Genomic DNA, 229,393 nt, shown 5'->3' on the forward strand with positions numbered 1-229,393 from the left:
CGAGCTGTATCGCGGCGCCGAATATAACGTCAATTTCCTGCCCAAGGTCAAAATCGATATCGCCATCGCCGACGATCAGTTGGATGAAGTGGTTGATGTCATTAGCAAAGCCGCCTACACCGGCAAAATCGGCGACGGCAAAATTTTCGTTGCCGAATTGCAACGCGTGATCCGTATTCGCACCGGCGAAACCGACGAATCGGCACTGTAACCGCGAACTCAGTTAAGTGATGGGGATGATTGATAATGAAAAGACTGTTATCCATGTTGGGCCTGAGTTCGGTAACCCTGGTTCCTTCTTTGGCCCTGGCCGCCCCGGCGGTCGCCGATAAGGCCGACAACGCCTTTATGATGATCTGCACCGCGTTGGTGCTGTTCATGACGCTGCCCGGCATCGCGCTGTTTTACGGCGGCCTGCTGCGCGGCAAAAACGTGCTGTCGATGCTGACGCAGGTTACCGTCACCTTCGCGCTGGTCTGCGTGCTGTGGGTGCTGTATGGCTACAGCCTGGCGTTCAGCGAAGGCAATGCGGTGTTCGGCGGATTCCAGACGGCGATGCTGAAAGGCATCGGCATCGACAGCGTCACCGGCAGCATCAGCCAGATGATCCATGTCGCTTTCCAGGCCTCCTTCGCCTGCATTACCGTGGCGCTGGTGGTGGGGGGCTTCGCCGAACGCATTCGCTTCTCGGCGGTGCTGATCTTCGCGATCGTGTGGTTCACCCTGTCTTACCTGCCGATCGCGCACATGGTGTGGGGCGGTGGCTATCTGGCCACCGACGGCGCGCTGGACTTCGCCGGCGGCACCGTGGTGCACATCAACGCCGCCAGCGCCGGGCTGATCGGCGCCTATCTGCTCGGCAAACGCGCCGGCTTCGGTAAAGAGGCGTTCAAACCGCATAACCTGCCGATGGTGTTTACCGGCGCGTCCATCTTGTATATCGGCTGGTTCGGCTTTAACGCCGGTTCCGCCAGCGCGGCTAACGGCATCGCGGCCTTGGCATTCCTGAACACTGTGGTGGCTACTGCGGGCGCCATTCTGTCCTGGACCTTCGCCGAGTGGGTGCTGCGCGGCAAGCCTTCGTTGCTGGGCGCCTGCTCCGGCATGATCGCCGGGCTGGTTGCCGTTACGCCGGCGGCGGGCACCGTGGGCGTGGGCGGCGCGTTGATCATCGGCCTGGTGGGGGGCGTCGCAGGCCTGTGGGGCGTAGTGACGTTGAAGAAATGGCTGAAAGTGGACGACACCTGCGACGTGTTCGGCGTGCACGGCGTGTGCGGCATCGTCGGCTGTCTGCTGACCGGCGTGTTCACCGCTTCTTCCCTCGGCGGCACCGGCTATGCCGAAGGGGTGACGATGGGGCATCAGGTGTGGATCCAGCTGCTGAGCGTCGTGATTACGCTGGTGTGGTCAAGCGTCGCCGCCTTTATCGCCTTCAAGATCGCGGGCGCGATGGTGGGGCTGAGAGTGCCGGAAGAGCAGGAGCGCGAAGGGTTGGACGTCAACAGCCACGGCGAGAGCGCCTACAACCAGTAAGACTCGAAGCAGGGCAGTGCGCTAAATACGAAAATAATGATGAAGCAAAAAGGGGCGATGGAAACATCGCCCCTTTCTTTATGCCGCAAATCAGGCGTCGCGTTGGCGAATCACCCCTTCCTGTACGGTGGTGGCGACCAGCACGCCGTCGCGGGTGTAGATCTGGCCGCGCACAAAGCCGCGTGCGCCGGAGGCGGAGGAGCTTTCCACCGCGTACAGCAGCCAATCATCCATGCGGAACGGGCGGTGGAACCACATCGAATGGTCAATGGTGGCCACCTGCATGCCCGGCTCGAGGAAGCCGACGCCGTGCGGCTGCAGCGCCGTCGGCAGGAAGTTAAAGTCCGATGCGTAGCCCAGCAGATATTGGTGGATGCGCGCATCGTCCGGCATGCTGCCGTTGGCGCGGAACCACACGTAGCGATGCGGTTCTTCCACGCTGCCCTTCAACGGGTTGTGGAATTTCACCGGGCGCATTTCGATCGGCTTCTGACCGATAAATTTTTCGCGTACTTTGGTCGGCAACATCGGCGCCAGCTTCTGAGCAATCTCTGATTCGGACAGCAGCCCTTCCGGCGGCGGGACGTCCGGCATCTGGTTCTGGTGCTCGAAACCTTCTTCCGGGCTCTGGAAGGAGGCGGTCATATAGAAGATAGGTTTGCCGTGCTGGATGGCGCTGACGCGACGGGCGCTGAAGCTGTTGCCGTCGCGCAGGATTTCTACGTCGTAGACGATCGGCTTGCTGCTGTCGCCCGGGCGCAGGAAGTAGCTGTGGAACGAGTGCACGCTGCGCTCGTCCGGCACCGTCTGTTTGGCGGCGTACAGCGCCTGGCCGACCACTTGCCCGCCGAACACCTGACGCAGCCCCAGATCTTCGCTTTGGCCGCGGAACAGCCCTTCTTCGATTTTCTCCAGATCCAGCAGATCGAGGAGGTTTTGCAATGCCTGGCTCATAAAATTGTTACCTTTCTAATAATCATTTTGCGCAGTGTGCGGAATATCACGGCGCGGCGTCAATATCTTGCGTTAAAGGGCCGATGAGAATGCTCTTAATAGTGAGCGCGTTGGGCTGGCTAAGTGATTAATAGGCGGGGCAAAGTGGATTTATCAGTGTTTTGTGCTAAGTTTAATGAGTGAGGTGGTGAAAGCCACCAACGTGTTGATAATAAAAAAGGAGACCGATCCATGAAACTCTGGCAAATCGTAGGCGGTGCCGCAGCACTGACGATCACGCTGGCAGGATGCGCGCAAAAGAGTGCTGATGTGCCTACACCGGCGGCCGGCAACCCGGCGGCTGCGCAAACGCAGATTCAGGGGCCGGCGGTGACAGGTTCGGTTAATATACGTCAGCGCATTGCGCTGCCGCCGGACGCCGTACTGACTGTCACCCTCTCTGATGCCTCGCTGGCGGATGCGCCGTCCAAAGTGATTGCACAGCGCGCGATACGTACCGAAGGGCAACAAGCGCCGTTCAACTTTACGCTGCCGTACAACCCGTCTGATATCCAACCGAATGCGCGCATCATTCTGAGCGCGGCGGTGACGGTCAACGGGCGACTGATGTTCATTACCGACACGATCCAGGAAGTGGTTAACCGCAACGGCACCCGCGCCGATCTGCTGCTGGTTCCGGTGCAGGGCGTGCCGATGCAGGCTGCGCCAAGCGCGATGCAGTAATTCTGCTGCGGTACGGCAAGACCCAATCAACAGCCTTTGCGCTTCGGCCAAAGGCTGTTTTGTTTTACCAGCGCCAGCCGTAGCGATCGAAATCGACCGTGCTGTGCGGGCCGAAAATAATCCCCTCCGCCAGCAATGCCTGCCGTTGCCGTTGAAAATCCTCCCCCTGTTGCGAGATTTGCCCGTGCCGGTTGATTACGCGGTGCCACGGCAGCGTGCTGCCTTCCGGCAAACGCCGCAGCACGCCGCCGACCTGACGCGCGGCGCGCGGCGAACCGGCCAGACGGGCGACTTCACCGTAGGTGGTGACTTTGCCGTACGGAATAGCGGCCACGATATGGAATACCCGCTGGCTGAAAGAGGCGTCTTCTGGTTGCATGTTGCAGTTCCTGCGCGAGTCAAAACCCAGGCGGAGAGTGTGCCACAATGCAGGTGGGCAAGAAAACAGCGGTTGGCCCGGGTTGGCTTGCTATTTGATGGGGCATCGCCGATAATGCCCACCGCTTCGGAGTACAGAAGCCGTCAATGGGGGCCCTGTTGGTTCTCCCGCAACACTAACTTGTGAACTCGGTCAGGTCCGGAAGGAAGCAGCCGCAGCAGGTGACGTGTGTGCCGGGATGTAGCTGGCAGGGTCCCCACCCATTTGCGTCCCGCAAAACGCTCTTCCCCGTTATTCATCAAGTCGATACGCTGAACAGGCGTTACTTTCACCTCGCGATCGCGAAGCGTGCCCTCTGCACCGTTTTAGCCTTTATCCCCCTGATAGAAATGTATTGTTGCCAACAGATCCGATGACGGCGAAAAAATAACGCGTATACCGCCATTTGTGGGACAAATAAGGATGGAGAGATGGGGAAAATTCTTAAAGTTGCGCACCTGTTGGGATGACGTTAGTATTGTTTTTCTCTGTGCGAAAAAACTATCCGCGCTTAGCGGCGGTCGTCGAACTGGCTCAATAAGTTTAAATAATAACCCGTGTGCGCTGTCAGGCTAAACATGATTTATATCATTGATAAAGATATTACATTTAATACTGAAAACGGTTCATTGAAAAGTTTAAAGAAGGGGCGGGAAGTTTTCTTATCCAGCGTCAATGCCAGAGTATTCAAATGCTTGCTTGAACACGGCCATGAGACGGTGAGCCGCGAGACGCTGTTGCAGCAGGTTTGGACCGATCACGGCTTGAGCGCCTCTTCCGCGACGTTAAATCAATATATCAGCCTGACCCGACGCGCATTGACATCTGTCGGTTTCAACGAGCGTCTCATCGTTACCCTATCCAAAAAGGGGTATAGACTTAATCGAATAATACCTGTCGACCGACTGCGGATTGATTTACCCGAGCCCCCTCAGCTTGCCGATGCCGCGGTGACGTTGGCGTCACCTGCCGCAACGACAAAAAACACCCATCACTATTTTTTTATTCTGCTGCGCAGTTTATCGATCGTCGTACCCTTATCTTTTCTGGCGCTGTGCTTCATCTATTACAAGCACCATCGCGACAGTGAAAAGAAGCAGGTATTGTCCTACGTCGGCACGGTGAACGGTTGCCCGATCTACTATGCCGGCCATTTTTTGGCGAATCACCAGGACGGCTACTTGCAGTTTCTGGTCAGGAAAGATTTGTATGGCCGGCATTGCCGATCCGGCGAGGTCGTCATTACCAAGGTTAACCGTTCTCAAAATGCCAATGAAGACAGCGGACGCCAGTTTATCGCCAAATGCACGAAGGACAGTGCGGCTGTTTTGCATAACTGTGAGAGCGAGTACATTCGGGCATGGAAAAAAAGTTAAATATTCTGTCAGCCACGCTGGTCGGCCTGTGCGTGTTGACCGGCAGCGTGATGTATTCCCTGATACGCAGCCATCATGACTTCAGTGATTTTTCCTGTGAAGCGAACGCCACGTTCAATTATTTCAATTCACTGGACGCGCAGGCGGCCCATAACGACATTCAGCTGTCGCTGAAAATAAACTATATCTTTTTGTCCGGCGATAAGGGCGTGATGGTCCTGTCGGGGTTAGCCAACGACGGTGAAAAGAAATACTTCGTCAATCGGCGGGTTAACTTCAGCTATGTTTCGCAGGGGAGTTTTTATCGATTTCAGTACGGCGAGGTCAACTATTCGCCGCGTGATACCTTGCCGGAAGAGATTTATACCTACTTTTTCAGCAATGAGTCGACGTTTTATCATATTCGCAGCATTGATAAAAACACGTTGATGTTTAGCAATGCCTATTCGCCGATGTTCTTATGCAATATTGAATCCTGACGTTTACTTTATTGCCCCTCCGATAAAGATGTATTTTATTTGCCGTTTATAGCGTTCCGCCGTCTTTTTAGCGCACAACTAATAACATGAGTTATTATCGGTCATTGTCTATTTTTCGCATCACTAATCGAATTTAATGGCGGTTCACTTATTTTATAAATTCTTCTATCACTATGTTTTTAAATGACTTAATGGCTTTAGGCTTGTGTTGTTTTGTTAGATTAATTTTATATTGTTTATTTTAAATAAATAAGTTGCATGAATATTTTTAACATGATTAATTGAGCCGGCTCTTAACACGGCGAATCACTTATTTGCGTTGAAAATGCATCTGCCGCATGCGTGCAAAGGTAATGGCACAGGGAGCCTTTGGACTTCATTAAACTGATAGGCGAGAGATGGACATACATAGCATTGCCCTGAACGAGACTCTGTTGGAAAATGAGTTAGTGATCTTAAACAACAATGAAAAGACGCTGTTATTTAAAAAAGAGAATGTGCTCATCGAAATGACCGAATTGCAGCGGCGTTTCATGCTGTGCCTGTTGAGTGGCATCTATAAGAAAAATGACATTATTCGCGCAGTCTGGTTCTGCAACCATGAGACCATCAGCGACAATAACTATTATCAAATGATATTCCAATGCCGCGCTTTGCTCTCCCGCCACGGTATTCCGGGCGAGGTGATCAAAACCATTCCCCGATTTGGCGTGATGCTGAGTTTCCAGGCCTGCGAACGCGCGAATACGCGGGTGCAATGCTTGGCACCGGCGGCTAATAAACAGCGGCGAACGTGGCTGGATGCCGTGAATTATAAAGTGGCGCTGGCCATCACGCTGCTGTTTTCCGTGGCGATGGTGTTGGGCATTTCCGCTTAGCGTTGGCGCCGTTGAATAACCGGGGGGCCAGTGAGCAAGCGGTTAATAGACTTTTTTATTCTACTTTTCTTCCTGGCTAATTTGACGTTCATGCTTTCTCAGGTGTGGCGAATGATAACCGTGAATAACGAACCCGTTGAGCCGCACCTTGAAAGTGGGCGTGAGCAAGTGCGCCATGGCGTCTTTCCCCAGGAAGATGACATCGAGAAAATTAACGACGCACACTGGTTTGGCCGCTATCAGGCGGCGAAAAGCGGCGAAAAGGCGCGCGGGTATAAGGTCGGCGAGTGGGCGATCGGCGCCGAGCTGCTGGCTAACGCGCCGGAGGCCGCGGCGCTCGGCAAGATAACCGGTCTGCTGTTCAGTGATAACGCCGAAAAAAGCCTGGTTATAGTGGAACATGGCGGTAAGCAAACCGGGTATGGCGTTGGCGACCGGCTGGTCGGCAGCAATGCCGTTATCGTGCGGATATTAAAAAACAAAATACTGCTCGATGAAAACGGTTATTACGCCGCGCTGACGTTTAAAGAGTAGCCGGCGCGCCGCTTCGGCGTGGGGTGTTTTACAGCATAAGGCAACACTGTGATGACGCATTTTATTTTTCGTTCCCGCGCAGGCTGGAGCGCCGGTTTATGGCGCGCGTTAGCGGCGGTGGCCGTCATGATTGCCCTGGGAGGCCTGGCGCGTGCGGAGCAATTCTCCGCCAATTTCAAAGGCACGGACATTCAGGAATTTATCAATACGGTCAGTAAAAACCTGAGCAAGACCATCATTATCGATCCGGCGGTGAAAGGTAAGGTTACGGTGCGCAGCTACGAACAGCTCGACGAGAAGCAATATTACCAGTTCTTTCTCAATGTGCTGGACGTCTACGGCTATACGGTCATCGGCATGCCCAACAATGTCCTGAAGGTGATCGCCGCCAAAGAGGGAAAAAGAGCCGCGCTGTCGCAAAGCGGCGGCGAGGCGATCGCCGAAGGGGATGAAGTGGTGATGCGCGTGGTGCCGCTGCGCAATATCGCGGCCAAAGACGTTTCTCCGATCTTGCGCCAGCTTAACGACAGCATCGGCGTGGGCAGCGTGGCGCATTACGAGCAGGGCAATGCGCTGTTGATCACCGGCCGAGCCGGGGTGGTCAACGGCCTGCTCGACCTTGTGAGGGAGATGGATCAGGACGACGGCAATCAGGTGGAGACCTTCGCGCTGAAGCATGCGGCGGCGCCGGAGATCGCGCGGATGGTGAACGAACTGTTTCGCGAAGAGGGCAAACGGCGTATGGCCGGGGCAGGCTCGCTGCGGCTGGTGGCGGATGAGCGCACCAACAGCGTGATGATCGCCGGGGACGATCGGGCCCGCGAACACGCCAAAGAACTGATTGAGCAGTTGGATAACAAGAGTGTCACCCAAGGCAATACCCAGGTCATTCCGCTCAAATACGCCAAGGCGCAGAGCCTGGTCGAGGTGCTGACCGGCGTGAGCGCGGGCCTGCAAAACGAGAAAGAGAGCGCCGCCGCCAACGTGGCGCTGTTGAAAAATGTGGTGATCAAGGCCGATGAGCAGACCAATGCGCTGATCATCACCGCCGCGCCGGACGTGATGCGCGATCTGGAGGCGGTGGTCGCCAAGCTGGATGTACGGCGCGCGCAGGTGCTGGTCGAAGCGGTGATCGTCGAAGTGCAGGATGGGCAGGGGCTGAACATCGGCGTGCAGTGGGCCAACAAATACGGCGGCGGCACGCAATTCGCCGGCCAGGCGCCCGGCATCTCGGCGGGGTTCGAAAACGGCATGAGCGATGTGTTCGGCAAGGCCAACGGCCTGATGACCGGTTTCTACAGCGGCAACTGGGGCGTATTGCTGTCCGCCATCGCCAGCAACAACCAAAACAATATCCTGGCTACGCCGAGCATCGTTACGCTCGATAACGCCGAGGCGGAGTTCAGCGTCGGGCAGGATGTGCCGATCCTCACCGGTTCGCAAACCACTAATAGCGATAACGTTTTCAATACCGTGTCGCGCAAAACGGTGGGCATCAAGCTCAAGGTCAAACCGCAGATCAATCAGGGCCAGTCCGTGCTGATGCAGATCGAGCAGGAGGTCTCCAGCGTTGCCGACAGCGCCGGCGCCACGCCGGATTCGCTGGGGGCGACCTTCAATATCCGCACGGTCAACAACACGGTACTGGTGGACAGCGGTGAGACCGTGGTGGTGGGCGGACTGCTGGACAAGTCCAACTCGGAGCTGGAGAGCAGCGTGCCGATCCTGGGCAAGATCCCGCTGGTGGGGGCGCTGTTTCGCTCGAACGCCACCAAAGCGAGCAAGCGTAATTTGATGCTGTTTATCCGCCCGACCATCATTCGCAGCACCGAGGGGTATGCCCGGCAGAGCCAGCGCAAGTTAGGCAAGTTCGACGCCGAGCAGCAGGACGATCGTGAGCTGAATAACGCACTGCGCAGCGAGATCGCCGGCGATAAGAAGGCGATCGACAATCGGGCGTTCCTCGCCACCGTCGCGCGTATCGAGGCGTTTTATTCGCGCGGAGCGCGCCCGTGAAGCCCCGTTCTGTGGGGGCGCGGCTGCCTTTTGGCTGGGCGCGGCAGCATGGCGTGCTGGCCGTCGACGGGCAGAGCGGCATCCAACTGTATTGTCACCCCGAGACCAGCCAGGCCGCGTTGATGGAGGCGTACCGCTGCCTGCCCGGTGAGCCGACGCTGGCCCGGCTGGACACGGAGGCCTTTGAACAACGGTTGGTGGCGCACTATCAGCGGGAAAGCGGCCAGGCGCAGAAAATGATCGACGATCTGGGCGGCGAACTGGATTTCTATGCGTTGGCGGAAGAGCTGCCGCAGCAGCAAGACCTGTTGGACGAACAGGACGATGCGCCGATTATCCGCCTGATTAACGCCTTGCTGAGTGAGGCGATCAAAGAGCGCGCCTCCGATATTCACATCGAAACCTACGAGAGTGAGCTGGTGATCCGTTTTCGCATCGACGGCGCGCTGCGCCGCATTCTGGCGCCGCAGCGCAAGCTGGCGGCGCTGCTGGTGTCGCGCATCAAGGTCATGTCGAAGCTGGATATCGCCGAGAAGCGCGTGCCGCAGGATGGGCGCATGGCGCTGAAGGTTGGCGGGCGGGCGATCGACGTGCGGGTGTCGGTGATGCCGGCCAGCCACGGCGAGCGCGTGGTCATGCGCCTGTTGGATAAACAGGGCGTGCGGCTCGAACTGCCCAGCCTGGGCATGGCGGCGGCGCATCAACAGGCGTTGCTGCGCCTGATCCGCCAGCCGCACGGCATTATTCTGATCACCGGCCCGACCGGTTCGGGCAAGAGCACCACGCTCTATACCTTGCTGAACCAGATCAATGACGAACAGCGCAACATCATGACGATCGAAGATCCCGTCGAGTATGAACTGGCCGGCATCGCGCAGACGCAGGTGAACCCCAAGGTGGACATGACCTTCGCGCGCGGGCTGCGCGCGCTGCTGCGTCAGGATCCCGATGTGGTGTTGATCGGCGAGATCCGCGACGGTGAAACGGCGCAGATCGCGGTGCAGGCCTCATTGACCGGGCATCTGGTGCTGTCGACCCTGCATACCAACACGGCGATCGGCGCCGTGACCCGGCTGCGGGACATGGGCGTTGAACCGTTTTTGCTTTCCAGCTCGCTGAGCGGCGTGTTGGCGCAGCGCCTGGTGCGCCGGCTTTGCCCGCACTGTCGCGAGCCTTATGCGCTGCCTGACGCGCAGCGGCGCCAACTGGGGCTGGCGTCGACGCAGGCGCTGACCTGCTGGCGCCCGATAGGATGCGAGGCCTGCGGCGGGCAGGGCTATCGCGGCCGAATCGGTTTGCATGAACTGTTGGTGCTGGATGAACCGATGCGCAGGGCAATCCACCGTAGCGACGGTGAGCTGGACATCGCCAGGCTGGCCGGGGAGCGCTATCAGCCGCTGCGCCAGGATGGGATCGCCAAAATGTGCGCCGGAGAGACCAGCCTGGAAGAAGTGTTGCGGGTGACGCGCGAAGGGGATAGCGATGAAGTTTGATTATCGCGCCTGCGATCGTGAGGGGCGCGCCCGGCGTGGCGTGTTGGAGGCGGATTCTCTGCGCCAGGCTCGCGATCGGCTGCGTGAGAAGGGGTGGCTGGTGCTGGCGGTGCAGGCGCGCAGGCGATCCGCTCTTGCCGGCCTGCTCGCCGGCCGTTGGATGAGCGGCGTGAGCAGCGGCGATCTGGCGCTGCTCACCCGGCAACTGGCGACGCTGCTGTCTGCCGCGCTGCCGCTGGAAGAGGCGCTGATGGCGGTGGCGCGGCAAACGGAGAAAAAAGGCCTGCAGGCGGCGTTGACTCAGGTGAGGCAGCGCATTCTGGAGGGTTTCCCGCTGGCGCAGGCGCTGGGGCAGTATCCGCAGATTTTTGACCGTCTCTATTGCGCCATGGTGGCGGCCGGTGAGATTGCCGGCCATCTGGGGCCGGTGCTGGAACGGCTGGCTGACTATGTCGAACAGCGCCAGCACATGAAGAACAAGATCGTGCAGGCGTTGGTGTACCCGATGGTGCTGACGGCGGTGGCGATTGGCGTGGTGGCTATCTTGCTGACGGCAGTGGTGCCGAAGGTGATCGAACAGTTTGTGCATATGAAGCAGACCTTGCCGCTGTCGACCCGGATGCTGCTTGGCGCCAGCGACGGATTGCGCCAATGGGGGGCGGCGGTGTTGATGGCGGCGCTGGCGGGCCTTGGCGCTTTCCGTTATCGCCTGCGGGATCCGGCGCGGCGCGCACGCTGGCATGCGTTCATCCTGCGGCTGCCGGTGGTCGGCAAGCTGTCGCTGGCGGTGAATACCGCGCGCTACGCCAAAACGCTGAGCATTTTGAACGCCAGCGCCGTGCCGTTGCTGGAGGCGATGCGCATCAGCGCCGGCGTGTTGGGCAACGAGGCTGCCCGTGAGCGCCTGCTGGCGGCAATGGAGCGGGTGCGAGAGGGGGAAGGATTGTCGCCGTCGCTTGAAGGCACCGCGCTGTTCTCGCCGATGATGCGACACATGATCATGTCCGGCGAGCGCAGCGGCGAACTGGACATGATGCTCGAACGGGCGGCGGCGATGCAGCAGGAGGCCTTCAGCCGGCAAATCACGCTGGCGCTGGGGCTGTTTGAGCCTTTATTGGTGATCGCGATGGCCGGTTCGGTGCTGTTTATCATTCTGGCCATCCTGCAGCCGATATTGCAGCTCAATAATATGGTCGGCTAATCATGCCATTAATGGAGAGTAAAGTGATTCATATCAGCAATATGCGCAGGTCCCGGCAGCGTGGGTTCACGCTGCTGGAAATCATGGTGGTGATCGTCATTCTGGGGCTGTTGGCCAGCCTGACCATCCCAAGCCTGATGGGTAACAAGGAGAAGGCCGATCGGCAAAAGGCCGCCAGCGATATCGTCGCGCTGGAGAACGCGCTGGATATGTACAAGCTGGATAACGGCCGTTATCCCAGCGCGGAGCAGGGGCTGGCGGCGCTGGTGACCCGGCCGACGCTGGCGCCGATCCCAAGGAATTATCCCGAAGACGGTTATATCCGCCGCTTGCCGCAAGACCCCTGGGGGCAAGCGTATCGTCTGCGCAACCCGGGGCGCCATGGCAAGCTGGATGTGTTCACGCTGGGGCCGGACGGTGTCGCTGATACCGATGATGACATCGGTAACTGGGTGGCCGACGCGCCATGAGGCGCATACGCGGTTTTACGCTGCTGGAGACCATGTTGGTATTGCTGCTGCTGGGGGTGACCAGCGGCCTGGTGATGCTGAGTTTTCCAGCGGATGAGAAGCCGTTGGCGCAGCAGGGGGAGCGATTGAGCCATTGGCTGAATGCTCTCGCCGAGCGGGCCGAGCGCGAAGGGGTGAGGTATGGCGTGGCGTTCGATGACGGCGGTTGGCGCAGCGTCGCCGAAGCGGGGCGGGAGAGCCGGGAGCAGTACGCTCTGCCGGACGGCGTCGCGCTGCGGCTGAGCGTTGAAGGGCAAACCGTCGCGCTCGCCGCAGAGGCGGCGCTGCCGCAGGTGTGGCTGTATCCGGGGGGCGAAACCACGGCGTTTAGCGTGGAGCTATCGCAGGGCAAGTGCCTGTGGCGATTGCAGGCGCCCGGTTACTTTGTATTTGAAACGACGGACATTCGTTGCAATGACGCGGAAAATGAGACGCCAGCAGGGCATGACGCTGCTGGAAGTGATGGTGGCCCTGATGATCTTCGCCATCGGCTGTCTGGCGCTGATCAACAGCACCGGCGGCCAGGTGCGTAGCCTGAGCGCGATCGAAGCCAAGACCGTGGCGCTGTGGGTGGCGGACAACCAGCTGACGCTGCTGCAGCTCGATCCCCGCCCACCGACGCTCGCCTGGCATTCGGGCACCACGGTGATGGCCGGTGAAACCTGGCACTGGCGCTATCGCGGGCGGGAGACCAGCGACGCCGGGATGCGGGCGATCGCGATTGAAGTCAGGCGCGCCCCGCAGGATCGCAATGCGCTGGTGGAAATGCTCGCCTACAGGGCGTTGCCGTGAAGCGCGCTTTGCAACGGGGTTTTACGCTGGTGGAAATGCTGTTGGCCATCGCCCTGTTCGCCATGCTGTCGCTCACCGCATTGACGGTCTTCAGAGGCGTGCTGAAAAACGACGAAATCACCCAGCGCAAATCGACGCAGTTGACCCAGCTGCAACGGGCGCTGGCGATCGTCGAGCGCGATTTGACGCAGGCGCAGGCGCGCGCGCCGACCGGCGATAAACGCTGGCCGGCGGCGCCGGAGTTTGCGGTGCTGCAGACGGCGGGAGAGGAAGGCGGCGATTTTCAGCTGCTGCTGATCCGAAACGGCTGGCCGAACCCCCAGGCTCGATTGCCGCGCGCCACGCAGGAGCGGGTGGCGTATCGCTACCGGCAGGGGCGGCTCGAACGCCTCAGTTACCCGAATTTGAGCAGCCCGCAGGCGGCGGCGCGCAGCGTGCTGCTGCTGTCTGAGGTGACGCGGTTCCAACTGCGTTTTTACCGGCAGGGCGAATGGTTGACGGCCTGGCGCGCCGGCGGGCTGCTGCCGCAGGCGGTGGAGATCGCCATCGACACCCCCGCGCTGGGGGAAGTTCGGCGCATCGTCACGTTGCCCGCCGCGAGGCCATTATGAATAAACAACGCGGTATGGCGCTGTTGATGGTGTTGCTGATGATGTCGCTGATGGCGATCGTGGCGGTCAATATCAACGATAACTGGCAGCGTTCGCTGGCGCGCACCCAGTCTCAGCAGGATCGGTTGCGGGCGAAATGGTTGCTGCTGGGCGGCGAGAGCTACGCCCGGCAGCGGCTGCAGCAGGCGGGAGAGCAGCGGAAGGCGTGGGGGGCATCAGGGGTGACCTTCAGCATGCGCACCGAAGAGGGGAAGTGGCGATACGTCTGCGCCGCGTTGACGCCTGTTTCAACCTCAACGCCCTGATCCGCGCCGCCGGCCCGGCGGATGTCGGCGATAGCGAGGGGGAACCCCAATAAGGAGAGGCGAATATTCATGCTGCTATTGAACAATCAGGGGATCGCCGCTGCCCAGGCGGGCGCGATTGCCGATGCGATCGTCGCCAGAGCCTATGGCGAAGGATATCTGATGGGGGATGTCAGCGAGCTGCGGGAGCTGGCCGGCATCGACCGCGAGCTTTATCTGCGTCTTGCGCCGCTGCTTTGTGCGGCGCCGGATGCCGAGCTGCGCCTCAATCCGGACGCCGTGAACGACGCTCAGCTGCCGCTGCTGCGGGCGATGTTGATGAACGCGCTGAGCGATGAGCGGCTGCGGGCGCTGCTGGCGGCCCGTCCGCCGCATGGCTGGCAGACGCTGGCGTTTTTGTCGCAGGAAAAAGCGCTGCAGGCGCTGGGCGAGGATGGCCTTGGCGAGCGACTTATTTTCGACGATAACCGCTGGATTGCGCAGCTGCAGCTTAGGCTGAACGACGGGCGCTATCGGCTGGTCAGCGCGTTGCAGCCGGGCCCGTCAGGCGTCACGGTCAGCGGACGTCGGTTCGACAGAGGGGAAGGGTAAACGATGGCGAACACCATCCTGCTTATCGCGCTGGACGATGATGCGATGGCCGATGTGCGCTGGGGCCGCGTCGGCGAGACGCGCTGCCGCTTTGCCGCCCGCCTCGATCTGGCCGAAGGCGGTAGTGAGTTGGCGGCTATGGCGCAGGGCAGCCGGGTCGTGGTGCTGGTGCCTGCCCGTCATGTGGTGCTGAGACAAACGACATTCCAGGGCAAGGCCCGGCAGGCGACGCCGCTGGCGCTGGCGTACTCCCATGAGACCGGATTGTTAACCGATGTCGAGCAGATGCATTGGGCGGTGCTGGGCAAGGTGCAGCGCGATTTCACTATCGCCGGCGTTGCGCTGGCGCAGATGCAAGGGTGGGTTGATAGCCTCAACGCCTGCGGCATTCGCGTCGATGCCCTGCTGCCCGACGTGCTGGCGTTGCCGTTGCCGAACCAATGCAGCGCACTGCGCTGGCGCGGACACTGGCTGCTCCGAACGGGGGGCATGCAGGGCATGCAGTTGCCCGATGCCTGGGGGGACAGTGTCCCGTGGCCGACGCCGGATTGGTGTCTGCACAGTGGCGGAGAGGTGCCGGCGGGCTGGGAAACGGCGCGTATCGATGAGGATCCGCTGTGGCGATTGGCGGAAGAGGCCTGGAACAGCACATCCACGCTGTTGCAGGGGCGTTTCAAACCGGGCGTGCGCTGGCCGCGCCGTCTGCCCGATAAGACCGCCTGCGCGATGCTGCTGCTCAGCGGTTCGCTGCTGGTGGGGGGCTTGCATCACCAATTGAAGGCCAGACAGAGCGAAAGCCAGATAACGGCGCTGACTCAGCGCCTGCTGCCGAGTGGCGAGACCGCGCCGGCGTTCGCCGAACGGGCGGCGCAAGCGTGGGCACGGCGTATGCAAGACACCCTGAATGCGCCGCAGCTGTTCAGGCTGTTGCCCTACGCGGCCGAGGCGCTTGCTGTCTGGGAACCTCCGCAGTTGCAGGCGCTGGCTTTCGACGCTGCCGACGATCGTTTGGTGGTGACGGTAAACAGAAACGACGCGCCGCTGCCGGCGCCGGTCAACGACGGTGGCGTCAGCATGACGTTCAGCGAGGGAAGCGCGCCTAACCAGGCGATCCTGACGGTGAGAGGTGAGCGATGAACATCGGTTGGCGCGATAAGGCGCTGCGGCGGGCAGTGCTGTTAAGCCTGTTGATGCTGATGGCCTGCGGCTACTGCCTGTATCAATTTTCACAGGCGCAAAAAAACGCACAACGGCTGGCGGCGCTGCGGGAGCAGGCGCGCGTCATCCAACAATTGCAGGCGCGTTTGCCGCAGAGCGCCGCCGCGCGCGAGCAACTGCCGGAGCGACTGCGACAGAGTGCGCTGGCATATCGCATCGCCATCGCCGAACTGACGGAAAGTGAAGGGGATGTGCGGGTCACGCTGCCGCCCGTGCCGTTTGAACGCCTGTTGCCGTGGCTGGCCGCCCTGCAACGCGAGCACGGGATCCGCGTGCTCTCACTCGCCGCAGAACGTGCGGGGCAGGCGCCGGGTGTGGTGCAAATAAGCCAACTGCGGGTAACGGCGCAACCGGCGATGTCACCCACGCGACGACAATAGAGGATCCAGAGAACCATGCTATCCGCAATAAACGCAGTGGCCGATGAACACTGGCTGCTATTTAGCGCTGTGTTGAGCCTGTGCATCGGCAGTTTTATCAATGTGGTCGTTTATCGGCTGCCTGTCATGCTTGAGCGCGAAATGGAAATGGCGCAGGCCGAACGATTTAATCTCTTTTTGCCGCGTTCATTCTGCCCGTGTTGCACAATGAAAATATCGGCGCTCGATAATATTCCTTTATTAAGTTGGCTGCTGTTGCGCGGTCGCTGTCGTTATTGTCGCACGCCTATTTCCATCCGTTATCCACTGGTGGAGTTATTGCTGATGCTAATGGGAATAACGCTGGCCTGGCGCGTCGGCATCGGTGTGGATTGGTTTTTCATGTTGGCGTTTGCTGCATTGCTGCTGGCCTTGGCGGCGATCGACAGCGAGCGTCAGCTGTTGCCGGATTGCCTGACGCTGTCGCTGCTGTGGGCCGGGCTGTTGTGGCATTGCCTGGCGCACCCGGCATTTTTGCCGACGGCGGTCATCGGCGCGCTGGCGGGGTATTTGACGCTGTGGCTGCTGTATTGGGGATTTCGTCTCGCGACCGGACGCGAGGGGCTGGGATACGGCGATTTTAAACTGCTGGCGGCGCTCGGCGCCTGGGGCGGCTATGCCGTTTTGCCGTCGATTCTGCTGTTTGCCGCCACCGGCAGCCTGCTGTGGCTGCTGCTGCGGGTGTGGCGCGGCGGCGATGGGGCGCAGCCCCTGCCTTTCGGCCCGGGGTTGGCGGCGGCGGGCGCCGGCGCGGTAGCCTGCCAGTGGCTTGCGCTACCGCTGGCGGGTTAACGGAGCTGGGCTAAAAACGGCGCCAGCGTTCGGTTGAGTCCGCTGCACTTCTCTTGCAACGGCGTGGCGTCGGCCTCCAGCTGCGCGGCGACGTTTTTGCCTGCATCAAGCAACTGGGTGCGATTAAGCGCCGGCGCCCAGCCTTTTCTCTCCGCCGCCTGCAACGCCGCCGCCGCGAGTGGGTCGTTGGCCGGGATATCGGCGCGGTTGCAGCGTTCTCTCAGAAACTGGCCGGCACCGACCAGCGATGACAGCTGGTCGCGCTGGATGGCGGCGTCAGGGGCCGATTTGGCGGCGTGCTGACAGCCGGATAACAGCAGGCATGCCATGAACGCCGTGGCGATGTTTTTCAATGTCACGTTATTTTCCCTGTGGAATTAATTGGCGCGGTGTCGGTATTTTCTTGCGCCGCATGGCGGCGCTTTACGAGGTCAGGAATATTTTAACCCTTTATCATGCGGTTTAATATTCTGACGGCATTAGGTTTTATTATTTTAATGCATTCTAAGTGCCGGGCGTTCAGGGCTTCTACTTATTATTCCTCTCGCGGTATCGCCGCATCTCTTTGAGTTTCTTCTCACTCAGTTGGAATCCAATAAATTTAACTGGAGTCGTAATGAAATTATCCAAAATCGCCCTGATGATGGCAGCGCTCACTGCCTCCTCGGCCGCCTGGTCGCACGGTTATATCGAAGTGCCCGAGAGCCGCGCTTACAAGTGCAAGCTGGGCAGCAACACCGACTGCGGCCGAGCGCAGTGGGAACCGCAGAGCGTCGAGCAGGTTTCCGGCTTCCCTGGCGGCGCGACGCCGCGCGACGGCCAGCTGGCCAGCGGCGGGGTGGGCGGTTTCGAGCCGCTGGATCGTCAGGGCGTCAACGTCTGGGCGTTGAACACCATGAAGCCGGGACCGCAGACGTTCACCTGGTACCACACCGCCAAGCACAAAACCAATAACTGGCGTTATTACATCACCAAACAAGACTGGGACGTGAATAAGCCGCTGTCGCGCGAGGCTTTCGAAAAAGAGCCGTTCTGTGAAGTCGATGGCCATGCTCAGGCGCCAAAAGATCGCGAAGTGCACCAGTGCGTGGTGCCGGAGAGAACCGGCTATCAGGTGATTTATGGCGTGTGGGAAATCAATGACACGGTGAACAGCTTCTATCAGGTGGTTGACGTCAACTTCGAGGACGACGGCGTCGTGTCCGAATGGCGCAAGCAGCTGCAAGGCTCTCTCACCGGCAAAAACCTGCAGGTTGGCGACAAGGTGATCGCCCGCTTCTTCGATGCGGACGGTGAAGTGCTGACGATGAAAACCGAGCTGGCGATCGACAGTGAGGCGCTGACCGACAAAAACCGCTGGAGCCACGCGTTGGCCAGCAAGATCAACGCCGAACAGAAAGCGGTGCGTGCCGGGGTGAAAGACGGTAAAGGCAACGTCAATCCGGTGTTTGGCAATAATGCGGTCTTTGCCAAACAAGGCAGCACGATGAAGAGCGTGGTGATCTCCTATGAGGAAGAAACGCCGGCTATCACCGAAGAGATCCGCATCGGCAACCTGTCCAGCACCAAGATCAAGGACGGTAAAGCTCAGCTGACCTTCAATGCCGAGGTTAAAGGCAAATTGACCGTTGAGGCGCGCGTTTACGATCACGGCCAGACGGAAAAAGGCTACGTGAAAGAGACGCTGGAAGACGCCAGCCAGCCGCTGACCATCGCGCTGAACAACGTCAGCGAGGGCCACCACATGCTGAAAGTGATCGCCAGCAACGACAATGGGCAGAGCATTCAGCCGGATATCGAAAACTTCAATCTGGAAGCTGAATCCACCGGCGGTGGCGGCAATGGCGACTACAACTTCGTCTTCCCGAACGCGCTGAGTAAATACACCGCCGGCACCACGGTGCTGCAACCGAAAGACGGCAAGGTTTATCAGTGCAAACCTTTCCCTTACAGCGGTTACTGCATGCAGTGGAACAGCGGCGCGACTCAGTTTGAGCCGGGCGTGGGATCCAACTGGCAGGACGCCTGGGTCGTGAAAAAATAAGTGCGAATCGGATAGTCAAGCGGCCAATGATGGCCGCTTTTAAAGGAGCTTTATGTCACACGAACCTGCCCGTTACGATCTTTTCAGTCGGTTACTGCATTGGGGCATTGCCGCCGTGATGATCTACGTCATGATCGTGGGTTATTCACTGCATTTTATGACGGATGCGCGCATCTTCGCCTTTTTCTCCGTGACCAATATGTCGTTGGCCTTGGTGCTGACACCGCTGATGGCGGCGCGCTTTATCTGGCGTTTTTCCGGCCTAAAGTGCCTTATGGCGATATGCTGCAAGGGCACGAGAAGGGGTTGGTGCATTTGCTGCACGAAATATTCTACCTGCTGATTTTCGTGGTGTTGCTGAGCGGATTTCTCATGCTGGAGCACGGCTTTGCGGTTTTCGGCGCGATCGATTTCCCCCGTCCGATTGCGAATCTTGAGGTTAATCGTTTCTTTTTCGCCGTGCACCGTTATTCATGCATCGCGCTGTCGGCCATGATTGTGCTGCACATCGCGGCGGTGATTAAGCATCACTGTTTCGCCCGGCGGGCGATTTTGCGCCGCATGCTCTGAGCCTGGCGGTGATGGATCACGCCGCCCGGCGCGGCGGCGTGGCAGCGATGGCCTCAGGGATATTCGCCGCGATTTGCACCACACAGGCAATGTGAGGCGAGTGTCTTCACGCGTGAATAGCGTTAAGGCGTAATACCCCGGGCATTAACCGAGAATTGTTGCTATTTATTATTAACGGCAAAGATGAGTGTAATTAACATTCCGTTGTCAATAGGAAAATGACCTATTCAACTTGAACATTGAAGCCGATAAAAGCATCGGCTCAACGCGTTGGGGGCTGATTATCTGACATATTTCCAAACGGAGGTGGGGATTTTGTCATACAGCTTGTTCATGGTCAGCTCCGCCAAACGATGATCGGCGGCTGAGTAAAACAGCTCTAGTTCATCATCGGAAAGCTCGTACTTATTTTTTTCAATAACACGTTCGAGAGTATCAATCGTGGTGCATTTACGTAAACGCATCAGATAGTCGGTTTTAGTCATGGTGGCCTTTTAGTTTAATAACCGTAAAATAGCTCGGGAATAATTATCCCCTAAGTTTTCATTGTCGTACAGATGTCCTCTCCTGAGAACATTCTGAATAATCTCGCCTTGGTTTTTTGCCAGCGGCGCAGGTCGGAATCATTGATACCGTAGCTGCTGAACAGCGTATAGGTATCGTCGAGATATTCCTCGACTAACTCCGACAAATCGGATTCGTCCATGTATTTAATTTTATAACTCATCACAAACGAAGCGATATGTTCGATCAACTCATTAAGCTGAAGGTTGACGGAGGATGTCGGATCGTTGACCCACCCGTGGTGGCTGTCTCCCAGGGTGGCGATACCTTCATCATACAAATTTTCGCACAAGAATTTGAGTTGAGCAATGTCGTGTCGCTTAGGCGAATACTCATCCATATCATCCCCTCCGTAAGTCTTAATGGCGGTGTTGATAACACTATGTGAGTAAGCTGATTTACATCATGAACGGAGGCAGCTTAACGGTGGTTAAATAAACTTCCCGTAAAATGAATATAAATCATTTTTTCGCGTTTGGCCTGCAGTTATTACGTAAACTTACAATTCATCCGCGGTTGATGGGCGTGAGTTATCAATGATGTCGAAGATTAAACCCCGTTGCGCCACACGGAACCGGACGCTATCGCTGATCGTGTCTTCGCTGTTGATATCCAGGCAAGCATTAAAAATGCCCCACTTATAGCGATAACTCATTGAATAATCGCTGTCACCTTGTTGCACTATATCAAGTATTTCTAATGAATCTTCGGCATAGCGTGCGCTTTCAGAATAAAAACTGAGTCCGCTGGTCAGCGCCGGCACTAACTCCGCAATATTGTCATTAATCACTTTCTTTTAATTTTTTAACAGAAAGTGCGTTGACGTCCAGGTTACAGGCAAGGGTAACAAGCATTAATCTCGGCCAACAACAATGTTATCTGCTCATCTTACTCCTTTTCCACTCGCGCCGGTAAATTTTTCGATTTACCGCTGTTTTTTTTACCTTCCGCCAACATTTTTGCCGAACGGGAATATCCCTGAGTTTGATAAGGGGGCGAGGGGGGGACCTGCTGCGCGACGAGCTGTTACGTTCCGTTGCATTAATGAGTCCGGCAACGCTTGAGACATACCATTAATTGTGATGTTATATTATAACCATAAATCTGCTGCTTTGGTTATTCCCTTGATTCCCACTTCGCAAAATGACGCCGCGTCGTCACTGAATTCGTTGTTCACCACCTCCGCGGCCGTGCGCTGTGCGGGCGCTATCGTTTTGTTGACTCTGCTGTGGCTCGGCATTTTTTGGGCGGTGTCGCTGCCATGATTTCATTACGTCAGCTGGCGATAGGCTATGGCGCCACGCCGCTTTTCCCGCCGCTGAGCGGGCAGTTTAGCGCCGGTTCGTTAACCGCGGTGGTGGGCGTCAACGGGGCAGGGAAATCGACGTTGCTGAAAACGTTCGCCGGTTTGTTGCCGCCCTTGGCGGGTCGCCTGGACTTTAGCGGTGAAAAGCCGCCGCGCAAGGCTTATTTACCACAGCAGGCGGATCTGGATCGGCAATTCCCGATCGCGGTGAGCGATCTGGTGGCGATGGGATGTTGGCCGCAAAGCGGCATGTTCGGCGGTATGAACCAGCGTGCGGCGAGCCAGGTTAATGAGGCGCTGGCGAGCGTCGGCATGAGCGCGCTGGCGCACAGTCCGGTGGGCGAGCTCTCCGGCGGCCAGCTGCAGCGGGTGCTGTTTGCGCGCCTGTTGGTCCAACAGGCGCCGTTGATCCTGCTGGATGAACCCTTCACCGGCATCGACAGCGCCACTACGCAGATCCTGCTGCAGGTGATCGCGCAGCTGCACCAGCAGGGGAGAACGGTGATCGCCGTCCTGCATGACATGTCGATGGTCGCCGAGCATTTTCCGCAGGTGCTGTTGCTGACCCCGCAGGCGTGTCATTGGGGCGCGGCCGAGCGCGTGCTGGAACAGGTGCCGCGGTATCTCGCCGCCGAACGGCAGCCGGGCCTACGGGTGGTGGCGCCATGATGCTGTTGCATGGGCTTATCGACCCTTTTCTCTCTTTCGGTTTTATGCGACGCGCATTGATGGCGTGTCTGGCGCTGTCGCTCAGCGCCGCCCCGCTGGGGGTGTTTCTGTTGCTGCGCCGCATGAGCCTGGTGGGGGATGCGTTGTCCCACGCGGTGTTGCCCGGCGCGGCAATCGGTTATCTGATTTCCGGCATGTCGCTGGTGGCCATGGGCGTGGGCGGCTTTATCGCCGGGCTGGCGGTGGCGATGTTGTCCGGCCTGGTGAGCCGCCGCACGCCGCTGAAAGAGGACGCCAGCTTCGCCGGATTCTATCTGGGGTCGCTGGCGCTCGGGGTCACGTTGGTCTCGCTGCGCGGTTCCAGCGTGGATCTGCTGCACGTGCTGTTCGGTTCGATTCTGGCGGTGGATGCGCAGGCGATGCTGATGGTCGGTGCGATCGCCACGGTGTCGCTGCTGGCGCTGGCGGCGCTGTACCGCGCGTTGGTGATCGAGTCCTTCGACGTCACTTTCCTGCGCGTTAACGCGCCGCGCCGGTTGGCGCTGATCCACGGCCTGTTTTTGGCGCTGGTGGTGGTCAATCTGGTGGCGGGGTTCCAGGTCCTCGGCACCCTGATGTCGGTGGGGCTGATGATGCTGCCCGCCGCCAGCGCACGCTTCTGGGTGCGCAATCTGCCGCAGACGCTGGCGGTGGCGATGGGCATCGGCGCGCTGTCCAGCCTGATTGGGCTGGTGTGGTCCTACTACGCTTCGCTGCCTGCCGGTCCGGCGATCGTGCTCAGCGCCAGCGTCATCTTCTTTGTCTCGATCCTGTTTGGAACGCGTGGAGGCATTTACGCCTTTGCGCGCCGTTGAGAAGTGCCATTTGCAAGGAGAAAATATGAAACGTTTACCTATATCGCTGGCGGTCGCTGCTCTGCTGGCCAGCCCATTGGCGATGGCGAAGACCGTCGACGCCGTCGCCAGCTTTTCCATTCTGGGAGATATCGTTAAACAGGTAGGGGGCGATCACGTCAAGGTCAGCACACTGGTGGGGCCAGATGGCGATCCGCACAGCTTCGAGCCTTCACCGCAGGATGGCAAGACGTTGGCGCAGGCCGACGTGGTGTTCGTTAGCGGCCTGGGGCTGGAAGGGTGGATCGATCGCCTGGTCAGCGCTTCGGGTTATAAAGGACAGGTGATTACCGCGTCACAGGGCATCAACACCCGCCAAATGGAGGAGGACGGCAAACCGATTACCGATCCCCACGCCTGGAACAGCATGAAAAACGGCGTGCAGTACGCCACCAACGTGATGAACGCCCTGATCGCCGCCGATCCCGAGGATGCCAACTATTTTCGCCAGCGCGGTGCCGAATACATTCAGCAGTTGCAAAAGCTGGATCTGTGGGCCAAAACCCAGTTCGCCGCTGTGCCGCCGCAGAAACGTAAGGTGCTCACCAGCCATGATGCCTTTGGTTACTTTGGGCAAGAGTATGGCGTCACCTTCCTTGCGCCGGTCGGATTTTCCACCGAGGCCGAAGCCAGCGCCAGCGATGTGGCCGGCCTGATCAAGCAAATCAAACAGGAAAAAGTTAACGCTTACTTTATCGAAAACCAGACCGATCCGCGGCTGGTGAAACAGATTGCCGCCGCCACCGGCGCCAAGGCGGGCGGCGAGCTGTACCCTGAAGCGCTCTCGCGCGTGGGCGGCCCGGCGGCCACCTATGAGCAGGCGTTCAAGCACAATGTCGACGCGCTGCTGAGCAGCATGAAGTAATCTCCGCCCCCGCTTGCCGGCGGGGGCAGCTTGCAGGCACTTTCTCGCCATAAAAAAAAGACCCCGTTGAGCAGCAACGGGGCTTTGCGACAGATGACACTTTGGAGTTAACGCTTTTTCTTACGTCCCTGTACCGCTTTGAATCGCGGATTGCTTTTACAGATCACATAGATGCGGCCACGACGACGCACGACTTTGCAATCCGGGTGGCGATTTTTCGCCGAACGCAATGAACTCAATACCTGCATGGGGGTTCCTTGTTACTTATTGCCGATAAAGCGGCCAAAGCGCTGCTGGAAGCGCGCCGTGCTGCCTTCTTTGGAATAGTCTTTCTGCTTGCCGGTGTAATACGGATGCGAAGCGGAAGAGACGTCGAGGGTGACATACGGCCAGCTTTCGCCGTCCAGCTCGATGGTGCGATCGGTTTTGATGGTCGATCCCACTTTGAAGTAGGCGTTGGCGCTGACGTCGTGGAACACCACGGTGCGATAATCGGGATGGATGCCGGGTTTCATAATGGCTCTCTCATGTAATGTTATACTATAACAACAATTATGCGCCGACCGGGCATCACGATCAAGCGTAAATTGCACACACGAGTGAATTAATGAGAACGGTTTGCATTAAGCAACTGAAGCAAAAGAAAAAGGCCGCATGCGCGGCCTTTTCGATTATCGGGTAGAAATTTCTTCACTGAACGATCAGTGATGTTCTACCGGGTGGCTGTGTTCCAGGTCTTCGTTCTTCTTGCTGAAGCGGCGGCGAACCACCACGAAGAACACCGGTACGAAGAAGATCGCCAATACGGTCGCGGTGATCATCCCGCCCATTACGCCGGTACCTACCGCGTTCTGTGCGCCGGAGCCTGCGCCGCTGCTGATAACCAGCGGCAGAACCCCGAGGATGAAGGCCAGGGACGTCATCAGAATTGGACGCAGACGCATACGCACCGCTTCCAACGTCGCTTCGATCAGACCTTTGCCTTCTTTCTCCATCAGATCCTTGGCGAATTCCACGATCAGGATGGCGTTCTTCGCCGATAGACCGATGGTGGTCAACAGCCCCACCTGGAAGTACACGTCGTTATTCATGCCGCGCATCGTCGCGGCCAACAACGCACCGATAACCCCCAGCGGCAATACCAGCATGACCGAGAACGGCACGGACCAGCTTTCATACAGCGCCGCCAGACACAGGAACACCACCAGAATCGAGATGGCGTACAGCGCCGGCGCCTGGTTGCCCGACAGACGTTCCTGATAGGACATGCCGGTCCAGTCGTAACCGATGCCGCTTGGCAGTTTGGACGCCAGCTGTTCCATCAGGTTCATCGCTTCACCGGTACTCTTGCCCGGTGCAGCCTGGCCCAGAATTTCCATCGACGGCAAGCCGTTATAGCGTTCCAGACGCGGTGAGCCGTATTCCCATTTCGCCGAAGAGAAGGCGGAGAATGGCACCATCTGGCCGCTGGTACCGCGCACGTACCACTTGTTGATGTCTTCCGGCAGCATGCGGAATGGCGCTTCGGCCTGTACGTACACCTTCTTCACACGACCGCGGTCGATGAAGTCGTTGACGTACGAACCGCCCAGTGCGGTGCTCAGCGTGCTGTTGATGGTGGTGATGCTCACGCCCAGCGCCTTGGCTTTCTCCTGATCGACGATCAGTTTGAACTGCGGCGTATCTTCCAGGCCGTTCGGGCGCACGCCCACCAGCACGTCCGGATGCTGAGCAACCATGCCCAACAGCTGGTTACGCGCTTCGGTCAGTTTTTCGTGCCCCAGGCCGCCCTGGTCAATCAGCTCGAAGTCGAAGCCGGTTGCGGTACCGAGTTCGATGATCGCCGGCAGGTTGAACGGGAACACCAGGCCTTCTTTAATCTGCGAGAAGGCGCCCATGGCGCGACCCGCGATCGCTTCTACCTTGTTCCCGGCCCCTGGACGCTCACCCCAGTCTTTCAGGCTGACGAATGCCAGGCCGTTGTTCTGGCCGTTACCGTTGAAGCCGAAGCCCGCGACGGTAAACACCGAAACCACGTTGTCCTTTTCCTTGTTCAGGAAGTAGTCGGAGACTTCTTCCAACACCTTGTTGGTGCGGGATTCGGTGGCGCCGGCAGGCAACTGCACCATGGTCAACAGGATGCCCTGATCTTCGTCCGGCAGGAACGAAGAGGGCAGGCGCAGGAACAGCAGGCCCATGCCAACCACGATCAGCAGGTAGATGATCAGGTAGCGGCCGGTGCTGCGCAGGATGTTGCCCACGCTGTCGGTATAGTGATGCGTGCTCTTCTCGAACATGCGGTTAAACCAGCCGAAGAAGCCCGTTTTAACCCCGTGATCGCCTTTCGGGATCGGTTTGAGCAGGGTGGCGCACAGCGCCGGCGTCAGGATCAAGGCCACCAGCACCGACAGCGCCATCGCGGACACGATGGTGATCGAGAACTGACGATAGATGGCGCCGGTTGAACCGCCGAAGAACGCCATCGGCACGAATACCGCCGACAGCACCATGGCGATACCCACCAGCGCGCCCTGGATCTGGCCCATCGATTTACGGGTAGCTTCTTTCGGCGGCAGCCCCTCTTCGGACATGACGCGCTCGACGTTTTCCACCACCACGATGGCATCATCCACCAGCAGGCCGATCGCCAACACCATGCCGAACATCGTCAGGGTGTTTATCGAGAAGCCGAACGCCGCGAGTATCGCAAAGGTCCCCAGCAACACCACCGGCACCGCGATGGTTGGGATCAGCGTCGCGCGGAAGTTCTGCAGGAACAGATACATCACCAGGAATACCAGGATGATGGCTTCGATCAGCGTTTTCACCACTTCGTTGATGGAGATCTTAACGAATGGGGTGGTGTCGTACGGATAAACCACTTTCATCCCTTGCGGGAAGAAGGGCGCCATCTTGGCCAGCTCGTCTTTCACACCTTTGGCGGTGTTCAAGGCGTTGGCGCCGGTCGCCAGTTTGATACCCAGGCCGGCGGCAGGCTTGCCGTTATAACGCGCGGTAACGGCATAGCTTTCCGCGCCGCGCTCAATGTGAGCGACGTCGCGCAGGCGCACCTGGGAACCGTCGGTATTGACCTTCAGCAGGATCTTGCCGAACTCTTCCGGCGAAGTCAGACGGGTCTGCGCGATGATCGAGGCGTTCAACTGCTGCCCCGGCACCGGCGGCAGGCCGCCCAGCTGGCCTGCGGCGATCTGGTTGTTCTGCTCGGTGATGGCGGAGGTCACATCCGTGGTCGTCAGCTGGTAGTTGTTCAGCTTGTTCGGATCCAGCCAAATGCGCATCGCGTACTGGGCACCGAACAGCTGCACTTCACCCACGCCGGACGAACGGCTGATCGGGTCCTTGATGTTGGACGCCACGTAGTCCGCAATATCGTCCTGAGTCATGTTCGGATCGTCGGAAACGAAGCCGGCCACCATCAGGAAGCTGCTGCTGGATTTTTCTACTTTCAGGCCCTGCTGCTGAACTTCTTGCGGCAGCAGCGGGGTGGCCAACGACAGTTTGTTCTGGACCTGAACCTGTGCGATGTCAGGATCGGTGCCGGACTCAAACGTCAGGGTAATGGTGACGCTACCAGAGGAATCACTGGTGGAGGACATGTACATCAGGTTATCGATACCGTTCATGTTCTGTTCGATAATCTGTGTGACGGTATCCTGCACCGTTTTGGCATCTGCGCCCGGGTAGTTGGCGGAAATACTCACCGCCGGCGGTGCAATAGTGGGATACTGCGCGATTGGCAGTTTCATTATTGCAAGCACCCCCGCCAACATGACGATGATGGCGATTACCCAGGCGAAAATTGGGCGGTCTATAAAGAACTTAGCCATGTATTACAGGCTCCTTTTTATGACTTCTGCGCTTCAGACTGCGGCTGTTTTTGCGCCTGAGTGTCAACTTCCTGCACTTTTACCTGCGCGCCCGGATGCACTTTCATCAGGCCGGTGACGATGACGCGATCGCCGGCTTTCAGGCCATCGGTAACCAGCCATTTGTCGCCAATCGCCTGGTCCGCCTTCAGCGTGCGCAGCTCAACTTTGTTGTCTGCCCCTACCACCAACGCCGTCGCGTCGCCGCGCGGGTTGCGGGTGACGCCCTGTTGAGGCACCAGCAACGCATCGCTGCGTACGCCTTCGTCCAGACGGGCGCGCACGAACATGCCAGGCAACAGCGTATCGTTCGGGTTAGGGAACAGGGCGCGAATGGTGATGGAGCCGGTGGTCTCATCGACGGTGACGTCGGAGAACTCCAGCGTGCCTTCCTGCGCGTATTCGGTGCCGTTTTCCAGCATCAGTTTCACTTTGGCCTTGCCGTTTTCCTGCTTCAGCGCGCCGCTGGCCAGTTCTTGCTTCAGGCGCAGGAAGTCGGTGCTCGACTGGGTGACGTCGACATACATCGGATCCAACTGCTGCACGGTGGACAGGGCGGTTGCCTGGCCGTTGCTGACCAGCGCGCCTTCGGTCACGGCGGATTTGCCGATGCGGCCGGAGATCGGAGAGGTCACCTTGGTGTACGCCAGGTTGATGCGCGCGGTTTCCACGGCGGCCTTAGCGGCCACCACGGCGGCATCCGCTTGCTGCAGCGTGGACACGGCGTTGTCATAGTCCTGCTTGCTGATGTAGCTGGTGCCCAGCAATGGCTTGTAGCGGTTTACCGTCACGCGCGCGATGGAAGCGCTGGCCTGCGCTTTGGCCAAATCGCCTTTCGCGCTGTCGTAGCTGGCCTGATAGGTCGCGGGATCGATTTGGTACAGAGACGTCCCGGCCTTGATATCGCTGCCTTCAACGAAGTTACGCTTCAGGATGATGCCGCTGACCTGAGGGCGAACTTCGGCGATGCGATACGCAGCGGTGCGGCCAGGAAGATCGGTAGTGATATTGAGAGGCTCGGCCTTCAAAGTGACTACGCCCACTTCAGGAGCCTGCTGTTGGGCGCCTTGCTGTTGGGTTTCTTTATCGTTACATCCTGTTAGCACTAAGCTGCCTGAAAGCATCAGAACGGCCGCCAGAGGCGTTAACCCTCTGTTTTTGTTCATAGAAAAACCTCAAGTGTCCGATTTCAAAATGATCAATGGATCACAAGCTTTAAAACCCATTGCTGCGTTAATTATATGTGCGTGCTATGGTACATACATTCGCGAATGTATGTAAATCACACTCCCCCTAAATAACAATGCCATGGCACGAAAAACCAAACAGCAGGCGCAAGAAACCCGACAGCAAATCCTCGATGCTGCGGTGAGAGAGTTCTCTGAACGTGGCGTTGCTGCAACGTCACTGACAGATATTGCCACCGCTGCCGGGGTTACGCGTGGAGCCATTTACTGGCACTTCAAAAATAAGGTAGACCTGTTTAATGAAGTTTGGGAATCTACCGAGCCGAAAATTGACCAGCTCGAAACAGAGTATCAGGCAAAGTTTCCCGATAATCCACTGCGGGTTATCCGGGAAATTCTGATTTACATTCTGACGTCTACGGTTGAAGACGGCCGCAGGCGGGCGTTGATGGAGATTATATTCCACAAATGCGAGTTTGTCGGTGAAATGATGCCGCTGCTGGATTCGCGCAAGGTGTTGTACCTCGCCGGCTACGAACGCATCGAAGCGGTGCTGTATAACTGCATTCACCACGAGCAATTGCCCGCCGATTTGCATACCCGCCGTGCGGCGATCATCCTGCGCGGTTATATCACCGGCCTGATGGAAAACTGGCTGTTTATGCCGGAAAGTTTCGATCTGCGGGCCGAAGCCGAAGCGCTGGTCGATGCGTTTTTGGAGATGCTGCAGTTTTGCCCCACCTTGCGCCTCAACCCCGACGTCGACCGCCTTCCTTTATAAGGAGAGATTTCATGTCATCAGTTGTTCTCATCGCCAACGGCGCCGCCTATGGCCATGAATCCTTGTTCAATGCGCTGCGGTTGGCCATCGCGCTGAAAGAGCAGCAAAGCAGTCTCGACCTGCGGCTGTTTCTGATGTCCGACGCGGTGGTGGCCGGGCTGGCAGGACAGCAGCCGCACGAAGGATACCATCTGCAGCAGATGCTGGAGATCCTCACCGCGCAGCAGGTGCCGGTCAAGCTGTGCAAGACCTGCGCCGACGCGCGCGGCGTCAGCCGCTTGCCGCTGGCGGACGGCGTGGAGATCGGCACGCTGGTCGAACTGGCGCAGTGGACGCTGGCGGCGGAGAAAGTGCTCACTTTCTGATTTCGCGACAACGGGACATCACCGGCAACGTTTTTGTTGTTCGTTGCCCGCCGGCGATCGTGATAATCTTCAGGCTTCTTAACCGATCCGAAGCTAAATCATGCATCGCTGGTTGACTCTGCCCTCTCTGACGCCGCGCTCGTTTGTCGGCGCATGCCGGCGGCGCATCGCCGCCGCGACACTCCTTTTCCTGATTTGCACGCTGAGCTTGCCGGTGCAGGCGGCGCTGAACGGCGATTTGCCGCAGCGCAGCGAAGTGCAAAGCCAGCTGGAAGCGCTGAACAAGCAAAAAGCCCTGACGCCGGTCGAAAAGCTGTCCCAACAGGATTTAACCCGCACGCTGGAGCTGCTGGACGCCATCGAGCGCAATCGGCAGGATGCGGCGCAGCTTAAACAGCAGGTGCAGCAGGCGCCGGCGAAGCTCAATCAGGTGACCGCCGAGCTGGATGCGCTGAAGCGGCCGACGGACAGCGCGGCGGCGCGCGCCGCGCTGTTGCCGCTGTCGCTGCGCCAATTGGAAAGCCGGCTGTATCAAACGCTCGACGAGCTGCAAAGCGCGCAGGAGAGCCTCTCTACTTACAACAGCCAACTGGTGTCGCTGCAAACCCAGCCTGAACGAGTACAAAGCACCATGTACGCCGCTTCGCAGCGCCTGCAGGAGATCCGCAGCCAGCTCAGCGGCCAGACGCCGGGGCAAGATTCGCTGCGCAACAGCCAGCAGGTGATGCTGACCACCGAGCAGGCGTTGCTCAACGCACAGCTTGAGCTGCAGCGCAAAAGTCTGGAAGCCAATACCACGCTGCAGGATCTGCTGCAAAAACAGCGTGATTACACCACGGCGCATATCGACGCGCTGGATCGCTCGGTGCAGTTGCTGCAGGAGATCGTCAACAGCAAACGTTTGACGCTGTCTGAAAAGACCGCTAAAGAGGCGCAAAACCCGGAAGACGCCACCGATATCCAGCGCGATCTGTTGGTCAGCAAACAGCTGGACGTCAACCGCCAACTGAGCCAGCGGCTGATCGCCGCCACCGAAGAGAGCAACACCCTGTTCCAGCAGAACATTCGGGTCAAAAACTGGCTCGACCGCGGGCTGCAGGCGGAGCGTAACCTTAAAGAACAGATCCAGGTGCTGAAGGGCAGCCTGGTGCTGTCGCGCATCCTGTATCAGCAGCAGCAGAGCCTGCCGCAGGGCACGCTGTTGGCGGATATGGACACGCGCATCGCCGATTTGCGGCTGGAGCAGTTCGATATCAATCAGCAACGCGACGATCTGTTCAAGGGAGAGGATTACATCAACCAGCTGGTGGCCGAAAGCAAGGAAAAGGCCGGCCCGGAGGTGATCGACGCGTTAAACGAGATCGTCGATATGCGCCGCGAACTGCTGGATCAGCTGAACAAGCAGCTCAGCAACCAGCTGTCGCTGTCGATCAACCTGCAGATCAATCAGCAGCAGCTGACCAGCGTTTACGGTTCGCTGCAAGATACGCTGACCCAGCAGATTTTCTGGGTTAACAGCAACAAGCCGGTCGATCTGGCGTGGCTGAAGGCGATGCCGGAGGCGGTGCGCGATCAGATTGCCGGTCTCGATCTCAAATTCGACGGCGGCAAGCTGGTGCAGGGCGGGCTGAATGCGCTGGTGTTCCTGATCCCTATGCTGTTGGCGATCGGGGTATTGCGCTGGCGCTACCGGCTGATCGACGGCCATTTGCAAAAGCTGGCCAACGACGTGGGGCAACTTAAGCGCGACGGCCAACTGCACACGCCGAAGGCCATCGCGCTGACCTTGCTGAAAGTGTTGCCCGGCGCCGCGTTACTCCTCGGCGTCGGTTTCTGGATGTATCGCGCGGATTTCGGCATCAGCGACTTTATATGGGCATTGTCGCAGCAGCTGGCGCTGTCGTGGCTGGTGTTCGGCTTCAGCTATCGCATGCTGAAACCGGACGGCATCGCCGAGCGGCATTTCAACTTCGGCGCCAACCTGTGCGCGCATTACCGCCGTCAGACGCTGCGGCTGGGGTTGGCGCTGCAGCCGTTGATCTTCTGGTCGGTATTGGGCGAGAAAGCGCCGCTGCGTCTGGTGGAAGACGTGATCGGCCAGATCGTGGTGATGTTGACGCTGGCGCTGCTCACGGTGCTGGTGTTCCCGCTGTGCCGCGACAGCTGGCGTGAAAAAGGCTCGCATGCCGTGCGGCTGGTGGTGGTCACCGCGCTGGCCGCCACGCCGCTGATCCTGCTGGGGCTGATGTTCGCCGGCTACTTCTATACCACGCTGCGGCTGGCCAGCCGCTGGATAGACAGCCTGTATCTGTTTTTCCTGTGGAATATCGTATACCTGACCGCGCTGCGCGGCCTGAGCGTGGCGGCGCGGCGTCTGGCTTACCGGCGCGCGTTGGCGCGGCGGCAAAACGTGGCGAAAGAAGGAGCCGAAGGCGGCGAACCGGTGGTGGAAGAGCCGCCGCTGGCGCTCGATCAGATCAACCAGCAGTCGCTGCGCCTGACCACCCTGGTGCTGTTCGCCATCTTCGCCAGCGCCTTCTACGCCATTTGGTCGGATCTGGTGACGGTCATCGCTTATCTGGACAGCATCACGCTGTGGCATTACACCAGCACCGTGGCGGGCAGCAGCGTGTCGCAGGCGGTGACGCTGGGCAACATGATGGTGGCGATCGCCGCAGTGATTGTCGCCTACGTGCTCACCCGCAACTTGCCCGGTTTGCTGGAGGTGGTGGTGCTGTCGCGGTTGCAACTGCGGCAGGGGGCGTCTTACGCCATCACCACCGTGCTCACTTACCTGATTACCGCCGTGGGCGCCGTGGTTGCGCTGGGATCGCTCGGCGTATCCTGGGACAAACTGCAATGGCTGGCCGCCGGTCTGACGGTCGGGCTGGGCTTCGGCCTGCAAGAGATCTTCGCCAACTTCGTCTCCGGCCTGATCATTCTGTTCGAACGCCCGATCCGCATCGGCGATACCATCACCATCGGCACCTTCTCCGGTTCGGTCAGCAAGATCCGCATTCGCGCCACCACCATTACCGACTTCGATCGCAAAGAGGTGATCATTCCGAACAAGGCGTTCGTCACCGAGCGTCTGATCAACTGGTCGCTGTCCGATACCATCACCCGCGTGCTGATCAAGGTCGGCGTGGCCTACGGCTCCGATCTCGACAAGGTGAAAAAGGTGCTGCTGCAGGCGGCGCACGACAATCCGCGGGTGATGACCGATCCCGAACCGCAGGTGTTCTTCCTCAACTTCGGCGCCAGCACGCTGGATCACGAACTGCGGCTCTATGTGCGGGAACTGCGCGATCGCAGCTACACGGTGGACGAACTGAATCGCTCAATCGACCGCTTGTGCCGGGAAAACGGCATCGACATCGCCTTCAATCAGCTGGAGGTGTATCTGCATAACCAGCAGGGCAATGAAGTGCAGGAAGTGAAAAGAACGCTATCGCCGGACGACGGCGGCCAGACGGCGGCGGATAAGCAATGAGAGGCGAAAGGGACAGCGGCGCTGTCCCCGGTTACTGTCCGGCAGGCAGATAGGGAGAGGTGACGCCGGCGCGCTGCAGCTTTTCCTGATAATCCCGTTTGACGATATCCAGCGCCGCCAGCGCGGTGGCCGGATCGATCTCGTTGCATTCCAGCAGGTAAATCAAGTCTACCGCCAGCTGCAGTTCGGGTGAGGCGTTTTCCAGAGACATAGCACCTGCGCTTATTTAATTAATGGGATGAATAACTCGGGTATCGGCAGAGTATAGTGAACCCGGCGCGCAACCGGGGAATAATCATTAAAATATTGTGATAAATCTTCAAAAACCGTTTTCTTTGCGCTCGATATTGCGCTCGATGCGCGCCAACGCCTGACGACAGCGCATCAGCCGCCCCTCCAGCGCCGCCAGCTCGTGCTGCAGCTTTTGCTGCGCCGCCAGCGTGGTCTGGCGCCCCAGCAGGCTTTCCCGATCCTGAATCATGGCGATCAGCCGGCGTTCGTAATCCTGATGCTCGGCCAGCTTGTGGTAGAGATCGACCTCGGGGGCTTCCTTCGGCTGATTCTTGCGCCGCAGCGCCTGGGTCGCCAGCTCGCGCTGCAGGGCGGCGATCTGAGCCACCAGTTTTTCGGCCAGAAAGGCCACCTGGCTGGCGCGGCTGTCGTTAGCGGCGTTTTGCAGCTGGGCGAAGTTTTTCTCCACTTCGGCCAGGTAGTCGCGCAGCCGCGTGCCGCGGTTGGCGAACAGGGCGGCGTCGAACCGCGCCTGCGGGATCGGGGCGTCGCCGCGCGGGCTGACTTCGGCCGCCAGCGCCGCAATCTGCTGTGCCAACACCTGTAATAGACGCTGAGTGCTCACATAAGCTCCCTCTTGATTTCAACAGGCGTAAGCTTGCCCGCGAAGCCGTCCTGAAACAAGCGCCGCATGCATATTCCGCCGGCGCGGCGCCGATGCTACAGTAAGCCGCAACCGATTGAGGAGCGAAGAACCGCATGACGCGTGGGTTATTGATCATTTTGGGCTGGTTGGCGGTGGTGCTGGCGACGTTGGGCGTGGTGTTGCCGCTGTTGCCGACCACGCCGTTCCTGCTGTTGGCCGCCTGGTGCTTCGCCCGCTCTTCGCCGCGCTTTCATCACTGGCTGCTGCACCGTTCCTGGTTTGGCCCTTATCTGCGCCATTGGCAGCAGCATCGCGCGCTGCCTCCGGGGGCGAAGTGGAAAGCGGTGCTGGTGATCGTGCTGACCTTCGCCTGTTCGCTGTGGCTGGTGAAAATCTGGTGGGTGCGCGGGCTGTTGCTGCTGATGTTGGCCATTTTGCTGACCTTTATGCTGCGCCTGCCGGTTATTGATCTGCCGCAACAAAAACAGCGCTGATTGTACCTTAAACTCCTCAATAGCTTTCAAGCCGCAGCCAGGCGACAAACGCAGGCATCCCCGGGAGCTTACTTAGGTAAGTAATGCGTGCGGTCAACAACGCTGTGGGGTGAAAGATGCAGGGGAGAGTTGCATTTGTCCGCCAGTTTGCATAGATTTGGGCGTTTTCGTGCGCGGATCGCCTGCCATTTTTTCTCCGGTGTGTTTCACCCGGGGGCGGCGGGTGAGCGGCGCGCCGGTTTTCAAGCAGTTTTATCAGGCAACAATTATGACCGCTACTGCGCAGCAGCTTCAGTTTATTAAAGACAGTATCAAAACCATCCCGGATTATCCGAAGCCGGGCATCCTGTTCCGCGACGTGACCAGCCTGCTGGAAAACCCGTTGGCCTACGCCGCCAGCATCGAGCTGCTGGTTGAGCGCTATCGCGAAGCGGGCGTGACCAAGGTGGTGGGTACCGAAGCGCGTGGTTTCCTGTTCGGCGCGCCCGTCGCGCTGGCGTTGGGCGTCGGTTTCGTGCCGGTGCGCAAACCGGGCAAACTGCCGCGCGCCACGCTCAGCGAAAGCTATGAGCTGGAGTACGGCACCGACAAGCTGGAGATCCACACCGACGCCATCACCGCGGGCGACAAAGTGCTGGTGGTGGACGATCTGCTGGCGACCGGCGGCACCATTGAAGCGACCACCAAACTGATCCGCCGTCTGGGCGGTGAAGTGAAAGACGCCGCGTTCATCATCAACCTGCCGGATCTGGGCGGAGAAGCGCGACTGAACAAGCTGGGCATCGACTGCTACTGCCTGGTGGACTTCGCCGGTCATTGATGCGGCATCGCCCCTTGGGCACAACGGCCTCGCGGATTGCCGCGGGGCTGTGTTAGCATGACCCTCCAGATTACTCGACTTCTCCGGTATTAATGAGCTATCAGGTTCTCGCCCGTAAGTGGCGCCCTCAAACGTTCGCAGACGTGGTCGGCCAGGAACATGTCCTGACCGCGCTGGCCAACGGCCTCTCGCTGGGGCGGATCCATCACGCCTATCTGTTCTCGGGCACGCGCGGCGTGGGGAAAACCACCATCGCCCGCTTGCTGGCCAAAGGCCTGAACTGTGAAACCGGCATCACCGCCACGCCGTGCGGCCAATGCGACAACTGCCGCGAGATCGAGCAGGGGCGCTTCGTCGATCTGATCGAGATCGACGCCGCTTCCCGAACCAAGGTGGAAGATACCCGCGATCTGCTGGACAACGTCCAGTACGCGCCGGCGCGCGGCCGCTTCAAGGTCTACCTGATCGATGAAGTGCACATGCTCTCGCGCCACAGCTTCAACGCGTTGCTGAAGACGCTGGAAGAGCCGCCGCCGCACGTCAAATTCCTGTTGGCCACCACCGATCCGCAAAAATTGCCGGTGACCATTCTTTCCCGCTGCCTGCAGTTTCACCTCAAAGCGCTGGACGTCGATCAGATCCGCCAGCAGCTGGAAACTGTGCTGACGGCGGAGCAGATCACCAGCGACGCCCGCGCGCTGCAGCTGCTGGCGCGCGCCGCCGACGGCAGCATGCGCGATGCGCTGAGCCTGACCGATCAGGCGATCGCCATGGGGCAGGGGCAGGTGACGGCCGCAACCGTCAGCCAGATGCTCGGCACGCTCGATGACGAGCAGCCGCTGGCGATCCTCGAAGCGCTGGTCAGCGCCGACGGTGAAAAGGTGATGGCGCAGGTCGCGCAGGCCGCTTCGCGCGGCGTGGATTGGGAAAACCTGCTGGTGGAGACGCTGGCGTTGCTGCACCGCATTGCGATGGTGCAACTGCTGCCTTCGATGCTCGACAACCACTACGCCGCCGTGGAACAACGGCTGCGTGAGCTGGCGCGCACCCTGCCGCCGGCCGATGTGCAACTCTATTACCAGACGCTGTTGGTGGGCCGCAAAGAGCTGGCCTATGCGCCGGATCGCCGCATGGGGGTTGAGATGACCCTGCTGCGCGCGCTGGCGTTTCACCCGAAAGCGGTGATCCCGGAGCCGGTGGCGTTGGTGCAGACCGCGCCGGCGCCGATGGCGCAGCCGCAGCAGGCCGCATCGCCACAGCCGCCGCAGTTTCAGGACGCGCCGCCGCCGCTAGGGCAGCCGGCCGCGCCGCAGCGACAATCATCGACTCCTTTACCGGATGCCACCGCCCAGCTGTTGAAAGCGCGGTCCCAGCTGCAACGGCAGCAGGGAGCATCCACACCAAAAAAGAATGAGCCGGCGGCGCCAGGAATAGCGCGGCCGGCAAACTCGGCGCTGGGGCGTTTGGCTTCCGTGACCGAGCGCAGCCAGCAGCGCCTGGCGGAGAAGAAGGTGCCGGAAAAACCGGCGAAACCGGAAGCCTATCGTTGGCGCGCGCAGACTGAGCCCGAGGCGGCGCCGGAACCGCTGGCGACGCCGAAAGCGCTGCGCACGGCGTTGGAGCACGAGAAAACGCCGGAGCTGGCCGCCAAGCTGGTGGTGGAGTCGCTGGAGCGCGACGCCTGGGCGGCGGAAATCGATAAGCTGAAGATCCCGAAACTGGTGCAGCAGCTGGCGTTGAACGCCTTCAAGCAGCAGCCGGAGCCGGGCAAGATTAGCCTCCATCTGCGGTCTTCGCAGCGCCATCTGAATTCGCCTTCGGCGCAGAAGACGCTGGCCGACGCGCTCGGTGAGCTGTACGGCAGCCCGATCGAGCTGACCGTGGTGGAGGACGATAATCCGGCGGAGCGCACCCCGCTGGAATGGCGACAAGCCATCTATGAGGAAAAGCTGGCGCAGGCGCGCCAGTCCATCGAAGCGGATACCAACATTCAGACGCTGCGCCGATTCTTCGACGCGGATCTGGATGAAGAGAGTATTCGCCCCCTTTAAACGCTGCGCGATGTGCGCGGCCCTAGCGACGAGAGACGACTATGTTTGGTAAAGGCGGTCTGGGCAACCTGATGAAGCAAGCCCAGCAAATGCAAGAAAAAATGCAGCAGATGCAGGAAGAAGTCGCCAAATTGGAAGTGACCGGCGAATCTGGCGCCGGCCTGGTGAAAGTCACCATCAATGGCGCGCACAACTGCCGCCGCGTGGAAATCGATCCAAGCCTGATGGAAGACGACAAAGAGATGCTGGAAGATCTGATCGCCGCTGCGTTTAACGACGCCGCGCGCCGCATCGAAGAGACCCAGAAAGAGAAAATGGCCTCCGTCTCCAGCGGCATGCAGTTGCCGCCTGGCTTCAAGATGCCGTTCTGATGCAAACCAGCCCGCTCCTTGAATCCCTGATGGAGGCGCTGCGCTGCCTGCCGGGCGTCGGCCCGAAATCGGCTCAGCGCATGGCGTTTCAGCTGCTGCAGCGCGATCGCAGCGGCGGCATGCGCCTGGCGCAGGCGTTGACGCGCGCGATGTCGGAGATCGGCCACTGCGCCGACTGCCGCACCTTCACCGAGCAGGACGTCTGCACCATTTGCGCCAATCCGCGCCGCCAGCAAAACGGCCAGATTTGCGTGGTGGAAAGCCCGGCGGATATCCACGCCATCGAGCAGACCGGCCAGTTCGCCGGGCGCTACTTTGTGCTGATGGGGCATCTGTCGCCGCTGGACGGCATCGGGCCGGGCGATATCGGTCTGGATCGCCTGGAGCAACGGCTGGAAAAGGAAAGCATCACCGAAGTGATCCTCGCCACCAACCCGACGGTGGAAGGGGAGGCGACCGCCAACTATATCGCCGAGATGTGTGGCCAGTATGGCGTGCTCGCCAGCCGCATCGCCCACGGCGTGCCGGTGGGCGGCGAGCTGGAGATGGTCGACGGCACCACGCTGTCGCATTCGCTGGCGGGACGCCACGCCATCAAGTTCTGATGTTTTCCCGGATGGGGCCGCCCGGCCCCATTGTTTTTTGCCAAAAATTTCCCGCCGTCCGCTTGAAAAACAAGACCCTGACCCTCATCTGATCCTCATTGTTCGATTTTGGTAGCCATTGTCTTTGAGGTAATCAATGAGTATGAAAGGTCAAGAAACCCGCGGGTTCCAGTCTGAAGTAAAACAGCTGCTTCATTTGATGATCCATTCGCTGTACTCCAACAAAGAAATTTTTCTGCGCGAGCTGATCTCCAACGCCTCTGACGCCGCCGACAAGCTGCGCTTCCGCGCTCTGTCCGCGCCGGAGCTGTATGCCGGCGACGGCGAGCTGCGCGTGCGTTTGTCCTTCGATAAAGAGCAGCGCACCCTGACCATTGCCGACAACGGCATCGGTATGCGCCGCGAAGAAGTGATCGAAAACCTCGGCACCATCGCCAAATCGGGCACCAAAGCGTTTCTGGAATCCATCGGTTCCGACCAGGCGAAAGACAGCCAACTGATCGGCCAATTCGGCGTCGGTTTCTACTCGGCGTTCATCGTGGCGGACAAAGTGACCGTGCGCACCCGCGCGGCCGGCGCCGCCGATGACGAGGGCGTGTTCTGGGAGTCCGCCGGTGAAGGCGACTACACCATCGCCGACATCACCAAAGAAACCCGCGGCACCGAAATCACCCTGCATCTGCGCGAAGGCGAAGATGAGTACCTCGACGCCTGGCGCCTGCGCTCGGTGATCGGCAAATATTCCGATCACATCGCCTTGCCGGTGGAGATCGAAAGCAAGAATGAAGAAGACGGCACCGTCACCTGGGAGAAGATCAACAAGGCGCAGGCCCTGTGGACCCGCAGCAAGGCTGACGTGACCGACGAAGAGTACAAAGAGTTTTACAAGCACATCGCCCACGATTTCACCGATCCGCTGAGCTGGAGCCACAATCGGGTGGAAGGCAAGCAGGAATATACCAGCCTGCTGTATATCCCGGCGCAGGCGCCGTGGGACATGTGGAACCGCGATCACAAGCACGGCCTGAAGCTGTACGTGCAGCGCGTGTTCATCATGGACGACGCCGAGCAGTTCATGCCGAACTATCTGCGCTTCGTGCGCGGCCTGATCGATTCCAACGATCTGCCGCTGAACGTATCGCGCGAGATCCTGCAAGACAGCCGCGTGACGCAGAACCTGCGCGGCGCGCTGACCAAGCGCGTGCTGCAGATGTTGGATAAGCTGGCCAAAGACGACGCCGAAGGCTACCAGAAATTCTGGCAGCAGTTCGGTCTGGTGCTGAAAGAAGGCCCGGCGGAAGACAACGGCAACCAGGAAGCGATCGCCAAACTGCTGCGCTTCGCCACCACCCACGGCGACAGCTCGGCGCAGACCGTGTCGCTGGAAGAGTACGTCGGCCGCATGGCGGAAGGGCAGGAAAAGATTTACTACATCACCGCCGACAGCTACGCCGCCGCCAAGAGCAGCCCGCATCTGGAGCTGTTCCGCAAGAAAGGTATCGAAGTGCTGCTGTTGTCCGATCGCATCGACGAGTGGATGATGAGCTACTTGACCGAGTTCGACGGCAAGCCGTTCCAGTCGGTCAGCAAGGCGGATGAAACGCTGGATAAACTGGCGGATGAAACCGAAGAGCAGAAGGCGGCCGAGAAGCAGTTGGAACCGTTCATCGAACGCGTGAAAACCCTGCTGGGCGACCGCGTGAAGGATGTGCGTCTGACGCACCGCCTGACCGATACGCCGGCGATCGTGGTGACCGACGCCGACGAGATGAGCACCCAGATGGCCAAGCTGTTCGCCGCTGCGGGCCAGCAGGCGCCGGAAGTGAAGTACATTTTCGAGCTTAATCCTGAGCATGCGTTGGTCAAACGCGCATCCGACGTGGGCGATAACGAACATTTCGCCGAGTGGATCGACCTGCTTTTGGATCAGGCGCTGTTGGCTGAACGCGGCACGCTGGAGGATCCGAACCTGTTCATCCGCCGCATGAACAAGTTGCTGTCCGCCTGAAGTTGATTATATGCGCCCTTAACGGCACCGTTAGGGGCGCATTTCCTGTTTTTCCCTGCATTTTCCCCTCTTTTGTTCGCTTGAATTTTTGCATGTTCCGCAATCGATTTCCTTCGCGCGCCTTGAGCCTGCCCCCCCTGAAATGGTATCGTTGAGCGTTTTCGCAATTTTATAAAAACTACATAGCAAGGGGATTTACGCAATGCGTATCATTCTGCTGGGCGCTCCGGGCGCTGGTAAAGGTACTCAGGCTCAATTCATCATGGAGAAATACGGCATTCCGCAAATCTCCACCGGTGATATGTTGCGCGCAGCCGTGAAGGCCGGCAGTGAACTGGGCAAGCAGGCGAAAGAGATCATGGACGCCGGCAAGCTGGTGACCGATGAGCTGGTGATCGCGCTGGTCAAAGAGCGCATCGCTCAGGAAGATTGCCGCAAGGGCTTCCTGTTGGACGGCTTCCCGCGCACCATTCCGCAGGCTGACGCGATGAAAGAAGCCGGCATCAACGTGGACTTCGTGCTGGAGTTCGACGTGCCGGACGAGCTGATCGTTGACCGCATCGTTGGCCGCCGCGTGCACGCGCCGTCCGGCCGCGTATACCACGTGAAGTTCAATCCGCCGCAGGTGGAAGGCAAAGACGACGTGACCGGCGAAGAGCTGACCACGCGCAAGGACGATCAGGAAGAGACCGTGCGCAAGCGCCTGGTGGAATACCATCAGATGACCGCGCCGCTGATCTCTTACTACAGCAAAGAAGCGGCAGCGGGCAACACCCAATACCGCAAAATCGACGGCACCCGCAAGGTGGCCGAAGTGAGCGCAGAGCTGGCGACTATCCTCGGTTGATAGCAAGCTGGCTGTGCATGACGCCGGGCCTGTGGCCCGGTCGTTTTTTTTTGCCGTTTTCCCGCCAAATTGTGATCGCGGCGGCTTGTTGCGGCCGTGCCCGTTAATCGCCCGCGCCAAATGGCGTATAACAAGCCTGCGTTTTCATCCTCAGCAGGGAGCCGGCATGCTCAGACAGACCAAACTTCTGGCGGAAGCCACCGCGCGCCAGATCGTCCAGCGGGCGATGGGCATCATCAGCCATTCCGTCAACGTGATGGACAGCAACGGCGTGATCATCGCCTCCGGCAACCCGCAGCGTCTGTTCCAGCGTCATGAAGGCGCGGTGCTGGCGCTGGCGGAGAATCGGGTGGTGGAAATCGATCGCGCCACCGCCGAACACCTGAAGGGCGTGCGGCCCGGCATCAACCTGCCGTTCAGCTTTCGCAATCAGCGGGTGGGAGTGATCGGCATTTCCGGCGAGCCGGCCGAGGTGCGCGCCTACGCCGAGTTGGTCAAAATGGCGGCGGAGATGATGGTGGAGCAGGCGGCGCTGCTGGATCAGCACCAGTGGGAAAAACGCTACCGGGAAGAGCTGGCGAACCAGCTGTTGCAGCCGCAGCCGAACACGGCGTCGCTGGAAGCGATGGCGGCGTATCTGGGATTGGATCTGCGCCAGGCGCGCATCGTCTGGATCGTCGAGCTGCAAGAGGCGCAGCCGCACCTGCTGCGCGAACTGCTGGCTGAGCTGGAGGCCACCCAGCGCGATGCGTTGATCGCCATTACCGGCTTCAATGAAATGACCCTGCTGCGCCCGGCCAGCATGGCGCAAGGCGAGTGGAGCCTGAAGCTGGAGCGCCAACAGGCGCAGCGTTTGCAAAACCAGCTAAAGCATCGCTTTCGGGTGCGGCTGATCGTCGGCGGTTTCTACGACGATCCGCAAAGCGCCTACCGCTCCAGCCTGACCGCGCGCGCCACCCAGGCGATGGCGCAGCGCCTGAAATTGCGCCACGCCACGCTGTTCTACCACGACTATCCGCTGCCGTCGCTGCTGTGCGATCTCGGGGAGGACTGGCGAGCGCAAGAGCTGGGGCGCCCCTGGCGGACGCTGGAGGAACAGGATGAAAAAGGCGTGCTGCGCGCCACGCTGCGCCACTATTTTTCGCAGAATTGTGATCAGACGCAGGCCGCCGCGCAGCTGCATATTCACGTCAATACCCTGCGCTATCGCCTGCAGCGCATCGAAGCCATAACCGGCATGAAAATCAATCAATTAACTGACTCTCTGCGGTTGTATATCGGCATGCTGATGCACGACTGAGTTGTGCCAACCCACAAATTCCGCGCCGTTCCTTCGGCGATTTTTTGTTGTTTCCCCTCAGGCCAACGCCGGGCGCGCGGGATATGTTGGCCTGCACATCAACCACGGAGAAAACAACAATGACAACCGTATCCACTCTGGGGGCGCTGGTGGCGTTAGCCGTCGCCATCGTCCTGATTCTACGCAAGGTTCCACCGGCTTACGGCATGATTGCCGGCGCGCTGGCGGGCGGGCTGTGCGGCGGCGCCGATCTGGTGCAGACCGTGACGCTGATGATCGGCGGGGCGCAGGGCATCACCAACGCCGTGATGCGCATTCTGGCGGCGGGGGTATTGGCCGGGGTGCTGATCGAATCCGGCGCGGCGCACACCATCGCCGAAACTATCGTACGCAAGGTGGGCGAAACCCGCGCGCTGCTGGCGCTGGCGGTGGCTACACTGATCCTGACGGCGGTGGGGGTGTTTATCGACGTGGCGGTGATCACCGTCGCGCCGATCGCGCTGTCGATCGCCCAAAAGGCCGGCATTTCTCGTGCGGCGATCCTGCTGGCGATGATCGGCGGCGGCAAGGCCGGCAACGTGATGTCGCCCAACCCGAACACCATCGCGGCGGCGGACAACTTCCACGTGCCGCTCACCTCGGTGATGATGGCCGGCATCGTGCCGGGGCTGTGCGGCCTGGTGGTGGCCTATCTGCTGGCGCGTCGCCTGAGCGATAAAGGTAGCAGGGTGATGGCTGAAGAGCTGACTCAGCATGCCGAAGGGGCGCGGCCGGGCTTCGCTGCGGCGATCAGCGCGCCGCTGGTGGCGATCCTGCTGCTGTCGCTGCGGCCGATCGCCGGTATCGCCGTTGATCCGCTGATCGCGCTGCCGGCCGGCGGTTTGGCGGGTGCGCTGCTGATGGGGCGCATTCGTCAGTGCAATCAGTTTATGGTCTCCGGCCTGTCGCGCATGGCGCCGGTGGCGATCATGCTGCTCGGCACCGGCACGCTGGCGGGCATTATCGCCAACTCGGCGCTGAAGGATGTCTTGATTACCGGTTTGACGCACACCGGGCTGCCGGCCTGGCTGCTGGCGCCGCTGTCCGGCGCGCTGATGTCGATGGCGACCGCCTCGACCACCGCCGGCACCGCCGTCGCCTCCGGGGTGTTCAGCTCCACGCTGCTTGAGCTGGGGGTGAGCGGATTGGCCGGCGCGGCGATGATCCATGCGGGCGCCACGGTGCTGGATCACCTGCCGCACGGCAGCTTCTTCCACGCCACCGGCGGCAGCGTCAATATGGCGGTGCACGAGCGGCTCAAACTGTTGCCGTATGAAACGCTGGTGGGGTTCACCATCGCGGCAATCTCGGCGCTGATGTTTGGCGTATTTAACCTGGCGGGATAAGGAACAGTGATGAAAACGCTGAAAAAAGTGGTTATTGCCCCGGATTCTTTCAAAGAGAGCCTGAGCGCGCTCGGCGTCGCCGACGCCATCGAGCGGGGATTCCGTCAGATTTACCCGCAGGCGCACTACGTGAAGCTGCCGATGGCGGACGGCGGTGAAGGGACGGTGGAGTCGATGGTGGCGGCCACCGGCGGTGAAATCGTTCAGGTGACGGTCACCGGCCCGCTGGGGGATCCGGTGCAGGGGTTCTATGGCTTGTTGGGCGACGGCGAAACCGCGGTGATTGAAATGGCCGCCGCCTCCGGGCTGCATCTGGCGCCGCCCAACCGGCGCGATCCGCGCATTACCACCAGTTACGGCACCGGCGAATTGATGCTGGCGGCGTTGGATCGCGGCGTGAAGGCGATCGTTCTCGGCATCGGCGGCAGCGCCACCAACGACGGCGGCGCCGGAATGATGCAGGCGCTGGGCGTTAAATTGCTGGATAAGGCTCGTCACCCGCTGCCAATGGGCGGCGCGGCGCTGGCGCAGCTGGCGCACCTCGATCTCGCCGGACTGGACGCGCGTTGGCAGCGGGTGAGCGTAACCGCCGCCTGCGACGTGGATAACCCGCTGTGCGGTGCAAAGGGCGCGTCGGCGGTATTTGGGCCGCAGAAAGGGGCGACGCCGGAGATGGTGGCGCAGCTCGATGCGGCGCTGCATCACTACGGCGAACTGCTGGAACGGGAAACCGGCCGCGCCGTGCTGGCCCAGCCAGGGTCGGGCGCGGCGGGCGGCATGGGGGCGGCGCTGCTCGGCATGCTCAACGCGCGTTTGCGGCCGGGCATCGAGATTGTCACTGAAACCCTGCGCCTGGATGAAGCGGTGCGCGATGCCGATTTGGTGATCACCGGCGAAGGGCGGCTGGACAGCCAGTCTGTCCACGGTAAAACGCCGATCGGCGTGGCGCGGGTAGCCAAGCGTCACGGCGTGCCGGTGATCGCCATTGCCGGCAGCCTGGCGCCGGATTATCCGGTGGTGCATCAGCACGGCATCGATGCGGCGTTTTCGGTGCTCGATCGCATCGTGACGCTGGAAGACGCGCTGGCGGACGCCGATCGCAATCTGCAGGTGACGGCGCGCAATGTGGCGGCGGTATGGCAGCTGGCGCAAGGAAGATGCCCACAGGCATAGCCTGTTGCTGTTATCGGTTTCGACGCAGGACTTTTCCGTTACAATAGCCGGCATTAATGGCTGCTGACATCCCGACCCAGAACGGAATGCCGGCCGGAAAGGAAATGAGGGGAACTGAGATGAAGCAAGAGAAACACGGCGTATTGCTGGTGAACCTGGGCACGCCAGATGCGCCGACCTCGTCGGCGGTCAAACGCTATCTGAAGGAATTCCTCAGTGACGATCGCGTGGTCGATACGGCGCCGCTGATCTGGTGGCCGATCCTCAACGGCGCGATCCTGCCGATCCGCTCGCCGCGCGTGGCGAAACTCTATCAGTCGGTGTGGATGGAAGAGGGTTCGCCGCTGCTGGTGTACAGCCGCCGCCAACAGCGGGCGCTGGCGGCGCGCATGCCGAATACGCCGGTGGAGTTGGGCATGAGCTACGGCTCGCCGAGCCTGGCGGAAGCCATCGACAAGCTGCTGGCGCAGGGCGTGACCAACCTGGTGGTGCTGCCGCTCTATCCGCAATATTCCTGTTCCACCAGCGCGGCGGTATGGGATGGCGTGGCGCGGGTGCTGAAAGGCTATCGCCGCTTGCCTTCTGTGGCCTTCATTCGCGATTACGCCGAACACCCGGCCTATATCGCCGCGCTGCAACAAAGCGTGGAGCGCTCGTTCGCCGAGCACGGCCAGCCGGACCGGCTGGTGCTGTCTTTCCACGGCATCCCCAAACGTTATGCGCGGCTGGGCGACGACTACCCGCAGCGCTGCGAGGATACGCTGCGAGCGCTGAGCGCGACGCTGCCGCTGGCGCCGGAGCGGGTGATGATGACGTACCAATCGCGCTTCGGCCGCGAGCCTTGGCTGACGCCGTATACCGATGAGACCCTAAAAGGGCTGCCGGCGCAGGGCGTGAAGCACATTCAGCTGATCTGCCCCGGTTTCTCAGCGGACTGCCTGGAAACGCTGGAAGAGATTAAAGAGCAGAACCGCGAGATCTTCCTTAAGGCCGGCGGCGAGAAATTTGAATACATCTCTGCGTTGAACGACGAGCCGGCGCATATTGACATGATGCAACAACTGGTGGCGCAGCGTCTGTAATCATCCATAATCTGTCTATTAGATGCATCGTGATCGGGCGGGGATGTGTTAACATTCTCCGCTTGTTAAACCGCCACCACCACCAATCACATGAAATTTCCTGGTAAACGCAAGTCCAAACACTATTTCCCGGTGAGCGCCCGCGATCCGCTTCTGCAGCAGGCCCAGCCCGAAAGTGAAATCAGCACCTCGTATATCGTCGGCATCGACCAGACGCTGGTGGATATCGAGGCGAAAGTGGACGACGCTTTTGTCCAGCGCTACGGCCTGAGCCTGGGCCACTCTCTGGTGATCGAAGATGACGTCGCCGAGGCGCTGTATCAGGAATTGAATGAAAACAACCTGGTCACCCATCAGTTCGCCGGCGGCACCATTGGCAACACCATGCACAACTATTCGGTGCTGGCGGACGACCGCTCGGTGCTGCTCGGCGTGATGTGCAGCAACGTGAAAATCGGCAGCTACGCCTACCGTTATCTGTGCAATACCTCCAGCCGCACCGATCTTAACTATCTGCAGGGCGTTGACGGCGCCATCGGCCGCTGTTTCACGCTGATCGGCGAAAGCGGCGAGCGCACCTTCGCCATCAACCCCGGCCAGATGAACCAGCTGCGCCCGGAAAGCATCCCTGAAGAGGTGATCGCCGGCGCGTCGGCGCTGGTGCTGAGCTCTTATCTGGTGCGCTGCAAGGAAGGGGAGCCGATAAAGGAGGCTACCCTGCAGGCGATCGAATACGCCAAAAAGCACGATGTGCCGGTGGTGCTGACCCTGGGCACCAAGTACGTGATCGCCGACAACCCGCAGTGGTGGCGCGACTTCCTGAAGGAAAATGTGACCATTCTGGCGATGAACGAAGACGAAGCGCTGGAGCTGACCGGGCTGAGCGATCCGCTGACCGCCTCGGACATGGCGCTGGAGTGGGTGGATCTGGTGCTGTGCACCGCCGGGCCGAACGGCCTGTATATGGCGGGCTACACCGAAGAGGCCAACAAGCGTCAGACCCAGCACCCGCTGTTGCCGGGGCATATCGCCGAGTTCAACCGCTACGAGTTCAGCCGCGCCATGCGCCGCGAACACTGTGAGCATCCGCTGCGCGTTTACTCGCACATCGCGCCGTATATGGGCGGGCCGGAGAAGATCATGAACACCAACGGCGCTGGCGACGGCGCGCTGTCGGCGTTGCTGCACGATATCGCCGCCAACGGTTATCACCGCCACAACGTGCCAAACTCGAGCAAGCACGTGCGCAGTTACCTGACATACTCTTCGTTGGCGCAGGTGTGCAAATACGCCAACCGCGTCAGCTACCAGGTGTTGAACCAGCATTCGCCGCGTCTCACTCGTGGCCTGCCGGAGCGCGAAGACAGCCTGGAAGAGTCCTATTGGGAGCGTTAACCCGCTGAAAAAGAAAAGGTCCGGCATGCCGGACCTTTTTTTGTGCGCGGTGCCTCAGATCGGGCAGCCCCCCATTTTTTCTTCTTCGCTCAGGGTATCCAGCTGCAGGATGTTCAGCATGCTGTTAGCGATCTCCCGTTCGCCCATCACCACCTGATTGGCGCCGCGATCGGTGATGTAGGCCACCTCGTCGTCGTAGTGGGCGCGGGCGATGATCTCGATGTTCGGCCGCTTGGCGCGCGCCGAGGCGACGATCTCGCCGGCCTCATAGCCGTTCGGGATGGTCAGCAGCAGCCAGCGTGCGCAGTCGAGCCGCGCCAGATCCATCACTTCCGGATTGGCGGCGTTGCCCAGCACCGTCTTGATACCCTGCTCGCGCAGCGCTTCCACCCGCGGGCGGGAGTTCTCGATCACCACCAACGGAATGCCCGCCTCGGCCAGTTTGCCGCCCAGCAGGCTGCCGACGCGGCCGTAGCCGACCACCAGCGCATGGTTGCACATGTCCACCGGGATCTGCTTCTCTTCTTCCACCGCCTCTTCGAGAATTTGCTCTTCGATGGTTTCGGTTTTGGCCAGATAGCGCTCCAGCAGGGTGAACAGCAGCGGGTTGAGCATGATCGACAAAATGGCGCCGGCCAGCACCAGATTGCGCCCGTGTTCCGACATCATGCCCAGCGCGATGCCGAGGCCTGCCAGAATAAAGGCGAACTCGCCGATCTGCGCCAGGCTGGCGGAGATGGTCAGCGCGGTGCGCTTGGAGTGACCGAACATTTTCACCAACAGGAACGCGGCGGCGGATTTGCCGAACACGATGATCGCCAGCGTCGCCAGCACCGCCAGCGGTTCGTTAATCACAATCATCGGATCGAACAGCATGCCAACCGAGACGAAGAACAGCACCGCGAACGCGTCGCGCAGCGGCAGGGTGTCGTGCGCCGCGCGGTGGCTCAGCTCGGACTCGTTCAGCACCATGCCGGCGAAGAAGGCGCCCAGCGCGAAGGAGACGTCGAACAGCTTCACCGCGCCGTAGGCGATGCCAAGCGCCAGCGCCAATACCGCCAGGGTGAACAGCTCGCGCGAGCCGGTGCTGGCGGTTTTCGACAGGATCCACGGCACCAGGCGGCGGCCGACCACGATCATCAACGCGATGAAGGCGATGACCTTACCGATGGTCAGCGCCAGTTCCATCAGCAGTTGGCTGCTGCTGGCGTTGTCGTTGCCCAGCATGTTGCCGAAGGCGGGCAGTAATACCAGCGTCAGCACCATCGCCAAATCTTCGACGATCAGCCAGCCGATGGCGATTTGCCCGCGCTGGCTGTCGATCAATTGCCTCTCCTCCAGCGCGCGCAACAGCACCACGGTGCTGGCGGTGGAGAGACAGAGGCCGAACACCAGGCCGGAGATCAGATCCCAGCCGAGCAGCTTGGACAGCCCCATGCCGAGCAGGGTAGCGACGGCTATCTGCGCCACGGCGCCGGGTATGGCGATAGATTTTACTGCGAGGAGGTCTTTCAAAGAGAAGTGCAGGCCAACACCGAACATCAACAGGATAACGCCGATTTCCGCCAGTTCCGGCGCCAGTGAGGTATCGGCGACGAAACCGGGGGTGAACGGGCCGGCGAGCACCCCTGCGGCCAGATACCCCACCAGGGGTGAGATGCGCAGGCGGTTCGCCAGCATACCGAGGAGGAAGGCGAGTACTAACCCTCCGACGATGGTGGTGATGAGCGGTGTTGAATTATGCATCCATACTCCTTCTGGCTATGCATCGCGGCACGGGAGAAACGCAACAAAGTTACGAAAAGATACATTTAGTTTATTGCATTTGTTCGCGGCTTGCTTGGCTAATTTGGCCTTTTTTGTAAAAAAGCAGAGGATTTCGCTTAAGGCGCGGCAATGAGGGAGTTTTGTGCCAGATAAACCAAATAACATTGATTTATCCGTAGGATAACCCGGATGAATAAATACTTTCATCCGGGCAGTTCGCGGGGTTATTGCGGTTTATGCTCCATATTGGGCAGTAGCGCGGTAATAATGCCGATCAGCGGCAGGAAAGCACAGATTTGGTAGACCAGCTCGATACTGGTCAAATCCGCGACATAACCAAGAACTGCCGCGCCTAACCCGCCCATACCGAAAGCAAAACCGAAGAATAAACCGGAAACCATGCCGACTTTACCGGGGATCAGCTCCTGTGCGTAGACCAGGATGGCGGAGAAAGCGGAGGCGAGAATAACCCCGATGATCACCGTCAAAATGCCGGTCCAGTACAGGGATGCATGGGGTAAAATAAGCGTAAATGGCGCTGCACCAAGGATTGAGCCCCAAATAACGTATTTTCTCCCTATCTTGTCGCCAAGGGGCCCGCCGATGATGGTTCCAGCGGCCACCGCAAACAGGAAGGCGAACAGGTGAATTTGCGCATTCTGCACCGAAACGCCGAACTTATGTATCAGATAAAAGGTGTAATAGCTGCTGATACTGGCCAGATAGAAGTATTTAGAGAAAATCAGCACCAGCAGAATGCCCAGCGAGTAGGCGACGGTACGTTTTGGCAACGGTTTCAGCATTGCGGGGCTTTTCGGCTGCCCTTTCGCCGCCCGATGCTGATGTTGGTACCACTTGCTGACCTGCAGCAATACCACGATCGCCAGCAGCGCCGCCAGCGTGAACCAGGCGACGTTGCCTTTGCCGTAAGGCGCGATGATCAGCGCGGCCAGCAGCGGGCCGAGCGAGCTGCCGAAGTTGCCGCCGACCTGGAACAGCGACTGCGCCAGGCCGTGTCGTCCGCCGGAGGCCATGCGCGCCACGCGCGAGGATTCCGGGTGGAATACCGATGAGCCGGTGCCCACCAGCGCCGCCGCCAGCAGCACCAGCGGGAAGGTGTTCGCCACCGACAGCAGCAGCAGGCCGGACAGGGTAAAGCCCATGCCGATAGGCAGTGAGTAAGGCTGCGGGTGTTTATCGGTGTAATAGCCGATCAGCGGTTGCAGCAGGGAAGCCGTTAGCTGATAGGTCAGGGTGATCATACCGATCTGCACGAAGCTGAGGTGGAAATCGGCTTGCAGGATCGGATAAATCGCCAGGATCAGCGACTGGATCATATCGTTGAGCAGGTGAGACACGCTGATGGCGCCAAGGATGGAGAAAGCGGTCCTCTTTACCGTACTGCCCTTGGCGGGCGGCATCGCGCTTTGGCTACTGTCGGTCATATTATTATTAGCCTGATAAGTTGTTGAGCACAGAGATGACATCTTAGGCAGGGCGTTCAATTTTTACCATATCTGAAATAATCAGACTCACATCGCAAAAAATTGAAATCAGCTGTCATTAATTCGCGCTACAATTTCGCCCTCATCATAAAAGCCATTTAATACACGGAGATCCGCCATGCGTTTTTCGCTGAAAACCACCGCATGCGCGTTGGCCGTATCCCTGACGCTGCTGTCGGGGGCCGCCAGTGCCTGGGAAAAGGATAAGACCTACGCCATCACCATTCTGCATACCAACGATCATCACGGTCACTTCTGGCAGAACGATCACGGTGAATACGGTCTGGGCGCGCAGAAAACCCTGGTGGACGGCATTCGCCGCGAAGTGGCGGCGCAGGGCGGCAGCGTGCTGTTGCTGTCCGGCGGCGATATCAACACCGGCGTGCCGGAATCGGATCTGCAGGACGCCGAGCCGGACTTCCGCGGCATGAACCTGGTGGGTTACGACGCGATGGCGATCGGCAACCACGAATTCGACAACCCGCTGAGCGTGCTGCGCCAGCAGGAGAAGTGGGCGACCTTCCCGCTCTTGTCCGCCAACATCTACCAGAAAAGCACAGGCCAGCGCCTGTTCAAGCCTTACGCCTTGTTCGACAAACAGGGCATCAAGATTGCCGTGATCGGCCTGACGACCGACGACACCGCCAAGATAGGCAATCCGGAGTACTTCACCGACATGGAGTTCCGCGTGCCGGCGCAGGAAGCGAAGCAGGTGGTGGAGCAACTGCGCAAGGACGAGAAGCCGGACGTGATCATCGCCGCCACCCATATGGGGCACTACGACAACGGCGAGCATGGCTCTAACGCGCCGGGCGACGTGGAGATGGCGCGCAGCCTGCCGGCGGGATATCTCGACATGATCGTCGGCGGCCACTCGCAGGATCCGGTGTGCATGGCCGGCGACAACCGCAAACAGGCGGATTATGTGCCGGGCACGCCATGCTCGCCGGATCGTCAGAACGGCACCTGGATCGTGCAGGCGCACGAGTGGGGCAAATACGTCGGGCGCGCCGATTTCGAATTCCGCAACGGCGAGCTGAAGCTGGTGCATTATCAGCTGATCCCGGTGAACCTGAAGAAGAAGGTGGAGAAAGCCGACGGCACCAGCGAGCGCGTGTACTACACCCAGCAGATTGCGGAAGATCCGACCATGATGAAGCTGCTGACGCCGTTCCAGGATAAGGGCAAGGCGCAGCTGGGCGTGAAGATCGGCAGCGTCAACGGCAAGCTTGAAGGCGATCGCAGCAAGGTGCGCTTCGTGCAGACCAACCTGGCGCGGGTGATGCTGGCGGCGCAGAGGGAGCGCGCCGACGCCGACTTCGCCGTGATGAGCGGCGGCGGGGTGCGCGATTCGATTGAAAGCGGCGATATCACCTACAAGAACGTGCTCAAGGTGCAGCCGTTCGGCAACACGCTGGTGCATGTCGATATGAAAGGCCGCGAGGTTGAACAGTATCTGGCGGTGGTGGCCAACATGAAGCCGGATTCCGGCGCCTATGCCCAGTTCGCCAACGTCAGCCTGGTGGCGGACGGCAAGGGCGTCAGCGAGGTGAAGATCAACGGCCAGCCGCTGCAGGCGGATAAAACTTACCGCATGGCGACGCTGAACTTCAACGCGCTGGGCGGCGACGGCTATCCGAAGCTGGACGGGCTGCCGAGCTACGTCAACACCGGCTTTATCGATGCCGAAGTGCTGAAGCAGTACATCGAGAAACACTCGCCGCTGGATGCGGCGGCCTACGAGCCGAAGGGCGAAATCGTCTATCGCTAGGGGCGTCGCGGAACGGCGCTCTCGCTTGTCGCGGGGGCGCCGTTCCCCCCTCGCTTTTCTCCACTGCATCAACGCCTTTTGTCAGCGTTGCCGTTTTAAACGGCGTCTTACTTTCTTCTCTCCATATACGCCCTCGGCGGGCAGCCCGCCATATTCTTGAAAAAAGTGGCGAAGGCGCTGTCGCTGGAAAACGCCAGCCGACCGGCGACGTCGGATTGGCTCAGCCCTGCGGCCAGCATCTCTATCGCTTTGATCAGGCGCCATTGCTGACGCCATTGTTGATAACCGAGCCCGGTTTCACGGCGGAAAATCCGGCTGATGGTTTTCTCGGAAGCGCCGCTATAGCGCGATAACTCGTGCAGCGGCGGAAGCATGTCCAGATTGGCCAGATGGCGCAGGCGGCGGTCGCTGGGCAGCGGCAGCAGCGTCAGTTCGCGCGGCGCGGCGGCGATCTCGTCCAGGCAGACCGCCAGAATATTGGCGTAAGGCCCATGCCGCCAGTCGGTGTCGAAGGCGGCGAACGCGATGCGTTCCAACACCTCGCGCAGCAGCGGCGAGGCTGTCAGTACGGCAAGCTGCGCAGGCAGACAGGCATAGCGATCGGCGTCGAGATAAAGCGAACGGTAACCGACGACGCCGTTGACCTGAACGCGGTGAGCCACCTGCGGCGGGATCCAGGCGACTCTGCCCGGCGGCAGCATGCAGATGCTTTGGTTGAGCGTGATGCGCATGCTGCCTTGCTGACAGAACAGCAACTGCCCCCTGTCATGCCAATGCGTGCCCGAGTCGTGCTGCGCCAGTTCGGCGGCGATCCCGAGCACCCCGTTGTCGAGCGTATCCGGATTAAAACTGTCCTGCGCCTGAAGCCACGCCATAGTCTGTCCGATTTTGTAAATTTATTGTCTTTTATATTGTAATCGGCGCTGGGACCAGATGCTACCTTGTGCAGCCTATTCTTGGCTACAGGATCTGTTATGCAACGTAAACTGACGCTGACGTTGGCGACGTCGATGATGATGTTTCCCCAGGTGGTGGAGACCATCTACAGCCCTGCATTGACGCATATTGCGCACGGTTTCCGGGTCAGTGCGGAAATGGCGGCGCAAACGCTCTCTTGTTACTTTTTCGCCTTTGCGCTGGGCGTGGTGGTATGGGGACGGATGTGCGACGTCATCGGACGCCGCCCCACCATTTTGGCCGGGCTGACGCTCTATCTGCTGGCTTCTCTCGTTGCGCTGTTCAGCGGCAGCTTCAGCGTACTGCTGGCCGCGCGGGTGCTGGCCGCCTTTGGCGCGGCGGTCGGTTCGGTCGGGACGCAAACGGCGATTCGCGATCGCTTCGACGGTTATGAATTGGCGCGGGTGTTCTCGGTGATGGGGATCGCCATGGCGATCAGCCCGGCGGTTGGCGTGTTGAGCGGCGCAGTGCTGACTCACTATTGGGGCTATCAGGGGGTGTTCGGCGGTTTGGCGCTGTTGGCGGCGCTGTTGCTGGGCTATGCCGGTTGGCAACTGCCGGAGACGCGTCCGCAGCAGGTGGTGAAGAATTCATTTTTCGGCACGCTGGGACGGATGGTCAAGGACGGGGATATTTGGCTCAGCGCGCTGTTGGTGGCGTTGTTCAATATTTGCATGTTCAGCTATTACCAGCTGGCGCCATTCCACTTCTCGGCGTTGGCGCTGCCGGCACAGTGGTTCGGTTATACCGGTTTGGTGTTGGCGGCCGGGGTGGGTATCGGCGCGGCGATCAACAAGTTTTTGATCGGCAAGCACTGGCTTTTCCCCGCGCTGTTGATGCTGGCCTGCGGATTATCGCTGACCGGCGGCCTGCTGGTACTGCTGCTGGAAGGGACCTTGTGGTTCGTTCTGCCGATGATGCTGGTGGTGATGGCGTACGGCATCGCCATTCCCAATATTCTGGCGCGCGCGCTGCGCCATTATAAAGACTGCATGGGCACCGCCGGCGCCATCCTTGGCCTGATGTATTACCTGATGCTCGGCGGTGGCTTGGTGTTGGCGGGGCTGTCGCAGCACCTGGGCGCCGTGCTGTCGCTCTGCAGCCTCTGCGTGCTGCTGTTGGCGTGGCGGGTGGTGCACAACGAGCGTCGTTTGGCGATGCCTGAGAGTGAAAACGCCTGACGGCTATATGCTGGCCGGTTCACTCAGGTGGCCTGCCAGCAACTGGTGAATGCCGGCTATCACGGCGTCGCGCTGCGTGGTGATATACATATGCCCGCCGGCAAAAGTGCGCTGCTGAAAATCGCCTTGCGCGATCCGGCGCCAGTCGAGCAAATCCTGCCGATCGATCAGCTCGTCGTTTTCACCATAAAACATCGCCAGCGGGGCGGGGTAACCCGGTTGCTCAGGGAAAAGCAATTGGCTGGACAGCATCAGATCGGCACGGATCAGCGGCAGATAGTAATCGAGCAGCGCGCTGTCGCCGATGAGCGACGCATCCAGACCCTCGCCGGCACATAGCGCGTTCAACAAAGCGGCACGCGGCATTCTCAGCAACGAACTGTGGCGCGCCAGGAAGGGCGATGAACTGGCGGAAATGATCAACTGCAGCGGCGGCTGAGGCAGCGCCGTCGCTAACGCCAGCGCAACCCGTCCGCCAAGACTGTGGCCGAAAAAGATCAGCGGTTTGTCCTGCAGTGGTTGCAGTGCCGGCATCAGTTGATTGATGAGTGATTGGGGGTGACAGAGCGGCGCTTCGTTTGCCCGCTCCTCTCGACCGGGGTATTGCACGGCATAGAGTTCGATGTCCTGATGCAACGAGGGGCTCCACCCCTGAAAGGCTGTGGCGCCGGCGCCGGCATGAGGAAAAGCGATCAGCCGCAGGCTGCCCTGGCGCCCTGGCGTCAGCGGTTTCAAGCTGCGTGGGGCGTTGGGGAAGTGGGTGCAATGCATGGCGAAATCCGTATTTTCAGGGGGCCAAGGAAGCCTTAGCTTCCTTGGCGTTAAGGAACGTATTCAGTTGATGGCGTTCCACAATTCATCGAAGATCGGCGTGAACAGCGTAGATTTCAGATAGTCTGAACCCGATGAACCGCCGGTACCTTTCCGCTGCCCGATAGTACGTTCCACCAGTTTCACATGGCGGTAACGCCACTCCTGCAGCAGTGAATCCAAATCCAGCAGTTGATTGAGCAGCAGCGACTCGCAGCTCGAACGCGTCAGCGATTGCCTGATGATGTCGTCGAAGCCTTGCGCCGCCTGATTGGGCTGATCATTGAGACGCATCAGATGGCCGCGTATTGCCTGCCATAGTGAAACCGGTTGGATGATAGCCGCCAATCGGCGCTGTGCCTCTTCATCACCCTGATACTGCTGTAGTTTTTTCGGATTTTCCTTGCCGAGCAGCGCTTCTATGCCGGCGAACTGGTAGGATTGAAAACCGCTGGCGGTGCCGAGATAGCTGCGAAAACGCTGGAATTCGTGAAACTTCAGCGTGCAAATCACGGCGATCTGATTCACCACGGTTTGGGTAATGGCATTGACGCGCGTCATCGTTTCGATCGCCGCCGGTATATCTCCTTCTTCGATCTGCGCGATCGCCAGATGAAGCTCATCGATCAACTGCTTGAACCAGAGCTCGTAGGTTTGATGAGTGATGATAAACAAGTTTTCATTGCGGTGTTCCGCAGACGGCGAGGCTGGCTGTTGCAGCGACAGCAGCTGGTTTAGCTGCAGATAGCTGGCGTAATTCATGATGTCACTTTCCCTGTAGAAAACGAAAATAAGATGGGCCGGCTGGGAAGGGCATCCCCGCTCAGATCCGGCAGTTGAATGGTCAGAAAATAGTGTCCCGCCGTGGCCTGCGCGGGAACCTGAATCAGCTCGGTCACGGAGGCGTATTTGCGCCCTTCTTGCGGCCTGTCGGGGGCCTCAAGCCCCCAAAAACGTCGATGGTTGTCCATGCGTCCGCCGTCGTAGAGACGGTCGATCGACGGAATGTCCACCAACAGATGCTGGACGCCGAGTTCGACGATGCGCGCCAAGGCTTGATGGCTGAAGTAGGGCGCGCAGGACGCGGCGCGGAATTCGCTCGGTGCCTCGACCGCAATCACCAAAGCCTGCAGGTAGTCGCCCGACAACGGCGCCAACGCGTCATCGAGCGCCGCCCGGGTAATCAGCCAATCTTCACAGGCAGCGCTGGCGTTATAGCTCTCCGCGGTCGCGTCCGCTCGCTGCGGCCTGATGCGAATCAGGGTGGCGGCGATGAACGGTTCAAGCGGCAAGTCAGCCACGTTGCGCGTTTCAGGAAGAATATGGCCGATGCATTCGGTGTGCGTACCATGGCAGTGCGGCACCAGGCTGATGCGCTCGGCGTTGCAGACCCCGCCATGACGCACGCTGGCGACGGTATCGCCGTAACTCAGCGGCGCCGAGTCGGCGGGGGCCACACCATAAAGGTTGGTTGGGTTATCGGCGAAGTCCAGCCTGGCCGAGAGCCGCAGCGGCTCTCGGTGGTCAAGGTGATGACAACGCCCTTGGTGGTACACCTCAATGCGTTTCATCGGCGACCTCGGCAGTTTTGCTCAAGGCCAGCGCGGTAAGTTCGCGGATCTGGCTGTGCATGATGAATTCGCGGATAGTCAGCGAGACGCCCATCTGTTGACGAATGGCGTGCAGCAGCTGCGGGATCTGCAGTGAATTTCCACCCAGGCTGAAGAAGCTGTCGCAGACGCTGATCTGCGTCTGTGACAATACTTGTTGCCAGATATGCTGCATGGCGCTTTCCGCCTCGTTGGCCGCGGGCGTGTAGTCCGCTTCGGAAGCCGAGTAGCGGGTTTCCGGCGCCGGTAGCCGACGGATGTCGATTTTGTTGTTGTTGGTGAGCGGGAAGGCCGACAGCACCACAAAACCGGACGGGATCATGATATTCGGCAAACGGGCTTTCAGCGCCGTGCGTACCGCTTTTTCATTCAGCTCTTCGCCCGACGTTAACTGCAGGTAGCTGACGATGCGGGCCTGCTGGCCTTCACCGACAATTAAACTGAGTGACCGCTCGATATTGTCGAGGGACGATAGACTGAGATCGATTTCGCTCAACTCAATACGGTGGCCGCGAATTTTGACCTGGTGATCGTTCCGGCCGAGATACTCCAGCTGCCCCTGTCGATTAAAACGCACAATGTCGCCGGTGCGGTACATATAGCGCTCGGCGCCGAACGCCTGACGCCGTAGAAAGACCTTATCGCTCAGCGTCGGATTGCGCCAATACCCCGGCGATACCCCTGCGCCGCCCAGCCACAGCTCACCAAATGCGCCGCTTGGCAGCGGGTTGCCGGCCTGATCCATGACCAGAACCTCAGTCGCCTGGATCGGCGTGCCGATACAGTCGCTTGCGCCTTCGTGAGTCAGATCGGCGCAGGTCGACCAGATGGTGGTTTCCGTCGGGCCATACACCTGCAGCACCCGTGTCGCGATGCGTCGCAATTGCGTCAACAGGGCCGCCGGCATTTTCTCGCCGCCGCATAGCACGGTCAGGGGGCGTTGGCTCGCCGCCGGCAGGTGGTGGACGATGGTACTCCAGACGGTAGGTGTTGCTTGAATCACGCTGGGCTGCTGTCGCTCGATAAAGTGATACAGCTTGACCGGATCCATGGCGGTTTCTCGTGGACACAGCGTGACGTGCGCGCCGCCGGCCAGCGAGCAGAACAGTTCCAACCCAAAAATATCGAAACTGATGCTGGTCAGGCTGAGCACCTTATCGCGCGCGCTCAGCGCCAGCCGCCCGACGAAGTCGTTGGTGAAATTGTTCAGGTTGCCATGCGTGATCATCACCCCTTTGGGGTTACCGGTTGAGCCTGAGGTGTACATGATGTAGGCCAGCGTATCGTCGGCTGGGATCGGCAACGCGTCGGCCGCTGCAGGATGAGAAACCAGCGAGTCGAAACCGACGGCGGGACTGGCCCAACCTTGCTCTGGCTCACCATCGGTCACCAGCAACCGGGCTTGCGCGTTCTCGATCATGTAGCTCACGCGGTCGGCCGGGTAGTGTACGTCAATCGGCACGTAGTGTTTGCCGGCTCTCAGCACGCCGAGCAGGAGCACGGCGACGTGGCAACTTTTCTCCATCATGACGCCGACCGAGAAAGGCCGGCTGTCGATGCGCAGCAATGCATGCGCGACGCGCTCAGACTGCGCCCACAGCTGACGGTAGCTGTACTGTTGCCGTTCGCAGCTGACGGCGAGGCTGTCAGGCTGAGTATGTGCCAACCGGCCAATGTGCATCAGCAGCGAGTCACGTGAACCTGCGTCGGCGTTGACGGCCAACTGTTGCAGCCACTGTTGTTCCCGTTCGCATAGCGGGTTGAGGGCAAGCTGCGCCGTATTGGCCGGCAGGGTGAGCAGTTGCCGCAGCGTTTGCTGATAGTTGTCCAACAGCATTTGCATGCTGGCGGGATAAAACAGTTCGCTGGCGTAATCGAGCTCGATGGTGACGGCGTCCTGTTCCACACTGAAGTTCCAGGTCATATCGAACATCGAGAAGCCGGACGAAAGCGGCAAGCGATGCAGCGTGCAATCGCGCAGGTTTTGTTGGCATACGTCACCGGCGTTCTGCAGGATAGCCATGATCTGGAATAACGGATTTTTATTCGACATCCGTTCGTATTCGATCTGGTGCAAGATCCGGTCGAAGGAGAGCTGCTGATGCTGGTAGGCGCCGATGCAGGTTTCCATCATGTTACCGATCAGTCCGGCCAGGGTGTCCTGTTCGCTCAGTTGGATACGCAGCGGTACGGTATTGACGTGGAAGCCGCTGACCTGCGCCTGATCCAGGTTGTCCCGCGCTGCGATGGCGGTGCCGATGACGATATCCTGCTGCTGGGTATAACGGCTGAGCAGCAAACTTAATGCCGCGCAGAGCAAGGCGAAAGGCGTGGCGCCCAGCGCTTTGCCCCGTGACGCCAGCAGACCGGCCACGTCAGGCTGCAGCTGATAATGGATGCGCTCTCCGGCGTGCGTCGGCATTAGCGGGCGCGGTTTATCCAGCGGGAAGTCCAGTTCGCGGCAGTCTTGCAGTTGCTGTTGCCAATAAGCAACATCCGCCGGCGCGGGTGACGCGATGCCGCTATTGACGATGTCGATAGTTTGAATCTGCGGTTGCGGTGCGTCTAAGCCGTGGTGATCGTCGAGCTCGTTATAGCGCTGCCACAGATCGTTAAGGATCAGTTGTTCGCTCCAGGCATCGGTAATAATGTTGTGTTTTACCCAAATCAAAACATGGTGCTGCTGATGATACTGGACCAGCCGAAGCACCAGCGGCGGGCGAGCGGTGATGTCGAAAGGCGTGGCACACAGTTGGCGCACCCACTTTTCTGCCGACAGCGTTTGGCCGTCCACCCAGTGATCGGCAAGGCGAATCGGGGTATGTGGTTCTGCCAACTGATAGGCGACACCGTCGGTTTCGGTGAAACGAGTGCGCAGGCTTTCATGTTTTTCATAAATAAAATTGATCGCCTGCTCAAAGCGGCCCAGATCAAGCGGGCCCTGGATGTCTATCGCCAGCGGCAGGTTGTAACTGCAGTCGTCAGGATTCAATGCGCTCAGGTACCAAAGCAGGTTCTGCTGTGGGCTGAGCGGCGCGCGGCGTTCGTCGCAGATCGCGATGGCGCGCTCCGCGGCAACGGCCTTATTCTCGATATATTCGGCCAGTTTGCGCACCGTATTGTGGCGGAACAGATCGGCGATGCTCAGATGGCAGCAAAGATCGCGTGCGACGAGCGCCACGATTTTGCTCATGGTCAGCGAGTGCGCGCCCAGGTTGATGAACTCCTGGGTGACGTCGGCTTGCGGACAACCGATCGCGTTGGCCACGATGCGCTCGAGAATGGCCTCCGTTTCGGTTTCCGGCGGCGTCAGGCGCTCATTCCGCTCATCCAGTGGCCAGTTTTCCAACTGTTGGCGGGCGATCTTGCCATTGATGGTCAGCGGCAGCGCCGGCAAGAAAATAAAGACGCTGGGGATCGCGGCGGGGTGGAGCAGTGTGACCAACGCGTGGCGCAGCGCGTCGATCGTCAGCTCAGGCGAAGCGGGTTGCACGAAGGCGGCGAGAATTTTGCCCGAGGGCTGGCTGCGAGCGACCACGCAGGCGCTTTCAACCAGTGGATGACTGCGGACGGCACTTTCCACTTCTCCCATCTCGATGCGCACTCCGCGTATCTTCACCTGGTGATCACGGCGGCCGACGAAAATAATGTTGCCCTGTTCGTCCCATTTGGCGATGTCGCCGGTTCGATAAAGACGCTCTTCGGCCGCCATATACGGCAGCCGACAGATAATGAACTTCTCTGCGCTCAGCGCCTCTTGATGCAGGTAACCGTGCGCCAGGCCGCTGCCGGCGATGCACAGTTCGCCCTCGAAACCGACCGGCAGTGGATTATGGTGGAGATCAAGGATGTGGCAACGGTAGTTTTTCAGCGGTTTGCCAATGCAGTTCCAGGGAACGCCGGGACGATACTCGCACAGCGAAGTGGCAATGGAAGCCTCGGTCGGCCCGTAACCGTTGCACAATCGGGTGCGCTCGGCCCACCAGGCGACGACGTCTGCAGGCGGGGCATCTCCCATGACGATCATCGTCCGCAGTCCCGGCCACATTTCGCGGGGCAACAATTCCAGAATTGCCGGCGTAATAGTGATATGGCCGATATCGTGTTGAGTCAGATAGTCGTGCAGCGCGCCGACATCGGTATGCAGCTCCGAGGGCGCAAGATAAAGCGTCGCGCCGCTGACTAACGCGCCATAGACGTCCCAGCCGAAGGCGTCGAAACCCAGCGAGGCGATGGCCAGCACGCGGCTGCCTTGCGCCAGTCCAATGAAATCGCGGTGGTTTTGCGCCACGTTGCTCAGGCCTTCCCGCCCGATCATGACGCCTTTGGGCTTGCCTGTCGTTCCGGAGGTATAGCAGACGTAGGCCAGAGCGTCTCGCGATTGAGGGAGTTGCTCCGCATGGATGTTCAGCGAACGGTAATCAATGCTTGATGGCGCAATGCATGGCGCGTCGCCGGAGTGCAACGGCGAGTCGGCCAAAATCAGCGCGGGCTGTACGTCGTCAAGAATGCTTTGATTGCGCGCCGCTGGCGCCTGCGGGTCGAGCAGCACATAGGTTTTATTGCTTTTCAGTATCCCCAACAGCACGATCAGCAGCGTCGCTGACTTGTCCATCGAGACGGCGACGACCGAACTGGCGGCGCCGCTGTGTTCAAGCAGCCAACAGGCAAACTGATCCGAGGCGCGATCGATTTCGCCATAGCTGTATGTCTGGCCATCGGCATGCAGCGCGGCCTGTTGCGGATGAGCGGCGGCGGCGTGGCGGAACAAAGCGATGACGTCGTGCGCCAGGAGCTCGGCATCGTCGGTTGCGTTGAATTGGCTCAGGCGATGTAACGTGTGAGGTTGAGTAACAATGGGCGCGGCGATGGGATCGGCCGGATCTGCCAATAGCGCGTCAAGATAGTCGGTGAACGAGTTGAAACGCATGTCGTCGCCATACAGGGTAAGCTGAGTGCCGTCACCGCAAGCCGCTACGTCGACCATCACTCGTGGCTGGGCATAGCGTCCCTGTTTGAGCGCGCCGGTTTCATTAAAGAAGAAATGTTGCAGCTGTGCGGGGGACGTGATGTCCGCTACCGGCACCGTATGGAAGTCGGCGCCGGGTTGCCAGGTGAGATGGCAGAGATCGCTGCCGCAACGTCCCTGCATCTGATCGCCAAGACGTTCCATCAGCAATGCGGTCAATTCGCGCATGCGCGTCGGTGATTCGGCATAGTATTTACGCGCCAAGCGGTAGGGAAGTTCTTGTACCGGCGGTATACCGCCACGCGACAGCTCGACCACAATGTCGACAAGCCTTTCCTGCAGCAGGGGAAGTTGGGCGTCAGCGGCCATATCCGACAGCGCATCGCACAGATAAGCGGCCTGGCCGGCGGAGCTAAAGTACAGAGAGAAGTGTTCTTGGTTTTGCAGGGTGTCAATGTCGTTAATATTTTTTTTATTGGTTGCGAGCGTCAGCAGATTTTTTCCCTGCTGTTGCAGTCGTCGTATTGTTTCAGCGTTATTTTCAGTGGTGATAATAAGGTCGAGCTTTTCGGTTGGGCGGTGTTCGAGACTGATAAAGCTAACCTGATGGCCGTATTCCTGGATTTCGTCGGTTAATAATTTACCGCAGGCGCTGTCGCCGAAATAGCCAATATGAAGTAATTCCATTTTTGCTTCCTGAGAATAATGGTTTCCCTTGCGGAATATCAAAGGTGCTGGATTTTTATACCGGTTAATTAGATTTTTGCATGCAGCGCATCGGCGATAGGCAAATCAGCCAGAATGCCCGATTTATTCAGCGCCACCAACATTTGCTCCGTGACGATATTATTGGTTTCCCACGGTTTAACATGCGTTGCTGGATAAGTGTCTGCGATGATGTCGATAATTTCCGCTTCTGTCAGTCCGAGTTGGCGCAACATGCAGGCGCTGAAATCTTTGGCGATAGCGTCGGTTGCGTAGCCTTCCAGGAAAGCCAAAATCGGTTGTTGCAACGCTTGCTTGGTGGCCGCGTCGCTGTGGCGCCAGATATGGCTCAGCACCTGCTGTGAGAAGCGGGCATGGCGGCCTTCATCCGCAACGTGATCTTTCATCACCAGATAGAAGGTCGGGAAGATATCTTCGTTGTTGATCACATCGATCAGATCGGTCGTCAGCGCCTGTTCCGACAGGGACACGCAAACCAGTCGCAGCAGCTCGCGCAGCCGTTCGTCGCCCATTGCCAACGATTGCGCCAGGGCATAGGAGGCCTCGGTATCTTTTGGCATCGGCAGCGGCGCAATGGACGTCATCTGCTCTACCTGATTGATCAGATCCAGCGCCACCAGGGCGTGATAGGACTCATCCACGACCACGGTCAGCGCGTCTAAGCGCATTTCAAGCGGAAAGTCTACGCCGACCGCGTTTTTGTAGAGCTTGTAACTGGAATCATTGATGATATCCAACTCGATGTTGGCGATGCCATTCAGGTAATGGTAGAGGGTTTGTACCTGAATATAGCGCAAGGCTTGTTCACCGAGCGCGGCAACGCGCGGATGGAGGCACAGCGGCAGACGTTCGAGGGGGAAGAAAAGGGTTGATTGGCTGTCCTGTTCGTTGAGAAGGCGACGCGGGCGGGAGCGGACAATCGCGGCGCGATCCCATTTTTTCAACGTGGTTTCAATGAGGCTCATCGGTTAATCCTTATTAATAGAGTTCTATTTCAATATCCGATTGTGAATAGGCGCAGCAGGCCAGAATAATATTCTCTTCTAACTCCTCTTCGCATAAGGCACTCTGTTTTTCATGGCGTATATTTCCGCTGATTAGAAGTAATTTGCAACAGCCGCACCTCCCCTTTCGGCATAGGTTGGGAATGTCGATATTTAATCTTTCAAAGTTTTCAAGCAGCGACGTTTCAGGACAAAAGTCACCGATGCCCGCGCCATCAAAAATAACTTGATGACCATCGGGCCCTGTATTTGCAGACATGGCGTGTTATTCCCTATGGAAGTCAGTGAGTGAGATCACATTTTAAAATTCATATAAGTAAATTGTTATTAATAATAGGTTGTGAGTTTTAATGGGGAGTAACGATAGCTTTGGCTTTGTTTATTGTCAACACGACACATTAAAAACATTAACATTATATTAAAGGTTGTTTCACATAATATAGTTCATATTCAAACTTTATTGCCTGGATTGTTTAGCAATTCTTATTATTGCTTGTTTTATAATATCAATAGGCAAAAATCGTTGTTCAGTGAATGGAAAACAGGACGTCGCCGCCTTCCAATGATAGCCTGAGCGACAATTTGGTTTTGATAACGCAAACAGGAAGATGACATGTTGAAAACCGCAGGCTGGCTGCTGCCCGCCATCGTGGCGCTGGCGGGGTGTTCGTCATCCGGCGAACGTCATGGACAAACCCTCAGCCAGGCGCTGGCGGCCCTCGGCCAGGACAAGGCGTTGGCCGGGGCGTCGAACGGCGTGATGGTGCGCGATGCCGACAGCGGCAAGGTGCTGTATCAGGCGCACGCGGAGCAGCGTTTGGCGCCGGCTTCCAATATGAAGATCTTCACTTCTTTGGCGGCGTTCGGCGTGCTGGGGGCGGATTACCGGTTTGAAACCCGGCTGCTGACCGCCGGCGAGCAGCGCGGCGACACGTTGCGGGGGGATCTCTATCTGCAGGGCAGCGGCGATCCGACGCTGCATCCGGACGATCTCGACACCTTCGCCGCGGCGCTGGCGCAGCGCGGCATCCGTCATATACAGGGGCGGTTGTTGCTGGACGCCGGCGCCTTCGATCAAACTCCATTCGGCACCGGCTGGAGCTGGGACGATGAACCCTTCGCCTTCGCTGCGCCGATCTCGGCGCTGAACTACGCCTTTACCCCCGGCGGCGATATCAACGTGGTGCAGGTGGATGTGCGGCCGGGCGCTCGCGCCGGCGCGCCGGGACGGGCGAGCTTCTATCCCGCCAATGACGCGGTGACGCTGGTCAATCGCACCACCACCGGCAGTGACACCGCGCTGACGTACGAGCGCCGGCCGGGCAGCAACCGGATCGTGGTCAGCGGCACCATCGCCGCACAGGCGGAGGCCAGCACGCGATTGATTACCGTCGATCAACCGGCCCTCGTCGTCGGCGCTTTATTGCAACATGCTCTGCGCGCGCACGGCATCACCCTGCGCGGCAACGCTGAAGAGGGCGTGACGCCGGCCGGTGCACAGCTGCTGGCGCAAAAAACCTCGCCGCCGCTCTCCCGCCTGGTCGTCACCTTCCTGAAAGTGTCCAATAACGGCTACGGCGAGATATTGACCAAGGCGATGGGCCGCAAGACGCAGGGCAAAGGGGATTGGGCCGCCGGCCTTCAGGCGATAAACGGATTTGTGCAAAGCCAGGGCATCGCGGCCGACGCGTATCGCCAGGTGGACGGTTCAGGGCTGTCGCGCATGAACCAGATCACGCCGCAACAGCTGACGACGCTGCTGCTGGCGGCCAGAAAACAGCCGTGGTTCGCCGACTGGTATCGCGCCTTGCCCGTCGCGGGCGAGCCGGGGTTGCTGGTGGGCGGCACGCTGCGTAACCGCATGGTGAAAAGCGCGGCGGCGGGGCGCGCTCACGCCAAGAGCGGTTCCATGACCGGCGTATCGTCGCTCAGCGGCTATGTTGATTCGGCGACCGGGCGGCCGCTGGCGTTCGCCATCATCAGCAATAACTATCTGGTGCCCGGCGCGCAGGTGAAGGCGTTGGAGGACCGCCTGGTGGAAACGCTGGCGGCCTGTGACGCCACGGTGGTGTGCCGCTGAGTACGCGGCGTCAGTCACGTTTGGCGATGTCGGCGAAGCTGCCGGCCAGCAGGCGGCACAGATCGGCGGCGGCCAGCTCAATATCCAGCCCGCGTTTGCCGCCGGAAACGTAAATGGTGGCGAACGCTTGCGCCGGGCTGTCGATCACCGTCGGCAGCCGTTTTTTCTGCCCCAGCGGGCTGATGCCGCCCACCAGATAGCCGGTGACGCGCTGCGCCAGCTGCGGATCGGCCATCTCGGCCTTTTTGGCGCTGAGGGCGCGGGCAACCTTTTTCAGATCCAACTGGGTTGCGACCGGCGTGACCGCCACTGCCAGGTGTTTGGCGTCGCCGTTCAGCGCCACCAGCAAGGTTTTGTAAACCCGATCGGCATCCAGCCCCAGCTTTCTCACCGCCTCATCGCCGAAGTTGGTTTCGTCGCTGTCGTGGTGATAAGGATGGAGGGTGAAGGCGATCTTTTGTTTCTCAAGCAGAACGACTGCGGGCGTCATGATGTGTTGTCCAAAATGTCCCCGGCGGGGAAAGGGTGATAACCAGCCTTAAAAATACAAAAATCCAACCAGCCCGGCAACCTGAGCGGCTGTTACATAAAGCGGGTTGCCAAGATATTCACCGGGTTGCTACCCTGTTTACTGTAACCGTTAACACGGTTGCTATGCGTATAACTAGAATACAAGAAATTCCTCTTTGACTGGCCAATAGCGATATTGGCCACTTTTTTACCCCTGCGGCTGCAGCATCGCCGGCAGGTTATCCTCGCCATACAGGTGCAATGCGCCAACCGCCACCACATAGTCTCCGGCCGGCAGCGCCTCCAGCTGACGCCGCCAGTCGCGATTGCGCTGATGCATCAGCACGTCGTAAAGCCCGGCGCTGAAGGTGGCCGGCAGCGTGTCCAGCGTACCGCGCGGTTTGGCGTCCAGCCACCAGCTCACCATGGTTTGCAGCAGCCGCGCGTTGGTATGCCAATGCTCCAGCGTATCGCGCAGCAGCGCGATGCCGCCTTCCGGCAGCTGTTCCAGCAGCGCCAACTGCTGCTGCGCCCCCTCGAGTTCGATCACCGGTTTGTCCTGCGCTCTGGCGGCCTGCAGCAGCTGATAATCTACGCCGTACTCTGCGCGCAGCCCCAGACGCTGAGCCTGCCGCGCCTGCATCATCAGCGCCACCTGCCAGCCGGGCAGGGTGGCGAAGGCGTGCGGATCGGCGCCCAGTTCGTGGCACAGCGCCAGCAGCTGTTGATATTCTTCGGCGGACAGGCGCTGTTCCAGCTCCGGCTGTTGCTCTGCGTGGTCGAAAGGGGAGGCGGCGCCGGTGATATCGGCTTCGACGATCAGCGCGTCGGCCTGTTGCAGCCGGGCGGCCAGCCGGGGCGGCAGCGGCGACATATCGACGGTGCCCATATGGATGCTGCCCACCAGATGGAGCCGACGCTCGCCCGGCAGAGTGATGTCCAGCGCCGGATAAGCGTAACTTTTGGGCGAGATCAGGCCGAGAAAGGCGGCGAGGCGGCGTAACAGTTGACCCATACGGCGTGGCTCCTGAATAACGGGTGCGCGTTTTCGCGTGCAAGGCGAGGGAAAATCGTCATTCATGCTAAACGCTATCCGCCGCGCAGGGAAGCCCGGAAAACAGCGGGGCGCCTTGACGGCGCCCCGGAGCTTACTTCCTGGGTTTAAAACGCAGCAGCCGGTTGGCGTTGCTGACTACGGTAATCGATGACAGCGCCATCGCCGCGCCCGCCACCACCGGGCTGAGCAGCGTGCCGGTCAGCGGGTAGAGCACGCCGGCGGCGATCGGAATGCCCAGCGTATTGTAGATAAAGGCGCCGAACAGGTTCTGCTTCATGTTGCGCAGCGTGGCCTTCGACAGTTCCACCGCATCCGCCACGCCGTGCAGGCTGTGACGCATCAGGGTGATGGCGGCGGTCTCGATGGCGATGTCGCTGCCGCCGCCCATCGCGATGCCCACGTCGGCCTGCGCCAGCGCCGGGGCGTCGTTGATGCCGTCGCCGACCATCGCCACGCGTTGGCCCTGTGCCTGCAGCTGTTTGATCGCCGCCGCTTTGCCGTCCGGCAGCACGCCGGCAATCACCCGATCGATACCGGCCTCTTTGGCGATGGCGTTGGCGGTCACCGGGTTGTCGCCGGTCAGCATCACCAACTGATATCCCTGCTGGTGCAGGCGCTGCAGCGCCGCTACGCTGTCCTCGCGCAGCGGATCGCGAATGGCGAACAGCGCGGCCGGTTTACCGTCAACGGCCAGCAGCACCGGCGTCACGCCGCGTTCGGCCTGGGCGCGCATCGGCGCCTCCAGTTCGTCGGCCGCGACCTGATGTTGTTTCAGCAGCGCGGCGTTGCCCAGCAGCACCTGCACGCCGTCGATCTCCCCGCTGACGCCGGCGCCGCGCAGGGTGCGGAACTGCGCCACCTGCGGCAGCGTTTGCCCGGCGGCGCGTTCCATGATGGCGCGCGCCAGCGGGTGATTGGAGCCTTGTTCCAGCGCGGCGGCCCAGCCGAGCGCCTGCTGTTCGCTGACCTGATTGAAGGTCAGGATCTCCACCACCTGCGGTTTCCCTTCGGTCAGGGTGCCGGTTTTATCGAACACCATGGTATCCAACTGGCTGGCCTGCTGCAGGGCGTCGGCGTCGCGCACCAGCACGCCGAATTCCGCCGCGCGGCCCACGCCGGAGATGATCGACATCGGCGTCGCCAATCCTAACGCACATGGGCAGGCGATGATCAGCACCGTGGTGGCGATCACCAGCGTATAGACCAGCTGCGGCTGCGGACCAAAGAAGTACCACACCGCCGCGCTGAACAGGGCGATCGCCACCACCGCCGGCACGAACACCGCCGAGACGCGGTCGGCCAGTTGGCCAATCGCCGGTTTACTGCTCTGCGCCTGACGCACCAGTTTGATGATGCGCGCCAGCGTGGTTTGGCTGCCGATGGCGGCGGCGCGGAACAGCACGCTGCCGTCGTCGACTACCGTCCCGGCATGCACCGTGTCGCCGGGGCCTTTTTGCTGCGGCACCGCTTCGCCGGTCAGCATCGCTTCATCGAGCCAGACTTCGCCCTGCACGATTTCACCGTCGACCGGCACGCGATCGCCGGTGGTCAGCCGCAGCGTCATGCCGAGCTGCACCTCCGCCAGCGGAATATCGCGCTCGCCGTCGTCAGTCACCAGCCGCGCGGTGGGCGGCGTCAGATCGAGCAGCCGCTCCAGCGCCTGCGAAGAACGCTGGCGGGCGCGCTGTTCCAGCGCATGGCCGAGGTTGATCAAACCGATGATCATCGCGCTGGCCTCGTAATAGAGGTGACGCGCCTCCATCGGGAAGAAATCGGGCCAAATGTTGACGGCGATCGAATAGAGCCAGGCGGCGCCGGTGCCGAGCGCCACCAGGGTATCCATGGTGGCGCTGCCGTTCATCAATGCGCGCCAGGCGTTGCGGTAGAAGTGCCCGCCGGCGAACACCATCACCGCCAGGGTAATGACGCCGACCAGCAGCCAGGGGCGCTGGGTTTCCGGCGTCAGCGTCATGCTGCCGCCGAACAGCCCCCAGGCCATCAGTGGGATACCCAACGCCAGCCCCAGCGCCGCCTGCCAGCTAAAGCGCTTCATGTTGGCGCGTGCGGTCTGTTGCTGACGTTCGCGGCGTTCGGTTTCGTCCTGAATCATCTCGGCGCCGTAGCCGGCTTTTTCCACCGCCGCCACCAGCGCCTGCGCATCGGCGGCACCGGTCACCAGCGCGCTGCGCTCCGCCAGGTTGACGCGCGCATGCTCCACGCCCGGAACGCTTTGCAGCGCCTGCTGCACCTTATTGACGCAGCTGGCGCAGGTCATGCCGCTGAGCAGCAGCTGTACGCTGTCGTCCGCGCTGTCGGTTGCCGGAAGAGAAGGCTGCGCCGCTGGCTGAACGTCCGGCAACGAAGGTGTTGCGTCAGTCAACGGCTCAGTTTTTGGGACGACGGCGCCCGCCACGCTGGCGTGATAACCGGCATGTTCCACCGCGGCGATCAGCGCCTGCGGATCGGCATCGCCGTACACTTTCGCGTTGTCGATCTCGACGTCGGCGGCGAACACGCCCGGCACCGCTTCCAGCGCCTTGCGGGTGCTGCCGACGCAGTGCATGCAGCTTAGGCCGCTCAGCTGTAATTCGGTGTCGGCGCGCGGCGCGACTTCTGCCTGATAGCCGGCGGCGATCACGCTGTCGATCAATGCGCTGTCCGGCGCTTCGCCGGTCACTTTGGCGTAATGGACGTTAACCTCCGCCTGTTCGACATCGCTGCGGCTTTCCAGGGCTTTTTTCACCCGCTGCGCGCAGTTCATGCAGGACAACCCCTGCAATGCCAGCATAGTGGTGTGTGACATGATTGAACTCCTTGCGTAGAGGCGGTGTTTAAAGGTTGACCGCCTGACCTGTTTTCACTAAGAATGGAGCTTAAACCTTCCAGCAAGGGTAAGGTCAAGGAGGGAAAATGAATATTAGCGACGTCGCGAAAAAAACCGGGTTAACCAGCAAGACGATTCGTTTTTACGAAGAGAAAGCGTTGATTACCGCCCCGATTCGCAGCGACAACGGTTACCGCCACTATTCCGCCAAGCATGTCGAAGAGCTGACGTTGCTGCGTCAGGCGCGGCAGGTGGGCTTCAACCTGGACGAGTGCCGCGAGCTGGTAGCGTTGTTCAACGATCCGGCCCGCCACAGCGCCGACGTGAAGGCGCGCACGCTGCAGAAGGTGGCGGAGATCGAAAAGCACATCAGCGAGCTGGGGAACATGCGCCAGCGCCTGTTGACGCTGGCGGAACAATGCCCGGGCGACGAGGGGCGGAGTGCCCCATCATCAATAACCTGGCGGGGTGTTGTCGTTCTAATTAACGGCTGATGGCACGGATCACCAGCGTGACCCCTTCCACCGCCACCACTTCCACTTCGGTGCCGGCGGGCAGATCTTCCGCCGCCTGCGCGCGCCAGCTGCTGTCGCCGATATTGATGCGCCCCATGCCGTTGTGCATCGGCTCCGTCAGCGTGGCGCGGGTGCCGATCAGCTGACGGTTGCGCTGGTTGAGCACCGGCGAACCGCCGGATGCGGCCGCCGGGCGGCGACGCAGCCAGTACCACCACAGATAGGCGACGACGACGGTCAGGACGGCGAAGATCACGCCTTGCCATTCCCAGGAAAGTGGTGGCAGCAGCCAGATCAAGGCGCCGACCAACAGCGCCGCCACGCCGCTCCACAGCAGGTAGCCGCCGGCGCCGAGCATTTCCGCCGCCAGCAGCACGCCCCCGAGGGAGAGCCAGAACCACAGCGGATTCGCCGCGATCAGTTCGAGCATGATTATTTGCCTTTGCTTTCTTTCAGCAGTTCGGTAATGCCGCCGATCGAGCCGAGCAGGCTGCTGGCGTCCAGCGGCATCATCACCACTTTGCTGTTGTTGGAGGAACCGATCTTCTGCAGCGCATCGGTGTATTTCTGCGCCACGAAGTAGTTCACCGCCTGAATGTTGCCGCTGGCGATGGCGTCGGACACCAACTGGGTGGCGCGCGCCTCGGCCTCGGCGGCGCGTTCACGCGCTTCCGCCTGCAGGAACGCCGACTGACGTTCGCCCTCGGCCTTCAGGATCTGCGATTGCTTCTCCCCTTCGGCGCGCAGAATGGCCGCCTGACGCACCCCCTCCGCCTCCAGGATGTCGGCGCGCTTGGTGCGCTCGGCCTTCATCTGGGCGTTCATCGAGGCGATCAGTTCCGCCGGCGGCCGCACGTCGCGGATCTCGATACGGGTGATTTTCACCCCCCAAGGATTGGTCGCTTCATCGACGATGTGCAACAGGCGGCTGTTGATGCTGTCGCGCTGCGACAGCATTTCGTCCAGCTCCATCGAGCCGAGCACGGTGCGGAAGTTGGTCATGGTCAGGTTGACAATCGCCTGTTCGAGGTTGCTGACCTCGTAGGCGGCGCGCGCCGGATCGACCACCTGGATAAAGCACACCGCGTCGATGGCGACGTTGGCGTTATCGCGGGAAATCACCTCTTGGGAAGGGATGTCCAGCACCTGCTCCATCATGTTGATTTTGCGACCGATGCGGTCCATGAACGGCACCACCAGGTTCAGGCCCGGCATCAGCGTCTTGGTATAGCGACCGAAGCGTTCTACCGTCCATTGGAACCCCTGCGGCACAATTTTGACGCCGGCGAACACCACAATCAGCGCGACGACGATCACGATGGGAATAAAAGTAAGCATGCAAACCTCCTGTCAGACATATGTAAACAGATATTACGACAGCGCCGGAAAAATGCCTACTGATACCGCGACTTAATCCAGGGCGCTGACGCAACCCGCGAGCGGTGGATCCCGCGTCTGGAACAGAGTGTTGTCACGACAAGTGTGGCACAGCTGAAAAATAAGTATGCCTAAATGGCATGATTTCAATAATTTTTATTCATTTCATGATGTTGCTCGCCTTGGCTAGAGTAAAAACACCCCCGTGTTTACCGTCAAAAATTTGTCATTTTCATTTGCGACTATGCTTTTTGAAATGACATTTCGGCCAAGGATTGTTATGGATTCGCTCAGTGTTGATGAACTCGCCCAGAAGAACGATCGCTGGTATCGCATAGTGGAGGAGATGTTGGCGGAAGCCGGCGTCGCCATCAACGGCCCGCGCGCCTGGGATATCCGGGTGCATAACCCGGCGCTGTTCAAACGCATTTTGCAGGAAGGCTCGCTCGGCTTCGGCGAAAGCTATATGGACGGCTGGTGGGAGTGCGAACGGCTGGACATGCTGTTCACCCGCATTCTGCAGGCCGGCGTCGATGAACGGCTGCCGAAAAGCCTGAGCGACATCGCGCGCATCGCCTATGCCCGGCTGTTCAATCGCCAATCGCGCAAGCGCGCCTGGCAGGTGGGCAAAGAGCACTACGACATCGGCAACGACCTGTTCCGGGCGATGCTCGATCCTTATATGCAATACTCCTGCGGCTACTGGAAAGAGGCGCAGACGCTGGAGCAGGCGCAGCAGGCCAAGCTCAGGATGATCTGCGAAAAACTGCAGTTGAAACCGGGCATGACGCTGCTGGATATCGGCTGCGGCTGGGGCGGATTGGCGCAGTTTGCGGCGCAAAACTACGGCGTCTCGGTGCACGGCGTGACCATTTCGGCCGAGCAGCAGAAGCTGGCGCAGGAACGCTGCGCCGGGCTGGACGTCGAGATCTTGCTGCAGGATTACCGCGATCTGGATCGGCAGTTTGATCGCATCGTGTCGGTCGGCATGTTTGAGCACGTCGGGCCGAAAAACTATGAGACCTACTTCAGCGTCGCGGCGCGCAACCTGAAGCCCGACGGTCTGTTCCTTCTGCACACTATCGGTTCCAATCAGACCGATCTCAACGTCGACGCCTGGATAGACAAATACATCTTCCCCAACGGCTGCCTGCCTTCGGTGCGGCATATCGCCGAGGCCAGCGAAGGGCGTTTCGTGATGGAGGATTGGCACAACTTTGGCGCCGATTACGATCGCACGCTGATGGCTTGGCTGGAGAATTTCAAACGGGTGTGGCCGGATCTGATGGGCGGTTATTCCGAGCGCTTCGAACGCATGTTCACCTATTACCTGAACGCCTGCGCCGGCGCGTTCCGTTCGCGCAACATTCAGCTGTGGCAGGTGTTGTTCAGCCCGGCGGGCGTGGAGGGCGGGGTGCGGGTCTATCGCTAATCCCCGTCATATTTCAAGCTGGCTGCACGTTCGAGCCCTGGTCACTTAGTTATCTAAGCGCCCAGGGCTTCTCACATTTGCCGCCTGGATGCAGCTTCAAGTATGACGGATATCAGTACAGCAGGGAGTACAGCTGGCGGCGATATTTAGCGGCCAGCGCGTCGCCGGTGCCGAGCGCGGCCAGAATGTCCATCAGGGTTTTGCGCGCGCTGCCGTTGGCGGCGGCCAGATCTTTCTTCAGATGCCCCATCAGCAGTTCCAGCGCTTCTTCGTTACGCCCGACCTGATGCAGTTGCAGCGCCAGCTGCACCGCCAGTTCGACGTTGTCCGGCTGCTGCTGCACCTGCTGTTGCAGCTGTTGGATTTCCGGCGTGTCCGCCGCCTGCTTCAACAATTCAATCTGCGCCACCAGACCTTGATAGCGGGTATCGCGATCCTGCAGCGGGATGGTCGCCAGCACCGCTTCAGCATCTTCGCTGCGGCTGAGCGCAATCTGAGTTTCGGCCAGCGTCAGGCCGATGTCGCTGCGCTGTTGGCTGCTCTGCCAGGCGTCTTTCAGCAGCGGCAGCGCTTCGGCGGCGTTGCCGGCGGCCAGCAGCTCCTGCGCCTGTGCCAGTTTCAGATCTTCTTCCTTCGGCAGGAAACGCTGCAGCAAATCGCGGATCGCTTCTTCCGGCTGCGGGCCCTGGAAGCCGTCGACCGGCTGACCGTCTTTGAACAGGTAGACCGTCGGAATGGAACGCAGCCCGAATTGCGAGGCGATCATCTGTTCGGCGTCGCAGTCTACCTTGGCCAGAATGAACTGACCGGCGTATTCCACCGCCAGCTTGTCCAGCACCGGCGTGAGCTGCAGGCAGTGTTGGCTGCGCTCGGACCAGAAGTAGAACAGCACCGGTGTGGACATCGATTGTTCCAGCGTCTGGTGCAGGTTAGTTTCGTTAATATCAACAACAGCTTGAGCTAGCATCTTTTTTCTCTCTGATCGTGCGGAGCCATGGGGTGTAGATGGGGGCGCGCCGCCATTCTTCAACCCCGTCGGGCGAATTAAGCGTTGCTGCGCAGCAGCCAATCCAGACAGCGGCCCGGCAAAATGCGGCGCAGCACGCTCATCGCGTGCGCCAGCAGGGTGACCGGATAGCGCAGTTTGGCGCGCGGGCTTTCCAGCGCGTGGCGCAGTTTGGGCAGAATGGCCTCCGGCGGCAGCGTCAGGCGCTTGGCGATGCCGGGATTGTGCACCGGTTTGTCGCTCTGCGCCTGATTGACGTTCTGGCTAAAGTGGGTGGAGATCGGCCCCGGTTCGATCAGGCTGACCTGAATGCCGCTGCCGTGCAGCTCCATGCGCAGCGCGTCCGACCAGGCTTCCAGCGCGAACTTGCTGGCGGCGTAGGCGCCGCGCCCGGCGCTGGAGACCAGGCCCATCACCGAACTGGTCTGAATGATCCGCCCTTCGCCGTGCGGCAACATCGCCGGCAACAGCAGCTGGGTCAGTTGGTGGGTGCCGAACAGGTTGGTGGCGAACTGCCGTTCCAGCTGGCTGCGCGAAATGCGGCTGAGCGGGCCGTAAACGCCGAAACCGCCGTTATTGAACAGACCGTACAGTCGGCCGTCGGTCAGCGCGATCACCTCGGCGGCGGCGCGCTCGACGCTGGCGCTGTCGTCCAGATCCAGCTCGATGCCTTCCAGCCCGAGCTGGCGCATGTTTTCCACGTCCTGCGGTTTGCGGCAGGCGGCCAGCACCCGGTAGCCGCGGTTGCGCAGATCCTGCGCCGCAATCAAGCCAATCCCGCTGGAACAGCCGGTTATCAATACCGCTTTTTGCATAACTTTACCTAGTGTACGACCCTAATTTAGTGAGACTCATGCTTTACTAGAGGCTCCAGGCGCTCCGCCATCCAGGTGGCGATAAACGGCTGGGCGTCCCCATTGGGGTGCAATCCGTCATCCTGCATCCATTCCGGCTTCACCACCACCTGTTCCATATAGAACGGCAGCAGCGGAATGTTGAACTGCTTGGCCAGCGCCGGGTAGACGGCGCCGAACGCTTCAGTATAGCGGCGGCCGTAGTTCGGCGGGATGCGGATCTGCATCAGCAGCGGCTGCGCGCCGGCCTGCTGCACTAACGTGATGATTTGGCCGAGATCGCGCTGTACGTCCTGCGCCGGGAAGCCGCGCAGGCCGTCGTTGGCGCCCAGCTCGATCAGCACCCAGCGCGGCTGATGCTGTTTCAGCAGCGCGGGCAGACGCGCCAGCCCCTGCGCGGCGGTGTCGCCGCTGATGCTGGCGTTGACCAGCTGCGGCGCACCCGGTTTTTTCTGCCACTGTTCGGCCAACAGCGTCGGCCACGCCCGCTCGATCGGCAGGCGGTAACCGGCGCTTAAACTGTCGCCTAAAATCAACAAGGTATCGGCGGCGGCAGCGCGTAAACTGAATAATCCCAACAGCAAAAGGAAGGGAAGATGCCAGCGGAAAACGTTCTTGAAGTTCATCATCTTAGTAAACACGTTGGTCAGGGTGAGCATCAGCTCACCATCCTTACCGGAGTCGAGCTGCTTGTCAAACCCGCGCAGACGATCGCCCTGATCGGCGAATCCGGATCGGGGAAATCGACCTTGCTGGGCATTTTGGCCGGGCTGGATGACGGCAGCGAAGGCGAGGTACGCTTGCTCGGCGAGTCGCTGACCGCGCTGGACGAAGAGGGGCGCGCCGCGCTGCGCGCCAGGAATGTCGGTTTCGTGTTTCAGTCGTTCATGCTGGTGCCGACGCTGAACGCGCTGGAGAACGTGCAACTGCCGGCGCTGTTGCGCGGCGAGAGCGACAGACAGAGCCGCGAGCAGGCGGTGCAGCTGCTCGAGCAGTTGGGGCTGGGGAAACGGCTCGATCACCTGCCGGCGCAGCTGTCCGGCGGCGAGCAGCAGCGCGTGGCGCTGGCGCGCGCCTTCAGCGGCCGACCGCGGGTGCTGTTCGCTGATGAACCGACCGGCAACCTCGATCGTCAGACCGGCGATCGCATCGCCGACCTGCTGTTTTCCCTCAACCGCGATTTTGACACCACCCTGATCCTGGTGACCCATGACGAAACCCTGGCGGCGCGCTGCCAGCGGCGGCTGCGGCTGCGCGAAGGCAAGCTGTGGGAGGAAGAATGATCTGGCGCTGGTTCTGGCGCGAATGGCGCTCGCCGTCGCTGCTGATCGTGTGGCTGGCACTGACGCTCTCCGTCGCCTGCGTGCTGGCGCTGGGCAGCATCAGCGATCGCATGGACAAAGGGCTCAGCCAGCAGAGCCGCGATTTTATCGCCGGCGATCGGGTGCTGCGCAGCGCGCATCCGGTGCCGGAAGGCTGGCTGCTGGACGCGCAGCAACAAGGGCTGAAGGTGAGCCGTCAGCTGTCGTTCACCACCATGACCTATGCCGGCGATCGGCCGCAGCTGGCGGACGTGAAAGCCACCGATTTGGCCTATCCGCTGTACGGCAAGCTGGAAACGCGCCCGGCCAACATCCAGCCCGAACCGGGCAGCGTGCTGGTGGCGCCGCGTTTGCTGGCGCTGCTGAACGTGAAAGTGGGGGATTCGCTGGAGGTGGGCGACACCACGCTGCGCATCGCCGGTGAAATCATTCAGGAGCCGGACGCCGGTTTCAATCCATTCCAGACCGCGCCGCGCATCATGATCAACCTGGCGGACGTCGATAAGACCGGCGCAGTGCAGCCGGGCAGCCGCCTGACCTATCGTTACATGTTCGCCGGCGCCGAGCCGGATATTCAGCGTTACGAAGAACGGCTGACGCCGCAGTTGACGCCGGATCAGCGCTGGTTCGGGCTGCAGGAATCCGGCAGCGCGCTGGGCAAGTCGCTGCAGCGCTCCCAACAGTTCCTGCTGTTGTCGGCCCTGCTGACGCTGCTGTTGTCGATCGCCGCCGTGGCGGTGGCGATGAGCCACTATTGCCGCAGCCGCTACGATCTGATCGCGGTGTTGAAAACCCTTGGCGCCGGGCGCGGCGCGCTGCGCAAATTGATCGTCGGCCAGTGGCTGGCGGTGATGGCGCTGGCGGCGGTGTGCGGCGGGGCGATCGGGCTGGCGTTCGAGGCGCTGTTGATTCGCCTGCTGAAGCCGGTGTTGCCGGCCGCGTTGCCCGCCGCCGGCGTCTGGCCGTGGCTGTGGGCGCTCGGTGCGCTGGTGCTGATTTCGCTGCTGGTCGGGTTGCGGCCGTATCGCCAGTTGCTGGCCACCCAGCCGCTGCGGGTGCTGCGTCGCGATGTGGCGGCCAACGTCTGGCCGCTGCGCTACTTCCTGCCGGTGACGGCGGCGATCGTGGTCGCGTTGTTGGTGTTGCTGATGGGAGCCAGCACGTTGCTGTGGGCGATCCTGGCGGGCATGGCGGTGCTGGCGCTGCTGCTGGGCGGTATAGGGTGGGGCAGCCTGCTGCTGTTGCGCCGCATCACGCTCAAGAGTCTGGCGCTGCGGCTGGCGGTCAACCGCCTGCTGCATCAGCCGTGGGTGACCATCAGCCAGTTGGCGGCGTTCTCGCTGTCGTTCATGCTGTTGGCGCTGCTGTTGGTGCTGCGCGGCGATCTGCTCGAACGCTGGCAGCAACAGCTGCCGCCGGACAGCCCGAACTATTTCCTGCTCAACATGACCGAGGCGCAGGTGCCGCAGGTGAAAACCTTCCTGCAGCAGCACCAGATCAAACCGGAAACCTATTACCCGATCGTCCGGGTGCGCCTGACCGAGATAAACCAGCAGGTGGCGACCGAACGGGTGCATGAGGACGATCCGGGCGGCGAGGCGGTGAACCGTGAGCTGAACCTGACCTGGCTGGCCGAACTGCCGGATCACAATCCGTTGGTGGCGGGCAATTGGCCGCCGAAAAGCGGCGAAGTCTCGATGGATGAAGGCATCGCCGGGCGGCTGAAGATCAAGCTGGGCGACACGCTGACCTTCAGCGGCGATACCCAGGCGTTCAGCGCCAAAGTCACCAGCCTGCGCCAGGTGGATTGGGAAAGCCTGAAGCCGAACTTTTACTTTATCTTCCCGCCGGGCGCGCTGGACGGCCAGCCGCAGACCTGGCTCACCAGCTTCCGCTACGACGGCGAGGGCCGGATGTTGACCCAGCTCAACCGCCAGTTCCCAACGCTCAGCCTGCTGGACATCGGCGCGATCCTGAAACAGGTCGGCGGCGTGCTGCAACAGGTCAGCCGCGCGCTGGAGGTGATGGTGGTGCTGGTGGTGCTGTGCGGCGGCCTGCTGCTGCTGGCGCAGGTGCAGGTCGGCATGCGTCAGCGGCGGCAGGAGCTGGTGGTCTATCGCACGCTGGGCGCCGGTAAACGGCTGCTGCGTCGCACGCTGTGGTGCGAGTTTGCCCTGCTGGGGCTGGTGGCGGGCATCGCGGCGGCGGTGGGGGCCGAGGCGGCGCTGTGGCTGCTGCAAAGCCGGGTGTTCGACTTCCCGTGGACGCCGACGCCGGTGCTGTGGTGGGCGCTGCCGCTGGCCAGCGCGCTGCTGCTGTCGCTGTGCGGCGGCTGGCTGGGCGTGCGCTTGTTGCGCGGCCGGGCGCTGTTCCGCAGTTATGATGGCTGATCTGGCGATCGCAGGCCCGTTGCCGCCAAGCGTGGCCGGGCCTGCCGATTTTCTTTCGCGCGTCACTGGCGCAATTCCTCTTCATGCCCATTCATTGTGAAATCGATTACATTTATGTCATATCGATACGTTTGCCATTGGTCATCGGTGTAGCGGATAGCGGGCCAGCTTTGCCTGTTTTACGCATTAATTTAGAGGGTTATGCATGTGTTAAGTGAATTCATCCGCCATAAAAAACGGCCTAAAAAGATTTAATGGAATGTAACCGTTTTCACTAATGTGATCGCACTCACTTATCTCCGACGCATTGCCTCCTATCATGTCGCACACTGATGACCGTTTTCTCCTGGAGGCTGTATGAGCGATACCGTCAAAGTGACACCGGCGGAGAAAAGCCCGACTCATGTCGGCATGACTTTTTTCGTCTGTTTTTTAGCCGCCTTGGCCGGCCTGCTGTTCGGTCTTGATATCGGCGTGATCGCCGGCGCCCTGCCGTTTATTACCGACACTTTTCAGATCACCAGCTCTCAGCAGGAGTGGGTGGTCAGCTCAATGATGTTTGGCGCCGCCGTCGGCGCCATCGGCAGCGGCTGGATGAACTTCCGGCTGGGGCGCAAATACAGTTTGATGATCGGCGCAATCCTCTTCGTGGCGGGATCGCTGTGTTCTGCGTTCGCTCCCAACGTGGAGGTGTTGATCGTTTCACGTATTCTGCTGGGATTGGCGGTGGGGATCGCTTCTTATACCGCGCCGATTTATCTTTCTGAAATCGCGCCGGAGAAAATCCGCGGCAGCATGATCTCGATGTATCAATTGATGATCACCATCGGCATTCTGGCCGCTTACCTGTCTGATACGGCATTCAGCTATACCGGCGCCTGGCGCTGGATGTTGGGTGTCATCACCATCCCGGCCGGGCTGTTGTTGGTCGGCGTGTTCTTTTTGCCTGACAGCCCGCGGTGGTTGGCCTCGCGTAATCGCCATGAGCAAGCGCGTCAGGTGTTGGAGAAGCTGCGCGACAGCAGTGCCCAGGCGCAGTATGAGCTGAATGAAATTCGTGAAAGCCTCAAACTGAAGCAAAGCGGTTGGGCGCTGTTCAAAGGCAATAAAAATTTCCGCCGCGCGGTTTTCCTTGGCATTCTTCTCCAGGTGATGCAGCAGTTCACCGGGATGAACGTCACCATGTATTACGCGCCGAAGATTTTCGGTCTGGCGGGCTTCGCCAGTACGGAACAGCAGATGTGGGGCACGGTGATCGTCGGTCTGGTCAACGTGCTGGCCACCTTTATCGCTATTGGGCTGGTTGACCGCTGGGGCCGCAAGCCCACTTTGATCCTTGGGTTTATCGTGATGGCCGTCGGCATGGGGGCGCTGGGCACCATGATGAATATCGGCATGAACTCGGCGGCGGAACAATATTTCGCCATCGTCATGCTGCTGATGTTTATCGTCGGTTTTGCCATGAGCGCCGGCCCGCTGATTTGGGTGCTGTGCTCAGAGATCCAGCCATTGAAAGGCCGCGATTTCGGCATCACCTGTTCCACCGCCACTAACTGGATAGCCAATATGATCGTGGGAGCGACGTTCCTGACCATGCTGAATTCGTTGGGCAGCGCTCACACCTTTTGGGTCTACGCGGGGCTTAACGTGCTGTTTGTTTTCATCACGCTGGCGCTGATCCCGGAAACCAAAAATATTTCACTGGAACACATTGAGCGCAATCTGATGGCCGGCAAACCGTTGCGTAATATCGGCTCGCGTTGATCTTTGCGGCAATAAAAAAGGTTCAGCCTGGGCTGAACCTTCTTCTTTTCGGCGGTGTAAACCGTTAAGCCAGCTTCTGCTGTGCCCAGGCCAGCCCGCTTTGGTATTCGCCCGGCAGCAGCGGCGCCAGCGCCTGCAGCGCCTGACGCAGATCGGCGGCGCTCGGGTCGTTCAGATTGAGGTGGCCGACCTTGCGGCCCGGGCGCACCTCTTTCTCATACCAGTGCAGATGCACCAGCGGCAGCGACAGCCACTGTTCGTTGACGGCGGTGCCGATCAGGTTGACCATCACCGACGGTGTGCTCACCACCGGCTGCGGCAGCGGCAGGCCGAGGATGGCGCGCAGGTGCAGCTCGAACTGGCTGATGGATGCACCGTTTTGCGTCCAGTGGCCGCTGTTGTGCACGCGCGGCGCCAGTTCGTTGATCAACAGCCGATCGCCGACGATAAAGCACTCCATCGCCATCACGCCGACGTAGTTCAGCTCGTTCAGGATCGCCGCCAGCATCTGCTCGGCCTGTTGCTGCAGCGCCGGATTGGGCTGCGGCAGCGCCACGCTGGCGCGCAGGATGCCGTCTTCATGCAGGTTGTGGGTCAGCGGGTAGAAGACCGAACGGCCGTCGTGGCCGCGCGCGCCCACCAGCGACACTTCGCCGGAGAAATTGATGCCTTGCTCGACGATGCACTCGCCATAGGCATCGGCCGGCAGTTCGGCTTCCTGCCCCGGACGCAGGCGCCACTGGCCGCGGCCGTCATAGCCGCCGACCCGGCGTTTGACGATCGCCAGCTCGCCCAGCGCAGCGAACACCTGCGGCCATTCGGCGGCGCTCGCCAGCAGCTGCCACGGCGCGGTCGCCAGGCCGAGTTGATCGAGCAGCTGCTTTTGCGTCAGGCGATCCGCCAAACGCGGGAAGATGTCGCGGTTGACGAAGGCGCTGTGAGTCGCCAGTTCGCGCGTCAGCGCGGTTTCCGGCCAGCGTTCAATCTCGGCGGTAATGACGCTGTTCTGATACGGCACCGCCTCGGGTTCGGCATCGATGCCGACAGGGTAGACGGCGATGCCCAGCGGTTCGCCGGCCTGGCGCAGCATGCGCCCCAGCTGACCGTTGCCCAATACGCAAACCGGCTTCATGCGTCCTCCCGCGGATCGGGGTGGTTCAAAACGTCTTCAGTCTGCGCCTGACGCCAGTCCGCCAAACGCTGCGCGAGCGCGGCGTCGTGCAGCGCCAGGATCTGCATCGCCAGCAGCCCGGCGTTGGCGGCGCCGGCTTTGCCGATCGCCAGCGTCCCCACCGGAATGCCGCGCGGCATCTGCACGATGGAGTAGAGGCTGTCCACGCCGCTCAGCGCGGCGCTTTGCACCGGCACACCCAGCACCGGCACCAGCGTTTTCGCCGCCAGCATGCCCGGCAGATGCGCGGCACCGCCGGCGCCGGCGATGATCACGTCAAAGCCGTTGGCGGCAGCCTGCTCGGCGAAGCTGAACAGCTTGTCCGGCGTGCGGTGAGCGGAAACGACTTCGACATGGAAGGGGACATCGAGCTGGGTCAGGACTTCGGCGGCGAACTGCATGGTGGCCCAGTCACTTTTCGATCCCATTACAATTGCGATTTTAGCCCCGGCATTGGCGGCTGAAGCGGCGTTGGCTCCCATGGGTGTAAGGCTCCTGTGATTTGTCTGGCGTCGGCTGAGGGCCGAATGAGGGCGTAGAGCATACCATGAGCGCACGGCGAGGAAAACGGTTGCGTCGCCGGTTTTCACCGGCGAAAGCGCGAATTTTCACCCGCGCGCCAGTGCGGAACTCAGAACGGGAATTGGATCAGCTCGACGGCGTCGGCGCTGACTTTGATCATCGATCCTTCGACGTGCCAGGCGCCCAGCACCGCGCGATGGGCTTCGCCGTTGCTCAACGCCAGCCGATGCACCGCCGGGCGATGGGTATGGCCGTGGATCATCCAGTGCACATCGTGGCGCAGCATCGTTTGCTCGACCGCCTGCGGATTGACGTCCATGATGGCGTCCGACTTGTACTGGTTGGATTGCTGGCTGCGGGCGCGCATCTTGGCGGCGATCTTCAGTCGCCAGCGCAGCGGCAGCGCGAGGAACAGTTTTTGAATCAGCGGGTTGTGCACTTTACGGCGGAATTGCTGATAGGCTTGATCGTCGGTGCACAGGGTGTCGCCGTGCAGGATCAGGATCCTGCGGCCGTACAGCTCCAGCACTTTTTCTTCCGGCAGCAGCTGCATGCCGCTGGCGCGGGCGAAGCGCTTGCCGAGCAGAAAATCGCGGTTGCCGTGGATGAAATAGCAGGGCACGCCGGCCTGTTGCAGCGCTTTCAGCGCCGCGGCGATCTCCGCGTGCAGCGGCTCGGGATCGTCGTCGCCGATCCAGGCTTCAAACAGGTCGCCGAGGATGTACAGCGCGTCGGCGTGCACCGCTTCGCGCCGTAAAAAACGCAGAAAACCGGCAGTGATTGCCGGTTCCTGTGCGCACAAGTGCAGATCTGCGATGAACAGCGTACTCATGCAGCCGCGATTACTCGCTGACGGTCACGCTGTTGATCACCACGTCTTCTACCGGTACGTCCTGGTGCATGCCGCTGCGGCCGGTTTTCACGCCTTTGATCTTGTTGACCACGTCCATGCCTTCAACCACTTCAGCAAACACGCAGTAGCCCCAGCCCTGCACGTTTTCGCCGCGGAAGTTCAGGAAGTCGTTGTCAGCCACGTTGATGAAGAACTGTGCGGTGGCGGAGTGCGGATCGTTGGTGCGCGCCATTGCCAGGGTGCCGATGGTGTTTTTCAAACCGTTGTTGGCTTCGTTCTTGATGGCCGCGTTGGTCGCTTTCTGGTTCATGCCCGGCTCGAAACCGCCGCCCTGGATCATGAAGCCGTTGATCACACGGTGGAAGATGGTGTTGTCGTAGAAACCGGCGCGGCAGTAGTTCAGGAAGTTTTCAACGGTAACCGGCGCTTTGTCAGCAAAGGTCTTAATAACGATATCGCCGTGATTGGTGTGGAAAGTAACCATAGTTTTAATCCTAACAAGGTGAAGTGAGACGTCACGTAAAGCGAGTGAACATTCAGACCGCCCTTATAACATATCCGCCCCAGCGAGTCAGCAGCGGGTCAACCGCGGACTGTCTGTGGTAATTGTATTTATGTTATATTATAACAATTGCGCCGACCGGCGAATTTTGCGCTTTTTCTTCGCGTGAAGTCAGCAAAGCATGGCCTTAACCTTGCAATAGATCAGGCTTCAGGTTTCAATACGCTACCGGGCGTTAAACCTGAAGCCCGGTTATCTTTTTTGTTATCACGCACACCACGGAATCTCCCGATGCTAAAGATTTTTAATACCCTGAGTCGTCAAAAAGAGGAATTCAAACCCATTCATGCCGGGAAAGTGGGCATGTACGTGTGCGGGGTAACCATCTATGACCTGTGTCACATCGGCCACGGTCGTACCTTTGTCGCTTTCGACGTGGTGGCGCGTTACCTGCGCTATCTCGGCTATTCGCTGAACTACGTGCGCAACGTCACCGACGTGGACGACAAAATCATCCGCCGCGCGGCGGAAAATCATGAGACCTGCGACCAGCTGACCGAACGCATGCTGGCGGAAATGCATGCCGACTTCGACGCGTTGCTGATCGATCGCCCGGACAGCGAACCGCGCGCGACCCAACACATCGCCGAGATCATCGAGATCACCCAGCGCCTGATCGATCGCGATCACGCCTATGTGGCCAGCAACGGCGACGTGATGTTCTCCATCGACAGCGATCCGCAGTACGGGCTGCTGTCGCGCCAGGATCTGGAGCAGCTGCAGGCCGGCGCGCGCGTGGAGATCGACGACGTTAAGCGCAATCCGATGGACTTCGTGCTGTGGAAAATGTCCAAGCCGGGCGAGCCGAGCTGGCAGTCGCCGTGGGGGCCGGGCCGTCCGGGCTGGCATATCGAATGCTCCGCCATGAACTGCAAACAGCTGGGCACCCACTTCGACATCCACGGCGGTGGTTCCGATCTGATGTTCCCGCACCACGAGAACGAGATCGCGCAGTCGAGCTGCGCCCACGACGGCCCGTACGTCAATTACTGGATGCACTCCGGCATGGTGATGATCGACAAAGAGAAGATGTCCAAATCGCTGGATAACTTCTTTACCATTCGCGACGTGCTCGGCCATTACGATGCGGAAACGGTGCGTTACTTCCTGATGTCCGGCCACTATCGCAGCCAGCTGAACTACAGCGAAGAGAACCTCAAGCAGGCGCGCACCGCGCTGGAGCGCCTCTATACCGCGCTGCGCGGCACCGATGCCGACGCCGCACCGGCCGGCGGCGAAGCGTTCGAAGCCCGCTTCCGCGAAGCGATGGACGACGACTTCAATACCCCGGAAGCCTACTCGGCGCTGTTCGATCTGGCGCGCGAGGTTAACCGCCTGAAGGGGGAAGACATGGCGGCGGCCAACGGCATGGCGGCGGAACTGCGCAAGCTGGCGAAAGTGCTTGGCCTGCTGCAGCAGGAGCCGGAGCAGTTCCTGCAAGGGGGCGCACAGGTTGACGACGGCGAAGTGGCGGAGATCGAAGCGCTGATCAAACAGCGTAACGAAGCGCGCGCCGCCAAGGACTGGGCGCTGGCGGATGCCGCGCGTGATCGCTTGAACGAGATGAACATCGTGCTGGAAGACGGCCCGCAGGGCACCACCTGGCGCCGTAAGTAATCCGGCAGAAGGAAACAAAAAAAGGCGCTGAATTCAGCGCCTTTTTCTATGGCTGCGGGTTAGGGTTTAACCATGACCTTGCCGCCGCCGAACTCCACCACCTGATCGGCGACGATCTTGCAGCGCTTGCGGGTTTCGACCTTACCGTCGACTTTCACCTGCCCTTCGGCGATGACTTCTTTGGCGGCGCCGCCGCTTTCACACCAGCCCTGGAACTTCAGCAGATCGCACAGTTCGACATGGGGATGATTGTCCAGATTGAAAATTTCCATACTGCCTTACTTATTTAGGTTGAACGTCGTGATATTCCTCGCAGGCCTGCAAGGTATTTTGGATCAGTGTAGCCACGGTCATCGGGCCAACGCCACCCGGCACCGGGGTGATGTAAGCGGCGCGCTCGCTGGCGGCGTCGAAATCGACATCGCCCACCACTTTACCGCTTTCCAGGCGGTTGATGCCGACGTCAACCACGATGGCGCCCGGTTTGATCCAGTCGCCCGGGATGAAGCCCGGTTTGCCGACCGCCACCACCAGCAGATCGGCGTTCTCGACGTGGTGGCGCAGATTCTTGGTGAAGCGGTGGGTGACGGTGGTGGTGCAGCCGGCCAGCAGCAGCTCCATGCTCATCGGGCGGCCGACGATGTTGGACGCGCCGACCACCACGGCGTTCAGGCCGTAGGTATCGATGTTATAACGCTCCAGCAGGGTGACGATGCCGCGCGGCGTGCATGGGCGCAGCTTGGGCGCGCGCTGGCACAGGCGGCCGACGTTGTACGGATGGAAGCCGTCGACGTCTTTGTCCGGATGGATGCGTTCCAGCACTTTGACGTTATCGATGCCGGCCGGCAACGGCAGCTGCACCAGAATGCCGTCGATTTCCTCATCGGCGTTCAGTTGGTCGATCAACGCCAGCAGCTCGGCTTCACTGGTGGCAGCGGGCAGGTCGTAGGAGCGGGAGAGGAAGCCGACTTCATCGCAGGCGCGGCGCTTGCTGGCGACGTAAATTTGCGAAGCCGGATTCTCGCCGACCAGCACAACCGCCAGCCCTGGCGCGCGCTTGCCGGCCGCCAGACGTTGTTTCACTTGCTCAGCCACTTCGTTTCTAACCTGCTGCGCAATCGTTTTACCATCAATAATCTTTGCTGACATCAGTGTGGAAATCCATCAATTAAGAAAAGCGGGGATGCCGCTATTCTGTCAGAAGCTGAGCGCGCTGTCAGGCGCAGAATCACCCTCGCCGCCGTTGGCGAGGCCGATTTACGCTTTTTTTTATGCCGGCTTCAGGAACCTCTACGCCATTTTTACCGGCATTTGCATACGCTGGGGCCATACACAGGGCGAAAGAGGGCAGGATCATGAGAGCGATAACCCGGCTTTATCCGTTGCATCATCAGCCTGATCAGCAACCGGCGCAGCCTAAGCACGTTGGCGAGACGGTGTTCGATTCTTCGCTGCATCCGGCGGACAGTGAGCAACTCACCGCGCTGCATCAGCTTTGTCAGCACCAGGCGACGCCGTCGTGGCGGGCGCGCCTGAGCGCCCTGTGGCGGAAGCTGTGCGCATGAACGGCAGCGCATGGGTAGGGTGCGCGCTATTGCTGGCTTGGGCGCCGTGGAGCCAGGCTTCTTTAAACAGCGCACGCCCTGACTCCGCTCTGGGGAAAAGAGGGGAGGCGACCTGCAACATGCAGGTGGTTGAGCATGCCGATTGGGGCGACATTACGGCGGTCGTTCAGTCCGTGCGCCTTTGCCTGCGGCGGGGTGATGGGCGGCAAGGGGCCGAACGCACGCCAGGCGATACCGCTGTCGGCCTGGCGCAACGCAGCATAGCGCGGGCCGCCGCACGGGTGCTGGCGGAAAAAACGCCATAAAGCACCGTCGCCGCCGTAACGTCATGAAAAGGCATTGACTCGCTAACCTCTGACCGTATAATCGCAACCCGCAACCACAGGTTGCCGCATCTCAATGCGCCCTTAGCTCAGTTGGATAGAGCAACGGCCTTCTAAGCCGTAGGTCATAGGTTCGAATCCTATAGGGCGTGCCATTAAGTATCAATGAGTTACGCCTTTCATCCCGTCTTTCCAATTTCATCATGGGACAGATTTGGGGCTAAACCTCCGAAAATCGCATCAATTTGCCTCGCATGCTCAGTGAGATGGTTCGGTGTAAGGTGAGCGTATCGCTGTACCATTTCTATGCTCACCCAGCCGGTCTATTCTCCAAAGCTCAGCTTTTCGACGGTCGTGCAATTTCTGCGCTTGGCGAGTGATTAGGTATCCGGTCGCGGCGCCGCTGTTCCACCGGTGAAAACTCCTATTTCTCCCTCCCACGTTTATTCGCTAACGATGGTTCACTTCCCGCACCGGGCTCTCCGGTCGGGGAGTGAGTTCAGCACGCGCCGCACGGTGCAGCAATAAAAGACATTAATAACCTCAATAGGTTAGGAATTTTCTCGGTAACCCTGCAATTTGTAAAGGATTGATCGTTTTCAACGATCGGTAGGATCTTATTGATCTGCATAACCAATTATCTTTGCTGCACGGTCGCCGTTAAGATCGGGCAGGATATTATTCGGCGGTAACTCTTTATTCATCCGGTGAATACCACGTAGCGCTCGACAATTTATCAGGATAAAACCCCCGTACTCAGCCATGACGAGAACGTCTGCTAATCGCCCGCTTTCCCGCGATAACGAGATTGACGGTTCAGGGAGCACGGCAGAGAGAACGGCGTTTTCTCCCTGCAGCCTTCTCGGGTTATCGAACCGTGGCGCAGCGCTATTTTTATCCTCACGGACTCTTTCGGCCCTGCAGCGGCCTTTTGTATTTTTCTGAGGCGACGAACCATGAATGCCCATCGCACCACCGGCAAACGCCCCGTATCCCCGCTGGCCACACTTCCCGATCGCCGGGTGCCCAATGCGCTTTTGCACCGGGATAGCGTGCAACGCATTCTCGTCATCAAGCTGCGCCACTTTGGCGACGTCCTGCTGATGACGCCGGTGCTCAGCACATTGCGCGTCAACTACCCCAATGCGCTGATCGATGTGCTGGTCTATGACGGCACCGAGGCGATGCTGGCCGGCAATCAGGATGTTTATCTGGCCTTTACCGTGGATCGAGAGCTCAAGCGCCAAGGGCTGAAAGCGCAATACCGCGGCGAATATGCGTTATGGAACAGCCTGCGGACCGGCCATTACGATCTGGTGATCAACCTCTCCGATCAGTGGCGGGCGGCGTTGTATTGCCGTTTTCTCAAACCGACCTTCAGTCTGGGGTTTCGCTACCCCAAACGCGACAATCGACTCTGGCGGGCCTGCCATTCGCTACTGGTCGACGTTGCCGGCCCGGCGCAGCACACCGTGCTGAATAATCTCAGCATTCTGGCGCCACTGGCCTTGCCCACGACAATCACGCAGGTGACGCAAGCCTGGCGGCAATCTGATGTGGATGACGTTGACCGGCTCAGTCGACGCCATCACCTGACCGATTTTGTGCTGATACAGCCGACCGCACGCTGGGCTTTCAAGACCTGGACGGTGGACGGATTCAGCGCCGTGATTAACCACCTGACCGCCCAGGGCAGAACGGTGGTGCTCACCGGCGGACGCACGCAAGATGAAGCCGCCATGATAAGCGCCATTATGGCCCGCTGCCTGTTACCGCGGCGGGTGATTAATCTGGCCGGGCGTCTGGAGCTGCCGGAGCTCGCGGTGTTGATTGACCGGGCGCGGCTGTTTATCGGGGTCGATTCGGTGCCGATGCACATGGCCGCTGCGCTGAATACGCCCTCGGTGGTGCTGTTCGGGCCCAGCGACCTCGCGCGATGGTCCCCGTGGCAGGCGCCCCACACGTTGCTGTGGGCCGGAGACTATCGTCCGCTGCCCGCCCCGGACGCCGTTGACACCAATACCCGCGAGCGTTACCTCGCGGCCATCCCGGCCGGCGATGTGATACAGGCGGTTAACAGGCAACTGGCATCCCTCGTCGGGTCTGCGCAGCGTTAACCCTGCGCGGCCTTCCACCGTGTTTTTTCTCTTATCAATGAGTACGCCACGATGCTATTCAACTCAGCAGTTTCCTCGTCGATACAGACGCCCCTTCAGCAACGGTTGTTTGCGTTTACCGCCTTTTTGCTGGGAGCCTCCCTCCCGACCTCCAATCCCCTGATGAATATCTCACTGGGGCTGGTTGTCGTCTGTCTGCTCTGGCTGCGCGATATCCGGCAGTGGGCTGCACTGGCTTGTCATCCCCTGGTCTGGTTGCCAGCGCTGATGTTTGCGCTGCTGGCGTTGTCATTGCTGACGCATGCTCACGCCTACGGCCCCAAAATGGTCGGCAAATACCAAAAATTGCTGTATGTCCTGCCGCTGGCGCTGTTCTTTCTGGCCGACTCGCGGCTGATGACGCAATTTGTCCGCGGCTTTTTGTGGGCCAATGCCGCGATATTGGCCATCAGCTTCATGAGCGGGCTTGGCCATGTCACATTGGGCGGGCTGAACCCCGACAACCCTACGGTGTTTAAGCTGCAAATCACCCAAAACGTGTTTATGGCGCTGGCGGCGCTGGTCTGGTTGTCGCGTGCTTTTGCCTGTAGCGGAAAACGGCGCTGGGGGTATGCGGGACTGGTGTTGTTGGCGACGGTTAATGTTCTGCTGATGGTGCAGGGGCGTACCGGGTATGTGGCATTGGCCGTTGGCATGGGTATCTGGTTATTGCTTACCCTCCGGCGCAAGCAGCAAGTGGCCGTGCTCGCCTGCGGCATACTGGCTGTCGTGATGCTGGTCATGACCCCCAATCGCGCCATGGAGCGCCTGACGCTGGGCGTCCAGCAAATTCAGGGGTGCGTTTTCGCCCCGGCCCAAACGGCTTATGCGGCCTGCGACAACTCCATGGGGCAACGCACCGCCTTCGCCCGCGAAGCCCTGCGACTGATAAAGCAATCCCCGCTGCTGGGCAACGGTGCCGGCAGCTTTTGGTACGGCAATCCATCCACCGGCTATGGCGTGCATAATCCGCACAATGAATACCTGTTGGAAACGGTGCAGAGCGGTTTGCTGGGATTGATGGTATTCCTCACCTGGATGTGGAGTTGCTACCGTGCAGCCTGGCGCTTGCCACCGGCGCGCCGAAATCTGTTCGTTGCGGTGCTCAGCAGCTACATGGCCTGCCATCTGTTCAATTCATTCCTGCTGGACTCGTCCGAAGGGCACCTGTTTGTCATTATCGCCGCCTTGCTGGCCGGGCTTTCCCTCAACACTCCGCCGTCTCTTCATGCAGACTTGCCTCAACCCCAGATGCGATAGGGGGTTGAAGTGCTTCGAAAATACGCGCTTGATCGCGGCGCTCAGCGCTCCTCCGCGCATCGGTGAAAAGCCAGCGGCCGCCTGGTTCGCTCACAACGGCCGCCCCGGCGTTAACGCCGGGGCGGCACGGTTGCGGATGGCTTTTTTCCCTTCCGACGCAGTTTGCTGTGGGCGGAATTACTCTTTTTGCGCCATCACCTTCGCCCGGAACGCCGGACCGGCCACGGCGGCGCGCTCATCGCGGGCCAGCCAGCGGTAGGCGGTCGCGCCGAGGAAGACGCCGATAAACCAGCTGAAGTTGGCCACTTGGTGCAGAGCCGGAATAAAGCTGATGATCAGGCCAATGGCCACCGACGGCAGCAGCGCGGCAATGGCTTTCGGGTTAAAACCGTTGCGGTACCAGTATTTGCCTTTCGGGGTGTCATCAAACAGATCGTCCACGGATACCTGGCCGCGTTTGATCAGATAAAAATCGGCGATCAGGATGCCGAACAACGGGCCAATAAAGGCGCCCAGCACGTCGAGGGTGTAGTGGATAAGCTCCGGCGAATTAAACAAATTCCACGGCGTCAGCAGAATCGACCCAACGGCGGCAATCATCCCGCCGGTGCGGAAGCTGATTTTCTGCGGCGAACAGTTCGAAAAGTCAAAGGCTGGCGAGACGAAGTTGGCCACGATATTGATGCCAATGGTGGCGGTGATCATCGTCAGCAGGCCAATGGCGACCGCCAGATCGTTTCCAATGCGGCTGACGGTTTCAATCGGGTCGGTGATCATGTGGCCAAACAGCGATTGTGTGCCGGAAACAATCACTACGGTGACGATGGAGAACAGCAGGAAGTTGAACGGCAGGCCCCAGCGGTTGCCGCGGCGGATCTCGCCCATGTTTTTGCCGTAGCGGGAGAAATCGCCGAAGTTGAGCAGCGGCCCGGAAAAGTAGGAGACCACCAGCGCGGTGGCGGTGATCATTTGCCAGGTCTGCTCCCCGGCGGTCAGCGATTTGCTGGCTAGGGTAAAGGAAATCCCGTCAAAACCGGTTTTGTATACAATCCAGCCCGCCAGCGCCAGCATCACCACGTAGACTGCCGGCCCGGCGATATCGATGAAGCGCTTAATGGCGTTCATGCCGTGCCAAAAGACCATCGCCTGCAGCAGCCACATGGTGGCGAAGCATAGCCAGCCCAGGAGCGACAGGCCGAGGAAGCCGGTTCCGGTGAGCGTGGACAGCGACGGCCAGAACTTGAGCAGCACCAGCATCAGGGCGTTGGCCGCAAGGTAGGTCTGGATCCCATACCAGGCGAAAGCGATAAGCCCGCGGATCACCGCCGGGATATTGGCGCCAAAGACGCCAAATGCCTGGCGGCAGATGACCGCATAGGGCACGCCGGCCATTTGGCTTGGCTTCGCCACCAGGTTGGCGCACAGCTGTACGATGCAAATGCCGATCAGCAGGCAGAGCAGCACCTGCCAACTGGCCAACCCGAGCGTGAAAAAGCTCGCCGCGACCACATAGCCCCCCATGCTGTGCACGTCCGACATCCAGAATGAAAAAATGTTGTACCAGCTCCAGTTTTGGTCGCGCGTCGGCGCGAGATCTTCATTACATAGTCGCGGGCTGTAGCCGGCGGTCGCGTCTTTGGCCGAAACCTGATGCATGTGTGTTGAATGTGGCATGAAACCTGCTCCTCTTGTTATGTGGATTGCTGAGGCTATTGCAGGATCCAGGCCACAATGGCTGATTTTGCATACAGAAACCGAGCGTTATGTATACGATTTTGCTATCGATAGGTGAAACCGGAGTGGGTGAATGAATACTGAACATTGTCTCCAGGCCGCGCCAGCGCTGCAGGACAAAGATGAAACCATTTATCAGGCGTTGATGACGGCGATTGTCGAGCATCAGCTGCCGCCGGGCAGCAAATTGCCGGAGGAGGCGTTGTCCGACGTGTTTGCCGTGAGCCGCACCGGCATCCGTAAGGTGCTGCAACGACTCGCCGCTGTGCAAATGGTTAGCCTGAAGCCCAAACGTGGTGCATATGTCGCCAGCACGACGGTGGAAGAGGCGCAGGCTATCTTCCGCACGCGCGCGCTGCTGGAGGTCGCCAACCTTCCCGATATTATCGCCCGCTGTCGAGCGCCCCATCTGGCGGCACTGGAGCGCATTATTCAGCTGGAACAGCAGGTGCATGAGGCTTACGACGGCCCGGCGGCGATTCGCTATTCCGCCGATTTTCATATTCAGCTGCAGGCGATCTCGGGCAATTCGGTTATCACCGACATGGTGACGCGTCTTTGCCAGCGTTCTTCCCTGGTCATCGCCACCTGGGGCGCGCCGTGGCGGCAGGGGTGCCGTTGCGACGATCATCAGCAGTTGGTCGGTTTGTTGCGGGATAAAGCGCTGCAGCCTCTGAGCGACGCCCTGATGCGCCATTTTGATCATATTGTCGCCAGCCTGCGCTTTGAGCGCGATGGCGTCAGCCTGCCCGATTTTTCCCGGCTGTTCGCCGGTTACAAGGAGCCGTGATGTCTTCTATTTGCATACAGGTTATCAACCCCAATACCAGTCAGGCGATGACCGACACCATCGCCGCCGCCGCGCGCACCGCTGCCGCGCCGGGCACCGAGATCCTGGCGGTGTGCCCGCGCGACGGGGTGCCGTCCATTGAAGGGCACTTTGACGAAGCCATCGCGGCGATCGGCGTGCTGGAACAGGTGAGGGCGGGGCGACGGCAGGGCGTTGACGGTCATGTGATCGCCTGTTTCGGCGATCCGGGATTGCTGGCCGCGCGCGAGCTGGCGCAGGGGCCGGTGATCGGCATTGCGGAAGCGGCGATGCATATGGCGTCGATGGTGGCGACCCGTTTCTCTATCGTCACCACGTTACCGCGCACGCTGATTATCGCCCGCCACCTGCTGCATCAGTACGGTTTTCATCAGCATTGCGCGGCGCTGCATGCCATTGACTTGCCGGTGCTGGCGCTGGAGGACGGCAGCGGGCTGGCGCAGGAGAAAGTGCGCGAGCGCTGCATCCGCGCTCTGAAAGAGGATGGCTGCGGGGCGATTGTGCTCGGCTGCGGCGGAATGGCGACGCTGGCGCAGGAACTGACCCGCGAGCTGCGGGCGCCGGTGATTGATGGCGTCAGCGCGGCGGTAAAAATGGTGGAGTCGCTGGTGGCGTTGGGGTTATCGACCAGCAAACAAGGGGACTTGGCCTATCCCGAAACCAAAGCGTTAAGCGGTCAATTTCAGTCGTTAAATCTATTTTAAAGGGATGAAGAATGGTCATTGTCGATGAGAATTACCCCCGTGACCTGCGAGGCTACGCCGGAGATCCGCCGCACGCGCGCTGGCCGGGCAACGCGCGGATTGCCGTGCAGTTTGTGCTCAATTACGAGGAGGGTGCGGAGAATCATGTGCTGCATGGCGATGCGGGATCGGAACAGTTTCTCTCCGATATTATCGGCGCCGCCAGCTATCCGGCGCGCCATATGTCGATGGATTCGCTGTACGAATACGGCAGCCGGGCGGGCTTTTGGCGGATCCACCGCGAGTTCAGCCGGCGTGGCCTGCCGTTGACGGTCTTCGGCGTGGCGATGGCGCTGGCGCGCCAGCCGGAGATTGTCGCGGCGATCAAAGCGGCGAAATACGATGTGGTCAGCCATGGTTGGCGCTGGATCCATTATCAACATATGGATATCGCTGAGGAGCGTGAGCATATGCAAAAAGCGGTGCAAGTGCTGGCCGACCTGTTCGGCAAAGCGCCTACCGGCTGGTATACCGGGCGCGACAGCCCCAACACTCGGCAACTGGTCGTGGAGCAGGGCGGTTTTGATTATGACAGCGATTATTACGGCGATGATTTGCCGTTCTGGAGCGAAGTGGCGTGCGGCGACGGCAGCCGTCGGCCGCACCTGATCGTTCCTTACACGCTGGACGCCAACGACATGCGTTTCGCCACCGCTCAGGGGTTTAATACCGCCGAGCAATTTTACACCTATCTGAAAGACAGCTTCGACGTGCTGTACGCTGAGGGCGAGGAGGCGCCGAAGATGATGTCGGTGGGGATGCACTGTCGTCTGCTGGGCAGGCCGGGGCGTTTTCGCGCGCTGCAGCGTTTTCTCGATTATATCCAGCAACACGAACGGGTGTGGGTCTGTACGCGGCAGCAGATAGCGGACCACTGGCGCGAGACCCATCCGTACCCGGGAACATGACGCATGCCTGGCGGCGCTGTGTCGGTTCCACTGCGCAGCGTGTTTTCATATGGCCAATAACGCTGCCGCTCAGCTCGCTCCAGTGCTTTGATGGATCGACAGAGCGGCCGTAGGGCAAACGACCCGCCGCCAATTGAACCTTCGTTTATTTTGCCGCGTTACAATAGGTGAAAATTTCCCCATGGAGCCTATCGTGCGCAAATCCAGATTCTTTCTCGTGACCTTGCTGTGCCTGTGCGGCGCCGCCGTGCTGTACGTCATGGCTTACCGGGCATTGGGGCATTACCTCAGCGACGGGGAGAAGGCCTACCCGGACATCACCGTTGAAATCCGCTGAGGGCCGTGCGCCGCCGCGGTGATTGCGCCGATTTTTTCGCACTGATTTACCCGCCATTTACCCGCCGTCGGCAATGATGACGCTGCGTCTCCACACTGTGTGATTCTCTTGGGCGGAATGCGGTTATGTCACTGCAACAGGTATCGAATGTTTCTTTGAGCAATAACGGCTTAAAAGGCATCGGTTACAAACATTACGCGTTGGCGATCGTGGCGTTTTCGGCGATCGTGCGGTTTATTTCCTTAACGGATCGGTATTTTTGGTGCGACGAGGCCTCCAGCGTGCTGACCAGCCGCTATGATGTGGGCGCTTTGCTGTACCATGCTTCCTTCGATGTTCACCCGCCGCTTTATTACCTGCTGCTGCATGGCTGGATGGTGCTGTTTGGCGACGGCATTATGGCGGCCCGCGCGCTGAGCCTGGTGTTCGGCGTGATGACGGTGGCGCTGGCGATGCGTTTTACCCGTTGGTTGGCCAACGAGCGGGCGGCGCTGACCGCGGGATGGCTGATGGCGATCATGCCGATGGCGGTGCGTTACAGCCAGGAGGCGCGCATGTATGCGCTGATGGGGCTGTTGGCGATCGCCGCCGCCATGGCGCTGGCGAAGTGGCTGAAAACGCCGGATAGCCGCCGCTATCTGGCGCTGTATGCGCTGTTGATGACGCTGAGCTTTTATACTCACTACTTCACGATTTTCACGCTGATCGCGCACTGGCTGGTGGTGTTGGCGCTGTCGTGCCGCCGCGAAGGCGAGTATTACATTAGGCAGCCGGCGTGGTGGGTGGCCAATGCGGCGATTGGAGTGGCCTATATTCCCTGGCTGCTGGTGCTGCTCAATCTGCTGGCGCATATTGCCGAACTGCGGGTCGGCGGCGACGTCGGTTGGATCCCTCAGGTTGCCTGGAGCGATCTGCCGGCGATGTATTGGCGTTTTCTCACCGGGCATGATGGCAGCAACTATCCCACGATCATTCTCTGGCTGCTGCCGGCGATGTTTGTCGCCTTATGTTCACTGCTGCTGTGGCGGCGCCAGATGCCGAGAAAATATGCGTTGCTGCTGCTCGGCGGCATGCTGATCCCGGTGACGTTGGTATTCGCCATTTCCTGGCGTTCGCCGCTGTTTGTCGATCGCTACCTTTATTCCGCCGCGCTCGGCATTCCGCTGGTATTGGGCGTGCTGATCGCCGGTACGAAAAGCCGGGTGCGCGGGATCTCTTTGCTGCTGTTCTTCAGCCTGCTGTTCGGCTGCGGCGTGCGCAACGACTATCCGGTCGAGAAAGATGAATTCAAGGTGATGGTGCACTACATCAACAGTAACTATCAGCCCAACGATGCGGTGGTGGTCAGCAACATGTTCAACTACCTGAGCTATGTGTATTACAACAAGAAGGGCTATCGCGCCTTGCTGTATACCCCCGCCAGGCCCAACGGCATTTCGGGCAAGCCCAATGCCTATGGTTTCGGCACTTTTTTCCACGATCGGGCGGCGCAGACCTACGTCGATAACCTCAGCGCGTTAGCGAAAGGCCATCGCCGGGTCTGGCTGGTCAGCGGCGGGGATTTCAATCAGGACTTTGGCCGTTCGCCGCCGGGGTGGGTCAATACCGGCACCTTCAAAAGCGGCGGTTTCGAGTCGAGGCTATTCGTGGTGCGCGACGCCAGATAGCCGGATAAATGCCCCAAATCTCGGAAGCCCCCACACACCGAAACTTTTTCACCGCTACCGGTGTGTGGGAGGCGCTTAGAGGCCGACAATCCGGGCGGGAACGCCCACTGCCGTGGCCGATGGCGGAATGTCCTTGAGCACAACGGCGCCGGCGGCAACACAGCAACTGTCGCCGATTCGCACATTACCCAATATTTTGGCTCCGGCGCCGATAACGACGCTATTACCCACCTTGGGATGGCGATCGCCGCCGGCTTTTCCTGTTCCTCCCAGCGTCACCGAATGCAGCAGGGAGACGTTGTCGCCCACCGTTGCCGTTTCACCGATGACAATCGCGTGAGCATGGTCGAGCATGATGCCTTTGCCCAGCTTGGCGGCCGGATGGATATCGATACAGAAGAGTTCTGATACCCGACTTTGGATGTGATAGGCCATTTCACGTTGCTGATGCCGATACAGCGCATGTGAGATGCGATAGGCTTGCAATGCGATAAACCCCTTGAAGAAAAAAAATATCTGTACCGTACTGTGGCAGGCGGGATCGCGTTCGTAAACCGCGCGCATGTCCGCCAGCGCGGCGTCGACAATGTCGGGCGCACGTTGCAGCGTTTGTTCAACAACGTTTCTCAGGCTCGTCGCATCGATATCGTCATTGGCCAGTTTCAAGGCCAGGCGGTTTGCGAGCGCCTCGTTGAAGGTGGCATGCTGCAATACTCCTTGCTGCAGGAGTTTGCTCATCGCCCCTTCTCTTTCGGCCAAGGCTTTTGCCTCTTGCCGGAGCTGTACCCAAAAGGGGTCGGAGACCGTCAGGTTCGGGAAAATGGCATAGTTCATCAATCGCATCTTTTTTCCTCGTCGCGTTATAGCGATAAAACGCCCGGCAAACGCCGGGCGTTTTTCATCAGTTTACCGTGGGCAGCCCCATGCACTCCGCCAGGTCATCAAGGGCCTGATACAGGGCATCGATATCAGCCGTCGTGTTGTATAGATAGGCGGATGCTCGCAGGATCTCTCCACCGGCCAGGGTGCTAACGAAAGGTTGCGCGCACAGATAACCGCTGCGGCACATGATGCCGTAGGCGTCGCTGAGCAAGCGGGCGATTTCTCCGACCGAAACGCAGTCCGAGAACTTGAAGGCGCCTATGGCATGGCGGTTTTCACCGTCGGCGGGGCCGATAAGTTTGAGGTAAGGGCGAGAGGCCGCCCCGGAAAGCAGCGCGTTGACCAAACCTTTGTCGTGTTCACGCCGCGCCGTCTCATCGAAGCCGGCTAACAGACGAAAAGTCGCGCCGGCGCCGATGACGGAAGCAATCGCCGGCGTGCCGGCCTCGAGATGATAGGGCGCCCGACGATTGACCTGGCCATCGGCATCCACCCAGTCAACCGTACCGCCACCGAATTGCAGCGGTTTAAGTGCATCGAGGCGATGTTGGTTCGCGTACAAAAAGCCCAACCCGGTTGGGCCCAGCATTTTGTGTGCGGAGAAGGCGACAAAGTCGGCGCCCAGCGTGTGGAGGTTGAGACGGCCGTGCGGGAGAGACTGTGCGGCGTCCAGCACAATAACGGCATCGCTTTGTGTGCGGATCATCGCGATCATCTGCTCAATGGGATGCACAACGCCGGTGACATTGGAGCAGTGCGTCAGGGCGACCACTTTCGGCCGTTGCGCGAGCAGCGTCTGGAAATGATCCAAATCGATCCTGCCCTGATCATCGGTTTGGATGAACCTCAGGGTGGCTACTTGTCGCCAAGGCAATAGTTGGGAATGATGTGAATCGACACCAGCGATAACCAGATCCGATTTTCTCAGCGCCAATCCTTGCGCCACGATGTTCAGCGCATGGGTCGTATTGTGGGTAAACACGACTTCGTTAGCCTGTGCGCTGACGTAGTCCGCTACTGCGAGGCGCGCGGCTTCATAGGCATTGGAGGCTTCATCGGAGAGACGGTGTTTGCCGCGATGGATATTGGCGCCGTTCTGGCTGTAATACTCCGTTACGGCGTCAATCATGACGCGCGGCTTTAGGGTAGTCGCGGCGCTGTCGAGATAGTTGAGAGGCCGTCCGTCTATTTCCTGCATCAGCGCAGGGAACTGACTGCGGTCAATAAAATGATTCGTCATGGATGAGATGCCCCGTTATATCTTGAAATGCAGGATTGGAATTTTCCGCTGCGTTCGCAAGCGATGTAATCCACGGCTTCGAAAATGATGTCGCGGGTTTGGCAAAGTGCGCTGATGCGCTGTTGCAATGCGAGTAGCTCAGACGATGATGCTTGATTGAGGATATAGCGAAAACGAAGATTCCCGAGCTCGTCTTGTTCCAACTTATATAAATCGATCGCTGGGCAATCGGCCACCGCCAGATCGACCTCGGCAGGCGTCACTATCGCCCCGTTTTTACCGATGACGTTGTGGGTGGCGCGCCCTTCGATGTTGACCACCGGCAAAGTGGCGCCACAGGTGCAGGGTTCCGACGATAGACGGTACAGGTCGCCGGTGGCGTAACGAATGCGCGGTAGCAAGCTGTCATCAATGGTGGAAATGACCAACTCGCCGACTTCATCCAAGGCCGATTCCTGCTCCCCGCTTAAAAACTCCAGGAAAAAATCTTGGTTGTTGATGTGCAAACAACCGTGGTGGCATTCGAAACCGAGGTAACCCAGTTCCGACATGCCCAGCATGTTGCCGATTGGCGTTTCGTCACCGAAGAAGCGCCGAATTTGACGTCGTGCAACCTGCGTCAAATGGGTATAGCCACAAACGATATGCAGCTTGTTGGTGGTGACGATAGTGCGTCCCAACTTGTCGGCCTCTCGAGTTAAAAAAGCTAAATGCGTCGGGTCCACCACCAAAATTTCCGGATCGTAGGCGGCGATTTCGTCCAGCGCCTGCTTGATCATCCTGGCGGGGGTCGCCAATAAGTCGTGAGCGACAGGCAAGACCAGCGTGCCGTCGGCCAGCGTGCGTTCCGCCATGGTTGTCAGGCCGATGCCGCACTCTACGTCAGAGCAGTTAGGTGGGGCATAGCGGCAAATGCGCGGCCGGGCACCAGGGCGCCACAGTGCGTTGAAGTTTGCATTGACGCCCATACTGGTGGCCTGTCGTCGCGCCAGGTCATAGGAAAGGATCGCGCTGTTCAAACGCTCTCCTGAGGTCCCAGAACTTTGAAAGCGCATCACATGCGGCCCGGTCAGTGTAAATCCGGCAGCTAGCACCCCTGACGGATAGTTGCGTCGATAGTGCATTTTGCGTGTGACGGGGATGCGTTTAAAGTCCGCCAGGGTTTTAATGTCGTCGGGCCGTAGGCCCGACGCTGCCATGTGAGCTTTAAAAAATTTCACATTTTCATAAGCGTACGCCACTTCACGACGTACATCTTTAAATGAACCTGATTCGCTCATGTCATTGCCACCATGATGTTGCGCGGCGGCGTAAATGGTCGCCGGCCGTGGGAAATGGTTTCGTTATCCAAAATCAGAATGTCGCCCTGTTCCCAGTCGAACAGGATTTCTTCTTGTTGATAGGCTTGTCGAATCAGCGTCAGGTCGGTTGACGGGATAGGACTGCCGTCGCCAAACAGGGCATTGCGCGGCAGCTCATGCTCGGCGAATTCGCGTCTTAACTCACGTTCCGCCTCCACCGGCAGATTGCTGATATGGAACAGATGCGCCTGATTAAACCAGATCCCCGCCCCCGTTCGCGGGTGGGCAAGGGTCGCCTGACAAATTTGGCGTGTGCGCAGGCGTCCTTCCCCCAACCATTGGCATTGGATGTCGTTCGCTTGGCAATACGCCTCAACCTCCGCCTGATTTTCCGTTTGGAATACCTGCTGCCAGCTGAGATCCAAACCTTGTCCAAAATTGCGCACGTACATCACGCCATGGGCTTCAAAACGCGCGCGCAGGTCTTCCGGCAGGCGTTCATAGACCCCCTGACTGTCGGCAAGCGGAGTCTGCCCTTGATCGCCTGGTTTGACGGCGCAGTGGAAGAACAGCCGCTTGGGCCAACTGCGGGTGTAGGACATCTCATTGTGTTGGGGAATATGCTGGTCGGCCGGATACTCGGTCGAGGTGTATATCCCTTCGCTGATATTGCTGCGCGGCGTAGAGCGGTGGGTGTATCCCAACAATGCGCCTGCCGACGTTTGCACAAAGGCGCGAAAAGCCGCGACATCCGCGACCTTGAAGCCACGCAGCAAAACGGCGCCAGATTCGGCTAACAGACTGGCGATATAATCCCAGCTGTTTTGCCCCCACTCAGGGGCGGATAGGTTGGCTAGCGCCGGGCGCAGCATGACACCTTTAGCGCCGGCATGGGTCAGTGGTGACGCGGTGACCAGACTGGTGACGGATACGCCTTGGCTCTGGCGCCGTCGGGCGAATAAACCGCTTGCTGTTTCGTTCATTTTGCCAGTTCCTGAGAGTGTCGTTGTTCATCAATGTTGCGGCTGAGGCCGGCTACGGTCGCATCCATAAAAACGCTGCGCAGATTGAACGGAATATCGAAGGTGGAACGGATTTGAGCGACCAACTTTGTGGCGATTAGCGAATGCCCACCGATATCAAAGAAGTCGTCGTGTATGCCTACACGGTTGGCCAGCAGCAACTCCTGGAAAATGGCCGCGACACTTTTTTCCGTTTCGCTTTGCGGCGCGACATAGTCATCGGCGTTGGCGGCGATAAGCGTATCCGGCGCCGGTAGCATGCGGTGATCGACTTTGCCGTTGTGGTTTAACGGGAAGCGGGAGAGCGACACGATTTGAGAGGGGATCATGAAATCCGGCAGGTAAGCGGCGAGATGCTCACGCAGCCAATCGGCATTGCCGTTGTCGCCGCTTTGCAGAACCACGTAAGCCAACAGATGTGCACTGCCGGATTCGCCTTGTTCAACGACGCAGCTGTCCAAAACCTCCGCATGTTTGCGCAGCGTGCTTTCTATTTCGGCCGGTTCTACCCGGAATCCGCGGATTTTCAACTGACGGTCGATACGGCCAAGAAACTCCAGGCTGCCATCGGGAAGCCTGCGAACTTTATCCCCTGAACGGTAAAGCCGGGCATTGGATCGCGGGCTCCAGGGATCGGCGATAAAGCGGGGACGCTGATCTTCAGCGCTTTGCACATAGCCGCAAGCGACCGTCTCGCCGCCAATATATAACTCACCCGCGACGCCCACGGGAAGCAATGCACCATGCGGGTCGACGACATAGCAGCGGGCATGCGGCAAGGGGGTACCGAGGGGAACGGTGGAAGCCAGCCTGGCGTATTTATCCGACGCTACCTGCTGCGCAATGGCGCCCACGCAGGTTTCGGTTGGCCCATAATGATTGTAGATGCGACAACCGTTCGCAAAATCGTTGAACAGGCGCCACATCCCCCAACTTAACACCTCACCCCCCAGCAATAAGGCCTTGCCAGGCATCAGGCGCGCCGGCGTGTCCGCCAGCGCGAATAAAGATGCCATATGAGAAGGGGTCAATTTGAGGACGTCATACTCGCTTTGCTCCATATAGCGAATTTGCTCCTGAATATCCTCGGCGTGCGTGAAAGGTGAGATGTCGATGCAGCCACCGGTGACCAGTGCGGGGAACAGGGTGGTATTACCCAAGTCGGTGGTGATGGGGCCAATGGAGAGATAGGTGAGCGCTGCGCCCAGTTCCGCACGCTCAATAATGCCGGACACATAGTTCTGCAATTGATGATGAGCGATCTTGACGCCTTTCGGCTCTCCGGTAGAGCCGGAGGTGTAGAGCACATAAGCGAGGTTGTCGGCAGACGCGGTGAATGGCAGCGCGGAGTCATCCAGCACGCTAATGTCATTCCACTGCTCATCCAGCGCCATCACGGGGAGGGTGAGCTGCGCCTGGCGGTGTTGCGCTTGAGCGACAAGCATCAGTGCCGGCCTGGTTTGCTTCAGGATGATCTCCACCCGCTGCTGGGGCAGTTGAGGGTCGAGAGGGACATAACAGGCTCCGGCTTTGTGGATGGCGATGATAGCCGCCAGCGCCAGATCGCTGCGCTCAAGCATCAGGCCGACCGCTGCGCCCTGTTCCACCCCATTGTTCAGCAAATGGCGAGCCAACTGATTGGTGAAGGCATCCAGCTCGGCATAGCGCCAAATTCGCGAGTTGTACTTTAACGCCGGCGCATCGGGAGTCTGCGACGCCTGGCGGCTGAAAGTATGGTACCAACAACCGAGGGCCGGCGATGACGACAACGCGTTATGGGTGTTTTCAATCAGAATGCGTGTTTCATCGTCAGTCATAAGCGGAAAGCGATCGAGCATGGCCTGTGGTGTCTTGAGCAGCGCCTGCAGCGTGGCGCGGAACGCCTGCTCAATCGTTGCGATCCCTGCCGTATCGAAGACGCCTTGCTGTATCTGCAACACAAGGTGGAGGCGTTCACCGGCATTCACCTGCAGAGATAATCTGCAGTGTTCCGGTACAGGGATGGCGGTACGGTTTTCCCAATGTAGCAGGGGTGTTTCGATTGCCGACGCCGCATTGAAGAATTGATAGCCGATCTCGCTGGCTGAATGAACATCACCCGGCTGGCGGCCGTCTTGCTGCTCGCTCAGTCGCAGTGCTTGCTGACAATGTTCAGCGAACTGCAGCAACGTCATGTCAGCGTTGGGCTGCGCGATCGTATGCACTGCATATTCGAACCGACCCAGAGCCTGTTGAAGTTCCGCAAAAGGGCGGCCGGCCAGGTTCGTGCTGAGCACAAAGCGGTCGGGATATTCCGCTATGCGCCATAACGCAGCACTCCAACAAGCGTAAAGCAGAGCGCGCAGAGACAAGGCGTTTTCTGTTGCCAGCGCTTGTAGCTGAGATTGTGTTTCCATCGTCAGCGTTATGGGGCGGCATTGCCAATCCTGGCTGTCGGACTTGAATTCGAGAGGCAGACGCAAAGAAGGGATGGGCTCGACATGAGTAACGGTAGTTTGCGGGGGGAAATCCTCGCGCTGCCATTGGGCAAAGTCGACGTATTGTACAATGGGGGACGACGTACCAGCCTCACCGGTATAGAGGCGACTCAACGCCACCATCATCGCGTCGGCGGAGGCATAGTCCAGGCTGGCGGTGGGCAGTGAAATCACCAGCGTATGCCGGTCGGCTGTTATGCGGTAAAGCGCGGCTTTGAGAGGCCGTTCTCTGGCTGTGGGACTTGCGCATGCCGATGCCGCTTCTTCCTCGTTGAACGGGTTAACGTCCGAAGGCTCACCGTCAGCCATAATCAGTTCGGGCTGATAGGGATCATTGATGACCATCAGCACATCGCTGTTTTCTCCCAATACGTTTCTGAACGACGTTCGCAAAATCTCATGTTCATTAATCAGTGTGGACAAGGCCGCGATTAAACGGTTGGGGTCCAAAGATCCTGACAGAGAATACGTTGCGCTGAAATATTGCGGGCTATTTCGGGTAGTTTGCTTAATCAGCTGTTGCTGCTGAAAAGACAGGGGAAACCCTTCCCAGTTATTCTCTGGTAATGCCATGTTTTCTGCAGTTTTCATGTTTTTTATTACCCGTTAATGGTTTTGTTCCAAATGGACAAGTGTTTTTCACCCAGATATTCCGCGACTAACTCCCAAAACATGCCGTATTCCGCCGGCAGATTTAGACAGGTGTGATATTTCTGCGTAGGGGTGTGCGCCAATACGTCCGCCAGCTTTAAAGCTAACAATGCTTGGAAATGACTTACTGAAACGTTGAGCGTTTGGCCGTTCCTGCGATCCTTCAAACAAGGTTGCCCTTCCGGTTTGAGGATATTACGGAAACTTTTACTCAATGATTCGTAACTCATGACGGAGAAGTGATAAACCAGCTGCTCGGCGTTTTCACCGATACTGGCTCTGACAATTTCCCTTTGAGATGACGGAATGTCACCAATCTCATCGGTATGTAATCCCTGTGTGCCATATGCGCCGTGAAATAATCCGGATAAGCATATCGTCTCGTCACATTCCATTTCCCTGAGAAGATGGTGTGTTCGTATTAAATGATTCATTAGTGGCTCATCTAAATGAGCCACTTTATGTGCGCCCAACTTCACCAGCTGCGGCTGGTATTGCGCGATAAGCTTGGCATCTGCATCCATCATTTTTTCCTGTCAATAAGATCAGTCGTTGGCGGTGATTCGTTGTTTTCTTTGTTGCATTAGGCGTTGTCGGCCAGAGAGCCGCTGTTCGGTTGCCTGAGATGCGCCCGCTGCATCGTTCTCTATGTTGCCGGCCAGCCATTCGGCGAGGCTGCGCAAAGTGGTGTACTGAAAGAGCGTGACGATGGGGATCGTGCGGTTCAACGCGTTCTCCAGCGTTCTGTGTGTCCTTATCAAGCTGGCGGAGTTGCCGCCGAGATCAAAAAAGTTATCCGTAGCGTTCAGGGCCTCGCAGTTAAGTTCGTGCTTCCAGATATCGGCGATCGTCGTCTCATAGTGCCCTGTCGGGGGGGCGTGCCGATCGCCGCCGCCGTTCATCGTTATTGGCTCCGGAAGCCGCTGCTTATCCAGTTTGCCGTTGGCGGTTAAAGGAAATGCTGACAGACAGGTGAATACGGCGGGGATCATGTATTCGGGTAATTTGGTGCGCAGATTGGCGCGCAGCCGTGCAATCGCCTCCTGATTGTGTTCCTCGCTGACGATATAGGCGCACAGCCAGAGGCGATGACGTTCACCTTTAACCACGACACAAGCGCCGTTTATTCCGGGTTGCGTGAGTAGCGCAGCTTCGATTTCGCCCGTTTCAATGCGGTATCCATTGATTTTTATCTGCGTATCTTGCCGTCCCAGGAATTCGATGGTGCCATCCGGAAAGAATCGGGCTCTATCGCCGGTTCGATACATTCTGGCGGTTGGCGTCAGGCCATATGGATCGGGCAGATAACTGCGCGCCGTTTTCTCTTGATCGCCGAAGTAACCTTCGGCCAATACCTCGCCGCCGATAAACAGATCGCCCTCGACCGCGATGGGAACGGGCTGCAGTTGCTTATCCAGTATGTAGTAGCGAGCATTTTGAATCGGTTTGCCGTAAGGGATGCTGCTTTGCTCCGGCGCTACCCGCTCGATGATAAAGAAGTTGGACCAAATGACGGCTTCAGTGGCGCCGCCCAAGCCAACCAGCTGCAGGTTGGGGAACGTCTTACGCAGCTTGTCCGGCAGCGATACGGGGATCCAGTCGCCGGACAAGAAGGCCAGGCGTAATGATGGAATCGGGTACGGCGGGAAATAGGGTTCGCATTGATCGAGCGCGATGGGCGCTGAGTTCCAGAAGGTGATGCCCTCTGCACAGACGATGTTGGCCAGTGTACTCGGATCCTTGGTTTCGTCTCGGCCGGCGAGGCGAATCGTTCCGCCTGCCGCAAGCATTCCCAGCAGATCGTAGACGGACAGGTCGAAGGCCAGTGACGTGACGAACAGCGACTTGTCGCTGGCGTTCACGGTGAAGGTCTTGTTTACCCACTCGATCAGATTGATTACCGGTTTATGCCTGACGGCGACCGCCTTGGGATCGCCGGTCGTTCCTGATGTAAAGATGATGTAAGCCAGTGCGTCCGATGTGATGCGGCTCTCCACGGGAGTCGAAGGCCAGGAGAGGTCCTCGCTTATCGCGACGTGCACGTGCGCCAACGAGGTGGGCGCTTGTGCGATCAAGGCGGCGGCGGTATCGGCAAACAGCGCGTCAGTTGCGATACCGGTGATGCCGGCGATACGGATCATCGCTTGAAAACGAGCTGGAGGGCTGGCGGGATCGAAGGGCACATAAACACAGCCCGCTTTCAGAATAGCCAACATGGCGATGACCATCGCCGGGCTGCGATCGCACAGGATAGCGATGCGTGCGCCGGCGTCGAATCCCTGGGCCAGCAAATAATGGGCCAAACGATTGGCACGCGTATCCAATTCAGCGTAACTCATCGCGTTCTGCGCATTGCATAGCGCGATGTGGTGAGGTGCCTGACTGGCTTGTGCTTCGAACAGCTGATGCACCAGCCGATCGCCGGCATAATCGCATTGCGTGGCGTTCCAGCCGTCGAGCATGTTGTGGCGCTCATCGTCAGAGAGCAAAGGCAGGGCATTGACGACGGTTTCATCGTTTGCGAGCGCTGCACTCATCAGTGTGAACCAATGGCCGATCAGGCGCTGAACCGCAGCATCGGTAAAGCGTTCCGTGTCGTATTCGAGATTCAGCTCAAGGCCGCCGTTGCTGAGACGGAAAAAGAAGCCCAGGCTGAAACGGCTGGTCAACAAGTCGATGGGCAGGTGGCTGGAGCCGGTATCCCTCATCGTCCACAGCGGCTGTTCTTGCTGCAGCGATAGCATGACGTTGAGCGCCGGCGTGCCATTGGCGGTGCGTAGCCCTTTGACGTTATCGAGCACCGTTTCATAAGGAACCTGGCCGAACTGCATGGCTTCCTGGGTACGTTGCCTGGCCTGACGCAATAATTCACCGACGCGCGGCTGGTGCCGCATATCGCCGCGCAAAATAACCGTATTGACGAAATTACCGATGGTTGCGGCAAAATCGTGGTTGTTTCGCGTTTGCAGCGGTGCGGTCAACAGGACATCGTCGGTATCCGCCAGGCGTCCCAAATAAGCCCAGATCAGCGCCAGCAACCCGTGGAACACAGAGACTTCGTGTCGGCGGCAAAGCTGAGAAAGCGCGATGAATTTATCTTCTGGAATGGGGACGCTTAACTGGCGACCTTGCCCCCGCTCCTGGCGCGGCAGCGGCCGATCGCAGGGAAGTTGCGGGGCGGCCGGTGGCTCGGCCAGCTGTCGTTGCCAATAAGCCAGAGCCTCGGTTTGCCGGCTTTCACACTGCGTCAGCCAGTGGCAATAGTCCTGGTAACTGAGGGGGCAGGAGAGGCATCCGAAGCCGTATTCTCATAGGCCGCGGAGAGTTCGGCCAGCAAGATGTCCATGGAGCCGTCAACGGCGATGTGGTGCGTCAGCAGCACCACCAGATGCAGGTCTTGCTTGATCTTGAGGGCCAGCACCTTGAACGGGATTTCTTCGGTCAGATCGAACGCCGTGCGAGCGAAGGCGTTCGCGCGGTTCCAGGCCTGTTCCCAGGCTGCTTTTTCATCCCATTCACACAGGTTTTCATGATGAACCACCGGCGGGTAGGTTTGGGCGACGCATTGCTGCAGACCCTGCGCGCCTTCGGCATAGCGCGTACGCAAGATGGTATGTTGCATCACGACTTGTTCCGCTGCGTTGGAAAGACGGCTTAGATCCAGTGGCCCCACGATTTGAAAAGCGGCGGGAATGTTGTAACGAGGCGAGCCGGGCAACAGTTTTTCCAGCATCCACATTCTCGATTGCGAGGGCGAACAGGGTGCTTCGAGAGTGGTTTGTCGCGTATGGCTGACGCACGGCGGCGCATCGGCGTTTTTCGTCCATTGTTCAATAAGTCGTGCCTGACGCGAGAGCGTATCGGCAGCCAGGAGCCGTTCTATCGCAAGGTCAGCAGAAAACTGCTTTTTGATCTCATGAGCCAGTCGGGCGAGCAGTAAAGAATGCCCGCCGAGACCGAAGAACGTATCGGTGCGATAGACGTCAGCACAGTCCAGCAACTGGCGCCAAAGTCCAGCCAACGATAGCTCTGTGGCGCCTTCAGGCGCTTGGCCCGCACGATTTTCATGTTGCGTTCGGCAGTGTCTTAAGGCACCTCTGTCAATTTTTCCGTTAGGCAAACGGGGAAGTTCATCGAAGGCCATCCACTCCGCCGGCAGCATGTAGACCGGCAGTTGGGTTGCCGCCCAGGCGATAATGGCATGACGATCCGCCGGAGAGTGCAGCTCCAGCGCGCAGCGTAAAGATTTGCCCTTGTTCGCTGATTCGACCACCACCACCGCCACTTCTCGCACACCGGGATGCCGACGGAGCACGGCGTCAATCTCACCGATTTCGATACGATGGCCGCGGATCTTGACCTGGTCGTCGCGACGCCCGAGGTAGAGCAGGCGTCCATCTTCAAGCTGCTTGCCATAATCGCCGGTGCGGTACATGCGCGCCCCTTTGGGGCCGGCGGGGTCGGGCAGGAAGGCGTCGTTGAGTTCTGGACGATGGTAGTAACCGCGAGCGACGCCCGGGCCAGCCACGTAGATTTCCCCCGTTTCTCCCGGCGCTACGGCGTTGCCTTCTGCGTCAAGCAGATAACAGCGTCGGCCCGTCAGTGGTGTGCCGATGGTGGGATGCGGGTCTGAGGCCAAGACTTCACCGCCGGTGGAGTAGGTCGTATCTTCCGAGGGACCATAGAGATTAAAGATTTTTGCCGTCGGGCATTGTCGCCTGAGCGTATGCACCAGGTGCATCGGCAGCGGTTCCCCGGCTAAGTTGATAATCGGCAAATGGGATGGCAACTCGCCGATTTTAACCATCTCGTTGATGACCGAAGGTACGGTATTGAACAGCGTAATATCGTCACGCTTGTGCCACTGTAATAACGCCAGGGGATCTGCCAGCATATGCACGCATCCGCCCTGAGTAAGCGGAGCAAAGATTTCAAAGACGGAGAGATCGAAGGTGATCGACGTGCCACAAGCGACCTGCGACAGCTGTTCGTCAGTATAGGTTTGGTGGGCCCAATCGATAAGCGACAGGGCGTTGCCGTGTTCGATCATCACCCCTTTGGGAACGCCGGTGGAACCGGAAGTAAAGATAAAGTAAGCCAGTTGAGTGGCACAGGTGTTGCGCTGCAGTATCGCTTCGTTGGGGCGCCCGTTTTCGTCGATGAAAACGGGCGTAATGGTGTCGGGCAGCCTGCTCGCTAGCGCCGTTGTTGTAATGACGTATTTGGCCTGGGCGATCTCCAGCAACAGTTCGGTGCGCGCCTGGGGATGCTTGGGGTCGAGCGGCAGATAAGCGCAATCCGCCGCCATGATGCCCAACAAGCTGGCGGGGATATGGCGATCGCGCGGAAGATAGACGCCGACGGCCGTCTCTTTCGCCAGATTAAGCGCGGACAATTGCTGTGCGATGCTCAACGCGGCATGCCGTAAGCATTGATAGTCCATGATGCCGCTTTCGTCGATCACGGCCGGGCGTAGTGGCGTTGCCATCGCCTGATTAAAGACGGTTGCGTGCAGCGTATGGGATTGCGTCTGGTTTTCCGGTCCAATACCTTTCATGCTTTGCATTGTTAACCCTTATTTATTTGCGGCGATTAACCGAAAAGTCCCAAGAGGGCAATTCGTCTGAACAGGCTGATGTTTCATCGACTTTGGGGTGTTGTGCATCGAGATAGCCTTTTATTTCCGGCAAGGTGAGCGTCATGTCCTCAGAAACCTTCTCGATTAACTGCGTAAAGGCGACGGCAACATTTGCGATTACGTCGGGTGTAAACAAGGCGGTGCGGTAATCCAGCCCGCCTTCCATTGCGCCCTGTCTGGTAACCAGCGACAGTTTTATGTCGTGCACGTCCAGCAGAAATTCCGCATCGAGCAAGGTGGCCTTAATGCCTGATAACGTCCATGGCGGGGTCGCTACGTCATGCAAGACGAACCACGAGCGGTAAATCGGCGCCGACTGCGACATTTTTCGCTTCGGTCGCAGCGCGTTGACGATTTGATCGAACGGCAGATCCTGATGCCGGTAGGCATCCAGACAGGTTTGTTTGACGCGCAGGCACAGATCTGCAAAGGCGTCATGGCGTTGGAAGCGAGTGCGGATGGCGAGGCTGTTCACCATAAATCCGATGACGCCGGCGAGTTCGGGACGAGAACGATGGCCTGCCGCCGTTCCCACGACGATGTCGTCTTGTTGACACCACCAATGCAGCAGCAACTGCCAGGCGGTCATATACCCCATGAAAGGCGTGATACCCAGTTTGGCGCAGAGTGCATCGAAGCGTGCAGTGAGCGGCGCGCTTAAATGGAAAGGATGACGCGCGCCGGTAGCGGTCAGACGGTCGGTATCGACAGGCGTCGTCGGCAAAGCCAGCACCGGCAGGTTATCGCCGAGCTGATTGACCCAGTAATCCAATTGAGTGTTAAAGGTCCGGGATGCGCGTTGCGTTTGCTCCCATTGCGCGACGTCAAGGAAATTAAGCCTGTCTGACGATTCGGCTGGCGTCCTCCCTGCGACGAGAGCGTTATATATCTCGCTGATCTCACCCGCCATAATGGCAGTGGACCAGCCATCCCATACGATGTGATGCACGGCGATGATCAGGAGGTGACACTGCGCGGAGAATGCGATGAGGCTGGCTCTGAACATATCGCCGCAACGGGTATCGAACGGGCGCGTCGCCGCGGCAGCAAGTGCGCGCTGCATGTAGCCCTCTCTCTCGTGAGAGGGGATGTCGAACGCCTCTTCCAACTGCAGCTGAAATGAGGTCTCCAGCGACGGGGACATATAAGCGTCAGCCCGATCGTCGAGAATGCGGCATGTCAGCACCGAATGTCTGGCGACAAAGATCCGCAGAGCCTGGGACAAGGCATCCACATTGAGCAAGCCGTTCAGTTCGAAAGGTTCCACCAGGTTGTAGGTGCAGTTTCCCGGATGAAGCTGATCATGGAACCACAGCCGCTGTTGGGCGGAAGAAAGCGGCCAGCGGGACATGGCCGGTACCTTGACGATAGGCGGCAGTTCGTCCTCGGTGCGCTCAGCATCCAGCGCATTCCTGACCGCCTCAGCAATACCCCGTATGTTGGGCGTTTCAAAGGCGGCGCGAAGCGGGAATGCCGGGGTAAATTCTCGACGAATTTGGGTCACCAAATCGGTGAGACGGCGTGAGTCAATCCCGGATTTAAACAGATCCTGGGTAACGCTCAGCGCCTCGCCACCCAAAATCTTCTGGCCAAGCCGGCAGAGACGATGCTCGATATCGTCCGCCGGAGCGATAAATTCACCGCTATGGCGTGACAGTTGCGGCGTCGGCAGCTGTGAAATATCGACTTTGCCATTGGCTGACAGCGGCAACGTCGGTAGGATCATAATGACGCTTGGCACCATGTAGTCCGGCAGCTGTTCGGCAAAATGGCGATGGAGCTGCATTTCATCGAGCGTGGCGTCTTGCCTCGGGCAAAGATAGGCGAGCAGCAGTGCTGAGCCGTCCTGGCGGTGAAGGCGAACCACACAGCGATCGACTCCCGGGTGTTTACCGGCGGCGCGCTCTATTTCACCGGTTTCAATACGGAATCCATTGATCTTCAGTTGATTGTCTCTGCGCCCCAAAAACTCGATGGTGCCGTCAGGCAACCAGCGTCCCAGATCGCCGGTTTTGTATAATCGCTCGCCGCTTTGCGGGTGGGTGATAAAGCGTGCTGCGGTTTCTGCGGGATTGTTCAGGTAGCCGGCGGCCAGCCCTTTGCCGGCGATATAAAGTTCGCCCGCAACGCCTTCGGGCCGGTGGCGAAGATGGGTGTCCAAAACATAGAAGCGTTGGTTTGCCAAAGCCTTGCCATAAGGAATGCTGGTCATCGTCGGATCGATATCCTGGATGAGGTGGAAAATGGACCAAATGGCGGCTTCGGTGGCGCCGCCAAGACTGACGCTCAGGGCGTTTGGCATTGCGCGGTGGATTTTCTCCGGTAAAGCAACGTTGATCCAATCGCCGCTCATCATGACCAGCCTGATGCTCGTCAGCGTTGCGTTTTGATTAGCGGACAGATGATTGACCAAGAGTTCAACCAAGGCCGGCACCGAGTTCCAGACGGTGACCCGGTATTTCTGCACGCAGGTTTCCCAGTGCGCAGGATCTTTGGCAAGCTCATCTTTCGGCATCACGATGGCCGCGCCGCGCGCCAGTGGCCCGAAAATGTCGTAAACCGACAGATCGAAAGAGAGTGAGGAAAGCGCCAACACGCGGTCGTTCTCGCCGATAGCGAAACGCGAATTGATATCGGTAACGGTGTTAGCGGCGGCGGCATGGGTGACAATGACCCCTTTGGGCTTACCGGTCGTGCCTGAAGTAAAGATAATGTAAGCCGGCGACGCCGCGTCGATCTCGGCATCGCGCCATTCGTCCGTGAATGCGTTCATCGCTTCAGTGATGGGCAGATGCGCGATGGTTGCCGGCCACTCAACGCGCCCGTCGCTGGCGGGCGTCGTCAGTGCGACTCGAATTTCGGCCTCGCTCAAAAGTGCCTGCATGCGCCCCTTCGGTAGCGTCGGGTCGAGTGGAACATAGACGCAACCGGCGCGCAAAATACCCAACACAGCGGCGACTTGCTGCCAGCCTTTTTCTGCGACTACGGCTACGCGTGCACCGGGCTGGAGCGCCTGCTTGGTCAGCGACAGCGCCACATTGGCGGAGATATTCGCCAAATCCGAATAGGTGAGGACGGTTTCCCCCAGGATAGCGGGAGCTGACGGCTTCTTGTTTGCATACGCCAAGAACCCCTGATGCAAGCAACTTTCTTCAAAGGCGACGGCCGTACGATTGGCTTCGGCGATGGCGCCGCTGTTGACGCGTTGAGCCAGAGCGTCGCGCCAATGATTTTCATGCCAGATGGCTTCTTCTTTGGGCAAACGCATAAGCAATGCGCGATAGTCCATAAACATCGCGTCAAGCATGTCAGGATCGAAAAGGCCGTCGACCGCATCCCAGTTGATGAGGAGATTGCCTTTTTCTTCGTAAACCTGGCAGTCGAGCCATACGTGTGGCGTTTGCGATATCCCTTCCACCAATTTACCGAGCCGGCTCACAATCGGTTTATCATCGGCGGACGGGAAGATCAGGCTGGTAAAGACATAGGGCATGGTTGGCCGTTCGGCGCTTTTTTCCGCAATGTCTCGCAGCATTTTTACGCCGCTGTACTGCAAGGCAGAAAGATCGTCCCAAAGGCGTTTTTGCGTTTTTTTAGCGCGTTGAGTAAAGGTCTCCTCCTGCCGCAGGTCGGCTTCGAACAGCAGAACCGAGGTGAAATCCCCCATCACCTGATCGATTTGTGGATGCACCTCCAGACGATTGAAAGCCGGCAGGTTCAGGCAAAAATGGGGTGTTTCGCTCCAGTTCGCCAATATCTCCGTATAGGCGGTGAGCAAGACGGTGGACGGCGTGAGGCCCTGGTGTGCGGCGGCGTCTTTCAGCTTGCGCCAGACGGCGTGGGGTATCGTCGTTTCCCGGCGAAGGAAGCGGCGATGCTCCAGGCTTTGCGGAGCGATTCGCTGCGGCAGGGACGGGGCAGAAGGGAAGGCGTCGGCGCGTTTAAGCCAATAGTCGCGAGCGCGCTGATAGGCGGCGCTGTGTTCCAGGCGCTGTTCGGCCAGCACGTAATCTCTGAACGTGATGGCCACCGGTTCAGGCTGGTAATCGGCGTGGTAATAACGTTCCTCCAGCTCGCGCCAGAATAACGTAATGCTCCAGGCGTCCATAATCAGCAGATCGAAGCTGACGTGCAGCCGTACGGTGCCATCGGGCAATCGCGAGGCGGAAATATCAAACAGCGGCCATTGATCACAGGGCATCAGCTGATGAGATTTCCGCTCCCTGAGCGCCGTTAACTGCGCCACGGCGTCCTTAGGTTTCAACTGACTAAAATCGTTAGTGTCAATGATATATCGGGGGACGTGGGGGAGAACGCGCTGCATGCCGTCGTGCGTCATGACGGCTCTCAGCATATCGTGTTGAGCGATCAAGGCATTGAGTGCCTGTTCTAGACGCGCAAGATCCAGATCGGCGCATTCAAACTCTTCATAGGCATGCGCTGCAACATTGCCCGAGTTATTGCCCGCGTTACGTCCAACCCAATATGCGTGCTGAATATCGGTAAGCGGGAACGGCAAGAATGCCTCGTCCGGACGGATTTCCAAGGCGCTTGCATAAATGCTGGCCAGATCTTCTTCGGGTTGTGCCGCTGCGTCGCGTTGCCCTGCACGGTTCTCCAAAGCGGCGAGCAAGCTTTCCACCGTCGGAAACTCGAGGATGTCACCAGGGCCAAAATGCAACCCCAGCGTACGCGCGCGGTTAGCAATCTGGATGCTGAGAATGGAGTCGCCACCGAGATCGAAGAAATTTTCTTTCGGCTCAATTTGCTCGACTCCCAGCGCTTCGCTCCACAGCAACGTCAGTTTTTCCGCCAGCGTGTTCGCCGGCTTCGCCTGTTCAGGCGCATTTTTGTTGTCGACGGCGCTGATGGCCGGCACCACGTCAGCGGTTTGCGGTTCAGGATCGACCCAGTGACGGGCGCGATCAAAGCGGTAAGTCGGCAGCGGAATTTTGTTGCCCTGCGGTGAGTGGGGTATCGCCTGGCCGTAACACCAGCGCTGCTCCTGGATGCGCAGAAGTGACGCCGGGCCACTCAATCCCGTGTGCTCGGGCGAGAGCAACGGGATGGCGTTGACATCTTTGCGGCCGGCGCCAATAGCGCGTGCAGCCTGGCTCAATGAGGTGCCTGGCCCGCACTCGAACAACAGGAAGGCGTGTTGATCGATAAGCGTTGCCAACCCATCGGCAAAACGCACGGTACCACGTAGATGACGCACCCAATAATCAGGGGTCGTCGCCTCTTCATCAGTGATCCATGTTCCGCTGAGATTGGAGATAAAGCGCTGACGCGGCGGTGTCAGGGTGACCTGAGCCAGCACCTCACCAAAAGCCTGTAAGCAAGGTTCCATCATGGCCGAATGGAAAGCATGGGAGGTTTCAAGGGCTCGGCAGCTGATGCCATCGCGCTCCAATGACCGGCGAAACGCGTCCATATCATGGGCGGGGCCAGAGATGACGGTCAATGCCGGCCGATTGACGGCCGCGATGGAGAGGGCGGAGGGTAGCCGAGAGTGCAGGCTTGCCTCATCAGACATGACGGCCAACATCTCGCCGTGATCCATGCTTTGCATCAAGCGACCGCGTGCCGAAACGACCTTGACGGCATCTTCAAGCGTAAAAACGCCGGCGAGGCAGGCTGCGACATATTCGCCGATGCTGTGTCCTATCATGCCTTCGGGGGTCAGGCCGGAAGCCAGCCAATGTTTCGCCAGCGCATATTCGACGGCGAAAATCGCCGGTTGCGAAAGCCAGGTTTGCGCCAGCAATTCGCCAGTGTCCTGCTCCTTGTTGAACAACAGCGAGCGTAAGTCGTGGTCGATAAACGGTTGGAACAGCTGCGCCAGCCGATCGAACTCTTGGGTGAAGATGCCGCCGGTGTGATACAGGTTGGCTCCCATACCCTGATATTGTGTTCCCTGGCCAGGAAACATAAACGCTGTTTTCATCGGCGCGTCGCAGGCTTCTCCGAAGCACGTGGTTTTAGCTCGCTCGGTTTCCAGCTGCGCGATGGCCTCTTCCACACTGTCGGCCGTTATGGCGGCGCGCACGGGAAACGCTTTCCGACCTGTCGCCAACGAATGGGCGACATCGGCGAGAGATACCTCGGTATGGTTGCGCAAATAATGGGCTAGTTGCTGCATTGTCGCGCGCAAGGCGACCTGGCTTTTGGCCGAGAAGCGTAATGCGCAGGTGGCGGGTTCTGCGGCAGGGGAGACGGTGGAAACCGGGGGTTGCTCCATGACGACATGGACATTAGAGCCGCCGATGCCGAAGGCGCTGACTCCCGCCCTGCGTGGCGAGCCTTCTTCCCAGGGCGTTCCTTTACTCGTCACGGTAAACGGGGTACCGGCGAAATGGATGGCGGGGTTTGGCGTCCGGTAATGCAGCGTAGCGGGAATATAACCGTGATAAAGGCTTAGCGCGGTCTTGATAAATCCGGCAATACCGGCACCGGCGTCAAGATGGCCTATGTTGGATTTGACCGAACCTATCTTACAGCTTGCGGCTGGACAATCGTCGCCAAAAGCGGCCGCCAGCGCGGCGATTTCTATCGGATCGCCCAAGCTGGTGGCCGTGCCATGAGTTTCAACGTATCCGATAGTGTCGGGCGTCACGTTGGCAACGGCGTGCGCCATTTGGATAACGCGGGTTTGGCCTTCGACGCTGGGTGCGGCATATCCCACTTTTTGTGCGCCGTCATTGTTGGTCGCAGAGCCGCGGACGATGGCATAAATATGATCCCGATCGTTGATCGCATCATCCAGACGTTTTAACACCACGATCCCGCCGCCATTCCCGCGCACTGTGCCGCTGGCATGTTCGCTGAACGGTTTGCAATGCCCGTCCTGTGAAAGAATGCTGCCCGGTTCATACCGATAGCCTTCTTCAGCCGGGTATTCCAGCGAGATACCACCGGCCAGGGCGATATCACACTCTCCTGCCAGCAGGGACTGGCTTGCAGTGTGTACGGCCAACAACGAACTGGAACAGGCCGATTGAACGACGATGCTTGGGCCTTTCAAATCCAGTTTGTAGGAGATGCGGTTGGCTGCGTAATCCTTGTCATTGCCAATCAGCAATTGCATTTTGCTGGTGGTGGCGCAAAGCTGCCTATTGTTCGCGAGATTATGCAACCAATACCCGCTGGGACCGCTGCTGACATAGACGCCGACGTTTTGTTGGTGGCATGTGGCGGCATAGCCGGCGTTTTCCAACGCTTCCCACGCGCACTCAAGTAGCAGGCGTTGCTGCGGGTCGGTGATCGCCGCTTCTTTTGGCGACATAGCGAAAAATTTTGCATCGAATTGATCGACATCGGTTAGCAGGTAGCCTGCAGGGACGTGCCAGGAACCGTCCGTGGAGGCTTGCGGCGCAAAATCAGCATGCCAGGTAACGGAATCGATCTCCTGACAGAGATTATTCCAGTAAGCGTCAATGTCTCCTGCTCCGGGAAAACGCCCGGCCATTCCTATGACGGCCAGTTCGATGCCGGTAAATTCATTATCGAGAGTTTTTTCTAATTCAGACATGAGTATGATTCCCCAGGGATGTCGGCGGCATGTGCAGCGATAATGTGGCGAGCACTTTTTTCACGTCTTGCAGCCAAATATCTTTTTGTTCGTCAAATAAGAAATGGCCTGCATTAAATTCGCGCCATTCGACGGTATTGGCGGTAACGTCTATCCAGCCGCGAGTCGCCTGGCGATCGATCACCTGGTCGTGCAAGCCGTGGCAAACGTGTATTGGGCATGTCAACGGGGCTTTACCTGTTGGTGCATAGCCGTCACTCGCCTCCAAATCTGCGCGGATGGTTGACAGAAAAAGCTCATAGAATTCCGGTGTCGCGGCATCCTGTGCGTTGATGCCACCTAGTTTGACCAGGCAATCGATCAGCTTTTCCGCCGACATCTGATGCCAGTTTTGTCGTGTTTTGTGATAGTGGGGAGACCTCTGGCTGGCGATCAATAGCGCGTGAACGCAGGCACCATGCTGTTCCAGCCGCGTTGCCATCTCATAGGCCAGCAGGCCGCCGTAGCTGATGCCTGCCAACACCAGCGGCGTATCAAGATAGGGTTTTATACGAGCGAATACGTCATCGGCCACTTGTTCCAGCGTGGAAAAGGCAGGTTCAATAAAACGTTCTTCTCTGCCGGGAATAACAGGAATAAGAATATTGGCATATTCCTGTAATTCGGCATGCCAGGTACGATATCGGCTGGTGCCACCACCGGCATGAGCAAAGCAAATTAAATTTATGGCCGACGGGCGTGATGCAGACAGCTCACGGATAAAATGATTACCCATGCTAGGTCCTTAATTATTTTATGTAAAAAGGGTATGTAGCTGGCGGGCTTTATTCCCGCCGTGATGCTATTTTCCGATTTTTATTCAGATTTTTTTAGCGTGACAATTGCGGAAATTAACGAGAGCAACGCCAATAAGGCCAGGCTAAAAGTAATAACCAGGGGGTTCCGCTATTGAACTCGGCAATAAACTGCGTGGCAACGCTCGCGAGAAGCATGCTGATGAACATGCTCAATCCTGCCGCGGTGCCCGCCAGAGGCTTGATCGCACCAATGGCGCCGGCCTGCGCTGCCGGGCTGGTGATACCGTAGAAAATACTGAATACCATCGTTGGGATGACCAGTGCGGGAATCGACCAGATGTTTATCAGGCTTAGCGTCAGAGCGAGCAAGCTGAAAATAAAGCCGATGATGCTGCCCAACAGCAAACGGCGCCGTAGCGACAGACTTTGCGGTAAACGGCTGGCCGACAAGTTACCGATAATGGCGCTGCCAGACACCATCAATAGCAACAAACTGGCGCCAGAGGCGGAAAGTTGGAAGGTCTGCGTCAGCACGATGGGGGCGGCGGCCATAAAGGCCATAAAGGCCGACTGAGCGAAACCAAATTGAAAGGCGTTGCCGAGAAAGGTGGCGTTTTTCGCCAACTGCCCATAGTCATGGAACAGATTGCTTTTGCCTGCTTCTACGCCAGTTTGCGCTTTGCGGGTTTCGGGGAGACTGAACAAGATGATAACAAACACGATGGCTGCAATAGCGCCGATCAGAATGAAATTTGAACGCCAACCAAAGTTATCCGTTAATAAACCACCCAATGGCACGCCCAGTAGCGGCGATATCATCATAGAAGCGACCAGTTTCGACATGACATTTGCCGCCTTTTCGCTGTGATAGATATCCATGACGATAATTCGCGCCGCAATAACGCCGGCCGCCCCGCCCGCCGGTTGAATAATACGGCCCAAAATTACGGCTTCAATGGACTGCGCCGATAAACAAATGAAACTACCAATAATCAGGATCGCCATGCCTAACAGTAATATGGTTCTGCGTCCCAGTCGATCAGCCAATCTTCCATATACCAGACAAGCAAGGGCAAAACTGATCATCGATAGAGAGACTGTCAGGTTGGCGGTCGCAGGTGTTGTTTCAAAGTATTTAACCAGGCTAGGCACTGAAGGCAGGAAAATTTGGAATGAGGTTGGTCCCAAACCTGACAATAGAATGAGAATGAATTGCAATAGGGCGTGATTGACGTGCGTTTGCTCGCTGGCGTTATCAGAGGACATTTGTCTTCCGTTCATTGCTTCTTCCTGTATTGAGTGTAAGAGACAGCTAAATACCCTCGACATACCGCAATGGGCATTCACCGACAAAAAAAACAAATTATTCGCATCCATTTAATTATCTTGCTAACCATTTGTGCCTGTGGTTGGCAAGGTGATTGGTTTTTTTGTTTGTTTTTAAAAGACTTTTATCATCACGATGCTGCTGGTAGGGATTGTGATGTTATGTAAAGTTAAGTCCTTTTTTGTTGATCAAAGGTAAACATACGCAAATATTATTTATCTATAAGCTATATCCAAGTCAATCAGTAAGGTTAATTTATTTTAATGATTTTCCTGCTCCTGTAAGCCGAGTGTCGCTGCAGGCCTTGATAAGGCTGCAATCAGGCAGTCGTTGAGTATTCCTTGATTTTTTAATAATGAGTGGGAGGTCACAGAATAAAAATGATAAAAAACAGAACTATTTTTATAGCTTATGAAAATAGAAAAAATTGATATTTTGGTTTTTTGTATTGTTAATTTCACAGGATTTTGGTTTTAAAAACTGCCTTGTTGTTGCTATTTGGCGATTTTAATCGACAAAGATAATGGGGTTTCTCTCCCTAGGCCTTCCTGTCGTCCATGTTTCAGAGTACGAAAGAAAAATGACGCTCTGATAGGACGGAATCTGGATCGCGAATGGGGTGATTAACACTTAATGTGATTATTGCATTTGTTAATTATTTGCGCTGATGTTTAATGCTGTTTTTTGTGCAAGGATGAATGATTGAACAACGAATTCAGTAAATGTTTGCATGGGATGACGAGGGCGTAGTGACATCTTCATATTCAAACGGGTTTATGGGGGGACGTCGCTCTCGGCTATATGGCCGTGGATGAGTTTATCGGTTGTTTCATCTCCCCATTCGGCGTTACATCTGGCCGAGCAAACTTACGCGGGGATGACAGTTCTATACATTGGGATTGGTACTGTAGCTCTACCCGATGATGTTGTGTGTTATCCATTCCCTGTAGTGTATTACCCCATCCCTGTTAAGTTTATCCCGCCTTGTGCGGGATTTTTTTTATCTGCGCATACCCGGCGGCGCGTAGCGCGATTTTTTTGAATGACACCGTCAGTTTTATTCAGTATTCAGCCGTTGCGCGCTTGATTAGATTGAACGCGAGATGGGCGTCGTCGGCGCCTCTGTGCAATGAGTGGAGAATTTCTATGGCGAAGACAGTAGTGGTATTTCATTCCGGCTACGGCCATACCGAGCGTTTGGCGAAAGTGGTGGCGGAAGGCGCTGGGGCCGAACTGATCGCTATCGATCAGGAAGGCGATATCAGCGATGAAGCGTGGCAGAAGCTGGATGAGGCGGACGCCATCATCTTTGGTTCACCGACCTATATGGGCGGCCCGTCCTGGCAGTTCAAGAAATTCGCCGACGCCAGCTCCAAAGCCTGGTTCGGCCGCAAGTGGCAGGACAAAGTGTTCGGCGGCTTTACCAACAGCGCCAGCCTGAACGGCGACAAGCAGGTTACGCTGATTGCGCTGCAAACGCTGGCTTCTCAACATGGCGGCCTGTGGGTCAGTCTGGGGCTGCTGCCGGCCAACACCAAATCGGCGCAGCGTACCGATGTCAACAATCTGGGCGGTTCGGTGGGGCTGTTGGTGCAAACGCCGTCGGATGCCGGCGTGGACGAGATGCTGTCGGGCGATCTGGCAACCGCCAAGCTCTATGGCCAGCGCGTGGCGGGCTTTGCCGCCAAACTGGCGTAAGGCCTTGCCGCGTGCAGCGTTCATTTTCTCTGCACATTTGGCGTGTAAGCTGCGAAATGTTATTAGCCTGCTTGGGCTAACGCTGCATTTCGTACAAATATTCCCGGTTCCTAGGCCGGGTTTTTTGTTGCTAAGGTCTGCTTAAGCTTTCGCCGCTACACTGCATGGCAGCACAGGCATGCAATGAATGGCTGTGTCGTAACTGTCGATTTGCTGTTGTTCAAGCAAGCCCGCTTTAGGCGGGCTTTTTTTGGGTTGTTATTGCACGGGCGGCCCAGTTGCAGGAAAATAATCACGTAGTTATTCAAATATCATTCAACGAGTAATAACCACAATCTTATTGATGTAATTAACGTCGTCGGCGGCCTATTACGCTTTGCGCTATGCTGTCAGCAGAGCTGAGCATTATTTTCCGACGGTATGCGGGGGAGTCCGCCGCCGCCACATTAGGTTAAGAAAAGTCTGTTAATTAATTGTTAATGTTTTTTATTGTTGATTTGTCTGGCTTTTTTGGTTGAAATCCGGGTTGATTATCCCTCACTGGCCGGGCGAGAGAGTATGCACATTATTATTCTGGTTATTAGCAAAATATGGGCGAGGCGATGAACGCCAGAATAAACGCCAGGCATGGCCTGCCGCTTACGGTTCAGCTCATCAATCTTTTCATGCTGGCCTTTTTACTTTCCCTGGTGGGCATTCTTAGCCGGCCGATTGGCTCGCTTTCTTTATTTTGGCCGGTGAATGCGATTCTGCTCGGCCTGCTGCTGCGCAAACCCGCTTACGCCACGCCACTCGGCTGGCTCACGACCTATCTGGGCATGGTTGCCGCCGATCTCAGCACCGGCGAGGGCTGGTCTTTGGCGCTGTGGCTGAACGCCTGCAACATGTCGCTGATCGTCGTCGGTTACGGCATCATGCTGATGCTGCCGCAATCTCAACGGCGCATGGGTAAACCCCAGGCGATACTCTATATGTTCAGCGCCAGCCTGGCCGGTGCGGCGGTGGCGTCGACGCTGTCCGTGCTGCGCAACGATAGCCTGTACAACAACACGGTGGTGGTCGCCTGGCTGGCCTGGTTCAGCGAACAGTTTTCGACGACCCTGCTGCTGTTGCCGGTGCTGATGGCGGCGCCGCGGTTGAAACAGCTGTTGCGCATGCAGGTGCGTTGGCGCTTGAAAGGCTGCCTGCCGCTGCTGGCGCTGCTGCTGTCGCTGGCGTTCAGCGTCTATATCGGCGGGCCGGGCGCGATCGCCTTCCCGATCCCGGCGCTGCTGTGGTGCGCGGTGCGCTACCAGCTGTTCCCCGTGACGTTGCTGACGCTGTTGACCGGTATGTCTGAGATCAGCAGCATCTCCGCCAACCTGGTGCTGTATGAAACGCCGAACAACCATAATGCCTTCCTCGACACGCTGATGTCCGCCCGATTGGGTATCGCCATGCTGGTGATGGGACCGCTGATCCTCGCCAGTTCCATCGCGGCCAACCGTAAGCTTATGCGGCGTCTGGAGCACAGCGCCAACCACGATTTCCTGACCGGCGTGCTGGCGCGCAGCGCGATGACGCGCAAAGCGGGCGAGCTGTTGGAGCACAAGCACCGTTCCAAAGAAGCGGTGTCGTTACTGCTGATCGATATCGATCATTTCAAGCAGATCAACGATACGCACGGCCACAGCGCCGGCGATCAGGTGCTGGCGTCGTTCGCGCACATCGTGCGGCGCGAGCTGCGGCACGATCAGCTGTTCGGCCGCTTGGGCGGGGAAGAGTTCGCCATCATGCTGCCGCGCGCGTTGGCGGCGCAGGGCGTGGCGCTGGGGGAGCATCTGCGCCGGTTGGTGGAGCAGACGGAGCTGCAGGCGGAAGGCAAGCAGACGTTGAAAATCACCATCAGCGTCGGCGTCGCCAGTTTGGCGATGAACGAGGTGAAATCGCTGGAGCAGTTGATGAACATGGCGGATATCGCGCTGTATCGTGCCAAATCGCAGGGGCGTAATCGGGTGGAGTCGTTCAACGTGGTGAACGGCAACAGCGTCGAGCATATCCTGTTCCGCTAACCGTTTTCAGCCTTGCCTGGGCTCGAAGCGGGTTTCGCAATTAGGGCAAATCAATATCACGTCTTGCAGCATTGCCGCGCATTTTTGCCGGGTAACATAGCCGCATTTAGGGCAGACGATTTGGGTGGAGCGGTTGATAAAACCTTTGACGCTGCTGGAATCGGACATATCAATAGCCTGTGTCAGGTGAAAACTCACGCTAACACAGGCGACGACACATTTCGTTGGTTATTTTCTGTACGCAGAGGCCTACAGGCTTTTCAGCGCCTTGATGGTCTCATCCATGTCGATCTCGTGCTCGGAGAAGGTATGGGTGGTGTTCTGGAAGGTGGTGATGGTCAGCATGCGCAGCGTTTGCATGGCCTGCGCCTGGTCTTCGGACTGCGGGCGAATGCGGTTCATCAGCAGGCCGACTGACAGCACGGTGTTCTCTTTATCCACGTCGGCTTTGACCGGCACTTCCTTGGTGAAGGTATTGAAAGACTTGATGCTGGTGATCTTGATTCTTTCATTGGCGATAATGATGTATTTGCTGGGCGCCAACACTTTGACCGCATAAGCCGACGGGCCTTTGGTGTTGTTGGTCGGTTCGAAGGTCACCGCCGCGTTTTTCTTAATCAGCTCCGGGTTTTGCACTTTAATCACGTGAAAATAACGATTTTCTCCGTTCTCGTCGGTAATAAAGCCGAAGCCTTTGTCTTCAAAAAAAGTCGTTATCTTGCCGTTCATCGCTATTCTCACAAAAAGGTTCAATACAGCGCTTATGATAGCGCGGAATGCCTTGCAGCGACAGATTGCGCGGGCGGCATTTAGTCATGCGATAACGGCATTTAGCGGCTTCCCGGCGACATGCTATGTTCATGCTGACTTTATTCAATGCGCAAAAAGGAATAGCGATGGGCATCAAACGTCTCAATCACGCCGTGCTGTACGTCAGCGACGTGCGGCAGAGCGCCGACTTTTATCATCAGGTATTGGGCTTCAAGCTGAAGCCGTCCGACAGCCCCGATCGGGCGGTATTTACCCAGGCCGCCGACTCGGACAACGATCACGATTTGGCGTTGTTCAGCAAGAACCTGGGCCAGCAGCGCGCCGGGGTGTTTCGCGCCAACGGCGAGCCGCCGGCGGAGCATGAGCCGCCGGCCGGGCTGTACCATCTGGCCTGGGAAGTGGACAGCCTGGAAGAGCTGGAGCGCATTCGCCATCAGCTGGCCGAACGCGGCATTCTCGGGTTGGAAGAGGATCACGGCGTGCACAAAAGCATTTATGGTCACGACCCGGACGGGCTGCTGTTTGAGGTGACCTGGTTTATTCCCCCGGCGTTGCTGACCGAAGAGGACAAAAACCAGCAGGGGATCCGCCCGTTGGATTTCGCCGCCGAGAAGCGGCGTTTCGCCGGCCTCTAACCTGCTCCTGCGCGGGGCGCATCGGCGCCCCGACGCTCACAGTACTTTGTTGAGGAAGTTGACGGTGCGCGGGTGCTGCGGCTGAGCCAGCACCTGTCTGGCATCGCCCTGCTCGACGATCTGCCCGTCGACCATAAACACCACCCGATCCGCCGCTTCGCGCGCAAAGCCGATTTCATGCGTCACCACCACCAGCGTGACGCCCAGATCCGCCAACCCTTTAATCACGTCCAGCACTTCGCCGACCAGCTCGGGATCGAGCGCGGAGGTCGGCTCATCGAACAGGATCACCTTCGGGTTCAGCGCCAGCGCGCGCGCGATGGCGATGCGCTGCTGTTGACCGCCGGAGAGGTGGCGCGGGTAGGCGTCCGCCTTGTGGCGCAGCCCGACCGTATCCAGCAGCTCATAGGCCACCGCTTTCGCCCGTTCGCGGGAGTGGATCTTGTGCACCACCGGCGCTTCGATGATGTTTTCCAGCACCGTCAGATGCGGGAACAGGTTGAAGTTTTGGAACACGTAGCCGACGTTGATGCGCTGCCGGAGAATGGCCTTTTCCTTCAGCTCGTACAGCCGGTTACCCTTGCGGCGGTAGCCGACGTAGTCGCCGTCGATGCGGATAAAGCCCTCGTCGACGCGCTCCAGATGGTTGATCGCCCGCAGCAGCGTCGATTTTCCGGAGCCGGAAGGCCCGAGGATCACGGTCACGGTGCCCGGCTGCAGCGTCAGGCTGACGTCGTCCAACGCCTTGTGTTTGCCGAAGAACTTGCTGACGTTGCTGATTTCGATCAGGCCGCGCGCCGGCACCGGGGTGAGGTTGCGTGCCGGCTGTTCGGGCAAGGCGTAATAATCAATGGCTTCAGACATGCGGGTCTCCTAACGTTTTAGCCAGCCGGCCAGTTTCTGCCAGGGCGTCGGCGGCAGTTCGCGCACCGCGCCCCGGGCGAAATAGCGTTCGATGTAGTATTGGATCACCGACAGGGCGGTGGTGATGAACAGATACCAGACGGTGGCCACCATCAGCAGCGGTATCACCTGCTGGGTGCGGTTATAGATCACCTGGATGGTGTAAAACAGCTCCGGCAGCGCCAGCACATAAACGATTGAGGTGCCTTTCGCCAGACTGATGATCTCGTTGAATCCGGTCGGAATAATGGATCGCAGCGCCTGCGGCAGAATGATGCGGAAGGTGCGGCGATAGCCCGGCAGGCCCAGCGCCGCCGCCGCTTCGTGCTGGCCGTAATCCACGCCCAGGATGCCGCCGCGGATGATCTCGGCGGTATAGGCGGACTGCACCAGCGTCAGGCCCAGCACCGCCACGGCGAACTGGCCGAGGATATCGATGGTCGGGTAGCTGGCAAACACCACCGAGGTAAAGGGAATGCCCAGCGAGATGGCGTCGTACAGATAGGAAAAGTTATACAGGATGATCAGCACCAGGATCAGCGGCAGCGAGCGAAACAGCCAGATATACCCCCAGGCCAGCGACGCCAGCAGGTAAGAGCGCGACAGCCGCGCCAGCGCCAGCAGGGTGCCGAACAGGATGCTGAACAGCGTACCGAGCAGCGTCAGCAGCAGGGTCTGTCCCAGCCCTGCCAGCACCGCCGGGGCGAAGAACCACTCGGCGAACACGCCCCATTCCCAGCGCGCGTTGCCCGCCACCGATTGCACGATGGCGGCCAGAATAAACAGCGAAAACAGCGCACCGATCAGCCGCAGCGGATAGCGGGCGGGCACTACTTTCAAGACTTCTTGTTTGGACATGTCATGTCTCCTGATACAGATAAAGGGGCCTTAGGCGATTTTCCTTTCCGACGCGCAACAACAGGCGTCCTCTGCAATCAGGCTTTTGCGGAACGGCAGGCGGCCATCGTAGGGCGGGCGGCTGTAAACCTCGCTGTCGACGGTGGGATCGAACTGCGGCTGATAACCGTTGCTCAGGTACAGGCCCACCGCTTCGGGCTGGCGAAAGCCGGTGGTCAGATAGAGCCGGCGATAACCCTGCGCCAGCGCCAGCGTTTCCAACTGCTGCAACACCCGTTGCGCCAGGCCCTGGCGGCGCAGATCGCCCCGCGTCCAGATACGCTTCAGCTCGGCGGTTTGCCCGTCATAGCGCTTGAAGGCACCCATGGCGATCGGCGCACCGGCGCGCAGCAGCACGATGAAGGCGCCCTGCGGCGGCGCGTACAGGTCCAGCGGTTCCGGTTCCTGGTCACCAAAATAGTCGCCGTAGCGCTGACGATATTCGCCGAACAGCCCCTCGATCACCGGGGCGATCAGCGGGTCGGTCGGCAGCGTCTGAATGAAAGTGTCTTGCGTCATCGCACGCTCCTAATCGCCCAGACCGGGCGGGTTGATTTCCGACTGCGCAAGGCGTTCGACGCTCTCGCCCCAGCGGTTGAGCACCTGATCGTACTGTCCGCCGCGGATCGCGCCGTTCAGCGCTTCATTCACCGCCTGCACCAGCCCGTTGCCTTTACGGGTGGTGACGGCGATGTGCGCCGCCTTGGGCCAACCGCCTTCCACCGTGCCCGCCAGCCGGGTACGGCCATTCAGCGCCGCTTTATAGGCGCCCAGCACGTTGGGCCCGAAATAGGCGTCGGCCCGGCCGGATTGGATCGCCAGCGTGGCGGCCGCATCGTCGGTCACGTAGATCGGCTGGAAGGGTTTGAGTCCCTGCTGCCGATTCTGCTTGTCCCATGCCAGCAAGATGGCTTCCTGGTTGGTGCCAGAGCCGACGATGATCTTTAATCCGGCGATATCGGCAGGCTGTTTGATCGTCGCTATCTTGCCGCCGGTTTTGACATAAAAGCCGAGCGAGTCGATGCGATAGGTGGCGAAGTCGAAGCGGGTTTTGCGCTCTTTGGTGACGGTGACGTTGGTGATGGCCGCGTCATACTTGCCGGAAACCACCCCCAGCGGCCAGTCTTCCCACGAGGTTTGCACCACGTTCAGTTCCAGGCCCAGGCTGTCGGCCACCAACTGCGCGATATCCACTTCGCTGCCGATAAGCCGCCGGTTGTCGGCGGCGAACAGCGCCAGCGGCGGCGTGTTGAGCGCGGCGATCGCGACGGTGAACCGGCCCGGCTTCACGAAGCGGAAATCGGCCGGCAGCTTGGCGATCGCCTGCGGGTTTTTCGGCGCATGGATAGGGGTTTCATTGGCCTGCAAATCGATGCCGGTGCCCGCCTGCGCGGCGCCGGTCAGGCTCAGCAAGGCCGCCATGAGAGCGGCGGTAACGGTTTTCTGCATAGCGGGTATCCCTGAAAACGATCTTATTATTGGGTGAATCTGTTCAACGGACGCTTCAGGCCCAGGTGCTCGCGCAGCGTATCGCCGTGGTACGCCTGGCGGAACAGGCCGCGCCGTTGCAGGACGGGCACCACCCGATCGACGAAGTGCCCGAAGGCGTTGGGCGTACCGCCGCTGATGATGAAGCCGTCGGCGGCTTCGCCGTCGAACCAGCGTTGCAGGCCGTCCGCCACCGCTTCCGGCGTGCCGCTGAACACCGGGCGCGGCGAGGCGGCCTCCAGCGCCACCTGGCGCAGCGTGAGGTTACGCTCGCGGGCGTTGCGCTTGATGGCGTCGGTGGTGCTGCGGAAGCTGTTTTGCCCCAGATCGCCGATGTCCGGGAAGGGCGCGTCCAACGGATGGCGGGAAAAGTCGTAATGTTCGAAGTAGCGGCCAAGGTAGTTGAGGGCGTTCTCGATGCTGACCAGACGGGCCGTCTCTTGGTACTGGCGCTCGACGTCCGCATCGTCGTCGCCGACGATCACGCTGACGCCCTGGAAGATGCGCAGGTCGTCCGGTTCGCGCCCCTGTTCCACCAGCTGCCGCTTCACGTCCTGGTAGAAATCCTGCGCCTGCTCCAGCGTGTCGTGATGGGTGAAGATCGCATCGGCGTGCTTGGCCGCCAGCCGTTTGCCGTCTTCGGAGGCGCCGGCCTGGAACAGGATCGGGCGGCCCTGCGGCGTGCGGCCGATGTTCAACGGCCCCTGCACCGAGAAGAACTCCCCCTGATGATTGAGGGTGTGCAGTTTCCCGGCGCGGAAAAATTCGCCGCTGGCCTTATTGCGCACGAAGGCATCGTCTTCCCAGGAGTCCCACAGTCCTTTGGCGACGTCGAGAAACTCGCCGGCGATGCGGTAACGCAGGCTGTGCTCCGGGTGTTCGGCGCGCGAGAAGTTTTTGGCCGAACCTTCCAGCGGCGACGTCACCACGTTCCAGCCCGCGCGGCCGTTGCTCAGGTGATCGAGGCTGGCGAACTGGCGGGCGACGGTGAACGGATCGCTGTAGGACGTGGAGAGCGTGCCCACCAGGCCAATTTTGTCGGTGGCGGCGGACAGCGCGGCCAATAAGGTCAACGGCTCGAAACGGTTAAGAAAATGCGGAATGGACTTTTCGTTGATATATAAGCCATCGGCGACGAAGACGAAATCGAATTTCCCTTGTTCGGCTTTTTTCGCCGAGGCGATATTAAATTCGAGGTTGATGCTGGCGTCGGCGGTGGCGTCCGGGTGGCGCCAGGCGGACATATTTCCCGAGGCGCCGTGCAGAATGGCGCCCAGCCGTAATTGCCGTTGATTATTCGCGTTGTCGCTCATCGTGATTATCCTGTCATGCGCCGAAAGGCGCGCGGTGTCTGATGCGTCCACTATTGATGAGCGCTGTCGGGATGTAAAACAACAAAACAGCATATTCAAATGTTGAAAACTGCAAATATCACGGCGAGCGAAAATAATAATCCCCGGCGCGGCATCAGCGGCGTCGGGGAAATACTATTTCACGTTATTCAGGCGTTGCTGAGGGCTTTTTTCGCTGCGGGGGTTAATTGCTGCAGCGTACGCTCCGCCAGCAGCGAAAAATAGTGGGCGGCAGGAAAGAGGGCGCGCTCATCGGGATTGAAACGCGGATGGTGCAGGCCGAATTCGCTGGCGGAGCCGATGCTGACGAACGCGCCCGGCACGTGATGCAGATACAGCGCGAAATCCTCGCCGCCCATCTGCAGCTCCGCCTCTTCGACCCGGTAGCCGGCCTCGGCGGCGACGGTTTTGCTGAACGCCGCCCAATGGGCGTCGTTGATCACCGCCGGCGGCCCCGGCTGCCAGTGGAGTTCGGCCTGCGCGCCGAGCGCGGCGGCAACGCCGTCGATCACCTGGCGAATTTTATCCGGCACCTGGCGGCGCACCGAATCGCTGTGGGTGCGCACCGTGCCTTCCAGCTCGACAGTTTGCGGCAGCACGTTCCAGGTATTGCCGCCTTCGATGCGCGTCACGCTCACCACCAGCGATTCCAGCGAGCTGAAGCTGCGGCTGGGCAGCGTTTGCAGCGCGCCGACGATCTGGCTGGCGGTGACGATGGTATCGACACCCTGTTCCGGTTTGGCGGCGTGGGCGCCTTTGCCGGTGATGCGGATCTGGAAGCGATCGACGTTGGCGTAGAACGGCCCGGCGCGGGTGGCGAAGGTGCCGGTGGGCAGCTCCGGCGCATTGTGCAGGCCAAATATCGCCGCGACGTTATCCAGCGCGCCGGCGTCGATCAGGTGCCGGGCGCCGTTGAAGGTCTCTTCCGCCGGCTGGAAGAAGATGCGCACCGTACCCGCCAGTTCGGCTTCACGCGCTTTGAGCAGGTGTGCGGCGCCGAGCATCACCGAGGTGTGAAAGTCGTGCCCGCAGGCGTGCATCACGCCGCTGTTTTGCGAACTGAAGGGCACGTCGGCGATTTCGTCGATCGGCAGGGCGTCGATGTCGCCGCGCAGCGCGATGATCGGCCCCTGGCCGCTGCCGATCTCCGCCACGACGCCGGTTTTCAGCGCCAACGGCAGAAGGCGAATGCCCGCCTCTTGCAGCCAGCGGGTCAGGCGGGCGGTGGTGGCGAATTCGTGATTGGAAAGCTCCGGGTTTTGGTGCAGTTCACGCCGATAGGCGATGATCTTGTCTGCCAACTGGCTGGTCATAGGCTTGGCTCACAGTGGGAAATAAACCCTAACCCTAGTGCAGGGGCCGCCGAAGCAAAAAGACCATCTGGTTATATTTCATAGCGATTGTGTCTGCACGGTGCGTCAACGATGGGGGGAAGGGGCAGGTTTAGGCGTTCGCGCGTTGTTCGCCGGCGCAGGGAGAGGATTGACCTGGAACGGTAACTTACTGCAACCGGTGTCATTCATTTACACCGGACAACACGGATTTTTTCACTCTTTATCGGATTTCTGTGATCGCGGTGGTGGACAAAATCCTGCCTGCTTGCTGTACTGTAATCGACACAGGTTTTGTGTCTTTCATTCACGTTAAAGGTAAGTTTGATGTCTAAGATTAAAGGTAGCGTTAAGTGGTTTAATGAATCCAAGGGCTTCGGTTTCATTACTCCGGAAGATGGTAGCAAGGACGTTTTCGTTCACTTCTCTGCCATCGTTAGCAACGGTTTCAAAACGCTTGCTGAAGGCCAGCGTGTAGAATTTGAAATCACGAACGGTGCCAAAGGCCCATCTGCCGCTAACGTTACTGCTATCTAAGCTGCGTAGCTGAATTTCTTAAAACCCGCTCATTGAGCGGGTTTTTTATTGGGCGCGTTATGCGTCGCTGCGGCGGGCCAACAGGCTGAACAGCAGGATGGCGATGGCGTAACAGCCGACGATGGTCAGCGCCATCGACAGGCTCGAGGTGCCGCCCAGCCCGGTGAGCGGCACGGCGCAGGCGCCGAGCGCGAACATGCACACGCCGATCAAGGCCGACGCGCTGCCGGCTTTGTCCCCCTGGCTTTGCATCGCCAGCGACGAGGCGGTCGGGCCGACGATGCCGATCACCGCCACCGAGAAGAACAGCGGCACCAGCAACACGACCAACGGCGCATGCAGCGCGGCGGCCAACAACAGCAACAGCGATGCGACGGCCGCCAGCGTTAACCCGCCCCTCAACACCCGGCGTTCCCCCCAACGTGAACTGAGACGGCTGGCCAGCTGCGCCGCAATGATCAGCCCGACGCCGTTAATGGCGAAGCACAGGCTGAACATCTGCGGACTGAGGCCGTAGATCTGCTGCAAGACGAAAGGCGAAGCGCCGATATAGGCGAACATGCCGGCCATGACGAAGCCCTGCGTCAGGCACAGGCCCATGAAATAGCGCTGGGTCAGCAACCCGCCGAGCGACATCAGCATCGCCAGAATGCCGCCCTGGCTGCGGCGCTCGACCGGCAGGGATTCGCGCAGCTTCAGCGCCGATAGGCTGAACAGCAGCACGGCGATGGCCGCCAGCACGCCGAAGATGCCGCGCCAGTTCATCACCTGCAGCATGACGCCGCCCAGCACCGGCGCGACGATCGGCGCCAGGCCGTTAACCAGCATCAGCAGGGCGAAGAAGCGGGTCAGCTCGTGGCCGGCGTACAGATCGCGGGCAATGGCGCGGGAAATCACCGCGCCGCCGGCGCCGGCGATGCCCTGGAGCAGGCGGGCGATCAGCAATTGGTCGATGGTGGGCGCCAGCGCGCACCACAGCGAAGCGCCCAGCAGCAGGATCAGCGACAGCAGCAGCGGGCGCATACGGCCCAGTTTGTCGCTGTAAGGGCCAAAAATCAGCTGGCCGACGCCCAGGCCGAGCAGCCCGGCGGTCAGGCTGAGCTGCGCGGCGGCGGTGGAGGTATTCAGCTCGCCCGCCATTTCCGGCAGGGCGGGCAGATAGAGATCGGTGCACAGCGGCCCCAGCGCGGCCAACAGGCCAAGCACGACGGCGTACACCAGACGTTGTCTGGCTAAGTGTTTGGTCATGGGAGATTAAGATTTCCTGAACAGGTGAGAAATGGCCTGCTGATACAGATCGCGCAGCAGGGACGCATCGGCTTTTTGCGTGGTAAGGATACGGTAACCGGTGCCTTCGCTCATGACGGCGATAAACTCCACCCGCGCGGCGATCTCTTCCGCGCTGAAATCGGGATACAGCCGCTGCAGGTTGTGGCACACGTGGCGAAACAGCCGCGCCTCCGCATCGCTGAGCAGTTTGGCCACCACCGGGTTGCGCGTGGCCTCGGCGGTCACTTCCAGCATCAGCATGTGATCGGTTTCGCTCTCGCCCGGTTGCTGAAACAGCGTGCGCGCCGCCAGCGTGCCGGCGATCAGGTTGATGTGATCGCCAAGGTTTTCCAGGCGCTGCATCTTGCTGGTGATGATGCGATTGACGATCTCTTCGATAATCGCGTCTTTATTGGCGAAATAGCGATAGATTTGCCCGACGCTGAGCTGCGAGCCCTGGGCAATCTCCGCCATGCTGGCGGCATGGAAGCCGTGGCGGCGGAAGCTGGTTTTCGCCGCTTCGACGATCTGATCGCGGCGCGCCTGCACTTTGGCCTGTTTACTGTCGTTGGGGGAGAGCATCTGCCCGATCCTTTGCTGCGCGTGAGCCGGGTTCACAATTTTGGGTGTGAACGTTCATTCTCAATTGTAGTGTAACGGATGGGGAGGACGCAAGATGAACGCGCGTTGCGGGGAAAAGGTGTTTAGGCGAACAGGTAGGCGTTGATAAAGGCGGCGACGATCAGCACGCACAGCGCAACGGCGATCGCTTCGGCGGTGGTTTTCGGCAGGCTAAACATAGCGATTTCTCATCCAGTCAGGAGTTCTGGATGAGATTATGCGCATGCAAGATTAAGGAAACATTAAGGGCTTAGCGCCCGTTGACCCACATCACCAGCATGAAGGCCAGCAGCGTCATCGCCAGCGAGCCGGCCAGGTTAAGCAGCATGTTGGCCAATGCCCAGCCGAAGCGGCCGTCCTGCATCAGATACACCACCTCCAGCGAAAAGGTGGAGAAGGTGGTCAGGCCGCCGCAGAAGCCGGTGGTGATCAGCAGTTTCCAGGTGGGATCCAGGTGTGTCATGCGGGTGAAGATCGCCATCGCCAGACCGATGATAAAACCGCCGATCAGATTGACCATCAGCGTCCCTAGCGGAATGTGGGCGTTCAGCGGATTCATTTTCATGCTTACCGCCCAGCGCAAAACGCTGCCGACGCCGCCGCCGATAAAGACGGCCAGTAAAGAACTCAACATGGGGCAACTCCCTTTCAAACAGAGAAATTCACGGGCTCGGAAAGGGACAGGCGTAACGCTACGCGCCTCTCTCCGAGAGGTTACGTAGACATCATCAGCCTGTGAAGGCGGTTAGGGAGGAATGTCATCTCCAGCGTGCCGCACGGCCTTTTTCACCGTACCCGATGGATGTTACACCTAACGCCGTCTATTTTGTAGTATCGACCCCCTGCGAGGTAAAACCGATGGAAATCAGAGCGGCGCGTCTGGGCGACCGGCACGCTATCGCCGAATTGATGGCGGCGTTGGGCTATCCCGGCACCGAGGCGTTTCTGACGCAGCGCATGCAGCAACTGTTGGCGCACCCGGACGAGGCGCTGCTGGTGGCGGCGGACGGGGCGCAAGTGCTGGGCGTGTTGTCGCTGCATTTCCTGCCGCAGCTGGCGTTGGCCGGCGACATTGGCCGCATCAGCTATTTTTGCGTCGACGATCGGGCGCGCGGCGCGGGCGTGGGCGGCGGTTGTTGGCGGAGGGAGAGGCGCTGGCGCACCGTCGCGGCTGCGATCGGTTGGAGGTTCATTGCCACAGTCGCCGCGAGCGGGCCCATGCGTTTTACCTGCGTGAAGGCTTTGTTGAAGCGCCGAAGTATTTTGCCAAGTTATTAAGTCAGTAAGTTACTCCCCTGGCGGCACTGCCGTTTCCAGCCGGTTGCGGCCGTTTTGCTTCGCCCGATAGAGCGCGCTGTCGGCCGCTTTCAGCCAGTCCAGATAGCCGCCCAACGCGGGGTGGTAGTTGGCGATGCCGGCGCTGATCTGCAGCCGCAGTTGCGGCGCCTCCTTGAAGCTGACCGCGTCCAGCCGCTGCTGGATGCGTCGCAGGACGATTTCCGCCTGCTCGGCGTTGGTGTTCGGCAGCACCGCGCCAAACTCGTCGCCGCCGTAGCGCCCGACGATATCCACGTTACGCAAGCCGATCAGCAGCTCTTCCGCCAGCGCCGCCAGGGCCTCATCCCCCAAAGCATGGCCGAAGGTGTCGTTGATGGTTTTGAAGCGGTCGATATCCATCAGGATCAGCGTGGCGTTATCCTGGTAGCGACGGCAGCTGTCGAACTGGCGATGCAGCAGATGCTCCCAGTGGCGACGGTTGTATAAGCCGGTCAGCCCATCGCGGGTGCTGATGCGCTGCAGCTCCTGTTTCTTTTCCGCCAGCCGCTTGGCGGTGCGGTAAGTCACCAGCCCGAGCAGCGTCGGGTAAAGGTAGATCATCGGCAGGCACAGATAGACCTGCAACGGCGTGCTGTAGGGGTGAAACGGGAAGCCGAGCAGCGCGGCGGTGAATGCCGCCGTGGCCAGTTGCATGGCCAATCCTTTTACAAACAGCGTTTTGCCGGCTGAAGCGATGTTATTCATGCTCATCATCGACAGGATGACGATGGCGGGCAGCGCGTTGAACGCCATCATCGCCGCCCAGAAGCCGCCGAAAGCGGAGTCGATCAGCAGGTTGCGAATTTCGGCTTTGAACGGATCTTGGGCGCGGCAGGCCAGGCGGTACGCGAGATGCGGCCAGAGAAAGCCGTGAAAGGCCAGCAATAGCCAGATCGCCGCGGGCGGAGCCAGGGGATAGAGCGCGGCGCAGACGCAGATAAAGCCGAGCCCCAGACCGACGGCGCGGGGCAGGTAGGTGCGTTTGGCGAAGCTGAGGCCGGATTTTCGGGCATCGAAAATGGGTGGGGCAATATACATCCGGCATCTCCCTGATGAGTATCATGGCAGCGTATCATGCGGGTGATAAACTAAGAATAGTCTGGGATTCACGTCCAGAGGCCCTGTGGCATTACTGCGACCGATCTCACTCTGTTACATGTTGCGGTTGTGCGAGCCGAAGGAAAGTCGCTAAATATTCGCAGGCAAGGTCAGTTTTTCTCGCTGTTCACGCAGCGCTCTATGATAAGAAGGTGAGTATGGAAGGTATCAGCATTACCAAACTTCTGGTGATTGCGGTGTTGGTGATTTTACTGTTCGGCACCAGCAAACTGCGTACGCTCGGCGCCGATCTTGGCGCGGCGCTGAAAGGCTTTAAAAAAGCCGTGGGCGATGACAGCACGCCGCCGGCCGCCGGCAACAACGCCGCCGAAAGCCAGTCCGCTCAGCAGAGCGTCGAAAAGAAAGACGTTTAACCCCGTCTGACTGCGCGCAATAAAAAACGGATGCCTTGCGGACATCCGTTTTTTGGCGTTTCCGCCGTCTATAGCGTAACAAACTATTACGCGTTATTTCACTTCCATCCCTTTGGCCTGCAGATCGGCGTGGTAAGACGAACGCACGAACGGGCCGCAGGCGGCGTGGGTGAAGCCCATCGCCATCGCTTCTTCTTTCATCTCGTCAAACTCGGCAGGGCTGACGTAGCGCTGCACCGGCAGGTGGTGACGGCTCGGCTGCAGGTACTGACCCAGCGTCAGCATGGTCACGCCGTGGCGACGCAGATCGCGCATCACTTCAATGATTTCCGCGTTGGTTTCGCCCAGGCCGACCATCAGGCCGGATTTGGTCGGGATATCCGGGTGCGCTTCTTTAAAGCGCTCCAGCAGCTTCAGCGACCATTCGTAGTTGGCGCCCGGACGCACCTGGCGGTAGACGCGCGGCACGTTTTCCAGGTTGTGGTTGAATACGTCCGGCGGCGTGGCGGTGAGGATCTCCAGCGCGCGGTCCATACGGCCGCGGAAGTCCGGCACCAGCGTTTCAATTTTGATGTTCGGGCTTTTGGCGCGGATGGCGGAGATGCAGTCGGCAAAGTGCTGAGCGCCGCCGTCGCGCAGATCGTCACGGTCAACCGAGGTGATCACCACGTAACGCAGCGCCATGTCGGCGATGGTTTGCGCCAGCTTTTCCGGCTCGTTGGCGTCCGGCGCGATCGGGCGGCCGTGGGCCACGTCGCAGAACGGGCAGCGGCGGGTGCAGATGGCGCCGAGGATCATAAAGGTGGCGGTACCGTGGTTGAAACACTCGGACAGGTTAGGGCACGAGGCTTCCTCACAGACGGAGTGCAGGCCGTTCTTGCGCATCGCGGCTTTGATGCCCTGAATGCGCGTTGAGTCGGCAGGCAGTTTGATCTTCATCCACTCGGGTTTACGCAACAGCTCCTGCCGTTCGGTGACCACCGTTTTGACCGGGATCAGCGCCATTTTGTCAGCATCGCGGTATTTGACGCCGCGTTCCATCTGAATTGGTTTACTCATAATCGTGCAGGTTCCAGTTACGAAGCTCGACCGTCTGGTAGCCGAGTAAATGAACAAATTCCTGTACCAGGATTGGGTGTATGTCTTCAATGCCAACGCCGGGCGCCAGCGCGCTGACCTGCGTCATCTGCATACCGGCGTAACCGCAAGGGTTGATGCGTTGGAAGGGGCTGAGATCCATCGCCACATTCAGGGCCAGGCCGTGGAATGAGCTGCCTTTGCGGATCCGCAAACCCAACGAACAGATTTTCTGCTCCCCCACGTACACGCCGGGCGCATCCGGACGGGCGCGCGATGTGAGGCGGAAGTGGGCGAGGGTGTTGATAACCGTATCTTCTATCGCCGTGACCAATTGACGTACGCCGACCTTGTTGCGTTTCAGATCGACCATCACGTACATCACCTGCTGACCCGGCCCGTGGTAGGTCACCTGGCCGCCGCGATCGCTCTGGACAACCGGGATGTCGCCGGGCATCAGCACGTGTTCGGCTTTGCCGGCCTGACCCTGGGTGAACACCGGGTGATGCTGCACCAGCCACAGCTCGTCCGGCGTGGTCTCGGTACGACTGTCGGTGAAGTTATGCATGGCTTGGGATACAGGCGCGTAGGGCTGCAACCCCAGCTGACGCAAAATGATCTTGTCTGGTTGCAAAAGAGTCATCGTCAGGTTACAGAAGTGGTAAAGCCATTATACCGGGCGCTCCGGCCTGCGACCAGCCTTTCGCTGACCAAAAATGCGCAACCCGGGAAGACGCTGCGCCATCCCGGGTTGATAAGCAGGGGTTTATGCTGGAATTACAGCACCATGCGAACAATTTCAATGTTGCCCAACTCTTCGTAAAGGGTTTCGACCTGCTCGATGTGAGTGGCATTGATGGTGATGGAGACGGAGTGGTAGTTGCCTTTGCTGCTTGGCTTGACCTGCGGGTTGTAATCGCCCGGCGCATGGCGCTGCACCACTTCAACCACCTGGTCAACCAGCTCAGGCTGCGCCAGGCCCATTACCTTGTAGGTAAACGAGCAAGGGAATTCGAGCAGTTCGTTCAGTTTAGTTTTTTGCATGTGCGTGCGCTCCAGAGTGCTAGCTAATCTATAAAGTATAACTCCCGCCGGGGCGGGAGTTAGTGTTATTCACTATATGGGGACGATTTCGCCCGTTTCAACCGTTAACCGAACCAGTGGTGGAACATCAGTTTGATGTAGTCCACGATGCGGCTGAAGAAGCCGCCTTCTTTCACTTCGTTCATGACCACCAGCGGACGCTGGTCGATGGTTTTGCCGTCCAGCTGGAAGTTGATGCTGCCCACCACCTGGTTTTTCGCCAGCGGCGCGTGAATTTCCGGCGTGTTCAGCACGTAGCTGGCCTTCAGATCTTTCATGCGGCCGCGCGGAATGGTCAGGTAGACGTCTTTGTCCACGCCCAGCTCAACGCGGTCGGCATCGCCGAACCAGACCGGCTCGGAGGCGAACTCTTTACCGACTTTCAGCGGCGCCACGGTTTCGAAGAAGCGGAAGCCCCAGGTCAGCAGTTTCTTGCTTTCGGCTTCACGGCCTTTGTAGGTGCGGCCGCCCATCACGGCGGAGATCAGGCGCATTTGGCCTTCGGTCGCCGAAGCCACCAGGTTGTAGCCCGCCGCGTCGGTATGGCCGGTTTTGATGCCGTCGACGTTCAGGCTGTTATCCCACAGCAGACCGTTGCGGTTCATCTGGCGGATATTGTTGAAGGTGAACTCTTTTTCTTTGTAGATCGCGTATTCTTCCGGCACGTCGCGGATCAGCGCCTGGCCGATCAGCGCCATGTCGCGCGCCGAGCTGTATTGGCCCTGCGCATCCAGGCCGTGCACCGTCTGGAAGTGGGTATTCTGCAGGCCCAGCTTGCTGACGTAGGTGTTCATCAGGTTGACGAACGCGTCCTGGCTGCCGGCGACGTAGTCGGCCATTGCCACGCAGGCGTCGTTACCGGACTGCAGGTTGATGCCGCGGGTCAGTTTGGAGACCGGCACGCGATCGCCCGGCTTCAGGAACATCAGCGAGGAGCCTTTGAACACCGGGTTGCCGGTCGCCCAGGCGTCCTGGCCGACGGTCACCAGATCGTCCTGGCCGATTTTGCCCGCTTTCAGCGCCTGGCCGATGACGTAGCTGGTCATCATTTTGGTCAGGCTGGCCGGATCGCGACGCGCATCGGCGTTCATCTCGGCCAGCACCTTGCCGGAGTTGTAATCAATCAGGATGTACGCTTCCGCATCGATCTGCGGGACACCTGGGATCATGGTTTTGATGTTAACGTCATCGGCGTGCGCAACGGAGGCTGCGCTCATTGCGATAACGGTGCCGAGGGCGATGCTTTTGATTAAGCGAAAAGAAGTTACTTGTTTCATGATCGGGACTACAACATCCGTGAAAGTAAAGTTAAAAAACGAGCCACACTATAGCAGATGCGATCCCGGCAGGCATTACCCATTCATCTGACTAATTGCGGTTAGTGCCCTTTTAGCTGCAAGAAAATGTTTCAGCTAAATAACCGCTTATCGGCCGTGAATGCCCGCCGGGCTTAACGCTCAGGGTGCAGCAGTAACGAAAGACTGTTGTTGCGCTTCGCTCGCCAGGCGTTGCTGCAGCTGGGCCGCCTGTTGACGGCTGCTGAACGGGCCAAGCTGGACGCGGTAAACGTTGCCGTTGGCCGCCACTTTGCCCGGCACGCCAAACTGTTGGCTCAGGCTCTGTTGCCAGCTCTGGGCGCGTTCGGCGCTGCTCAGCGCGCCGACCTGCACCACGTAGCCGCCGGAAGAGGCGGCAGCAGCCGTGCCGACAGCCGCCGCGCCGACTTCAGGTTCGGAACCTTCCAGCACCCCGGCCGGCACCGCGCTCGGCGCGCCGAGGAAACCGCTGCGGCCGTTGGCGGCATTGCCGCCGGCTGCAGGGGCGCTGTTGTCGTCGGTGCGCAGGGTGCTGTTATCGATCGGGCGCACCGCCGCGCCGCTGGCGATCGGCGCCTCCTGTTGAATAGGGGTGCCCATGCCGCTGGAGCCGAGATCCGGGCGCGCCGGCAGGGCGTAGCTCTGTTTCGCCACGATGGTGCCGATGGTGCCGGGGCCGCTCAGCGTGCCGTCCGGCGCCACGTTGATGAAATCTACCTTGACCTTGGTGTTGTTGGACAGGTTGAGGCGGTCGGCGGCGGCTTTCGACAGATCGATGATGCGGCCCTTGGTGTATGGCCCGCGATCGTTGACGCGCACCACCAGCTGACGGCCGTTGGCCAGGTTAGTGACGCGCACATAGCTTGGGATTGGCAGGGTCGGATGCGCCGCCGTCAGGCCGTTGGGGTCAAACTGCTCGCCCAGCGCCGTGGTGTTGCCGTTGGCTTCTTCGCCATACCAGGCCGCCAGGCCGGTCTGCGAGAAGTTCTGCGGATCTTTTACGATGCGGTAAGTATCGCCATTAACCTTATAATCCTGCATGTTATTAGGGTTATAGGGTTCATATTGAGGCTCGACGCCGCCGATTTCCACCACCGGGCCGTTGTACGGCTGCGGAGGGGCTTGCTGTTCCGTGGTCGGGGCGGTACAGGCGGAGAGCAACACCGCCGCGACGCCGATCCAAAGCCATTCCTTACGCATTACTCACCTCTTATAAACTTTTAGACAGCATTTTCCGATGCGTGTGGATCGACATGATGATGCCGAAACCGGCCATCAACACTATCAGCGCCGAACCCCCGTAACTGACCAGAGGCAAAGGTACGCCAACTACCGGCAAAATGCCACTGACCATACCGATGTTAACAAAGACATAAACGAACAAAATCAGCATCAAGCCGCCGACCATGACGCGGCCAAAGGTGGTTTGCGCCTTGGCGGCGATCATCAGCCCGCGGATGATCACCAGCAGGTAAAGCGCCAGCAGCACCAGTACCCCGATCAGCCCCAGCTCTTCGGCCAGGACGGCGAAGATAAAGTCGGTATGGCGCTCCGGCAGAAACTCCAGCTGTGACTGGGTGCCGTGCAGCCAGCCCTTGCCGGACAGGCCGCCGGAGCCGATGGCGATCTTGGATTGAATGATGTGATAACCGGCGCCGAGCGGGTCGCTCTCCGGATCGAGCAGCATCATGACGCGGTCGCGCTGATAGCCGTGCATCAGGAAGAACCACAGCACCGGGATGAAGGCCGCCAGCGCGACGGCGGCGACGGCGATCAGCTTCCAGCTCATGCCGGACAGGAACAGTACGAACAGGCCGGAAGCGGCGATCAGGATAGAGGTGCCCAGATCCGGCTGCGCGGCCACCAGCAGCGTCGGCAGGAAGATCAGCACCAGCGCGATGGCGGTGTTTTTCAGCGAAGGCGGGCAGACGTCGCGGTTCATAAAGCGCGCCACCATCAGCGGCACGGCGATCTTGGCGATTTCCGACGGCTGGAAGCGCACTACGCCGAGATCCAACCAGCGCTGTGCGCCTTTACTGATCTGGCCGAAGGCGTCCACCAGGATCAGTAAAATCACGCAGAAGATATACAGATAGGGCGCCCAGCTTTCGTACACGCGCGGCGGGATCTGCGCCATGACGGCCATCACGATCAGCCCCATGACGATCTGCCCGATCTTGCGCTCCATCATGCCGATATCCTGGCCGCTGGCGCTCCACATCACGAAGGCGCTGTAGACCAACAGGGCCAGGATCAGCAGCAGGAACGTCGGGTCGATGTGGATTTTGGTCCAGATCGAGCCTTTTTGTTGGCTTTCAGTCATGTTCTACCTTAGTCACCTTCTACGCCAGGCGGCAGCGGGGCCTCGCTTGGCAATTGCGTATTGTTGTCGCCCAGCAGAATGTGGTCGAGGATCTGGCGGGTGATGGTCCCCACCGCCGGACCGGAGCCGCCGTTTTCCAGAATGATGGCGACCGACACCGTCGGGTTGTTGAACGGTGCGAAGGCGGTCATCAGTTTGTGATCGCGCAGGTGCTCCGCCAGTTTGTGGGCGTTGTAGGTTTCATAGCCGAATACCTGTGCGGTACCCGATTTCGCCGCGGCTTTATAAGGTGCGTCCGCAAAGTATTTGCGCGCCGTCCCGTTCGGACGGTTGGCCACACCGTACATGCCGTCTTTGGCAATTTCCCAGAAGCCGGAGTGAATATCGCCGATCTGCGTGTTTTCTTCCTGTTTGAACGGCACCAGCGCGCCGTTGATGCGGGTGCTCTGCAGCAGGTGCGGCGTTTTGACGGTGCCGTCGTTGATCAGGGTGTTCAGCGCCTTGGCCATCTGGATCGGCGTCGCGGTCCAGTAACCCTGGCCGATGCCTACCGGAATGGTGTCGCCCTGATACCACGGTTTTTTATAGCGTTTCTGCTTCCATTCGCGCGTCGGCATCAGGCCGGAGCGCTCTTCGGACAGATCGATGCCGGTGTACTGGCCGTAACCGAATTTGGTCAGCCAGGTCGACAGCCGATCGATCCCCATGTCATAAGCGACCTGGTAGAAATAGGTATCTGCGGACTCTTCCAGCGCCTTGGTGACGTTCAGGCGGCCGTGGCCCCATTTCTTCCAGTCGCGAAAGCGTTTTTCCGAGCCGGGCAATTGCCACCAGCCGGGATCGAACACCACGGTGTTTTTGGTGATCACCCCGGCGCTCAGCGCCGACACCGCGATATAAGGCTTCACCGTCGAGGCGGGCGGGTAGACCCCCTGGGTGGCGCGGTTGATCAGCGGGCGATTCGGATCGTTCAGCAACCCCTGATAGTCCTTGCTGGAAATGCCGTCGACGAACAGGTTCGGATCGTAGCTCGGGTTGGAGACCATCGCCAGGATGGCGCCGGTGCGCGGATCGCTCACCACCACCGCGGCGCGGCTGCCGACCAACAGCTGTTCGATATAGCGCTGCAGGTTAAGATCGAGCGTCAGGTAGACGTCCTGACCGGCGGAAGGCGGCTGTTCGTGCAATTGGCGGATCACCCGGCCGCGGTTGTTGACCTCGACCTCTTCATAGCCGGTTTTGCCGTGCAGCGTGTCTTCGTAATAGCGTTCGATGCCCAGCTTGCCGATATCGTGGGTGGCGGCGTAGTTGGCCAGTTTGCCGTCTTTGTCCAGCCGCTCGACGTCGCGATCGTTGATCTTGGACACGTAGCCGGTGACGTGGGTGAGGGCGGAGCCGTAGGGGTAGTAGCGGCGCTGGTAGCCTTTCACTTCCACACCCGGGAAGCGGAACTGATTGACCGCAAAACGGGCGACTTGCACCTCGGTCAGCGCGGTTTTCACCGGAATGGAGACGAAACGGCGCGAGCGCTTGCGCTCTTTTTCGAAATTGGTGATGTCGTCATCGGTCAAGTCGACCACCGGGCGCAGCGCCTGCAGCGTGGCTTTGAGATCGTCGACCTTTTCCGGCATCAGTTCCAGCTGATAAATGGTGCGGTTGAGCGCCAGCGGAGTGCCGTTGCGATCGTAGATAATGCCGCGGCTGGGCGCGATGGGCACCAGCTTGATGCGGTTTTCGTTAGAGCGGGTGCGGTAATCCTCGACGCGGACCACTTGCAGATTATACAGGTTGGCGATCAGGATGCCGGACAGCACCAGGATGACCAAGAACGCCACCAGGGCGCGGCGTACAAACAGGGCGGATTCAGCCGTATAGTCGCGAAAAGGGTTACGTTCTATTTTCATCCCGCTGCTTTATTTCACTCTGTCACGGTCACCACCGGCTATTCCCGGTGGTAAGGATGATTTGTAGTAATACTCCAGGCGCGGTAGAGGCTTTCGGCCACCAGGACGCGCACCAAAGGATGCGGCAGTGTCAACGGAGAAAGCGACCAACTCTGCTCGGCAGCGGCTTTGCAGGCGGGCGCCAGCCCTTCCGGGCCGCCGATCAGCAAGCTGACGTTGCGGCCATCCTGCTTCCAGCGCTCAAGCTGCTGCGCCAGCTGCGGCGTTTCCCACGGCGTGCCTGGGATATCCAGCGTAACGATGCGGTTGCCTTTGCCCACCGCCGCCAGCATTTGTTCGCCTTCCTTGTCCAGAATGCGTTTGATGTCGGCGTTTTTGCCGCGTTTGCCGGCCGGGATCTCGGTCAGCTCAAACGGCATATCTTTGGGAAAGCGGTGCAGGTAATCCATAAAGCCGGTTTGCACCCAGTCTGGCATTTTGGTGCCGACCGCCACCAATTGCAGTTTCACCGCTTAGCTCCAGAGTTTTTCCAGCTCGTACAGGCGACGGCTTTCTTCCTGCATCACGTGCACGATCACTTCGCCCAGATCGACCACGATCCAGTCGGAGGCTTCCTGGCCTTTCATGCCAAACAGTTCCATGCCCGCGGCGCGGGATTCCTGCACCACGTGGCTGGCGATCGACATCACGTGGCGAGTCGACGTGCCGGTGCAGATGATCATGCAATCGGTGATACTGGATTTGCCCTGTACGTCCAGAGCGACAATGTCTTGGCCTTTGAGGTCATCGATTTTATCGATGACGAAATCTTGGAGCGCTTTACCTTGCAAAGGTTCCCCCTCGGGTGTGTTCTGTTCAGTCGGCTGCGGCGGGCAACATGCGCGCGCCGCGGCGTAACCGGATAAAGGTTTCGGCAGGCTGCCGCTGAAAGCCAGCTAACTGGTGACTGCCCGGCCAGCTAAGGTTTCCGGGGTTTTCAGCGGATACCTGAAAAATAGCGGCGCAGTATATCACGCACCTTTCGCTAGCGATATAAACCCTGCAACTCGATATAGCGCTGCACCGGGCGCGGCAGCAGATCGTCGCAGTTGAGGCCCTGATGGCGGCGCTGGCGGATCTCGGTGGCGGAAATTTCCAGCTCCGGCGTATCGGCCAGATAGATATGGCCGTGCGGGCGGCGGCTGAGCAGCGCCGGGTCGGCGGTGCGATGACGTTCCAGCCACTGCTGCAGTTCCGGCGTGTCCATGCGATCGTTATAGCCCGGGCGCGCCAACACCAGCAGATGGCAGACGTCCAACAGCGCCTGCCAGCGATGCCATTTATGCAGCGTCAGCAGCGAGTCCTGGCCAATAATAAACGCCAGCGGCTGGGCGGCGCCACGCTCTTTACGAATCGTTTCCAGCGTCTCGATGGTGTAGGAGGGGGTGGTGCGATGCAGTTCGCGATCGTCGACCGCGAACAGCGGATTGCCGGCGATCGCCAGCTCGACCATCTTCAAGCGCTGCTGTGCGTTGGCCTCGGGCTGCGGGCGGTGCGGCGGCACGTGGTTAGGCAGCAGCGTGACGCGATTCAGGCCCACTTCGGCGGCCAGCGCCTCCACCGGCCGCAGATGGCCGTAGTGGATCGGATCAAAGGTGCCGCCAAACAGTGCGTGCAATACGGTGGGGTGTTCCGGATTAGTGGGCATCGGTAAAACTCGTGGCCAGGGGTTTGCCGCACAGCAGCATCGACAGGGTTTCCAGTTCCGGCCAGACCGACTGGCCATAGTCCTGCTTGAGGGTCAGCTCGATTTGCGTCAGCAGCTGTACCGCTTGCTGCAGCTGGGCGCCGGACAGGCGTTGCAGCGCCTGAGTGACCAGCGGGCGGCGGTTCTGCCAGACCTTGTGCTGATCGAACAGCGTGCGCAGCGGCGCGGACGCCATGCGGCGCTGCAGCGTCAGCAACAGCAGCAGTTCGCGCTGCAGGGTGCGCAACAGGATCACCGGCTCGACATCCTCTTGCTGCAGCTGCTGTAAAATATGCCAGGCGCGCTTGCTCTTGCCGGCCAGCAAGGCGTCCAGCCAGTGGAACGGCGTGAAGTGGGCGGCGTCGTTCACCGCCTGCTCGACGCGCGGCAGGGTGAGCTTGCCGTCCGGGTGCAGCAGCGACAGCCGCTCCAGCGCCTGCGACAGCGCCAGCAGGTTGCCTTCGTAGCAGTAGCACAACAGCTGATTGGCCGCGTCGTCCAACTCCAGCTTCATCGCCTTGGCGCGCGCGGCGACCCAGCGCGGCAGCTGTGCCTGCTCCGGCGTCTGGCAACTGACGAGGGCGCCGTGCGGGCTGAGCGCCTTGAACCAGGCGCTGTTTTCCTGCGCTTTGGTGAGGCGCGGGCCGCGCAGGATCAGCAGGATGTCGTCGTGCAGCAGGGTGGCGAGCTTGGTCAGCTGTTCGCCGATCGGCGCCGTCGGGCCGTTTTCCGGGAAAATCAGCAGCAGCGTCTGGCGGCTGGCGAACAGGCTCATCGCCTGGCAGATGCCGAAGATGGCGTCCCAGTCGGTATGGGCGTCGAGGGAAATGCTGTAGTGCTCGCTGAACTGCTGCTGTTGCGCGGCCTGCCGGAGCAGATCCTGGCTTTCCTGCAGCAGCAGCGGTTCATTGCCGCTCAATAAATAACAAGCGCGCAGCCCCTCTCGGAGCTGCGCGGCAAGTTGTTCCGGATAAATGCGGATCATTGTGCGGTTTGGCTTGCCGCTCGTTCGCCGACGGCAGCGGCTTTCTGCCGGTTTTCTTCTTCCGCCGCGTGCACGGTCAGCAGTTTGCGCACCAGCTGTTGCGCCGCCTGCTCACGCATTTCCTGGCGAATGATCTCCTGCTCGGAGTCTTTGGCCAGCGCGGTCAGCGGGTTGTCGAAGAACGAACGGAACACTTTCACCGACAGCGGATACAGGTCGTGCCCCGGGATCAGCACCTGGGCCTGCACGGTCAGCACCAGCTGATACTCGGCGGTTTTACCGTCCTGGAAGATCGAGGCGGTATCCTGGCTTTCCGTCGCGCCGACGATGCGCAGAGAAGGCACGTCTTTACGCTTCGGATCGCTGACGATGGTCACGGCGTTCAAACGCAGTTGCTCACGCACCGCGCGCGTCAATGGCCCATAAGGATCCGAACTGTCCAGGATCAGCGTTTTCATTTCATTAGGCACCTGCGTGGTGCCACGCAGGTGAAAACCGCAGCCGGCGGTGACCAGCACCGCCAACCCCAGCAACAGCGTCAGAATACGTTGTCGCACAACTCCTCCTTGTGTTAACCCACAACCAGGTTAAGCAGTTTGCCCGGAACGTAGATCACTTTGCGAATCGTGACGCCGTCCAGATATTTAGCCACCAGATGCTCTTCGGCAGCGCGCGCGCGCACTTGCTCTTCGGTCGCATCGGCAGATACGGTGATTTTAGCGCGAACCTTGCCGTTCACCTGCACCACCACCAGCTTGGAGTCCTCGACCATCGCCTGCTCGTCGGCAACCGGCCATGGCGCGGTGTCCACGTCGCCTTCGCCGCCCAGCGCCTGCCACAGGGCGAAGCACACGTGCGGGGTGAACGGATACAGCATGCGAACGACGGCCAGCAGCGCTTCCTGCAGCAGCGCGCGATCCTGCTCGCTCTCCTGCGGCGCGCGGGCCAGTTTGTTCATCAGCTCCATCACGGCGGCGATCGCGGTGTTGAAGGTCTGGCGGCGGCCGATATCGTCGGTCACTTTGGCGATGGTTTTGTGCAGATCGCGGCGCAGCGCTTTCTGCTCTTCGTTCAGCGACGCCACGTCCAGCGGCTGCACCGCGCCTTTTTCCACGTGATCGTAGGCCAGTTTCCATACGCGCTTCAGGAAGCGGTTAGCCCCTTCCACGCCGGATTCCTGCCACTCCAGCGTCATTTCTGCCGGTGAAGCGAACATCATGAACAGACGCACGGTGTCCGCGCCGTATTTTTCCACCATCTCCTGCGGGTCGATGCCGTTGTTCTTCGACTTCGACATTTTGCTCATGCCAGCATAGACCAGTTCACGGCCTTGCGGATCGGTGGCCTTGATGATGCGGCCTTTGTCGTCGCGCTCGACGGTGGCGTCAACCGGGGATACCCAGACGCGCTCGCCGCTGTTGCCGGTGTAGTAGAAGGCGTCGGCCAGCACCATGCCCTGACACAGCAGGCGCTTGGCCGGCTCATCGGAATCCACCAGGCCCGCATCGCGCATCAGCTTGTGGAAGAAGCGGAAGTACATCAGGTGCATGATGGCGTGCTCGATGCCGCCGATATATTGATCGACCGGCAGCCAGTAGTTGGCGGCGGCCGGATCCAGCATGCCCTGGTCATACTGCGGGCAGGTGTAGCGCGCGTAGTACCAGGAGGACTCCATAAAGGTGTCGAAGGTGTCGGTTTCGCGCAGCGCCGGCTGGCCGTTGACGGTGGTCTTCGCCCACTCAGGGTCGGCCTTGATCGGGCTGGTGATGCCGTCCATGACCACGTCTTCCGGCAGGATCACCGGCAGTTGGTCTTCCGGCGTCGGCATCACGGTGCCGTCTTCCAGGGTCACCATCGGGATTGGCGCGCCCCAGTAACGCTGACGTGAAACGCCCCAGTCGCGCAGACGGTAATTGACCTTGCGCTGGCCGACGCCTTTGGCGACCAGTTTGTCGGCGATGGCGTTGAAGCCCGCTTCGTTGTCCAGACCGTCAAACTCGCCGGAGTTGAACAGCGCGCCTTTGTCAGTCATCGCTTCGGCGCTCACGTCAGGCTGGCTGCCGTCGAGGTTCAGGATCACCGGTTTGATCGGCAAATCATATTTGGTGGCGAATTCCCAGTCGCGCTGGTCGTGCGCCGGTACTGCCATCACGGCGCCGGTGCCGTATTCCATCAGCACGAAGTTGGCGACCCACACCGGCAGCTTCTCGCCGCTCAGCGGATGGACAACGAACAGGCCGGTCGGCATGCCTTTCTTCTCCATCGTCGCCATTTCGGCTTCGGCCACTTTGGTGTTGCGGCATTCGTCGATGAAGTCGGTCAGCGCCGGGTTGTTGTGCGCGCCCTGTTGCGCCAGCGGGTGGCCCGCGGCGACCGCCACGTAGGTGGCGCCCATGAAGGTGTCGGGACGGGTGGTGTAAACCGTCAGCTTCTCTTCGCTGCCAGCCACGTCGAAGGTGATTTCCACGCCTTCGGAGCGGCCAATCCAGTTGCGCTGCATGGTTTTCACCTGTTCCGGCCAGCTTTCCAGCGTGTCCAGATCGTTCAGCAGCTGATCGGCGTAGGCGGTGATTTTGATGAACCACTGCGGGATCTCTTTACGCTCGACCTTGGTGTCGCAGCGCCAGCAGCAGCCGTCGATAACCTGTTCGTTGGCCAGCACGGTCAGATCGTGCGGACACCAGTTCACCGCCGAGGTCTTCTTGTAGACCAGGCCTTTTTCATACAGCTTGGTGAAGAACCACTGTTCCCAGCGGTAGTATTCCGGCTGGCAGGTGGCGATTTCGCGATCCCAGTCGTAGCCGAAGCCCAGCAGTTTCAGCTGGTTCTTCATGTATTCGATGTTGTCGTAGGTCCACGGGGCCGGCGCGGTGTTGTTTTTCACCGCCGCGCCTTCCGCCGGCAGGCCGAACGCATCCCAGCCGATCGGCTGCAGTACGTTTTTGCCCAGCATGCGCTGATAGCGTGAGATCACGTCGCCGATAGTGTAGTTACGAACGTGGCCCATGTGCAGTCGGCCGGACGGGTAAGGCAGCATGGATAGGCAGTAGTACTTTTCCTTGCTGTCGTCTTCGGTAACTTTGAAAGTCTGCTTCTCTTGCCAGTGAAGCTGTACGTTCGATTCTATGTCTTCTGGACGGTATTGCTCTTGCATGGCGGCCGGTGGTCCTGTAGGTGTAAACCGTTGCCCCGGTCAGAGGCAACGCAATGAACATTTAGTATTCGTAGATCCGCATAGCATAGCTGATAAGACCTCCCGGCAACAACTCCAAGCGCCTGACTCGGCGCATTTAAAAAAAACGCCGCCATGACGCGGCTCACAACCTGCGGATCCCGCGTCTTGCCAAGTGACATCAGTCATTTACGGCTAAAATAAGAACAAGTAGCTTAAGGGTATCCCCATGGCCAAGTCCGGCGCAGCGTTTATCGAGGAGAGTCTATGAACAAGGTTGCTCAGTATTACCGCGAATTGGTGGCATCGCTGACCGAACGTCTGAAAAACGGCGAACGCGATATCGACGAACTGGTGGCCAGCGCGGAGCGGCGGTTGAACGAGGCCGAAGATCTGACGCGCGACGAGGTGCGGCAGGTAACGCAGGCGGTGCGGCGCGATCTGGAAGAGTTCGCCCGCAGCTATCAGGAAAGCCGGGACGAGTTTACCGACAGCGTGTTTATGCGGGTGATTAAGGAGAGCCTGTGGCAGGAACTGGCGGATATCACCGATAAAACCCAGTTGGAGTGGCGCGAGGTGTTCAAGGATGTCAGCCACCACGGCGTGTATCACAGCGGTGAAGTGGTGGGGCTGGGCAATCTGGTCTGCGAGCAGTGCCATTACCACCTGGCGTTCTACACGCCGGAGGTGCTGCCGCTCTGCCCGAAATGCGGTCACGACCAGTTCCAGCGTCGGCCATTTGAACCCTGATGACGTCCCCCGCCGCGGCGGGGAACGCTGACGTTTACCGTTAACGGAACAGTTTCTTCAGCAGGTTGCTCAGGAAACCGCCGCTGACGGCTTCTTGGGCGACGTTTGCCGGCGCCGGTGCGCTGGCCGGGATTTTCTGCGCGACCGCGATGCGGCTGTCCTGGGCGGCTTTCTCCGCCGCTTCCGGGCCGTAGGCGAAGCCTTCCGCCAGCACGAATTCAACGTCGGTGATGCCGATAAAGCCCAGGAACAGCTTCACGTACGGGGTGATCAGATCCGTCGGCGTGTCGGCGTGGATGCCGCCGCGGCTGGAGATGACGATCGCTTTTTTGCCCGTCACCAGCCCTTCGGCGCCGGCGGAGGTGTAGCGGAACGTCTGACCGGCGCGGGCGATCAGATCAAAGTAGATCTTCAGCTGCGTCGGGATGTTGAAATTGTACATCGGGGCGCTGATGATCAGCGTGTCGTGCGACTTCAGCTCGGCAATCAGCTCATCGGACAGCGCCAGGGTGCTTTGCTGATGCGGCGTCAACGGCTTGTCGCCGGCGGTAAAGCCGGCCATCACTTCGCCATCCAGCTCCGGCAGCGTTGGGTTAGCCAAGTCGCGCACGGTGAAGGTGTCTTCCGGGTGAGCTTCTCGCCATTGTTCAAACAAAAAAATCGACTAATTTTCCAGACTGGGAATATTCACCCAGAATACTTGATTTCAGGACCAGTACGCGGCTCATTGGCTTATCTCCAGGCGAAGTGTAATCGGTAACGATGTCAATCGGTGTAAACGCATGGTAGAGGCAAGCCATCAACAGTGATAGCGCAAAAATTCGCTGAGTTAAATCAAAAAAGTTGAATGAGGGCGCGAGCGCGCCCCGAGAGGATCAATAACGCGTGACGCGCTCGGCCAGCAGATCGATAAAGCCTGCGCGATCGATGCCGGTCAGCACTTCCACGTTGGCCGCGTTGCCGGTTTGCTGGAAATAGTCCACCACCGTCATGCCGACGGTGTATTCCCCTTTAGTCTCCACGCCGACCCAGCGTTCTACGCCGGTGAACAGCTGCGGCGCCAGCAGCCAGGCGATGGTGCAGGGATCGTGCATCGCTGCCCCGGGCAGGCCGCGCGGATGGCTGAGGTAGAGCGGCAGGTAAAAATCGAGCATCTCCGCGACCGCCTGCGCGACCGGATTGTCTATCTGGCGAATGCGCTCGATATCCTGCGGCAACACCAGCGCCTGATGGGTGACGTTCAGCCCGGCCATGGTCAGCGGCACGCCGGATTTCAACACCATCTCGGCGGCTTCGGGATCGACGAAGATATTGAATTCCGCCACCGGCGTGGTATTGCCGGCATTCATGCCGCCGCCCATAAATACGATGCGCTCGATACGGCTTTTCAGCTCGGCGTGCTGGGCCAACAGCAGGGCGATGTTGGTCATCGGGCCGGTCACCACGAGGGTGATTGGCTGCGGGCTGGCGCGCAGCAGGTCGGCGATCAGCTCGACGGCGCCGCGGGGATCGGGTTTGAGGGGCGGCGTCGGCAGGTGGGTGTTGCCCATGCCGGTTTTGCCGTGGACATAGTCGGCGATCACCAGCTCGCGCATCAGCGGGCGAGCGGCGCCGGCGGCGACAGGGATGTCCTCGCGCTGCATCAGGGTCAACAGACCCAGCGCGTTATGCAGGGTTTTCTCCGGCGTCTGGTTGCCGGCGGAGGTGGTGATGGCTTTGACGTCCAGCTCCGGCGAGCGCAGCGCCATAGCCAGCGCGATGGCGTCGTCGAGGCCGGGATCGCAATCGATGATAATAGGGCGGGGCATGTTCTTTCTCCTCTGTTTGTTATCCGGCGAGCATCGGATCAAAAACGAGGAGATACAAGCGCTTTTCGTGCCGGGAGAAAAGATGCGCCCCAGGCGGGGCGCATAGCGAGAACTTAGTGCAGGATCTTGGCGAGGAAGTCCTTGGCGCGATCGGACTCGGGGTTGTTGAAGAAATCGTCTTTGTTGCGGTCTTCGACGATTTTGCCTTCGTCCATAAAGATCACGCGGTTCGCCACCTTGCGGGCGAAGCCCATTTCGTGGGTCACCACCATCATGGTCATGCCTTCGTTCGCCAGCTCGACCATCACGTCCAGCACTTCGTTGATCATTTCCGGATCGAGCGCCGAGGTCGGTTCATCGAACAGCATGGCGATCGGATCCATGCACAGCGCGCGGGCGATGGCGACGCGCTGTTGCTGACCGCCGGAGAGCTGACCGGGGAACTTGTTGGCATGGGCGGACAGGCCGACGCGTTCCAGCAGCTTCAGGCCCTTCTCGCGTGAGGCGGTCTTGTCGCGCTTGAGCACTTTTACCTGCGCCAGCGTCAGGTTGTCGATAATGGACAGGTGCGGGAACAGTTCAAAGTGTTGGAACACCATGCCGACCTTGGCGCGTAGCTGCGCCAGGTTGGTTTTCTTGTCGTTGACGGGCGTGCCGTTCACCAGGATGCTTCCCTGCTGGATCGGCTCCAGGCCGTTGACGGTTTTGATCAGGGTGGACTTGCCGGAGCCTGAAGGACCGCAGACGACGACCACTTCGCCTTTTTTCACTTCGGTGGTGCAATCGGTCAACACTTGAAAGTGACCGTACCACTTGGAAACATTTTTCAGGGATATCATCAAACAGTCCTTTTCTTCAAATAGCTTACCAGCGCCGAGGCGGCGAGGCTGATAACAAAATAGACAAAGCCGGCGAACAGGATCATTTCAACCTGGGTGCCGTCGCGTTCGCCGATGGTCGATGCGGTGCGGAAGAAGTCGGCCAGGCTCAGTACGTAAACCAGCGAGGTATCCTGGAACAGGACGATGCCCTGGGTCAGCAGCAGTGGCACCATGGCGCGGAACGCCTGCGGCAGGATCACCAGCCGCATGGATTGCCAATGCGTCATGCCCAGCGCCAACGCGGCGGAGGATTGGCCGCGCGAGATGCTGATGATACCGGCGCGGATGATTTCCGAGTAATAGGCCGCTTCAAACAGGGAAAAGGCTACCATAGCCGAGATCAGGCGAATATCGGTTTTCGGCGACAGGCCTAGAACCTGTTGTAATAAGCTTGGAACCACCAGATAGAACCACAGCAGCACCATCACCAGCGGCACCGAGCGGAACAGGTTGACATACAGGGTGGCGAACCAGCTGATGGGCTTGAACGGCGACAGACGCATCACCGCCAGCACGGTGCCCCACAGAATGCCGACCACGATGGCGGTCACGGTGATCTTCAGCGTGATCGCCATGCCCTGCAGCAGATAAGGGAAGCTTGGGACGATCGACGCCCAGTCAAATTCGTACATTATTTACTCCCCAGGTTGCCAGGCAACTGCACTTTCTTTTCGACCAGACGCATAAACAGCATGATCACGGCGTTGATGCCGATATAAGCCAGCGTAATGGCGGTAAAGGATTCATAGGCGTGTGCGGAGTAATCCAACAGCTTGCCGGCCTGTGCGGCCATGTCCACCAGGCCGATGGTGGAGGCGATGGCGGAGTTTTTGACCAGGTTGAGCATCTCCGAGGTCATCGGCGGCACGATAACCCGGTAGGCGTTCGGCAACAGCACGTAGCGGTAGGTTTGCGGCAGCGTCAGGCCCATCGCCAACCCGGCGGCTTTCTGGCCGCGCGGCAGGGATTGAATGGCGGCGCGCACTTGCTCGCAAACGCGGGCGGCGGTAAACAGCCCCAGACAGAGCATGGAAGAGACGAAGAACTGCACGTTGGGATCCAGCTCGGTCTTGAACCAGGTGCCGATATTGGCCGGCAGCAGCTCGGGGATCACCAGATACCAGGTAAAGAATTGCACGATCAGCGGCACGTTACGGAACAGTTCGACGTAACAGGTGCCGAGAGTGGAAAGAAAGCGGTTGGGCACGGTACGCAAGATACCGAACAGCGAACCGACGAAGAAAGCGATAATCCATGCACAGACGGAGAGGGCCACCGTGACCTGAAAGCCGGACCAGATCCAGCCGAGGTAAGTGGTGTTCCCAAACGGGGCCTGCTGCAGGAAGATACCCCAGTTCCAATCTATTGACATAACAAACTCCGATAAACGGGCGCAGGGCGCCGAAAAGTGATGACTTGATAGGCGCCGATCGCCGCACGGCCAGTCGGGCTGGCTTGTTGTGTGCGGAGATCGGTGACGCGCCTTGGGGAAAATGAGGGAGGGGAACGGCCCCCTCATTCCTGTCTGTCCCAGTCATCAACTGGGCCGGTTTGGCTTGGCGGCCACCCCGGCTTTATTCTATTGAGTTAGTTCAACGCTTTGTCGTTAGGCGCTTTGAACAGTTGCTTCATGTCGTCCGACAGCTCGAAGTTCATGTTGAGGTTTTTCGGTGGGATAGGCTGCTTGAACCATTTATCAAACCACTTGGCCGCTTCACCGGAGGTTTGCGCCTGGGCGATAGTGTCATCGACCAGTTTCTTGAACTCAGGATCGTCTTTACGCAGCATGCAACCGTAGGCTTCTTTCGACTGCGGCGTGCCGATGATTTCCCATTGGTCCGGCTTCTTGGCTTTGGCGCGCTCGCCCGCCAGCAGGGCGTCATCCATCATGAAGGCCACCGCGCGGCCGCTTTCCAGGGTGCGGAAGGAGTCGCCGTGGTCTTTGGCGCTGATGATGCGCATGTTCATTTTGTCGCTGTCGTTCAGTTTGTTCAGCAACACTTCGGACGTGGTGCCGGAGGTGACCACCACCGGTTTGCCGGCCAGGTCTTTAAAGTCTTTGATGTCGGAGCCTTTCTTCACCAGCAGGCGGGTGCCGACCACAAAGATGGTGTCGGAGAAGGCGGCCTGTTTCTGGCGCTCTACGTTATTGGTGGTAGAGCCGCATTCGAAGTCATAGGTGCCGTTTTGCAGCAGCGGGATGCGGTTCTGCGAGGTAATCGGCAGCATTTTCACCTGCAGATTCGGTGCATTCAGCTTTTTCTTAACGGCTTCAACGATTTGGTTGGAGTAGTCCTGAGAGTAGCCCACAACTTTTTGCTGGTTGTCGTAGTAGGAAAAGGGCACAGACGATTCGCGGTGGCCGACAACGATAACGCCGTTGTCTTTGATTTTCTTCAGCGTACCGGTCAGGTCTTCCGCGTGCGCTACGCTACCTGCCATACCGAGCAGCAGTAACGATAACGCCAATTTACGCATTTGCATGGTCCAACTCCTTTGCTGTTGTGGTGGCTCTGACTAAAGAGCGTCAGGTTTAAATCGACTATTTATTGCTCAGGTTATAAAGATAGTCTTAGAACGGATAGCCGTTAAAAAATAACCGATTGTGAATATCTTGAAACTAAAATGTTTCATTTTTTGAGACGCCGCGCGCACCAAATCAATGCAACCAAACCCCGATGCACCTGCATGGTGCGTTCGGCGCCTCCAAAATGTGCACGGGTGCGACAAAACGTCAGCAAAAGTTAACCGACGTGCGATGTCACCTTAGATAAAGCAAGGAGTGTGCCAGCCGCGTTGATTTAACGACGTTTTCTGACCGAGGTGGGGGAACGTTTACGGAAACGCGGGGCGCGGCGGGCGCGCCCCGGCGAACAGGACTATTTGCGGCGCAGGCCCAACATCAGCGCCCAACCGCCCAGCAACAGGGTGATCACCCACAGCGGCGCGGCGCCGAAACGCGCGTAAGGCGTGACGCCGGTGGTCGGTGTGACCTTCACTTCAAGCACCTGACGAGTGAACTGCGGGATCTCGGCGATCACGTCGCCGTTCGCGTCCACTGCGGCGGTGACGCCGTTGTTGGTGCTGCGCAGCAGCGGCCGGCCCAGTTCCAGCGCCCGCATGCGCGCCATCTGGAAGTGCTGCCATGGGCCGATGGAGTGGCCGAACCAGGCGTCGTTGGAGATGGTCAGCAGGAAGTTGGTGTCCGGGCGGAAGTTATCGCGCACCTGCTGGCCCAACACGATTTCGTAGCAAATGGCCGCCGTCAGGTTGTAGCCGCGTACGCTGAGCTGCGGTTGTACGTAGTCGCCGCGGCTGAAGGAGGACATCGGCAGGTCGAAGAACGGCGCCAGCGGCCGCAGCAGCGTCTCCAGCGGTACGAACTCGCCGAACGGCACCAGGTGGTGCTTGTTGTAGCGATCGTTGGCCGGGTACCTGTACGGCGTCGGTTCACCGAGCACGATGGCGCTGTTGTAGATTTGCTGGCCCTGCGGCGTGGCGCGCACGTCGACGATGCCGGTGATGAGGCTGCTGTTCTTCGCCCGCATCAGGTCGTCCATCATCGTCAGGAAGCCGTTCTGATTGGCTTCATAATCCGGGATGGCGGATTCCGGCCAGATAACGATCGGTGCCTTACCCATGTAGGGACGGGTTTCGTCCAGATAGGTTTGCAGCGTGCTGACCAGCGCTTTCGGATCCCATTTCATCGATTGAGCGATGTTGCCTTGCACCATGGCGACATTCACCGCTTTATCCGTCTGCGGAGTAAACCACTGCAGCTGGCGCAGCGGCCATGGCAACAACAGCAGCGCGGCGGCGATCACCGCCGCCGAGAGGCGGCGCTGATTGACGGCGTACACCAGCAGGCCGGCGATGGCCATCAGCACAAAGGTGATGGCGTCGACGCCCAGCAGCGGCGCGATGCCTTTCAGCGGGCCGTTGATCTGGCTATAGCCGAACTGCAGCCATGGGAAGCCGGTCAGCACCCAGCCGCGCAGGAATTCCGTGACCTGCCACAGCGCCGGCGCGGCGATGGCCAGCCGCCACCAGCGGGTCGCCGGCCACAGGCGGGTCAGCAGCCCGGCGAACAGCCCGGTATACAGCGACAGGTAAGCGGCGAGCAGCGCCACCAGGAAGACGTTGACGGCGAAGGGCATGCCGCCGAAATCGGCGATGCTGACATACACCCAGTTGATCCCGCTGCCGAACAACCCGAAGCCCCAGACAAAGCCGAGCAGGGCGGACTGTTTGGTGGTGCGATTGAGGGTAACGGCCAGCAGGCCGAACAGGGAGACGATGGCCGCGGGCCAGAAATCGTAGGGCGAGAACGCCAGCGTCCCGCCGGCACCTGACAACAGCGCCAGCAGGGCGCGAACCCGCTGGCGTTCAAGTAATGAGGCTTTAGCCATGTTGGATTTAATCTTCCAGTTTCGGTGGTGGAGAATCGTCCGGAATTTTTACATGAACCTGGATGATACGTCGACTGTCGGCCATGGCAACTTTAAATAGGTAACCTTCGATTTCAATGGTTTCCCCGCGCGCCGGCAGGTGGCCGAAGGCCTGCATCACCAGACCGCCGATGGTATCGACCTCGTCGTCGCTGAAGTGGGTGCCGAAGGCTTCGTTGAAGTCTTCGATCGGCGCCAGCGCGCGTACGGTGTACATGTGGCGGCTGAGCTGGCGGATATCCAGATCGTCTTCGTCGTCGTATTCGTCTTCGATCTCGCCGACGATCAGTTCCAGAATGTCTTCGATGGTGACCAGGCCGGACACGCCGCCGAATTCGTCAATGACAATCGCCATGTGGTAGCGCTGGGAGCGGAACTCTTTCAACATCCGGTCGACGCGCTTGCTTTCCGGCACCACCACCGCGGTGCGCAGCACTTTGTCGATGCTGAACGGCTCAGAGTCTGCGCGCATGAACGGCAGCAGATCCTTGGCCATCAGGATGCCTTCGATGTGATCTTTGTCTTCGCTGATCACCGGGAAGCGCGAGTGGGCGGAGTCGATAATTACGTCCAGGCACTCTTCCAGCGTCTGGTTGCGCTTGAGCGTCACCATCTGGGAGCGGGGGATCATGATGTCGCGCACGCGCTGTTCGGCGATATCCATCACGCCTTCCAGCATGTCGCGGGTATCGGGATCGATCAGGTCGTTTTGTTCGGAATCACGGATCAGCTCGACCAGATCGCCACGGTTTTTGGGCTCGCCGTGGAACAGCTGGTTAAGGATAAGAGTAAAGAACCCCTTCTTGGGACTGGGGCTGTCATTGCTTTGTGAATGGTCGTCGCTCATGGCGTTTTCGTTACTGTCACTCATGTCAGAGTTAAGGGGCGTCAGCGACAGCCCCGTTAGGGGCTGTAAGGTAAACGGCTGACGTCAGACGGGGTCTTTTTCCGCCAGGTACGGATCAGGATAGCCCAGTCCGTGCATGATTTCGGTTTCCAAAGACTCCATTTCTTCGGCTTCATCGTCTTCGATGTGGTCATACCCTAGCAGATGAAGGCTGCCGTGGACAACCATATGCGCCCAGTGGGCCTCCAGCGCCTTGCCTTGCTCAATCGCTTCCTGTTCAACCACCTGGCGGCAGATGATCAGATCGCCGAGCAGCGGCAGTTCGATGCCCGGCGGAGCCTCGAACGGGAAAGAGAGCACGTTGGTCGGCTTGTCTTTGCCGCGATAGGTCAGGTTCAGCTCGTGGCTTTCCGCTTCGTCCACCAGACGTACGGTGACCTCGGCCTCTTCCTGAAATTGCGGCAGCACGCCTTCCAGCCAGCGCTGGAACGTGGCTTCATCCGGCAGGCCGTCGCTGCTTTCACAGGCAATCTGCAGATCCAAAATCACCTGACTCATGGTGTCTCCTGCTCGGAGGCGGCGAGCGCCTCGCGCTTACGTTGTTCGGCAATTGCGTCTTTGCGTTTCTGTTCGGCCGCTTCCCAGGCCTCATAAGCGATGACCACGCGGGCCACCACCGGGTGGCGCACCACGTCTTCGCTGTGGAAGAAGTTGAAGCTCAGTTCTTCCACGTCCGACAGCACTTCCACCGCGTGGCGCAGGCCGGATTTCTGGTTGCGCGGCAGGTCGATCTGGGTGACGTCGCCGGTGATGACCGCCTTAGAGTTGAAGCCGATGCGCGTCAGGAACATCTTCATCTGCTCGATGGTGGTGTTCTGGCTCTCATCCAGAATGATAAAGGCATCGTTCAGCGTACGGCCGCGCATATAGGCCAGCGGCGCGACTTCGATCACGTTGCGCTCAATGAGCTTCTCCACGCGCTCGAAGCCCAGCATTTCGAACAGGGCGTCGTACAGCGGGCGCAGATAAGGATCAACCTTCTGGCTCAGATCGCCCGGCAGGAAGCCCAGCTTTTCGCCGGCTTCGACCGCGGGACGGGTCAGCAGAATGCGGCGAATTTCCTGGCGTTCCAGCGCATCCACCGCGGCGGCGACCGCCAGGTAGGTTTTGCCGGTACCGGCCGGGCCGATGCCGAAGGTGATGTCGTGATCGAGAATGTTGGCGATGTACTGCGCCTGGTTAGGCGTGCGCGGTTTCACCATGCCGCGCTTGGTTTTGATGGTGACCGCCTTGCCGTAATCCGGCACGCTGTCCGCCACCTGTTCCAGCACCCGGCTCTCTTTGATCGCCAGATGGATTTGCTCCGGATCGATATCCGGGATCACGCCGCGAATCGGCGCGGTATCCACGTACAGATGGCGCAGGATATCGGCGGCGGCGACCACGCACAGGTTTTTGCCGACCAGCTTGAAGCGGTTGTCGCGACGATTGATTTCGATGCCCAATCGGCGCTCGAGTTGCTTGATGTTGTCATCAAACGGGCCGCACAGGCTGAGCAAACGCTTGTTGTCTGCGGGCTCCAACATAATTTCTTGTGTTGCGACGTTCAAACTATTCCTCTAGGTCACATCGGGCCTGGTTGATGTCACATAGCGCGTCCGGGACGCGCGCGTTCAGGGCGAGCCTGAATACTCTCTTTCTTGAATTATTCATGGTGCGCCGCAACGGCGCAAGTTTACCGCTGATCTATCTGTGCGCCGTCGGCGGAATTCAAGGGAAGATAAGGAAAAAACGCGGCGGGGCGCAAAGCCCGCCGCGTCATCACAGGACAAGGCCGCCGAGAATCAGTTCTTTTTCACGAACTCGGATTTCAGTTTCATCGGGCCGAAGCCGTCGATTTTGCAGTCGATGTTGTGATCGCCTTCCACCAGACGAATGTTTTTCACCTTGGTGCCGATCTTCAGCATCGAGGAGCTGCCTTTAACCTTCAGGTCCTTGATCACGGTGACCGCGTCGCCGTCCGCCAGCAGGTTGCCGTTGGCGTCTTTGACGATCAGCGCGTCCTGATCTTCCGCCGGGGCGCTGTCGCTCCACTCGTGGGCGCACTCAGGGCAGATGAACAGGGCATTGTCCTGGTAGGTGTATTCGGAGTTGCACTTCGGGCAGTGTGGGAGTTGCATGTTATGTCGCCTCTTCAACAATAAAAAATAAAAAAAAGAACATCACCGGGCGCGGACGCCCGGCGGAGAAACGGTAAGGAGTAGCGCGAACGGGCGGCGATAAGGCGGGCCGCCGCGGCGTCAGGGCTGGTAAATGCCGACGCCCAGCGCGTTTTCTTTGCGGGTACGGGCGATCACCGACTGCGGGGATTCATGTACGCGCAGATCCATCTGCTGTTCGGTGCGCACCACTGCGCCACGCAGGGTGTTGGTCAGCACCTCGGTAATTTCCACGTCGACAAACTGGCCGATCATGTCGGGCGTGCCTTCGAAGTTTACCACACGGTTGCACTCCGTGCGCCCGGCCAGCTCCATCACGCTTCTGCGCGAGGTGCCTTCCACCAGAATGCGCTGGACGGTGCCGAGCATGCGGCGGCTGAACTGCAGCGCCTGCTGGTTGATGCGATCCTGCAGAATATACAGCCGCTGTTTTTTCTCTTCTTCGCTGACGTCGTCAACCATGTCCGCCGCCGGCGTACCGGGGCGCGACGAATAGATGAAGCTGAAGCTGACGTCGAAGTTGACGTCGGCGATCAGGTTCATGGTCTGTTCGAAGTCGGCCTGGCTCTCGCCCGGGAAACCGACGATGAAGTCGGAGCTGAGCTGGATGTTCGGGCGCGCCTTGCGCAGCTTGCGGATAATCGCCTTATACTCCAGCGCGGTATGGGCGCGTTTCATCATGGTCAGGATGCGATCCGAACCGCTCTGCACCGGCAGGTGCAGGAAGCTGACCAGCTCCGGCGTGTCTTCGTACACCGCGATGATGTCGTCGGTGAACTCGATAGGGTGGCTGGTGGTGAAGCGAATGCGATCGATGCCGTCGATGGCGGCCACCAGGCGCAGCAGTTCGGCGAACGAGCAGATATCGCCGTCATGCGTGGCGCCGCGGTACGCGTTGACGTTTTGGCCGAGCAGGTTGACTTCGCGCACGCCCTGCGCCGCCAGTTGGGCGATTTCGAACAGCACGTCGTCGCTCGGGCGGCTCACTTCCTCGCCGCGGGTGTATGGCACCACGCAGAAAGTGCAGTATTTGTTGCAGCCTTCCATGATCGACACGAACGCGGTCGGGCCTTCGGCGCGCGGCTCCGGCAGGCGGTCGAACTTTTCGATCTCCGGGAAACTGATATCGACCACCGGGCTGCGGGTGCCCTGAACGTGGTTGATCATTTCCGGCAGGCGGTGCAGGGTCTGCGGGCCGAATACCACGTCGACGCAAGGCGCGCGGCTGCGGATCAGTTCGCCTTCTTGCGAGGCCACGCAACCGCCGACGCCGATGATGACAGACGGGTTCTTCTCTTTCAGCAAGCGCCAGCGCCCCAGCATGGCGAAAACTTTTTCCTGCGCTTTTTCACGGATCGAGCAGGTGTTCAGCAATAGCACGTCCGCTTCCTCGGCGTTGTCGGTCCACTCGAAGCCGTGCGTGCTGTTCAACAGGTCGGCCATTTTCGATGAATCGTACTCATTCATCTGGCAGCCCCAGGTTTTGATATGTAGTTTTTTCGTCATTGACTTGCCATTACTCAGTGCGGAGCGAAAGTTGCGTTACGCGACATGCAGGGCGCGTATTGTAATCATTTGCCGCCGTTGTGACCAGCGCGGGGGAAAATGGCATGCCACCTGAAGCCGAAGCGAAAATCCGGTACACTGCGCAAAACGCCATGTCGGGTGGGATGGCGAGCATTCACATAGAAAACATAGCCAATATGAAGACATCTCAAAATCGGTACGACGCGGTGGTGGTGGGCGGCGGCATGGTCGGCGCGGCGGCGGCTCTGGGCCTGGCGCAGGCGGGCTGGTCGGTGGCGTTGCTGGAACATCAGGCGCCGCAGGCGTTCGAGGCGCAAAGCCCGCCGGACCTGCGCATTTCCGCTATCGGCTGCACCTCGGTGGGGCTGCTGAAACAGCTCGGCGCCTGGCCCGCCGTGACGGCGATGCGCACGGCGCCGTATCGCCGGCTGGAGACCTGGGAATGGGCGTCGTCGCGCGTGGCGTTCGATGCGCTATCGCTGGGGCTGCCGGAGTTGGGCTTTATGGTGGAAAACCGCATTTTGCAGCTGGCGCTGTGGCAGCAGTTCGCACAGTGCGCCAATTTGACGCTGCTGTGCCCCGCCAGGCTGCAATCGCTGCAGCGGGCGGACAAGGCCTGGCAACTGACGCTGGACAGCGGTGAAACGCTGCAGGCGCGGCTGGTTGTCGGCGCCGACGGCGCCAACTCTCAGGTGCGCAAGCTGGCGGCGATCGGCACCAACGGCTGGCAGTATCGTCAGGCGTGCATGTTGATCACCGTCGATACCGGCGCGCCGCAGCAGGATGTGACCTGGCAGCGCTTCTTCCCGTCAGGGCCGCGCGCTTTCCTGCCGCTGTACGACAGCTGGGCGTCGCTGGTGTGGTATGACAGCCCGCAGCGCATTCGCCAACTGCAGGCGATGCCGCCGGCGCAGCTGGAGCGCGAGATCGCCGCCGCTTTTCCGGCGCGACTGGGCCCGGTCAAGGTGCACGCCGCCGGATCGTTCCCGTTGACGCGCCGTCATGCGCAGCGCTACGTGCTGCCGGGCCTGGCGCTGCTGGGCGATGCGGCGCATACCATCAACCCGCTGGCCGGGCAGGGCGTCAATCTGGGGTATCGCGATGTGGATGCCTTGCTGAACGTGCTGAGCGAGGCGCGGGAGCAGGGAGAAGACTGGAGCGGCGAGGTGGTGCTGCTGCGCTATCAACGCCGCCGCCGTACCGACAATCTGTTGATGCAGAGCGGCATGGATCTGTTCTATACCGCCTTCAGCAATAACCTGGCGCCGCTGACCGTGGCGCGCAATCTGGCGCTGATGGCCGCGCAGCGGGCGGGCAAGCTGAAAGAGCATGCGTTGAAGTACGCCTTGGGATTGTAACCGACAGGGCTCAGCGGTGGCTGAGCCTATTTAAGGTTGGCTGAACGGCAGACAGCAAAAAGCCCGCCGAAGCGGGCTTTTCTAAATATGGCTGGGGTGCCAGGATTCGAACCTGGGTATGCTGGTATCAGAAACCAGAGCCTTACCGCTTGGCGACACCCCAATTATGGTGGCTACGACGGGATTTGAACCTGTGACCCCATCATTATGAGTGATGTGCTCTAACCAGCTGAGCTACGTAGCCGATGTTACTTTTTACTTCTTTGATTTGCAAGCAGTTTGTTATGGCTGGGGTACCTGGATTCGAACCAGGGAATGCCGGTATCAAAAACCGGTGCCTTACCGCTTGGCGATACCCCACCTGCAAACAAATCTTATGTTGAAACCCCATTCCCGAAAGAATATGGCTGGGGTACCTGGATTCGAACCAGGGAATGCCGGTATCAAAAACCGGTGCCTTACCGCTTGGCGATACCCCATCAACATACTGCGCCGACGATGAAGAGAAATGGTGCGGGAGGCGAGACTTGAACTCGCACACCTTGCGGCGCCAGAACCTAAATCTGGTGCGTCTACCAATTTCGCCACTCCCGCAAATACAAAAAAGAGATGGTGGCTACGACGGGATTCGAACCTGTGACCCCATCATTATGAGTGATGTGCTCTAACCAGCTGAGCTACGTAGCCCTCTTTTTTTGCTTTGCCTTCATCGGCGTTGCGGGGCGCATTATGCGTATATGACCGATTTGCGTCAACAAGTTTTTTCCCGAAAAAGCGCCCGGAAGCGCCGTTTGTCTGGGTTGTGAACATTATGGCGATAAAATCGGCAATTCAGGCAGTTGGCGGGCGGAAAAGGCAACAAAAAAGGCGGGCCAAAAGGCCCGCCCGGGGGAAAATGCCGCGCGATTATTTATAGGCGGCCTGGTGCACGCCGACGGCGCGGCCGGAAGGATCGTCCATCTTCTTGAACGATTCATCCCACTCGATGGCCTTGGCGGACGAGCAGGCGACGGATGGGCCGCCCGGCACGCATTCGGCGGCGCTCGGCAGCGGGAACAGCTCCTCGAAGATTTCGCGGTACAGGTAGCCTTCTTTCGACGTCGGCGTGTTGTACGGAAAGCGGAAACGCGCGGTTTCGAGCTGTTGATCGCTAATTTGCTGCGCAGCCACCTCTTTTAGCGTGTCGATCCAGCTGTAGCCGACGCCGTCGGAGAACTGCTCTTTCTGGCGCCAGGCCACGCTGGCGGGCAAATAGGACTCGAAACATTCGCGAACGATGTGTTTTTCCATTTTGCCGTTGCCGCACATTTTATCTTTCGGGTTGATGCGCATTGCCACGTCGAGGAATTTTTTGTCCAGGAACGGCACGCGGGCTTCGACGCCCCAGGCGGACATCGCCTTGTTGGCGCGCGCGCAGTCGAACATGTGCAGCGCCAGCAGTTTGCGTACGGTCTCTTCGTGGAATTCGCGGGCGTCCGGCGCCTTATGGAAGTACAGGTAGCCGCCGAACACTTCGTCCGCGCCTTCGCCGGAAAGCACCATCTTGATGCCCATCGCCTTGATTTTGCGCGACATCAGGTACATCGGCGTCGATGCGCGGATGGTGGTGACGTCATAGGTTTCGATGTGGTAAATCACGTCGCGGATGGCGTCCAGCCCTTCCTGCACGGTGAAGTGGATCTCATGGTGCACGGTGCCCAGATGGTTGGCCACCTCCTGCGCGGCGCGCAGATCCGGCGAGCCTTCCAGCCCGACGGCGAAGGAGTGCAGCTGCGGCCACCAGGCTTCGCTGCGTTCCTGATCTTCCACGCGGCGCGCGGCGTACTTCTTGGTGATCGCCGAAATGACCGAGGAATCCAGCCCGCCCGAGAGCAGCACGCCGTAAGGCACGTCGGACATCAGGTGGCTTTTCACCGACTCTTCCAGCGCGGTGCGCAGGGCGGCGGCGTCGGTCACGTTGTCCTTGACGCTGTCGTAATCGAACCAGTCGCGGCGATAGTATTCGCGGATCTGGCCGTCCTGGCTCCACAGGTAGCTGCCGGCCGGGAATTCCTTGATGGTGCGGCACACCGGCACCAGCGCTTTCATTTCCGAGGCAACGTACAGGTTGCCGTGTTCGTCATGGCCCATATACAGCGGGATGATGCCCAGGTGATCGCGGCCGATCAGGTAGGCGTCTTTTTCGGTGTCATACAGGGCAAAGGCGAACATGCCTTGCAGATCGTCGAGGAACTCCGGGCCTTTCTCCTGATACAGCGCCAGGATCACTTCACAGTCGGAGCCGGTCTGGAAGGCATAGCGGTCGCTCAGCTGTTGGCGCAGCGCCTGGTGGTTGTAAATTTCGCCGTTGACCGCCAGAACGTGGGTGTGCGCAGCGTTGTACAGCGGTTGAGCGCCGTTGTTGACGTCGACGATCGACAGGCGTTCGTGAGCCAGAATGGCTTTGTCGCTGGCGTAAACGCCGGACCAATCCGGGCCGCGGTGGCGCATCAGACGTGACAGCTCCAGCGCTTTCTTACGCAGTTCAACGGGATCGGACTTCAGATCGAGCACACCGAAAATAGAACACATACAACTCTCCTAACGGGCTTTTATGACTGTGATGTTGTTTTTACTGTTATGGGCAGCATTGCCGATTTATCAGCGATAACGCGATTTTGCTGCGCTGTGGTTATGAAAATGCGCCAAAAGCTGCAGAGGATGCAAGCGTTTTAGCCATGCGCTGAGAAATAGTTGTTTTCGTAGCTGAGGTTTTTAACGGATTTTCAGTTATCGGCGTGAAAAATTATCGATTATGCAATTTTTAGCGTGATGGCGGGATTGCCGGCCAGTTTGACCGGCAATCGATTAGCGATTAGGCGATGAGCTGCCAGAGGGTGAACGCGGCATCCGGCGTCCAGCCGGCATTGGAGGTGTGCGCCTGAATACAGGTGTATTTCTTGCCTTTATAACTCACGACGTCGCCGGCTTTGTAGCTGTGGTTGTTCTGCCACTCGGGCGCGCCCGGATCGGGCGGCGTACCGTCATTGGCGGTTTTGACCGCCAGCGCGCTGCTCGGCAGGGAGGTATTGCCCAGGGTGTCGGTCGCGGTAACGAAGTAGCTGTACTGGGTTGCCGGCGTCAGACCGCTGTCGGCCAGCGACAGACCGGCGGTTTGGCCGATCGGGTTGCCGTTGCGGTAGACGGTGTAGCTGGCGATCGGTGAGGCGCCGGTGGCGGCGGCCCAGCTCAGTTTCAGCGAGGTGGCGCCAAGCTCGGCGACCGTCAGCGCCGTCGGCGCATTAGGCTTTCCCGGCGGCGGGGTGACCCCGCCCTGAATCAGCGGCGCATAGCGGGTTTTGAACTCCCAATTGTAGGCGACGCCGGCTTTGCTCTTGCCGTTATCCCAGTTGATTGACCAGGTCATCAGGCCCTTGATCGACAGGTTTTTGGCGTCGAGACGCGAGAAAGCGTTATACACCGCCTGTTTGTTGACCACGTAGCCGGTGGCGGCGGCATCGTTGTTGCTCGGCAGGCCGATGACGAATTTCGCCGCCGGGATCTTCGCATAGCCGCGGGTGCCGGTAACCAGGCTTTCCGTCAGGTAGTAGAGGAAGTCTTCCTTCTTGGTATCGTCGTTTTGGGTCAGCCAGGTTTTAATTTCTTCAACCCAAAGGCCATCGCCACCCTGGTTATAATATTGCGGCGCGATAAAGTCGTAATAGCCTTCGAGGGCGCTGATATAATCCAGGTAGGTGCCATTTTCACGTAAGTATGGGAATTCCGGCGCCATGCTGATAATAAAGTTTTTCCCCTGGGCGGCGTAATGGTCTTTTACTTTTTTCAGCGCCGTAGGCAAGACGGTTTTATTATTGGCGGCGCCGATCGCCGCCTGTTCCAGATCGATATCCAGGCCGTCGAAGCCATAGACTTCCACCAGGCGAATAATCTCGTCTTTCAGCTTGTCTTCGTCGCCGGTTTTCAGCTCGATATGCGCGTCTGCGCCGCCGAGAGAGATCAGCACCGCGCGGCCCTGGCTGTTCAGCACGCCCACCTGGCGGCGGAACTCGGCATCGGACAGGTTGTAAGGCTTGAAGGTCGGGATGCCCTGGCCTTTCATAAAGGCGACGGCCACCACGTTGTACTCGGCGGGAATGTCGGTCAGGTTCATATTGGTGAACTGGCCCTGCTGATAGCCGTCACTGGCGCCGGCGGCCCAGTTGTGCCAGAAACCCATCAGGATCTTTTTATTGGCGATAGACGGCATAATGGCCGCGTCATCGGCGGCGACGGCATTAATCGTGTTATTTGTGCTCATGGTAGCCTCATTAATTAGGGGTAAGGGTTTTCCGCTCGCCGGCAATATCAGCTATTGGCGGGGCGTAACGTTATAATGAGGATTTTTAACGCAGGCAGGCTGAAACCTTTTACGGCCATGAACGAATTAAATTCAAACTGACGCTGAGGGAGAAGGAAATAATGGCGGCCGGGCGGCCGCCATGGCCGCATCAGAAGATGGTGATATCGGCGACGGAAGGGTAGACGTAGCTCGGGCGGAACGGCATGGTTTCGATGTCGCTCAGCGTGGAGACGCCGGACAGCACCAGCACGGTTTCCAGGCCGGCCTGGAAGCCCGCCAGAATGTCGGTGCGCAGGTTATCGCCGACGATCACCGTCTCTTCCGAGTGCGCCTGCATTTTGTTCAGTGCGGCGCGAATGATCCACGGGCTGGGCTTGCCGACGTAAAACGGCTTGCGGCCGGTGATCTTCTCAATGGGGGCGCACAGCGCGCCGCAGGCCGGCGAGAAGCCGTGGCCGTGACTATCCGGGTTGGTGGCGATAAAGCGCGCGCCGTTGCTCACGAAGTAGGCGGCTTTATGCATCATGTCCCAGTTGTAAGAGCGGGTTTCACCGACGATCACGAAGTCCGGGTTGATGTCGGTGATGGTGAAACCGGCTTTGTACAGCTCATGGATCAGGGCGCCTTCGCCGACCACATAGGCTTTTTTGCCTTCCTGACGGCGCAGGAAATCGGCGGTGGCCATCGCCGAGGTGTAGAACGCGCTCTCCGGCACTTCCAGCCCGGCGGCGGCGAAGCGGTTCGCCAGATCCTGCGCGGTCTGTGACGGGTAGTTGGTCAGCACCACCAGCGGCATGCCTTGTTCCTGGATGCGCGCCAGGAACAGGTCGGCGCCGGGCACCGGCGTATTGTCATGCAGCAGCACGCCGTCGATATCGCATATAACGTTTTTGATTTTCATTTGTCGCTGTTTCTCATGATTACGGCAGGCGAAGGGTGACGATAACACGCCTGCCAGAAGCGGCGGATCAGCTTTCCAGCAATCGCTGCAAGAGCACGCCGTTGAGCATCGCGCGTTTGGCCAGGGCGAAAGCGCCGATCGCCGAGCGATGATTGAGTTCGGAGGTCACCACCGGCAGATTTTTGCGGAAGTCCTTCAGCACCTGGGTATTGATGCAGCTCTGGATCGCCGGCAGCAGCACCTTGTCCGCTTCGGTGATCTCACCGGCGATCACCACCTTCTGCGGATTGAACAGGTTGATGGCGATGGCCACCGCTTTGCCCAGATAGCGGCCTACGTGTTCGATCACTTCGCTGGCCAGCAGATCGCCGCGGTTGGCGGCCTTGCAGATGGCGTTGATGCCGCAGTCTTCCAGCGTCAGTTTGCTCGGATAGCCCTGGCTCAGCAGCTGGCGCACGCGCTGTTCGATCGCGGCGTTGGCGGCCACGGTTTCCAGGCAGCCGAAGTTGCCGCAGTGGCAGCGTTCACCCAGCGGATCGATCTGGATATGGCCGATCTCGCCGACGTTGCCGTTGTTGCCGAGAAAAATCTGCCCGTTGACGATGATGCCGGCGCCGGTGCCGCGGTGCAGGCGCACCAGAATCGAGTCTTCGCAGTCGCGGGTGGCGCCGAAGTAGTGCTCCGCCAGCGCCAGGCTGCGGATGTCGTGGCCGACGAAGCTGGTGACGTTAAAGCGCTGCTGCAGGTTGTCCACCAGCGCCCAATTGCTGACGCTGATGTGCGGCATGTAGCGCACCACGCCCAGCGCCGGATCCACCAGGCCGGGCAGGATCACCGCGATGGCGATCAGCTCGCGCAGGCGACGCTGGTTAGCGTCGATGAATTGGGCGATGGCGGCGAACAGCGCATTCTCCAGCGTTTCTTGAGTGCGTTCCGGCAGCGGATAGTGTTCTTCGCTGAGCGACTTGCCGCTCATGTCATACAGGGTTATGGTGGCGTCGTGGCGGCCGAGACGCACCGCGACGGTATGGAAATGACGGGTTTCCGACACGATGGAGATCGCGCGGCGGCCGCCGGTGGAGGCCTGCTGATCGACTTCTTTGATCAGCCCGCGCTCCAGCAGCTGGCGAGTAATTTTGGTGACGCTGGCGGGGGCGAGCTGGCTGAGTTCGGCAATCTGAATGCGCGAGATCGGGCCCTGCTGGTCGATCAGGCGGTAAACTGCCGCGCCGTTAAGTTGTTTGACTAAGTCAACGTTCCCTATTTGTGCTTGTCCGCCAGTGCTCATCAATAATTTTACTCGCTGTTCATTGAATTAAACCTCGTTACCGTTAACGAGCGTTTTGGTGATCTTGAAATCACGGGTGAAGGCGGTCAGGTTAGCCACCTTGCCGGCTTCGAGGGTGCCCAGACGGTGATCGACGCCGATGGCGCGCGCCGGATACAGCGTCGCCATGCGCAGCGCTTCGTCCAGCGCGATGCCGATATGCTCGACGCTGTTTCGCACCGCTTCGATCATGGTCAGCGCGGAACCGCTCAGGGTGCCGTTCTCATCCACGCACAGCCCATCCCGATAGTATATTGTTTTACCGGCGAAAATAAATTGGTCAATATCTGCACCCGCCGGCGCGGTGGCATCGGTGACCAAGACCAATTTATCACCTTTCAGGCGTTTGGCGTTACGGATACTCGCCCAGGCCACGTGATGGCCGTCGGCGATGATGCCGGTATAGACCTCCGGCGTATCGAAGATTGCCCCCATCAGCCCCGGTTCGCGGCCGGTGATATAAGGCATGGCGTTGTACAGGTGGGTGGCGAAGCTGATGCCGGCGGCGAAACCGGTGCGAGCTTGATCGTAGGTGGCGTTCGAGTGGCCGGCGGAGACCACGATGCCGGCCTCGGTCAGCTGCTTGATAAAGTGCGGCTCAACCATTTCCGGCGCCAGCGTCACCTTGGTGATCACGTCGGCGTTGGCGCACAGGTAATCGATCATTTCCTGGGTCGGCTTGCGAATGAACGCCGGATTGTGGGTGCCTTTTTTCACCGGGCTGAGGTATGGCCCTTCCAGGTGCAGGCCCAACGCCTGGTTTTGGTGCTTTTTCAGATAAGCGCGCATCACGTCGACGCTGTGCTTCATGAATTCGTCGCTACTGGTGATCAGCGTCGGCAGATAGCTGGTGCAGCCGGATTTCTCGTTGGCGCGCTGCATGATCTCCAGCGTTTCTTCCGAGATCGCTTCCAGCGAATCGTTGAACTGTACGCCGCCGCAGCCGTTCAGCTGCACGTCGATAAGCCCGGGGGCCAGGATGGCGCCACCCAGGTCGCGCGTTTCGATGCCGGCGGGCAATTCAGCCGCCGGGCAGACTTTCTCGATCAGCCCATCAGCGATAATGACTGCATGGTCATCAAGTACGTCGTGGCCGGTATAGATTCGGCCGTGGGTTAAAGCGAACATCGTAGCCCCCTGCAAAGATTAAAGACTTTTAACGCTTTCCGCTTCTAACTCGCGGAAATATTTGACAGTTTTGACTTTCAGCTCCATGGTGGCCGGTTCGTCGCACACCACTACCGCTTTGGCGTGCAGCTGCAGACAGCTGATGGTCCACATGTGGTTGATATTGCCTTCCACTGCGGCTTCCAGCGCCTGCGCCTTGGCGTGGCCGGTGACCAGGATCATTACTTCTTCCGCGTCCAGCAGCGTGCCCACGCCGACGGTCAGCGCATATTTCGGCACCAAGCTGACGTCGCCGCCGAAGAAGCGCGAGTTGGCGATGCGGGTGTCTTCGGTCAGCGTTTTGATGCGGGTGCGCGAAGCCAGGGACGAAGCCGGCTCGTTGAACGCGATATGGCCGTCGATGCCCACGCCGCCCATGAACAGGTTAATTTTGCCGTAAGACTTGATCTTCTCTTCGTACTGGCGGCACTCGGCGTCGACATCCGCGGCGTTGCCGTTCAGCAGGTTGATATTTTCGCGAGGGATATCAACGTGATCAAAGAAGTTGCGGTACATGAAGGTGTGATAGCTTTCCGGGTGTTCCTGCGGCAGGCCAACGTACTCGTCCATGTTGAAAGTCACAACATGCTTAAAGCTTACTTCACCTGCTTTGTGCATCGCAATCAGATGTTTGTAGGCTTCCAGCGGCGTGCCGCCGGTGGGCAGGCCGAGAACAAACGGGCGCTCTGCGGTTGGCTTGAATGCGTTGATGCGTTGAACGATATGACGCGCGGCCCATTTGCCGACTTGTGCGGTATCTTTCAGTGGGATAAGTCTCATCTAACACCTCTTGGGATAAGTAAACTAAAGCTATACTGTACGGGCCTGCGGGAGTCGTAAGCGTAACCCAGCTTTATGATTCTCGCGTGAATCGTCCGTCCGGTTGATTTTTTGAATGATAAAATAAGTTTTGTGTGATGGCCAGCAATCTGGGAGGTAAAGACTACTTTTTGGTGATATTTATCACAAAAAGGGAGGTTTTAATTTGCGATACAAAATAAATTTTTTACACTCGGCATGAGTGATACGTGCCAAGCGCTGTTTCTAAAAAGGTAGTGAGAGCTTCAAATAAACTACTAATAGGGTCCGTCCGCGGACAACATAGGGGGAAAAGGTGAACATTCTTAGTTATTTGCAAAAGGTGGGACGGGCGCTGATGGTGCCGGTCGCCACGCTGCCCGCCGCCGCCATCTTGATGGGCGTCGGGTACTGGATTGACCCTGTTGGTTGGGGCGGCGACAACGCGCTCGCCGCTTTCTTCATTAAATCCGGCTCCGCTATCATCGACAACATGTCGGTGCTGTTCGCTATCGGCGTGGCCTACGGCATGTCCAAAGACAAGGACGGCGCCGCCGCGTTGACCGGCTTCGTCGGCTTCCTGGTGCTGACCACCCTCTGTTCGCCGGCCGCCGTGTCGATGATTCAGAAGATCCCGCTCGATCAGGTGCCCGCCGCGTTCGGCAAGATCCAGAACCAGTTCGTCGGTATTCTGGTGGGCATCATCTCCGCCGAAGTGTACAACCGCTTCAGCGGCGTCGAGCTGCCCAAGGCGCTGTCGTTCTTCAGCGGCCGCCGTTTGGTGCCGATCCTCATTTCCTTCCTGATGATCCTGGTGGCTTTCATCCTGATGTACATTTGGCCGGTGATCTTCAACGGTCTGGTGAACTTCGGTGAACACATTCAGAAAATGGGCTCGGTCGGCGCGGGCATCTACGCCTTCTTCAACCGCCTGCTGATCCCGGTCGGCCTGCACCACGCGCTGAACTCGGTGTTCTGGTTCGACGTGGCCGGCATCAACGATATTCCTAACTTCCTTGGCGGCCAGCAGTCGATCGAAGCCGGTAAAGCGGTTGTCGGCATCACCGGCCGTTATCAGGCGGGCTTCTTCCCGATCATGATGTTCGGTCTGCCGGGGGCGGCGCTGGCCATTTACCACTGCGCGCGTCCTGAGAACAAAGCCAAAGTGGCGGGCATCATGCTGGCGGCCGCTTTCGCCGCCTTCTTTACCGGTATTACCGAACCGCTGGAATTCTCCTTCATGTTCGTGGCGCCGGTGCTGTACGTGATCCACGCCGTGCTGACCGGTATCTCGGTGTTCATCGCCGCCAGCATGCATTGGATCGCCGGTTTCGGCTTCAGCGCCGGCCTGGTGGATATGGTGCTGTCGTCTCGCAACCCGCTGGCGACCCACTGGTACATGCTGATCCCGCAAGGCCTGGTGTTCTTCGTCATCTACTACGTGGTGTTCCGCTTCACCATCAAAAAATTCAACCTGATGACCCCGGGCCGCGAGCTGGCGGTTGCCGGTGACGAAACCGACGGCTACGACGTCAACGTCGACAGCAACGCCGGTAAAGACGAGAACGAAACTACCACCCTGGCTCGTCGTTACGTCGGCGCGATCGGCGGTTCCGACAACCTGACCGGCATCGACGCCTGCATCACCCGCCTGCGTTTGAATGTGAAAGACTCCGCGCTGGTGAACGACGCATTGGCGAAACGCCTCGGCGCGTCGGGCGTTATCCGCCTGAACAAGCAGAGCGTGCAAGTGATCGTCGGCACCCGTGCCGAACTTATCGCCAGCGCAATGCGCAACGTGATTGCAGCCGGCCCGGTAGCGGCAGCGGCGGCCCCGGCGGCGGCGCCTGCCGCGGAAGCCAAACCGCAGGCGGTGCCGAACGCGCCGAAAGCCGCGTTTGAAACGCTGGTGGCGCCGGTGACTGGCGAAGTGGTGGCGCTCGAACAGGTGCCGGACGAAGCTTTCGCCAGCAAGGCGGTAGGCGACGGCCTGGCGATTCGCCCGACCGACAAGATCGTGGTGGCGCCGGCTGACGGCACCGTGGTGAAAATCTTCAATACCAACCACGCATTCTGCCTGGAAACCGACAAGGGCGCCGAGATCGTGGTGCACATGGGGATCGACACCGTCGCGCTGGAAGGCCAGGGCTTCAAACGCCTGGTGGAAGAGGGCGCGGAAGTGAAAGCCGGTCAACCGATTCTGGAACTGGATCTGGATTACCTGAATGCCAATGCGCGTTCGATGATAAGCCCGGTGGTGGTCAGCAACTCTGACGAGTACGCCGGCCTGGCGGCGCTGGCCAGCGGCTCTGTGGTCGCCGGTCAAACCAAGCTGTATGAGATCCAGAAATAAGGCTGTTTTTACCTGAGTAGTGCCTGGGGCCGAACACGCATCATGGCGGCGTTTGCCCCGACTTGGCGGGAAGAGAGCGATCTCTTCCCGCTTTTTTTATCCCGTTTCGCCCCACGGCGGTGCGCTGCGCGCCGATGGTGCAACGCGCCGCATTTTTCATGAAACAAACGGTTGTTTCCAGACGTGGCTTGTTGGATCATAGGCGGTTATGTGTAGCGCTTTGCATTGAGGAACAGTGAAATGAGTGAGGCTGAAGCCCGCCCAACCAATTTTATCCGTCAGATCGTCGATGAAGATCTGGCGTCGGGGAAACACACGTCAGTACATACCCGTTTCCCGCCGGAGCCTAACGGCTATCTGCATATCGGCCACGCCAAGTCCATCTGCCTGAACTTCGGCATCGCCAAGGACTATCAGGGCCAGTGCAACCTGCGTTTCGACGACACCAACCCGGTGAAAGAAGACATCGAGTTCGTCGAGTCTATCAAGCACGACGTGGAGTGGCTGGGCTTTGAGTGGAGCGGCAACGTTCGTTACTCCTCAGACTATTTCGATCAGCTGCACCAGTACGCGGTGGAGCTTATCAGCAAAGGGCTGGCCTACGTCGACGAACTGTCGCCGGAGCAGATCCGCGAATACCGCGGCACCCTGACTGCGCCGGGCAAAGACAGCCCGTACCGCGGTCGCAGCGTGGAAGAGAACCTGGCGCTGTTCGAGAAGATGCGCAATGGCGAATTCGCCGAAGGCGCCGCCTGCCTGCGCGCCAAGATCGATATGGCTTCGCCGTTTATCGTGATGCGCGATCCGGTGCTGTACCGCATCAAGTTCGCCGAACACCACCAGACCGGCAATAAATGGTGCATCTACCCGATGTACGATTTCACCCACTGCATTTCCGATGCGCTGGAAGGGATCACCCATTCGCTGTGCACCCTGGAATTCCAGGATAACCGCCGTCTGTATGATTGGGTGCTGGATAACATCACCATTCCTTGCCACCCGCGCCAGTACGAGTTTTCGCGTCTCAACCTCGAATACGCCATCATGTCGAAGCGCAAGCTGCACCAGCTGGTGGCCGAGAAGATCGTCGAAGGTTGGGATGATCCGCGCATGCCGACCGTCTCCGGTCTGCGCCGCCGCGGTTATACTGCCGCCTCGATCCGCGAGTTCTGCCTGCGCATCGGCGTAACCAAGCAAGACAACAACGTCGAAATGGTGGCGCTGGAATCCTGCATCCGCGACGATCTGAACGAGAACGCGCCGCGCGCCATGGCGGTGCTGGATCCGGTGAAAATCGTCATCGAGAACATGGGCGATGCGGTGGAAATGGTCAGCATGCCTAACCACCCGAACAAGCCGGAAATGGGCAACCGCGATGTGCCGTTCAGCCGTGAGATCTATATCGATCGCGCCGACTTCCGCGAAGAAGCCAACAAGCAGTACAAGCGTCTGGTGTTGGGTAAGGAAGTGCGTCTGCGCAACGCGTACGTGATCAAGGCCGAGCGCGTCGAGAAAGATGAAGCCGGCGAGATCACCACCATCTTCTGCAGCTACGATGCGGAAACGCTGAGCAAAGATCCTGCCGACGGCCGCAAGGTGAAGGGCGTGATCCACTGGGTGTCTGCGGCGCACGCGCTGCCGGCGGAAATTCGCCTGTACGATCGCCTGTTCAGCGTGCCTAACCCGGGCGCGGCGGAGGACTTCCTCTCCACCATTAACCCGGAATCGCTGGTGATCAAGCACGGTTTCGTTGAGCCGAGTCTGGCGGCCGCACAGCCGGAGAAAGCCTATCAGTTCGAGCGTGAAGGCTACTTCTGCGCCGACAGCCATTACTCTTCGGCTGAGCACCTGGTGTTTAACCGCACCGTCGGTCTGCGTGACACTTGGGCGAAAATCGAAGGCTAATCTTAATCGCCTCGAAAATTAATGTATCAGCGCGGCTCAGGCCGCGCTTTTTTATGCCTGCTATTGAGTAAATCATCTATTCCCGCCACGTTTTTCCGGGCTGCGTTTAATTAACTGCGGTGCGTTAATCAATAAGTTTTCTTATATTGGGCTTAGTAGTCTTAATCTTTACTTATATATTCGTGATGCGAATTAATTTCATTTAGAGAGCGCTCTCAAATTTTATCTCCTGACTGACGGATTTAGTCAGGCTGAAACCATTAATCGTCTCTGGTTGACCTGGTATCCGTATTTATTCTGATTTAATTGAATTTTTTATTCGACACCTTCCATGAATGCCAGCGTAACAAATTATCACCGATATGTGCTCCTTGTCATACTTTGACAAATCTTCCGCATTTTTCATTTGATAATTCGCGTCGCGAAAAATAGTCTGTCTGTAGCAATTAGTGCTGTGGGAATAACATCTCGTCGGCAATATTTTTTACCCGTTCGGGTTTTTTATTGGCAGTCGTGCAGGGCAGTGGTGAACACAGGCGGCTGCAACTTTTAAGTTAAGTCAAAGAGGAATTTCAATATGGGTACGCACGGTGCTCAGCGTAAAACGCTGGCGCTCGCAGTCGCGGGCGCGCTGTTGGGAACAGGGTTTGCCATGGCGCCTGAGGCGAAAGCCGCAGGGTTTATCGAGGATTCCACGCTGACCGGCGGCATTTATTACTGGCAACGTGAGCGTGACCGTAAAGATCTCAATCCGGACAGCAAGGATTACAATCAATACACCACCAACCTGTCCCACTCTACCGCCAACCTGAGCCTGGATTTCGCGTCGGGCTACGCCTGGGACATGTTCGGTCTGGACGTCGGCGCCTTTACCGCCATCGAACTGGCTGAATCCAGCGCCAGCGGTCACCCGAACGAAATTGCGTTCTCCTCGAAGAACCGTACCTACGACGAAGACTACTCCGGTGATAAAGGCGGTATCAGCCTGTACAAAGCCGCCGCCAAATTCAAATACGGCCCGGTCTGGGCGCGCGCCGGCTATATTCAGCCGAGCGGCCAAACCCTGCTGGCGCCGCACTGGAGCTTTATGCCGGGCACTTATCAGGGGGCTGAAGCCGGCGCCAAGTTCGACTACGGCGATGCCGGCGCGTTGAGCTTCTCCTACATGTGGGCCGACAAATACAAAGCGCCGTGGCATATCGAGATGGACGACTTCCGCCAGAACGATAAGAAAACCCGTGTCTCCTACCTGCACTCGCTGGGCGCCAAGTACGATTTCAAAAACGATCTGGTGCTGGAAGCCGCTTACGGCCAGGCCCAGGGGTACGTGAATCAGTACTTCACCAAGGCGTCTTACAAATTCGATCTGCTGGGCAACCCGCTGACCACCAGTTACCAGTTCTATGGCGCGGAAGACCGCATCAGCAACAAGAACGATCCGAACAGCATTTATGACGGCCTGGCCTGGCTGCAGGCGTTGACCTTCGGTTACACCACCGGCCAGTTCAACTGGCGTCTGGAAGGCACCATGGTCAAGGCGGAAGGCAATCAGGGCTTCTTCCTGCAACGTATGACCCCGACCTACGCCTCATCAAACGGTCGCCTGGACGTGTGGTGGGATAACCGCTCCGACTTTAACGCCAACGGCGAAAAAGCGGTGTATGCCGGCGTGATGTATGACCTCAGCAACTGGAACCTGCCGGGCATGGCGGTCGGCGGCTCTTACGTTTACGCGTGGGACGCCAAGCCGAGCACCAACCCGATCTACGATCAGAGCCAGCGCCTGAAAGAGAGCGCCTGGAGTCTGGACGCGATGTACACCATCCAGGAAGGGCGAGCCAAGGGCACGCTGCTCAAGCTGCATTACACCCAGTATGACAACCACACCAACATTCCGAGCTGGGGCGGCGGTTACGGCAACATCTTCCAGGACGAGAAAGACGTCAAGTTCATGGTCATCGCGCCATTCACCATCTTCTGATGCGTTCCCCGGCCTTGCCGCCGGGGCAGTTAAGGGAATTCAACGATGAAAAAAATCATGCTGATGTTGGCGGCCGCTGCGGCCCTGAGCGCCTGTGCGCAACCCGCTGCGCCGCCGGAAGACGCCAAGTTGAAACAGGCTTACAGCGCCTGCATCAATACCGCGGAAGGCTCGCCGGAGCGTTTGCAGCCGTGCAAGGCGGTGCTGAACGTGCTGAAACAAGAGAAACAGCACCAGCAGTTCGCCGCGCAGGAAACGGTACGGGTGATGGATTATCAGAACTGCATTATGGCGGTTCACAGCGGTAACGGTCAGGCTTACGACGCCAAGTGCGGCAAGCTGTGGCAAGAAATTCGCGATAACAATAATTAAGAAGGACGAGAAGATGAACGCATTCAAACTGAGCGCACTGGCCGCCTTGACGGCAACGATGGGATTCTTGGGCGGCATGGGGAGCGCCATGGCCGATCAACAGCTGGTGGATCAGCTGAGCCAACTGAAGCTGAACGTGAAAATGCTGGATAACCGCGCCGGGGAAAACGGCGTGGATTGCGCGGCGCTGGGCGCAGACTGGGCCTCATGCAACCGGGTGTTGTTCACCCTGAGCAACGACGGGCAGGCGATCGACGGCAAAGACTGGATCATTTATTTCCACAGCCCGCGCCAGACTCTGCGGGTAGACAACGATCAGTTCAAGATCGCTCACCTCACCGGCGATCTGTACAAGCTGGAGCCGACCGCCAAATTCAGCGGTTTCCCGGCCGGTAAGGCGGTGGAAATCCCGGTGGTCGCCGAATACTGGCAGCTGTTCAGAAACGACTTCCTGCCCCGCTGGTATGCCACGTCCGGCGACGCCAAGCCGAAAATGCTGGCGAATACCGACACCGAAAATCTGGATCAGTTTGTGGCGCCGTTTACCGGCGATCAGTGGAAGCGCACCAAGGACGACAAAAATATTCTGATGACGCCGGCTTCGCGTTTTGTCAGCAACGCCGATCTGCAGACGCTGCCCGCCGGCGCGCTGCGCGGCCAGATCGTGCCGACGCCGATGCAGGTGAAAGTGCACGCGCAGGACGCCGATCTGCGCAAAGGGGTATCGCCGGATCTGAGTGCGTTGGTCAAGCCGGCGGCGGATGTCGTCAACCAGCGCTTCGCGCTGCTGGGCGTGCCGGTTCAGGCCAACGGTTACCCGATCAAGACCGACATCCAGCCGGGCAAGTTTAAAGGCGCGATGGCGGTGCCGGGCGCTTATGAGCTGAAGATCGGCAAGAAAGAGGCGCGGGTGATCGGCTTCGATCAGGCCGGGGTGTTCTACGGGTTGCAGTCTATCCTGTCGTTAGTGCCGACCGACGGCAGCGGCAAGATCGCCACGCTCGACGCCAGCGATGCGCCGCGCTTCCAGTATCGCGGCATTTTCCTCGACGTGGCGCGTAACTTCCATAAGAAGGATGCGGTGCTGCGCCTGCTGGATCAGATGGCGGCTTACAAGCTCAACAAATTCCACTTCCACCTGAGCGATGACGAAGGTTGGCGTATCGAAATTCCCGGCTTGCCTGAGTTGACGGAAGTCGGCGGCCAGCGCTGCCACGATCTGAGCGAAACCACCTGCCTGCTGCCGCAGTACGGCCAGGGGCCGGATGTCTACGGCGGTTTCTTCACTCGTCAGGACTACATCGACATCATCAAATACGCCCAGGCGCGCCAGATTGAGGTGATCCCGGAGATCGACATGCCGGCGCACGCCCGCGCGGCGGTGGTCTCGATGGAAGCGCGCTACAAGAAACTGCATGCCGCCGGCAAAGAGCAGGAGGCCAACGAATTCCGTCTGGTGGATCCGACCGATACCTCCAATACCACCTCCGTGCAGTTCTTTAACCGTCAGAGTTACCTGAACCCGTGCCTGGATTCCTCCCAGCGCTTTGTCGACAAGGTGATTGGCGAGATTGCCCAGATGCATAAAGAAGCCGGCCAGCCGATTAAGACCTGGCACTTTGGCGGCGACGAAGCGAAAAACATCCGCCTGGGCGCCGGCTACACCGACAAGGCGAAACCGGAACCGGGTAAAGGCATCATTGACCAGAGCAATGAAGACAAGCCGTGGGCCAAGTCTCAGGTGTGCCAGGTGATGATCAAAGAGGGCAAAGTGGCCGACATGGAGCACCTGCCGAGCTACTTCGGCCAAGAGGTCAGCAAGCTGGTGAAGGCGCACGGCATCGACAGAATGCAGGCCTGGCAAGACGGCCTGAAAGACGCCGAGAGTTCGAAGGCGTTCGCCACTTCGCGCGTGGGGGTCAACTTCTGGGACACCCTGTACTGGGGCGGTTTCGACAGCGTCAACGACTGGGCCAATAAAGGGTATGAAGTGGTGGTCTCCAACCCGGACTACGTCTATATGGACTTCCCTTACGAGGTGAACCCGGACGAGCGCGGTTACTACTGGGGAACCCGCTTCAGCGACGAGCGCAAGGTGTTCAGCTTCGCGCCGGACAACATGCCGCAGAACGCGGAAACCTCGGTTGACCGAGACGGCAACCACTTCAACGCCAAGAGTGACAAGCCGTGGCCGGGGGCATATGGACTTTCCGCTCAGCTGTGGAGCGAAACCCAGCGCACCGACCCGCAGATGGAATACATGATCTTCCCACGCGCGCTGTCGGTGGCGGAGCGCGCCTGGCATCGCGCCGGTTGGGAGCAGGACTATCGCGCTGGCCGCGAATACAAAGGCGGGGAAACCCACTTTGTCGATACCAAGACGCTGGAGAAAGATTGGCTGCGCTTCGCCAATATTCTGGGCCAGCGTGAACTGGCCAAGCTGGACAAAGGAGGCGTGGCTTATCGTCTGCCGGTGCCGGGCGCTCGCGTGGCGGGCGGCAAGCTGGAGGCGAATATCGCGCTGCCGGGGTTGGGCATCGAGTACTCCACCGACGGCGGTAAGCAGTGGCAGCGCTATGATGCCAAGGCTAAACCTGCGGTTTCCGGCGAAGTACAGGTGCGCTCGGTCAGCCCGGACGGCAAACGCTACAGCCGCGCCGAGAAGGTCTAAGAAGGGCGGTGCGGCCCGCAGTTTTGGCGGCGGGCCGCATCATAACGAAGGGGGAATGCGTTCGCCCGCGCGTGTCGGCGCAGGGCGGACGTTGTAGTGAGAGTAGTACGTGGAGTCGCAGTGCCGCTGCAATTGTGGTATTTCATGACATGATTTTCCCCGGCTGGTCCGGGGATTTTTTTGTCTGCTGCATGGCGGGCATAAAAAAAACCGCCTCAAGGTGAGGCGGTTTTTCATAGCCGGTCAGGGCTTATTTCTTGTCGTGCAGCGTTTCGTCTTCGCGACAGTCACCGGTTTCACAGTGGCCGTACAGGTACAGACTGTGGTTGGTGAGCTTGATGCCGTGCTGCTTGGCGATGTCACGCTGGCGCACTTCGATGGATTCGTCGCTGAATTCGATCACTTTGCCGCAATCCAGGCAAATCAGGTGATCGTGGTGATGCTGTTGGGTCAGCTCGAACACGGACTTGCCGCCTTCGAAATTGTGACGTGTCACAATGCCCGCATCGTCAAACTGGTTCAGTACGCGATAAACCGTCGCCAGCCCGATCTCTTCGCCCATATCAATCAGTTTTTTGTACAAATCTTCCGCACTGACGTGATGGCATTCCGGATTTTGCAGTACTTCCAGGATTTTGAGTCGCGGAAGCGTGACTTTTAAGCCGGCCTTCTTCAATGCGATGTTGTTGTCGGTCATGCGAATTCAGTCCTGTTACTATGCTAATCAAGTTGAGGCGTACTCGCCTGTGGCATCGGTCGGCACAAAGAGTTAATGCGTCTCATTATAGAACCGGTTGTACTAAATGGAAACCGCCGGTTGTTAACAAAGATATAATTGCACTATTGCATGTTTTGCATGCAACGCCTTGATGGATGGGATAAACCGATATCTCAGTCTACCGTGACGGGGTGGGAAGTTACAAATCTGTAGCTTCTATCGCAGCAATCCCTGTTGCCGATGACGGCCCTGTCGGCACACTATGCACTTTACAGGGCCTTTGTTCAACCTTTCGCCAGTCCCGGCGTTTAGCCGACGATATCGGCCAGGCTCAGCTCTTCGACGATCTGTTTGACCCAGGCGTCGACACGCTCGTTGGTCAGCTCCGGCTGACGGTCTTCGTCGATCGCCAGACCGATGAAGTGGTTGTCGTCCGCCAGGCCTTTGGAGGCTTCGAAGTGGTAGCCTTTGGTCGGCCAGTGGCCCACGATGGCCGCGCCGCGCGGTTCGATGATGTCGCGGATGGTGCCCATCGCGTCACAGAAATATTCCGCGTAGTCTTCCTGGTCGCCGCAGCCGAACAGCGCCACCAGTTTGCCGTTGAAATCGACTTCTTCCAGCGTCGGGAAGAAATCGTCCCAGTCACACTGCGCCTCACCGTAGTACCAGGTTGGGATGCCCAGCAGCAGGATATCGAACCCTTCCAGGTCTTCTTTGCTGCTTTTAGCGATGTCATGCACTTCAGAGACGTCGTCGCCAAACTGTTTCTGGAGAATTTTCTGGATCATTTTGGCAATGTTTTCGGTATTGCCAGTGTCGCTGCCAAAAGAAAATGCCTACAGTAGCCATATCGCGTATAACCTTTAAATTCAAGTAATTGCATTACTCGATGCCAGCACTGCCGCCGCTGACGCCGATTAAAATGATGCCATGGCAAGAGCCGTTCGCCGCGGGGGGCGGGCGCCGACAGGCGCAGTCTCTTACCGGTAAATGCGTATCATGCCAGAAAGTGGCGCCGGGGTTTTATCGCATTTATGCGATGCCGGAGATGAAGAAAAGCGTGTCGATCCGGCGTTGTCCTTAACGCCGCGCCGCGCGTGCGGCCGAAGAGATCAATGTTCCGGCTGTTCTTCCGCCAGTTGCGCCAACAGCATCTGCTCGATGAGTTCGCTGCGGCTGATGTTGCGCTGTTCCGCCAGTTTGTTCAGGGCGTCCACCGCATCCGCGTTGATTTTCAGCTCTACGCGCCGCAATCCACGCACTTTATCGCGCCGTAACTGATTGCGCTTATTGATTCTAAGCTGTTCATCGCGGGAAAGCGGGTTGGTTTTCGGGCGCCCCGGACGGCGTTCATCTGCGAACAGATCCAGCGTCGTGCGATCCGTTTGTTCTTTTGCCATAGGTAGCGGTACTGCAAGGGAGTTTGCATCAAAAAGCGCTCTCACGCTTCCGGAGGCATCGGTTAACACACTTCGGGCCAATAAACCCTAACCCAAATTCACCCCCGACCCGGCGTTCGCGAACGCACTGGCGCGGCGGCAAAATTATAGCGCGCCATATTACCCCAGCAGATGGAGCGGCGACAATGCCTAACTGCGGGCTAAACGCGCTAAGCCGTTATCTTTAGCGCATTTTTTCGCCAGGTGAGCGTGTTTTTCAGGCTTCGTCGAGGAAACGGTGAATGGCGCGCAGCACCGCCTCCGGTTTTTCGGCGTGCACCCAATGGCCGGTGCCGGCAACGACGTGCGCGCGGGCCTGCGGGAACTGGCGGGCGATGTCCGCACGGTAGCTGTCCTGCACGTACGGCGACAGGCCGCCGCGAATGAACAGGGTCGGGTGCGGCCAGGCCGGCACGTCCTGCCAGCCGGTGATGTCATCATAGCGCTCAATCAGCACCGGCAGGTTGAAGCGCCATTCGCCGTTATGGAAGGATTTCAGCAGGAACTGGATCACGCCTTCTTCCTGCAGGTAGTCGCGCATCAGCTGGGCGGCGGCCTGGCGCTGGGTGATGCCGGCGGCGCTGACGGCCTTCAGGGCGGCGAAAATCTCGTCGTGACGTCGGGTCTGGTAATTCACCGGCGCGACGTCGATGACGATCAGCTTGGCGACGCGCTCGGGCGCGATGGCGGTCAGCGCCATCGCCGCTTTGCCGCCCATCGAATGGCCGATGACGATCGCTTTCTCAAGCCGCAGTTCGTCGAGCAGCTCCAGCAGATCCTGCGCCATCGCGGGGTAGTTCATATCGTCGGCGCGCGGGGAGAGGCCGTGGTTGCGCAGATCGACCTTAATTACGCTGTGACGCTGATGCAGATCGCGCGCCAGCACGCCCAGGTTGTCCAAATTGCCGAACAGCCCGTGGATCAGCAGCACCGGCAGCGCGTCTGACTCGGCGGCCAGCAGTTGATAATGTAATTTCATGGCGAAGTTCATACTGAGAGAGATTCAGATTAGGGTATCATGATTGAATCGCACGATGAATCATGCGGAATTTTCGCGGCGCGGGCTTGGCAGTGCCGGCTATAGGTATTAGTCTGCATTTGCCGTCCGGAGGCACATTGTTGTGTTCGCCCCAGCGCTTTTAACCTTATAATCCCATGGCTTGAATGCAGGATCTGGCTTCAGGTTCTAAGTAGAAAAAACAGTATTGGATAAAGATGAAAACTATTGAAGTCGACGAAGAGCTTTACCGTTATATTGCCAGCCACACGCAACACATCGGTGAAAGCGCGTCCGATATTTTACGCCGCATGTTGAAATTCACCGCCGGTCAGCCGGTGCGCGCGTTGCCTGCCGCCAGTGCGTCGCCGTCCGTCGAAGCGGAAAAAGCGGCGCCGGTTCAGCGCCCGCGCGATCGCGTACGCGCCGTGCGTGAACTGCTACTGTCGGATGAATACGCCGAGCAGAACAAAGCGGTCAACCGTTTCATGCTGGTGCTGTCCACGCTGTACACCCTCGATGCCGCCGGTTTTGCCGCCGCCACCGAGGCGTTGACCGGCCGTACCCGCACCTATTTCGCCGGCGATCAGCAGACTCTGCTGGCCAACGGCACGCATACCAAGCCGAAGCATGTGCCGGGCACCCCTTACTGGGTGATCACCAATACCAATACCGGCCGCAAACGCAGCATGATCGAACACATCATGCAGGCGATGCAGTTCCCGGCGGAACTGATCGAGAAAGTTTGCGGTACCGTCTAATTTAGCGAACAGCCCGTCATGATGGCCGTGCGCGACGTATTTGCCCGGTCACCGACAGGGATGAGGGAGATATGTCGATGGCGAATAATCCACGTGCCGGGCAGCCCGCCCGTCAAAGCGATCTGATTAACGTAGCCCAGCTGACGTCGCAGTACTATGTGCTGCAACCGGAAGCCGGCAATGCCGCACATGCGGTGAAGTTTGGCACCTCCGGCCACCGCGGCAGCGCGCAGCGCCACAGCTTCAACGAAGCGCACATCCTCGCCATCGCTCAGGCGATCGCCGAAGTTCGTCATCAGCAGGGCACCACCGGCCCGTGCTACGTGGGCAAAGACACCCATGCGCTGTCCGAGCCGGCCTTTATTTCCGTGCTGGAAGTGCTGACCGCCAACGGCGTCGATGTGATCGTGCAGGAAAACAACGGCTTCACGCCAACGCCGGCGGTATCGCACGCCATTTTGTGCCACAACCGCCGCGGCGGTGCCCAGGCCGACGGCATCGTCATTACGCCGTCCCACAACCCGCCGGAAGACGGCGGCATCAAATACAATCCGCCGAACGGCGGCCCGGCTGACACCAACCTGACGTCAGTGATCGAAAAGCGCGCCAACGAACTGCTGGCGCAGCAGTTGAAAGGCGTGCAGCGTCAGTCGCTGGACAAGGCCTGGAACAGCGGCCACCTGCACGCCAAAGATCTGGTACAGCCTTACGTCGAAGGGCTGGTGGAGGTGGTCGACATGCCGGCCATCCAACGCGCCGGCCTGAAGCTGGGCGTGGATCCGCTCGGCGGTTCCGGCATCGCCTATTGGCAACGGGTGGCGGAACACTACAAGCTGGATCTGACGCTGGTGAACGATTCCATCGATCAGACGTTCCGCTTTATGCACCTGGATCACGACGGCATCATCCGCATGGACTGCTCGTCGGAGTCGGCGATGGCCGGCCTGCTGGCGCTGCGCGACAAATTCGATTTAGCGTTCGCCAACGATCCGGATTACGACCGCCACGGCATCGTCACGCCGAAGGGGCTGATGAACCCGAACCACTATCTGGCGGTAGCCATCAACTACCTGTTCCAGCATCGCCCGCAGTGGGGCGCCGATGTTGCGGTAGGTAAAACGCTGGTGTCCAGCGCGATGATCGATCGCGTGGTGGCCGATCTGGGCCGCAAGCTGGTGGAAGTGCCGGTCGGCTTCAAGTGGTTCGTGGACGGTCTGTTCGACGGCAGCCTGGGCTTTGGCGGCGAAGAGAGCGCCGGGGCCTCGTTCCTGCGCTTCAACGGCCAGCCGTGGTCGACCGACAAAGACGGCATCATCATGTGCCTGCTGGCGGCTGAAATCACCGCGGTAACCGGTGAGAACCCGCAGCATCACTATGACGATCTGGCCAAGCGCTTCGGCGCGCCAAGCTACAACCGCATCCAGGCGCCGGCAACCCATGCACAGAAAGCGGCGTTGTCCAAGCTGTCGCCGGAGATGGTCAAGGCCAGTACTCTGGGCGGGGACCCGATCACCGCACGTTTGACCGCAGCGCCGGGCAACGGCGCGTCGATCGGCGGCCTGAAAGTGATGACCGACAACGGTTGGTTCGCGGCTCGTCCTTCCGGCACCGAAGAGGCTTACAAGATCTACTGCGAGAGCTTCCTCGGGGCGGAGCACCGCGAGAAGATTGAGCACGAAGCGGTCGAGATCGTCAGCGAAGTGCTGGCTTCCGCCAAGTAATCACTTTTCTTGATTGATAAAAAGCGCTGTTTTTACAGCGCTTTTTTTATGGGCGCTATTTAGATATATCTTTTTCACGGCACGCGCTTGCGCATTTAGATATATCGATCTAGATTAGCGCTATCGATGCTGTTTAGATATATCTAAACAACCTCGTATTGATGTTCCCAACTAAAGCGAGGTCTCACCTTATGTTTCATCGATTAGGTTTACACCGGCATCATCATCATCACCATGAATGCGAAGAGGGTCGTCGTCATCGCGGCGGGCGCCATCACTTCGGCGGCGAAGGCGAAGAGCACGGCCGGGGTGGGCGCGGCGGCCGGGGCGGGCGTCATCGTCTGTTCGAACACGGCGATCTGCGCCTGGTGCTGCTGGCGCTGGTGGCGCGCAAGCCCAGCCACGGGTACGAATTGATCAAGGCGATCGAGGAAGCGTCATCCGGCCTGTACGTGCCGAGCCCGGGGGTGATTTACCCCACGCTGACGCTGCTGGAAGAGCAGGACTTCCTCGAACCGCTCACCACCGGCAACGGCCGCAAAAGCTACCGCATCACCGCGGCGGGCGAGGGCGAGCTGCAAAAGCATCAACAGGTGGTTGAGGTCATTCTGGCGCGTCTGGCGGGCGCCGGCCGCGAGCGTCATCGGCACGGCAACCTGGCGGAAGGCATCTACGACGCCATGAACCGTCTGCGCAGCCTGCTGCGCGGCAACGTGATGCGCGCCGATCTTACGCCGCAGCAGGTGGAGCGCATCAACGCCGCGTTGCTGACCGCCGTGGCGGCGATCGAAAGCGAAATGCAGATTCAACCTTCGCAACAGGAGAAGAACTGATGCCCGGCCACCGTTTTAACATTACCGTTGAAGCCCTGAGCGATCGCCAGGGCAATCCCGTCGAGAAAGCGCCGCTGAGTTTTGAAGTGAGCAACCACGACGATATTCTCGAGATCGTCGAGCGCATTCGGGCGCGTGACGATCTGAACTTCGGCCCCGAGCAGAGCGCGGCCTTCGCCGTGGGGTTGAAGCTGTTCTCCGAAGTGATGATCGAAAACCGCAAACACCCGGTGTTCGCTCCGCTGCGCGAGGCGTTTAAGGAATTTATGGTCGGATTGAAGAAGGGCCCGGCGGCGTAAAGGCGCGGCAAACCGCGCCCTCCGGGGTTAAGGCATGAAGCGATAGCCGACGCCGGTTTCGGTCAGCAGGTGTTTGGGCCGGGCCGGATCGGCTTCGAGCTTCTGCCGCAAATGGCCCATGTAGATGCGCAGATAGTGGCTGTGCTCCACGTAGTTCGGCCCCCAGACGTGGCTCAACAGCTGGCGTTGGGTGATCACCTTGCCGGCGTTGGCCAGCAGCTCCGCCAACAGGCGAAACTCGATCGGCGTCAGATGCAGATCTTCGTCGTTGCGCAGCACCCGGCGATTCACCAGATCGACGGTAATCGCCGAAAAGCTCACCAGCGGGCTTTCCTGTTGGTTAGCTGAGTGGCGGCGCAGCGCGACCCGCACCCGCGCCAGCAGTTCACCGATGCCGAACGGCTTGCTGAGGTAGTCGTCGGCGCCGGCGTCCAGCGCGGCGATCTTGTCCTCTTCGGCGTTGCGCGCCGACAGCACGATCACCGGAATGGCGCTCCACTGCCGCAGATCGCGGATGTAGCTCAGCCCGTCGCCATCCGGCAACCCCAAATCCAGGATGATCAGATCCGGTTTGCGCGTGCCGGCCTCAATCAGCCCCCGCTGCAGCGTTTCACTTTCAAACACCCGCAGGCCTTCGCTCTCCAGCGCGGTGCGCACGAAGCGGCGGATCTCTTTTTCATCTTCAACAATCAGAATGTTGGTTGGCGTTATGCTCACGTTTCCCCTGCGTTGATTACAGATCGAAGGCGTCGCCGTCGATCTCGGGCGGTTTTTCCAGCGGCAGCACGAAGCGGAAGCTGGCGCCGCCGTTGGCGCCGTTTTCCGCCCAGATGCGGCCGTCATGCACTTCAATAATGGCACGACAAATCGCTAACCCCAAGCCGACGCCGGGGATCGCCGACTCTTTATTGCCGCGTGAAAACTTGTCGAAAATCAGCTGCAGCTGATCGGCGGGGATGCCGGGGCCGTTATCCCAGACCTCGACTTCCAGCCACTCGGGCAGCGTGCGGGCGCGAATGCCGATGGTGGCCTCGGCGCCGGCGTATTTATTGGCGTTTTCCAACAGGTTGGTGAACACCCGTTCCAGCAGGCTGCCGTCGCAGTTGACCAGGATCTGTTCCGGCGGCAGATCGACCTCGATTGGATGCTGGCTGAGCAGCGGCTCCAGCATGTGCAGCGAAGCGCCGACGATCTCTTCCAGCGACTGCCACTCTTTACGCAGGCTGAAACCGCCGGACTGGATGCGCGCCATATCCAGCAGGTTGTTCACCAGACGGGTGGTGCTCAGCACCTGCTGGCGGATCTGGCTGGCCTGGGTGGCGTGATTGGAACCTTCGGCCGCCAGGTCCAGCGTGAGAATTTCCGCCTGGCCGAACAACACGGTCAGTGGGGTGCGCAGATCGTGCGACAGCGCCGCCAGCAGCGAGTTGCGCAGCTGTTCGCGTTCGGCGTCCAGCTTGGCTTCTTCGGCGCTGCGCGCCAGGTGCAGCCGTTCCAGCGCGCTGGCGATCAGCACTGCGAAGGTTTGCAGCAGCCGCTGTTGTTCCGGCACCATCAGCTGGCGCAGGTTGTTGGGCTCGATCGCCAACAGGCCGAAGGTCTGTTTGGGGGTATTGAGCGGCAGCAGCTGGTAAGGCACGCCGGGCAGGGTGTCGGTGCCAGCGCCGGCCGGCAAGCCTTTATCGAAACTCCAGCGCGCGATGGCTTCGTCTACCGACAGCAGCCCGCCTTCCTCGCCGATCATTTGCTGCAGCCGGCCGTCTTCCTGTGGCAGCAGCAGCACGGTTTTCGCCTGGAAGCTGCTGGAGAGGAAATGACGGCTGGTGTTGGCGATGTCGGCCACGGTCAGCGCGCGGCTCAGCCCGCGTGACATTTCGTACAGATGGCGCGCCCGCTGCTCGCGATAGCGCGCCACCCGGGCCTGATAACGCACCCCGGCGGTCAGGTTGCCGATGATGATGCCGACGGCGAGCATCACGCCGAAGGTCAGCAGATACTGCATATCGCTGACGGCGAACGACCATTCGGGCTGAACGAAGAACAGATCGAAACTGGCGACGTTGATCACCGCCGCCAGCACCGATGGCCAGCGGCCGAAGAACAGCGCGACGATCGCCACGCCGAGCAGGTAGACCATCACCAGGTTGGCCTGATCGAAGCCCGGCAGCAGCCACTGCGAGAGCAGGGTGATCAGCGCGCACAGCGCCACCGCCACGGCGCAGCCGCGCAGCTGCATGCGCCATTTCTCATTGAAGCTGCGGCCGTCGTGCTCCTTGCCCGGCGGCGGCTGCGCGGCGTCGCTGTCCAGCGCGACGATCACCAGATCGAGATCCGGGCCCAGCCGGCCGAGGCGATCGGCGAAACTGCCGCGCAGCTTCCAGCGCTGCTCGCTGCGGCGGCCGATGATGATTTTGCCGAGGTTATGTTCGCGGGCGTAGCGCAGCACTGCGCGCTCTTCGGACGGATCGGCCAGGGTGGCGGTTTCGGCGCCCAGCTCCTGCGCCAGCCGCAGCGCGCGTAGAATGGCGCGGCGTTGGTTTTCCGGCAGCCGGTGCAGCTTGGGGGTTTCCACGTAGACCGCATGCCAGTGGCAGCCGAGCCGCGCCGCCAGCCGGGCGGCGATGCGCACCAGCTTTTCGTTACCGCTGTTGTGGCCGACGCACAGCAGAATGCTGTCGCGGGTATGCCACACTTTCTCGCGCCCCTGGGTGTCGCGAAACTCGCGCATCTGGTCATCGACCCGATCGGCGGTGCGTCGCAGCGCCAACTCGCGCAGGGCGATCAGGTTGCCTTTACGGAAAAAATGCTCGATGGCGCGCTCGGCCTGGCCGGGAATATACACTTTGCCTTCATGCAGCCGTCGGCGCAGATCGTCCGGCGGTAGATCGACCAGCACCACTTCGCTGGCCTCGTCAAACACGTGGTCGGGCACCGTTTCGCGCACCCGCACGCCGGTCACGCCGCCCACCACGTCGTTCAGACTTTCCAAATGTTGCACGTTGACGGTAGTCAGCACGTCGATGCCGGCGTCCAGCAGCTCTTCCACATCCTGCCAGCGTTTGGGGTGGCGCGAACCGTGGGCGTTGCTGTGCGCCAGTTCGTCCATCAGGATCAGCGCCGGATGGCGCGCCAGCGCGGCGTCGAGGTCGAATTCATGCACCAGTCGGCCGCGATGCTGGATGCGCTTTTGCGGCAGCAGCGCCAGGCCGTCGAGCAGGGCGGCGGTCTCGCTGCGGCCGTGGGTTTCCACCACGCCGACCAGCACGTCCAGCCCCTGAGCGCGCAAGCGCTGGGCCTCCTGCAGCATGGCGTAGGTTTTGCCCACGCCGGCGCAGGCGCCGAAAAATACCTTCAACCGGCCGCGCGGTTTTTCATTGGCCAGCGCCAGCAGGCTGTCGGGATCGGGACGCTGCTGTTCTTCTTCGACCATGACAATTCCTTGTGTTACCAAGCAAAAAGGGGTTCGGCACGCCGAACCCTATCACTATGCTGAATACCGCGCGTTACTTCAACGCATCCAGCGCCAGGTTCAGCTTCAGCACGTTGACCACCGATTCGCCCATGAAGTTGGGCGTGGCCCGATCGGTGTTGTCTTCGATCAGTTTAGCGATCTGCTCCGGCGGCAGATGACGCGCCGCCGCGACCCGCGCCAGCTGATACCGCGCCGCGGCGATCGAGATCTGCGGATCCAGCCCGCTGCCGGAGGTGGTCAGCAGATCCACCGGGATCGGGCCGCTCATGGCCGGATTGGCCTGGCGCAGCTGCGCCGCGCGTTCGGCGATAGCCTTATCCAGCGCCGGGTTGGTGGCCGCCAGGTTGCTGCCGGCGGAGGCCAGTGGATTATAGGCTGAATCGCCGGTCGCCGACGGGCGGCCCCAGAAATAGTCGGCGCGCGTGAAGTTCTGGCCGATCAGCGCGGAGCCGACCGCTTTGTCGCCCTTGTACAGCAGCGAACCGTTGGCCGCGCCCGGAAACAGCAGCTGCGCCAGCCCGGTGGTCAGCAGCGGATAGGCGATGCCGGTGATCAGCGTCAGCAGGATCAACATCACCAGGGCAGGTCGTAAATACGTCATGTTCATTTCCCTCAATGGTTAACCGGCAACGTGCAGCGCGACCAGGAGCAGGTCGATCAGTTTGATGCCGACGAACGGCACCAGCAGGCCGCCGACCCCGTACAGCCACAGGTTGCGGCGCAGCAGAGCCGCGGCACTCATCGGTTTGTAGCTCACCCCTTTCAGCGCCAGCGGGATCAGAAACACGATCACCAGGGCGTTGAAGATCACCGCCGACATGATGGCGGAGGCGGGGGAGTGCAGGTGCATCACGTTCAGCGCGTTCAGCTGCGGATAGGTGGCCGCGAACGCCGCCGGAATGATGGCGAAGTACTTGGCCACGTCGTTGGCGATGCTGAAGGTGGTCAGCGAACCGCGCGTCATCAGCATCTGTTTGCCGATATGTACCACTTCGATCAGCTTGGTCGGGTTGGAATCCAGATCGACCATGTTGCCCGCCTCTTTGGCGGCCTGGGTGCCGGAGTTCATCGCCACCGCCACATCGGCCTGCGCCAGCGCCGGGGCGTCGTTGGTGCCGTCGCCGGTCATCGCCACCAGACGGCCTTCCGCCTGATATTGGCGGATCAGCGCCAGCTTGGCTTCCGGCGTGGCTTCCGACAGGAAGTCGTCCACCCCGGCTTCGGCGGCGATCGCCGCCGCGGTCAGCGGGTTATCGCCGGTGATCATCACCGTTTTGATGCCCATCTTGCGCAGCTCATTGAAGCGCTCTTTGATGCCGCCCTTGACGATATCCTTCAACGCCACCACGCCCAGCACCCGTGCGCCTTCCGCCACCACCAGCGGCGTGCCGCCGGTGCGCGCCACGCTTTCCACCAGATCGTCCACCGCCCGCGGGAAGTGCCCCTGATTGGTTTCGACGTGACGGCGAATGGCGTCCACCGCGCCTTTGCGGATCATGCGCTCCTGCACGTTGACGCCGCTCATGCGGGTCTGGGCGGAGAAGGGCACGAAGGTGGCGTTCAGCGCCTGCAGATCGCGCTCGCGCAGGTTAAAGCGCTGTTTGGCCAGCACCACGATGCTGCGGCCTTCCGGCGTTTCGTCCGCCAGCGAAGCCAGCTGCGCGGCGTCCGCCAGCTCTTGTTCTTTCACGCCCGGCGCCGGCAGGAACTCCGAAGCCTGACGGTTGCCCAGCGTAATGGTGCCGGTTTTATCCAGCAGCAGCACGTCCACGTCGCCGGCGGCTTCCACCGCGCGGCCGCTGGTGGCGATCACGTTGGCGCCGAGCATGCGGCTCATCCCGGCCACGCCGATGGCGGACAGCAGACCGCCGATGGTGGTGGGGATCAGGCAAACCAGCAGCGCGACCAGTACGGTGATGGTGACCACGCTGCCGCTGCCGGCCGCCTCGACGCTGTATTGCGAGAACGGGAACAGGGTGGCGGTGGCCAACACGAACACGATGGTCAGCGCCACCAGCAGGATGGTCAGCGCGATTTCGTTCGGCGTTTTGCGGCGTTTGGCGCCTTCCACCATGGCGATCATGCGATCGAGGAAGGTTTCCCCCGGGTTGACGCTGCACTGCACCACCAGCCAGTCGGACAGCACGCGGGTGCCGCCGGTGACCGAGGAGAAGTCCCCGCCGGATTCGCGGATCACCGGGGCGGATTCCCCGGTGATGGCGCTTTCATCCACCGAGGCGCCGCCCTCCAGCACTTCGCCGTCGCACGGAATGGTGTCGCCGGCTTCCACCAGCACGATATCGCCTTTGCGCAGGCTGTCGGCGGCCACTTTCTCCGTGGTGCCGTCGCGGCGGGGGCCGGCCAGTTTTTTCGCCCAGCTGGTTTTCTTGGTGCCTTTCAGGCTTTCCGCCTGGGCCTTGCTGCGCCCTTCGGCCAGCGCCTCGGCGAAGTTGGCGAACAGCACGGTGAACCACAACCACAGGGAGACGCTGCCGGTAAAGGCGGCGGCGCCGTCGGTTTGGCCGGCGAGGATCGCCAGCCAGATGGCGGTGGTCAGAATGCTGCCGATATACACCACGAACATCACCGGGTTGCGCCATTGAACGCGAGGATCCAGTTTTTTCACCGCATCGATCAGCGCGGTGCGCACCAGGGCCGGTTCAAACAGCGCGCGTTGTTTGCGAGTCATCTCTTATTCTCTCTCTGTGACGTCGGTTAGTTTGCCAACCAAAGTTGCAAATGCTCGGCCACCGGGCCCAGCGCCAGCGCAGGTACGAAGGTCAGCGCGCCCACCAGCAATACGGTGCCGATCAGCAGGCCGATAAACAGCGGCCCATAGGTCGGCAGGGTGCCGTTGCCCGCCGGCTGGCGTGGCTTGGCGCTCAGCGAACCGGCGATCGCCAGCACCGGCAGGATCACCCCGAAGCGGCCGACGAACATGGCGAAGGCCAGCAGCAGGTTGTAGAACGGCGTATTGACGCTCAAGCCGGCGAAGGCGCTGCCGTTGTTGTTGGCGGCGGAGGACAGGGCATACAGCACTTCGCTGAAGCCGTGGGCGCCCGGATTGAGGATGCCGGCGCGGCCCGCGTCGGTGCCGATAGCCAGCGCGCTGCCCAGCAACACCAGCGCCGGCGTGACCAGGATCGCCAGCGCGGTCATCTTCATGTCGTAAACGTCGATCTTCTTGCCCAGATATTCCGGGGTGCGGCCGATCATCAGACCGGCGATAAACACCGTCAGCAGCACGAACAGCAGCATGCCGTACAGGCCGGAGCCGACGCCGCCGAACACCACTTCACCGATCTGCATCAGCCACATCGGCACCATGCCGCCCAGCGCGGTGAAGGAGTCGTGCATGGCGTTGACCGCCCCGCAGGACGCGGCGGTGGTCACCACCGAGAACAGGCTGGTGGCGAGAATGCCGAAGCGCGACTCTTTGCCTTCCATATTGATGTTGCTGTCGGCGCCCAGCGCGCTCAGGTGCGGGTTGCCCGCCAGCTCGGCGTACATCACCACCACCACCGCCACCACGAAGATCAGCGCCATCGCCCAGATCAGCGCGTGGCCCTGACGGTTTTCACCGGCCAGTTGTCCGAAAGAGAAGCACAGCGCGCAAGGGATCAGGAAGATGGCCAGCATCTGCACGAAGTTGGTCAACACGGTCGGGTTTTCGAACGGGTGCGCCGAGTTGGCCCCGAAGAACCCCCCGCCGTTGGTGCCGAGCATCTTGATCGCTTCCTGCGAGGCGACCGGCCCCATCGGCAGCGTCTGCTGCGCGCCTTCGAGCGTGGTGACGTGCAGGTAAGGCAGGAAGTTTTGCAGCGTGCCCTGGCTGACGAAGAACAGGGCGATCAGCAGCGCGATCGGCAGCAGCACATACAGCGTGATGCGGAACAGATCGGCCCAGGCGTTGCCGACGGTCTTGCCGGCGCGGCGGGTAAAGGCGCGGATCAGCGCAAAGGCCACGGCGATGCCGGTGGAGGCGGAAACGAAGTTCTGCACCGCCAGCCCGGCCATCTGGCTGAAATAGCTGAGGGCGCTTTCACCGCTGTAGGCTTGCCAGTTGGTGTTGGTGACGAAGCTGACGGCGGTGTTGAGCGCCAGATCCCAGGAGAGGCCAGGGAAGCCTTGTGGGTTGAGCGGCAGCGAGCCCTGCGCCATCAGCAGGGCGAACAGCAGCGCCAGGCCGAGCAGGTTAAACGCCAGGATCGCCAGCGCGTACTGCCACCAATTCATCTCGGTGGGGCGGATGCCGCAGGCGCGCCAGACGCCGGCTTCCACTGCGCGCAGCGTAGGCAGTGGCTCACCTTCGATCAGGCGCGCCATAAAACCGCCCAGCGGCCGTGCCAGCAGCAGAAGCACCAGCAGGAAACTGGCGATCAGTAAAAAGGCTGAACCCGCCATCAGAAATCCTCCGCGTTAAACAGGGCGTAGACCAGATAGGCCAACAGCAGCAGAACCAACAGCGCACCACCAATAACGCTGAAACTCACGGGACACCTCCAGAGGTGTTGTTTTTGATAGAGGCAGTGTAGGGAGCGGGGTAGAAAGAAGATGAAAAAATCGCGCGGGCGGGTGTAAAAAAAGTATAAAAATGGCTGAAATTTCAGCGAAAATTGAGCATTTCAACCAGCAGGTTGGCGGCGAGATTGCGCCTGATGAGTGAATAAGCAAGGGCAGAGGCGTGGCAGCAGGAACCGGATAATAACCACAACGTAACCAATGTTAAGTTAAAAATTAACTTGGCTGTAACAAAATTACGAATCGCCGCGGTGATTAGCGATTTTTTGTGCGATTTAGTGGTCGGATGAGTAGTAAACTTTCATCAAGTGCGCTAAAATTTTGTCCAGTTACCAAATTACCGATTGTTCATTTGATACGCCCACGCCGTTTTCCCTGACAAATCAACGGCAGGCGTTTTTAAGGAGGTTCGCATGTCTACGACCTATCACGCTTATTCACTGCATCGGATTCTCCTGCGCCGCAGCGCAGTGGTGATCGCGGGCATTTTGGCCCTGCCGGTGATGCTGTTCCGCAGCGATCGCGGGCGTTTTTACAGCTACCTGCACCGCGTCTGGTCAAAAACCAGCGATAAGCCGGTCTGGCTGCAGCAGGCGGAACTGGCGTCCTGCGACTTCTACTGAGTCACTGCCGACTCACGAACAACCCTCGCCCTGCGGCGGGGGTTTTTTTATGCCCCAAGCCCGCTGCCGTCAAGCGCAAGGTCGTATTTGGCAAGCCATTCTTCTACACTTTCCCCATCGACCAACACCACGAGAGAACGGTATGAGTGACAAGATCCCTATCGGCATCAGCGCCTGTTTACTGGGCGACGCGGTGCGTTTCGACGGTGGCCACAAGCGGCTGGCCTTCGCGGTGGAACAGTTGGCGCCCTATGTGCGCTTTGAGCCCGTTTGCCCGGAAATGGCGATCGGCCTGCCCACGCCGCGCCCGGCGCTGCGCCTGGTGAAACAGGCGCAGCCGTGGCCGGCGATGCGCTACAGCAACGACGCCGGCGTGGATCTGACCGAGGAGATGCGCAGTTTCTCCGCACAGCGCGTGGCCGCGTTGCAGCACCTGTGCGGCTATATCGTCTGCGCCAAGTCGCCGAGCTGCGGCCTGGAGCGGGTGCGGGTCTACAGCGAGAACGGCAAGGACTCGCGTAAAAACGGCGTCGGGCTGTTTACCGCCGAGCTGCTGCGCCAGATGCCGTGGCTGCCGGTGGAAGAGGATGGGCGTTTGCAGGATGCGGCGCTGCGGGAAAACTTTATCGAGCGAGTGTACGCGCTGTATGAGTTGAGCATGCTGTGGCGTCAGGGGCTGACCCGCGGCGGGCTGATCGCGTTTCACAGCCGCTACAAGCTGTCGCTGCTGGCGCATTCGCAGCCGGCGTACCGCGAACTGGGGCGTTTCGTCGCCGACATTCATCGCTGGGACTCGCTGGAAGACTTCGCCGTGGAGTACCGCAGCCGCCTGATGGCGTTGTTGGCGCACAAGGCGACGCGCCGCAACCATACCAACGTGTTGATGCACGTGCAGGGTTACTTCCGCCGCCAGCTCAGCGCGGCGCAGCGCCAGGAGCTGGCGCACCTGATCGACCGCTACCGGCAGGGCATGCAGCCGCTGCTGGCGCCGATCGCCTTGCTTAAGCATTACATGGCGGAATATCCCGACAGTTATCTGGCGGAACAACGCTATTTCGAACCTTATCCGGAGGCGCTGCGTTTGCGTTACGGCCATTGATTGACAAGGGAATTTTATGACCACGCATCTGGTCTGGTTGCGTAACGATTTGCGTATCACCGACAACAAAGCGCTGCACGCTGCCTGCAGCGATCCCAAAGCCCGGGTGCTGGCGGTGTTTATCGCCACCCCGCAGCAGTGGCGGCAGCATGAGATGGCGCCGCGGCAGGCGGCGCTGATCCACGCCAGCCTGCGGGCGGTACAGCAGGCGCTGGCGCAAAAGGGCATTGCGCTGCATTGCCATGCCGGCACGGACTTTGCCGCGTCGATCGACTGGCTGGCGGAGTATTGCCGGCGAGAGCAGGTGGACGCGTTATTTTACAACCGCCAGTACGAACTGAATGAACGGCGACGCGATGCGCGGCTGGAGCAGCAGTTGAATGGACGGGTAACGTGCCACGGTTTTGATGACAGCCTGCTGTTGCCGCCGGGCAGCGTGCTAACCGGCGGCGGCGAGATGTACAAGGTTTATACGCCGTTTCGCAACGCCTTTATTCAGCGCCTTACTGAGTCCGACGTGAGCTGCCTGCCGGCGCCGAAGATCCGTGCCGATGGCGCGTTGCCTGCGCCTGAGGCGCCGGTGGCGTTCGATTATCCCGCGGCGGACATCGGGGATGACTATCCCGCCGGCGAGGAGGCCGCGCTGCAGCGGCTGCGCGCCTTTTGTCGTGAGCAGGTGCAAGATTACCTTCGGCAGCGCGATCTGCCCGCCATCGCCGGCACCAGCAGCCTGTCGCCCTATCTGGCGATCGGCGCGCTGTCGCCGCGCCAGTGTTTTAACCGCCTGCGCGCCGAATGCCCGCAGCTGCTGGAAGATCGCGAGAGCGGCGCTTTCGCCTGGCTGAACGAGCTGATTTGGCGCGAGTTCTATCGCCACCTGCTGGTGGCCTATCCCGAGCTGTGCCGCCATCGTCCCTTTATCGCCTGGACGGACAAGGTGCGCTGGAGCGCTGACGCGGCGAAGCAGCAGGCCTGGCAGCGGGGCGAAACCGGCTATCCGATCGTCGATGCCGCCATGCGCCAACTGAACGCTACCGGCTGGATGCACAACCGGCTGCGCATGATCAGCGCCAGTTTTCTGGTGAAGGATCTGCTGATCGACTGGCGCGCCGGGGAGCGCTATTTCATGTCGCAACTGCTGGACGGGGATCTGGCGGCCAATAACGGCGGCTGGCAGTGGGCGGCCTCCACCGGCACCGACGCCGCGCCGTATTTCCGCATCTTTAACCCGACCACCCAGGGTGAACGTTTTGATCCACAAGGCACTTTCATCCGTAAATGGTTGCCGGAACTGGCGGATGTGCCCGACAATGACATCCATTACCCCCACCGCTGGGCGGAAAAGCAGCGCCGTACGCTGAACTACCCGCTGCCGATCGTCGATCACAAACAAGCCCGCGTGGAGACGTTGGCGGCGTTCGAGGCGGCGAAGCGGGGAGAGTCTTGAGGCAACTGCAAGGAGCGACGTAATGATGAAAAAGGTGCTGGCCCTGTGCCTGAGCGGCTATTCCGCGCTGGCGATCGCCGGCTTTGACGTGGTGGCGCTGGGCGTCGACGGCGGCGTCAGCGACGGCAACCTGACCTCTTATCTGATCCGCAGCGATAATCAGCCGCAGTATGTGGCGCTGGACGCCGGCTCGCTGCTGCCGGGCATCGCCAAAGGGCTGGAGAAGGGCAGTTTCCCGCAGGTGACCCCCGAGCTGGCCGCGCCTTACACGCCGCAGGGCTATGTGTTCCGGCAGTTGATCGGCGGCTATTTCATCAGCCACGGCCATCTGGACCACGTGGCGGGGCTGATCGTCGGCTCGCCCGAAGATAATAAAAAAACCGTTTACGCCCAGGCGGACACCGTGCTGACCCTGCGCAACCATTACTTCAACTGGAAGGCCTGGCCGAACTTTACCGACGCCGGCAACGGTTCGCGGCTGGGCACCTACCGGCTGCAAACGGTGCGGCCGCAGCAGCGCTTTACCCTCGGCCTGACCGGGTTGACCGGCGTGATGTACCCGCTCAGCCACGATCGCTACCCGTCGTCAATGCTGCTGATTTCCAACGGCAACGAGTTCTTCGCCTACTTCGGCGATACCGGGCCGGACAAGGTGGAGCAGTCGCGCGATCTCGATGCCGTGTGGCGCGTGCTGGGGCCGCTTGTCGAGCAGAAAAAGCTCAAGGGCATGATTATCGAAACCTCTTACCCTAATGGGGTGGAGGACAAACATCTATACGGCCATCTGACGCCGGCCTGGCTGCTGAAGGAGCTGAAGAACCTGACGCAGTACAGCGGCGGCGAAGGCTCGCTGAACGGTCTGCCGGTGGTGATCAGCCACATCAAACCGAGCCTGAAGCAGGGCGAAGACGCGCGCGCCGCCATTGCGCAGCAGCTGGCGCAGGGCAACGATCTGGGGGTGAAATTCATCCTGATGGCGCAGGGCGACCGGCAGACATTTTGACTATGAAGAGAGAAGAGAATGCGTAACCTCGATCTGGAACAACTGATCAACACGGAACTGAACGCCGCGGCGTTTCAGGACTATGCCCCCAATGGATTGCAGGTGGAAGGGCGCCCGCACGTGCAGCGCATCGTGACCGGCGTCACCGCCTGTCAGGCGCTGTTGGACGCCGCGGTGGCGCATCAGGCCGACGCGATCATCGTGCATCACGGCTATTTCTGGAAAAACGAGGCGCCGGCGGTGCGCGGCATGAAGCGCAACCGTCTGAAAACGCTGTTGACCCACGACATCAATCTGTACGGCTACCACTTGCCGCTGGACGCGCATCCGGTGCTGGGCAACAACGCGCAGCTGGCGCAGGCGCTGGGCATTCGGGTGATTGGCGACGTCGAGCCGCTGGTGCCGCACGGGGAATTCGAACAGCCGCTGACCGGCGAAGCGCTGCAACAGCGCATCGAAAGCCGGCTGGGGCGCGCGGTGCTGCACTGCGGCGATAACGCGCCTGAGCATATTCGCCGAGTGGCCTGGTGCACCGGTGGCGGCCAGGGCTTTATCGACAGCGCGGCGCGCTTCGGCGTCGATGCTTTCATCAGCGGTGAAGTGTCTGAGCAGACCATTCACAGCGCGCGCGAAATGGGCGTGCATTTCTTTGCTGCCGGCCACCACGCGACCGAGCGCGGCGGCGTGAAAGCGCTGGGGGAATGGCTGGCTCAGCACCACGGTTTTGATGTGACCTTTATCGATATCCCGAATCCCGCCTGATTTTTTTCTGCGTCGGATCCAGCCCGGCCTGCGCGCCGGCTGAATCCTTTTACCGCGCTATTTCCTTATTTTCCTTATGGTTGCGTTCTATTGACAGCCGGGGCTGCGTCACGCATAACTGGTGTGTTTTTCAGCGCGATAATAATAAGGAGAATAAGGGTGCAACAAGCGCGTTATTACCTTTTAGGTGAAAGAGCGGTAGTGCTTGAACTGTCACCGCCGGTGACGTTGCCGAGCCAGCAGCGCATCTGGGCGCTGGCGGAAAAGCTGAATCATCATCCTGACGTGCGGGAAGTGGTGCCGGGAATGAACAACCTGACGCTGCTGTTGCATACGCCGCAGGCCGACGCCGAAGCGATGCTCGCGTTACTGCAGCAGGGGTGGGAAAGCAAAGAGCGCCTGACGCCGGAGTCGCGTCAGGTGGAGATCCCGGTTGTCTATGGCGGGGAACAGGGCCCCGATCTGGATGAGGTGGCGCGCCATACCGGCATGACGCCGCGACAGGTGGTGGAATGCCACGCGGCGGCGGCTTACGTGGTCTATTTTCTCGGCTTTCAGCCGGGCTTCTCCTATTTGGGCGGCATGCCGGAAAAACTGGCCACGCCGCGTCGCGCCGAACCGCGTCTGGCGGTGGCGGCCGGCTCCGTCGGTATCGGCGGCGACCAGACCGGCATCTATCCGCTGGCGACGCCCGGCGGCTGGCAGCTGATCGGCCGCACGCCGCTGGCGTTGTTCAATCCCCATGAAATGCCGCCGACGCTGCTGCGCCCGGGCGATAGCGTACGCTTTGTGCCGCAGAAGGAGGGCGTATGCTGATTATTCTGCGCGCCGGCATCTATACCACGGTGCAGGATTTGGGCCGTGAAGGATTTCGCCGTCTGGGCATCAGTACCGGCGGCGCGTTGGATCAACCGGCGCTGAAGATCGCCAACCTGCTGGTGGGCAACGCGCCGGAGGCCGCCGGGCTAGAGATCACGCTCGGCCAGTTCAGCGCCGAGTTTACCCGTCCCGGCTGGATCGCCCTGACCGGCGCCGGCTGCGACGCGCAGCTGGACGGTAAGCCGCTGTGGACCGGCTGGCGCTACCCGGTGAAAAAGGGTCAGCGGCTGGTGCTGGGCACGCCGAAGCGCGGTATGCGCAGTTATCTCGCGATCGCCGGCGGTATCGCCGTGCCGGAAATGCTGGGCTCGCGCAGCACCGACATGAAAGCCGCTTTTGGCGGGTGCGAGGGGCGTAATCTGAAGGACGGCGATCGGTTGCCGCTGGGCAAATCCGCCGCTGAACCGCAAACCCGCTGTGGCGTAAAGCAGTTGTTGTTCACCAACCGCATCCGTGCGTTGCCGGGGCCGGAGTACGCCGAATTCAGCGAAGAGGCGCAGGATACGTTTTGGCGCGCCGCCTGGCAGCTCAGCCCGCAGAGCAACCGCATGGGCTACCGTCTGCACGGCGGCACGCCGCTGGCACGCACCACCGACAGAGAGATGCTGTCGCACGGCCTGATGCCCGGCGTGGTGCAGGTGCCGCACAACGGCCAGCCGATCGTGCTGATGGCCGATGCGCAAACCACCGGTGGTTACCCGCGTATCGCCTGCGTGATCGAAGCCGATCTTTACCATTTGGCGCAGATCCGTCTCGGCGAACCGATCCATTTCGTTCTCTGTTCACTGGCCGAGGCGCAGCGCGCCAAGGCCGAGCAGGATCTTTTCCTTCGACAGATTGCCTGGGGGTTACATGATCGTTGATTTGAACGCCGATCTCGGCGAAGGCTGCGCCAACGACCAGGCGCTGTTGCAATTGGTGAGCTCGGCCAACATCGCCTGCGGCTTCCACGCCGGCGATGCGCAGACCATGCGTCAGTCGGTGCGCTGGGCATTGCAGTACGGCGTGGCGATCGGCGCCCACCCGAGTTTTCCCGATCGGGAGAATTTCGGCCGCACTCGCATGCAGCTGCCGCCGGAAACGGTGTACGCGCAGGTGGTGTATCAGCTCGGGGCGCTGGCGGCCATCGCCCGCGCCGAGGGCGGGGTGATGGTGCACGTTAAGCCGCACGGCATGCTGTACAACCAGGCGGCGGTTGAGCCGGCGCTGGCGGAAGCCATCGCCCGGGCGGTGCAGGCGGTCGATCCGGCGCTGCGGCTGGTGGGGCTGGCCGGCAGCGAGCTGATCCGCGCCGGACAACGGCTCGGTCTGACCACCCGGCAGGAGGTGTTCGCCGATCGCGGTTATCAGGTCGACGGCACGCTGGTGCCGCGCGGTTTGCCGGGGGCATTGATCGAGGATGACGAACAGGCGCTGGCGCAAACCCTGGAGATGGTGCGCCATCACCGGGTGCGCAGCGTCGATGGCGTTTGGACCGCCGTACAGGCGGAAACCGTCTGCCTGCACGGGGACGGCGAGCATGCGCTGGCGTATGCGCGCAAGCTGCGGGACTGTTTTGTTCAACAGGGCATCCGCGTCAGCGCAGAGCAGTAAAGCAAGACACAACATCACAAACAAAAAAATTATTAGAAAATATCGAGGGAAGACTATGGAACAGGCCGTGAATCTCTGGCCACTGATCGGCATCGCCGCGATCGTGGTCGGGTTTGTATTGCGTTTCAATCCGGTGCTGGTGGTGATCGCCGCCGGCATCATTACCGGTCTGGCGGCGCTGATGCCGCTGGACGTCATTCTGGAAAAGCTCGGCGAGGGCTTTCTCAATACCCGAAACCTGCCGCTGATCCTGCTGCTGCCGCTGGCGGTGATCGGCCTGCTGGAACGTCACGGGCTGAAAGAGCGGGCGCAGGCGTGGATCGCCAAGATCAAAAGCGCCACCGCCGGCCGTTTGCTGATCGTGTACCTGTTCGTGCGCGAGATCACCGCGGCGATGGGGCTGACCAGCCTGGGCGGGCATCCGCAGATGGTGCGGCCGCTGCTGGCGCCGATGGCGGAAGGGGCGACGGAAAACCGCTACGGCGAGCTGCCGGAGCGCACCCGCCACCGCCTGCGCGCCATGTCGGCCGCTACCGATAACGTCGGGCTGTTCTTCGGCGAGGATATCTTCGTGGCCTTCGGTGCGATCATCTTCATGCATAACTTTATGCTGGAGTCCGGTGGCATTCAGACCGAGCCGCTGCATATCGCGCTGTGGGGCATTCCGACCGCCATTTTCGCTTTCCTGATCCACGCGTTCAGGCTGTATCGGATGGATAAACAGCTGAGCGCCGAGCTGGCGCAGCTGAATCAGGCGGCGCTGCAGGCGAAGGGGGAGGCGCGATGAACTTCCAGCAACAATACCTTTACTGGCTGGCCGGCGCGGTGCTGCTGATTGTGGCGGTGATGTCATTGCGCGATCGCGCCAACCCGCGCCGCATCACCACCGGGCTGTTTTGGGGGCTGTACGGCCTGGTGTTCCTGGTCGGCGACTGGACTTATCGCCTGTTGGGCGATGTACTGGGCGAGGGCAGCAACGAAAAACGCATGCTGCATATCATCGTTGGCGCGGTGGTGGTGGTGATGGCCCTGATTGCCGGCTTTGGCGGCGTGCGCCTCGGCAGCTATCACCAGCGGACGCCGCAGGAGCGCGAGGCGAGCGCCAAGCGCCTGGGCAACAAGCTGTTCATTCCCGCGCTGGCGATCCCGGTGGTGACGGTGGTCGGCGTGCTGCTGTTCAACAACGTGCCGGCGTTGCAAAACGCGGTATTCGGCAGCGGTAACCACGCGACGCTGATCACCCTGTTCTCGATGACCGTCGGCTGCCTGATCGGGTTGGCGATCGCGGTGAAAATGACCCATGAGAAGGCGCTCCAGCCGATACAGGAAGCGCGGCGCCTGCTGGATTCGATCGGCTGGGCGTTCATTCTGCCGCAGATCCTCGCCACGTTGGGGCTGCTGTTTACCGTCGCCGGCGTTGGCACCGCGATCTCGCATTTGACCCAGGAATATCTGGCGGTCGATAACCGTTTTATCGCCGTGGCGGTCTACGCTATCGGTATGGCGGTGCTGACCATGGTGATGGGCAACGCCTTCGCCGCTTTCCCGATCGTTACCGCCGGCATCGGCATTCCGATCCTGGTGTTGCAGCACGGCGGCAACCCGGCGGTGATGGCGGCGATCGGCATGTTCTCCGGCTATTGCGGCACCCTGATGACGCCGATGGCGGCGAACTTCAACATTGTGCCGGCGGCGCTGCTGGAGTTGCCGGACAAGAATGCGGTGATCAAGGCGCAGGTGCCGACCGGCGTGCTGCTGCTGTTGGTTAACGTGTTCCTGCTGTATTTCCTGATGTTCCTGTAGGAGTAAGGATGCAAAAAGTATTGATTACCGGCTTCGAGCCGTTTGGCGGCGAGCGCCTCAATCCCTCCTGGGAAGTGGTGAAGCAGCTCAACGATATGGAACTGGTGGGCACGCGTATCGTGGCGCGCCAGTTGCCGTGCGTGTTCGGCGCCGCGCTGGAGGCGCTCAATGCGGCGATCGACGAGGTGCAGCCGGTGATGGTGCTGGCTATCGGCCAGGCCGGCGGCCGCACCGATATCACGATTGAACGGGTGGCGATCAACGTCGACGATGCGCGTATTCCCGACAATCAGGGGCAGCAGCCGGTGGATGAGCCGATCGTCGCCGGCGGTCCGGCGGCCTATTTCAGCACTTTGCCGATCAAAGCGATGGTGAGTTCGATGCGCGAGGCCGGCATTCCGGCCGCCGTTTCGCAGACTGCCGGCACCTACGTGTGCAACCATGTGATGTATGGGCTGCTGCACCGTTTGAGCGGCCAGCGCGAGGTGAAGGGCGGTTTTATCCATATCCCGTATCTGCCTGAGCAGGCGGCGGCGCACCCCGGCGCGCCGAGCATGGCGGCTTCGACGGTGCTGTTTGCATTGGAGCTGGCCGTTTCCATCGCTTTGCAGGTGGAACACGATCTGAAAGTGGTGGGCGGCGCGACGCATTAATCAAGAGAATCCCCGGCGCATCGGGCTGCGCCGGGTCTACGCAAGGAGTGGTCTATGCCGGAAGGACCGGAGATCCGCCGGGCGGCGGACAAACTGGCGGCGGCGGTGATCGATCAGCCGCTGACCGCCGTCGATTTCGCTTTTCCCCAGTTGAAGCACTACCGCCAGCGTTTGCTCGGCGAGCGCATCGTCGCCATCGAGCCGCGCGGCAAGGCGCTGTTGACCCACTTTTCCAATGGGCTGACGATGTACAGCCATAACCAGCTGTACGGCGTATGGAAAGTGGCGGCGGCGGGAGAGACGCCGGAGACCAAGCGCGATCTGCGGGTGCGGCTGGAAACCGCTCGCAGCGCAATATTGCTCTACAGCGCTTCCGACATCACCGTCGGGCCGCGCGAGGAGATAGAACAGCACCCGTTCCTGCAACGCATTGGCCCCGACGTGCTGGACATGTCGTTGACGGTGGATGAGGTGCAGGAGCGTTTGCTGACGCCGCGTTTTCGCCGCAGGCAGCTGGGCGGCATGCTGCTCGACCAGGCGTTTCTCGCCGGATTGGGCAATTATTTGCGCGCCGAAATTCTGTGGCAGGCCGAACTGGCGCCGCAGCACAAACCGCAGGATCTGGCGCCAGAAGCGCTTTGGCGTCTGGCGGAGGCGCTGCTGGCGGTGCCGCGTCTTTCCTATCAGACGCGCGGGCAGGCGGATGAGAACCGCCATCACGGCGCGCTGTTTCGCTTCAAGGTGTTTCATCGCAGCGGCGAGCCCTGTGAGCGCTGCGGCGCGATGATTGTGCGCACCGACCTGTCGTCGCGGCCGTTTTATTGGTGCCCGGGCTGCCAGCAATAAGCAAAAAAAACGCCGCCCGAAGGGGCGGCGTTGTGCGGTTTCAGCCGGTGAAGCGGCTTACTTGGTTTTCAGCTGGGATTTGAAATCACGCTCGGCATAGCCGGTGTACAGCTGACGCGGACGGGCAATTTTGATGCCTTCGTCGTGCATTTCGTTCCAGTGCGCGATCCAGCCGATGGTGCGCGCGATGGCGAAGATCACGGTGAACATGGAAGAAGGAATGCCCATCGCCTTCAGGATGATGCCGGAGTAGAAGTCGACGTTCGGGTACAGTTTCTTCTCGATGAAGTACGGGTCGTTCAGCGCGATGTGCTCTAGCTCCATCGCCACCTGCAGCAGGTTGTCGTCCTTCTTGTTCAGCTCTTTCAGCACTTCGTGACAGGTCTCGCGCATCACGGTGGCGCGCGGATCGTAGTTCTTGTACACGCGGTGGCCGAAGCCCATCAGGCGGAAGGAGTCGTTCTTGTCCTTGGCGCGCTTGATGAATTCCGGAATGTGATCGACGGTCTTGATCTCTTCCAGCATTTTCAGCGCCGCTTCGTTGGCGCCGCCGTGCGCCGGCCCCCACAGGGAGGCGATGCCGGCCGCGATGCAGGCGAACGGGTTGGCGCCGGAAGATCCGGCGGTGCGCACGGTCGAGGTAGAGGCGTTCTGCTCATGGTCGGCGTGCAGGATCAGGATGCGATCCATGGCGCGTTCCAATACCGGGTTCACCACGTACTCTTCGCACGGGGTGGCGAACATCATGTGCAGGAAGTTGCCGGCATAGGACAGATCGTTGCGCGGATAAACGAACGGCTGGCCTAGGGAGTATTTGTAGCACATCGCGGCCACGGTCGGCATTTTGGACAGCAGACGGAACGCGGTGATTTCACGGTGACGCTCGTTGTTGACGTCCAGCGCATCGTGGTAGAACGCCGCCAGCGCGCCGGTCACGCCGCACAGCACCGCCATCGGGTGCGAGTCGCGACGGAAGCCACGGAACAGATGGGTGATCTGGTCGTGGATCATGGTGTGACGGGTTACGGTCGTTTTGAAGGTCTCGAACTCTTCCGGCGTCGGGGTCTCGCCGTACAGCAGGATGTAGCACACTTCCAGGTAGGAAGATTCTTTCGCCAGCTGTTCGATAGGGAAGCCGCGGTGCAGCAGCACGCCTTTGTCGCCGTCGATGAAGGTAATCTTGGATTCGCAAGAAGCGGTGGAGGTAAAGCCGGGATCAAATGTGAAATAACCTTTGGAACCCAGAGCGCGGACATCGAGGACATCAGGGCCCAGTGTCGGTGTCAATACGCCCAGTTCGATCGGAGCTTCGCTGTCGTTAATGGTTAGCGTCGCTTTCTTATCAGTCATTTACTGTCTCCTTAGCGCCTTATTTTAAAAACCACTAACAACTGAAATACCTTAAATCTCTGCAGGTTGCCCGCAAAAAATGGTGCGGACGCTAACTCTGTGAGCGACTGCGCAACTGTGCGCGGGTAGGGTACAGAGTGCTGACCAGGCGAACGAGACGGGTGACCAGTTGTTAACGATTCAGAGTAATTCGTTATAGTCTGTTAATCTTACCTATGAGCTGTTCGAAGAGATGTGAACCTATCCCAATAAACTGTTTTTATTTGCTTTATTTGCTTTTTGACGCCGGCAAAATCGAGCGGGAAACAACGGCTATTGGGATAGGTTCGCCAAATACACTGTTGCATAACTCGAACCCGGGGGAAGTGTATCTGCTGACCCGTAGCGCATCATAGGACCGTTTGTGCCCCTATATGTAATGGAAATGTTGATCTCTTGTCAAATCAGATAATTAATTTTGCACTAATTGTGAAATCCGTGATCTGAATCACTGTTCGGGGGAAATGTTATCAAAGCGGTTGTATGAGAATTGTAATCAGAATGTGATCCTCCTATACTGCCGCCAGGTCTCCGGATTACCCTGAAGTAGGAGCACCCAGCGTTATAAATGCGCGCCGTTTGAGCACAGAGGATGTTGATGTTTGAGCGCGTGACGTGTAAGGGTTTTAGGCTCTTAACGCTGTCTGATCCCCGCCCAGGCCCGGAGGAAGGAAAATAATAAGAGCTGTGTGGGCAAATACGTGAAAAAACAACGACCTGTCAACTTGGATCTGCAAACGATCCGGTTCCCCGTAACTGCGATAGCGTCTATCTTACACCGAGTCTCTGGCGTAATTACCTTCGTTGCCGTGGGTATCCTCCTCTGGCTGCTGGGCCTGTCACTCTCTTCCCAAGAGGGGTTCCTGCAGGCGGCCGCCATCATGAATAGCTTCATCGTCAAATTCATATTCTGGGGCATCCTCACGGCGCTGGCCTATCACATTTGCGGTGGCATCCGTCACTTGTTAATGGATTTTGGCTACATCGAAGAGAGTTTGGCCGCCGGCACCCGTTCCGCCCAGGTGGCGATCGGTCTGACCGTCGTGCTGTCAGTTCTGGCTGGAGTCCTCGTATGGTAAACAACGTTTCTGCATTAGGGCGCAACGGCGTGCACGATTGGCTGCTGCTGCGTGCTTCCGCAATCATCATCACCCTGTACGTCCTGTATATCCTGGGCTTTTTCGTCACGGCTCCGGAACTCACTTATGACATCTGGCGCGGTTTCTTCGCCACTTCCATTACGAAAGTGTTCACTCTGCTGACCTTGCTGTCGATTCTGGTTCACGCCTGGATCGGGCTGTGGCAGGTGCTGACGGACTACGTCAAGCCGCTGGCGGTTCGCCTGGTGTTGCAGTTGGCTGTCGTGGTCGCGTTGCTGGTCTATTTACTGTACGGAACAATCGTAGTGTGGGGTGCTTAAATGAAACTGCCAGTCAGAGAGTTTGATGCCGTCGTAATCGGCGCCGGCGGTGCGGGCATGCGTGCCGCGCTGCAAATTTCCCAAGCGGGCTCGACCTGTGCCCTGCTGTCCAAAGTTTTCCCGACCCGTTCCCATACCGTGTCCGCCCAAGGCGGCATTACCGTCGCGCTCGGCAACAGCCACGAGGACAACTGGGAATGGCATATGTACGACACGGTGAAAGGTTCCGACTATATCGGTGACCAGGACGCCATCGAATATATGTGTAAAACCGGCCCGGAAGCGATTCTGGAACTGGAACACATGGGCCTGCCGTTCTCTCGCCTGGACGACGGCCGCATCTATCAGCGTCCGTTCGGCGGTCAGTCGCTGAACTTCGGCGGCGAGCAGGCGGCGCGTACCGCCGCCGCAGCCGACCGTACCGGCCACGCGCTGCTGCACACCCTGTACCAACAGAACCTGAAAAACCACACCACCATTTTCTCTGAGTGGTATGCGCTCGATCTGGTGAAAAACCAGGACGGCGCGGTGGTCGGCACCACGGCTATCTGCATCGAAACCGGTGAAGTGGTTTACTTCAAAGCCAAGGCCACCGTGCTGGCGACCGGCGGCGCAGGCCGTATTTACCAGTCCACCACCAACGCCCACATCAACACCGGCGACGGTGTCGGCATGGCGCTGCGCGCCGGCGTGCCGGTGCAGGACATGGAAATGTGGCAGTTCCACCCGACCGGCATCGCCGGCGCGGGCGTGCTGGTGACCGAAGGCTGCCGCGGCGAAGGCGGTTACCTGTTGAACAAACACGGCGAGCGCTTCATGGAGCGTTATGCGCCGAACGCCAAAGATCTGGCGGGGCGCGACGTGGTTGCCCGTTCGATCATGATCGAAATCCGCGAAGGCCGCGGCTGCGACGGTCCTTGGGGCCCGCACGCCAAGCTGAAGCTGGATCACCTGGGCAAAGAGGTGCTGGAATCCCGTCTGCCGGGCATTCTGGAGCTGTCCCGCACCTTCGCGCACGTCGATCCGGTGAAAGAGCCGATCCCGGTTATCCCAACCTGTCACTATATGATGGGCGGCATTCCGACCAAGGTGACCGGTCAGGCGCTGACCGTAAACGAGAAAGGCGAAGACGTGGTGATCCCGGGGCTGTTCGCCGTGGGCGAAATCGCCTGCGTATCGGTGCACGGCGCCAACCGTCTGGGCGGCAACTCGCTGCTGGACCTGGTGGTGTTCGGCCGTTCCGCCGGCATGCACCTGCAGGAATCGTTGGAAGAGCAGGGCGTGAGCCGTGACGCCAGCGACTCCGACGTGGAAGCTTCGCTTGATCGTCTGAACCGTTGGAACAATACCCGTTCTGGCGAAGACCCGGTCGAGATTCGCAAAGCGCTGCAGTCTTGCATGCAGCACAACTTCTCGGTATTCCGCGAAGGCGATGCGATGGCCAAGGGCCTGGAAGAACTGAAAGTGATCCGTGAACGTCTGAAGAACGCACGCCTGGACGATACCTCCAGCGAGTTCAACACCCAGCGCATCGAGTGCCTGGAGTTGGATAACCTGATGGAGACCGCGTATTCCACCGCCGTGTCGGCCAACTTCCGTACCGAGAGCCGTGGCGCACACAGCCGCTTCGACTACCCGGAACGCGATGACGCCAACTGGCTGTGCCATTCGCTGTATCTGCCGCAATCGGAAAGCATGACGCGTCGTGAAGTGAACATGCAACCGAAGCTGCGCCCGGCATTCCCGCCGAAAGTGCGTTCTTACTAATTGCGGAGATCGACAGATGAAACTCGAATTTTCCATTTATCGCTACAATCCGGATGTCGACGACGCGCCGCACATGCAGGACTACACCCTGGAAGCGGAAGAAGGCCGTGACATGATGCTGCTGGATGCGTTGATCCAACTGAAAGAAAAAGATCCGACCCTGTCGTTCCGTCGCTCATGCCGCGAAGGCGTGTGCGGTTCCGACGGCCTGAACATGAACGGTAAAAACGGCCTGGCGTGCATCACCCCGGTTTCGTCGCTGCGCAAAGGCAACGGCAAGATCGTGATCCGTCCGCTGCCGGGGCTGCCGGTGGTGCGCGATCTGGTGGTGGATATGGGTCAGTTCTACACCCAGTATGAAAAGATCAAGCCATACCTGCTGAACGACGGCAAGAATCCGCCGGCGCGTGAGCACCTGCAGTCGCCGGAACAGCGCGCCAAGCTGGACGGTCTGTACGAGTGCATCCTGTGCGCCTGCTGCTCGACTTCGTGCCCATCGTTCTGGTGGAACCCGGACAAGTTCATCGGGCCTGCCGGTCTGTTGGCGGCGTATCGCTTCCTGATCGACAGCCGTGACACGGAAACGCAAGAACGTTTAGATGATCTGGACGATGCTTTTAGTGTTTTCCGCTGCCATAGCATTATGAATTGTGTCAGTGTATGTCCTAAAGGCTTGAACCCGACGCGTGCGATCGGGCATATCAAGTCCATGCTGCTGCAACGCGGCGCATAAACGGAATGAGATGCTGCGCCGGGCTCTTTTCCGGCGCACATCCCATAGGGGAGGGAACCTCTAAAAACTGACCCGCGGCTGCGGCGCTATGCAGCCTGGTTCTTCCGCCGGTTTTTAGAGGTTCCTTGTAAGGGACCGCAAGGTCCATAACAGAACGTATCGGGCCGTCATGGCCGCAAGTACGTCGAGTGAACCGTTTTACGGCAAACCGTATTCATCACGGTAATTATGTTAACCACGGCGAAAACTAAAGCTTCAAAGCTTAAGGGATCATGATGCAGAACGGCGCAATGAAGGCCTGGCTGGATTCCTCCTATCTGGCGGGCGCGAACCAGTCTTACATAGAGCAGCTCTATGAAGATTTCTTAACCGATCCGGGTTCCGTTGAAGATAGCTGGCGTTCCATTTTTCAACAGCTACCAACCGCGGGTGTCAAACCCGATCAGCTCCACTCTCAAACGCGCGACTACTTCCGCCGCTTGGCGAAAGACTCCGCGCGCTACAACACCACCATCACCGATCCGGCAACCGATGCCAAACAGGTCAAGGTACTGCAGCTGATCAACGCCTTCCGCTTCCGCGGACATCAGCATGCCAACCTCGATCCGCTCGGCCTGTGGCAGCGTGAGCAAGTTCCTGACCTTGAGCCCGCTTACCACAACCTGACCGAAGCCGATTTCCAGGAAACCTTCAACGTGGGCTCTTTCGCCATCGGCAAAGAAACCATGAAGCTGGGCGATCTGTACGCCGCGCTGAAGCAGACCTACTGCGGTTCGATCGGCGCTGAATACATGCACATCACCAACACCGAAGAGAAACGCTGGATCCAGCAGCGCATCGAGTCGGTGGTGGGGCGCGCCAGCTTTACCGCCGACGAAAAACGCCGTTTCCTGAACGAGCTGACCGCTGCGGAAGGCCTGGAACGCTACCTGGGCGCCAAATTCCCGGGCGCCAAACGCTTCTCGCTGGAAGGCGGCGACGCGCTGGTGCCGATGCTGAAAGAGATGGTGCGCCACGCCGGCAAGAACGGCACGCGTGAAGTGGTGTTGGGCATGGCCCACCGCGGCCGTCTGAACGTGCTGATCAACGTGCTGGGCAAAAAACCGGCCGACCTGTTCGACGAATTCGCCGGCAAGCATAAAGAACACCTCGGCACCGGTGACGTGAAATATCACCAGGGCTTCTCCTCCGACGTGGAAACCGAAGGCGGCATGGTTCACCTGGCGCTGGCGTTCAACCCGTCGCACCTGGAGATCGTCAGCCCGGTGGTCATGGGGTCGGTTCGCGCCCGTCGCGATCGTCTGGACGAAGCGCGCAGCAACATGGTGCTGCCGATTACCATCCACGGCGACGCCGCCATTACCGGCCAGGGCGTGGTTCAGGAAACCCTGAACATGTCTCAGGCTCGCGGCTACGAAGTGGGCGGCACCGTGCGCATCGTCATCAACAACCAGGTTGGCTTCACCACCTCCAACCCGCTGGATGCGCGCTCTACCGAATACTGCACCGACATCGCCAAAATGGTTCAGGCGCCGATCTTCCACGTTAACGCGGACGATCCGGAAGCCGTGGCCTTCGTCACTCGCCTGGCGTTGGATTTCCGTAACACCTTTAAGCGTGACGTGATGATCGATCTGGTCTGCTACCGTCGCCATGGGCACAACGAGGCCGATGAGCCGAGCGCCACCCAGCCGGTGATGTATCAGAAGATCAAGAAACACCCTACGCCGCGCAAAATCTACGCTGACATTCTGACCGAACAGAAAGTGGCCAGCCTGGAAGATGCCACGGAAATGGTCAACCTGTATCGTGATGCGCTCGACCGCGGCGATTGTGTGGTTGAAGAATGGCGTCCGATGAATCTGCACTCCTTCACCTGGTCGCCGTACCTGAACCACGAGTGGGACGAAGAGTACCCGAGCAAGGTTGAGATGAAGCGTCTGCAGGAACTGGGCCGCCGCATCAGCACCGTGCCGGAAGCGATCGAAATGCAGTCACGCGTGGCGAAAATCTACGCTGACCGCGCCGAGATGGCGGCGGGCAACAAGCCGTTCGACTGGGGCGCCGCCGAAACGCTGGCCTACGCCACCATGGCGGATGAAGGCATTCCAATCCGCATCTCCGGCGAAGACGCCGGCCGCGGCACCTTCTTCCACCGTCACGCGGTGGTGCACAACCAGAAAAACGGTTCGGTCTATGTTCCGCTGGCGAATATCCACAGCGGCCAGGGCGAATTCAAAGTCTGGGACTCCGTGCTGTCTGAAGAGGCGGTGCTGGCGTTCGAATACGGCTACGCCACGGCGGAACCGCGCACGCTGACCATCTGGGAAGCGCAGTTCGGCGACTTCGCCAACGGCGCGCAGGTTGTTATCGACCAGTTCATCAGCTCCGGCGAGCAAAAATGGGGCCGTATGTGCGGCCTGGTGATGCTGCTGCCGCACGGCTATGAAGGCCAGGGCCCAGAGCACTCCTCCGCGCGTCTGGAACGTTATCTGCAGCTGTGCGCTGAGCAGAACATGCAGGTGTGCGTCCCGTCCACGCCGGCGCAGGTTTACCACATGCTGCGTCGTCAGGCGCTGCGCGGTATGCGTCGTCCGCTGGTGGTGATGTCGCCGAAGTCGCTGCTGCGTCACCCGCTGGCGGTCTCTTCGCTGGACGAGCTGGCCAATGGCACCTTCCTGCCGGCGATCGGCGAGATCGACGATTTGGATCCGAAAGCGGTCAAGCGCGTCGTGCTGTGCTCCGGTAAGGTTTACTACGACCTGCTGGAACAGCGTCGCAAGAACGAGCAGAAAGACGTGGCCATCGTGCGCATCGAGCAGCTGTATCCGTTCCCGCATCAGGCCGTGCAGGCCGTGCTGGAGCAATACTCGCACGTGCATGACTTCGTCTGGTGTCAGGAAGAGCCGCTGAACCAGGGCGCCTGGTACTGCAGCCAACACAACTTCCGTGAAGTGGTGCCGTTCGGGGCTTCTTTACGTTACGCAGGACGTCCGGCCTCCGCCTCTCCGGCGGTGGGTTATATGTCCGTACACCAGAAGCAGCAGCAGGCTCTGGTGAATGATGCGCTGAATATTGACTAATGTTCGCTCGCTTGCCGGCCGAGGGGCCGGCAAGCAGATGATAAAAAACTTAAGGGAAAGCTAAATGAGTAGCGTAGATATTCTGGTTCCTGACCTTCCTGAATCGGTTGCCGATGCGACCGTAGCCACCTGGCACAAGAAACCGGGCGACAGCGTTCAGCGTGACGAAGTCCTGGTTGAAATCGAAACCGACAAAGTGGTGTTGGAAGTGCCGGCCAGTGAAGCGGGTATTCTCGATGCTATCGTGGAAGAAGAGGGCGCGACCGTACTGTCTCGCCAGCTGCTCGGCCGCATCCGTCCGGGCGACAGCTCCGGCAAGCCGACCGCTGAGAAGAGCCAGGAGAAAGAAGCCACGCCTGCACAGCGCGCGACCGCGAGCCTGGAAGAAGAAAGCAATGACGCGCTCAGCCCGGCGATTCGTCGCCTGATTGCTGAACACGATCTCGATGCCGGCGCCATCAAAGGCACCGGCGTGGGTGGCCGCATTACGCGTGAAGACGTGGAAGCGCACCTGGCCAAAGGCGGCGCCGCTGCCAAACCAGCCGCCGCTGAAGCCGCGCCGCAGCCTGCTCTGGCCGGCCGCAGCGAAAAACGCGTGCCGATGACCCGCCTGCGCAAACGCGTCGCCGAGCGTCTGCTGGAAGCGAAAAACAGCACCGCGATGTTGACCACCTTCAACGAAATCAACATGCAGCCGATCATGGATCTGCGCAAGCAGTACGGCGAAGCCTTCGAGAAACGCCACGGCGTGCGTCTGGGCTTCATGTCCTTCTACATCAAGGCGGTGGTTGAAGCGCTGAAGCGTTTCCCGGAAGTGAACGCGTCGATCGACGGTTCCGACGTGGTTTACCACAACTACTTCGACATCAGCATCGCGGTTTCTACTCCGCGCGGCCTGGTGACGCCGGTACTGCGCGATGTGGACGCCATGAGCATGGCTGACATCGAGAAGAAAATCAAAGAGCTGGCCGTTAAGGGCCGCGACGGCAAACTGACCGTGGAAGAGCTGACCGGCGGTAACTTCACCATTACCAACGGCGGCGTATTCGGCTCCCTGATGTCCACCCCGATCATCAACCCGCCGCAGAGCGCCATCCTGGGCATGCACGCCATCAAAGATCGCCCAATGGCGGTCAATGGTCAGGTGGTGATCCAGCCGATGATGTATCTGGCGCTGTCTTATGACCACCGCCTGATCGACGGTAAAGAATCCGTCGGTTATCTGGTGACGGTCAAAGAGATGCTGGAAGATCCGGCTCGTCTGCTGCTGGACGTCTAGTAACCCTTGCCGGGCGCGGCATGCCGCGCCCGCACTCTGTGCTATGTGGCCGGAAAACCATGCGGTTTACCGCGTAATAATGGTCCGGCTAAAAACCTTCAGAACTGAATGGATAGAACATCATGAATTTACACGAATATCAGGCAAAACAGCTGTTTGCTCGGTATGGCATGCCGGCACCAACCGGTTACGCCTGTACCACTCCGCGTGAAGCAGAAGAAGCCGCATCCAAAATCGGCTCCGGCCCGTGGGTGGTGAAATGTCAGGTTCATGCTGGCGGCCGCGGTAAAGCGGGCGGCGTTAAAGTCGTCAACAGCAAAGAAGATATCCGTGCCTTCGCGGAAGCCTGGTTGGGCAAACGTCTGGTGACTTACCAGACTGACGCGCTGGGCCAGCCGGTTAACCAGATCCTGGTAGAAGCGGCGACCGACATCGATAAAGAGCTGTACCTGGGCGCCGTTGTAGACCGCGCGACCCGTCGCATCGTATTCATGGCGTCTACCGAAGGCGGCGTGGAAATCGAGAAAGTGGCGGAAGAAACCCCGGAACTGATCCACAAAATGACCATCGATCCGCTGGCGGGTCCACAGCCTTATCAGGGCCGTGAGCTGGCCTTCAAACTGGGCCTGACCGGCAAGCAAGTCAGCCAGTTCGCCAAGATCTTCATGGGTCTGGCGACGCTGTTCCTGGAGCGCGACCTGGCGATGGTTGAGATCAACCCGCTGGTGATCACCAAGCAGGGCGATCTGGTGTGCCTGGACGGCAAACTGGGCGCCGACGGCAACGCCCTGTTCCGTCAGCCTGAACTGCGTGAAATGCGTGACCCTTCGCAGGAAGACGAGCGTGAATCCCGTGCGGCTCAGTGGGAGCTGAACTACGTTGCCCTCGACGGCAACATCGGCTGCATGGTGAACGGCGCCGGTCTGGCGATGGGCACCATGGACATCGTTAAACTGCACGGCGGCGAACCGGCCAACTTCCTGGACGTTGGCGGCGGCGCGACCAAAGAGCGCGTGACCGAAGCGTTCAAAATCATCCTGTCCGACGACAAGGTGAAAGCGGTTCTGGTTAACATCTTCGGTGGTATCGTACGTTGCGATCTGATCGCCGACGGCATCATCGGCGCAGTGGCTGAAGTGGGCGTTAACGTCCCGGTCGTTGTGCGCCTGGAAGGGAACAATGCCGAACTGGGCGCCAAGAAACTGGCGGACAGCGGCCTGAATATCATTGCTGCGACCAGCCTGACTGATGCGGCTCAGCAAGTTGTTGCAGCAGTGGAGGGTAAATAATGTCCATCTTAATCGATAAAAACACCAAAGTAATTTGCCAGGGCTTCACCGGTAGCCAGGGGACTTTCCACTCCGAACAAGCTATCGCTTACGGCACCAAAATGGTTGGCGGCGTCACCCCGGGCAAAGGCGGCACTCAGCACCTGGGTCTGCCGGTGTTCAACACCGTGCGTGAAGCGGTTGAAGCGACCGGCGCGACGGCCTCCGTCATCTACGTTCCAGCGCCGTTCTGCAAAGACTCCATTCTGGAAGCGATCGATGCCGGCATCAAACTGATCATCACCATCACCGAAGGCATCCCGACCCTGGACATGCTGACCGTGAAAGTGAAACTGGACGAAGCCGGCGTGCGCATGATCGGGCCGAACTGCCCTGGCGTAATCACCCCGGGCGAGTGCAAAATCGGCATCATGCCTGGCCACATCCACCTGCCGGGCAAAGTGGGCATCGTTTCACGCTCCGGTACCCTGACCTATGAAGCGGTGAAACAAACCACCGATGCCGGTCTGGGCCAGTCCACCTGCGTGGGCATCGGCGGCGACCCGATCCCGGGCTCCAACTTCATCGATATCCTGAAGATGTTCCAGCAGGATCCGCAGACCGAAGCGATCGTGATGATCGGTGAGATCGGCGGCAGCGCTGAAGAAGAAGCGGCAGCTTACATCAAAGAACACGTCACCAAACCGGTCGTGGGTTACATCGCCGGCGTGACTGCGCCGAAAGGCAAGCGTATGGGCCACGCGGGCGCCATCATCGCAGGCGGCAAGGGCACGGCGGACGAGAAGTTTGCTGCGCTGGAAGCGGCGGGAGTGAAAACCGTTCGCAGCCTGGCGGACATCGGCGACGCGGTAAAAGCGGTGCTGAAGCGCTAAGCATTGAGTACGAAATAACACTATCTCGACATGTTTGGCCACCCATTGGGTGGCCTTTTTTATGGGTGAAGATCAGAAGTCGTTAAGCGCCTTGATCAGCGCGATCCGATCCTGCAGGCGGCGCTGCCGCACCGGATCGGCGGCGGTTTGCCGCTGTTGCTCCAGCGAGGTGAGGGCGGTGCGGTAATCGTCGGCATTGTTGAACAGCGCGTCTTTGACGTTGATCGAGGCGACGTTGGTGTAGCGCCCGTCGTCGGTGGTCGGCACCTGGATAACGCCTTCATTGAGCAGCCGTTTGACGATCGCCCGCTGCGGTTCGTATCCCGCCATGCCGGCCAGCTTCCAGCGCTGCGGCGGCACGCTCTGATACTGGCCGTGTTTCACTTCCGTCAGGTAGCGCAGAGTCAGGTTGCGAATGGTGCCTTCTTCTTCACCGTATTGCGCTTTGCTGTCGAACAGCACCGGGAAGGATTGCCCCTCCAGCGCGCCGCCCTTCTGCGTCAGGTGGCCCATACGGTAACTGTTCATGCCCAGGCGGATTGGCATGTCGTCGGTGACCGGCGTGCCGTCTGCCAGGCGCAGACTGACGATGCGTGAACCGGCCGGTTGACGCAGATCGATGGTGTAAGTGACGCCGTCGAAGAAATCGTTGGTGGAATATTTGGACGAGCGCCGCGCCGGGTTAAAGCTGTAGGTGACGTCGCCCGGCTGCAGCTGATTGAAATAATCGGCAGACCACTCCATGTAGCGTTTGAGCGCTTTGCCGTTGAGCTGATAAACGGTGATCTCGCCGCCGGCGTATTGGTAGTTAAAGGCGATATCCTTGGCCTTGATGTCGCCGACATCCAGTTTGGCGCGATCGTTGTCGATCTGCAGGGCGATCACCTGCGCCAGCGGTGCATAGTGACGGGCGGCCTGCTGGAATAACTCACTGATGCCGGTATCCTGAACGTGTACCTGAGGAATGCCGCGGAACTCGTCGGCAGGCACCAGATCGCTGCCGCTCAGCTTCGCCACGACTCGGTTGGCGTTGGCGCGCAAAATGTCATGATACGGCTGGTAGAGAGCCTGCATGGCGCTGTCCGGCGCCAGCCCCTTGATGGAATAGGTGTAGCTGTTTTTGTCGATCAGCGTGAATTTGCCGTCGCGGCGTTCAAATTGCAGGTCAATGCGTGACAGCGCGCGACCGTACTTATCCGGCTCCGTGATGATGACGCCGTTCACCACCGCTTTGTCGATTTTCACATGCATGTGGCCGGCGACGATCGCCGCCAGCTCCGGGTTGGCGTTGGCGATGTCCGCCACGCCGGTGCCGGGGCGCTGGTTCTCGTTGTCGATGCCCATATGCGCGACCAGCACGATCGCGTCGACCTGGCCGTCGATCTGCCTGATGACCTGTTTCACCGCCTGTACCGGATCGGTGAAGTTCAGCCCTTTGATGCGATCGGTGCCCTTGGCGAATTCCGCAGTCATCGGCGTGTCCATGCCGATGATGCCGATCTTCACGCCCTGGCGTTCGAGGATGGTATAGGCCGGCAGATAAGGTTTGCCGCTGTCCCAGACGATGTTGCCCGCCAGCGCCGCGCCTTTAAACTGTTTGAGCGGCGTGGCCAGCGCCGGCAGACCGAAGTCAAATTCGTGGTTGCCCATCACCCAAACGTCGTAGTCAAGCGCGTTGAGGCCCAGCATCATCGGGCTGACGGCCTCCTGTTTGAAGGTTTCGACGAAGTTGCCCTGGATGGTGTCGCCGGCGTCCACCAGAATCAGGTTGGGCTGTTCGGCGCGCACCTTTTTGACCTGGGTGGCTATCTGGCTCAGGCTGCCCGCCAGGTTTTCCGTGTCGCTGGCGTAGTCCCAGGGCACGAAAGTGCCGTGCAGATCGGAGGTGCCCAACAGGGTGATATTTACCGTTTCGGCGGCCATGGCGTTTCCCGAGAGTCCCAAGACAGAGGCAAAGATGATTTTTTTCATAAGTTATTGTCACTCAATGCAATTTTAACATAAGTGGTCATTTTGCTACAAAATCGCAACCTTTACGATCCCATTGCGAGAAATAGACTAATATTGGAGAGAGATTTGTTGTTTTGTGACTGCTATCACTGTCACGGCTTATTGGAAATAAAAGGTTAATTATGTCGCATAATAAGTGCGTAATAATACAATGGCGGCTCTTTTGAATTACATTTATTTAACACAAAAATATCATTAAAAAACAATTAAACCATTGCGCAACATGACCCTAAGAAAATTATGCGAAATGTGCTGATGAATATGGAAATAATATGCGGATAGGCTTAAATTGTCTCAGATCAAATTAGGCCGAAGTACCTCTTTCGGCTAAGATTTGACCTGTAACCAAAAGTCCAACCCACGTCACGTAAAAACCTATTTATTGTGTGGGATTGGGCGAGTATCATCCATGTTGTGATTATGGATGGTTGATCTTGTTGCATTTGTTACCCGTTGTCGGTTTTCAGTGGCGTGCTTGTCGACGGCCCGTGCGGGCTATTGGCCGAGTGTGCGGTTGAAAGCGGAGAAGCTGGATCAAATTTGTTGTGTTTAAGGGCATTCACTGCGGGGCGTTACTGGCGGCTTTGAAAGAAGCGTGCCGATAACCGCGTGTCGGAGTCTTCCTGCGAGGAGCAAGGAGTCAAGATGTTTGATATTGTCGAACTGTCGCGCTTACAGTTTGCTTTAACGGCGATGTACCATTTCTTATTTGTCCCATTAACGCTCGGTATGGCGTTCTTGCTGGCAATTATGGAAACGGTATATGTCCTGTCTGGCAAACAAATCTATAAAGACATGACCAAATTCTGGGGAAAGTTATTTGCGATTAACTTTGCTCTGGGTGTGGCCACCGGTTTGACCATGGAGTTCCAGTTCGGGACTAACTGGTCATATTTCTCTCATTACGTCGGTGATATCTTCGGGGCCCCTCTGGCTATCGAAGGTCTGATGGCGTTCTTCCTTGAATCGACGCTGGTCGGCCTGTTCTTCTTCGGCTGGGATCGTCTGAGCAAGGTGCAGCACATGGCGGTAACCTGGTTCGTGGCCCTCGGCTCCAACCTGTCCGCGCTGTGGATCCTGGTCGCCAACGGCTGGATGCAGAACCCGATCGCGTCGGATTTCAACTTCGAAACCATGCGCATGGAGATGGTCAGCTTCTCCGAGTTGGTGCTTAACCCGGTTGCGCAGGTGAAATTCGTTCACACCGTGGCTGCAGGCTACACCACCGGCGCCATGTTCGTGCTGGGCATCAGCGCTTACTACCTGCTGAAGGGCCGCGACATCGCTTTCGCCAAACGCTCCTTCGCCATCGCCGCCAGCTTCGGCATGGCTGCGGTGCTGTCGGTGATCGTGCTGGGTGACGAATCCGGTTACGAAATGGGCGACGTACAGAAAACCAAACTGGCCGCCATCGAAGCGGAGTGGGATACCCAGCCGGCGCCGGCGTCCTTCACCCTGTTCGGCATCCCCGATCAGGACAAGATGGAAAACTCCTTCTCTATTCAGATCCCGTATGCGCTTGGCCTGATCGCCACGCGTTCCACCGACACTCAGGTCACCGGCCTGAAAGATCTGCTGGCGCAACATGAAGTGCGCATCCGCAACGGCATGAAAGCCTACCAGCTGCTGGAAGAGCTGCGCGGCGGCAATACCGATCCTGCGGTGCGTGCGGAATTCAACAAAACCAAGCAAGACCTGGGCTACGGCATGCTGCTGAAGCGTTATACCCCGAACGTCAGCGACGCGACGGAAGCGCAGATCCAGCAGGCGACCAAGGACTCCATTCCACGCGTGGCGCCGCTGTACTTCGCCTTCCGCATCATGGTGGCCTGTGGCGTGCTGATGCTGCTGATTATCGGTCTGTCCTTCCTGAGCGTGGTGCGCGGCCGCATCGGCCAGAAAAAATGGCTGTTGCGTGCGGCGCTGTATGGCTTGCCGCTGCCGTGGATCGCGGTGGAAGCCGGCTGGTTCGTGGCGGAATACGGCCGTCAACCGTGGGCGATTGGTGAGGTGCTGCCGACCGCAGTCGCCAACTCTTCGCTGACCGCGGGCGACATTCTGTTCTCGATGGGGCTGATTTGCGGCTTGTACACCCTGTTCCTGGTGGCTGAAATGTACCTGATGTTCAAGTTTGCGCGTCTGGGTCCAAGCAGCCTGAAAACCGGCCGCTACCACTTTGAACAACCGACTGCCGCCGTGCAGGAAGCGCGCTAAACAGGAGTCCACGTATGTTTGACTATGAAGTACTGCGATTTATCTGGTGGGTGCTGGTTGGCGTACTGCTGATCGGCTTCGCCGTCACCGACGGTTTCGACATGGGCGTCGGCATCCTGGTGCGCATCATCGGTAAAACCGATACCGAGCGCCGGGTGATGATCAACTCCATCGCCCCTCACTGGGACGGTAACCAGGTGTGGCTGATCACCGCCGGCGGCGCGCTGTTCGCCGCCTGGCCGATGGTCTACGCAGCGGCCTTCTCGGGCTTCTACGTCGCCATGATCCTGGTGCTGGCGGCGTTGTTCTTCCGCCCGGTCGGTTTTGACTACCGTTCCAAGCTGGAGAGCAGCCGCTGGCGCAACATGTGGGACTGGGGCATCTTCATCGGTTCCTTCGTGCCTGCGTTGGTGTTCGGCGTGGCGTTCGGCAACCTGCTGCAGGGCGTGCCGTTCCATGTGGACGAGTACCTGCGTCTGTTCTACACCGGCAACTTCTTCCAGCTGCTGAATCCGTTCGGTCTGTTGGCGGGCGTGGTCAGTCTGACCATGCTGGTCACTCAGGGCGCGACCTACTTGCAGATGCGCACCACCGGCGAGATCCACCTGCGGTCACGCGCCGCAGCGCAGATCGCGACGCTGATCATGGCGGTATGCTTCCTGCTGGCGGGTGTGTGGCTGGTTAAAGGCATCGACGGCTACGTGATCACTTCGGCGCTGGACACCATGGCGGAATCCAACCCGCTGCGTAAAGAAGTGGCGCATCAGGCCGGCGCATGGCTGATCAACTTCAACAAGTATCCGCTGCTGTGGGCCTTGCCTGCACTGGGCGTAGTGCTGCCGTTGTTCACCATCCTGTTCTCGCGTCTGGAGAAAGGCGCGCTGGCGTTCGTCACCTCGTCGCTGACCATCGCCTGCGTCATCCTCACCGCCGGGGTCACCATGTTCCCGTTCGTGATGCCGTCCAGCACCGTGCCTAACGTCAGCCTGACCATGTGGGACGCGACGTCGAGCCTGTTGACGCTGAAAGTGATGACCGTCGTGGCGGCGATCTTCGTGCCTATCGTTTTGGCGTACACCAGTTGGTCGTACTACAAAATGTTCGGTCGTCTCGACAAGAACTACATCGAAAACAACAAGCATTCGCTGTACTAAGGATAAGGAGCTAAACCATGTGGTATTTTGCCTGGATTCTCGGAACGCTTCTTGCCTGCGCCTTCGGCATCATCACGGCGCTGGCGCTTGAGCAGAGCGAAGCGACCAAAGCTCAGCAAGACGGTAAGTAATGAGCTCGTCCGTGATTGACAAGCTGTACGCTGTCACCGACAAGGGCCCGGTTCGGGCCCTTTCCCTGGTGCTGGCGTTGATTTTGGCGGGGTGCGTGTTCTGGGATCCGACGCGTTTCGCCGCCAAAACCAGCTCGCTGGAGATTTGGGAAGGGCTGTTGCTGATTTGGGCCGTATGCGCCGGAGTGATCCACGGCTTCGGATTCCGCCCGCAGCGCAGCGTCTGGCGCGCTTTTTTCGCGCCGCTTCCTGCAATTGTGATCTTGTGCGCAGGATTACTTTACGTTTCTTTATAATCTCCCCGATGTCCCCACGTTATGGGCCCTCACGGCCCATAATTATTTTCATTCCCATCTTGTAACCCATTCCCAACCCGATCTGTCTTGCGTATAGTAGCAGCGTTAAATTGCATTGCTGGGAAGTAGAGTGAGTAATACGTTGTTTCGATGGCCGGTTCGCGTTTACTACGAGGATACCGATGCCAGTGGTGTGGTCTATCACGCCCGCTACGTCGCCTTTTTTGAAAGAGCGCGCACAGAGATGCTGCGTCAGCACAACTTTCATCAACAGCAGCTGCTCAGTGAACAAGTCGCTTTTGTCGTCCGGCGCATGACGGTGGATTATCTGGCTCCGGCTCGTCTCGACGAGCAACTGGAGGTCCAGAGTGAAATCACCTCTCTGCGCGGGGCTTCTCTCACGTTTGCTCAACGCATTGTCAATTCTGACGGGGCCCTACTGAGCCAGGCAGATGTCCTGATTGCCTGTATTGATCCACACCAAATGAAGCCAAGAGCGCTTCCTAAGTCTATTGTCGCGGAGTTTAAGCAGTGACTGACATGAACATCCTAGATTTATTCTTGAAGGCGAGCCTGCTGGTTAAGCTTATCATGTTGATTTTGATATGCTTCTCGGTAGCCTCTTGGGCGATCATCATTCAGCGCACCCGCATCCTCAATGCGGCGACGCGTGACGCCGAAGCCTTTGAAGACAAATTCTGGTCCGGTATCGAGCTTTCCCGTCTGTACCAGGAAAGTCAGGCGCGTCGCGATAGCCTGACCGGTTCCGAGCAGATCTTCCATTCCGGCTTCAAAGAGTTCGCCCGCCTGCACCGCGCCAACAACCATGCGCCGGAGTCGGTGATCGAAGGGGCGTCGCGTGCGATGCGCATTTCGATGAACCGCGAGCTGGAAACGCTGGAAACCCATATTCCGTTCCTCGGCACCGTCGGTTCGATCAGTCCGTACATCGGCCTGTTCGGCACCGTGTGGGGGATCATGCACGCCTTTATCGCGCTGGGCGCGGTGAAGCAAGCCACGCTGCAGATGGTGGCGCCGGGTATCGCCGAAGCGCTGATCGCCACCGCGATCGGTCTGTTCGCCGCCATCCCGGCGGTAATGGCCTATAACCGTCTCAACCAGCGCGTCAACAAGCTTGAGCAGAATTACGACAACTTTATGGAAGAGTTCACCGCTATTCTGCATCGTCAGGCCTTCTCCAGCGACAGCAAATAAGTAGGAGGTAGCATGGCGAGAGTACGTGGACGTAGTCGGCGCGAGCTGAAGTCCGAAATTAACATCGTTCCGCTGCTCGACGTGTTGCTGGTGCTGCTGCTGATCTTTATGGCAACTGCGCCAATCATCACGCAGAGCGTGGAGGTTGACCTGCCGGACGCCACCGATTCCAAAACGGTGTCCAGCGATGACAATCCGCCGGTGATCCTCGAGGTTTCCGGCGTAGGTCAATACACCCTGGTGGTGGATCACAACCGTATGGAGCTGCTGCCGCCTGAACAAGTCGCGGCCGAAGCCAAGTCGCGTTTGGCGGCTAACCCGAAAACGGTCTTTTTGATCGGCGGTGCGAAGGAAGTCCCTTACGATGAGATTATCAAGGCATTGAATATTCTCCATCAGGCGGGCGTGGCTTCCGTGGGGCTGATGACCCAGCCGATCTGACCGTAAGGCGAACGGCAACCCGGTTCCTGCGCTGCGGCCCAGGAACCCCGTATAAGCAACACCAGTTTTTGGGAATCTATTTTGGTAAAGGCAACTGAGCAAAACGATAAGCTGAACCGCGCCGTTATTGTTTCGGTCGTTCTGCACTTCATATTGATTGCCCTGCTGATTTGGGGATCGCTGCAGGAAAAGGTCGACATGGGCGCCGGCGGTGGCGGTGATGGCACCGTGGTGGGCGCGGTGATGGTCGATCCCGGCGCGGTGGTGGAGCAGTACAACCGCCAGCAGCAGCAGAGCAACGATGCGCAGCGTGCCGAGAAGCAGCGCCAGAAAAAAGCGGAGCAACAGGCCGAAGAGCTTCAGCAGAAGCAGGCGGAGCAACAGCAGCGCCTGAAAGAGCTGGAGAAAGAGCGTTTGGCGGCGCAGGAGAAAGCCGCGCAGAACGCCAAGGCTCAGGCTGAGCAACAGCAGAAGGCGGCGGAGCAGCAGAAGCAGGCCGCCGAGCAGCAAAAAGCGGCGGAAGTCGCCGCTGCGAAGGCCAAAGAGCAACAGAAGGTCGCCGAAGCCGCTGCCGCCAAGGCGAAGGCCGAAGCGGACAAGGTCGCCAAGGCGCAGGCGGACGCGCAGAAGAAAGCCGAAGCGGAAGCCAAGAAAGAAGCGGCCGCTGCCGCCGCCGCCAAGAAACAGGCGGAAGAGGCGAAGAAAGCCGCGGCCGCTGCCGCAGAGCAAAAAGCCGCAGAGGCCGCGGAGAAGAAAGCGGCTGCTGAAGCCGAGAAAAAAGCCGCAGCGGAAGCCGAGAAGAAGGCTGCCGCCGAGGCAGAGAAGAAAGCGGCGGCCGAGAAAGCCGCTGCCGCCAAAAAAGCCGCTGCGGACGCCAAGAAGAAGGCCGCCGCCGAGGCTGCGAAACAATCGGAGGAGGTTAGCGATCTGTTTGGCGGCCTGGCGGATGGCAAGAACGCGCCGAAAGGCGGCGGTGCCAAATCGAAGGGCGACGGTAAACCGGCCGGGCAGGGCAATGCCAAGACGGCTGGCGCCAGCGGGGCGGATATCAGCGGTTATATGGGGCAGATTCAAGGGGCGATTCAGAGCAAGTTCTATGACGCCAGTTCGTTCGCCGGCAAAACCTGCGACCTGCGTATCAAGCTGGCGCCGGACGGCCTGCTGATAAGCGTACAAGCAGCGGGGGGCGATCCTGCTCTGTGTCAAGCTGCGGTGTCTGCCGCCAAGTTGGCGCATATACCGAAGCCGCCGAGCGATGCCGTTTATCAGCACTTTAAGAATTCTATACTTGAATTCAAGCCGCAATAACGGTTGATTGAGTGAGTGTTATCACAGGGATGTACTAAGGTAACCAACAGGGATTATGTAGTTTTACGTGAGTTGGTTTGTTAAAATTCTGCTAATTTATCGCAGGCATCCCGCCTGGATAAGGGAGATGAGATGAAGCAGGCATTTCGAGTAGCGCTAGGTTTTTTAATTCTGTGGGCGTCCGTGTTGCACGCGGAAGTTCGCATTGAAATCACCCAAGGGGTCGACTCCGCTCGTCCGATTGGCGTGGTGCCGTTTAAATGGGCGGGCCCAGGCACGCCGCCGGAAGATATCGGCAAGATTGTCGGCGCGGATCTGCGCAACAGCGGCAAATTCAACCCGATCGACGTGGCGCGCATGCCGCAGCAACCGACCTCCGCGTCTGAAGTGACGCCGGCGGCTTGGACTGCATTGGGCATCGACGCCGTAGTGGTCGGTCAGGTTCAACCAGGCGCCGACGGCAGCTACCTGATCTCCTACCAGTTGGTGGATACTTCGGGTTCGCCGGGCACCGTATTGGCGCAGAACCAGTATAAAGTGACCAAACAGTGGTTGCGTTATTCTGCCCATACCGCCAGCGACGAAGTGTTCGAGAAGCTGACCGGCATCAAGGGCGCGTTCCGCACCCGTATCGCCTACGTGGTGCAGACCAACGGCGGAAAATTCCCGTACGAGCTGCGCGTAGCGGATTACGACGGTTACAACCAGTTCACGGTGCACCGTTCGCCTGAGCCGCTGATGTCGCCGGCCTGGTCGCCGGACGGCAGTAAACTGGCTTACGTGACCTTCGAGAGCGGCCGTTCCGCGCTGGTGGTGCAAACCCTGGCTAACGGCGCCATCCGCCAGATCGCTTCGTTCCCGCGCCACAACGGTGCGCCGGCGTTCTCGCCGGACGGCAGCAAGCTGGCCTTCGCGCTGTCCAAGAGCGGCAGCCTGAACCTGTACGTGATGAACCTCGGCTCCGGCCAGATCACGCAGCTGACCGATGGCCGCAACAACAACACCGAACCGACCTGGTTCCCGGATGGCCAGTCTCTGGCATTTACCTCCGACCAGGGCGGGCGTCCGCAGATTTATAAAATCAGCGCCAGCGGCGGTGCCGCACAGCGTCTGACGTGGGAAGGCTCTCAGAACCAGGATTCTGAAGTCAGCTCCGATGGTAAATTCCTGGTGATGGTCAGCACCAACAGTGGTGCACAACACATCGCCAAACAAGATCTTGGATCAGGCGCCGTTCAGGTTTTGACCGGCACCTTCCTGGATGAAACGCCTAGTATTGCGCCAAACGGCACCATGGTGATCTATAGCTCCACGCAAGGTATGGG

The 229,393-nt window shown here is 59.5% G+C and carries 199 protein-coding genes, 7 tRNA genes, 1 other RNA gene, 8 pseudogenes, 1 riboswitch and 1 other annotated feature (2 of these 217 cut by a window edge); of the genes and pseudogenes, 106 read left to right on the top strand and 109 right to left on the bottom strand.

What is annotated here, in order from left to right:
- A protein-coding gene (gene glnK, locus SERRSCBI_RS04965) for a P-II family nitrogen regulator (RefSeq protein WP_004940327.1) crosses the window boundary here: on the top strand, positions 1-211 show its 3' portion. 128 nt of this gene lie to the left of the window's left edge; 211 of the gene's 339 nt are visible here — the last part of the coding sequence; its start codon lies beyond the left edge, outside the window; its stop codon occupies positions 209-211.
- Positions 212-246: 35 nt separating this feature from the next.
- Positions 247-1,533, top strand: a complete 1,287-nt coding sequence (gene amtB / locus SERRSCBI_RS04970) for an ammonium transporter AmtB (RefSeq protein ID WP_042783788.1) — start codon at positions 247-249, stop codon at positions 1,531-1,533.
- 90 nt (positions 1,534-1,623) lie between these two features.
- Here the strand turns inward: amtB and tesB are convergent, their stop codons facing one another.
- Positions 1,624-2,487, bottom strand: coding sequence for an acyl-CoA thioesterase II (tesB, locus tag SERRSCBI_RS04975; protein WP_042783789.1), 864 nt, complete (start codon positions 2,485-2,487; stop codon positions 1,624-1,626).
- A gap of 231 nt (positions 2,488-2,718) precedes the next feature.
- On the opposite strand from tesB, the gene SERRSCBI_RS04980 reads away from it, so the two are divergent.
- A complete protein-coding gene (locus SERRSCBI_RS04980; RefSeq protein WP_033642087.1) occupies positions 2,719-3,210 on the top strand; it encodes a YbaY family lipoprotein in 492 nt (163 codons plus the stop codon).
- Positions 3,211-3,274: 64 nt separating this feature from the next.
- Here the strand turns inward: SERRSCBI_RS04980 and SERRSCBI_RS04985 are convergent, their stop codons facing one another.
- Complete coding sequence (locus tag SERRSCBI_RS04985; RefSeq protein ID WP_033642088.1) at positions 3,275-3,589, bottom strand: MGMT family protein; 315 nt, start codon at positions 3,587-3,589, stop codon at positions 3,275-3,277.
- Positions 3,590-3,745: 156 nt separating this feature from the next.
- On the opposite strand from SERRSCBI_RS04985, the gene ffs reads away from it, so the two are divergent.
- From ffs to SERRSCBI_RS25220, 17 genes are all read left to right on the top strand, one after another.
- Positions 3,746-3,842, top strand: an RNA gene (gene ffs / locus SERRSCBI_RS23960) — signal recognition particle sRNA small type.
- Between the two features lie 364 nt (positions 3,843-4,206).
- On the top strand, positions 4,207-5,004 hold the full coding sequence (locus SERRSCBI_RS04990) for a winged helix-turn-helix domain-containing protein (RefSeq protein WP_033642089.1): 798 nt from the start codon (positions 4,207-4,209) through the stop codon (positions 5,002-5,004).
- Complete coding sequence (locus SERRSCBI_RS04995; protein ID WP_033642090.1) at positions 4,989-5,483, top strand: FidL-like protein; 495 nt, start codon at positions 4,989-4,991, stop codon at positions 5,481-5,483. The genes SERRSCBI_RS04990 and SERRSCBI_RS04995 overlap by 16 nt, the downstream gene beginning before the upstream one ends.
- 434 nt (positions 5,484-5,917) lie before the next feature.
- Positions 5,918-6,361, top strand: coding sequence for a CadC family transcriptional regulator (locus tag SERRSCBI_RS05000; RefSeq protein ID WP_232230740.1), 444 nt, complete (start codon positions 5,918-5,920; stop codon positions 6,359-6,361).
- A 30-nt stretch (positions 6,362-6,391) separates the two neighbouring features.
- On the top strand, positions 6,392-6,895 hold the full coding sequence (locus SERRSCBI_RS05005) for a type II secretion system protein N (RefSeq protein WP_042783791.1): 504 nt from the start codon (positions 6,392-6,394) through the stop codon (positions 6,893-6,895).
- 126 nt (positions 6,896-7,021) lie between these two features.
- The gene (gspD, locus tag SERRSCBI_RS05010) at positions 7,022-8,911 is read left to right on the top strand and encodes a type II secretion system secretin GspD (protein WP_042785647.1); all 1,890 of its coding nucleotides are present in this window, start codon (positions 7,022-7,024) and stop codon (positions 8,909-8,911) included.
- A complete protein-coding gene (gene gspE, locus SERRSCBI_RS05015) occupies positions 8,908-10,404 on the top strand; it encodes a type II secretion system ATPase GspE (RefSeq protein ID WP_042783792.1) in 1,497 nt (498 codons plus the stop codon). Before gspD ends, gspE begins: the two co-directional genes overlap by 4 nt.
- Positions 10,394-11,605 (top strand): type II secretion system inner membrane protein GspF, encoded by a 1,212-nt coding sequence (gspF, locus tag SERRSCBI_RS05020; protein ID WP_042783793.1) that lies wholly within the window; start codon positions 10,394-10,396, stop codon positions 11,603-11,605. Before gspE ends, gspF begins: the two co-directional genes overlap by 11 nt.
- A gap of 41 nt (positions 11,606-11,646) precedes the next feature.
- Positions 11,647-12,075, top strand: a complete 429-nt coding sequence (gene gspG / locus SERRSCBI_RS05025; RefSeq protein ID WP_033644207.1) for a type II secretion system major pseudopilin GspG — start codon at positions 11,647-11,649, stop codon at positions 12,073-12,075.
- The gene (locus tag SERRSCBI_RS23750; protein WP_071883532.1) at positions 12,072-12,647 is read left to right on the top strand and encodes a prepilin-type N-terminal cleavage/methylation domain-containing protein; all 576 of its coding nucleotides are present in this window, start codon (positions 12,072-12,074) and stop codon (positions 12,645-12,647) included. Before gspG ends, SERRSCBI_RS23750 begins: the two co-directional genes overlap by 4 nt.
- A complete protein-coding gene (gspI, locus tag SERRSCBI_RS05035; RefSeq protein WP_042783794.1) occupies positions 12,559-12,906 on the top strand; it encodes a type II secretion system minor pseudopilin GspI in 348 nt (115 codons plus the stop codon). Before SERRSCBI_RS23750 ends, gspI begins: the two co-directional genes overlap by 89 nt.
- The gene (gspJ, locus tag SERRSCBI_RS05040; protein WP_042783795.1) at positions 12,903-13,517 is read left to right on the top strand and encodes a type II secretion system minor pseudopilin GspJ; all 615 of its coding nucleotides are present in this window, start codon (positions 12,903-12,905) and stop codon (positions 13,515-13,517) included. The genes gspI and gspJ overlap by 4 nt, the downstream gene beginning before the upstream one ends.
- Positions 13,514-13,822, top strand: coding sequence for a type II secretion system protein GspK (locus tag SERRSCBI_RS24995; protein WP_042783796.1), 309 nt, complete (start codon positions 13,514-13,516; stop codon positions 13,820-13,822). The genes gspJ and SERRSCBI_RS24995 overlap by 4 nt, the downstream gene beginning before the upstream one ends.
- Before the next feature lie 69 nt (positions 13,823-13,891).
- Complete coding sequence (locus SERRSCBI_RS25000) at positions 13,892-14,413, top strand: type II secretion system protein GspK (protein ID WP_042783797.1); 522 nt, start codon at positions 13,892-13,894, stop codon at positions 14,411-14,413.
- Positions 14,414-14,416: 3 nt separating this feature from the next.
- Positions 14,417-15,550, top strand: coding sequence for a type II secretion system protein GspL (gene gspL, locus SERRSCBI_RS05055; RefSeq protein WP_042783798.1), 1,134 nt, complete (start codon positions 14,417-14,419; stop codon positions 15,548-15,550).
- Positions 15,547-16,011 (top strand): type II secretion system protein GspM, encoded by a 465-nt coding sequence (gene gspM, locus SERRSCBI_RS05060; RefSeq protein ID WP_042783799.1) that lies wholly within the window; start codon positions 15,547-15,549, stop codon positions 16,009-16,011. The genes gspL and gspM overlap by 4 nt, the downstream gene beginning before the upstream one ends.
- A 15-nt stretch (positions 16,012-16,026) precedes the next feature.
- On the top strand, positions 16,027-16,842 hold the full coding sequence (locus SERRSCBI_RS25220) for an A24 family peptidase (RefSeq protein WP_049866650.1): 816 nt from the start codon (positions 16,027-16,029) through the stop codon (positions 16,840-16,842).
- On the opposite strand, the gene gspS is transcribed toward SERRSCBI_RS25220, so the two are convergent.
- A complete protein-coding gene (gene gspS / locus SERRSCBI_RS05070; protein WP_033642100.1) occupies positions 16,839-17,201 on the bottom strand; it encodes a type II secretion system pilot lipoprotein GspS in 363 nt (120 codons plus the stop codon). The genes SERRSCBI_RS25220 and gspS overlap by 4 nt on opposite strands.
- Positions 17,202-17,458: 257 nt before the next feature.
- Here gspS and gbpA point away from each other — a divergent pair, with 257 nt between their 5' ends.
- From gbpA to SERRSCBI_RS25330, 3 genes are all read left to right on the top strand, one after another.
- Positions 17,459-18,886: an N-acetylglucosamine-binding protein GbpA gene (gbpA, locus tag SERRSCBI_RS05075; protein WP_042783800.1), complete on the top strand. Its 1,428-nt coding sequence runs from the start codon at positions 17,459-17,461 to the stop codon at positions 18,884-18,886.
- Between the two features lie 130 nt (positions 18,887-19,016).
- A complete protein-coding gene (locus SERRSCBI_RS25325) occupies positions 19,017-19,229 on the top strand; it encodes a hypothetical protein (protein WP_369795927.1) in 213 nt (70 codons plus the stop codon).
- Positions 19,169-19,456, top strand: a complete 288-nt coding sequence (locus SERRSCBI_RS25330; RefSeq protein ID WP_369795928.1) for a cytochrome b — start codon at positions 19,169-19,171, stop codon at positions 19,454-19,456. The genes SERRSCBI_RS25325 and SERRSCBI_RS25330 overlap by 61 nt, the downstream gene beginning before the upstream one ends.
- Before the next feature lie 281 nt (positions 19,457-19,737).
- Here the strand turns inward: SERRSCBI_RS25330 and SERRSCBI_RS05085 are convergent, their stop codons facing one another.
- The 3 genes and pseudogenes from SERRSCBI_RS05085 to SERRSCBI_RS05095 form a co-directional block, all read right to left on the bottom strand.
- Positions 19,738-19,941: an HHA domain-containing protein gene (locus tag SERRSCBI_RS05085; RefSeq protein WP_004940313.1), complete on the bottom strand. Its 204-nt coding sequence runs from the start codon at positions 19,939-19,941 to the stop codon at positions 19,738-19,740.
- 50 nt (positions 19,942-19,991) lie between these two features.
- Positions 19,992-20,360 carry an Hha toxicity modulator TomB gene (gene tomB, locus SERRSCBI_RS05090; protein ID WP_004940312.1) on the bottom strand — a complete coding sequence of 123 codons (369 nt, stop codon included), beginning with the start codon at positions 20,358-20,360 and terminating at the stop codon, positions 19,992-19,994.
- Positions 20,361-20,519: 159 nt separating this feature from the next.
- Positions 20,520-20,874 (bottom strand): annotated as a pseudogene (locus SERRSCBI_RS05095) (hypothetical protein).
- Between the two features lie 407 nt (positions 20,875-21,281).
- Here SERRSCBI_RS05095 and SERRSCBI_RS05105 point away from each other — a divergent pair.
- Genes SERRSCBI_RS05105 through SERRSCBI_RS05115 form a run of 3 tightly spaced genes read left to right on the top strand, consistent with a single transcriptional unit; the run spans position 21,282 to position 23,753 of the window.
- Positions 21,282-21,995: a metal ABC transporter ATP-binding protein gene (locus SERRSCBI_RS05105; RefSeq protein ID WP_042783802.1), complete on the top strand. Its 714-nt coding sequence runs from the start codon at positions 21,282-21,284 to the stop codon at positions 21,993-21,995.
- Positions 21,992-22,849, top strand: a complete 858-nt coding sequence (locus SERRSCBI_RS05110) for a metal ABC transporter permease (protein WP_042783803.1) — start codon at positions 21,992-21,994, stop codon at positions 22,847-22,849. The genes SERRSCBI_RS05105 and SERRSCBI_RS05110 overlap by 4 nt, the downstream gene beginning before the upstream one ends.
- A 25-nt stretch (positions 22,850-22,874) precedes the next feature.
- On the top strand, positions 22,875-23,753 hold the full coding sequence (locus SERRSCBI_RS05115; RefSeq protein ID WP_042783804.1) for a metal ABC transporter solute-binding protein, Zn/Mn family: 879 nt from the start codon (positions 22,875-22,877) through the stop codon (positions 23,751-23,753).
- Between the two features lie 107 nt (positions 23,754-23,860).
- Here the strand turns inward: SERRSCBI_RS05115 and ykgO are convergent, their stop codons facing one another.
- The 4 genes from ykgO to sdeX form a co-directional block, all read right to left on the bottom strand.
- Positions 23,861-24,001 carry a type B 50S ribosomal protein L36 gene (gene ykgO, locus SERRSCBI_RS05120; protein WP_004940304.1) on the bottom strand — a complete coding sequence of 47 codons (141 nt, stop codon included), beginning with the start codon at positions 23,999-24,001 and terminating at the stop codon, positions 23,861-23,863.
- 12 nt (positions 24,002-24,013) lie between these two features.
- Positions 24,014-24,268, bottom strand: coding sequence for a type B 50S ribosomal protein L31 (locus tag SERRSCBI_RS05125; protein ID WP_004940303.1), 255 nt, complete (start codon positions 24,266-24,268; stop codon positions 24,014-24,016).
- 186 nt (positions 24,269-24,454) lie between these two features.
- Positions 24,455-27,601, bottom strand: coding sequence for a multidrug efflux RND transporter permease subunit SdeY (gene sdeY / locus SERRSCBI_RS05130; RefSeq protein ID WP_033651107.1), 3,147 nt, complete (start codon positions 27,599-27,601; stop codon positions 24,455-24,457).
- A 17-nt stretch (positions 27,602-27,618) separates the two neighbouring features.
- A complete protein-coding gene (gene sdeX, locus SERRSCBI_RS05135; protein ID WP_033642108.1) occupies positions 27,619-28,806 on the bottom strand; it encodes a multidrug efflux RND transporter periplasmic adaptor subunit SdeX in 1,188 nt (395 codons plus the stop codon).
- Positions 28,807-28,948: 142 nt separating this feature from the next.
- On the opposite strand from sdeX, the gene acrR reads away from it, so the two are divergent.
- The 3 genes from acrR to mscK all read left to right on the top strand — a co-directional run bounded on the left by acrR (position 28,949) and on the right by mscK (position 33,466).
- Positions 28,949-29,608 carry a multidrug efflux transporter transcriptional repressor AcrR gene (gene acrR / locus SERRSCBI_RS05140; protein ID WP_033642109.1) on the top strand — a complete coding sequence of 220 codons (660 nt, stop codon included), beginning with the start codon at positions 28,949-28,951 and terminating at the stop codon, positions 29,606-29,608.
- Positions 29,609-29,619: 11 nt separating this feature from the next.
- Positions 29,620-29,973: a DsrE/DsrF/TusD sulfur relay family protein gene (locus SERRSCBI_RS05145; protein WP_042783805.1), complete on the top strand. Its 354-nt coding sequence runs from the start codon at positions 29,620-29,622 to the stop codon at positions 29,971-29,973.
- Positions 29,974-30,073: 100 nt separating this feature from the next.
- Positions 30,074-33,466, top strand: coding sequence for a mechanosensitive channel MscK (mscK, locus tag SERRSCBI_RS05150; RefSeq protein ID WP_042783806.1), 3,393 nt, complete (start codon positions 30,074-30,076; stop codon positions 33,464-33,466).
- A gap of 31 nt (positions 33,467-33,497) precedes the next feature.
- Here mscK and rsmS read toward each other — a convergent pair whose 3' ends face one another.
- Together rsmS and priC are read right to left on the bottom strand one after the other, a co-directional pair.
- Positions 33,498-33,677: a pleiotropic regulatory protein RsmS gene (gene rsmS, locus SERRSCBI_RS05155; protein ID WP_016928837.1), complete on the bottom strand. Its 180-nt coding sequence runs from the start codon at positions 33,675-33,677 to the stop codon at positions 33,498-33,500.
- Positions 33,678-33,785: 108 nt separating this feature from the next.
- On the bottom strand, positions 33,786-34,322 hold the full coding sequence (gene priC / locus SERRSCBI_RS05160; RefSeq protein ID WP_033642112.1) for a primosomal replication protein PriC: 537 nt from the start codon (positions 34,320-34,322) through the stop codon (positions 33,786-33,788).
- Positions 34,323-34,456: 134 nt separating this feature from the next.
- On the opposite strand from priC, the gene SERRSCBI_RS05165 reads away from it, so the two are divergent.
- The 12 genes from SERRSCBI_RS05165 to SERRSCBI_RS05220 all read left to right on the top strand — a co-directional run bounded on the left by SERRSCBI_RS05165 (position 34,457) and on the right by SERRSCBI_RS05220 (position 47,874).
- Positions 34,457-34,837, top strand: a complete 381-nt coding sequence (locus SERRSCBI_RS05165; protein WP_004940275.1) for a DUF454 family protein — start codon at positions 34,457-34,459, stop codon at positions 34,835-34,837.
- 268 nt (positions 34,838-35,105) lie between these two features.
- Positions 35,106-35,657 carry an adenine phosphoribosyltransferase gene (gene apt, locus SERRSCBI_RS05170; protein ID WP_019454166.1) on the top strand — a complete coding sequence of 184 codons (552 nt, stop codon included), beginning with the start codon at positions 35,106-35,108 and terminating at the stop codon, positions 35,655-35,657.
- 92 nt (positions 35,658-35,749) lie between these two features.
- The gene (dnaX, locus tag SERRSCBI_RS05175; protein WP_042783807.1) at positions 35,750-37,708 is read left to right on the top strand and encodes a DNA polymerase III subunit gamma/tau; all 1,959 of its coding nucleotides are present in this window, start codon (positions 35,750-35,752) and stop codon (positions 37,706-37,708) included.
- Positions 37,041-37,105: a sequence feature (DnaX frameshifting element), on the top strand. It overlaps the preceding gene by 65 nt.
- A gap of 41 nt (positions 37,709-37,749) precedes the next feature.
- Positions 37,750-38,079 carry a YbaB/EbfC family nucleoid-associated protein gene (locus tag SERRSCBI_RS05180; protein WP_004940264.1) on the top strand — a complete coding sequence of 110 codons (330 nt, stop codon included), beginning with the start codon at positions 37,750-37,752 and terminating at the stop codon, positions 38,077-38,079.
- Positions 38,079-38,684, top strand: a complete 606-nt coding sequence (gene recR, locus SERRSCBI_RS05185) for a recombination mediator RecR (protein ID WP_004940263.1) — start codon at positions 38,079-38,081, stop codon at positions 38,682-38,684. The genes SERRSCBI_RS05180 and recR overlap by 1 nt, the downstream gene beginning before the upstream one ends.
- Before the next feature lie 142 nt (positions 38,685-38,826).
- Entirely contained in the window at positions 38,827-40,692 is a 1,866-nt protein-coding gene (htpG, locus tag SERRSCBI_RS05190) for a molecular chaperone HtpG (RefSeq protein ID WP_033651110.1), read from the top strand.
- Positions 40,693-40,894: 202 nt separating this feature from the next.
- On the top strand, positions 40,895-41,539 hold the full coding sequence (adk, locus tag SERRSCBI_RS05195; protein ID WP_004940261.1) for an adenylate kinase: 645 nt from the start codon (positions 40,895-40,897) through the stop codon (positions 41,537-41,539).
- A gap of 166 nt (positions 41,540-41,705) precedes the next feature.
- Complete coding sequence (locus tag SERRSCBI_RS05200) at positions 41,706-42,839, top strand: sugar diacid recognition domain-containing protein (protein ID WP_033651111.1); 1,134 nt, start codon at positions 41,706-41,708, stop codon at positions 42,837-42,839.
- Positions 42,840-42,958: 119 nt separating this feature from the next.
- Complete coding sequence (locus SERRSCBI_RS05205; protein ID WP_042783808.1) at positions 42,959-44,224, top strand: GntP family permease; 1,266 nt, start codon at positions 42,959-42,961, stop codon at positions 44,222-44,224.
- Positions 44,225-44,233: 9 nt separating this feature from the next.
- Positions 44,234-45,397 (top strand): glycerate kinase, encoded by a 1,164-nt coding sequence (locus SERRSCBI_RS05210; protein ID WP_042783809.1) that lies wholly within the window; start codon positions 44,234-44,236, stop codon positions 45,395-45,397.
- 119 nt (positions 45,398-45,516) lie between these two features.
- Positions 45,517-46,479, top strand: a complete 963-nt coding sequence (gene hemH / locus SERRSCBI_RS05215; RefSeq protein ID WP_004940253.1) for a ferrochelatase — start codon at positions 45,517-45,519, stop codon at positions 46,477-46,479.
- A 90-nt stretch (positions 46,480-46,569) separates the two neighbouring features.
- Entirely contained in the window at positions 46,570-47,874 is a 1,305-nt protein-coding gene (locus SERRSCBI_RS05220) for an inosine/guanosine kinase (protein WP_033651114.1), read from the top strand.
- Positions 47,875-47,928: 54 nt separating this feature from the next.
- Here the strand turns inward: SERRSCBI_RS05220 and ybaL are convergent, their stop codons facing one another.
- Both ybaL and SERRSCBI_RS05230 read right to left on the bottom strand, forming a co-directional pair.
- Positions 47,929-49,620 (bottom strand): YbaL family putative K(+) efflux transporter, encoded by a 1,692-nt coding sequence (gene ybaL, locus SERRSCBI_RS05225; protein ID WP_004940247.1) that lies wholly within the window; start codon positions 49,618-49,620, stop codon positions 47,929-47,931.
- Between the two features lie 245 nt (positions 49,621-49,865).
- Complete coding sequence (locus tag SERRSCBI_RS05230) at positions 49,866-51,086, bottom strand: MFS transporter (protein WP_033651115.1); 1,221 nt, start codon at positions 51,084-51,086, stop codon at positions 49,866-49,868.
- 178 nt (positions 51,087-51,264) lie between these two features.
- Here SERRSCBI_RS05230 and ushA point away from each other — a divergent pair, with 178 nt between their 5' ends.
- Positions 51,265-52,917, top strand: a complete 1,653-nt coding sequence (gene ushA / locus SERRSCBI_RS05235) for a bifunctional UDP-sugar hydrolase/5'-nucleotidase UshA (protein ID WP_033651116.1) — start codon at positions 51,265-51,267, stop codon at positions 52,915-52,917.
- Positions 52,918-53,024: 107 nt separating this feature from the next.
- Here ushA and SERRSCBI_RS05240 read toward each other — a convergent pair whose 3' ends face one another.
- The gene (locus SERRSCBI_RS05240) at positions 53,025-53,792 is read right to left on the bottom strand and encodes a helix-turn-helix domain-containing protein (protein ID WP_042783810.1); all 768 of its coding nucleotides are present in this window, start codon (positions 53,790-53,792) and stop codon (positions 53,025-53,027) included.
- A gap of 99 nt (positions 53,793-53,891) precedes the next feature.
- Between SERRSCBI_RS05240 and SERRSCBI_RS05245 the strand changes: the two genes are divergently transcribed.
- Positions 53,892-55,055: a multidrug effflux MFS transporter gene (locus tag SERRSCBI_RS05245; protein ID WP_042783811.1), complete on the top strand. Its 1,164-nt coding sequence runs from the start codon at positions 53,892-53,894 to the stop codon at positions 55,053-55,055.
- A gap of 3 nt (positions 55,056-55,058) precedes the next feature.
- On the opposite strand, the gene SERRSCBI_RS05250 is transcribed toward SERRSCBI_RS05245, so the two are convergent.
- The 6 genes from SERRSCBI_RS05250 to SERRSCBI_RS23965 form a co-directional block, all read right to left on the bottom strand.
- Positions 55,059-55,826: a thioesterase II family protein gene (locus SERRSCBI_RS05250; protein ID WP_084587947.1), complete on the bottom strand. Its 768-nt coding sequence runs from the start codon at positions 55,824-55,826 to the stop codon at positions 55,059-55,061.
- A gap of 63 nt (positions 55,827-55,889) precedes the next feature.
- The gene (locus SERRSCBI_RS05260; protein WP_042783814.1) at positions 55,890-56,627 is read right to left on the bottom strand and encodes a tryptophan 2,3-dioxygenase family protein; all 738 of its coding nucleotides are present in this window, start codon (positions 56,625-56,627) and stop codon (positions 55,890-55,892) included.
- Complete coding sequence (locus SERRSCBI_RS05265; RefSeq protein ID WP_042783815.1) at positions 56,624-57,436, bottom strand: cyclase family protein; 813 nt, start codon at positions 57,434-57,436, stop codon at positions 56,624-56,626. Before SERRSCBI_RS05265 ends, SERRSCBI_RS05260 begins: the two co-directional genes overlap by 4 nt.
- A complete protein-coding gene (locus SERRSCBI_RS05270) occupies positions 57,423-63,131 on the bottom strand; it encodes a non-ribosomal peptide synthetase (RefSeq protein WP_042783816.1) in 5,709 nt (1,902 codons plus the stop codon). The genes SERRSCBI_RS05265 and SERRSCBI_RS05270 overlap by 14 nt, the downstream gene beginning before the upstream one ends.
- Before the next feature lie 68 nt (positions 63,132-63,199).
- Positions 63,200-64,135 carry a diiron oxygenase gene (locus SERRSCBI_RS05275; protein WP_033651120.1) on the bottom strand — a complete coding sequence of 312 codons (936 nt, stop codon included), beginning with the start codon at positions 64,133-64,135 and terminating at the stop codon, positions 63,200-63,202.
- Positions 64,136-64,148: 13 nt separating this feature from the next.
- Positions 64,149-64,433: a 2Fe-2S iron-sulfur cluster binding domain-containing protein gene (locus SERRSCBI_RS23965; RefSeq protein ID WP_071845084.1), complete on the bottom strand. Its 285-nt coding sequence runs from the start codon at positions 64,431-64,433 to the stop codon at positions 64,149-64,151.
- A 354-nt stretch (positions 64,434-64,787) separates the two neighbouring features.
- Here SERRSCBI_RS23965 and dacB point away from each other — a divergent pair, with 354 nt between their 5' ends.
- Complete coding sequence (gene dacB / locus SERRSCBI_RS05280; RefSeq protein ID WP_042783817.1) at positions 64,788-66,254, top strand: D-alanyl-D-alanine carboxypeptidase/D-alanyl-D-alanine-endopeptidase; 1,467 nt, start codon at positions 64,788-64,790, stop codon at positions 66,252-66,254.
- A gap of 10 nt (positions 66,255-66,264) precedes the next feature.
- Here the strand turns inward: dacB and ybaK are convergent, their stop codons facing one another.
- From ybaK to copA, 3 genes are all read right to left on the bottom strand, one after another.
- On the bottom strand, positions 66,265-66,744 hold the full coding sequence (gene ybaK, locus SERRSCBI_RS05285) for a Cys-tRNA(Pro)/Cys-tRNA(Cys) deacylase YbaK (protein ID WP_042783818.1): 480 nt from the start codon (positions 66,742-66,744) through the stop codon (positions 66,265-66,267).
- 228 nt (positions 66,745-66,972) lie between these two features.
- A complete protein-coding gene (locus tag SERRSCBI_RS05290) occupies positions 66,973-67,779 on the bottom strand; it encodes a TraB/GumN family protein (protein WP_033641125.1) in 807 nt (268 codons plus the stop codon).
- 133 nt (positions 67,780-67,912) lie between these two features.
- Positions 67,913-70,624 (bottom strand): copper-exporting P-type ATPase CopA, encoded by a 2,712-nt coding sequence (gene copA / locus SERRSCBI_RS05295; RefSeq protein WP_042783819.1) that lies wholly within the window; start codon positions 70,622-70,624, stop codon positions 67,913-67,915.
- Between the two features lie 107 nt (positions 70,625-70,731).
- Here copA and cueR point away from each other — a divergent pair.
- Positions 70,732-71,132: pseudogene (cueR, locus tag SERRSCBI_RS05300) on the top strand (Cu(I)-responsive transcriptional regulator).
- Here cueR and SERRSCBI_RS05305 read toward each other — a convergent pair.
- Both SERRSCBI_RS05305 and SERRSCBI_RS05310 read right to left on the bottom strand, forming a co-directional pair.
- Positions 71,129-71,590: an NfeD family protein gene (locus tag SERRSCBI_RS05305; protein ID WP_033642133.1), complete on the bottom strand. Its 462-nt coding sequence runs from the start codon at positions 71,588-71,590 to the stop codon at positions 71,129-71,131. The pseudogene cueR and the gene SERRSCBI_RS05305 sit on opposite strands and share 4 nt — an antisense overlap.
- Before the next feature lie 2 nt (positions 71,591-71,592).
- On the bottom strand, positions 71,593-72,498 hold the full coding sequence (locus SERRSCBI_RS05310; RefSeq protein ID WP_004940203.1) for an SPFH domain-containing protein: 906 nt from the start codon (positions 72,496-72,498) through the stop codon (positions 71,593-71,595).
- A gap of 319 nt (positions 72,499-72,817) precedes the next feature.
- Here SERRSCBI_RS05310 and cfa point away from each other — a divergent pair, with 319 nt between their 5' ends.
- On the top strand, positions 72,818-73,969 hold the full coding sequence (cfa, locus tag SERRSCBI_RS05315; RefSeq protein WP_042783820.1) for a cyclopropane fatty acyl phospholipid synthase: 1,152 nt from the start codon (positions 72,818-72,820) through the stop codon (positions 73,967-73,969).
- Between the two features lie 112 nt (positions 73,970-74,081).
- Here the strand turns inward: cfa and SERRSCBI_RS05320 are convergent, their stop codons facing one another.
- The 3 genes from SERRSCBI_RS05320 to tesA form a co-directional block, all read right to left on the bottom strand.
- On the bottom strand, positions 74,082-74,936 hold the full coding sequence (locus SERRSCBI_RS05320; RefSeq protein WP_042783821.1) for a co-chaperone YbbN: 855 nt from the start codon (positions 74,934-74,936) through the stop codon (positions 74,082-74,084).
- A 77-nt stretch (positions 74,937-75,013) separates the two neighbouring features.
- Positions 75,014-75,790: an SDR family oxidoreductase gene (locus SERRSCBI_RS05325; protein ID WP_004940195.1), complete on the bottom strand. Its 777-nt coding sequence runs from the start codon at positions 75,788-75,790 to the stop codon at positions 75,014-75,016.
- Between the two features lie 26 nt (positions 75,791-75,816).
- Positions 75,817-76,455: a multifunctional acyl-CoA thioesterase I/protease I/lysophospholipase L1 gene (gene tesA / locus SERRSCBI_RS05330; RefSeq protein WP_162472522.1), complete on the bottom strand. Its 639-nt coding sequence runs from the start codon at positions 76,453-76,455 to the stop codon at positions 75,817-75,819.
- On the opposite strand from tesA, the gene ybbA reads away from it, so the two are divergent.
- From ybbA to SERRSCBI_RS05345, 3 genes are all read left to right on the top strand, one after another.
- Positions 76,426-77,112 (top strand): putative ABC transporter ATP-binding protein YbbA, encoded by a 687-nt coding sequence (gene ybbA / locus SERRSCBI_RS05335; protein ID WP_042783822.1) that lies wholly within the window; start codon positions 76,426-76,428, stop codon positions 77,110-77,112. The two genes, tesA and ybbA, sit on opposite strands and share 30 nt — an antisense overlap.
- Positions 77,109-79,541, top strand: coding sequence for a putative ABC transporter permease subunit YbbP (ybbP, locus tag SERRSCBI_RS05340; protein WP_042783823.1), 2,433 nt, complete (start codon positions 77,109-77,111; stop codon positions 79,539-79,541). Before ybbA ends, ybbP begins: the two co-directional genes overlap by 4 nt.
- Before the next feature lie 357 nt (positions 79,542-79,898).
- A complete protein-coding gene (locus SERRSCBI_RS05345) occupies positions 79,899-81,305 on the top strand; it encodes a sugar porter family MFS transporter (protein WP_033642138.1) in 1,407 nt (468 codons plus the stop codon).
- A 64-nt stretch (positions 81,306-81,369) separates the two neighbouring features.
- On the opposite strand, the gene purK is transcribed toward SERRSCBI_RS05345, so the two are convergent.
- The 4 genes from purK to ppiB all read right to left on the bottom strand — a co-directional run bounded on the left by purK (position 81,370) and on the right by ppiB (position 84,335).
- Complete coding sequence (purK, locus tag SERRSCBI_RS05350; protein WP_016928803.1) at positions 81,370-82,437, bottom strand: 5-(carboxyamino)imidazole ribonucleotide synthase; 1,068 nt, start codon at positions 82,435-82,437, stop codon at positions 81,370-81,372.
- The gene (purE, locus tag SERRSCBI_RS05355; protein WP_004940188.1) at positions 82,434-82,958 is read right to left on the bottom strand and encodes a 5-(carboxyamino)imidazole ribonucleotide mutase; all 525 of its coding nucleotides are present in this window, start codon (positions 82,956-82,958) and stop codon (positions 82,434-82,436) included. The genes purK and purE overlap by 4 nt, the downstream gene beginning before the upstream one ends.
- Before the next feature lie 149 nt (positions 82,959-83,107).
- Entirely contained in the window at positions 83,108-83,830 is a 723-nt protein-coding gene (locus SERRSCBI_RS05360; protein ID WP_033642139.1) for a UDP-2,3-diacylglucosamine diphosphatase, read from the bottom strand.
- A 10-nt stretch (positions 83,831-83,840) separates the two neighbouring features.
- Positions 83,841-84,335 (bottom strand): peptidylprolyl isomerase B, encoded by a 495-nt coding sequence (gene ppiB, locus SERRSCBI_RS05365; protein ID WP_016928800.1) that lies wholly within the window; start codon positions 84,333-84,335, stop codon positions 83,841-83,843.
- Positions 84,336-84,644: 309 nt separating this feature from the next.
- Between ppiB and cysS the strand changes: the two genes are divergently transcribed.
- Positions 84,645-86,030 (top strand): cysteine--tRNA ligase, encoded by a 1,386-nt coding sequence (gene cysS / locus SERRSCBI_RS05370; RefSeq protein ID WP_042783824.1) that lies wholly within the window; start codon positions 84,645-84,647, stop codon positions 86,028-86,030.
- A gap of 59 nt (positions 86,031-86,089) precedes the next feature.
- On the opposite strand, the gene ybcJ is transcribed toward cysS, so the two are convergent.
- Entirely contained in the window at positions 86,090-86,302 is a 213-nt protein-coding gene (gene ybcJ, locus SERRSCBI_RS05375) for a ribosome-associated protein YbcJ (RefSeq protein ID WP_033642141.1), read from the bottom strand.
- 10 nt (positions 86,303-86,312) lie between these two features.
- Positions 86,313-87,179 (bottom strand): bifunctional methylenetetrahydrofolate dehydrogenase/methenyltetrahydrofolate cyclohydrolase FolD, encoded by an 867-nt coding sequence (gene folD, locus SERRSCBI_RS05380; RefSeq protein WP_004940177.1) that lies wholly within the window; start codon positions 87,177-87,179, stop codon positions 86,313-86,315.
- Between the two features lie 206 nt (positions 87,180-87,385).
- Between folD and SERRSCBI_RS05385 the strand changes: the two genes are divergently transcribed.
- The 3 genes from SERRSCBI_RS05385 to SERRSCBI_RS05395 all read left to right on the top strand — a co-directional run bounded on the left by SERRSCBI_RS05385 (position 87,386) and on the right by SERRSCBI_RS05395 (position 88,073).
- A complete protein-coding gene (locus SERRSCBI_RS05385; protein WP_042783825.1) occupies positions 87,386-87,595 on the top strand; it encodes a hypothetical protein in 210 nt (69 codons plus the stop codon).
- Positions 87,592-87,900 carry a hypothetical protein gene (locus tag SERRSCBI_RS05390; RefSeq protein ID WP_049866652.1) on the top strand — a complete coding sequence of 103 codons (309 nt, stop codon included), beginning with the start codon at positions 87,592-87,594 and terminating at the stop codon, positions 87,898-87,900. The genes SERRSCBI_RS05385 and SERRSCBI_RS05390 overlap by 4 nt, the downstream gene beginning before the upstream one ends.
- Before the next feature lie 96 nt (positions 87,901-87,996).
- Positions 87,997-88,073, top strand: a tRNA-Arg gene (locus SERRSCBI_RS05395).
- A 24-nt stretch (positions 88,074-88,097) separates the two neighbouring features.
- On the opposite strand, the pseudogene SERRSCBI_RS24660 reads toward SERRSCBI_RS05395, so the two are convergent.
- A pseudogene (locus SERRSCBI_RS24660) lies at positions 88,098-88,238 on the bottom strand (integrase); the annotation flags it as partial.
- A gap of 636 nt (positions 88,239-88,874) precedes the next feature.
- On the opposite strand from SERRSCBI_RS24660, the gene rfaQ reads away from it, so the two are divergent.
- Positions 88,875-90,035 (top strand): putative lipopolysaccharide heptosyltransferase III, encoded by a 1,161-nt coding sequence (gene rfaQ, locus SERRSCBI_RS05400; protein WP_049866653.1) that lies wholly within the window; start codon positions 88,875-88,877, stop codon positions 90,033-90,035.
- 51 nt (positions 90,036-90,086) lie between these two features.
- Entirely contained in the window at positions 90,087-91,334 is a 1,248-nt protein-coding gene (locus SERRSCBI_RS05405) for an O-antigen ligase (RefSeq protein ID WP_049866654.1), read from the top strand.
- 177 nt (positions 91,335-91,511) lie between these two features.
- On the opposite strand, the gene SERRSCBI_RS05410 is transcribed toward SERRSCBI_RS05405, so the two are convergent.
- Positions 91,512-93,008 carry an NCS1 family nucleobase:cation symporter-1 gene (locus SERRSCBI_RS05410; protein WP_042783826.1) on the bottom strand — a complete coding sequence of 499 codons (1,497 nt, stop codon included), beginning with the start codon at positions 93,006-93,008 and terminating at the stop codon, positions 91,512-91,514.
- Between the two features lie 133 nt (positions 93,009-93,141).
- On the opposite strand from SERRSCBI_RS05410, the gene SERRSCBI_RS05415 reads away from it, so the two are divergent.
- The 5 genes and pseudogenes from SERRSCBI_RS05415 to SERRSCBI_RS05430 all read left to right on the top strand — a co-directional run bounded on the left by SERRSCBI_RS05415 (position 93,142) and on the right by SERRSCBI_RS05430 (position 97,552).
- Complete coding sequence (locus SERRSCBI_RS05415) at positions 93,142-93,858, top strand: GntR family transcriptional regulator (RefSeq protein ID WP_042783827.1); 717 nt, start codon at positions 93,142-93,144, stop codon at positions 93,856-93,858.
- Positions 93,858-94,725, top strand: a pseudogene (locus SERRSCBI_RS05420) (aspartate/glutamate racemase family protein); the annotation flags it as partial. The gene SERRSCBI_RS05415 and the pseudogene SERRSCBI_RS05420, both read left to right, overlap by 1 nt.
- A pseudogene (puuE, locus tag SERRSCBI_RS05425) lies at positions 94,694-95,548 on the top strand (allantoinase PuuE); the annotation flags it as partial. The pseudogenes SERRSCBI_RS05420 and puuE, both read left to right, overlap by 32 nt.
- Positions 95,549-95,741: 193 nt before the next feature.
- Positions 95,742-95,885: a hypothetical protein gene (locus SERRSCBI_RS24890; protein ID WP_162837200.1), complete on the top strand. Its 144-nt coding sequence runs from the start codon at positions 95,742-95,744 to the stop codon at positions 95,883-95,885.
- Between the two features lie 125 nt (positions 95,886-96,010).
- A complete protein-coding gene (locus tag SERRSCBI_RS05430; protein WP_042783828.1) occupies positions 96,011-97,552 on the top strand; it encodes a glycosyltransferase family 39 protein in 1,542 nt (513 codons plus the stop codon).
- A gap of 75 nt (positions 97,553-97,627) precedes the next feature.
- Here SERRSCBI_RS05430 and cysE read toward each other — a convergent pair whose 3' ends face one another.
- The 11 genes from cysE to SERRSCBI_RS05485 form a co-directional block, all read right to left on the bottom strand.
- Positions 97,628-98,395: a serine O-acetyltransferase gene (gene cysE / locus SERRSCBI_RS05435; RefSeq protein WP_049866655.1), complete on the bottom strand. Its 768-nt coding sequence runs from the start codon at positions 98,393-98,395 to the stop codon at positions 97,628-97,630.
- A 58-nt stretch (positions 98,396-98,453) separates the two neighbouring features.
- Positions 98,454-99,674, bottom strand: coding sequence for an aminotransferase class V-fold PLP-dependent enzyme (locus SERRSCBI_RS05440; protein WP_042783829.1), 1,221 nt, complete (start codon positions 99,672-99,674; stop codon positions 98,454-98,456).
- Positions 99,671-100,954 carry a phenylacetate--CoA ligase family protein gene (locus SERRSCBI_RS05445; protein ID WP_042783830.1) on the bottom strand — a complete coding sequence of 428 codons (1,284 nt, stop codon included), beginning with the start codon at positions 100,952-100,954 and terminating at the stop codon, positions 99,671-99,673. Before SERRSCBI_RS05445 ends, SERRSCBI_RS05440 begins: the two co-directional genes overlap by 4 nt.
- Positions 100,951-101,958, bottom strand: coding sequence for a TauD/TfdA family dioxygenase (locus SERRSCBI_RS05450; RefSeq protein ID WP_042783831.1), 1,008 nt, complete (start codon positions 101,956-101,958; stop codon positions 100,951-100,953). Before SERRSCBI_RS05450 ends, SERRSCBI_RS05445 begins: the two co-directional genes overlap by 4 nt.
- Positions 101,955-105,065 carry an amino acid adenylation domain-containing protein gene (locus SERRSCBI_RS05455; protein WP_033651137.1) on the bottom strand — a complete coding sequence of 1,037 codons (3,111 nt, stop codon included), beginning with the start codon at positions 105,063-105,065 and terminating at the stop codon, positions 101,955-101,957. Before SERRSCBI_RS05455 ends, SERRSCBI_RS05450 begins: the two co-directional genes overlap by 4 nt.
- 8 nt (positions 105,066-105,073) lie before the next feature.
- Positions 105,074-105,652: a DUF6817 domain-containing protein gene (locus tag SERRSCBI_RS23755; RefSeq protein WP_049866656.1), complete on the bottom strand. Its 579-nt coding sequence runs from the start codon at positions 105,650-105,652 to the stop codon at positions 105,074-105,076.
- An 18-nt stretch (positions 105,653-105,670) separates the two neighbouring features.
- Positions 105,671-108,376 (bottom strand): amino acid adenylation domain-containing protein, encoded by a 2,706-nt coding sequence (locus SERRSCBI_RS25225; protein ID WP_369795929.1) that lies wholly within the window; start codon positions 108,374-108,376, stop codon positions 105,671-105,673.
- Positions 108,373-110,691, bottom strand: coding sequence for a non-ribosomal peptide synthetase (locus SERRSCBI_RS25230; protein WP_084587949.1), 2,319 nt, complete (start codon positions 110,689-110,691; stop codon positions 108,373-108,375). Before SERRSCBI_RS25230 ends, SERRSCBI_RS25225 begins: the two co-directional genes overlap by 4 nt.
- 13 nt (positions 110,692-110,704) lie before the next feature.
- Positions 110,705-118,294, bottom strand: a complete 7,590-nt coding sequence (locus SERRSCBI_RS05475; protein WP_071883535.1) for a hybrid non-ribosomal peptide synthetase/type I polyketide synthase — start codon at positions 118,292-118,294, stop codon at positions 110,705-110,707.
- Positions 118,287-119,069 (bottom strand): thioesterase II family protein, encoded by a 783-nt coding sequence (locus SERRSCBI_RS05480; protein ID WP_071883536.1) that lies wholly within the window; start codon positions 119,067-119,069, stop codon positions 118,287-118,289. Before SERRSCBI_RS05480 ends, SERRSCBI_RS05475 begins: the two co-directional genes overlap by 8 nt.
- Positions 119,070-119,184: 115 nt before the next feature.
- Complete coding sequence (locus SERRSCBI_RS05485; protein ID WP_042783835.1) at positions 119,185-120,372, bottom strand: MFS transporter; 1,188 nt, start codon at positions 120,370-120,372, stop codon at positions 119,185-119,187.
- A 1,192-nt stretch (positions 120,373-121,564) separates the two neighbouring features.
- Here SERRSCBI_RS05485 and SERRSCBI_RS05490 point away from each other — a divergent pair.
- A complete protein-coding gene (locus SERRSCBI_RS05490; protein ID WP_033642149.1) occupies positions 121,565-122,116 on the top strand; it encodes a flavodoxin family protein in 552 nt (183 codons plus the stop codon).
- A 602-nt stretch (positions 122,117-122,718) separates the two neighbouring features.
- Entirely contained in the window at positions 122,719-124,167 is a 1,449-nt protein-coding gene (locus SERRSCBI_RS05495) for a GGDEF domain-containing protein (RefSeq protein ID WP_033644213.1), read from the top strand.
- A 6-nt stretch (positions 124,168-124,173) separates the two neighbouring features.
- Here SERRSCBI_RS05495 and SERRSCBI_RS25025 read toward each other — a convergent pair whose 3' ends face one another.
- Complete coding sequence (locus SERRSCBI_RS25025; RefSeq protein ID WP_015376921.1) at positions 124,174-124,335, bottom strand: YnfU family zinc-binding protein; 162 nt, start codon at positions 124,333-124,335, stop codon at positions 124,174-124,176.
- 81 nt (positions 124,336-124,416) lie between these two features.
- Positions 124,417-124,896, bottom strand: coding sequence for a cold-shock protein (locus tag SERRSCBI_RS05500; RefSeq protein ID WP_004940042.1), 480 nt, complete (start codon positions 124,894-124,896; stop codon positions 124,417-124,419).
- Between the two features lie 167 nt (positions 124,897-125,063).
- On the opposite strand from SERRSCBI_RS05500, the gene SERRSCBI_RS05505 reads away from it, so the two are divergent.
- A complete protein-coding gene (locus SERRSCBI_RS05505) occupies positions 125,064-125,573 on the top strand; it encodes a VOC family protein (protein ID WP_015376923.1) in 510 nt (169 codons plus the stop codon).
- Positions 125,574-125,609: 36 nt separating this feature from the next.
- Here the strand turns inward: SERRSCBI_RS05505 and SERRSCBI_RS05510 are convergent, their stop codons facing one another.
- From SERRSCBI_RS05510 to SERRSCBI_RS05535, 6 genes are all read right to left on the bottom strand, one after another.
- Complete coding sequence (locus tag SERRSCBI_RS05510) at positions 125,610-126,437, bottom strand: amino acid ABC transporter ATP-binding protein (protein WP_015376924.1); 828 nt, start codon at positions 126,435-126,437, stop codon at positions 125,610-125,612.
- Positions 126,438-126,446: 9 nt separating this feature from the next.
- On the bottom strand, positions 126,447-127,334 hold the full coding sequence (locus tag SERRSCBI_RS05515; protein ID WP_004940038.1) for an amino acid ABC transporter permease: 888 nt from the start codon (positions 127,332-127,334) through the stop codon (positions 126,447-126,449).
- A 30-nt stretch (positions 127,335-127,364) separates the two neighbouring features.
- Positions 127,365-127,892 carry a GNAT family N-acetyltransferase gene (locus tag SERRSCBI_RS05520; protein ID WP_016928789.1) on the bottom strand — a complete coding sequence of 176 codons (528 nt, stop codon included), beginning with the start codon at positions 127,890-127,892 and terminating at the stop codon, positions 127,365-127,367.
- 9 nt (positions 127,893-127,901) lie between these two features.
- A complete protein-coding gene (locus tag SERRSCBI_RS05525) occupies positions 127,902-128,822 on the bottom strand; it encodes an ABC transporter substrate-binding protein (protein ID WP_042783836.1) in 921 nt (306 codons plus the stop codon).
- A gap of 26 nt (positions 128,823-128,848) precedes the next feature.
- Positions 128,849-130,174, bottom strand: a complete 1,326-nt coding sequence (locus SERRSCBI_RS05530; protein WP_042783837.1) for an LLM class flavin-dependent oxidoreductase — start codon at positions 130,172-130,174, stop codon at positions 128,849-128,851.
- A gap of 188 nt (positions 130,175-130,362) precedes the next feature.
- A complete protein-coding gene (locus SERRSCBI_RS05535) occupies positions 130,363-131,526 on the bottom strand; it encodes a M20 peptidase aminoacylase family protein (RefSeq protein ID WP_042783839.1) in 1,164 nt (387 codons plus the stop codon).
- Between the two features lie 345 nt (positions 131,527-131,871).
- On the opposite strand from SERRSCBI_RS05535, the gene cspE reads away from it, so the two are divergent.
- Complete coding sequence (cspE, locus tag SERRSCBI_RS05540; RefSeq protein ID WP_004940030.1) at positions 131,872-132,081, top strand: transcription antiterminator/RNA stability regulator CspE; 210 nt, start codon at positions 131,872-131,874, stop codon at positions 132,079-132,081.
- A gap of 57 nt (positions 132,082-132,138) precedes the next feature.
- Here cspE and SERRSCBI_RS05545 read toward each other — a convergent pair whose 3' ends face one another.
- The 3 genes from SERRSCBI_RS05545 to crcB form a co-directional block, all read right to left on the bottom strand.
- Positions 132,139-133,329, bottom strand: a complete 1,191-nt coding sequence (locus SERRSCBI_RS05545; protein ID WP_042783840.1) for a multidrug effflux MFS transporter — start codon at positions 133,327-133,329, stop codon at positions 132,139-132,141.
- 6 nt (positions 133,330-133,335) lie between these two features.
- Positions 133,336-133,932 (bottom strand): TetR/AcrR family transcriptional regulator, encoded by a 597-nt coding sequence (locus SERRSCBI_RS05550; protein ID WP_033642155.1) that lies wholly within the window; start codon positions 133,930-133,932, stop codon positions 133,336-133,338.
- 289 nt (positions 133,933-134,221) lie between these two features.
- On the bottom strand, positions 134,222-134,605 hold the full coding sequence (gene crcB / locus SERRSCBI_RS05555; RefSeq protein ID WP_004940022.1) for a fluoride efflux transporter CrcB: 384 nt from the start codon (positions 134,603-134,605) through the stop codon (positions 134,222-134,224).
- A 78-nt stretch (positions 134,606-134,683) separates the two neighbouring features.
- A riboswitch (Fluoride riboswitch) is annotated at positions 134,684-134,746 on the bottom strand.
- 83 nt (positions 134,747-134,829) lie between these two features.
- Here crcB and SERRSCBI_RS05560 point away from each other — a divergent pair.
- Positions 134,830-135,257, top strand: a pseudogene (locus SERRSCBI_RS05560) (N-acetyltransferase family protein).
- Position 135,258: 1 nt separating this feature from the next.
- Here SERRSCBI_RS05560 and SERRSCBI_RS05565 read toward each other — a convergent pair.
- A complete protein-coding gene (locus SERRSCBI_RS05565) occupies positions 135,259-136,326 on the bottom strand; it encodes a diguanylate cyclase (RefSeq protein WP_042783842.1) in 1,068 nt (355 codons plus the stop codon).
- Positions 136,327-136,544: 218 nt separating this feature from the next.
- Between SERRSCBI_RS05565 and tatA the strand changes: the two genes are divergently transcribed.
- Positions 136,545-136,760, top strand: coding sequence for a Sec-independent protein translocase subunit TatA (tatA, locus tag SERRSCBI_RS05570; protein WP_004940019.1), 216 nt, complete (start codon positions 136,545-136,547; stop codon positions 136,758-136,760).
- Positions 136,761-136,853: 93 nt separating this feature from the next.
- Here the strand turns inward: tatA and lipA are convergent, their stop codons facing one another.
- The 13 genes from lipA to leuS all read right to left on the bottom strand — a co-directional run bounded on the left by lipA (position 136,854) and on the right by leuS (position 150,328).
- Entirely contained in the window at positions 136,854-137,819 is a 966-nt protein-coding gene (gene lipA, locus SERRSCBI_RS05575) for a lipoyl synthase (RefSeq protein ID WP_004940018.1), read from the bottom strand.
- The gene (gene lipB, locus SERRSCBI_RS05580; protein WP_033651147.1) at positions 137,812-138,480 is read right to left on the bottom strand and encodes a lipoyl(octanoyl) transferase LipB; all 669 of its coding nucleotides are present in this window, start codon (positions 138,478-138,480) and stop codon (positions 137,812-137,814) included. The genes lipA and lipB overlap by 8 nt, the downstream gene beginning before the upstream one ends.
- Before the next feature lie 134 nt (positions 138,481-138,614).
- Positions 138,615-138,881 (bottom strand): DUF493 family protein YbeD, encoded by a 267-nt coding sequence (gene ybeD, locus SERRSCBI_RS05585; protein WP_004940012.1) that lies wholly within the window; start codon positions 138,879-138,881, stop codon positions 138,615-138,617.
- 104 nt (positions 138,882-138,985) lie between these two features.
- Positions 138,986-140,197: a D-alanyl-D-alanine carboxypeptidase DacA gene (dacA, locus tag SERRSCBI_RS05590; RefSeq protein ID WP_004940010.1), complete on the bottom strand. Its 1,212-nt coding sequence runs from the start codon at positions 140,195-140,197 to the stop codon at positions 138,986-138,988.
- A 180-nt stretch (positions 140,198-140,377) separates the two neighbouring features.
- Positions 140,378-141,436 carry an endolytic peptidoglycan transglycosylase RlpA gene (gene rlpA, locus SERRSCBI_RS05595; protein ID WP_042783843.1) on the bottom strand — a complete coding sequence of 353 codons (1,059 nt, stop codon included), beginning with the start codon at positions 141,434-141,436 and terminating at the stop codon, positions 140,378-140,380.
- A gap of 10 nt (positions 141,437-141,446) precedes the next feature.
- The gene (gene mrdB, locus SERRSCBI_RS05600) at positions 141,447-142,559 is read right to left on the bottom strand and encodes a peptidoglycan glycosyltransferase MrdB (RefSeq protein ID WP_004940006.1); all 1,113 of its coding nucleotides are present in this window, start codon (positions 142,557-142,559) and stop codon (positions 141,447-141,449) included.
- 8 nt (positions 142,560-142,567) lie between these two features.
- Positions 142,568-144,463: a peptidoglycan DD-transpeptidase MrdA gene (gene mrdA / locus SERRSCBI_RS05605; protein ID WP_033642160.1), complete on the bottom strand. Its 1,896-nt coding sequence runs from the start codon at positions 144,461-144,463 to the stop codon at positions 142,568-142,570.
- A gap of 38 nt (positions 144,464-144,501) precedes the next feature.
- Positions 144,502-144,972 (bottom strand): 23S rRNA (pseudouridine(1915)-N(3))-methyltransferase RlmH, encoded by a 471-nt coding sequence (gene rlmH, locus SERRSCBI_RS05610; RefSeq protein WP_004940002.1) that lies wholly within the window; start codon positions 144,970-144,972, stop codon positions 144,502-144,504.
- Positions 144,973-144,975: 3 nt separating this feature from the next.
- A complete protein-coding gene (gene rsfS, locus SERRSCBI_RS05615; RefSeq protein WP_004940001.1) occupies positions 144,976-145,293 on the bottom strand; it encodes a ribosome silencing factor in 318 nt (105 codons plus the stop codon).
- A 194-nt stretch (positions 145,294-145,487) separates the two neighbouring features.
- Positions 145,488-146,150, bottom strand: a complete 663-nt coding sequence (nadD, locus tag SERRSCBI_RS05620; protein WP_015376938.1) for a nicotinate-nucleotide adenylyltransferase — start codon at positions 146,148-146,150, stop codon at positions 145,488-145,490.
- Positions 146,140-147,174, bottom strand: a complete 1,035-nt coding sequence (gene holA / locus SERRSCBI_RS05625; RefSeq protein WP_042783844.1) for a DNA polymerase III subunit delta — start codon at positions 147,172-147,174, stop codon at positions 146,140-146,142. Before holA ends, nadD begins: the two co-directional genes overlap by 11 nt.
- On the bottom strand, positions 147,171-147,731 hold the full coding sequence (gene lptE / locus SERRSCBI_RS05630; protein WP_033633932.1) for an LPS assembly lipoprotein LptE: 561 nt from the start codon (positions 147,729-147,731) through the stop codon (positions 147,171-147,173). The genes holA and lptE overlap by 4 nt, the downstream gene beginning before the upstream one ends.
- Positions 147,732-147,745: 14 nt before the next feature.
- Positions 147,746-150,328, bottom strand: a complete 2,583-nt coding sequence (leuS, locus tag SERRSCBI_RS05635) for a leucine--tRNA ligase (protein ID WP_042783845.1) — start codon at positions 150,326-150,328, stop codon at positions 147,746-147,748.
- Between the two features lie 285 nt (positions 150,329-150,613).
- Between leuS and SERRSCBI_RS05640 the strand changes: the two genes are divergently transcribed.
- Positions 150,614-151,096, top strand: a complete 483-nt coding sequence (locus SERRSCBI_RS05640; protein WP_025301844.1) for a zinc ribbon-containing protein — start codon at positions 150,614-150,616, stop codon at positions 151,094-151,096.
- A gap of 40 nt (positions 151,097-151,136) precedes the next feature.
- Here the strand turns inward: SERRSCBI_RS05640 and SERRSCBI_RS05645 are convergent.
- The 12 genes and pseudogenes from SERRSCBI_RS05645 to miaB all read right to left on the bottom strand — a co-directional run bounded on the left by SERRSCBI_RS05645 (position 151,137) and on the right by miaB (position 162,805).
- Positions 151,137-151,824 (bottom strand): annotated as a pseudogene (locus SERRSCBI_RS05645) (FMN-dependent NADH-azoreductase).
- Positions 151,825-151,971: 147 nt separating this feature from the next.
- A complete protein-coding gene (gene rihA / locus SERRSCBI_RS05650; protein WP_042783846.1) occupies positions 151,972-152,904 on the bottom strand; it encodes a pyrimidine-specific ribonucleoside hydrolase RihA in 933 nt (310 codons plus the stop codon).
- A 113-nt stretch (positions 152,905-153,017) separates the two neighbouring features.
- The gene (locus SERRSCBI_RS05655; RefSeq protein ID WP_004939983.1) at positions 153,018-153,743 is read right to left on the bottom strand and encodes an amino acid ABC transporter ATP-binding protein; all 726 of its coding nucleotides are present in this window, start codon (positions 153,741-153,743) and stop codon (positions 153,018-153,020) included.
- Complete coding sequence (gltK, locus tag SERRSCBI_RS05660; RefSeq protein ID WP_015376945.1) at positions 153,743-154,417, bottom strand: glutamate/aspartate ABC transporter permease GltK; 675 nt, start codon at positions 154,415-154,417, stop codon at positions 153,743-153,745. The genes SERRSCBI_RS05655 and gltK overlap by 1 nt, the downstream gene beginning before the upstream one ends.
- A complete protein-coding gene (locus tag SERRSCBI_RS05665) occupies positions 154,417-155,157 on the bottom strand; it encodes an amino acid ABC transporter permease (RefSeq protein ID WP_004939979.1) in 741 nt (246 codons plus the stop codon). The genes gltK and SERRSCBI_RS05665 overlap by 1 nt, the downstream gene beginning before the upstream one ends.
- A 215-nt stretch (positions 155,158-155,372) precedes the next feature.
- Positions 155,373-156,269, bottom strand: a complete 897-nt coding sequence (locus SERRSCBI_RS05670; protein ID WP_033642166.1) for an amino acid ABC transporter substrate-binding protein — start codon at positions 156,267-156,269, stop codon at positions 155,373-155,375.
- Positions 156,270-156,664: 395 nt separating this feature from the next.
- Positions 156,665-158,194, bottom strand: a complete 1,530-nt coding sequence (gene lnt, locus SERRSCBI_RS05675) for an apolipoprotein N-acyltransferase (RefSeq protein ID WP_042783847.1) — start codon at positions 158,192-158,194, stop codon at positions 156,665-156,667.
- A 7-nt stretch (positions 158,195-158,201) separates the two neighbouring features.
- Complete coding sequence (gene corC / locus SERRSCBI_RS05680) at positions 158,202-159,080, bottom strand: CNNM family magnesium/cobalt transport protein CorC (protein ID WP_004939973.1); 879 nt, start codon at positions 159,078-159,080, stop codon at positions 158,202-158,204.
- 84 nt (positions 159,081-159,164) lie between these two features.
- Positions 159,165-159,638: an rRNA maturation RNase YbeY gene (ybeY, locus tag SERRSCBI_RS05685; RefSeq protein ID WP_004939970.1), complete on the bottom strand. Its 474-nt coding sequence runs from the start codon at positions 159,636-159,638 to the stop codon at positions 159,165-159,167.
- On the bottom strand, positions 159,635-160,666 hold the full coding sequence (locus tag SERRSCBI_RS05690) for a PhoH family protein (protein ID WP_170853105.1): 1,032 nt from the start codon (positions 160,664-160,666) through the stop codon (positions 159,635-159,637). Before SERRSCBI_RS05690 ends, ybeY begins: the two co-directional genes overlap by 4 nt.
- Positions 160,667-160,924: 258 nt before the next feature.
- Positions 160,925-161,260 carry a zinc ribbon domain-containing protein YjdM gene (locus SERRSCBI_RS05695; RefSeq protein ID WP_004939967.1) on the bottom strand — a complete coding sequence of 112 codons (336 nt, stop codon included), beginning with the start codon at positions 161,258-161,260 and terminating at the stop codon, positions 160,925-160,927.
- A 120-nt stretch (positions 161,261-161,380) separates the two neighbouring features.
- Positions 161,381-162,805, bottom strand: coding sequence for a tRNA (N6-isopentenyl adenosine(37)-C2)-methylthiotransferase MiaB (miaB, locus tag SERRSCBI_RS05700; RefSeq protein WP_033642169.1), 1,425 nt, complete (start codon positions 162,803-162,805; stop codon positions 161,381-161,383).
- Positions 162,806-163,002: 197 nt separating this feature from the next.
- Between miaB and ubiF the strand changes: the two genes are divergently transcribed.
- Complete coding sequence (gene ubiF, locus SERRSCBI_RS05705) at positions 163,003-164,184, top strand: 3-demethoxyubiquinol 3-hydroxylase (RefSeq protein ID WP_042783848.1); 1,182 nt, start codon at positions 163,003-163,005, stop codon at positions 164,182-164,184.
- Between the two features lie 88 nt (positions 164,185-164,272).
- Here the strand turns inward: ubiF and SERRSCBI_RS05710 are convergent.
- The 12 genes from SERRSCBI_RS05710 to nagB all read right to left on the bottom strand — a co-directional run bounded on the left by SERRSCBI_RS05710 (position 164,273) and on the right by nagB (position 172,698).
- Positions 164,273-164,347, bottom strand: a tRNA-Gln gene (locus tag SERRSCBI_RS05710).
- Positions 164,348-164,351: 4 nt separating this feature from the next.
- A tRNA-Met gene (locus tag SERRSCBI_RS05715) sits at positions 164,352-164,428 on the bottom strand.
- Positions 164,429-164,469: 41 nt separating this feature from the next.
- Positions 164,470-164,544 (bottom strand) — tRNA-Gln (locus SERRSCBI_RS05720).
- A 44-nt stretch (positions 164,545-164,588) separates the two neighbouring features.
- Positions 164,589-164,663, bottom strand: a tRNA-Gln gene (locus SERRSCBI_RS05725).
- Positions 164,664-164,693: 30 nt separating this feature from the next.
- Positions 164,694-164,778: transfer RNA gene (locus SERRSCBI_RS05730), tRNA-Leu, on the bottom strand.
- Between the two features lie 16 nt (positions 164,779-164,794).
- A tRNA-Met gene (locus tag SERRSCBI_RS05735) sits at positions 164,795-164,871 on the bottom strand.
- Positions 164,872-165,090: 219 nt separating this feature from the next.
- Entirely contained in the window at positions 165,091-166,755 is a 1,665-nt protein-coding gene (asnB, locus tag SERRSCBI_RS05740) for an asparagine synthase B (protein WP_033642171.1), read from the bottom strand.
- A 283-nt stretch (positions 166,756-167,038) separates the two neighbouring features.
- The gene (locus SERRSCBI_RS05745; RefSeq protein ID WP_042783849.1) at positions 167,039-168,481 is read right to left on the bottom strand and encodes a glycosyl hydrolase family 18 protein; all 1,443 of its coding nucleotides are present in this window, start codon (positions 168,479-168,481) and stop codon (positions 167,039-167,041) included.
- 190 nt (positions 168,482-168,671) lie between these two features.
- A complete protein-coding gene (locus SERRSCBI_RS05750; protein ID WP_004939957.1) occupies positions 168,672-169,424 on the bottom strand; it encodes an HAD-IIA family hydrolase in 753 nt (250 codons plus the stop codon).
- A 67-nt stretch (positions 169,425-169,491) separates the two neighbouring features.
- Positions 169,492-170,712: an N-acetylglucosamine repressor gene (locus tag SERRSCBI_RS05755; RefSeq protein ID WP_019454064.1), complete on the bottom strand. Its 1,221-nt coding sequence runs from the start codon at positions 170,710-170,712 to the stop codon at positions 169,492-169,494.
- A 27-nt stretch (positions 170,713-170,739) separates the two neighbouring features.
- Positions 170,740-171,879: an N-acetylglucosamine-6-phosphate deacetylase gene (gene nagA / locus SERRSCBI_RS05760; RefSeq protein ID WP_033642173.1), complete on the bottom strand. Its 1,140-nt coding sequence runs from the start codon at positions 171,877-171,879 to the stop codon at positions 170,740-170,742.
- An 18-nt stretch (positions 171,880-171,897) separates the two neighbouring features.
- Positions 171,898-172,698, bottom strand: a complete 801-nt coding sequence (gene nagB, locus SERRSCBI_RS05765) for a glucosamine-6-phosphate deaminase (RefSeq protein WP_004939952.1) — start codon at positions 172,696-172,698, stop codon at positions 171,898-171,900.
- 334 nt (positions 172,699-173,032) lie between these two features.
- Between nagB and nagE the strand changes: the two genes are divergently transcribed.
- The 5 genes from nagE to SERRSCBI_RS05790 all read left to right on the top strand — a co-directional run bounded on the left by nagE (position 173,033) and on the right by SERRSCBI_RS05790 (position 181,998).
- Complete coding sequence (gene nagE, locus SERRSCBI_RS05770) at positions 173,033-175,069, top strand: N-acetylglucosamine-specific PTS transporter subunit IIBC (protein ID WP_042783851.1); 2,037 nt, start codon at positions 173,033-173,035, stop codon at positions 175,067-175,069.
- Positions 175,070-175,309: 240 nt separating this feature from the next.
- Complete coding sequence (glnS, locus tag SERRSCBI_RS05775) at positions 175,310-176,974, top strand: glutamine--tRNA ligase (protein ID WP_033642175.1); 1,665 nt, start codon at positions 175,310-175,312, stop codon at positions 176,972-176,974.
- 577 nt (positions 176,975-177,551) lie between these two features.
- A complete protein-coding gene (locus SERRSCBI_RS05780; protein ID WP_042783852.1) occupies positions 177,552-178,955 on the top strand; it encodes an OprD family outer membrane porin in 1,404 nt (467 codons plus the stop codon).
- Positions 178,956-179,000: 45 nt separating this feature from the next.
- Complete coding sequence (gene chiQ / locus SERRSCBI_RS05785) at positions 179,001-179,327, top strand: ChiQ/YbfN family lipoprotein (protein WP_004939944.1); 327 nt, start codon at positions 179,001-179,003, stop codon at positions 179,325-179,327.
- Positions 179,328-179,340: 13 nt separating this feature from the next.
- Positions 179,341-181,998 (top strand): beta-N-acetylhexosaminidase, encoded by a 2,658-nt coding sequence (locus tag SERRSCBI_RS05790; RefSeq protein ID WP_033651163.1) that lies wholly within the window; start codon positions 179,341-179,343, stop codon positions 181,996-181,998.
- 250 nt (positions 181,999-182,248) lie between these two features.
- Here the strand turns inward: SERRSCBI_RS05790 and fur are convergent, their stop codons facing one another.
- From fur to ybfF, 4 genes and pseudogenes are all read right to left on the bottom strand, one after another.
- Positions 182,249-182,695 carry a ferric iron uptake transcriptional regulator gene (gene fur, locus SERRSCBI_RS05795; RefSeq protein WP_019454058.1) on the bottom strand — a complete coding sequence of 149 codons (447 nt, stop codon included), beginning with the start codon at positions 182,693-182,695 and terminating at the stop codon, positions 182,249-182,251.
- A 329-nt stretch (positions 182,696-183,024) separates the two neighbouring features.
- Positions 183,025-183,565 (bottom strand): annotated as a pseudogene (gene fldA / locus SERRSCBI_RS05800) (flavodoxin FldA).
- 263 nt (positions 183,566-183,828) lie between these two features.
- Positions 183,829-184,116: a LexA regulated protein gene (gene ybfE, locus SERRSCBI_RS05805; protein ID WP_004939936.1), complete on the bottom strand. Its 288-nt coding sequence runs from the start codon at positions 184,114-184,116 to the stop codon at positions 183,829-183,831.
- Positions 184,117-184,372: 256 nt separating this feature from the next.
- Positions 184,373-185,146, bottom strand: a complete 774-nt coding sequence (gene ybfF, locus SERRSCBI_RS05810) for an esterase (protein WP_084587951.1) — start codon at positions 185,144-185,146, stop codon at positions 184,373-184,375.
- Between the two features lie 224 nt (positions 185,147-185,370).
- On the opposite strand from ybfF, the gene seqA reads away from it, so the two are divergent.
- The 4 genes from seqA to SERRSCBI_RS05830 all read left to right on the top strand — a co-directional run bounded on the left by seqA (position 185,371) and on the right by SERRSCBI_RS05830 (position 188,766).
- Positions 185,371-185,913 (top strand): replication initiation negative regulator SeqA, encoded by a 543-nt coding sequence (seqA, locus tag SERRSCBI_RS05815; RefSeq protein ID WP_033651164.1) that lies wholly within the window; start codon positions 185,371-185,373, stop codon positions 185,911-185,913.
- Positions 185,914-185,990: 77 nt separating this feature from the next.
- Entirely contained in the window at positions 185,991-187,634 is a 1,644-nt protein-coding gene (gene pgm / locus SERRSCBI_RS05820; RefSeq protein ID WP_033638690.1) for a phosphoglucomutase (alpha-D-glucose-1,6-bisphosphate-dependent), read from the top strand.
- Positions 187,635-187,825: 191 nt separating this feature from the next.
- Positions 187,826-188,467, top strand: coding sequence for a PadR family transcriptional regulator (locus tag SERRSCBI_RS05825; RefSeq protein WP_042783853.1), 642 nt, complete (start codon positions 187,826-187,828; stop codon positions 188,465-188,467).
- The gene (locus SERRSCBI_RS05830; RefSeq protein ID WP_033642181.1) at positions 188,467-188,766 is read left to right on the top strand and encodes a DUF3861 domain-containing protein; all 300 of its coding nucleotides are present in this window, start codon (positions 188,467-188,469) and stop codon (positions 188,764-188,766) included. Before SERRSCBI_RS05825 ends, SERRSCBI_RS05830 begins: the two co-directional genes overlap by 1 nt.
- Before the next feature lie 27 nt (positions 188,767-188,793).
- Here the strand turns inward: SERRSCBI_RS05830 and kdpE are convergent, their stop codons facing one another.
- The 6 genes from kdpE to SERRSCBI_RS05860 form a co-directional block, all read right to left on the bottom strand.
- Positions 188,794-189,483 carry a two-component system response regulator KdpE gene (gene kdpE, locus SERRSCBI_RS05835; protein ID WP_016928747.1) on the bottom strand — a complete coding sequence of 230 codons (690 nt, stop codon included), beginning with the start codon at positions 189,481-189,483 and terminating at the stop codon, positions 188,794-188,796.
- A 16-nt stretch (positions 189,484-189,499) separates the two neighbouring features.
- Positions 189,500-192,196 carry a two-component system sensor histidine kinase KdpD gene (gene kdpD, locus SERRSCBI_RS05840; RefSeq protein ID WP_042783854.1) on the bottom strand — a complete coding sequence of 899 codons (2,697 nt, stop codon included), beginning with the start codon at positions 192,194-192,196 and terminating at the stop codon, positions 189,500-189,502.
- Between the two features lie 73 nt (positions 192,197-192,269).
- A complete protein-coding gene (gene kdpC, locus SERRSCBI_RS05845; RefSeq protein ID WP_042785656.1) occupies positions 192,270-192,839 on the bottom strand; it encodes a potassium-transporting ATPase subunit KdpC in 570 nt (189 codons plus the stop codon).
- An 18-nt stretch (positions 192,840-192,857) separates the two neighbouring features.
- Complete coding sequence (gene kdpB, locus SERRSCBI_RS05850; protein ID WP_042783855.1) at positions 192,858-194,927, bottom strand: potassium-transporting ATPase subunit KdpB; 2,070 nt, start codon at positions 194,925-194,927, stop codon at positions 192,858-192,860.
- A 26-nt stretch (positions 194,928-194,953) separates the two neighbouring features.
- A complete protein-coding gene (gene kdpA / locus SERRSCBI_RS05855) occupies positions 194,954-196,642 on the bottom strand; it encodes a potassium-transporting ATPase subunit KdpA (RefSeq protein WP_042783856.1) in 1,689 nt (562 codons plus the stop codon).
- Positions 196,642-196,731 carry a K(+)-transporting ATPase subunit F gene (locus SERRSCBI_RS05860; RefSeq protein WP_016928742.1) on the bottom strand — a complete coding sequence of 30 codons (90 nt, stop codon included), beginning with the start codon at positions 196,729-196,731 and terminating at the stop codon, positions 196,642-196,644. The genes kdpA and SERRSCBI_RS05860 overlap by 1 nt, the downstream gene beginning before the upstream one ends.
- A 441-nt stretch (positions 196,732-197,172) precedes the next feature.
- Here SERRSCBI_RS05860 and SERRSCBI_RS05865 point away from each other — a divergent pair, with 441 nt between their 5' ends.
- The 12 genes from SERRSCBI_RS05865 to nei all read left to right on the top strand — a co-directional run bounded on the left by SERRSCBI_RS05865 (position 197,173) and on the right by nei (position 207,467).
- Positions 197,173-197,382 (top strand): YbfA family protein, encoded by a 210-nt coding sequence (locus SERRSCBI_RS05865; protein ID WP_004939916.1) that lies wholly within the window; start codon positions 197,173-197,175, stop codon positions 197,380-197,382.
- Between the two features lie 142 nt (positions 197,383-197,524).
- Complete coding sequence (locus tag SERRSCBI_RS05870) at positions 197,525-198,481, top strand: DUF523 and DUF1722 domain-containing protein (protein WP_042783857.1); 957 nt, start codon at positions 197,525-197,527, stop codon at positions 198,479-198,481.
- Positions 198,482-198,497: 16 nt separating this feature from the next.
- Positions 198,498-199,928, top strand: coding sequence for a deoxyribodipyrimidine photo-lyase (gene phrB / locus SERRSCBI_RS05875; RefSeq protein WP_042783858.1), 1,431 nt, complete (start codon positions 198,498-198,500; stop codon positions 199,926-199,928).
- 22 nt (positions 199,929-199,950) lie between these two features.
- On the top strand, positions 199,951-200,931 hold the full coding sequence (locus SERRSCBI_RS05880) for an MBL fold metallo-hydrolase (protein WP_042783859.1): 981 nt from the start codon (positions 199,951-199,953) through the stop codon (positions 200,929-200,931).
- A gap of 18 nt (positions 200,932-200,949) precedes the next feature.
- A complete protein-coding gene (locus SERRSCBI_RS05885) occupies positions 200,950-201,693 on the top strand; it encodes a type 2 GTP cyclohydrolase I (RefSeq protein WP_016928738.1) in 744 nt (247 codons plus the stop codon).
- A gap of 159 nt (positions 201,694-201,852) precedes the next feature.
- Positions 201,853-202,509, top strand: coding sequence for a 5-oxoprolinase subunit PxpB (gene pxpB / locus SERRSCBI_RS05890; RefSeq protein ID WP_071883537.1), 657 nt, complete (start codon positions 201,853-201,855; stop codon positions 202,507-202,509).
- Positions 202,503-203,435: a 5-oxoprolinase subunit PxpC gene (pxpC, locus tag SERRSCBI_RS05895; protein WP_015376969.1), complete on the top strand. Its 933-nt coding sequence runs from the start codon at positions 202,503-202,505 to the stop codon at positions 203,433-203,435. The genes pxpB and pxpC overlap by 7 nt, the downstream gene beginning before the upstream one ends.
- A complete protein-coding gene (pxpA, locus tag SERRSCBI_RS05900; RefSeq protein ID WP_042783861.1) occupies positions 203,425-204,165 on the top strand; it encodes a 5-oxoprolinase subunit PxpA in 741 nt (246 codons plus the stop codon). The genes pxpC and pxpA overlap by 11 nt, the downstream gene beginning before the upstream one ends.
- A 55-nt stretch (positions 204,166-204,220) precedes the next feature.
- Positions 204,221-204,952, top strand: coding sequence for a DUF969 domain-containing protein (locus SERRSCBI_RS05905; RefSeq protein ID WP_016928734.1), 732 nt, complete (start codon positions 204,221-204,223; stop codon positions 204,950-204,952).
- Entirely contained in the window at positions 204,949-205,968 is a 1,020-nt protein-coding gene (locus tag SERRSCBI_RS05910; protein WP_042783862.1) for a DUF979 domain-containing protein, read from the top strand. The genes SERRSCBI_RS05905 and SERRSCBI_RS05910 overlap by 4 nt, the downstream gene beginning before the upstream one ends.
- A gap of 8 nt (positions 205,969-205,976) precedes the next feature.
- The gene (gene pcp, locus SERRSCBI_RS05915; RefSeq protein ID WP_016928732.1) at positions 205,977-206,621 is read left to right on the top strand and encodes a pyroglutamyl-peptidase I; all 645 of its coding nucleotides are present in this window, start codon (positions 205,977-205,979) and stop codon (positions 206,619-206,621) included.
- 54 nt (positions 206,622-206,675) lie between these two features.
- Positions 206,676-207,467, top strand: a complete 792-nt coding sequence (gene nei, locus SERRSCBI_RS05920) for an endonuclease VIII (RefSeq protein WP_042783863.1) — start codon at positions 206,676-206,678, stop codon at positions 207,465-207,467.
- Positions 207,468-207,524: 57 nt separating this feature from the next.
- Here the strand turns inward: nei and SERRSCBI_RS05925 are convergent, their stop codons facing one another.
- Positions 207,525-208,817, bottom strand: a complete 1,293-nt coding sequence (locus SERRSCBI_RS05925) for a citrate synthase (protein ID WP_033642196.1) — start codon at positions 208,815-208,817, stop codon at positions 207,525-207,527.
- Positions 208,818-209,545: 728 nt separating this feature from the next.
- Between SERRSCBI_RS05925 and sdhC the strand changes: the two genes are divergently transcribed.
- From sdhC to sucD, 8 genes are all read left to right on the top strand, one after another.
- Positions 209,546-209,935, top strand: a complete 390-nt coding sequence (gene sdhC, locus SERRSCBI_RS05930; RefSeq protein ID WP_004939893.1) for a succinate dehydrogenase cytochrome b556 subunit — start codon at positions 209,546-209,548, stop codon at positions 209,933-209,935.
- A complete protein-coding gene (gene sdhD / locus SERRSCBI_RS05935) occupies positions 209,929-210,276 on the top strand; it encodes a succinate dehydrogenase membrane anchor subunit (RefSeq protein WP_004939891.1) in 348 nt (115 codons plus the stop codon). Before sdhC ends, sdhD begins: the two co-directional genes overlap by 7 nt.
- Complete coding sequence (sdhA, locus tag SERRSCBI_RS05940) at positions 210,277-212,043, top strand: succinate dehydrogenase flavoprotein subunit (protein WP_015376974.1); 1,767 nt, start codon at positions 210,277-210,279, stop codon at positions 212,041-212,043.
- Between the two features lie 16 nt (positions 212,044-212,059).
- Positions 212,060-212,776 carry a succinate dehydrogenase iron-sulfur subunit gene (locus SERRSCBI_RS05945; protein WP_015376975.1) on the top strand — a complete coding sequence of 239 codons (717 nt, stop codon included), beginning with the start codon at positions 212,060-212,062 and terminating at the stop codon, positions 212,774-212,776.
- Between the two features lie 275 nt (positions 212,777-213,051).
- A complete protein-coding gene (gene sucA / locus SERRSCBI_RS05950; protein ID WP_033644215.1) occupies positions 213,052-215,859 on the top strand; it encodes a 2-oxoglutarate dehydrogenase E1 component in 2,808 nt (935 codons plus the stop codon).
- 64 nt (positions 215,860-215,923) lie between these two features.
- Positions 215,924-217,138, top strand: a complete 1,215-nt coding sequence (gene odhB, locus SERRSCBI_RS05955) for a 2-oxoglutarate dehydrogenase complex dihydrolipoyllysine-residue succinyltransferase (RefSeq protein WP_033642197.1) — start codon at positions 215,924-215,926, stop codon at positions 217,136-217,138.
- Between the two features lie 122 nt (positions 217,139-217,260).
- On the top strand, positions 217,261-218,427 hold the full coding sequence (sucC, locus tag SERRSCBI_RS05960) for an ADP-forming succinate--CoA ligase subunit beta (RefSeq protein WP_015376978.1): 1,167 nt from the start codon (positions 217,261-217,263) through the stop codon (positions 218,425-218,427).
- Positions 218,427-219,299 (top strand): succinate--CoA ligase subunit alpha, encoded by an 873-nt coding sequence (gene sucD / locus SERRSCBI_RS05965; protein WP_004939878.1) that lies wholly within the window; start codon positions 218,427-218,429, stop codon positions 219,297-219,299. Before sucC ends, sucD begins: the two co-directional genes overlap by 1 nt.
- A 72-nt stretch (positions 219,300-219,371) precedes the next feature.
- Here the strand turns inward: sucD and SERRSCBI_RS05970 are convergent, their stop codons facing one another.
- Positions 219,372-221,270, bottom strand: a complete 1,899-nt coding sequence (locus tag SERRSCBI_RS05970) for a bifunctional UDP-sugar hydrolase/5'-nucleotidase (protein WP_042783864.1) — start codon at positions 221,268-221,270, stop codon at positions 219,372-219,374.
- Positions 221,271-221,954: 684 nt separating this feature from the next.
- Here SERRSCBI_RS05970 and cydA point away from each other — a divergent pair.
- The 9 genes from cydA to tolB form a co-directional block, all read left to right on the top strand.
- Entirely contained in the window at positions 221,955-223,523 is a 1,569-nt protein-coding gene (gene cydA / locus SERRSCBI_RS05975) for a cytochrome ubiquinol oxidase subunit I (RefSeq protein WP_004939873.1), read from the top strand.
- Positions 223,524-223,537: 14 nt separating this feature from the next.
- Entirely contained in the window at positions 223,538-224,677 is a 1,140-nt protein-coding gene (cydB, locus tag SERRSCBI_RS05980) for a cytochrome d ubiquinol oxidase subunit II (protein WP_015376980.1), read from the top strand.
- 17 nt (positions 224,678-224,694) lie between these two features.
- Positions 224,695-224,808 carry a cytochrome bd-I oxidase subunit CydX gene (gene cydX / locus SERRSCBI_RS23970; RefSeq protein WP_004939868.1) on the top strand — a complete coding sequence of 38 codons (114 nt, stop codon included), beginning with the start codon at positions 224,695-224,697 and terminating at the stop codon, positions 224,806-224,808.
- On the top strand, positions 224,808-225,104 hold the full coding sequence (gene ybgE, locus SERRSCBI_RS05985) for a cyd operon protein YbgE (protein ID WP_004939866.1): 297 nt from the start codon (positions 224,808-224,810) through the stop codon (positions 225,102-225,104). Before cydX ends, ybgE begins: the two co-directional genes overlap by 1 nt.
- Before the next feature lie 130 nt (positions 225,105-225,234).
- Complete coding sequence (gene ybgC / locus SERRSCBI_RS05990) at positions 225,235-225,639, top strand: tol-pal system-associated acyl-CoA thioesterase (RefSeq protein ID WP_004939863.1); 405 nt, start codon at positions 225,235-225,237, stop codon at positions 225,637-225,639.
- On the top strand, positions 225,636-226,319 hold the full coding sequence (tolQ, locus tag SERRSCBI_RS05995) for a Tol-Pal system protein TolQ (RefSeq protein ID WP_004939862.1): 684 nt from the start codon (positions 225,636-225,638) through the stop codon (positions 226,317-226,319). The genes ybgC and tolQ overlap by 4 nt, the downstream gene beginning before the upstream one ends.
- A 12-nt stretch (positions 226,320-226,331) precedes the next feature.
- A complete protein-coding gene (gene tolR / locus SERRSCBI_RS06000) occupies positions 226,332-226,760 on the top strand; it encodes a colicin uptake protein TolR (RefSeq protein WP_004939859.1) in 429 nt (142 codons plus the stop codon).
- An 81-nt stretch (positions 226,761-226,841) separates the two neighbouring features.
- A complete protein-coding gene (tolA, locus tag SERRSCBI_RS06005) occupies positions 226,842-228,068 on the top strand; it encodes a cell envelope integrity protein TolA (protein ID WP_042783865.1) in 1,227 nt (408 codons plus the stop codon).
- A gap of 132 nt (positions 228,069-228,200) precedes the next feature.
- A protein-coding gene (tolB, locus tag SERRSCBI_RS06010; protein WP_004939856.1) for a Tol-Pal system beta propeller repeat protein TolB crosses the window boundary here: on the top strand, positions 228,201-229,393 show its 5' portion. The gene runs 100 nt beyond the window's last position; only the first 1,193 of its 1,293 coding nucleotides appear in the window; its start codon is at positions 228,201-228,203; its stop codon lies off the right edge, out of view.

This window comes from Serratia sp. SCBI, assembly GCF_000747565.1.
GTDB classification, from domain to species: Bacteria; Pseudomonadota; Gammaproteobacteria; order Enterobacterales; family Enterobacteriaceae; genus Serratia; species Serratia ureilytica.

Excerpts from the sequence above, each read along its gene's own strand:
- amtB (WP_042783788.1), top strand. The coding sequence starts at position 247 with ATGAAAAGACTGTTATCCATGTTGGGCCTGAGTTCGGTAACCCTGGTT.
- tesB (WP_042783789.1), bottom strand. The coding sequence starts at position 2,487 with ATGAGCCAGGCATTGCAAAACCTCCTCGATCTGCTGGATCTGGAGAAA.
- SERRSCBI_RS04980 (WP_033642087.1), top strand. The coding sequence starts at position 2,719 with ATGAAACTCTGGCAAATCGTAGGCGGTGCCGCAGCACTGACGATCACG.
- SERRSCBI_RS04985 (WP_033642088.1), bottom strand. The coding sequence starts at position 3,589 with ATGCAACCAGAAGACGCCTCTTTCAGCCAGCGGGTATTCCATATCGTG.
- SERRSCBI_RS04990 (WP_033642089.1), top strand. The coding sequence starts at position 4,207 with ATGATTTATATCATTGATAAAGATATTACATTTAATACTGAAAACGGT.
- SERRSCBI_RS04995 (WP_033642090.1), top strand. The coding sequence starts at position 4,989 with ATGGAAAAAAAGTTAAATATTCTGTCAGCCACGCTGGTCGGCCTGTGC.
- gspD (WP_042785647.1), top strand. The coding sequence starts at position 7,022 with ATGATTGCCCTGGGAGGCCTGGCGCGTGCGGAGCAATTCTCCGCCAAT.
- gspF (WP_042783793.1), top strand. The coding sequence starts at position 10,394 with ATGAAGTTTGATTATCGCGCCTGCGATCGTGAGGGGCGCGCCCGGCGT.
- gspG (WP_033644207.1), top strand. The coding sequence starts at position 11,647 with ATGCGCAGGTCCCGGCAGCGTGGGTTCACGCTGCTGGAAATCATGGTG.
- SERRSCBI_RS23750 (WP_071883532.1), top strand. The coding sequence starts at position 12,072 with ATGAGGCGCATACGCGGTTTTACGCTGCTGGAGACCATGTTGGTATTG.
- gspI (WP_042783794.1), top strand. The coding sequence starts at position 12,559 with ATGACGCTGCTGGAAGTGATGGTGGCCCTGATGATCTTCGCCATCGGC.
- SERRSCBI_RS24995 (WP_042783796.1), top strand. The coding sequence starts at position 13,514 with ATGAATAAACAACGCGGTATGGCGCTGTTGATGGTGTTGCTGATGATG.
- SERRSCBI_RS25000 (WP_042783797.1), top strand. The coding sequence starts at position 13,892 with ATGCTGCTATTGAACAATCAGGGGATCGCCGCTGCCCAGGCGGGCGCG.
- gspL (WP_042783798.1), top strand. The coding sequence starts at position 14,417 with ATGGCGAACACCATCCTGCTTATCGCGCTGGACGATGATGCGATGGCC.
- gspM (WP_042783799.1), top strand. The coding sequence starts at position 15,547 with ATGAACATCGGTTGGCGCGATAAGGCGCTGCGGCGGGCAGTGCTGTTA.
- SERRSCBI_RS25220 (WP_049866650.1), top strand. The coding sequence starts at position 16,027 with ATGCTATCCGCAATAAACGCAGTGGCCGATGAACACTGGCTGCTATTT.
- gbpA (WP_042783800.1), top strand. The coding sequence starts at position 17,459 with ATGAAATTATCCAAAATCGCCCTGATGATGGCAGCGCTCACTGCCTCC.
- SERRSCBI_RS25325 (WP_369795927.1), top strand. The coding sequence starts at position 19,017 with ATGATCGTGGGTTATTCACTGCATTTTATGACGGATGCGCGCATCTTC.
- SERRSCBI_RS25330 (WP_369795928.1), top strand. The coding sequence starts at position 19,169 with ATGCTGCAAGGGCACGAGAAGGGGTTGGTGCATTTGCTGCACGAAATA.
- SERRSCBI_RS05085 (WP_004940313.1), bottom strand. The coding sequence starts at position 19,941 with ATGACTAAAACCGACTATCTGATGCGTTTACGTAAATGCACCACGATT.
- tomB (WP_004940312.1), bottom strand. The coding sequence starts at position 20,360 with ATGGATGAGTATTCGCCTAAGCGACACGACATTGCTCAACTCAAATTC.
- SERRSCBI_RS05105 (WP_042783802.1), top strand. The coding sequence starts at position 21,282 with ATGATTTCATTACGTCAGCTGGCGATAGGCTATGGCGCCACGCCGCTT.
- SERRSCBI_RS05110 (WP_042783803.1), top strand. The coding sequence starts at position 21,992 with ATGATGCTGTTGCATGGGCTTATCGACCCTTTTCTCTCTTTCGGTTTT.
- SERRSCBI_RS05115 (WP_042783804.1), top strand. The coding sequence starts at position 22,875 with ATGAAACGTTTACCTATATCGCTGGCGGTCGCTGCTCTGCTGGCCAGC.
- ykgO (WP_004940304.1), bottom strand. The coding sequence starts at position 24,001 with ATGCAGGTATTGAGTTCATTGCGTTCGGCGAAAAATCGCCACCCGGAT.
- SERRSCBI_RS05125 (WP_004940303.1), bottom strand. The coding sequence starts at position 24,268 with ATGAAACCCGGCATCCATCCCGATTATCGCACCGTGGTGTTCCACGAC.
- sdeY (WP_033651107.1), bottom strand. The coding sequence starts at position 27,601 with ATGGCTAAGTTCTTTATAGACCGCCCAATTTTCGCCTGGGTAATCGCC.
- sdeX (WP_033642108.1), bottom strand. The coding sequence starts at position 28,806 with ATGAACAAAAACAGAGGGTTAACGCCTCTGGCGGCCGTTCTGATGCTT.
- acrR (WP_033642109.1), top strand. The coding sequence starts at position 28,949 with ATGGCACGAAAAACCAAACAGCAGGCGCAAGAAACCCGACAGCAAATC.
- SERRSCBI_RS05145 (WP_042783805.1), top strand. The coding sequence starts at position 29,620 with ATGTCATCAGTTGTTCTCATCGCCAACGGCGCCGCCTATGGCCATGAA.
- mscK (WP_042783806.1), top strand. The coding sequence starts at position 30,074 with ATGCATCGCTGGTTGACTCTGCCCTCTCTGACGCCGCGCTCGTTTGTC.
- rsmS (WP_016928837.1), bottom strand. The coding sequence starts at position 33,677 with ATGTCTCTGGAAAACGCCTCACCCGAACTGCAGCTGGCGGTAGACTTG.
- SERRSCBI_RS05165 (WP_004940275.1), top strand. The coding sequence starts at position 34,457 with ATGACGCGTGGGTTATTGATCATTTTGGGCTGGTTGGCGGTGGTGCTG.
- apt (WP_019454166.1), top strand. The coding sequence starts at position 35,106 with ATGACCGCTACTGCGCAGCAGCTTCAGTTTATTAAAGACAGTATCAAA.
- dnaX (WP_042783807.1), top strand. The coding sequence starts at position 35,750 with ATGAGCTATCAGGTTCTCGCCCGTAAGTGGCGCCCTCAAACGTTCGCA.
- SERRSCBI_RS05180 (WP_004940264.1), top strand. The coding sequence starts at position 37,750 with ATGTTTGGTAAAGGCGGTCTGGGCAACCTGATGAAGCAAGCCCAGCAA.
- recR (WP_004940263.1), top strand. The coding sequence starts at position 38,079 with ATGCAAACCAGCCCGCTCCTTGAATCCCTGATGGAGGCGCTGCGCTGC.
- htpG (WP_033651110.1), top strand. The coding sequence starts at position 38,827 with ATGAAAGGTCAAGAAACCCGCGGGTTCCAGTCTGAAGTAAAACAGCTG.
- adk (WP_004940261.1), top strand. The coding sequence starts at position 40,895 with ATGCGTATCATTCTGCTGGGCGCTCCGGGCGCTGGTAAAGGTACTCAG.
- SERRSCBI_RS05200 (WP_033651111.1), top strand. The coding sequence starts at position 41,706 with ATGCTCAGACAGACCAAACTTCTGGCGGAAGCCACCGCGCGCCAGATC.
- SERRSCBI_RS05205 (WP_042783808.1), top strand. The coding sequence starts at position 42,959 with ATGACAACCGTATCCACTCTGGGGGCGCTGGTGGCGTTAGCCGTCGCC.
- SERRSCBI_RS05210 (WP_042783809.1), top strand. The coding sequence starts at position 44,234 with ATGAAAACGCTGAAAAAAGTGGTTATTGCCCCGGATTCTTTCAAAGAG.
- hemH (WP_004940253.1), top strand. The coding sequence starts at position 45,517 with ATGAAGCAAGAGAAACACGGCGTATTGCTGGTGAACCTGGGCACGCCA.
- SERRSCBI_RS05220 (WP_033651114.1), top strand. The coding sequence starts at position 46,570 with ATGAAATTTCCTGGTAAACGCAAGTCCAAACACTATTTCCCGGTGAGC.
- ybaL (WP_004940247.1), bottom strand. The coding sequence starts at position 49,620 with ATGCATAATTCAACACCGCTCATCACCACCATCGTCGGAGGGTTAGTA.
- SERRSCBI_RS05230 (WP_033651115.1), bottom strand. The coding sequence starts at position 51,086 with ATGACCGACAGTAGCCAAAGCGCGATGCCGCCCGCCAAGGGCAGTACG.
- ushA (WP_033651116.1), top strand. The coding sequence starts at position 51,265 with ATGCGTTTTTCGCTGAAAACCACCGCATGCGCGTTGGCCGTATCCCTG.
- SERRSCBI_RS05240 (WP_042783810.1), bottom strand. The coding sequence starts at position 53,792 with ATGGCGTGGCTTCAGGCGCAGGACAGTTTTAATCCGGATACGCTCGAC.
- SERRSCBI_RS05245 (WP_042783811.1), top strand. The coding sequence starts at position 53,892 with ATGCAACGTAAACTGACGCTGACGTTGGCGACGTCGATGATGATGTTT.
- SERRSCBI_RS05250 (WP_084587947.1), bottom strand. The coding sequence starts at position 55,826 with ATGCATTGCACCCACTTCCCCAACGCCCCACGCAGCTTGAAACCGCTG.
- SERRSCBI_RS05260 (WP_042783814.1), bottom strand. The coding sequence starts at position 56,627 with ATGAATTACGCCAGCTATCTGCAGCTAAACCAGCTGCTGTCGCTGCAA.
- SERRSCBI_RS05265 (WP_042783815.1), bottom strand. The coding sequence starts at position 57,436 with ATGAAACGCATTGAGGTGTACCACCAAGGGCGTTGTCATCACCTTGAC.
- SERRSCBI_RS05270 (WP_042783816.1), bottom strand. The coding sequence starts at position 63,131 with ATGGAATTACTTCATATTGGCTATTTCGGCGACAGCGCCTGCGGTAAA.
- SERRSCBI_RS05275 (WP_033651120.1), bottom strand. The coding sequence starts at position 64,135 with ATGAGCCTCATTGAAACCACGTTGAAAAAATGGGATCGCGCCGCGATT.
- SERRSCBI_RS23965 (WP_071845084.1), bottom strand. The coding sequence starts at position 64,433 with ATGTCTGCAAATACAGGGCCCGATGGTCATCAAGTTATTTTTGATGGC.
- dacB (WP_042783817.1), top strand. The coding sequence starts at position 64,788 with ATGTTGAAAACCGCAGGCTGGCTGCTGCCCGCCATCGTGGCGCTGGCG.
- ybaK (WP_042783818.1), bottom strand. The coding sequence starts at position 66,744 with ATGACGCCCGCAGTCGTTCTGCTTGAGAAACAAAAGATCGCCTTCACC.
- SERRSCBI_RS05290 (WP_033641125.1), bottom strand. The coding sequence starts at position 67,779 with ATGGGTCAACTGTTACGCCGCCTCGCCGCCTTTCTCGGCCTGATCTCG.
- copA (WP_042783819.1), bottom strand. The coding sequence starts at position 70,624 with ATGTCACACACCACTATGCTGGCATTGCAGGGGTTGTCCTGCATGAAC.
- SERRSCBI_RS05305 (WP_033642133.1), bottom strand. The coding sequence starts at position 71,590 with ATGCTCGAACTGATCGCGGCGAATCCGCTGTGGTTCTGGCTCTCCCTC.
- SERRSCBI_RS05310 (WP_004940203.1), bottom strand. The coding sequence starts at position 72,498 with ATGCTTACTTTTATTCCCATCGTGATCGTCGTCGCGCTGATTGTGGTG.
- cfa (WP_042783820.1), top strand. The coding sequence starts at position 72,818 with ATGGATTCGCTCAGTGTTGATGAACTCGCCCAGAAGAACGATCGCTGG.
- SERRSCBI_RS05320 (WP_042783821.1), bottom strand. The coding sequence starts at position 74,936 with ATGCTAGCTCAAGCTGTTGTTGATATTAACGAAACTAACCTGCACCAG.
- SERRSCBI_RS05325 (WP_004940195.1), bottom strand. The coding sequence starts at position 75,790 with ATGCAAAAAGCGGTATTGATAACCGGCTGTTCCAGCGGGATTGGCTTG.
- ybbA (WP_042783822.1), top strand. The coding sequence starts at position 76,426 with ATGCCAGCGGAAAACGTTCTTGAAGTTCATCATCTTAGTAAACACGTT.
- tesA (WP_162472522.1), bottom strand. The coding sequence starts at position 76,455 with ATGAACTTCAAGAACGTTTTCCGCTGGCATCTTCCCTTCCTTTTGCTG.
- ybbP (WP_042783823.1), top strand. The coding sequence starts at position 77,109 with ATGATCTGGCGCTGGTTCTGGCGCGAATGGCGCTCGCCGTCGCTGCTG.
- SERRSCBI_RS05345 (WP_033642138.1), top strand. The coding sequence starts at position 79,899 with ATGAGCGATACCGTCAAAGTGACACCGGCGGAGAAAAGCCCGACTCAT.
- purK (WP_016928803.1), bottom strand. The coding sequence starts at position 82,437 with ATGAAGCCGGTTTGCGTATTGGGCAACGGTCAGCTGGGGCGCATGCTG.
- purE (WP_004940188.1), bottom strand. The coding sequence starts at position 82,958 with ATGGGAGCCAACGCCGCTTCAGCCGCCAATGCCGGGGCTAAAATCGCA.
- SERRSCBI_RS05360 (WP_033642139.1), bottom strand. The coding sequence starts at position 83,830 with ATGAGTACGCTGTTCATCGCAGATCTGCACTTGTGCGCACAGGAACCG.
- ppiB (WP_016928800.1), bottom strand. The coding sequence starts at position 84,335 with ATGGTTACTTTCCACACCAATCACGGCGATATCGTTATTAAGACCTTT.
- cysS (WP_042783824.1), top strand. The coding sequence starts at position 84,645 with ATGCTAAAGATTTTTAATACCCTGAGTCGTCAAAAAGAGGAATTCAAA.
- ybcJ (WP_033642141.1), bottom strand. The coding sequence starts at position 86,302 with ATGGAAATTTTCAATCTGGACAATCATCCCCATGTCGAACTGTGCGAT.
- folD (WP_004940177.1), bottom strand. The coding sequence starts at position 87,179 with ATGTCAGCAAAGATTATTGATGGTAAAACGATTGCGCAGCAGGTTAGA.
- SERRSCBI_RS05385 (WP_042783825.1), top strand. The coding sequence starts at position 87,386 with ATGAGAGCGATAACCCGGCTTTATCCGTTGCATCATCAGCCTGATCAG.
- SERRSCBI_RS05390 (WP_049866652.1), top strand. The coding sequence starts at position 87,592 with ATGAACGGCAGCGCATGGGTAGGGTGCGCGCTATTGCTGGCTTGGGCG.
- rfaQ (WP_049866653.1), top strand. The coding sequence starts at position 88,875 with ATGAATGCCCATCGCACCACCGGCAAACGCCCCGTATCCCCGCTGGCC.
- SERRSCBI_RS05405 (WP_049866654.1), top strand. The coding sequence starts at position 90,087 with ATGCTATTCAACTCAGCAGTTTCCTCGTCGATACAGACGCCCCTTCAG.
- SERRSCBI_RS05410 (WP_042783826.1), bottom strand. The coding sequence starts at position 93,008 with ATGCCACATTCAACACACATGCATCAGGTTTCGGCCAAAGACGCGACC.
- SERRSCBI_RS05415 (WP_042783827.1), top strand. The coding sequence starts at position 93,142 with ATGAATACTGAACATTGTCTCCAGGCCGCGCCAGCGCTGCAGGACAAA.
- SERRSCBI_RS05430 (WP_042783828.1), top strand. The coding sequence starts at position 96,011 with ATGTCACTGCAACAGGTATCGAATGTTTCTTTGAGCAATAACGGCTTA.
- cysE (WP_049866655.1), bottom strand. The coding sequence starts at position 98,395 with ATGCGATTGATGAACTATGCCATTTTCCCGAACCTGACGGTCTCCGAC.
- SERRSCBI_RS05440 (WP_042783829.1), bottom strand. The coding sequence starts at position 99,674 with ATGACGAATCATTTTATTGACCGCAGTCAGTTCCCTGCGCTGATGCAG.
- SERRSCBI_RS05445 (WP_042783830.1), bottom strand. The coding sequence starts at position 100,954 with ATGAGCGAATCAGGTTCATTTAAAGATGTACGTCGTGAAGTGGCGTAC.
- SERRSCBI_RS05450 (WP_042783831.1), bottom strand. The coding sequence starts at position 101,958 with ATGAACGAAACAGCAAGCGGTTTATTCGCCCGACGGCGCCAGAGCCAA.
- SERRSCBI_RS05455 (WP_033651137.1), bottom strand. The coding sequence starts at position 105,065 with ATGAAAACTGCAGAAAACATGGCATTACCAGAGAATAACTGGGAAGGG.
- SERRSCBI_RS23755 (WP_049866656.1), bottom strand. The coding sequence starts at position 105,652 with ATGATGGATGCAGATGCCAAGCTTATCGCGCAATACCAGCCGCAGCTG.
- SERRSCBI_RS25230 (WP_084587949.1), bottom strand. The coding sequence starts at position 110,691 with ATGCAAAGCATGAAAGGTATTGGACCGGAAAACCAGACGCAATCCCAT.
- SERRSCBI_RS05475 (WP_071883535.1), bottom strand. The coding sequence starts at position 118,294 with ATGTCTGAATTAGAAAAAACTCTCGATAATGAATTTACCGGCATCGAA.
- SERRSCBI_RS05480 (WP_071883536.1), bottom strand. The coding sequence starts at position 119,069 with ATGGGTAATCATTTTATCCGTGAGCTGTCTGCATCACGCCCGTCGGCC.
- SERRSCBI_RS05485 (WP_042783835.1), bottom strand. The coding sequence starts at position 120,372 with ATGAACGGAAGACAAATGTCCTCTGATAACGCCAGCGAGCAAACGCAC.
- SERRSCBI_RS05490 (WP_033642149.1), top strand. The coding sequence starts at position 121,565 with ATGGCGAAGACAGTAGTGGTATTTCATTCCGGCTACGGCCATACCGAG.
- SERRSCBI_RS05495 (WP_033644213.1), top strand. The coding sequence starts at position 122,719 with ATGAACGCCAGAATAAACGCCAGGCATGGCCTGCCGCTTACGGTTCAG.
- SERRSCBI_RS25025 (WP_015376921.1), bottom strand. The coding sequence starts at position 124,335 with ATGTCCGATTCCAGCAGCGTCAAAGGTTTTATCAACCGCTCCACCCAA.
- SERRSCBI_RS05500 (WP_004940042.1), bottom strand. The coding sequence starts at position 124,896 with ATGAACGGCAAGATAACGACTTTTTTTGAAGACAAAGGCTTCGGCTTT.
- SERRSCBI_RS05505 (WP_015376923.1), top strand. The coding sequence starts at position 125,064 with ATGGGCATCAAACGTCTCAATCACGCCGTGCTGTACGTCAGCGACGTG.
- SERRSCBI_RS05510 (WP_015376924.1), bottom strand. The coding sequence starts at position 126,437 with ATGTCTGAAGCCATTGATTATTACGCCTTGCCCGAACAGCCGGCACGC.
- SERRSCBI_RS05515 (WP_004940038.1), bottom strand. The coding sequence starts at position 127,334 with ATGTCCAAACAAGAAGTCTTGAAAGTAGTGCCCGCCCGCTATCCGCTG.
- SERRSCBI_RS05520 (WP_016928789.1), bottom strand. The coding sequence starts at position 127,892 with ATGACGCAAGACACTTTCATTCAGACGCTGCCGACCGACCCGCTGATC.
- SERRSCBI_RS05525 (WP_042783836.1), bottom strand. The coding sequence starts at position 128,822 with ATGCAGAAAACCGTTACCGCCGCTCTCATGGCGGCCTTGCTGAGCCTG.
- SERRSCBI_RS05530 (WP_042783837.1), bottom strand. The coding sequence starts at position 130,174 with ATGAGCGACAACGCGAATAATCAACGGCAATTACGGCTGGGCGCCATT.
- SERRSCBI_RS05535 (WP_042783839.1), bottom strand. The coding sequence starts at position 131,526 with ATGACCAGCCAGTTGGCAGACAAGATCATCGCCTATCGGCGTGAACTG.
- cspE (WP_004940030.1), top strand. The coding sequence starts at position 131,872 with ATGTCTAAGATTAAAGGTAGCGTTAAGTGGTTTAATGAATCCAAGGGC.
- SERRSCBI_RS05545 (WP_042783840.1), bottom strand. The coding sequence starts at position 133,329 with ATGACCAAACACTTAGCCAGACAACGTCTGGTGTACGCCGTCGTGCTT.
- SERRSCBI_RS05550 (WP_033642155.1), bottom strand. The coding sequence starts at position 133,932 with ATGCTCTCCCCCAACGACAGTAAACAGGCCAAAGTGCAGGCGCGCCGC.
- crcB (WP_004940022.1), bottom strand. The coding sequence starts at position 134,605 with ATGTTGAGTTCTTTACTGGCCGTCTTTATCGGCGGCGGCGTCGGCAGC.
- SERRSCBI_RS05565 (WP_042783842.1), bottom strand. The coding sequence starts at position 136,326 with ATGTATATTGCCCCACCCATTTTCGATGCCCGAAAATCCGGCCTCAGC.
- tatA (WP_004940019.1), top strand. The coding sequence starts at position 136,545 with ATGGAAGGTATCAGCATTACCAAACTTCTGGTGATTGCGGTGTTGGTG.
- lipA (WP_004940018.1), bottom strand. The coding sequence starts at position 137,819 with ATGAGTAAACCAATTCAGATGGAACGCGGCGTCAAATACCGCGATGCT.
- lipB (WP_033651147.1), bottom strand. The coding sequence starts at position 138,480 with ATGACTCTTTTGCAACCAGACAAGATCATTTTGCGTCAGCTGGGGTTG.
- ybeD (WP_004940012.1), bottom strand. The coding sequence starts at position 138,881 with ATGCAAAAAACTAAACTGAACGAACTGCTCGAATTCCCTTGCTCGTTT.
- dacA (WP_004940010.1), bottom strand. The coding sequence starts at position 140,197 with ATGAAACAAGTAACTTCTTTTCGCTTAATCAAAAGCATCGCCCTCGGC.
- rlpA (WP_042783843.1), bottom strand. The coding sequence starts at position 141,436 with ATGCGTAAGGAATGGCTTTGGATCGGCGTCGCGGCGGTGTTGCTCTCC.
- mrdB (WP_004940006.1), bottom strand. The coding sequence starts at position 142,559 with ATGACTGAAAGCCAACAAAAAGGCTCGATCTGGACCAAAATCCACATC.
- mrdA (WP_033642160.1), bottom strand. The coding sequence starts at position 144,463 with ATGAAAATAGAACGTAACCCTTTTCGCGACTATACGGCTGAATCCGCC.
- nadD (WP_015376938.1), bottom strand. The coding sequence starts at position 146,150 with ATGCCCACTAATCCGGAACACCCCACCGTATTGCACGCACTGTTTGGC.
- holA (WP_042783844.1), bottom strand. The coding sequence starts at position 147,174 with ATGATCCGCATTTATCCGGAACAACTTGCCGCGCAGCTCCGAGAGGGG.
- leuS (WP_042783845.1), bottom strand. The coding sequence starts at position 150,328 with ATGCAAGAGCAATACCGTCCAGAAGACATAGAATCGAACGTACAGCTT.
- SERRSCBI_RS05640 (WP_025301844.1), top strand. The coding sequence starts at position 150,614 with ATGAACAAGGTTGCTCAGTATTACCGCGAATTGGTGGCATCGCTGACC.
- rihA (WP_042783846.1), bottom strand. The coding sequence starts at position 152,904 with ATGCCCCGCCCTATTATCATCGATTGCGATCCCGGCCTCGACGACGCC.
- SERRSCBI_RS05655 (WP_004939983.1), bottom strand. The coding sequence starts at position 153,743 with ATGATATCCCTGAAAAATGTTTCCAAGTGGTACGGTCACTTTCAAGTG.
- gltK (WP_015376945.1), bottom strand. The coding sequence starts at position 154,417 with ATGTACGAATTTGACTGGGCGTCGATCGTCCCAAGCTTCCCTTATCTG.
- SERRSCBI_RS05665 (WP_004939979.1), bottom strand. The coding sequence starts at position 155,157 with ATGTCAATAGATTGGAACTGGGGTATCTTCCTGCAGCAGGCCCCGTTT.
- SERRSCBI_RS05670 (WP_033642166.1), bottom strand. The coding sequence starts at position 156,269 with ATGCAAATGCGTAAATTGGCGTTATCGTTACTGCTGCTCGGTATGGCA.
- lnt (WP_042783847.1), bottom strand. The coding sequence starts at position 158,194 with ATGGCTAAAGCCTCATTACTTGAACGCCAGCGGGTTCGCGCCCTGCTG.
- corC (WP_004939973.1), bottom strand. The coding sequence starts at position 159,080 with ATGAGCGACGACCATTCACAAAGCAATGACAGCCCCAGTCCCAAGAAG.
- ybeY (WP_004939970.1), bottom strand. The coding sequence starts at position 159,638 with ATGAGTCAGGTGATTTTGGATCTGCAGATTGCCTGTGAAAGCAGCGAC.
- SERRSCBI_RS05690 (WP_170853105.1), bottom strand. The coding sequence starts at position 160,666 with ATGTTGGAGCCCGCAGACAACAAGCGTTTGCTCAGCCTGTGCGGCCCG.
- SERRSCBI_RS05695 (WP_004939967.1), bottom strand. The coding sequence starts at position 161,260 with ATGCAACTCCCACACTGCCCGAAGTGCAACTCCGAATACACCTACCAG.
- miaB (WP_033642169.1), bottom strand. The coding sequence starts at position 162,805 with ATGACGAAAAAACTACATATCAAAACCTGGGGCTGCCAGATGAATGAG.
- ubiF (WP_042783848.1), top strand. The coding sequence starts at position 163,003 with ATGAAGACATCTCAAAATCGGTACGACGCGGTGGTGGTGGGCGGCGGC.
- asnB (WP_033642171.1), bottom strand. The coding sequence starts at position 166,755 with ATGTGTTCTATTTTCGGTGTGCTCGATCTGAAGTCCGATCCCGTTGAA.
- SERRSCBI_RS05745 (WP_042783849.1), bottom strand. The coding sequence starts at position 168,481 with ATGAGCACAAATAACACGATTAATGCCGTCGCCGCCGATGACGCGGCC.
- SERRSCBI_RS05750 (WP_004939957.1), bottom strand. The coding sequence starts at position 169,424 with ATGAAAATCAAAAACGTTATATGCGATATCGACGGCGTGCTGCTGCAT.
- SERRSCBI_RS05755 (WP_019454064.1), bottom strand. The coding sequence starts at position 170,712 with ATGAGCACTGGCGGACAAGCACAAATAGGGAACGTTGACTTAGTCAAA.
- nagA (WP_033642173.1), bottom strand. The coding sequence starts at position 171,879 with ATGTTCGCTTTAACCCACGGCCGAATCTATACCGGCCACGACGTACTT.
- nagB (WP_004939952.1), bottom strand. The coding sequence starts at position 172,698 with ATGAGACTTATCCCACTGAAAGATACCGCACAAGTCGGCAAATGGGCC.
- glnS (WP_033642175.1), top strand. The coding sequence starts at position 175,310 with ATGAGTGAGGCTGAAGCCCGCCCAACCAATTTTATCCGTCAGATCGTC.
- SERRSCBI_RS05780 (WP_042783852.1), top strand. The coding sequence starts at position 177,552 with ATGGGTACGCACGGTGCTCAGCGTAAAACGCTGGCGCTCGCAGTCGCG.
- chiQ (WP_004939944.1), top strand. The coding sequence starts at position 179,001 with ATGAAAAAAATCATGCTGATGTTGGCGGCCGCTGCGGCCCTGAGCGCC.
- SERRSCBI_RS05790 (WP_033651163.1), top strand. The coding sequence starts at position 179,341 with ATGAACGCATTCAAACTGAGCGCACTGGCCGCCTTGACGGCAACGATG.
- fur (WP_019454058.1), bottom strand. The coding sequence starts at position 182,695 with ATGACCGACAACAACATCGCATTGAAGAAGGCCGGCTTAAAAGTCACG.
- ybfE (WP_004939936.1), bottom strand. The coding sequence starts at position 184,116 with ATGGCAAAAGAACAAACGGATCGCACGACGCTGGATCTGTTCGCAGAT.
- ybfF (WP_084587951.1), bottom strand. The coding sequence starts at position 185,146 with ATGAACTTCGCCATGAAATTACATTATCAACTGCTGGCCGCCGAGTCA.
- seqA (WP_033651164.1), top strand. The coding sequence starts at position 185,371 with ATGAAAACTATTGAAGTCGACGAAGAGCTTTACCGTTATATTGCCAGC.
- pgm (WP_033638690.1), top strand. The coding sequence starts at position 185,991 with ATGGCGAATAATCCACGTGCCGGGCAGCCCGCCCGTCAAAGCGATCTG.
- SERRSCBI_RS05825 (WP_042783853.1), top strand. The coding sequence starts at position 187,826 with ATGTTTCATCGATTAGGTTTACACCGGCATCATCATCATCACCATGAA.
- SERRSCBI_RS05830 (WP_033642181.1), top strand. The coding sequence starts at position 188,467 with ATGCCCGGCCACCGTTTTAACATTACCGTTGAAGCCCTGAGCGATCGC.
- kdpD (WP_042783854.1), bottom strand. The coding sequence starts at position 192,196 with ATGGTCGAAGAAGAACAGCAGCGTCCCGATCCCGACAGCCTGCTGGCG.
- kdpC (WP_042785656.1), bottom strand. The coding sequence starts at position 192,839 with ATGACGTATTTACGACCTGCCCTGGTGATGTTGATCCTGCTGACGCTG.
- kdpB (WP_042783855.1), bottom strand. The coding sequence starts at position 194,927 with ATGACTCGCAAACAACGCGCGCTGTTTGAACCGGCCCTGGTGCGCACC.
- kdpA (WP_042783856.1), bottom strand. The coding sequence starts at position 196,642 with ATGGCGGGTTCAGCCTTTTTACTGATCGCCAGTTTCCTGCTGGTGCTT.
- SERRSCBI_RS05865 (WP_004939916.1), top strand. The coding sequence starts at position 197,173 with ATGTCTACGACCTATCACGCTTATTCACTGCATCGGATTCTCCTGCGC.
- SERRSCBI_RS05870 (WP_042783857.1), top strand. The coding sequence starts at position 197,525 with ATGAGTGACAAGATCCCTATCGGCATCAGCGCCTGTTTACTGGGCGAC.
- phrB (WP_042783858.1), top strand. The coding sequence starts at position 198,498 with ATGACCACGCATCTGGTCTGGTTGCGTAACGATTTGCGTATCACCGAC.
- SERRSCBI_RS05880 (WP_042783859.1), top strand. The coding sequence starts at position 199,951 with ATGATGAAAAAGGTGCTGGCCCTGTGCCTGAGCGGCTATTCCGCGCTG.
- SERRSCBI_RS05885 (WP_016928738.1), top strand. The coding sequence starts at position 200,950 with ATGCGTAACCTCGATCTGGAACAACTGATCAACACGGAACTGAACGCC.
- pxpC (WP_015376969.1), top strand. The coding sequence starts at position 202,503 with ATGCTGATTATTCTGCGCGCCGGCATCTATACCACGGTGCAGGATTTG.
- pxpA (WP_042783861.1), top strand. The coding sequence starts at position 203,425 with ATGATCGTTGATTTGAACGCCGATCTCGGCGAAGGCTGCGCCAACGAC.
- SERRSCBI_RS05905 (WP_016928734.1), top strand. The coding sequence starts at position 204,221 with ATGGAACAGGCCGTGAATCTCTGGCCACTGATCGGCATCGCCGCGATC.
- SERRSCBI_RS05910 (WP_042783862.1), top strand. The coding sequence starts at position 204,949 with ATGAACTTCCAGCAACAATACCTTTACTGGCTGGCCGGCGCGGTGCTG.
- pcp (WP_016928732.1), top strand. The coding sequence starts at position 205,977 with ATGCAAAAAGTATTGATTACCGGCTTCGAGCCGTTTGGCGGCGAGCGC.
- nei (WP_042783863.1), top strand. The coding sequence starts at position 206,676 with ATGCCGGAAGGACCGGAGATCCGCCGGGCGGCGGACAAACTGGCGGCG.
- SERRSCBI_RS05925 (WP_033642196.1), bottom strand. The coding sequence starts at position 208,817 with ATGACTGATAAGAAAGCGACGCTAACCATTAACGACAGCGAAGCTCCG.
- sdhD (WP_004939891.1), top strand. The coding sequence starts at position 209,929 with ATGGTAAACAACGTTTCTGCATTAGGGCGCAACGGCGTGCACGATTGG.
- sdhA (WP_015376974.1), top strand. The coding sequence starts at position 210,277 with ATGAAACTGCCAGTCAGAGAGTTTGATGCCGTCGTAATCGGCGCCGGC.
- SERRSCBI_RS05945 (WP_015376975.1), top strand. The coding sequence starts at position 212,060 with ATGAAACTCGAATTTTCCATTTATCGCTACAATCCGGATGTCGACGAC.
- sucA (WP_033644215.1), top strand. The coding sequence starts at position 213,052 with ATGCAGAACGGCGCAATGAAGGCCTGGCTGGATTCCTCCTATCTGGCG.
- odhB (WP_033642197.1), top strand. The coding sequence starts at position 215,924 with ATGAGTAGCGTAGATATTCTGGTTCCTGACCTTCCTGAATCGGTTGCC.
- sucC (WP_015376978.1), top strand. The coding sequence starts at position 217,261 with ATGAATTTACACGAATATCAGGCAAAACAGCTGTTTGCTCGGTATGGC.
- sucD (WP_004939878.1), top strand. The coding sequence starts at position 218,427 with ATGTCCATCTTAATCGATAAAAACACCAAAGTAATTTGCCAGGGCTTC.
- SERRSCBI_RS05970 (WP_042783864.1), bottom strand. The coding sequence starts at position 221,270 with ATGAAAAAAATCATCTTTGCCTCTGTCTTGGGACTCTCGGGAAACGCC.
- cydA (WP_004939873.1), top strand. The coding sequence starts at position 221,955 with ATGTTTGATATTGTCGAACTGTCGCGCTTACAGTTTGCTTTAACGGCG.
- cydB (WP_015376980.1), top strand. The coding sequence starts at position 223,538 with ATGTTTGACTATGAAGTACTGCGATTTATCTGGTGGGTGCTGGTTGGC.
- cydX (WP_004939868.1), top strand. The coding sequence starts at position 224,695 with ATGTGGTATTTTGCCTGGATTCTCGGAACGCTTCTTGCCTGCGCCTTC.
- ybgE (WP_004939866.1), top strand. The coding sequence starts at position 224,808 with ATGAGCTCGTCCGTGATTGACAAGCTGTACGCTGTCACCGACAAGGGC.
- tolR (WP_004939859.1), top strand. The coding sequence starts at position 226,332 with ATGGCGAGAGTACGTGGACGTAGTCGGCGCGAGCTGAAGTCCGAAATT.